General features: G+C 73.2%; 203 protein-coding genes and 4 pseudogenes (1 of these 207 cut by a window edge). 102 read left to right on the plus strand and 105 right to left on the minus strand.

Annotation, left to right across the window (positions count from 1 at the left end; all coding sequences use genetic code 11):
• Window positions 1-147: 147 nt before the first annotated feature.
• From ACZ7JA_RS18345 to ACZ7JA_RS18355, 3 genes are all read right to left on the minus strand, one after another.
• The gene (locus ACZ7JA_RS18345) at window positions 148-1,338 is read right to left on the minus strand and encodes a spore photoproduct lyase family protein (RefSeq protein ID WP_470809161.1); all 1,191 of its coding nucleotides are present in this window, start codon (window positions 1,336-1,338) and stop codon (window positions 148-150) included.
• Between the two features lie 78 nt (window positions 1,339-1,416).
• Window positions 1,417-1,923 (minus strand): TspO/MBR family protein, encoded by a 507-nt coding sequence (locus ACZ7JA_RS18350; RefSeq protein WP_393435181.1) that lies wholly within the window; start codon window positions 1,921-1,923, stop codon window positions 1,417-1,419.
• A 42-nt stretch (window positions 1,924-1,965) separates the two neighbouring features.
• Entirely contained in the window at window positions 1,966-2,403 is a 438-nt protein-coding gene (locus ACZ7JA_RS18355; RefSeq protein ID WP_351660270.1) for an SsgA family sporulation/cell division regulator, read from the minus strand.
• A 247-nt stretch (window positions 2,404-2,650) separates the two neighbouring features.
• Between ACZ7JA_RS18355 and ACZ7JA_RS18360 the strand changes: the two genes are divergently transcribed.
• A complete protein-coding gene (locus tag ACZ7JA_RS18360) occupies window positions 2,651-3,217 on the plus strand; it encodes a DUF4383 domain-containing protein (protein ID WP_389449495.1) in 567 nt (188 codons plus the stop codon).
• A 119-nt stretch (window positions 3,218-3,336) separates the two neighbouring features.
• Here the strand turns inward: ACZ7JA_RS18360 and ACZ7JA_RS18365 are convergent, their stop codons facing one another.
• Window positions 3,337-3,516, minus strand: a complete 180-nt coding sequence (locus tag ACZ7JA_RS18365; protein ID WP_389296821.1) for a DUF6480 family protein — start codon at window positions 3,514-3,516, stop codon at window positions 3,337-3,339.
• A 182-nt stretch (window positions 3,517-3,698) separates the two neighbouring features.
• Here ACZ7JA_RS18365 and ACZ7JA_RS18370 point away from each other — a divergent pair, with 182 nt between their 5' ends.
• A complete protein-coding gene (locus tag ACZ7JA_RS18370) occupies window positions 3,699-4,529 on the plus strand; it encodes an SDR family NAD(P)-dependent oxidoreductase (RefSeq protein ID WP_470809165.1) in 831 nt (276 codons plus the stop codon).
• A gap of 49 nt (window positions 4,530-4,578) precedes the next feature.
• Here ACZ7JA_RS18370 and ACZ7JA_RS18375 read toward each other — a convergent pair whose 3' ends face one another.
• From ACZ7JA_RS18375 to ACZ7JA_RS18385, 3 genes are all read right to left on the minus strand, one after another.
• Window positions 4,579-6,168 carry an FAD-dependent oxidoreductase gene (locus ACZ7JA_RS18375; protein WP_389449489.1) on the minus strand — a complete coding sequence of 530 codons (1,590 nt, stop codon included), beginning with the start codon at window positions 6,166-6,168 and terminating at the stop codon, window positions 4,579-4,581.
• Complete coding sequence (locus ACZ7JA_RS18380) at window positions 6,165-6,899, minus strand: methyltransferase domain-containing protein (protein WP_470809168.1); 735 nt, start codon at window positions 6,897-6,899, stop codon at window positions 6,165-6,167. The genes ACZ7JA_RS18375 and ACZ7JA_RS18380 overlap by 4 nt, the downstream gene beginning before the upstream one ends.
• A 121-nt stretch (window positions 6,900-7,020) precedes the next feature.
• Window positions 7,021-8,217, minus strand: coding sequence for a lycopene cyclase family protein (locus tag ACZ7JA_RS18385; RefSeq protein WP_389449483.1), 1,197 nt, complete (start codon window positions 8,215-8,217; stop codon window positions 7,021-7,023).
• A 299-nt stretch (window positions 8,218-8,516) separates the two neighbouring features.
• Between ACZ7JA_RS18385 and ACZ7JA_RS18390 the strand changes: the two genes are divergently transcribed.
• The 4 genes from ACZ7JA_RS18390 to ACZ7JA_RS18405 all read left to right on the plus strand — a co-directional run bounded on the left by ACZ7JA_RS18390 (window position 8,517) and on the right by ACZ7JA_RS18405 (window position 13,752).
• Window positions 8,517-9,788 (plus strand): polyprenyl synthetase family protein, encoded by a 1,272-nt coding sequence (locus ACZ7JA_RS18390; protein ID WP_470809170.1) that lies wholly within the window; start codon window positions 8,517-8,519, stop codon window positions 9,786-9,788.
• Window positions 9,785-11,326: a phytoene desaturase family protein gene (crtI, locus tag ACZ7JA_RS18395; RefSeq protein WP_470809172.1), complete on the plus strand. Its 1,542-nt coding sequence runs from the start codon at window positions 9,785-9,787 to the stop codon at window positions 11,324-11,326. The genes ACZ7JA_RS18390 and crtI overlap by 4 nt, the downstream gene beginning before the upstream one ends.
• Window positions 11,323-12,327, plus strand: coding sequence for a phytoene/squalene synthase family protein (locus ACZ7JA_RS18400; protein ID WP_351660293.1), 1,005 nt, complete (start codon window positions 11,323-11,325; stop codon window positions 12,325-12,327). The genes crtI and ACZ7JA_RS18400 overlap by 4 nt, the downstream gene beginning before the upstream one ends.
• 417 nt (window positions 12,328-12,744) lie before the next feature.
• Entirely contained in the window at window positions 12,745-13,752 is a 1,008-nt protein-coding gene (locus ACZ7JA_RS18405; protein ID WP_470809175.1) for a DUF5914 domain-containing protein, read from the plus strand.
• A gap of 334 nt (window positions 13,753-14,086) precedes the next feature.
• Here ACZ7JA_RS18405 and ACZ7JA_RS18410 read toward each other — a convergent pair whose 3' ends face one another.
• Window positions 14,087-15,127: a MerR family transcriptional regulator gene (locus ACZ7JA_RS18410; protein WP_470809177.1), complete on the minus strand. Its 1,041-nt coding sequence runs from the start codon at window positions 15,125-15,127 to the stop codon at window positions 14,087-14,089.
• A gap of 239 nt (window positions 15,128-15,366) precedes the next feature.
• Between ACZ7JA_RS18410 and ACZ7JA_RS18415 the strand changes: the two genes are divergently transcribed.
• Window positions 15,367-16,002 (plus strand): RNA polymerase sigma factor, encoded by a 636-nt coding sequence (locus tag ACZ7JA_RS18415; protein ID WP_470809179.1) that lies wholly within the window; start codon window positions 15,367-15,369, stop codon window positions 16,000-16,002.
• Window positions 16,003-16,124: 122 nt separating this feature from the next.
• Here the strand turns inward: ACZ7JA_RS18415 and ACZ7JA_RS18420 are convergent, their stop codons facing one another.
• Window positions 16,125-17,030 carry a DUF6424 family protein gene (locus ACZ7JA_RS18420; protein WP_470809180.1) on the minus strand — a complete coding sequence of 302 codons (906 nt, stop codon included), beginning with the start codon at window positions 17,028-17,030 and terminating at the stop codon, window positions 16,125-16,127.
• Between the two features lie 462 nt (window positions 17,031-17,492).
• Here ACZ7JA_RS18420 and ACZ7JA_RS18425 point away from each other — a divergent pair, with 462 nt between their 5' ends.
• Window positions 17,493-18,116 (plus strand): lasso peptide biosynthesis B2 protein, encoded by a 624-nt coding sequence (locus tag ACZ7JA_RS18425; protein ID WP_470809182.1) that lies wholly within the window; start codon window positions 17,493-17,495, stop codon window positions 18,114-18,116.
• Between the two features lies 1 nt (window position 18,117).
• Complete coding sequence (locus ACZ7JA_RS18430; RefSeq protein ID WP_470809184.1) at window positions 18,118-19,896, plus strand: asparagine synthase-related protein; 1,779 nt, start codon at window positions 18,118-18,120, stop codon at window positions 19,894-19,896.
• Here ACZ7JA_RS18430 and ACZ7JA_RS18435 read toward each other — a convergent pair.
• A complete protein-coding gene (locus ACZ7JA_RS18435; RefSeq protein ID WP_470809186.1) occupies window positions 19,880-21,097 on the minus strand; it encodes a hypothetical protein in 1,218 nt (405 codons plus the stop codon). The genes ACZ7JA_RS18430 and ACZ7JA_RS18435 overlap by 17 nt on opposite strands.
• 211 nt (window positions 21,098-21,308) lie before the next feature.
• On the opposite strand from ACZ7JA_RS18435, the gene ACZ7JA_RS18440 reads away from it, so the two are divergent.
• Both ACZ7JA_RS18440 and ACZ7JA_RS18445 read left to right on the plus strand, forming a co-directional pair.
• A complete protein-coding gene (locus tag ACZ7JA_RS18440) occupies window positions 21,309-21,572 on the plus strand; it encodes an aldo/keto reductase (RefSeq protein ID WP_470809188.1) in 264 nt (87 codons plus the stop codon).
• Between the two features lie 225 nt (window positions 21,573-21,797).
• Window positions 21,798-22,769: an FAD-dependent oxidoreductase gene (locus ACZ7JA_RS18445; RefSeq protein ID WP_470809190.1), complete on the plus strand. Its 972-nt coding sequence runs from the start codon at window positions 21,798-21,800 to the stop codon at window positions 22,767-22,769.
• Here ACZ7JA_RS18445 and ACZ7JA_RS18450 read toward each other — a convergent pair.
• From ACZ7JA_RS18450 to xylB, 8 genes and pseudogenes are all read right to left on the minus strand, one after another.
• Window positions 22,759-23,976, minus strand: coding sequence for a GNAT family N-acetyltransferase (locus ACZ7JA_RS18450; RefSeq protein WP_470809192.1), 1,218 nt, complete (start codon window positions 23,974-23,976; stop codon window positions 22,759-22,761). The genes ACZ7JA_RS18445 and ACZ7JA_RS18450 overlap by 11 nt on opposite strands.
• 399 nt (window positions 23,977-24,375) lie before the next feature.
• On the minus strand, window positions 24,376-25,596 hold the full coding sequence (locus ACZ7JA_RS18455) for a metallophosphoesterase (protein WP_389449458.1): 1,221 nt from the start codon (window positions 25,594-25,596) through the stop codon (window positions 24,376-24,378).
• 111 nt (window positions 25,597-25,707) lie between these two features.
• Window positions 25,708-27,231, minus strand: a complete 1,524-nt coding sequence (gene adh / locus ACZ7JA_RS18460; RefSeq protein WP_351660318.1) for an aldehyde dehydrogenase — start codon at window positions 27,229-27,231, stop codon at window positions 25,708-25,710.
• A gap of 56 nt (window positions 27,232-27,287) precedes the next feature.
• The gene (locus ACZ7JA_RS18465) at window positions 27,288-28,607 is read right to left on the minus strand and encodes a GAF domain-containing protein (RefSeq protein WP_351660320.1); all 1,320 of its coding nucleotides are present in this window, start codon (window positions 28,605-28,607) and stop codon (window positions 27,288-27,290) included.
• Window positions 28,608-28,685: 78 nt separating this feature from the next.
• On the minus strand, window positions 28,686-29,282 hold the full coding sequence (locus tag ACZ7JA_RS18470; RefSeq protein ID WP_351661224.1) for an N-acetylmuramoyl-L-alanine amidase: 597 nt from the start codon (window positions 29,280-29,282) through the stop codon (window positions 28,686-28,688).
• 129 nt (window positions 29,283-29,411) lie between these two features.
• Window positions 29,412-29,597 (minus strand): annotated as a pseudogene (locus ACZ7JA_RS18475) (acetamidase/formamidase family protein); the annotation flags it as partial.
• A gap of 299 nt (window positions 29,598-29,896) precedes the next feature.
• Window positions 29,897-31,120, minus strand: a complete 1,224-nt coding sequence (locus ACZ7JA_RS18480; protein WP_351660323.1) for an ROK family transcriptional regulator — start codon at window positions 31,118-31,120, stop codon at window positions 29,897-29,899.
• Between the two features lie 85 nt (window positions 31,121-31,205).
• A complete protein-coding gene (xylB, locus tag ACZ7JA_RS18485; RefSeq protein ID WP_351660326.1) occupies window positions 31,206-32,651 on the minus strand; it encodes a xylulokinase in 1,446 nt (481 codons plus the stop codon).
• A 185-nt stretch (window positions 32,652-32,836) separates the two neighbouring features.
• Between xylB and xylA the strand changes: the two genes are divergently transcribed.
• Window positions 32,837-34,003, plus strand: coding sequence for a xylose isomerase (gene xylA / locus ACZ7JA_RS18490; RefSeq protein ID WP_389296848.1), 1,167 nt, complete (start codon window positions 32,837-32,839; stop codon window positions 34,001-34,003).
• A 150-nt stretch (window positions 34,004-34,153) separates the two neighbouring features.
• Here the strand turns inward: xylA and ACZ7JA_RS18495 are convergent, their stop codons facing one another.
• Entirely contained in the window at window positions 34,154-35,464 is a 1,311-nt protein-coding gene (locus ACZ7JA_RS18495; RefSeq protein ID WP_470809196.1) for an SWIM zinc finger family protein, read from the minus strand.
• Window positions 35,461-38,223, minus strand: coding sequence for a DEAD/DEAH box helicase (locus ACZ7JA_RS18500; RefSeq protein ID WP_470809198.1), 2,763 nt, complete (start codon window positions 38,221-38,223; stop codon window positions 35,461-35,463). The genes ACZ7JA_RS18495 and ACZ7JA_RS18500 overlap by 4 nt, the downstream gene beginning before the upstream one ends.
• Window positions 38,224-38,630: 407 nt before the next feature.
• On the opposite strand from ACZ7JA_RS18500, the gene ACZ7JA_RS18505 reads away from it, so the two are divergent.
• Window positions 38,631-38,813, plus strand: a complete 183-nt coding sequence (locus ACZ7JA_RS18505) for a hypothetical protein (RefSeq protein WP_351660337.1) — start codon at window positions 38,631-38,633, stop codon at window positions 38,811-38,813.
• Between the two features lie 163 nt (window positions 38,814-38,976).
• On the opposite strand, the gene ACZ7JA_RS18510 is transcribed toward ACZ7JA_RS18505, so the two are convergent.
• Together ACZ7JA_RS18510 and ACZ7JA_RS18515 are read right to left on the minus strand one after the other, a co-directional pair.
• A complete protein-coding gene (locus tag ACZ7JA_RS18510) occupies window positions 38,977-39,819 on the minus strand; it encodes a hypothetical protein (protein ID WP_351660340.1) in 843 nt (280 codons plus the stop codon).
• A 159-nt stretch (window positions 39,820-39,978) separates the two neighbouring features.
• Complete coding sequence (locus ACZ7JA_RS18515; RefSeq protein ID WP_403684096.1) at window positions 39,979-40,275, minus strand: hypothetical protein; 297 nt, start codon at window positions 40,273-40,275, stop codon at window positions 39,979-39,981.
• 130 nt (window positions 40,276-40,405) lie between these two features.
• Here ACZ7JA_RS18515 and ACZ7JA_RS18520 point away from each other — a divergent pair, with 130 nt between their 5' ends.
• Window positions 40,406-41,275, plus strand: coding sequence for an oxygenase MpaB family protein (locus ACZ7JA_RS18520; RefSeq protein ID WP_470809579.1), 870 nt, complete (start codon window positions 40,406-40,408; stop codon window positions 41,273-41,275).
• Window positions 41,276-41,284: 9 nt separating this feature from the next.
• A pseudogene (locus ACZ7JA_RS18525) lies at window positions 41,285-41,718 on the plus strand (alpha/beta fold hydrolase); the annotation flags it as partial.
• 12 nt (window positions 41,719-41,730) lie between these two features.
• Here ACZ7JA_RS18525 and ACZ7JA_RS18530 read toward each other — a convergent pair.
• Window positions 41,731-42,330 carry a class I SAM-dependent methyltransferase gene (locus tag ACZ7JA_RS18530; RefSeq protein ID WP_470809201.1) on the minus strand — a complete coding sequence of 200 codons (600 nt, stop codon included), beginning with the start codon at window positions 42,328-42,330 and terminating at the stop codon, window positions 41,731-41,733.
• A gap of 152 nt (window positions 42,331-42,482) precedes the next feature.
• Between ACZ7JA_RS18530 and ACZ7JA_RS18535 the strand changes: the two genes are divergently transcribed.
• From ACZ7JA_RS18535 to ACZ7JA_RS18555, 5 genes are read left to right on the plus strand one after another with little or no spacing between them, the layout of a single operon-like run.
• Window positions 42,483-43,256, plus strand: a complete 774-nt coding sequence (locus ACZ7JA_RS18535; RefSeq protein WP_389449440.1) for an MHYT domain-containing protein — start codon at window positions 42,483-42,485, stop codon at window positions 43,254-43,256.
• Window positions 43,257-43,304: 48 nt separating this feature from the next.
• Window positions 43,305-45,896 carry a sensor histidine kinase gene (locus tag ACZ7JA_RS18540; protein WP_470809203.1) on the plus strand — a complete coding sequence of 864 codons (2,592 nt, stop codon included), beginning with the start codon at window positions 43,305-43,307 and terminating at the stop codon, window positions 45,894-45,896.
• Window positions 45,893-46,330 carry a roadblock/LC7 domain-containing protein gene (locus ACZ7JA_RS18545; RefSeq protein WP_389296862.1) on the plus strand — a complete coding sequence of 146 codons (438 nt, stop codon included), beginning with the start codon at window positions 45,893-45,895 and terminating at the stop codon, window positions 46,328-46,330. Before ACZ7JA_RS18540 ends, ACZ7JA_RS18545 begins: the two co-directional genes overlap by 4 nt.
• 18 nt (window positions 46,331-46,348) lie before the next feature.
• Window positions 46,349-46,762, plus strand: a complete 414-nt coding sequence (locus tag ACZ7JA_RS18550) for a DUF742 domain-containing protein (RefSeq protein ID WP_351660353.1) — start codon at window positions 46,349-46,351, stop codon at window positions 46,760-46,762.
• A 43-nt stretch (window positions 46,763-46,805) separates the two neighbouring features.
• Window positions 46,806-47,408, plus strand: a complete 603-nt coding sequence (locus ACZ7JA_RS18555; protein ID WP_393435102.1) for a GTP-binding protein — start codon at window positions 46,806-46,808, stop codon at window positions 47,406-47,408.
• Window positions 47,409-47,418: 10 nt separating this feature from the next.
• Here the strand turns inward: ACZ7JA_RS18555 and ACZ7JA_RS18560 are convergent, their stop codons facing one another.
• The gene (locus ACZ7JA_RS18560) at window positions 47,419-47,847 is read right to left on the minus strand and encodes a PPOX class F420-dependent oxidoreductase (protein WP_470809206.1); all 429 of its coding nucleotides are present in this window, start codon (window positions 47,845-47,847) and stop codon (window positions 47,419-47,421) included.
• Window positions 47,848-47,939: 92 nt separating this feature from the next.
• On the opposite strand from ACZ7JA_RS18560, the gene ACZ7JA_RS18565 reads away from it, so the two are divergent.
• Both ACZ7JA_RS18565 and ACZ7JA_RS18570 read left to right on the plus strand, forming a co-directional pair.
• Window positions 47,940-48,350: a roadblock/LC7 domain-containing protein gene (locus ACZ7JA_RS18565; protein ID WP_351660357.1), complete on the plus strand. Its 411-nt coding sequence runs from the start codon at window positions 47,940-47,942 to the stop codon at window positions 48,348-48,350.
• Between the two features lie 126 nt (window positions 48,351-48,476).
• A complete protein-coding gene (locus tag ACZ7JA_RS18570) occupies window positions 48,477-49,580 on the plus strand; it encodes a DUF6397 family protein (protein WP_470809209.1) in 1,104 nt (367 codons plus the stop codon).
• Here the strand turns inward: ACZ7JA_RS18570 and ACZ7JA_RS18575 are convergent.
• Together ACZ7JA_RS18575 and ACZ7JA_RS18580 are read right to left on the minus strand one after the other, a co-directional pair.
• Entirely contained in the window at window positions 49,517-50,386 is an 870-nt protein-coding gene (locus ACZ7JA_RS18575; RefSeq protein WP_351660361.1) for an acyl-CoA thioesterase, read from the minus strand. The genes ACZ7JA_RS18570 and ACZ7JA_RS18575 overlap by 64 nt on opposite strands.
• 19 nt (window positions 50,387-50,405) lie before the next feature.
• A complete protein-coding gene (locus tag ACZ7JA_RS18580) occupies window positions 50,406-52,919 on the minus strand; it encodes a DEAD/DEAH box helicase (protein WP_351660363.1) in 2,514 nt (837 codons plus the stop codon).
• Between the two features lie 145 nt (window positions 52,920-53,064).
• Between ACZ7JA_RS18580 and ACZ7JA_RS18585 the strand changes: the two genes are divergently transcribed.
• Window positions 53,065-53,859: a metal-dependent hydrolase gene (locus ACZ7JA_RS18585; RefSeq protein ID WP_470809212.1), complete on the plus strand. Its 795-nt coding sequence runs from the start codon at window positions 53,065-53,067 to the stop codon at window positions 53,857-53,859.
• A gap of 14 nt (window positions 53,860-53,873) precedes the next feature.
• On the opposite strand, the gene ACZ7JA_RS18590 is transcribed toward ACZ7JA_RS18585, so the two are convergent.
• From ACZ7JA_RS18590 to ACZ7JA_RS18605, 4 genes are all read right to left on the minus strand, one after another.
• Window positions 53,874-54,140 carry a type B 50S ribosomal protein L31 gene (locus ACZ7JA_RS18590; protein ID WP_389296871.1) on the minus strand — a complete coding sequence of 89 codons (267 nt, stop codon included), beginning with the start codon at window positions 54,138-54,140 and terminating at the stop codon, window positions 53,874-53,876.
• Window positions 54,141-54,182: 42 nt separating this feature from the next.
• Window positions 54,183-54,653 (minus strand): DUF5709 domain-containing protein, encoded by a 471-nt coding sequence (locus ACZ7JA_RS18595; RefSeq protein ID WP_389296873.1) that lies wholly within the window; start codon window positions 54,651-54,653, stop codon window positions 54,183-54,185.
• Window positions 54,654-55,340: 687 nt separating this feature from the next.
• The gene (locus ACZ7JA_RS18600) at window positions 55,341-57,122 is read right to left on the minus strand and encodes an ABC transporter ATP-binding protein (protein ID WP_351660369.1); all 1,782 of its coding nucleotides are present in this window, start codon (window positions 57,120-57,122) and stop codon (window positions 55,341-55,343) included.
• Window positions 57,119-58,939 carry an ABC transporter ATP-binding protein gene (locus ACZ7JA_RS18605; RefSeq protein WP_389296877.1) on the minus strand — a complete coding sequence of 607 codons (1,821 nt, stop codon included), beginning with the start codon at window positions 58,937-58,939 and terminating at the stop codon, window positions 57,119-57,121. Before ACZ7JA_RS18605 ends, ACZ7JA_RS18600 begins: the two co-directional genes overlap by 4 nt.
• Before the next feature lie 263 nt (window positions 58,940-59,202).
• Between ACZ7JA_RS18605 and ACZ7JA_RS18610 the strand changes: the two genes are divergently transcribed.
• Both ACZ7JA_RS18610 and ACZ7JA_RS18615 read left to right on the plus strand, forming a co-directional pair.
• Window positions 59,203-59,901 carry a L,D-transpeptidase family protein gene (locus ACZ7JA_RS18610; RefSeq protein ID WP_470809216.1) on the plus strand — a complete coding sequence of 233 codons (699 nt, stop codon included), beginning with the start codon at window positions 59,203-59,205 and terminating at the stop codon, window positions 59,899-59,901.
• A gap of 54 nt (window positions 59,902-59,955) precedes the next feature.
• Entirely contained in the window at window positions 59,956-61,578 is a 1,623-nt protein-coding gene (locus tag ACZ7JA_RS18615) for a peptide-N4-asparagine amidase (protein WP_450749688.1), read from the plus strand.
• Window positions 61,579-61,651: 73 nt separating this feature from the next.
• Here ACZ7JA_RS18615 and ACZ7JA_RS18620 read toward each other — a convergent pair whose 3' ends face one another.
• Window positions 61,652-62,101, minus strand: a complete 450-nt coding sequence (locus ACZ7JA_RS18620) for a MarR family winged helix-turn-helix transcriptional regulator (RefSeq protein WP_470809218.1) — start codon at window positions 62,099-62,101, stop codon at window positions 61,652-61,654.
• A 112-nt stretch (window positions 62,102-62,213) separates the two neighbouring features.
• On the opposite strand from ACZ7JA_RS18620, the gene ACZ7JA_RS18625 reads away from it, so the two are divergent.
• A complete protein-coding gene (locus tag ACZ7JA_RS18625; RefSeq protein WP_389296883.1) occupies window positions 62,214-64,016 on the plus strand; it encodes an ABC transporter ATP-binding protein in 1,803 nt (600 codons plus the stop codon).
• A gap of 72 nt (window positions 64,017-64,088) precedes the next feature.
• A complete protein-coding gene (gene mltG / locus ACZ7JA_RS18630; RefSeq protein ID WP_389296886.1) occupies window positions 64,089-64,982 on the plus strand; it encodes an endolytic transglycosylase MltG in 894 nt (297 codons plus the stop codon).
• A 12-nt stretch (window positions 64,983-64,994) separates the two neighbouring features.
• Here the strand turns inward: mltG and ACZ7JA_RS18635 are convergent, their stop codons facing one another.
• Window positions 64,995-66,089: an NAD(P)-binding domain-containing protein gene (locus ACZ7JA_RS18635; RefSeq protein WP_351660383.1), complete on the minus strand. Its 1,095-nt coding sequence runs from the start codon at window positions 66,087-66,089 to the stop codon at window positions 64,995-64,997.
• 109 nt (window positions 66,090-66,198) lie between these two features.
• On the opposite strand from ACZ7JA_RS18635, the gene ACZ7JA_RS18640 reads away from it, so the two are divergent.
• The 3 genes from ACZ7JA_RS18640 (at window position 66,199) to ACZ7JA_RS18650 (ending at window position 68,950) form a co-directional block, all read left to right on the plus strand.
• Window positions 66,199-66,621, plus strand: coding sequence for a secondary thiamine-phosphate synthase enzyme YjbQ (locus ACZ7JA_RS18640; protein ID WP_351660385.1), 423 nt, complete (start codon window positions 66,199-66,201; stop codon window positions 66,619-66,621).
• Between the two features lie 153 nt (window positions 66,622-66,774).
• The gene (locus tag ACZ7JA_RS18645) at window positions 66,775-68,172 is read left to right on the plus strand and encodes an FAD-binding oxidoreductase (protein ID WP_470809222.1); all 1,398 of its coding nucleotides are present in this window, start codon (window positions 66,775-66,777) and stop codon (window positions 68,170-68,172) included.
• 40 nt (window positions 68,173-68,212) lie between these two features.
• Window positions 68,213-68,950 carry a flavodoxin family protein gene (locus tag ACZ7JA_RS18650; RefSeq protein WP_351660388.1) on the plus strand — a complete coding sequence of 246 codons (738 nt, stop codon included), beginning with the start codon at window positions 68,213-68,215 and terminating at the stop codon, window positions 68,948-68,950.
• Here ACZ7JA_RS18650 and ACZ7JA_RS18655 read toward each other — a convergent pair.
• Together ACZ7JA_RS18655 and ACZ7JA_RS18660 are read right to left on the minus strand one after the other, a co-directional pair.
• The gene (locus tag ACZ7JA_RS18655) at window positions 68,947-69,744 is read right to left on the minus strand and encodes a helix-turn-helix transcriptional regulator (protein WP_351660390.1); all 798 of its coding nucleotides are present in this window, start codon (window positions 69,742-69,744) and stop codon (window positions 68,947-68,949) included. The genes ACZ7JA_RS18650 and ACZ7JA_RS18655 overlap by 4 nt on opposite strands.
• A gap of 287 nt (window positions 69,745-70,031) precedes the next feature.
• Window positions 70,032-70,424 carry a DUF5997 family protein gene (locus tag ACZ7JA_RS18660; protein ID WP_351660392.1) on the minus strand — a complete coding sequence of 131 codons (393 nt, stop codon included), beginning with the start codon at window positions 70,422-70,424 and terminating at the stop codon, window positions 70,032-70,034.
• Window positions 70,425-70,482: 58 nt separating this feature from the next.
• Between ACZ7JA_RS18660 and ACZ7JA_RS18665 the strand changes: the two genes are divergently transcribed.
• Complete coding sequence (locus tag ACZ7JA_RS18665) at window positions 70,483-71,283, plus strand: LysR family substrate-binding domain-containing protein (RefSeq protein WP_389296894.1); 801 nt, start codon at window positions 70,483-70,485, stop codon at window positions 71,281-71,283.
• A gap of 107 nt (window positions 71,284-71,390) precedes the next feature.
• Here ACZ7JA_RS18665 and ACZ7JA_RS18670 read toward each other — a convergent pair whose 3' ends face one another.
• From ACZ7JA_RS18670 to ACZ7JA_RS18680, 3 genes are all read right to left on the minus strand, one after another.
• A complete protein-coding gene (locus ACZ7JA_RS18670) occupies window positions 71,391-72,893 on the minus strand; it encodes an MFS transporter (RefSeq protein WP_351660395.1) in 1,503 nt (500 codons plus the stop codon).
• Between the two features lie 76 nt (window positions 72,894-72,969).
• Window positions 72,970-73,665, minus strand: a complete 696-nt coding sequence (locus ACZ7JA_RS18675; RefSeq protein ID WP_389449400.1) for an HAD family hydrolase — start codon at window positions 73,663-73,665, stop codon at window positions 72,970-72,972.
• 20 nt (window positions 73,666-73,685) lie between these two features.
• Window positions 73,686-74,162, minus strand: a complete 477-nt coding sequence (locus ACZ7JA_RS18680; protein WP_351660399.1) for an Lrp/AsnC family transcriptional regulator — start codon at window positions 74,160-74,162, stop codon at window positions 73,686-73,688.
• A gap of 267 nt (window positions 74,163-74,429) precedes the next feature.
• On the opposite strand from ACZ7JA_RS18680, the gene ACZ7JA_RS18685 reads away from it, so the two are divergent.
• Window positions 74,430-75,917 carry an FUSC family protein gene (locus tag ACZ7JA_RS18685; protein ID WP_351660401.1) on the plus strand — a complete coding sequence of 496 codons (1,488 nt, stop codon included), beginning with the start codon at window positions 74,430-74,432 and terminating at the stop codon, window positions 75,915-75,917.
• 84 nt (window positions 75,918-76,001) lie between these two features.
• Window positions 76,002-77,030, plus strand: coding sequence for a lactonase family protein (locus ACZ7JA_RS18690; RefSeq protein WP_450743827.1), 1,029 nt, complete (start codon window positions 76,002-76,004; stop codon window positions 77,028-77,030).
• A gap of 87 nt (window positions 77,031-77,117) precedes the next feature.
• On the opposite strand, the gene ACZ7JA_RS18695 is transcribed toward ACZ7JA_RS18690, so the two are convergent.
• The 4 genes from ACZ7JA_RS18695 to ACZ7JA_RS18710 all read right to left on the minus strand — a co-directional run bounded on the left by ACZ7JA_RS18695 (window position 77,118) and on the right by ACZ7JA_RS18710 (window position 81,030).
• On the minus strand, window positions 77,118-78,041 hold the full coding sequence (locus ACZ7JA_RS18695; protein WP_470809227.1) for a sirohydrochlorin chelatase: 924 nt from the start codon (window positions 78,039-78,041) through the stop codon (window positions 77,118-77,120).
• 150 nt (window positions 78,042-78,191) lie between these two features.
• Entirely contained in the window at window positions 78,192-79,157 is a 966-nt protein-coding gene (locus ACZ7JA_RS18700; protein WP_470809229.1) for an N-acetylglucosamine kinase, read from the minus strand.
• Window positions 79,154-79,831, minus strand: a complete 678-nt coding sequence (locus tag ACZ7JA_RS18705; RefSeq protein WP_351660408.1) for a uracil-DNA glycosylase — start codon at window positions 79,829-79,831, stop codon at window positions 79,154-79,156. The genes ACZ7JA_RS18700 and ACZ7JA_RS18705 overlap by 4 nt, the downstream gene beginning before the upstream one ends.
• Before the next feature lie 113 nt (window positions 79,832-79,944).
• Window positions 79,945-81,030 (minus strand): WD40/YVTN/BNR-like repeat-containing protein, encoded by a 1,086-nt coding sequence (locus ACZ7JA_RS18710; protein WP_389296906.1) that lies wholly within the window; start codon window positions 81,028-81,030, stop codon window positions 79,945-79,947.
• 273 nt (window positions 81,031-81,303) lie between these two features.
• On the opposite strand from ACZ7JA_RS18710, the gene ACZ7JA_RS18715 reads away from it, so the two are divergent.
• Window positions 81,304-81,891 carry an Rv1733c family protein gene (locus ACZ7JA_RS18715; protein WP_351660410.1) on the plus strand — a complete coding sequence of 196 codons (588 nt, stop codon included), beginning with the start codon at window positions 81,304-81,306 and terminating at the stop codon, window positions 81,889-81,891.
• Between the two features lie 584 nt (window positions 81,892-82,475).
• Here the strand turns inward: ACZ7JA_RS18715 and ACZ7JA_RS18720 are convergent.
• Together ACZ7JA_RS18720 and ACZ7JA_RS18725 are read right to left on the minus strand one after the other, a co-directional pair.
• A complete protein-coding gene (locus ACZ7JA_RS18720; RefSeq protein ID WP_470809232.1) occupies window positions 82,476-84,461 on the minus strand; it encodes a HEAT repeat domain-containing protein in 1,986 nt (661 codons plus the stop codon).
• A gap of 146 nt (window positions 84,462-84,607) precedes the next feature.
• Entirely contained in the window at window positions 84,608-86,275 is a 1,668-nt protein-coding gene (locus ACZ7JA_RS18725) for a DNA alkylation response protein (RefSeq protein ID WP_351660413.1), read from the minus strand.
• A gap of 70 nt (window positions 86,276-86,345) precedes the next feature.
• On the opposite strand from ACZ7JA_RS18725, the gene ACZ7JA_RS18730 reads away from it, so the two are divergent.
• Entirely contained in the window at window positions 86,346-87,104 is a 759-nt protein-coding gene (locus ACZ7JA_RS18730) for a PaaX family transcriptional regulator C-terminal domain-containing protein (protein WP_470809234.1), read from the plus strand.
• Between the two features lie 66 nt (window positions 87,105-87,170).
• Here the strand turns inward: ACZ7JA_RS18730 and ACZ7JA_RS18735 are convergent, their stop codons facing one another.
• From ACZ7JA_RS18735 to ACZ7JA_RS18755, 5 genes are all read right to left on the minus strand, one after another.
• Window positions 87,171-87,971: a pectate lyase gene (locus ACZ7JA_RS18735; protein WP_470809236.1), complete on the minus strand. Its 801-nt coding sequence runs from the start codon at window positions 87,969-87,971 to the stop codon at window positions 87,171-87,173.
• 28 nt (window positions 87,972-87,999) lie between these two features.
• Entirely contained in the window at window positions 88,000-88,956 is a 957-nt protein-coding gene (locus ACZ7JA_RS18740; RefSeq protein WP_470809238.1) for a pectate lyase family protein, read from the minus strand.
• A 267-nt stretch (window positions 88,957-89,223) separates the two neighbouring features.
• A complete protein-coding gene (locus tag ACZ7JA_RS18745) occupies window positions 89,224-90,666 on the minus strand; it encodes a nucleobase:cation symporter-2 family protein (protein WP_470809240.1) in 1,443 nt (480 codons plus the stop codon).
• 129 nt (window positions 90,667-90,795) lie between these two features.
• Complete coding sequence (locus ACZ7JA_RS18750; RefSeq protein ID WP_470809242.1) at window positions 90,796-92,136, minus strand: FAD-dependent oxidoreductase; 1,341 nt, start codon at window positions 92,134-92,136, stop codon at window positions 90,796-90,798.
• A gap of 314 nt (window positions 92,137-92,450) precedes the next feature.
• Complete coding sequence (locus tag ACZ7JA_RS18755; protein WP_470809244.1) at window positions 92,451-93,200, minus strand: TetR/AcrR family transcriptional regulator; 750 nt, start codon at window positions 93,198-93,200, stop codon at window positions 92,451-92,453.
• A gap of 320 nt (window positions 93,201-93,520) precedes the next feature.
• Here ACZ7JA_RS18755 and ACZ7JA_RS18760 point away from each other — a divergent pair, with 320 nt between their 5' ends.
• Both ACZ7JA_RS18760 and ACZ7JA_RS18765 read left to right on the plus strand, forming a co-directional pair.
• Entirely contained in the window at window positions 93,521-94,120 is a 600-nt protein-coding gene (locus tag ACZ7JA_RS18760) for an ArsR/SmtB family transcription factor (protein WP_389296919.1), read from the plus strand.
• Window positions 94,117-95,421, plus strand: a complete 1,305-nt coding sequence (locus ACZ7JA_RS18765) for an MFS transporter (protein ID WP_470809246.1) — start codon at window positions 94,117-94,119, stop codon at window positions 95,419-95,421. Before ACZ7JA_RS18760 ends, ACZ7JA_RS18765 begins: the two co-directional genes overlap by 4 nt.
• Window positions 95,422-95,533: 112 nt before the next feature.
• On the opposite strand, the gene ACZ7JA_RS18770 is transcribed toward ACZ7JA_RS18765, so the two are convergent.
• The 4 genes from ACZ7JA_RS18770 to ACZ7JA_RS18785 form a co-directional block, all read right to left on the minus strand.
• Window positions 95,534-96,223, minus strand: coding sequence for an HAD family hydrolase (locus ACZ7JA_RS18770; protein WP_389296921.1), 690 nt, complete (start codon window positions 96,221-96,223; stop codon window positions 95,534-95,536).
• A 10-nt stretch (window positions 96,224-96,233) separates the two neighbouring features.
• Complete coding sequence (locus ACZ7JA_RS18775; protein ID WP_470809249.1) at window positions 96,234-96,929, minus strand: phosphatase PAP2 family protein; 696 nt, start codon at window positions 96,927-96,929, stop codon at window positions 96,234-96,236.
• A gap of 115 nt (window positions 96,930-97,044) precedes the next feature.
• Window positions 97,045-97,980 carry a M56 family metallopeptidase gene (locus ACZ7JA_RS18780; protein ID WP_470809251.1) on the minus strand — a complete coding sequence of 312 codons (936 nt, stop codon included), beginning with the start codon at window positions 97,978-97,980 and terminating at the stop codon, window positions 97,045-97,047.
• Window positions 97,981-98,205: 225 nt separating this feature from the next.
• Entirely contained in the window at window positions 98,206-98,754 is a 549-nt protein-coding gene (locus ACZ7JA_RS18785) for a DUF5134 domain-containing protein (RefSeq protein ID WP_450743847.1), read from the minus strand.
• Window positions 98,755-98,919: 165 nt separating this feature from the next.
• On the opposite strand from ACZ7JA_RS18785, the gene ACZ7JA_RS18790 reads away from it, so the two are divergent.
• Window positions 98,920-100,584 carry an FUSC family protein gene (locus tag ACZ7JA_RS18790; protein WP_470809253.1) on the plus strand — a complete coding sequence of 555 codons (1,665 nt, stop codon included), beginning with the start codon at window positions 98,920-98,922 and terminating at the stop codon, window positions 100,582-100,584.
• A gap of 368 nt (window positions 100,585-100,952) precedes the next feature.
• Window positions 100,953-101,465 carry a MarR family winged helix-turn-helix transcriptional regulator gene (locus ACZ7JA_RS18795; RefSeq protein WP_389297078.1) on the plus strand — a complete coding sequence of 171 codons (513 nt, stop codon included), beginning with the start codon at window positions 100,953-100,955 and terminating at the stop codon, window positions 101,463-101,465.
• A gap of 521 nt (window positions 101,466-101,986) precedes the next feature.
• On the opposite strand, the gene ACZ7JA_RS18800 is transcribed toward ACZ7JA_RS18795, so the two are convergent.
• Window positions 101,987-102,379, minus strand: coding sequence for a VOC family protein (locus ACZ7JA_RS18800; RefSeq protein WP_470809255.1), 393 nt, complete (start codon window positions 102,377-102,379; stop codon window positions 101,987-101,989).
• 70 nt (window positions 102,380-102,449) lie between these two features.
• On the opposite strand from ACZ7JA_RS18800, the gene ACZ7JA_RS18805 reads away from it, so the two are divergent.
• The gene (locus ACZ7JA_RS18805) at window positions 102,450-102,989 is read left to right on the plus strand and encodes a GNAT family N-acetyltransferase (protein ID WP_351660448.1); all 540 of its coding nucleotides are present in this window, start codon (window positions 102,450-102,452) and stop codon (window positions 102,987-102,989) included.
• 27 nt (window positions 102,990-103,016) lie between these two features.
• On the opposite strand, the gene ACZ7JA_RS18810 is transcribed toward ACZ7JA_RS18805, so the two are convergent.
• Entirely contained in the window at window positions 103,017-103,700 is a 684-nt protein-coding gene (locus ACZ7JA_RS18810; RefSeq protein WP_470809258.1) for a glycerophosphodiester phosphodiesterase, read from the minus strand.
• Between the two features lie 412 nt (window positions 103,701-104,112).
• Between ACZ7JA_RS18810 and ACZ7JA_RS18815 the strand changes: the two genes are divergently transcribed.
• From ACZ7JA_RS18815 to ACZ7JA_RS18830, 4 genes are all read left to right on the plus strand, one after another.
• Window positions 104,113-105,510 carry a DUF6421 family protein gene (locus ACZ7JA_RS18815; RefSeq protein WP_470809260.1) on the plus strand — a complete coding sequence of 466 codons (1,398 nt, stop codon included), beginning with the start codon at window positions 104,113-104,115 and terminating at the stop codon, window positions 105,508-105,510.
• 38 nt (window positions 105,511-105,548) lie between these two features.
• Window positions 105,549-106,298, plus strand: coding sequence for an SDR family oxidoreductase (locus ACZ7JA_RS18820; RefSeq protein ID WP_351660457.1), 750 nt, complete (start codon window positions 105,549-105,551; stop codon window positions 106,296-106,298).
• The gene (locus ACZ7JA_RS18825; RefSeq protein ID WP_351660460.1) at window positions 106,295-107,365 is read left to right on the plus strand and encodes a threonine aldolase family protein; all 1,071 of its coding nucleotides are present in this window, start codon (window positions 106,295-106,297) and stop codon (window positions 107,363-107,365) included. The genes ACZ7JA_RS18820 and ACZ7JA_RS18825 overlap by 4 nt, the downstream gene beginning before the upstream one ends.
• 78 nt (window positions 107,366-107,443) lie before the next feature.
• Window positions 107,444-108,064, plus strand: a complete 621-nt coding sequence (locus ACZ7JA_RS18830) for a transglutaminase domain-containing protein (protein WP_351660463.1) — start codon at window positions 107,444-107,446, stop codon at window positions 108,062-108,064.
• Between the two features lie 27 nt (window positions 108,065-108,091).
• Here the strand turns inward: ACZ7JA_RS18830 and ACZ7JA_RS18835 are convergent, their stop codons facing one another.
• Together ACZ7JA_RS18835 and ACZ7JA_RS18840 are read right to left on the minus strand one after the other, a co-directional pair.
• The gene (locus ACZ7JA_RS18835; protein WP_389297081.1) at window positions 108,092-108,820 is read right to left on the minus strand and encodes a lysophospholipid acyltransferase family protein; all 729 of its coding nucleotides are present in this window, start codon (window positions 108,818-108,820) and stop codon (window positions 108,092-108,094) included.
• 148 nt (window positions 108,821-108,968) lie between these two features.
• Complete coding sequence (locus ACZ7JA_RS18840; RefSeq protein WP_351660469.1) at window positions 108,969-109,385, minus strand: DUF4395 domain-containing protein; 417 nt, start codon at window positions 109,383-109,385, stop codon at window positions 108,969-108,971.
• 75 nt (window positions 109,386-109,460) lie between these two features.
• On the opposite strand from ACZ7JA_RS18840, the gene ACZ7JA_RS18845 reads away from it, so the two are divergent.
• The 5 genes from ACZ7JA_RS18845 (at window position 109,461) to ACZ7JA_RS18865 (ending at window position 114,087) form a co-directional block, all read left to right on the plus strand.
• A complete protein-coding gene (locus ACZ7JA_RS18845; RefSeq protein ID WP_351661227.1) occupies window positions 109,461-109,874 on the plus strand; it encodes a TlpA family protein disulfide reductase in 414 nt (137 codons plus the stop codon).
• Between the two features lie 206 nt (window positions 109,875-110,080).
• Window positions 110,081-110,590, plus strand: coding sequence for a flavin reductase family protein (locus ACZ7JA_RS18850; protein WP_470809264.1), 510 nt, complete (start codon window positions 110,081-110,083; stop codon window positions 110,588-110,590).
• Window positions 110,591-110,809: 219 nt separating this feature from the next.
• Window positions 110,810-111,595 (plus strand): electron transfer flavoprotein subunit beta/FixA family protein, encoded by a 786-nt coding sequence (locus ACZ7JA_RS18855; protein ID WP_351660474.1) that lies wholly within the window; start codon window positions 110,810-110,812, stop codon window positions 111,593-111,595.
• Window positions 111,596-111,648: 53 nt separating this feature from the next.
• Window positions 111,649-112,611, plus strand: a complete 963-nt coding sequence (locus ACZ7JA_RS18860) for an electron transfer flavoprotein subunit alpha/FixB family protein (protein WP_389449357.1) — start codon at window positions 111,649-111,651, stop codon at window positions 112,609-112,611.
• Window positions 112,612-112,791: 180 nt separating this feature from the next.
• Entirely contained in the window at window positions 112,792-114,087 is a 1,296-nt protein-coding gene (locus ACZ7JA_RS18865) for a DUF6986 family protein (protein ID WP_351660479.1), read from the plus strand.
• Window positions 114,088-114,124: 37 nt separating this feature from the next.
• Here ACZ7JA_RS18865 and ACZ7JA_RS18870 read toward each other — a convergent pair whose 3' ends face one another.
• Window positions 114,125-115,174 carry a LacI family DNA-binding transcriptional regulator gene (locus tag ACZ7JA_RS18870; RefSeq protein ID WP_351660482.1) on the minus strand — a complete coding sequence of 350 codons (1,050 nt, stop codon included), beginning with the start codon at window positions 115,172-115,174 and terminating at the stop codon, window positions 114,125-114,127.
• Window positions 115,175-115,383: 209 nt separating this feature from the next.
• On the opposite strand from ACZ7JA_RS18870, the gene ACZ7JA_RS18875 reads away from it, so the two are divergent.
• The 3 genes from ACZ7JA_RS18875 (at window position 115,384) to ACZ7JA_RS18885 (ending at window position 117,836) form a co-directional block, all read left to right on the plus strand.
• A complete protein-coding gene (locus ACZ7JA_RS18875; protein ID WP_470809267.1) occupies window positions 115,384-116,337 on the plus strand; it encodes an ROK family protein in 954 nt (317 codons plus the stop codon).
• Window positions 116,338-116,446: 109 nt separating this feature from the next.
• Window positions 116,447-116,638: a hypothetical protein gene (locus ACZ7JA_RS18880; protein WP_351660485.1), complete on the plus strand. Its 192-nt coding sequence runs from the start codon at window positions 116,447-116,449 to the stop codon at window positions 116,636-116,638.
• Between the two features lie 142 nt (window positions 116,639-116,780).
• Window positions 116,781-117,836 (plus strand): NUDIX hydrolase, encoded by a 1,056-nt coding sequence (locus ACZ7JA_RS18885; RefSeq protein WP_470809269.1) that lies wholly within the window; start codon window positions 116,781-116,783, stop codon window positions 117,834-117,836.
• 68 nt (window positions 117,837-117,904) lie between these two features.
• Here the strand turns inward: ACZ7JA_RS18885 and ACZ7JA_RS18890 are convergent, their stop codons facing one another.
• Both ACZ7JA_RS18890 and ACZ7JA_RS18895 read right to left on the minus strand, forming a co-directional pair.
• Window positions 117,905-118,621 carry an MBL fold metallo-hydrolase gene (locus ACZ7JA_RS18890; RefSeq protein ID WP_470809271.1) on the minus strand — a complete coding sequence of 239 codons (717 nt, stop codon included), beginning with the start codon at window positions 118,619-118,621 and terminating at the stop codon, window positions 117,905-117,907.
• Window positions 118,622-118,683: 62 nt separating this feature from the next.
• A complete protein-coding gene (locus tag ACZ7JA_RS18895) occupies window positions 118,684-120,039 on the minus strand; it encodes a dipeptidase (RefSeq protein ID WP_351660493.1) in 1,356 nt (451 codons plus the stop codon).
• 131 nt (window positions 120,040-120,170) lie between these two features.
• Between ACZ7JA_RS18895 and ACZ7JA_RS18900 the strand changes: the two genes are divergently transcribed.
• Window positions 120,171-121,424, plus strand: a complete 1,254-nt coding sequence (locus ACZ7JA_RS18900; protein ID WP_470809274.1) for a geranylgeranyl reductase family protein — start codon at window positions 120,171-120,173, stop codon at window positions 121,422-121,424.
• Here the strand turns inward: ACZ7JA_RS18900 and ACZ7JA_RS18905 are convergent.
• Window positions 121,414-121,875, minus strand: a complete 462-nt coding sequence (locus ACZ7JA_RS18905; RefSeq protein WP_389449344.1) for a nitroreductase family deazaflavin-dependent oxidoreductase — start codon at window positions 121,873-121,875, stop codon at window positions 121,414-121,416. The two genes, ACZ7JA_RS18900 and ACZ7JA_RS18905, sit on opposite strands and share 11 nt — an antisense overlap.
• Window positions 121,876-122,021: 146 nt before the next feature.
• On the opposite strand from ACZ7JA_RS18905, the gene ACZ7JA_RS18910 reads away from it, so the two are divergent.
• Window positions 122,022-122,717, plus strand: coding sequence for a TetR/AcrR family transcriptional regulator (locus tag ACZ7JA_RS18910; RefSeq protein ID WP_470809276.1), 696 nt, complete (start codon window positions 122,022-122,024; stop codon window positions 122,715-122,717).
• 848 nt (window positions 122,718-123,565) lie between these two features.
• On the opposite strand, the gene ACZ7JA_RS18915 is transcribed toward ACZ7JA_RS18910, so the two are convergent.
• Window positions 123,566-125,047 (minus strand): MFS transporter, encoded by a 1,482-nt coding sequence (locus ACZ7JA_RS18915; protein WP_351660505.1) that lies wholly within the window; start codon window positions 125,045-125,047, stop codon window positions 123,566-123,568.
• An 84-nt stretch (window positions 125,048-125,131) separates the two neighbouring features.
• On the opposite strand from ACZ7JA_RS18915, the gene ACZ7JA_RS18920 reads away from it, so the two are divergent.
• Window positions 125,132-125,530, plus strand: coding sequence for a MarR family winged helix-turn-helix transcriptional regulator (locus tag ACZ7JA_RS18920; protein ID WP_403683992.1), 399 nt, complete (start codon window positions 125,132-125,134; stop codon window positions 125,528-125,530).
• 7 nt (window positions 125,531-125,537) lie between these two features.
• Here the strand turns inward: ACZ7JA_RS18920 and ACZ7JA_RS18925 are convergent.
• Window positions 125,538-126,279, minus strand: a pseudogene (locus ACZ7JA_RS18925) (maleylpyruvate isomerase family mycothiol-dependent enzyme).
• 111 nt (window positions 126,280-126,390) lie between these two features.
• On the minus strand, window positions 126,391-127,557 hold the full coding sequence (locus ACZ7JA_RS18930) for an MFS transporter (protein WP_351660513.1): 1,167 nt from the start codon (window positions 127,555-127,557) through the stop codon (window positions 126,391-126,393).
• Window positions 127,558-127,998: 441 nt separating this feature from the next.
• Between ACZ7JA_RS18930 and ACZ7JA_RS18935 the strand changes: the two genes are divergently transcribed.
• Window positions 127,999-128,364: a luciferase domain-containing protein gene (locus ACZ7JA_RS18935; protein WP_470809279.1), complete on the plus strand. Its 366-nt coding sequence runs from the start codon at window positions 127,999-128,001 to the stop codon at window positions 128,362-128,364.
• 57 nt (window positions 128,365-128,421) lie between these two features.
• Here ACZ7JA_RS18935 and ACZ7JA_RS18940 read toward each other — a convergent pair whose 3' ends face one another.
• Complete coding sequence (locus ACZ7JA_RS18940) at window positions 128,422-129,201, minus strand: DeoR/GlpR family DNA-binding transcription regulator (protein ID WP_351660519.1); 780 nt, start codon at window positions 129,199-129,201, stop codon at window positions 128,422-128,424.
• 123 nt (window positions 129,202-129,324) lie between these two features.
• Between ACZ7JA_RS18940 and ACZ7JA_RS18945 the strand changes: the two genes are divergently transcribed.
• Entirely contained in the window at window positions 129,325-130,206 is an 882-nt protein-coding gene (locus tag ACZ7JA_RS18945; protein WP_470809282.1) for an SIS domain-containing protein, read from the plus strand.
• A gap of 26 nt (window positions 130,207-130,232) precedes the next feature.
• Window positions 130,233-131,123, plus strand: coding sequence for a class II fructose-bisphosphate aldolase (locus ACZ7JA_RS18950; protein ID WP_470809284.1), 891 nt, complete (start codon window positions 130,233-130,235; stop codon window positions 131,121-131,123).
• Here ACZ7JA_RS18950 and ACZ7JA_RS18955 read toward each other — a convergent pair.
• Entirely contained in the window at window positions 131,110-132,246 is a 1,137-nt protein-coding gene (locus tag ACZ7JA_RS18955; protein ID WP_470809582.1) for a methyltransferase, read from the minus strand. The genes ACZ7JA_RS18950 and ACZ7JA_RS18955 overlap by 14 nt on opposite strands.
• 86 nt (window positions 132,247-132,332) lie before the next feature.
• Between ACZ7JA_RS18955 and ACZ7JA_RS18960 the strand changes: the two genes are divergently transcribed.
• Genes ACZ7JA_RS18960 through ACZ7JA_RS18970 form a run of 3 tightly spaced genes read left to right on the plus strand, consistent with a single transcriptional unit; the run spans window position 132,333 to window position 134,997 of the window.
• Complete coding sequence (locus ACZ7JA_RS18960; RefSeq protein WP_351661235.1) at window positions 132,333-132,983, plus strand: alpha-ketoglutarate-dependent dioxygenase AlkB family protein; 651 nt, start codon at window positions 132,333-132,335, stop codon at window positions 132,981-132,983.
• Window positions 132,984-133,030: 47 nt separating this feature from the next.
• Complete coding sequence (locus ACZ7JA_RS18965) at window positions 133,031-134,266, plus strand: ROK family protein (RefSeq protein ID WP_470809286.1); 1,236 nt, start codon at window positions 133,031-133,033, stop codon at window positions 134,264-134,266.
• Window positions 134,263-134,997, plus strand: coding sequence for an NUDIX hydrolase (locus tag ACZ7JA_RS18970; protein ID WP_470809287.1), 735 nt, complete (start codon window positions 134,263-134,265; stop codon window positions 134,995-134,997). The genes ACZ7JA_RS18965 and ACZ7JA_RS18970 overlap by 4 nt, the downstream gene beginning before the upstream one ends.
• A 519-nt stretch (window positions 134,998-135,516) precedes the next feature.
• Here the strand turns inward: ACZ7JA_RS18970 and ACZ7JA_RS18975 are convergent.
• Window positions 135,517-136,116, minus strand: a complete 600-nt coding sequence (locus ACZ7JA_RS18975; RefSeq protein WP_389449325.1) for an ATP-binding protein — start codon at window positions 136,114-136,116, stop codon at window positions 135,517-135,519.
• Between the two features lie 207 nt (window positions 136,117-136,323).
• The gene (locus ACZ7JA_RS18980; RefSeq protein ID WP_351660537.1) at window positions 136,324-136,647 is read right to left on the minus strand and encodes a hypothetical protein; all 324 of its coding nucleotides are present in this window, start codon (window positions 136,645-136,647) and stop codon (window positions 136,324-136,326) included.
• Between the two features lie 379 nt (window positions 136,648-137,026).
• Between ACZ7JA_RS18980 and cds1 the strand changes: the two genes are divergently transcribed.
• Window positions 137,027-138,151 (plus strand): L-cysteine desulfhydrase Cds1, encoded by a 1,125-nt coding sequence (gene cds1, locus ACZ7JA_RS18985; protein WP_351660540.1) that lies wholly within the window; start codon window positions 137,027-137,029, stop codon window positions 138,149-138,151.
• A gap of 18 nt (window positions 138,152-138,169) precedes the next feature.
• Here the strand turns inward: cds1 and ACZ7JA_RS18990 are convergent, their stop codons facing one another.
• Window positions 138,170-139,000: a DeoR/GlpR family DNA-binding transcription regulator gene (locus tag ACZ7JA_RS18990; RefSeq protein WP_351660543.1), complete on the minus strand. Its 831-nt coding sequence runs from the start codon at window positions 138,998-139,000 to the stop codon at window positions 138,170-138,172.
• Between the two features lie 304 nt (window positions 139,001-139,304).
• On the opposite strand from ACZ7JA_RS18990, the gene ACZ7JA_RS18995 reads away from it, so the two are divergent.
• On the plus strand, window positions 139,305-141,635 hold the full coding sequence (locus tag ACZ7JA_RS18995) for a hypothetical protein (RefSeq protein WP_470809291.1): 2,331 nt from the start codon (window positions 139,305-139,307) through the stop codon (window positions 141,633-141,635).
• A 23-nt stretch (window positions 141,636-141,658) separates the two neighbouring features.
• On the opposite strand, the gene ACZ7JA_RS19000 is transcribed toward ACZ7JA_RS18995, so the two are convergent.
• From ACZ7JA_RS19000 to ACZ7JA_RS19015, 4 genes are all read right to left on the minus strand, one after another.
• Window positions 141,659-144,097 (minus strand): right-handed parallel beta-helix repeat-containing protein, encoded by a 2,439-nt coding sequence (locus ACZ7JA_RS19000; RefSeq protein WP_389449319.1) that lies wholly within the window; start codon window positions 144,095-144,097, stop codon window positions 141,659-141,661.
• A gap of 111 nt (window positions 144,098-144,208) precedes the next feature.
• Window positions 144,209-144,814 carry an Rv1733c family protein gene (locus ACZ7JA_RS19005; RefSeq protein ID WP_470809293.1) on the minus strand — a complete coding sequence of 202 codons (606 nt, stop codon included), beginning with the start codon at window positions 144,812-144,814 and terminating at the stop codon, window positions 144,209-144,211.
• Between the two features lie 149 nt (window positions 144,815-144,963).
• Entirely contained in the window at window positions 144,964-145,788 is an 825-nt protein-coding gene (locus ACZ7JA_RS19010) for an MOSC domain-containing protein (protein WP_389449316.1), read from the minus strand.
• A 42-nt stretch (window positions 145,789-145,830) separates the two neighbouring features.
• The gene (locus tag ACZ7JA_RS19015) at window positions 145,831-146,271 is read right to left on the minus strand and encodes a DUF6643 family protein (protein ID WP_351660552.1); all 441 of its coding nucleotides are present in this window, start codon (window positions 146,269-146,271) and stop codon (window positions 145,831-145,833) included.
• Between the two features lie 292 nt (window positions 146,272-146,563).
• Between ACZ7JA_RS19015 and ACZ7JA_RS19020 the strand changes: the two genes are divergently transcribed.
• On the plus strand, window positions 146,564-147,889 hold the full coding sequence (locus ACZ7JA_RS19020; RefSeq protein ID WP_470809296.1) for a TerD family protein: 1,326 nt from the start codon (window positions 146,564-146,566) through the stop codon (window positions 147,887-147,889).
• 6 nt (window positions 147,890-147,895) lie between these two features.
• Here the strand turns inward: ACZ7JA_RS19020 and ACZ7JA_RS19025 are convergent, their stop codons facing one another.
• Window positions 147,896-149,089 (minus strand): glycosyltransferase, encoded by a 1,194-nt coding sequence (locus tag ACZ7JA_RS19025; protein ID WP_389297128.1) that lies wholly within the window; start codon window positions 149,087-149,089, stop codon window positions 147,896-147,898.
• 39 nt (window positions 149,090-149,128) lie between these two features.
• Here ACZ7JA_RS19025 and ACZ7JA_RS19030 point away from each other — a divergent pair, with 39 nt between their 5' ends.
• Window positions 149,129-149,923, plus strand: a complete 795-nt coding sequence (locus ACZ7JA_RS19030; RefSeq protein WP_403683968.1) for a glutamate racemase — start codon at window positions 149,129-149,131, stop codon at window positions 149,921-149,923.
• A gap of 95 nt (window positions 149,924-150,018) precedes the next feature.
• Window positions 150,019-150,564: a hypothetical protein gene (locus tag ACZ7JA_RS19035; RefSeq protein ID WP_389449305.1), complete on the plus strand. Its 546-nt coding sequence runs from the start codon at window positions 150,019-150,021 to the stop codon at window positions 150,562-150,564.
• Between the two features lie 172 nt (window positions 150,565-150,736).
• Here ACZ7JA_RS19035 and ACZ7JA_RS19040 read toward each other — a convergent pair whose 3' ends face one another.
• Window positions 150,737-151,708, minus strand: coding sequence for an O-antigen ligase family protein (locus ACZ7JA_RS19040; protein ID WP_470809299.1), 972 nt, complete (start codon window positions 151,706-151,708; stop codon window positions 150,737-150,739).
• Window positions 151,709-152,015: 307 nt separating this feature from the next.
• On the opposite strand from ACZ7JA_RS19040, the gene lnt reads away from it, so the two are divergent.
• The 4 genes from lnt to ACZ7JA_RS19060 all read left to right on the plus strand — a co-directional run bounded on the left by lnt (window position 152,016) and on the right by ACZ7JA_RS19060 (window position 157,077).
• Window positions 152,016-153,626 carry an apolipoprotein N-acyltransferase gene (lnt, locus tag ACZ7JA_RS19045; RefSeq protein WP_470809301.1) on the plus strand — a complete coding sequence of 537 codons (1,611 nt, stop codon included), beginning with the start codon at window positions 152,016-152,018 and terminating at the stop codon, window positions 153,624-153,626.
• 66 nt (window positions 153,627-153,692) lie between these two features.
• Entirely contained in the window at window positions 153,693-154,172 is a 480-nt protein-coding gene (locus ACZ7JA_RS19050) for an NUDIX hydrolase (RefSeq protein WP_351660571.1), read from the plus strand.
• Between the two features lie 54 nt (window positions 154,173-154,226).
• Complete coding sequence (locus tag ACZ7JA_RS19055; RefSeq protein ID WP_351660574.1) at window positions 154,227-155,048, plus strand: 3-hydroxybutyrate dehydrogenase; 822 nt, start codon at window positions 154,227-154,229, stop codon at window positions 155,046-155,048.
• Between the two features lie 76 nt (window positions 155,049-155,124).
• Complete coding sequence (locus tag ACZ7JA_RS19060; protein WP_389297142.1) at window positions 155,125-157,077, plus strand: helix-turn-helix domain-containing protein; 1,953 nt, start codon at window positions 155,125-155,127, stop codon at window positions 157,075-157,077.
• A 53-nt stretch (window positions 157,078-157,130) separates the two neighbouring features.
• Here ACZ7JA_RS19060 and ACZ7JA_RS19065 read toward each other — a convergent pair whose 3' ends face one another.
• The 3 genes from ACZ7JA_RS19065 to ACZ7JA_RS19075 form a co-directional block, all read right to left on the minus strand.
• Entirely contained in the window at window positions 157,131-158,510 is a 1,380-nt protein-coding gene (locus ACZ7JA_RS19065; RefSeq protein ID WP_393434886.1) for an MFS transporter, read from the minus strand.
• A gap of 458 nt (window positions 158,511-158,968) precedes the next feature.
• Window positions 158,969-159,790 carry an SCO6745 family protein gene (locus tag ACZ7JA_RS19070; RefSeq protein WP_470809304.1) on the minus strand — a complete coding sequence of 274 codons (822 nt, stop codon included), beginning with the start codon at window positions 159,788-159,790 and terminating at the stop codon, window positions 158,969-158,971.
• Between the two features lie 4 nt (window positions 159,791-159,794).
• Window positions 159,795-160,682 carry an alpha/beta fold hydrolase gene (locus ACZ7JA_RS19075; protein WP_470809306.1) on the minus strand — a complete coding sequence of 296 codons (888 nt, stop codon included), beginning with the start codon at window positions 160,680-160,682 and terminating at the stop codon, window positions 159,795-159,797.
• Between the two features lie 295 nt (window positions 160,683-160,977).
• Here ACZ7JA_RS19075 and ACZ7JA_RS19080 point away from each other — a divergent pair, with 295 nt between their 5' ends.
• The 4 genes from ACZ7JA_RS19080 to ACZ7JA_RS19095 all read left to right on the plus strand — a co-directional run bounded on the left by ACZ7JA_RS19080 (window position 160,978) and on the right by ACZ7JA_RS19095 (window position 164,093).
• Window positions 160,978-162,177: an acetyl-CoA C-acyltransferase gene (locus ACZ7JA_RS19080; RefSeq protein ID WP_450745619.1), complete on the plus strand. Its 1,200-nt coding sequence runs from the start codon at window positions 160,978-160,980 to the stop codon at window positions 162,175-162,177.
• Window positions 162,178-162,255: 78 nt separating this feature from the next.
• Window positions 162,256-162,894 (plus strand): HAD family hydrolase, encoded by a 639-nt coding sequence (locus ACZ7JA_RS19085; protein ID WP_351660591.1) that lies wholly within the window; start codon window positions 162,256-162,258, stop codon window positions 162,892-162,894.
• A gap of 274 nt (window positions 162,895-163,168) precedes the next feature.
• Complete coding sequence (locus ACZ7JA_RS19090; RefSeq protein ID WP_351660594.1) at window positions 163,169-163,861, plus strand: TetR/AcrR family transcriptional regulator; 693 nt, start codon at window positions 163,169-163,171, stop codon at window positions 163,859-163,861.
• Window positions 163,862-163,913: 52 nt separating this feature from the next.
• Window positions 163,914-164,093, plus strand: coding sequence for a hypothetical protein (locus ACZ7JA_RS19095; RefSeq protein ID WP_470809309.1), 180 nt, complete (start codon window positions 163,914-163,916; stop codon window positions 164,091-164,093).
• A gap of 129 nt (window positions 164,094-164,222) precedes the next feature.
• Here ACZ7JA_RS19095 and ACZ7JA_RS19100 read toward each other — a convergent pair whose 3' ends face one another.
• The 3 genes from ACZ7JA_RS19100 to ACZ7JA_RS19110 form a co-directional block, all read right to left on the minus strand.
• Entirely contained in the window at window positions 164,223-165,113 is an 891-nt protein-coding gene (locus tag ACZ7JA_RS19100; protein ID WP_470809311.1) for a glycoside hydrolase family 19 protein, read from the minus strand.
• Between the two features lie 1,525 nt (window positions 165,114-166,638).
• A complete protein-coding gene (locus tag ACZ7JA_RS19105; protein ID WP_351660602.1) occupies window positions 166,639-167,304 on the minus strand; it encodes a TetR/AcrR family transcriptional regulator in 666 nt (221 codons plus the stop codon).
• A complete protein-coding gene (locus ACZ7JA_RS19110; protein WP_351660605.1) occupies window positions 167,301-168,596 on the minus strand; it encodes a PucR family transcriptional regulator in 1,296 nt (431 codons plus the stop codon). The genes ACZ7JA_RS19105 and ACZ7JA_RS19110 overlap by 4 nt, the downstream gene beginning before the upstream one ends.
• 188 nt (window positions 168,597-168,784) lie before the next feature.
• Here ACZ7JA_RS19110 and ACZ7JA_RS19115 point away from each other — a divergent pair, with 188 nt between their 5' ends.
• The 7 genes from ACZ7JA_RS19115 to ACZ7JA_RS19145 all read left to right on the plus strand — a co-directional run bounded on the left by ACZ7JA_RS19115 (window position 168,785) and on the right by ACZ7JA_RS19145 (window position 176,710).
• Window positions 168,785-169,543 carry an ABC transporter ATP-binding protein gene (locus ACZ7JA_RS19115; protein WP_450745629.1) on the plus strand — a complete coding sequence of 253 codons (759 nt, stop codon included), beginning with the start codon at window positions 168,785-168,787 and terminating at the stop codon, window positions 169,541-169,543.
• On the plus strand, window positions 169,540-170,346 hold the full coding sequence (locus ACZ7JA_RS19120; protein ID WP_470809314.1) for an ABC transporter ATP-binding protein: 807 nt from the start codon (window positions 169,540-169,542) through the stop codon (window positions 170,344-170,346). The genes ACZ7JA_RS19115 and ACZ7JA_RS19120 overlap by 4 nt, the downstream gene beginning before the upstream one ends.
• A gap of 5 nt (window positions 170,347-170,351) precedes the next feature.
• Window positions 170,352-171,233 carry a branched-chain amino acid ABC transporter permease gene (locus ACZ7JA_RS19125; RefSeq protein ID WP_470809316.1) on the plus strand — a complete coding sequence of 294 codons (882 nt, stop codon included), beginning with the start codon at window positions 170,352-170,354 and terminating at the stop codon, window positions 171,231-171,233.
• Complete coding sequence (locus tag ACZ7JA_RS19130) at window positions 171,230-172,378, plus strand: branched-chain amino acid ABC transporter permease (RefSeq protein ID WP_351660617.1); 1,149 nt, start codon at window positions 171,230-171,232, stop codon at window positions 172,376-172,378. Before ACZ7JA_RS19125 ends, ACZ7JA_RS19130 begins: the two co-directional genes overlap by 4 nt.
• A gap of 5 nt (window positions 172,379-172,383) precedes the next feature.
• Window positions 172,384-173,655 carry an ABC transporter substrate-binding protein gene (locus ACZ7JA_RS19135; RefSeq protein ID WP_470809318.1) on the plus strand — a complete coding sequence of 424 codons (1,272 nt, stop codon included), beginning with the start codon at window positions 172,384-172,386 and terminating at the stop codon, window positions 173,653-173,655.
• Between the two features lie 127 nt (window positions 173,656-173,782).
• Window positions 173,783-174,049 (plus strand): helix-turn-helix domain-containing protein, encoded by a 267-nt coding sequence (locus tag ACZ7JA_RS19140; protein ID WP_470809320.1) that lies wholly within the window; start codon window positions 173,783-173,785, stop codon window positions 174,047-174,049.
• Window positions 174,050-174,289: 240 nt separating this feature from the next.
• Window positions 174,290-176,710, plus strand: a complete 2,421-nt coding sequence (locus tag ACZ7JA_RS19145) for a SpoIIE family protein phosphatase (protein WP_470809322.1) — start codon at window positions 174,290-174,292, stop codon at window positions 176,708-176,710.
• Between the two features lie 36 nt (window positions 176,711-176,746).
• Here ACZ7JA_RS19145 and ACZ7JA_RS19150 read toward each other — a convergent pair whose 3' ends face one another.
• The 5 genes from ACZ7JA_RS19150 to ACZ7JA_RS19170 all read right to left on the minus strand — a co-directional run bounded on the left by ACZ7JA_RS19150 (window position 176,747) and on the right by ACZ7JA_RS19170 (window position 182,382).
• Window positions 176,747-178,363, minus strand: coding sequence for a sodium/solute symporter (locus ACZ7JA_RS19150; protein ID WP_450745637.1), 1,617 nt, complete (start codon window positions 178,361-178,363; stop codon window positions 176,747-176,749).
• Complete coding sequence (locus tag ACZ7JA_RS19155; RefSeq protein ID WP_470809325.1) at window positions 178,360-178,734, minus strand: DUF485 domain-containing protein; 375 nt, start codon at window positions 178,732-178,734, stop codon at window positions 178,360-178,362. The genes ACZ7JA_RS19150 and ACZ7JA_RS19155 overlap by 4 nt, the downstream gene beginning before the upstream one ends.
• Window positions 178,735-179,132: 398 nt before the next feature.
• Window positions 179,133-180,155 carry a TolB family protein gene (locus tag ACZ7JA_RS19160; RefSeq protein WP_351660634.1) on the minus strand — a complete coding sequence of 341 codons (1,023 nt, stop codon included), beginning with the start codon at window positions 180,153-180,155 and terminating at the stop codon, window positions 179,133-179,135.
• A 23-nt stretch (window positions 180,156-180,178) separates the two neighbouring features.
• Window positions 180,179-181,510, minus strand: coding sequence for an MFS transporter (locus ACZ7JA_RS19165; protein WP_470809327.1), 1,332 nt, complete (start codon window positions 181,508-181,510; stop codon window positions 180,179-180,181).
• 26 nt (window positions 181,511-181,536) lie between these two features.
• Window positions 181,537-182,382 carry a glycosyltransferase family 2 protein gene (locus tag ACZ7JA_RS19170; protein ID WP_389449247.1) on the minus strand — a complete coding sequence of 282 codons (846 nt, stop codon included), beginning with the start codon at window positions 182,380-182,382 and terminating at the stop codon, window positions 181,537-181,539.
• Window positions 182,383-182,859: 477 nt separating this feature from the next.
• Between ACZ7JA_RS19170 and ACZ7JA_RS19175 the strand changes: the two genes are divergently transcribed.
• The 8 genes from ACZ7JA_RS19175 to ACZ7JA_RS19210 all read left to right on the plus strand — a co-directional run bounded on the left by ACZ7JA_RS19175 (window position 182,860) and on the right by ACZ7JA_RS19210 (window position 194,011).
• The gene (locus ACZ7JA_RS19175; RefSeq protein ID WP_351660642.1) at window positions 182,860-184,167 is read left to right on the plus strand and encodes a sugar transferase; all 1,308 of its coding nucleotides are present in this window, start codon (window positions 182,860-182,862) and stop codon (window positions 184,165-184,167) included.
• A gap of 23 nt (window positions 184,168-184,190) precedes the next feature.
• The gene (locus tag ACZ7JA_RS19180; RefSeq protein ID WP_389449244.1) at window positions 184,191-185,246 is read left to right on the plus strand and encodes a Gfo/Idh/MocA family protein; all 1,056 of its coding nucleotides are present in this window, start codon (window positions 184,191-184,193) and stop codon (window positions 185,244-185,246) included.
• Between the two features lie 11 nt (window positions 185,247-185,257).
• Window positions 185,258-186,259 (plus strand): NAD-dependent epimerase/dehydratase family protein, encoded by a 1,002-nt coding sequence (locus tag ACZ7JA_RS19185; protein WP_351660648.1) that lies wholly within the window; start codon window positions 185,258-185,260, stop codon window positions 186,257-186,259.
• On the plus strand, window positions 186,256-187,395 hold the full coding sequence (locus ACZ7JA_RS19190) for a DegT/DnrJ/EryC1/StrS family aminotransferase (RefSeq protein WP_470809335.1): 1,140 nt from the start codon (window positions 186,256-186,258) through the stop codon (window positions 187,393-187,395). The genes ACZ7JA_RS19185 and ACZ7JA_RS19190 overlap by 4 nt, the downstream gene beginning before the upstream one ends.
• Window positions 187,392-188,102, plus strand: coding sequence for an acetyltransferase (locus ACZ7JA_RS19195; RefSeq protein WP_470809337.1), 711 nt, complete (start codon window positions 187,392-187,394; stop codon window positions 188,100-188,102). Before ACZ7JA_RS19190 ends, ACZ7JA_RS19195 begins: the two co-directional genes overlap by 4 nt.
• Window positions 188,099-189,217, plus strand: coding sequence for a DegT/DnrJ/EryC1/StrS family aminotransferase (locus ACZ7JA_RS19200; protein WP_389449240.1), 1,119 nt, complete (start codon window positions 188,099-188,101; stop codon window positions 189,215-189,217). Before ACZ7JA_RS19195 ends, ACZ7JA_RS19200 begins: the two co-directional genes overlap by 4 nt.
• Before the next feature lie 123 nt (window positions 189,218-189,340).
• Window positions 189,341-192,892, plus strand: a complete 3,552-nt coding sequence (locus tag ACZ7JA_RS19205) for a DUF4082 domain-containing protein (protein WP_470809339.1) — start codon at window positions 189,341-189,343, stop codon at window positions 192,890-192,892.
• A gap of 72 nt (window positions 192,893-192,964) precedes the next feature.
• Entirely contained in the window at window positions 192,965-194,011 is a 1,047-nt protein-coding gene (locus ACZ7JA_RS19210; protein WP_470809341.1) for a glycosyltransferase family 2 protein, read from the plus strand.
• Between the two features lie 17 nt (window positions 194,012-194,028).
• Here the strand turns inward: ACZ7JA_RS19210 and ACZ7JA_RS19215 are convergent, their stop codons facing one another.
• Window positions 194,029-194,685: a hypothetical protein gene (locus ACZ7JA_RS19215; protein WP_470809343.1), complete on the minus strand. Its 657-nt coding sequence runs from the start codon at window positions 194,683-194,685 to the stop codon at window positions 194,029-194,031.
• A gap of 71 nt (window positions 194,686-194,756) precedes the next feature.
• On the opposite strand from ACZ7JA_RS19215, the gene ACZ7JA_RS19220 reads away from it, so the two are divergent.
• Together ACZ7JA_RS19220 and ACZ7JA_RS19225 are read left to right on the plus strand one after the other, a co-directional pair.
• Window positions 194,757-196,784 (plus strand): O-antigen ligase family protein, encoded by a 2,028-nt coding sequence (locus ACZ7JA_RS19220; RefSeq protein WP_470809345.1) that lies wholly within the window; start codon window positions 194,757-194,759, stop codon window positions 196,782-196,784.
• Window positions 196,781-197,692 (plus strand): glycosyltransferase family 2 protein, encoded by a 912-nt coding sequence (locus tag ACZ7JA_RS19225; RefSeq protein ID WP_470809347.1) that lies wholly within the window; start codon window positions 196,781-196,783, stop codon window positions 197,690-197,692. Before ACZ7JA_RS19220 ends, ACZ7JA_RS19225 begins: the two co-directional genes overlap by 4 nt.
• A 19-nt stretch (window positions 197,693-197,711) precedes the next feature.
• On the opposite strand, the gene ACZ7JA_RS19230 is transcribed toward ACZ7JA_RS19225, so the two are convergent.
• The 11 genes from ACZ7JA_RS19230 to ACZ7JA_RS19280 all read right to left on the minus strand — a co-directional run bounded on the left by ACZ7JA_RS19230 (window position 197,712) and on the right by ACZ7JA_RS19280 (window position 209,126).
• Window positions 197,712-198,503, minus strand: a complete 792-nt coding sequence (locus tag ACZ7JA_RS19230; RefSeq protein WP_470809349.1) for a glycosyltransferase family 2 protein — start codon at window positions 198,501-198,503, stop codon at window positions 197,712-197,714.
• A gap of 11 nt (window positions 198,504-198,514) precedes the next feature.
• Window positions 198,515-199,561, minus strand: a complete 1,047-nt coding sequence (locus ACZ7JA_RS19235) for a hypothetical protein (protein WP_470809352.1) — start codon at window positions 199,559-199,561, stop codon at window positions 198,515-198,517.
• Window positions 199,558-201,045 (minus strand): oligosaccharide flippase family protein, encoded by a 1,488-nt coding sequence (locus tag ACZ7JA_RS19240; protein WP_470809354.1) that lies wholly within the window; start codon window positions 201,043-201,045, stop codon window positions 199,558-199,560. The genes ACZ7JA_RS19235 and ACZ7JA_RS19240 overlap by 4 nt, the downstream gene beginning before the upstream one ends.
• Window positions 201,008-201,886 carry a Wzz/FepE/Etk N-terminal domain-containing protein gene (locus tag ACZ7JA_RS19245; protein ID WP_470809356.1) on the minus strand — a complete coding sequence of 293 codons (879 nt, stop codon included), beginning with the start codon at window positions 201,884-201,886 and terminating at the stop codon, window positions 201,008-201,010. The genes ACZ7JA_RS19240 and ACZ7JA_RS19245 overlap by 38 nt, the downstream gene beginning before the upstream one ends.
• Window positions 201,887-201,937: 51 nt before the next feature.
• Window positions 201,938-203,053 (minus strand): non-hydrolyzing UDP-N-acetylglucosamine 2-epimerase, encoded by a 1,116-nt coding sequence (gene wecB, locus ACZ7JA_RS19250; RefSeq protein ID WP_351660685.1) that lies wholly within the window; start codon window positions 203,051-203,053, stop codon window positions 201,938-201,940.
• 3 nt (window positions 203,054-203,056) lie between these two features.
• Complete coding sequence (locus tag ACZ7JA_RS19255) at window positions 203,057-204,316, minus strand: nucleotide sugar dehydrogenase (protein ID WP_470809358.1); 1,260 nt, start codon at window positions 204,314-204,316, stop codon at window positions 203,057-203,059.
• Window positions 204,316-205,086, minus strand: coding sequence for a WecB/TagA/CpsF family glycosyltransferase (locus tag ACZ7JA_RS19260; RefSeq protein WP_351660691.1), 771 nt, complete (start codon window positions 205,084-205,086; stop codon window positions 204,316-204,318). Before ACZ7JA_RS19260 ends, ACZ7JA_RS19255 begins: the two co-directional genes overlap by 1 nt.
• Window positions 205,083-206,255: a hypothetical protein gene (locus ACZ7JA_RS19265; RefSeq protein WP_470809361.1), complete on the minus strand. Its 1,173-nt coding sequence runs from the start codon at window positions 206,253-206,255 to the stop codon at window positions 205,083-205,085. Before ACZ7JA_RS19265 ends, ACZ7JA_RS19260 begins: the two co-directional genes overlap by 4 nt.
• Before the next feature lie 286 nt (window positions 206,256-206,541).
• Entirely contained in the window at window positions 206,542-207,141 is a 600-nt protein-coding gene (locus ACZ7JA_RS19270) for an acyltransferase (RefSeq protein ID WP_393434781.1), read from the minus strand.
• Between the two features lie 61 nt (window positions 207,142-207,202).
• The gene (locus ACZ7JA_RS19275; protein ID WP_470809363.1) at window positions 207,203-208,270 is read right to left on the minus strand and encodes a glucose-1-phosphate thymidylyltransferase; all 1,068 of its coding nucleotides are present in this window, start codon (window positions 208,268-208,270) and stop codon (window positions 207,203-207,205) included.
• 256 nt (window positions 208,271-208,526) lie between these two features.
• Window positions 208,527-209,126, minus strand: a complete 600-nt coding sequence (locus ACZ7JA_RS19280; protein WP_470809365.1) for an Rv1733c family protein — start codon at window positions 209,124-209,126, stop codon at window positions 208,527-208,529.
• 276 nt (window positions 209,127-209,402) lie between these two features.
• Between ACZ7JA_RS19280 and ACZ7JA_RS19285 the strand changes: the two genes are divergently transcribed.
• The 3 genes from ACZ7JA_RS19285 to ACZ7JA_RS19295 all read left to right on the plus strand — a co-directional run bounded on the left by ACZ7JA_RS19285 (window position 209,403) and on the right by ACZ7JA_RS19295 (window position 211,886).
• Window positions 209,403-209,864, plus strand: a complete 462-nt coding sequence (locus tag ACZ7JA_RS19285) for a pyridoxamine 5'-phosphate oxidase family protein (protein ID WP_351660704.1) — start codon at window positions 209,403-209,405, stop codon at window positions 209,862-209,864.
• Window positions 209,865-210,069: 205 nt separating this feature from the next.
• Window positions 210,070-210,753, plus strand: a complete 684-nt coding sequence (locus ACZ7JA_RS19290) for a response regulator (protein WP_470809368.1) — start codon at window positions 210,070-210,072, stop codon at window positions 210,751-210,753.
• Window positions 210,754-211,007: 254 nt separating this feature from the next.
• Entirely contained in the window at window positions 211,008-211,886 is an 879-nt protein-coding gene (locus ACZ7JA_RS19295) for a universal stress protein (protein WP_470809370.1), read from the plus strand.
• Window positions 211,887-212,001: 115 nt separating this feature from the next.
• Here the strand turns inward: ACZ7JA_RS19295 and ppk2 are convergent, their stop codons facing one another.
• The gene (gene ppk2, locus ACZ7JA_RS19300) at window positions 212,002-212,805 is read right to left on the minus strand and encodes a polyphosphate kinase 2 (protein ID WP_351660712.1); all 804 of its coding nucleotides are present in this window, start codon (window positions 212,803-212,805) and stop codon (window positions 212,002-212,004) included.
• A gap of 264 nt (window positions 212,806-213,069) precedes the next feature.
• Between ppk2 and ACZ7JA_RS19305 the strand changes: the two are divergent.
• From ACZ7JA_RS19305 to ACZ7JA_RS19325, 5 genes and pseudogenes are all read left to right on the plus strand, one after another.
• Window positions 213,070-213,915, plus strand: a pseudogene (locus ACZ7JA_RS19305) (GNAT family N-acetyltransferase); the annotation flags it as partial.
• 47 nt (window positions 213,916-213,962) lie between these two features.
• Window positions 213,963-214,460: a flavodoxin domain-containing protein gene (locus tag ACZ7JA_RS19310; protein ID WP_470809373.1), complete on the plus strand. Its 498-nt coding sequence runs from the start codon at window positions 213,963-213,965 to the stop codon at window positions 214,458-214,460.
• A 144-nt stretch (window positions 214,461-214,604) separates the two neighbouring features.
• Window positions 214,605-215,618: a 2-hydroxyacid dehydrogenase gene (locus ACZ7JA_RS19315; RefSeq protein ID WP_470809375.1), complete on the plus strand. Its 1,014-nt coding sequence runs from the start codon at window positions 214,605-214,607 to the stop codon at window positions 215,616-215,618.
• Window positions 215,619-215,706: 88 nt separating this feature from the next.
• On the plus strand, window positions 215,707-216,714 hold the full coding sequence (locus tag ACZ7JA_RS19320; RefSeq protein ID WP_470809377.1) for an Acg family FMN-binding oxidoreductase: 1,008 nt from the start codon (window positions 215,707-215,709) through the stop codon (window positions 216,712-216,714).
• A gap of 277 nt (window positions 216,715-216,991) precedes the next feature.
• Window positions 216,992-217,198: a cold-shock protein gene (locus ACZ7JA_RS19325; RefSeq protein WP_190016681.1), complete on the plus strand. Its 207-nt coding sequence runs from the start codon at window positions 216,992-216,994 to the stop codon at window positions 217,196-217,198.
• Window positions 217,199-217,257: 59 nt separating this feature from the next.
• Here ACZ7JA_RS19325 and ACZ7JA_RS19330 read toward each other — a convergent pair whose 3' ends face one another.
• Window positions 217,258-217,827 carry a hypothetical protein gene (locus ACZ7JA_RS19330; RefSeq protein WP_351660722.1) on the minus strand — a complete coding sequence of 190 codons (570 nt, stop codon included), beginning with the start codon at window positions 217,825-217,827 and terminating at the stop codon, window positions 217,258-217,260.
• 263 nt (window positions 217,828-218,090) lie between these two features.
• Between ACZ7JA_RS19330 and ACZ7JA_RS19335 the strand changes: the two genes are divergently transcribed.
• Together ACZ7JA_RS19335 and ACZ7JA_RS19340 are read left to right on the plus strand one after the other, a co-directional pair.
• Entirely contained in the window at window positions 218,091-218,510 is a 420-nt protein-coding gene (locus ACZ7JA_RS19335) for a CBS domain-containing protein (protein ID WP_351660725.1), read from the plus strand.
• 140 nt (window positions 218,511-218,650) lie between these two features.
• Window positions 218,651-219,379 (plus strand): SDR family oxidoreductase, encoded by a 729-nt coding sequence (locus ACZ7JA_RS19340; protein ID WP_389297223.1) that lies wholly within the window; start codon window positions 218,651-218,653, stop codon window positions 219,377-219,379.
• Window positions 219,380-219,404: 25 nt separating this feature from the next.
• On the opposite strand, the gene ACZ7JA_RS19345 is transcribed toward ACZ7JA_RS19340, so the two are convergent.
• From ACZ7JA_RS19345 to ACZ7JA_RS19370, 6 genes are all read right to left on the minus strand, one after another.
• Window positions 219,405-220,142 (minus strand): dienelactone hydrolase family protein, encoded by a 738-nt coding sequence (locus ACZ7JA_RS19345; RefSeq protein WP_389297225.1) that lies wholly within the window; start codon window positions 220,140-220,142, stop codon window positions 219,405-219,407.
• A gap of 248 nt (window positions 220,143-220,390) precedes the next feature.
• Entirely contained in the window at window positions 220,391-220,855 is a 465-nt protein-coding gene (locus ACZ7JA_RS19350; RefSeq protein ID WP_351660734.1) for a Clp protease N-terminal domain-containing protein, read from the minus strand.
• A 7-nt stretch (window positions 220,856-220,862) separates the two neighbouring features.
• Window positions 220,863-221,003: a helix-turn-helix domain-containing protein gene (locus tag ACZ7JA_RS19355; RefSeq protein ID WP_370156104.1), complete on the minus strand. Its 141-nt coding sequence runs from the start codon at window positions 221,001-221,003 to the stop codon at window positions 220,863-220,865.
• Window positions 221,004-221,162: 159 nt separating this feature from the next.
• On the minus strand, window positions 221,163-221,582 hold the full coding sequence (locus ACZ7JA_RS19360) for a VOC family protein (RefSeq protein WP_470809584.1): 420 nt from the start codon (window positions 221,580-221,582) through the stop codon (window positions 221,163-221,165).
• Window positions 221,583-221,844: 262 nt separating this feature from the next.
• Window positions 221,845-223,110, minus strand: coding sequence for a hypothetical protein (locus ACZ7JA_RS19365; protein ID WP_470809382.1), 1,266 nt, complete (start codon window positions 223,108-223,110; stop codon window positions 221,845-221,847).
• A 184-nt stretch (window positions 223,111-223,294) separates the two neighbouring features.
• Entirely contained in the window at window positions 223,295-223,717 is a 423-nt protein-coding gene (locus ACZ7JA_RS19370; RefSeq protein WP_450752512.1) for a pyridoxamine 5'-phosphate oxidase family protein, read from the minus strand.
• A gap of 344 nt (window positions 223,718-224,061) precedes the next feature.
• On the opposite strand from ACZ7JA_RS19370, the gene ACZ7JA_RS19375 reads away from it, so the two are divergent.
• Window positions 224,062-225,386 carry the 5' portion of a phosphoketolase family protein gene (locus ACZ7JA_RS19375; RefSeq protein ID WP_470809384.1) on the plus strand. It continues 1,060 nt past the right edge of the window, so 1,325 of the gene's 2,385 nt are visible here — the first part of the coding sequence; it begins with the start codon at window positions 224,062-224,064; its stop codon lies beyond the right edge, outside the window.

Genomic DNA, 225,386 nt, shown 5'->3' on the forward strand with positions numbered 1-225,386 from the left:
GGGTGGGTCGGTGGGTGTGGTTATAGGGGTGGGGCGGCGGCAGAAGCCGACCCAGGGAAGCGGAGCCCCTATCTTACGGTTCCCCAAAGCCGCGCGTCGGCCGGAGGACCCCGCGGCCGTCGTCAGGAGCGGTCCGCGGGGCCCGGTTCAGAAGGCGTACCGGATGCGCAGCCAGGGGGCGTGCGCCGCGACGAGCCCGCGCAGCTCGTCCAGCGCCCTCGCCTTGACCGCGTGGTCGTAGCGCACGTTCAGCGCCCCGTTCTCGGAGCGTTTGCCCTCCTGGACGCCGGGCTGCCAGAGCACGTCCTCGGCGCGCGGATGCCAGCCGAGGTTCACCTCGTGCAGTTCCCGGTTGTGGGTCAGCATGATCACTTCGGCGGCGGCCTGCCGTCTGACCCGGTCCGGGAGCACGTCGTCGAGCTGCCGGAGCAGCTCGGCCCAGGCCTCCTGCCATCCGGGGCGCAGCACGACGGGGGAGAGGTTGAAGTGCACCTCGTACCCCGCGTCCAGGAAGTCGGCCGCGGCGGCGATCCGCTCGGCCACCGGCGACGTCCGGATGTCCAGCAGCCGCGAGTCCTCGCCCGGCATGACCGAGAACCGGACGCGGGTGCGGCCCCGCGGGTCCAGCGCGAGCAGATCCGGGTTCACGAACTTCGTGGCGAAGGACGCCTTGGCGGTGGGCCACTGCCGGAATGCGTGCACGAGATCGGCGGTGTTGTCGCAGATCAGCGCGTCCACCGAGCAGTCGCCGTTCTCGCCGATGTCGTAGACCCACGCCCGGTCGTCGCACTGGTTGGGTTCCCGCTTGGGGCCCTGGCGCGCGATGTGCCGGCCCAGGTGGGCGATGATCCGCTCGATGTTGGTGAAGACGGTGACGGGATTGGCGTATCCCTTGCGGCGCGGCACGTAGCAGTACACGCAGGCCATGGCGCAGCCGTTGGACGGACCGGGGGCGATCCAGTCGGCCGACCGGCCGTTGGGCCGGGTGGTGAGCGTCTTGCGCTCGCCCAGCACCAGCGTCTCGCCCTTCACCCGCACCCAGCGCCCGACGTTCCCCTCGTCGCCGTGCAGCTGCGGGATGCGCCAGTGGGAGTCCACCTCGACGACCCGCGCGGCGGGGTGCCGGGCGAGGATCTGGCGGCCGCGGGGCGAGGCGGCGGCAGCGGGCTCGGCGTAGATCGTCCGCACGGGCAGCAGCCGCCGGGCGGCGTCGGAGTCGCGGAACAGCGGACCGGCGGCCGGCGGCCGGGCCGGCTCGCCCCCGGCGGGCCCGGCGCCGGGCAGGGCGTCGAGTCCGAACAGCGCGTCGTCGTCCGGCATGGCGGAGAAGTCCCTCATGTTCGGTTCGCTGTGTTTCTGGGCCGACGTCGCATACGCCCCACTGTACGCAGACGCAACAGGCCGGAGCGAAGTCCGTCAGCGGTTGAGCCGGACGATGGAGGCGTTCAGGGCGGCCGCGAAGGCGCACCAGCCGGCGTAGGGCGCGAGGGCCGCGGCCGCGGCCCGGTCGGTGCGGCCGATCCGCCGGATGAGCCGGGCGTTGCTGAGGTTGAGCAGCACGTTCCCGGCGAGCGCCGCCTCGGGGTCGCGGCGGGCGAAGAACAGCCGGCTCCACGAGGCGTTCAGCGCCAGGTTCGCGGCCAGCTCGGCGGCGATCCCGGCCCGCCGGCGCGGATCGGGGGCGCGCCCGAGCGCGTGGCCCGCCGCGCAGGCGATCGACGCGTACAGCGGGGTCCACACCAGGCCGAACGCCCAGGACGGCGGCTGCCAGGACGGCTTGCGCAGCGAGGCGTACCAGGTGCTGTCCGGATCGGTCGCCGTGGCGCCCACGGCGGCGGTGACGGCCACCGCCGCGGCGGTCGCGCCGTACCGCAGCCAGGGGCCGGGCCGCCGGGCGCCTGCCCGTTCGCTGATCACCTTCATGTCCTCACGTCTTCCCGGGCGTCGCCCGATGCCACCCGTCGGTCAGTCGCCGCGCAGCAGTTTCGCCAGGATGTCGTCCCAGACCAGGTGGGAGCTCTCCGAGCCTGCGGGCACCGCCTCGAACGTCTGGGCCAGCCAGCCCTCGAACGGGTCGGCCGGTATGTACAGCACGGCGGCCCCGCCCGGGCCGCGCAGCAGGATCCGCAGGGTGGTGGACCCGTGGCAGCGGCAGGGCGGCCAGACGCGTACGGAACCCTCCCCGGACGGCACCCGCAGTCCGGCGTCGAGCAGATCGCGTGAGAACAGCCAGGGCGCGACGGTGTCGGGGCCGTCGCGGAAGTCCATGCGCACGGCGAACGGATCGGCCGACTCGTAGCTGAAGCGGACCTCGAGCCGGAGGGCCTCCGCGTCGCTGAGAACCAGACCGATGTCCAGGTCGGTGTGGAGACGCCTGGTCCGGTCGGGGTCGGTGGAGTGCATGACGCCTCCCGGATGAGGTGGATCGTGGGCCCCGCCCTGCGCGAAGCCCCGCACCCCCCACTTCCCCGCGGGGGCCCGGGGTGGATGCGGGCGGCCGGCGGCCGCCGCGAGGACGCGGGCGATCTCCGCGACCTCCGCGTGCAACCGTTTCGCACGCGCCGCCGGAAGAGACAGCGACGTGGGTGGCAGGGCGGTCCGAGCCGTCCCCACCCCTGGGGGGCCTGGCACGCATCGGAAAGGATGTGTCATGAGGCTTCGCGACGAATGGCCGGTCGACCACCGGCTGGCGACGGTCTACCGCTACGGCGCCGGACTCTGCGGCGGTGTCCTGCTGCTGTTCGGCTGTCTCGGCTTCGCCGACGAACTCAGCCCCTTCGGCACGGACGGCACCCGCATCGCGGGCATGTCGACGAACGGACTGCTGAGCCTGATCTCGGTGCTCTTCGGCCTGCTGCTGATCGGCGGCGCCGTGGTCGGGGGGAACTTCGCCTCCACGCTCAACATGGCCGTGGGGACGCTGTTCCTCGTCAGCGGTTTCGTGCACGTCTTCGTCCTCGACCGGAGCGCCAACATCCTCGACTTCGGTATGACGAACGTCTTCTTCACCTTCGTCATGGGCCTGCTCATCCTCACCTTCGGGATGTACGGCCGGGTCACCGGCGGGCTGCCGCACGACAACCCGTACTGGCGCCGCCGCCACCCGAGGGAGGCGGCACGGGAGTCCCTGGCCGCCCGGCGCAGGGAGCGGGCGCTCTCCCTGACCACGGCGCCGGACGCCCCGTCCCGGCTCCCGGCCACCCGGCCGCACGGCTGAACCCCCGCCCGCCGGCACACCGGTGCGACGGACTCCCCGGCACGGCCCTCCGGCACGACAAGGGCGGCACCGCGATTCGCGGTGCCGCCCACGCTCGACGGGAGCCGTACCCCGAGGGCTCACAGATCGATCATCCGCACCACGAAGAACGCGGCGACGAGAAGGCAGCCGATCACGATGAGTGCCATCCAGACGCCAGGATGTTCCCAGATGCCGCCGTCGGGTCGCTCGGGGTGCGCTTCCGCCGTCGATCCCTCGACGGGCGGTGTCTCTCCGGGAGGGCGCAGGGAGTCGGTCATCGTTTCCACCTCCAGGGTCCGGGCGGTGGGAGCCGATCGCCGAGGCCGTGCGGCGCACGCCGGCGAACCGGTCCCTCTCGGACTCTTCCGAGCCGGCCGGACCACCGGATGCGGCGGATGCGCACCGCCGGGACGCACGGCTCGCCCGGTCCACGCGGCGTCCGCTCATCGGGAGGCATGACATGGAACTAGCCGGATCACGGGTACTGGTCGCCGGAGCCACCGGCGAGATCGGCTCCGCTCTCGCCCGCGACCTGCACCGGCGGGACGCCCGGGTCGCCGTCGCGGGCCGGGACCCGGACCGGCTCACAGGCGTGGCCCGGGACTGCGGCGACGCCCCGGCCTTCGGCATCGACGCCTACCGGCCCGACGTCTGCGCAGCGGCCGTGCGCGGCGCCGCGCGGCGGTGGGGCGGCCTGGACGCGGTGGCGGTCTGCGTCGGCGTCACCGCCTTCGGTCCCGCCGCCGAGGTGGACGACGCGGTGGCCGAACACCTCCTCAGCGTCAACGCGCTCGCGCCCATGGCCCTGCTCCGGGCCGCCGTACCCCTCGTGGGCCGAGGCGGGGTGCTGGCCGCGGTCACCGGTGTCGTCGTCGACACGCCCGTGCCGCGGATGGCCGACTACAGCGCGGCCAAGGCGGCGCTCGCCGCCTGGCTGCACGCGCTGCGCCGCGAACTGCGCCCGGCGGGCGTCCGGGTGGTGGACGTACGCCTGCCCCACGTCGCGACCGCTTTCGCCGGCCGCGCCGTGACCGGGTCCCCGCCCCGGCTGCCCCCGGGTCTGCCGCGGTCCGAGGCGATCCGCACGGTCACGGAGGCGCTGGTCCGAGGGGACGGAGTCGTCCGGCACACGGCGGCGGCACCGTCCGGCCGGGCGGACGGTGTCGACCTGGCGGCCGGGGCCGGCCGGGCGGACGGTGCCGACCTGGCGGCCGGGGCCGGCCGGGCGGACGGTGCAGACCTGGCGGCCGGGGTGGGCGGTGCGGCCGGGGTGGACGACGCCGACCGGTGACGCGGAGCCCGCCGCGGAAGCCCCGGCCCCGACCTCGCCGGGCGTCAGCTCACCCGCCGCCCGCCCTGGCCGCCGCCCAGCGCAGGGCGGCGAGGCGCCCCCGGCCCGGTACGGTCCACAACGCGTGCCCGCGCAGGCCCCAGCTCCCCAGCAGCTCGTTGGCCGCGAGGAAGCCGCTGGTCGCGGCCCGCTCCATCAGGGCCACCGGCAGACCGGTGCGCACCGTGTCGCCCGCCACGACCAGGCCCGGCGTGGGGGTGGTGACCGTCGGCCGGTCCGCGTGGCCGCCCACCGGGAACAGGGGGCAGTCGGCCCGCCACTCGTGACGGGCGTCCACCACCCGGGCCCGGGCCGTCTCGGGGTAGAGCCGGTGCAGTTCGCCGAGCAGCTCCTTCTGCGTGGTCTCCCGGTCGGCGTCCCCGGGCACGGCGTAGGCGTGCAGTTCGACGACCGAGCCGCCGGTGCGGTCGGCCCAACGGGCGGCCTCGCCCTCCCAGCCGCTGAGCACGCTGACGTTGTCCAGGGCCCCGAAGCCGCTGGTGCCGAGGAAGCCGGGCCGGTCCGCGCGCACGGGCCGGTCCAGCCACAGGCGGGACACCAGGAAGGGCGGGGCGGTGCGCAGCCGCGCCACCCGCTCGCGCCACCCGGCGTCCCCGAGACCGTCGCAGCGGCCCACCAGGGAGCGCAGGCCCCCCGGGTCCAGGGCCAGCACCACGGCGTCGTACGGCTCCTCGCCGCCGGCGGCGGTCACCGCGAAGCCGCCCGACGGCAGCGCGGAGACGCCCTCCACCGCGGTGCTGGTGCGCACGCGCGCGCGGAGCCGCTCCAGTCGTGCGGCGATCGGGTCCCACAGCGCCTGCGGGAACGGTTCCCGGGGCACGTCGAACAGCAGGCCCTCGGCCGAGCCGAGGAAGTAGATGTGGAACATCAGCGCCATCTCCGCCGCCGACAGCTTCCGCGGATCGGCGAAGAAGCTGCGGGAGAACACCTCGAAGGCCAGGTGCCGCGCCGCCGGCGGGAACCGGATGTCCTCCAGGAAGTCGTACGCGCTGACGCCGTCGAGCCGTTCGTACACCTCGGGCACCCGCACGTCCAGCAGCGGCAGGGCCGCGCTCGGGCGCATCCGGGCCAGGTCGCGCAGGGAGAACGACTCGCTCAGCGCCACGAACCCGAGCGCGCTCAGCGGCGGGGTGCGCGGCACGTGCCGGAAGCTGTCCTGCCGGCCGCTGCCGTGCCGCAGGGGGTAGTCCGGCAGGCCGGTGAGGCGGCTCAGGGCCGGATCGGTCCGGCGCAGCAGCGCGCGCAGGTTGTAGTACTGCCGGAAGAACGCGTGGAAGCCCCGGCTCATGGTCACCGTCGTGCCGTCGGCCAGCCGCGTGGACCACCCCGCCAGCCTGCCGCCGAGCTGCGCGTCGCGCTCGTACACGGTGACCCGCACCCCGCGCTCGGCCAGCGCGGTCGCCGCCGTCAGGCCGGCGATGCCGCCGCCCACGACCGCCGCCCGCGGCGCTGTGGACTCCTCGGCACGACCGGCGCCGGGCGGCGCGGGCAGCAGCCGGGCCAGCCGGTCCCGGCCGGGGCGGGGCGGGCGGACACCGGATCCGGCGGGACGGCGCGGCCCGGCCGCCGGCCCGGTCATCGGCCCGTCTCCGAGCCGTCGGCGAACGGGCGGCGGGCGACGACGGTGTGGGTGATGCCGGTCTGCCAGCCGGGCAGCGGAAGTACCCGCACCCGTTCGAACCCCGCCCGCTCCACCCGGCGCGCGAGCTGCCCGGCGGTGTCGAAGGAGACGACGCTGCGCCACAGATGGCGGTAGAGCGGTCCGTCGCCGAGCAGCGTCGCGACCGGCAGGACGACCCCGCCGCACACCGCGTTCCACACCGCGCGGTGCGCCGTCCGCCCGCTCAGCGCGTACTCGTGCACCGCCAGCCGGCCGCCCGGCGCCAGCAGCCGGTAGGCCTGGGCGAGCACCGCGTCCGGGTCGGCGGTGTTGCGCAGCAGGTACGCGGCGAACACCGCGTCGAACGGGCCGCGCACCCCGGCCGCCGCCAGCCGCTCCACCGGCGCCTGCACGAAGCGCACCGGCCTCGGCCAGGGGCGCCGGGCCGCCCGTCGCAGCATCCCGGCCGACGCGTCCACGGCGGTGATGTCCGCGCAGGGCAGTGCCGCGGCCAGCGCCGCGGTCGAGGCGCCGGTACCGCAGCCGAGGTCCAGCACCCTCGGGGCCGCGACACCGCCGGGGAGGCCGAGGCGCCGGGCGGAGCGGCGCAGGTGGGCGTGGTAACCGGGATTCGCCGCCACGAGCGTGTCGTAGCTCCGGGCGGCGTGGTCGAACGCGGTCGCCAGCTCGGCGTCGCGCAGCACGGGCATGCCATCTCCGTGAGAGGTAGTGGGAACAGGTCCGGGGTCGTCAGGTGCGGGGTCGTCAGGTGCAGGGCCGGCGGGGTCGTCGGTCACGCGGGTCGGGGACATGGACCGGGTGGTGAGGGGGTCAGGTCGCCGGGGCGCTGCGTCGCGGGGCGAACGGCAGGGAGAGCGCCGAGCCGAGCATCGCGGCGACGGGCACGTGCAGCCCGATGGAGACGTCCTCCGCGAGGCCGGTGCGCCCGTCGAGGAAACGCAGCAGGCGGGGCGCGGGCACCCGGGTGAACAGGCGGGTGAAGAAGGCCGGACCGTCCACCCGGCCGTGGTCGAGGGCGTGCAGCAGGACCGCGTCCATGAGCCGGGAGCGGGCCGAGTGGGCGTGCGGCGGCACGGGGCGGCGCCCGGCGTGCAGGGCCGCGGCCACCGCGCCGGTCTGGCGCTGCACGGCGCTGAAGGTGTAGCCGGTCGCGGGCCGGGTGGCCCCGGCCGCGGCGCCGATGCGGAACACGGACGCCGCGGTCCGGCGGGGGAAGTCCGCGTCCGTCATCGGGATCACACCCTGCTCGCAGTCCAGCACCTCGTGGTCGCCCGCGCCCAGCACATCGCCGAGGTAGTGCCGCAGCGCGCGGTCGTAGGCGTCCCGGCCGAGCGGGCTGCGGGAGAACTCGGTGTACTCCACCAGCGCCTCCCGGGGGCCGGTCGGCAGGACGTAGCCGAAGGACAGGCCGTGCGCGGGCTGCGGGGTGCGGAAGTCCATCAGCTCCACGACGCCGGGATCGAACACCGGGCGGCGGGTGCGCACGAACCAGCCGCGGAAGTGCTGCAGCAGCGTCGTGCGGGCCGGTGGCAGCCGTTCGGGCGGCCGTGAGTCGAACACCCAGCGGGCGCGCACCGTCACTTGGCCGCCGTCGGCCCGGCGCGCGTGCACCACCGCACCGCCGGGCGCGGACTCGACCCGCTCGGCGACGGCCTCCACGGTCGTCACCCACGGGCTCTCCGCGAGCGCCCGCCCGGCCAGTTCCTCCAGCGCGTCGGAGCGCAGCATCTTGTAGCGCAGCGGCGCGATGGCCGCGTCCACCGTCCGTCCGTCCCGGGACCGCACCCGCAGCCGCTGCCAGGAGGCCGTCAGCGCCTCGTCGTACGGCCCCGCGCCCGCCTCCCAGAAGCACCAGGTGCGCCGTGCCGCGCGGAACGGCCCCGGTGGCGCGGCCAGCAGCACCGCCGTCACCCGGCGCCCGTCCGCGGGCGGGCGGGCCAGCCGCAGCGCCAGCGACAGCCCTGCGGCCCCGGCGCCCACGACGGCGACGTCCGACTCCACCTCCACGGCGGCTCCCTCCACGGCGGCTCTCTCCGCAGCTCTCTCGGCGGACCGGCGGATCCGGCCAGTCTTCCCGCGCACCGGTCCCGGCGGATGCAGCCGGGAGCGTGTCGTGCGGGTGGTTACCCATGGCGCCGGCATGTCCACCGAATGGCGCATCCGGCGGGGCGACCCGCGCGGAATGTGTCACGACGACGTACCGGTCGCGACCGTGCCGGCACCCGACGCGACCGGTGCCGGCACAGCGCGACCCGGCCGGCCCGCCGACAGGCGGTCCGGCTCACCGACCGGCGAGAGGATCCGCGATGCGTTCCACCCAGGCGATCGGCCGTCTCACGGCAGACCCGCCGCGCAGGCCGCCCGCCGTGGCCGATTCCGACGACACCGGGGAAGGGGCCGCACCCGGCGGCGCCCGCGACGTCGACGAAGACGTGGCCGGCGCCGTCGGCCGGGAACTGCGCGAACTGCTCGCCGACCGCCTCGCGGGCTGCCACGGGCTCGACCCGGTGTTCGCGCGGGACGTCGCCGAGCGGACCGCCCGCTTCACCCGGCGCGGCGGCCGCCGCATCCGGCCCCGGCTCCTGTGGTGGTCGCTGCGCGCCTGCGGCGGCGGGGACCCGGCCCAGGTACGGGTGGCGCTGCGCACGGCGGCGGCGCTGGAACTGCTCCAGACCTGCGCCCTGGTCCACGACGACCTGATGGACCAGGCGCCCACCCGCCGCGGCGAACCGGCGATGCACGCCGACGTGGCCGAGCAGTACGCCGGTGCCGCGGCGGGCCCCGCCGCCCAGCGGCTCGGCGCGTCCACCGCGGTGCTCGCCGGCGACCTCGCCCTGGCCTGGGCGGACGACGTCCTGTCCGGGCTGCTGCTGGACCCCGGGCTGCCCCGCGACGCCGCGCACCGGCTGCACGAGGTGTGGCGGGCGCTGCGCACGGAGATGGTGGCGGGCCAGTACCTCGACGTGCGCGGCCAGGCCGTGTCGTCCGGCACCCCGGCCCGGTCGATCCGGGCCGCATGCCTCAAGAGCGCCCTCTACACGGTGGAACGGCCCCTGCACCTGGGCGCGGTGCTCGCCGGAGCCGACGACCTCACCGTCAGGACCCTGCGCCGCGCGGGACGCTGCGCGGGCCTCGCCTTCCAGCTGCGGGACGACCTCGACGACCTCTTCGCCGACCCCCGGATCACCGGCAAGCCGTCCGGCGGCGACGTGCGCGAGGGCACCCCGACCTACCCGCTGGCCGTGGCCCGGTCCCTCGCCGACGCGGCCGGCGACCGGCACGCGCTCGGCGTGCTCGAGCACGCGATGGGCCGCGCCGACCTCACCGACGGCGAACTGGCCGGCGTACGCGAGGTGCTCGTCGCCGTCGGAGCCCGCGACCACGTCGAGGCGCGGATCGCCCGGCTCACCCGGCGCTCCCTGCGCCACCTCGGCGAGGCCTCCCTGGAACCCGGCGCGACCGCCCGGCTGCGCGACCTGCTGGCGGAGATCACCGGAACGGCCGGCCAGGTGCCCGAGCCCGCCGCGGCTCCGCGACCCGGCGCCCTGGCCGCCGCCGGAACGGAGGCGGGCCGGTGACGCGGAACATCGCTGGACCCACCGACCACGTGGTCGTCGTCGGCGCAGGCCTTGCCGGCCTGTCCACCGCGCTGCACCTGCTCGGCGCCGGCCGCCGCGTCACCGTCGTCGAACGCGACCCCCGGCCCGGCGGGCGCGCCGGCCGCATGGAGCTCGGCGACTACCTGATCGACACCGGGCCCACCGTGCTCACCATGCCGGAGATCGCCGACGAGGCGTTCGCCGCGGTCGGCACCTCGCTGCGCGACCGCGTCGAGCTGATCGAGCTCCATCCGGCCTACCGGGCGCGCTTCGCCGACGGCAGCACCCTCGACGTGCACACCGACGCCGAGGCGATGGAGGCGGAGATCGAGCGGTTCGCCGGCGGCGCCGAAGCGGCCGGCTACCGGCGGCTGCGCCACTGGCTGGGGCAGCTCTACCAGGCCGAGCGGGGCCGCTTCCTCGACGCCGACTTCGACTCGCCGCTGCAACTGCTCGGCCCCGACCTGGTCCGGCTCGCCGCACTGGGCGGCTTCGGCCGCTGGGAGGCGCAGATCGGCCGCCACGTACGCGACGAGCGGCTGCGCCGTGTCTTCTCCTTCCAGGCCCTGTACGCCGGCGTACCGCCGGAGCGGGCGATGGCCGCCTACGCGGTGATCGCCTACATGGACACCGTCGCCGGGGTGTACTTCCCGCGCGGCGGCATGTACGCCCTGCCGCGGGCCATGGCCGAGGCGGCGGCCGAGGCGGGGGCGACGTTCCACTACGGGCAGCGGGTGACCCGCCTGGAACGCTCAGGCGAGCGCGTCACCGCCGTGGTGACCGACGACCAGCGCATCCCCTGCGACGCCGTCGTCCTCACCCCCGACCTGCCGGTGACCTACCGCCTGCTCGGCCGCTCCCCGCGCCGCCCCGCACGCCTCAGGCACTCCCCGTCGGCGGTGATCCTGCACGCCGGCTGCGACCGCACCTGGCCCGAACTGGCCCACCACACCCTGTCCTTCGGCCACGCCTGGCGGCGCACCTTCCGCGAACTCACCCACACCGGTGAGCTGATGAGCGACCCCTCCCTGCTGATCACCCGGCCCACCGCGACCGACCCCGGCCTGGCCCCGCCCGGCCGCCATCTGCACTACGTCCTCGCCCCGTGCCCCAACACCGACATCGGTCCGGACGGCGCCGACTGGCCCGACCTCGGCGCGCGCTACCGCGACAGCCTGCTCGGCGAACTCGACCGCCGCGGCCTCACGGGCATCGCGTCCGCCATCGAGGAGGAGTGCCTGGTGACCCCGGCCGACTGGAGCGCGCAGGGACACGCCGCCGGCACACCGTTCTCCGCCGCGCACACCTTCGCCCAGACGGGCCCCTTCCGCCCGCGCAACCTGGTTCGCGGCACCGCCAACGCCGTCCTCGCCGGCTGCGGCACCACACCCGGCGTGGGCGTCCCGCCCGTCCTGCTGTCCGGGAAGCTGGCCGCGGCCCGGGTCACCGGCGGCGCCCGCATCCGCACCACCACCCGCCGGGACGCCCGGCGGACCGCCGAAGGAGCACGGCCATGACCACCCGCGAGCTGGACGCCGCTCGCATCACCGACCCCGGACTGCGCGCCGCCTACACCCGCTGCCGGGAACTGAACGCCCGGCACGGCCGCACCTACTTCCTCGCCACCCGCCTGCTGCCCCCCGACCGGCGGCCCGCCGTGCACGCCCTGTACGGCTTCGCCCGCTGGGCCGACGACATCGTCGACTCGCTCGCGGACGGCCCCGGCGCCCCCACCGGCGACGTGGCGGCGCGGCGGGCCGCCGCCCTGGACCGCCTGAGCGCCGACCTGATCCGGGGCCTGGCGGGCGGACACAGCACCGAGCCGGTGGTCACCGCCCTCGCCGACACCAGCGGCCGCTACGCCATCGACCCGCGCCACTTCACCGACTTCCTGGCCTCCATGCGCAGCGACCTGACGGTCACCGAGTACGCCGACTACGCGGCGCTGCGCGGCTACATGCACGGCTCGGCGGCGGTGATCGGCCTGCAGATGCTGCCCGTCCTCGGCACCGTCGTGCCACGCGAGGAGGCCGCCCCGTACGCGGCCGAACTGGGCGTCGCCTTCCAGCTCACGAACTTCCTCCGGGACGTCGGGGAGGACCTCGACCGCGGCCGGATCTACCTGCCCCAGGACCTGCTCGCCGCACACGGCGTCGACCGCGAGCTGCTGCGCCGCTGCCGGGACGACGGCCGCACCGACGGCCGGGTCACCGAGGCCCTGCGCGCCTTCGCCGACCTCACCCGCGCCGCCTACCGGCGAGCCGCGCCCGGCGTACCGATGCTCGACCCCGTCGCCCGCCCCTGCATCCGCACGGCGTTCGTGCTCTACGGCGGCATCCTGGACGCCGTGGCCGACACCGGCTGGGCGGCCCTGAACCGCCGCGCGGCGGTCCCCCGCAGACGCCGCGCCCTGGTCGCCGCGGACGGCCTGCTCCGCGTGGCCGCGGCCCGCCTGGCGGCCCGCCGCGAACCGGCCCGTGCCCCGCGCCCCTCCACACCGTGCGAGGAGGCCGCGTGATGCCGGGTCGTCGGCTCCGCCGAGCCGGTCTGCGTGTGTGTCCCGGCCGTGAGGCGGCCGCGTGTGGCGCCGCGCTGCCGTGCGGGCGCGGCGCGCTGGTCGCCGCGGACGGCCTGTCCCCGCTGCGGGTGGCGACGGTCCGCCCGGGGGCCCGCCGTGGGTCCGCCCGCGCACTTCACCCGTCCGCACTCTGCGAGGAGGCCGCGTGATGCCGGGTCGTCGGCTCCGCCGAGCCGGTCTGCGTGTGTGTCCCGGCCGTGAGGTGGCAGCGTGTGGCGCCGCGGTGCCGTGCGGGCGCGGCGCGCTGGTCGCCGCGGACGGCCTGTCCCCGCTGCGGGTGGCGGCGGTCCGCCCGGGGGCCCGTCGTGGGTCCGCCCGCGCACTTCACCCGTCCGTACGCTGCGAGGAGGCCGCGTGATGCCCGATCGTCCGTTCCGACGAGCCCGCCTGCCCCTGCGCCTGCGGCGCGACCCCGTGGCGTGGGAACGCCAGCGGCCGACGTGGCGTGAGGCCCGGCCCGCGCTCATCGCCGACGCGCTCAAGCGGGCGCAGCAGCGGCCCAGCGGCAACTGGTTCGTCGTCGGCGCCTCCCGCGACCTGCCGAAGGACCGCCCGCTGGCCCGTTCCGTCGCCGGTCAGGAGGTCGTGCTCTGGCGCGACGTGCAGGACCGGCTCGTCGCCGGCCCCGGCGTCTGCCCGCACCTGGGCGCGCCGCTGCGGGACAGCCCGGTGCGGTGCGGCACCCTTGTCTGCCATTGGCACGGACTGGCCCTCAACGGCGCTCCGTTCGGCGGCTGGGAGCCCTGGCCGGCGTACGACGACGGGGTACTGCTGTGGGTGCGGCTGGACGACGTCGGGGGCGAGGAACCCACCTCCCGGCCGCCGGTGCCGGAGCGGCCCGCCGTGGCCGGCGCGCTGACCGCCGTCTACACGGGGCAGGGCGTCTGCGAACCGGCCGACGTGGTCGCCAACCGACTCGACCCCTGGCACGGGGCCTGGTTCCACCCGTACTCCTTCGTCGACCTCACCGTCGTGGACGCCCCGGGGCGGGACGACGCCGAGGACGCGTTCACGGTCGACGTCTCCTTCAAGGTCGCGGGCCGCCTCGTCGTACCGGTCCGCGCCGTGTTCACCGCCCCCGGACCGCGCACGGTGGTCATGCGGATCACCGGCGGTGAGGGAGAGGGCTCCGTCGTGGAGACGCACGCGACACCGCTCGGCCCGGACAGCCAGGGCAGGCCGCGTACCGCGGTGGTGGAGGCGGTGCTGGCCACCTCCGAGCGCCCGGGCTTCGCCGTCGCCCGCCGCACCGCCCCGCTGCTCCGCCCCGTCATGCGTTTCGCGGCGGGCCGCCTCTGGCGCGACGACCTGGCCTACGCCGAACGACGCTGGGAACTGCGCTCCACGGGACGCTTCCCCGGGTGACCACAGGCCCGGACCCGCTGCGCCACCCGGAACGCGCCCCGCGTACCCGGCGTGACGAGCGACCCGGGCCCTGCGGCCCGGGACGAACGCCGTGTGCTCGTGCCCCGGGCGCCCCGTGCCCGGTCCGGGCTGCGTCGGCCGGCGGCCGTGGCGCGCGGCGGTCGTGACGCGTGGCATGAGCCGGGCCGGGGAGAACGGCGCCAACGGTCCGACGGCAAGTCCCTGGACGCTTGGACGCGTGGGAGGGCGGCCGCGGGGCGTGCACGCGGGCCGCGATGAGGTCTCAGCCCAGCGGACCGTGACGCTCACCCCCCGGCCCGGCCGAACAAGTAGCTCACCCGCGCCGAGTGGACCGAGAAGCACCCTCCACGCCGTACAGGCCGCCCAGCGTCCGCACCGCGTCCCGCAGGCCGCCGCAGCGTGGGAAGTCTCCGGCCGCCCTGCGGTCCCAGCCCGGGCCCGCCGGCAGGACGAAGGGACGCCTGCGGGCGCCCGACGGGCCCCACTGAAGACCCGCCACGTGCCGGGCCAGCGGTCCCGACGCCGTCGAGCGGGTCTGCGCCCACAGGACGACGGCGACCGCGCCCGTGCGCCGGACACAGGCCAGCAGCGCCTCCACCGGCACGGCGGCGCCCAGCATGCGCGTCGGCACGCCCAGCTCGGCCAGCGCCGCGTCCAGCGCCTCCAGCGGCAGCGAGTGCTGCTCGCCGGGCGCGCAGGCCAGTACCACCGGCTCGGTGCCGGTGACATCGGTGGGGCGCGGCAGCACCAGCGGCGCGCGGCGCAGCGCGGTGGAGATCTGCCAGGACAGCAGGTGCTCCACCTCCACGTAACGGTCGCCCGACGACTCCCACTTGCGTCCCACCGCCCGCAGCGTCGGCACCATCACCTCCTCCCACGCCGTCGTCAGCCCGTGCTGCCTGACGGCGTCCAGCAGCCGGCTCTCCAGCTCCGGCGCGTCCAGCCGCACCGCGGCCCGGGCCAGCCCCCGGCACTCCTGGCGCACGTCACCGAGCGGCAGTCCGCCGCCGGCACCGCCGCGCCGGCCGGCCGTCTCGGGCGGCCGAACCGGCTCCGGGGCGGGGGCAGGGGCGGCCGGCACCCCCGCCGCGGGCGGGGCCCCCTCGCCGTGCGTGGAGCGGGCCACGCGTGCCGCCTCGGCGGGGGCCACGCCGGTCGCCGCCAGCCGGCACATCTCCTCGACCATCGCCACGTCCTGCGGGCTCCAGCGCCGGTGCCGCCCCTGTGACCGCGACGCCGGCCCCAGCCCGTAGCGCCGGTCCCAGGAGCGCAGCGTGGTGGGGGAGACACCCAGGCGCCGGGCCACCGCGCCCGTGGTCAGGCCGGCCGCCTCCGCCACGTCCACTTCACTCATGACCGTCAGCCCGTCGCTCCGAGGACCCGTAGGCCCGCCCGTCCCGCTTCCCGTTCGCGCGTCCCAGGGTACTCGATGCGATATCGATGCGAGTTGTGGGACCAGGGGTACCTCGCGCAGGGTGGAGACACGGACAGCGGAGGACGCGGGCACGGTGCAGAACCGGGCCGGGCCGCTGGCCGGAGGGGCGCCGCGGGACACCGACGACGCACACCGGGCTCACGAGGAGAGACGTGGTCATGGACCGTATCGCGGCTGTATCGGGCTCCGTAGTCACCGTCGGCCCCCGCGCCGCCGGCCTGCCGCCGACGACGGGGGACGGCCCCACGCCCACCGCCGACGACGCGTCCTGGGCCGAGATCCACCGCCAGTGGGGCGGGTTGGTCCACGGACTGGCCCAGCGGGCGCTCGGCGACGCGAGGGACGCCGAGGACGTGGCCCAGCAGGTGTTCGCCGACGCCTGGCGCGGCCGGCACGGTTACACGCCGGAGCGCGGCACCCCGGCCGCCTGGCTGGTGGGCATCACCCGGCGGAAGGTGGCGGACGCGCTGGCCGCCCGTGCGCGGCGCGCGCGGCTCGTGGCGGCGGCCGCCGAGCAGCCCCCGGCCCAGAGCCGCGACGACACCGGCGAGCCCGAGGCCGCCCTTGACCGGATGGTCGTCGGGCGGGCCCTGCGTCAGCTCAGCACCCCGCAGCGCCAGGTGCTGCACCTGGCCTACTACGAGGACCTGACCCAGACGCAGATCGCCGACGTCACCGGCTGGCCGCTCGGCACCGTCAAGAGCCACACCCGGCGCGGACTCGACCGCCTCCGTCACTGCCTGGAGGACGAGGGCATCGCCAACCCCGAGCGCGCAGAAGCGATGCGAGTTTGAGCCATGCCATCCGAGTGATCGACAAGCGCGCCCCAGAACCGGCCGCCGACCGGACTCGCGCCCGTGCCCGTCAAGCCGTCAGGCGGGCGCGTCGACCACGCCAGGCGGATACGTCGAGCCCGTCAGGCGGACGTGTGACTGCCACCCCGTCGGGCGCGCGGCGCCAGCGGACCGGAGGCCGTGCGCCGGCCCGGAGCGACCTGCAGGGCGAACGCCTGCATGGCCACGTCGCTGTTGGCCGGCAGGACCGCCATCAGCCCGCGTTCCTGGGCCTCCGCGACCGCCGGCGCGGCGACGCTTCCCTCGGGGACGAAGGCCAGCCGGACATGCCCGTCTCCCGAACCACGCCGGTCCACCGGCGCCACGGCGCCATGGGTGCCGTCGGGCAGCGTCACCCACAGCTGGAAGTCGTCGTACCGGACGAAGTCCGCGCCCTTGACCGGCCAGGGGTAATGGTGCTCGCCGGGCACGCTCGGGAGGATGCCCTGGTGGTTGCCGTGGCTCAGGGGCACGCAGGAGTTGAACAGCGAGTCGGTCCAAGCCTCGACGGCGTCGGCGTCCTCGATGGGCGTGCGCAGCAGGTCCTCGGCCCGCTCGTAGCCCAGCTCCGCCAGGGCGGGCAGGGTGAGCGGGAAGGCGTCGACCAGTTCGGCGGCGTCCAGCCGCAGCCGGTCCACCTTCGCCGGGTCGGCGCAGAACTGCATGCTCCACTCGATGCCGACCCGCGCGCGGTACATGAGCCAGCCGCGCGCCCCCTTCACCCACAGGCTGCCGCCGTGGTGCATCTCCCACCGCTCGGAGTTCGCCGCCCCCGCCTCGGCCCCCGCTTCAGCCCTCTCATGGGCCGCCAGGGGCCGGGGTCCGTAGGGCAGGTCGGCGTCGTCCATGGTGTGGAGGATCTTCCGGGCCGTCGCCTTGGCGGCCCGGAAGTGTGACGATTCGAAGCGCTTCGGATGCTCGACGAGGCGGATCTTCCACGGATGGTTCTCCGATTCGATGCCGCCCAGCCGGATTTCGGGCTGACCCATCGCTGATCTCCTCGGCCGGCCCCGCGGACGGCCCCCCGGCTCGCGGGGCGGAGCCCCCCTGATTCGTCCCCCCCCCGCTCGCGTGCGTCCCCTGCGCACCCCTGTTTCCATCGTGCTCCGCGAACCGGCGGGTCGCGACCCCGGCAGTCGCCGAACGTAGGCGTATCTCAACCTCGCCCGGAATCGCAGCTGTTGACGACGCGTCGTCTCACTCTCCGCGCTGCCGAGCGGTCGCCCGTGATCCGGTTGCGGGGCATTGCGGGCGGAGTAGCGTGGAACTTGATCGGTCCTGCCTGATTCTGGAGGTGGGCGATGTTTCTCCGATTGCTGCGGCGTCGTAGGCCGCACCGGCTCGTCCTTCTCGGCGACGGCCGTCTCATCCGGGGCTTCAGTGGCGGAATGTACGACGGTCACGGTTACCAGCCCTGACACCGTTCGCGGTTGAATCCTGGAGGAAATGCGGTGACAGAGGACACCCAGGCCCTGGCGGCCATGGCAAGGCTTCTGTCACCGCACTGCCGCGTCACCGCGATGTCCGACGGAGCCCTCATCGCGGACTGGAAGCGGACGCGTTTCATCGGCATGGCGGCGGCGGACGTCCGCAAGCTGACCGAGGGAAGCCCCGTGGAACGCGCCGAACTCCTCGATGCCCTGAGACGCGCCGGGTGCGCGACGGACCGCCGGACGCCCCGGGCCGAAGCGGTCGTCGGGACCTGGTTGCGCGGGGTGCACCTGCTGATCCGGACCGCCGGATTCGGGCGCGTCCTCAGGATGATGTCCCTGGCCGCGCCCGGCTACGCCCGTGCGGACGCCCCCTCCGCCGACGAGGTAGCCCGGCTGAAGCAGGCGGTGCGGACGCACAGCAGGGACAGCTGGCTCGTCAACGGCGACTGCAAGTCCGAGGCGGTGACGGCCTTCGTCCTGTTGCGGCGCAGCGGCCTGGAGGCCGTCCTGCACGTCGGTGTACGCGAGCACCCGTTCGCCATGCACGCCTGGACCGAGTCGGCGGGCGTGTGCATCCCCGACGCCGATCCGCGCGGGCACGCCTTCACATCGGTGCTCGCGATCGACTGCTGGGGCCGGTGACATGGACGCGCTCCGCCTCGAGTGGGCCGGGGGCGCGCCGAGACTGCGGACGGCCCGCGCCATGACCCGTCAGGGCCTCGTGACGACCGTCTCCTCACCGGCCGGGACCGCGGCCGTCGTCGGCTGGACCGGCTCGGCCCGCGACCGGGAGGCGGGCGCGCGCGATCTCCTCGACGCCTTCGGCCGGCCGGGAGCCGGCCCGCCGTTGCCGCCCGGCGACTACGCGGCCGTCCTGGTGTACGGCGACCGCGTCCTCCTGCTGCGCGACGAGCAGGCACGCGTACCGCTGTTCTTCAGCGAGTCCTCCGGCCGCGTGACCGCCGCCGGCACCGCGGCGCGCGACCTCGGCAGCGCCGCCGCACTGGACCCGCGCTACTTCTGCCGCTACCTGACCGGCAACCTGGCACAACCGCACACGGACCTCACCCCCTTCACCGGCGTCCACCGCGTCCTCGGCGGAGAGGTCGTGGAGCTCTCCTGCACCGGCCGGATACGCGGCCGTACGCTGCGCCGCGTCCGCCGGGCCACCAGCCCGCCCCAGCCGGCAGCCGACGGACTCACCCGCGGGCAGGCCGCGAAGGAGCTGCGGCTGGCCCTGGAGAACGCGGTCGGCCGCCGTATGGGCACCGCGACGGCATGTCATGTGTCGGGCGGTACCGACTCCACCAGCGTCGCACTGCTCGCCGCACGCCTGCTGGCCGAGGAGCACGACGACCGCGGACAACTCGTCCTGCTCGCCGGGCGTTTCACCCAAGGCGAGCTGGCCGCGGAACGGCCCTACCTGGACCTGGCGATGCGAACAATCCGCCGCTGCGCGCCCTCCGCCCGCCCGCTGGTCGTCGACGCCGACGACGTGGCCGACTTCGACGACTTCGAGCACCACGCGGGAGACGCGGACGAGCCGCATCCGCACGCCTTCCGCGCTCCGTTCTGGAGCAGGCTCCACGCCGCGGCCGCCGGGCTGGGCTGCGACACCCTCCTCACCGGCTGCGGGGCCGACCCGGTCGCCGACGCCAACCCGTACCTCCTGCACCGGCTGGCCCGCACGGGCCGGTTGCGGCAGATGACCCGGCAGGCACGGGCCTGGGCCGCGGGCGGCGAGCGGGGTCTGCGGGACGTGGTCCACGCCTACGTGGTCCAGCCGGCCCTTCCGCTCGCGGCCGAGCGCGTCACCGCCCTGGCCGGCGGCGGCACGGTGCTCGGCGGCCTCGGCACCTTCAACCGCCCCGGATGGCTGCGGCCCGGCTTCGCGCGGGCACACGGCTACCGGCAGGCCGGTGCCGCCGAGAGCCGCTTCGTCTTCGGAAGAAGACCGGAACTGTCCCTGTACGACGCCGCCAACTACGCCGCCGCACCCGACCCGCTGTCCTGGCAGCGGGCGCCACGGGACGGGTTCCTCCTCTCGCACCCCTTCCTCGACCCGGACGTCATCGCCACGATGAGCGGCCTGCCCGCCTCGGTCACGTTCGAGCCCGGCCGCCCCAAAGCCGTTCTGCGCGCGGCGATGGCGGACCTGCTCCCCGCCCCGATCGCCGGCAGGACGTGCAAGGTCCCCTTCGACGACCTCTACGCCCGCGGCCTGCGGGCACACGGCGAGGAACTCATCGCCCTGTGCCGTTCCGCCCGGCATCCGCTGATCGCCGAGATGTTCGACGTGGAAACCCTGTGCCAAGCCGTACGCGAGGCCCAACTCGGCACCGGGGACTCCTACTCCTGGGACCGAGTGAACAGCTCCCTCGCCCTGGTCGCCTGGCTGGAGCGGCTCAACGCTGGCTCTTGATGTCCCAGAGGGTGCGCACATGCGGTCCCGCGATGAGGTCGACGAGGCCGTAGCGGCTGATCAGCTCGCGCAGTTCCGCCGGCGTGAGGACGCGGTTCTCCTCTCCCTTACGGGCGACGGATGTCGCCACGCTCGCGCCCTGCGGGCCGAACTTCCAGTACACGGTGACGAATCGCGCATCCCTGGTGTACTCGTCGAGGGCGTTGTTCTCGTGCACCCTGGCACGGTAGATGAGGGAGTCGACGCCGTTCTTCTGATCCCTTTCCACCTGCCCCGAGGTCTTGCTGCCGTCCCAGGAGTACCCCTGGAACTGCAGCGGCGGCTGCAGCACGAGCCGGTCCTTGCGCGCGAGGCTCGCGGTGGCGTAGAAGGCCACCTGGTCGTACGGCGTGTTCATGGGCAGTTGCACCACCAGCCGGGTGGCGAAGGTGTCGCTCGACTCGATCCATTGGCCGTACGGCATCCATGGTTGCGCCTCGACCAGTTCGCCGGGCTGGTGCACCTCCCGGCGGGAGAGCGGGTTCACCTCCGAGGATTTGGACCACTGCGCCGCGTCGTCCCGCCACTGCTGGCGGAGCCGGTCCCGGCGGCTGAGCGGCACGCGCAACCCCATGGCGTGGACCTCGGTGCCGAGCACGTAGAAGCCGACGGATCCGTGGTTTTGGAGGGTGATGTCTACCGGTACGGAGAAGGCCTTGCGGTCCTTGCTGAGCACGGCCTTGCCCAGGGACAGGGTGATGAGGGGCCTGGTCTCCCGCTGGTACGGCACGTATAGGTTCTGGTAGCCGAAATTGGCGACCGCGATGACCGAGGAGACGATCACCGCGGCGGCCACCCGCTTCGGAGCCGGAATCAGGACCGAGGTCCGCCACACCGCGAGAACGGCCCATGCCGCACCGGCCGAGAGCGCGGCGAGCACCGTCGGATACCACTTGGAATCACCGTCCCTCACCGTCCCGACGAGGATCAGGACGTTGGTAAGCAGGGCGGCGAACGAGCCGATCAGGGCGACCAGGCCGGAGTACGGGAAGGTGTGCCGCACCCAGTGGTCCACGACCCCGGCGGCGCCCACCAGGGTGGTGAGCGCGACCGCCAGAAGAGCGGTACCGGTGATGCGGCCGGGAAAGGTCAGCGCGTGGAAGAAGTCCTCGCTGCCGAACCGGGCCAGCAAGACCGTCGACAGGATCAAGGTCAGCAGCATCACCGCGAAGGACACCCGGGACTGCCAGGTGCGCAGCGAAGGCCGTACCGCCTTCGGGTGTAAGCCGGGGTGTGGCCTGGGCGGAGTCCGCACCCGATCACCTCCGAGACACACGTGTGCGGCGCGGCCGCGGAGGATCCGCCACCGTGCCGAGGGGTCGCCCTCATCGTCCGTGGCGAACCACCGGACCGCCATCGGGACACCCCCGGACGTGGGATGTCCCCGCCACCAGGCGGACCTCACCCTGATCGAGCCGGCCGTCGCCTTCGTCCTCAACCACCCGGGCGTCACCTCGGCGATCATCGGTCTCCGCACCATGGAGCAACTGCGGGCGTTCCTCCCCGCCGCCGACGTCGCCCTGGCCTCCGACGTCCTCGACGCCATCGACCAGATCGTCGCCCTGGGCGTCACGGTCAACCCGGTCGACAGCAGTTACGGCGACTTCGAGCTGCGCACCGACCAGCGGCGACGCTGAAGCGATTTGTCGCCTTTGGATGTCGGTACCGGACAGTTGGGAGGCGTTCGGCCTGCTGGCCGGCCGGCTCGCGGGCGACAGGTACTGGGAACCGCCGTGAACGCTGCGTCGGCGCACGGTGGCGGGCGCGCGTACACCGGTTCGGAGAGTTCGGATAGTCTCGGAAGCCTCCGGCGACAGCGTCGCCGTACGGGCGCCGGGAGTTTCGGACGCGGGAGGCGGGCAGTGGCTGCCAATGCGGTGGTGATCGGCGCCGGAGTGGCGGGACTCACCACCGCCGTGTGCCTGGCGGAGGCCGGGATGGACGTCCGGGTGGACGCCGATCAGCCCCCCGCTGCGACGACCTCCGCGGCCGCGGGCGCGATGTGGGACCCCTTCCTGGCCGAGCCCAGAGACCTGGTCGAGCGCTGGAGCCGCGACACCCTGGCGGTACTGAACGAGCTGAGCGCGGACGCACGGACGGGCGTCCGGCTGGTGGAAGGGACGCACGAGTCCCGGATCCCTTGCGACATGCCGGACTGGGGCAGCCTGGTGGGGGCTCGCATGTGTCCGGCGGAGGACCTCCGTCAGGGCTACGCGGTCGGCTGGAGCTATCGCGCGCCCCTGGTCGACATGCCCCGCTATCTCGACTACCTCGTACGACGGCTCGCGCAGGCCGGCGGTCGGATGCGCCGCCACCACTACAACACCCTCGATGAGGCGCTGCGAGAGGCGCCCGTCGTGGTCAACTGCTCCGGTGCCGGGGCACGTTTCCTGGCGGACGACGCATCGGTCGAGGTGGTGCGCGGGCAGCTCGTCGTCACGGAGAACCCCGGTGTCCGGTCCTTCTTCTGCGACGACACTCCTGACGCCGAGGAACTCATCTACATCTACCCCCACGCCGACGTACTGGTCCTGGGGGGAACGGCGGACCCGGGGAACTGGGAGCAGCGCCCCGACCAGGCCGCGGCCCGGGAGATCGTCCGCCGCTGCGCTGCCGTCGAGCCTTCCGTCGCCGGAGCCCGCGTGCTCGAACACCGGGTCGGCCTGAGGCCGGTGCGCAAGCGCGTCCGGCTCGGCGGCGAGTGGCACGGGGACTCGCTGCTGCTGCACAACTACGGGCATGGCGGAGCCGGGGTCACCCTGTCCTGGGGCTGCGCCGGCGAGATCGCGGAGCGGGTCCGTACCGTCATGGGACCCAACCGCACTACCCCCTGATCTGCCACTGCCGGCGCTCCGCGATGTCGGCCTCCGCCCCTCTGCGGAAAAGGTACAGCCAGGTCCTGGCCGCGAGCGTCGCGGTCAGCACCGTGGTCCACGGCCAGCTGGTGACGTCCGCTGCCACCAGTGCAGAGCCGACCGTCGGCGAGGCCGCCGTGATGATCATTAGTGCGCGCTCGGTACGGCTTCGCCGGAACCGGTGGGCGATGGAGAACTCGGAGCGTTCGTACCAGGCGATGGCGGCGCTGAGCAGGACGGCCAGGACCATGGTCGTCCACGGGTCGCGGCTGGCCTGCGCGTAGGTGACCGGAAGCGAGATGAGGAAGGGGAACACCCCGCCGTACTCGGACAGAACGTTCCCCCACTTCATGATCTTGCCGAAGGCGTTCGAGCGGATCCGGGCCAGTTCTCCCGAGGCGCTCGCGTAGACGATCAGGGAGAGCACCGTGCTGAACGTCGCTCCGATGAGAAGCAGACGAACGTCGTCGGGGAAGCGGCTCGACGTGAACGCGAAGCCCAGCAGGAAGGTGATCGCGGCGAGGATCGAGCCCGAGAACGCTATGCCGGCCGCGGCTTCTCCGGACTGGAGGGTCGCGGGGTCGTCCTGCTCGAACCGGGCGATCTCGAAGGCGGGTTCACCGGCCAGCGTCACCAGTGCCGTCACCGCGTGGTCGGAGGGTGCCAACGACTCCACGAGCTGCTGGCGTGCACGGACGTGCACGAGGTGCCGGGCATCCGGGTCCAGGTACTCGACGCGTGCCTTGTACTGGAAGTGGATGTGGAGAGCGTCGCCCGCGCCATCCGTGTGCATCACCCGGGTCCCGATGAAGCCGCTCACCAGCAGGAGGCGGGTGAGTGCCGTCTCCTCGGTCCTTGTGACGGCGGATATGAGCGGCGGCTCGTTCGATCCCCGGGCCGAGCGCGCCACCGTCTCGGCCAGGAGCAGTGAGCCGACACCCTGCCTCCGCATCCGGTCCCTGACCGCGATCACCGACAGACGCACATGCCCCGGCGAGGGCCTCTCCGCGGCGACGCATCCCACCAGCTCGCCGTCGGCTTCGGCAACCCTGACCAGCCCGCTCTCGACGGCCTCGGTGAGGAGCGCGGGCGACGGGACGACCGCGGCCTCACACGACTCGGCGAGCAGGAGGCGCAGTCCGGCCAGATCGGTGGTATCGGCCGCCCGGGTGGACCACTCAGCCATATCCATCCGTTCCGTTCGCTCCGAGGTGCCGTAGAGGGTCATGATGCACGCCAACCAGCCTGTTTCATTGCGTAGTTGTACTTTTGCTCATCCGCCGCCGAGGGGAGAGCGCCCGTCCCGGAGACCGTGTTCCGGGAGACCACCGCGGAGTTCCGTACCCAGTCCGTACCGCTGTCATCGACCACCTGCTGCATCTGTGGACGCCACGCTCGCACGTCGAGCCCGTGCTGAGCCCGCTGTGGGACGTCTTGGAGCAGCGCCGGGCTTCGGTCGCCAACGGCGGAACCTCGTCCAGCGGATCCCCGACCAACTGGCCGTCCGGACTCCTCGGCTGCTGCAGCAGTGACCGGACACGACTCCCGCCGCCGCGGTGGGGTGACCGGCGCGGCGGAGGCCGAGCTACGTCGGGTGGGACACCTGCGGCGAGCGCAGTACGAGCAGGGTGATCTCGCTGGGCGCGAAGACGCGGAACGGCGGGCCCCAGAAGCCGGTGCCGCGGCTGGTGTAGAGGAGGGTGCGGGGGCCGTGGTGGCTGAGGCCGGCGAGGGCGGGCTGGTCGATGCGGACGAGGTGGTGGAAGGGCCATATTTGGCCGCCGTGCGTGTGGCCGGAGAGCTGCAGGTCGATGCCGGCGGCCGCCGCACGGTCGATGAACTTGGGCTGGTGTGCCAGGAGCAGGACCGGCAGGTCCGGGTCGGCGCCGTCCAGGGCTCCGTCGAGGTGGGCGCGGTGGCCCGCCAGGCCGGAGGACTCGGCGGTGACGTCGTCCACGCCGGCGACCACGAGGGTGTCGCCACCGCGTTCGAGCAGCAGATGGCGGTTGCGCAGCGGCTCCCAGCCCAGCTCGTCCATCAGGTCGACCCAGCCCTGGGCCTCGCTGTAGTACTCGTGGTTGCCGGTGACGTACACACGGGCCCGGGTGGCGCGCACAGTGCCGAGTGGGGCGGCCTGGGCGCGGCGGCGTTCGGCCGTGCCGTCCGCGATGTCGCCGGTGTGGCAGACCAGGTCGGCTTCCAGGCTGTTCACCGTCTCGCAGACCCGTGCCGACCAGCGGGCGCGATCGAGTGGGCCGTAGTGGGTGTCGGTGATGAGGGCGACGCGGAGGCCGTCCAGTCCGGCTCCGAGCCGTGGGAGCTGTACGTCGAGTCTGCGCACCCGTGGCACGCGGCGGGCCTCGGCGTACCCCCAGGCCAGCAGCACGGCGGTTACGCCGAGTACGGCCCAGGTGACGGTTCGAGCCCGGTCCTGGCTCTCGCCGACGCCGGCCAGGACCAGGGCGAGCCGCAGGAAGACGCCGAGCAGAACGGACCAGGTGAACAGGACCCAGCTCGCGCCCAGCAGGGTGGCGCCGATGATCGCCGCCCCGTCCTGCTGGCGCCGGCCGTGCCCGCGCATCATCGCGAGCGGCATCCCGCCGAGGCCGAGGACGAACAGGGCGGTGCCGACCAGCGTGACGGACAGCGGCCAGTGCTGGCCGGCGTAGAGGAGCACCCAGCAGGGCACGGTCCACAGAAGTACGGGCGCGATCAGGGGGATGAAGCGCATCAGGCGGTGCAGACGGCTCTTCCGCGGAGCCTGCGCTTCGCCGTCGGCGGGTCGGGTGTTGCTGGTGTCGGTCACGCTTCCCCTCTCTGACCAGGCTGCCGTCCAGGGTCTCACGCGGCACCGACAACGGGTTGCCCGGAGCACCAGCACGTCTCCGGGCAACCCGACTCCAGGACTCCGCGGGCCCTAGAAGAAGCCCAGCTTCTTCGGCGAGTACGACACCAGCAGGTTCTTCGTCTGCTGGTAGTGGTCGAGCATCATCCGGTGCGTCTCGCGGCCGATCCCGGACTGCTTGTAACCGCCGAACGCGGCATGCGCCGGGTAGGCGTGGTAGCAGTTCGTCCAGACCCGGCCCGCCTGGATCGCCCGGCCCGCCCGGTAGGCGGTGTTGACGTCACGCGTCCACACCCCGGCGCCCAGGCCGTACAGGGTGTCGTTCGCGATCTTGACGGCGTCGTCGAAGTCGTCGAAGGAGGCCACCGAGACGACCGGTCCGAAGATCTCCTCCTGGAAGATCCGCATGCGGTTGTCGCCCTCGAAGATGGTCGGCTGGACGTAGTAGCCGCCCTTCAACTCGCCGTCGTACTCGACGCGCTCGCCACCGGTGAGGACCTTGGCGCCCTCCTGCCGGCCGATGTCCAGGTAGGAGAGGATCTTCTCCAGCTGGTCGTTGGAGGCCTGCGCGCCGATCATCGTGTCGGTGTCGAGCGGGTGCCCCGGTTTGATCAGCCGGGTACGGGCCACCGCCGCCTCAAGGAACTCGGCGTAATGGCCCCTTTGGACGAGCGCCCGCGAGGGGCAGGTGCACACCTCTCCCTGGTTGAGCGCGAACATCGTGAAGCCCTCGAGCGCCTTGTCCCGGAAGTCGTCGTCGTGCGCCCAGACGTCGTCGAAGAAGATGTTCGGCGACTTGCCGCCGAGTTCCAGCGTGACGGGCTTGATGTTCTCCGAGGCGTACTGCATGATCAGCCGCCCGGTCGTGGTCTCCCCGGTGAACGCCACCTTCGCCACCCGGGGACTTGAGGCCAGCGGCTTGCCCGCCTCCGCGCCGAAGCCGTTGACGATGTTGAGCACACCCGGCGGCAGCAGGTCGGCGATCAGGCTCACCCAGTAGTGGATGGACGCCGGGGTCTGCTCGGCCGGCTTGAGGACGACCGCGTTGCCCGCGGCGAGCGCCGGCGCGAGCTTCCAGGTGGCCATCAGGATCGGGAAGTTCCACGGGATGATCTGCGCCACCACGCCGAGCGGCTCGTGGAAGTGGTACGCCACCGTGTCGTCGTCGATCTCGCTGAGCGAGCCCTCCTGTGCGCGGATTGCGCCCGCGAAGTAGCGGAAGTGGTCGATGGCGAGCGGGATGTCGGCCGCCAGCGTCTCGCGCACCGGCTTGCCGTTCTCCCAGGTCTCGGCCACCGCGAGGGCCTCGAGGTTCGCCTGCATGCGGTCGGCGATCCGCAGCAGGATGTCGGACCGCTCCGTCACCGACGTACGGGCCCAGCCGGGCGCCGCCTCGTGCGCCGCGTCCAGTGCCCGCTCGACGTCCTCCGCGGTGCCGCGCGCGATCTCGGTGAACGGCTGCCCGTTGACCGGTGACGGGTTCTCGAAGTACTGCCCGCGCACCGGCGGCACGTACTCGCCGCCGATGAAGTGGTCGTAGCGCGCCTGGTAGGAGACGATCGCGCCCTCGGTGCCGGGCGCCGCGTAACGGGTCATGCTGGTCTGCCTCCCGGTGAAGCGCTGCCCGCCGTTGGGCAGCTCTCGGCGCGAGGCTAGGCGCGCGGACGTTGCGAGTACGTTGCGCCGCGGCCCGGCGGCGCGGGCGCCCGGCAGGGCGGCGGTGCCGGCAGAGCCAGCTCTCCCTCCAGTGCCGCGAGCCGCGCCCGTACCGACGCCGACGGCCGCACCGCCGCCAGAGCCCGCCACACCTCCAGGTCGTCCTCGCCCCATGGGGTGCGCGCCCAGCCGGCGAGCAGGTCGGGGTCGCGGTGGGCGATGAGCGCCGACCGCATCCCCTCGGCGAGGCGCCGCCGCAGCCGCACCACCGCCGGGGCCTGGGAACCCGGCAGCAGCGGACCGGTGTACGCCGTCACCGCCCCGGTCAGCGCGCCCGCCTCCAGCCGCCGCTCCACCACGGTGGCGTCGCACTCCACCGCGACCGACAGCCGGTACGGCCGCGAGGCGAGCAGTCCCGGGCCGATCAGGCGGCGCAGTCGTGCCAGCTCGGCACGCAGCGTCACCGGTGTCACCGCCTCGTCCTCGTACAGCGCGCAGAGCAGTTCGTCTCCGGTCAGCCCTTCCGGATGGCGGGCCAGCAGCACGAGGATCTCACTGTGCCGGCGCCCGAGCCGGACCCGCCGTCCGCCCAGGCGGAGTTCGGCCTCGTCCCGGCCCAGCGCGCTGAGCAGGGCCGTGTCCTCGGCGTGCCGGGGCGGCGCCAGCAGTGCGAGTTGTGACTCGGCGGCCCGGGCCACGGCCTGGACGAAGCCCAGGCTGTGCGGGTGCGCCAGCCCGTCGCCGCCGGTGATGTCGACGGCGCCCAGGACCCGCCCGGTGTGCGGGTCGTGCACCGGCGCGGCCGCGCAGGTCCAGGGCTGCACCCGCCGTATGAAGTGCTCCGCCGCGAACACCTGCACCGGCCGGTCGAGTGCCACGGCCGTCCCCGGCGCGTTGGTGCCGACCGCCGCCTCGGACCAGAGCGCGCCCGGCACGAAGTTCATCCGGTCGGCCAGGCGCCGGGTCGCCGGGTGCCCCTCGACCCAGAGCAGCCTGCCGTGCGCGTCGCACACCGCCAGCAGGTGCTCGCCGTCGGCGGCGAACGAGCCCATCAGCTCCCGGAACAGCGGCATCACCCGGGCCAGTGGGTGCTCGGCCCGATGGGCGCCGAGATCGCCGTCGGTCAGCTCCACGTTGGCCGTGCCGTCCGGCCCCACGCCGGCCCGCGCGCTGCGCCGCCAGGACTCCGCCACCACCGAGCGCACCGGCCGCGGCACCGTGCCCGCCGTGGTGAACGTCTCGTGTGCCCGGCGCAATGCCCGGACGCGCTCGGCGGGATCGGCCCCCGGTTCCAGGGCCACCCAGGGATCGGTCAACTGGCCCTCCCGGACGGTGAAACGGCTGGCACCATCGTCACTCGACGTGTTGGTGGGGACAACCGGTTCGACAGCCGCCTAGGCGAAATTGACCAGTCTGATGTAGCGCACCCAGTCCCACAGCGGTCCGGGATCGGAGTGATCGCTGCCCGGCACCTCGTAGTGGCCGATGATGTGCTGTCTGTCCTTGGGGACGCCGTAGTGGGCGCAGATCGCGGCCGTCAGCTTCGCCGACTGCTCGTAGAGGGCGTCGGTGAGGTAGGCCGGCTGGTCCACCCAGCCTTCGTGCTCGATGCCGACGCTGCGGGTGTTGTAGTCCCAGTTGCCCGCGTGCCAGGCGACGTTCGCCTCGCGCACGCACTGCGCCACGTGACCGTCCGCCGAGCGGACCACGTAGTGGGCGGACACCTTCTTGTCGGGGTTGCGGAAGATGGCCAGGGTGTCGCTGTACGTCTCCTGCGTGATGTGGATGATCACGCGGTCGATCGTGTAGCTGCCGGGGCGGTTCGACGCCGTGTAGTTCGTGGAGACCGCGGGCTGCCACTCGGCCGAGGGATAGTCCACGGCTGCCTGCGCACCCGCGCGGGCGTCGGTGAGCAGCGCGGAAGGGGCCGCGGCGAGTGCCGCGCCCATCAGGATCCGTCGCCTGCTGAGCTGGAGTCCGGGCCGGTTCATGTCCATCGTCGGCTGCCTTTCGGGAGCGGGTGGGGGAGGATGGGGGGCCGTGCCATGGGTGGCTGAATGGCTGACGTGCCTTCAGGGGTCGAGAGGCGGTGCGGTCTCGCGCGGCCGCGTGTGCGTGCCGCGTGCCAGCCACCGCACCAGGTCAAGCTGCGGTATCAGCCACGCGTCCTCCAGCGGACGCGCCGACCCGGCCGAGATCGGCCGCGTGTCTGACTCCAACCGGGTCCAGGGGGTGACGACGGGCTTGGGGTGACCGACGCTCGTCACGCTGGTCAGTGCGCACTCCACGGCCACCCCTTCCCCCTGGATGTCGGCGCCTCCCACGACGGGTGCGCCGGCCGGCCTCACGCGGTGCGGGCGTTTCCTTGTCGCGCGAGACACCGCCGTGAGGCAGCCGGCGGGATCGCCCGGCGGCTGCGTCTCGTGCGAATTACGTTACGGCGTGGGGGAGTTGGGCAGAAGGGTGCGCCGCGTATCTGTGGACACGGCGAGCTGTGTGGAGAACTCGGCCACCTGAACGGGCTACGCCGAGGCGTTCGTGGTGGGCCGTCAGGTTCGGCTTCCCGGGGGTGGGCCGTCAGATTCGGCCTCCCAAGGGCGGTCCGTCAGCCCCGCTCCGCCACGGGCCGTTCCGCGACCGTCGCCGGATCGTCGAGCACCGCGCGGACGACATAGTGGGCGGCGCCCAGCAGCGGGCCCTCAGAGCCGAGCGTGGACACGGCCACCGGGCAGGCCGGACCGGCCGTACGGCCCGCCAGCTCCGCGGTCAGCGAAGGCAGCAGCCAGGGGGAGAGGCCCGCGAGCGCCCCGCCCAGGACGACCGTCTCGGGGTCGAGCAGATTGACGGCCCCGGTCAGGGCTATCCCGAGGGCCGTTCCGGCGTCCCGCAGGGCCCGGCGTACGGCCTCGTCGCCCTCTTCGGCGCGCTCCGCGAGCAGTCCGGCCAGGTCCTCGCGCGGTTCGAGGCCGGCCGCGCGCAGCACCGCCTCCTCGCCGGCGTACTGCTCCAGGCAGCCGCGCCCGCCGCAGGGGCAGGCGGGGCCGTCGGGCCGGACGGGCACATGGCCCAGCTCGCCCGCGAAACCGCGGGTGCCGCGCAGCACCTGCCCCTCCACGACGACCGCGGCGCCGATACCGATCTCGGCCGAGACGTGCAGGAAGTCGCGCGGTGTGCCGGCGCCGAGCCACAGCTCGGCCAGAGCACCGAAGTTGGCCTCGTTGTCCACGGTCAGCGGCAGGCCGCCGGGCAACAGGGAACCGAGGTCCACATCGTGCCAGTCGAGGTTCGGGGCGCGCACGACGGTGCGGCCGTCGCTCGCCACGAGTCCCGGTACGGCGACCGCGAGCCCGGCGGGCCACAGCCCCTCCCGTTCGGCCTCCGCCAGGACCCGGCCGACCAGTTCCGTCAGCTCCTCCAGTACGGGCTTCGGGGCCCGGCCGCGGTTGGCGCCGTACCGCACGGCACGCGCGCGGACGGTGCCGCGCAGGTCGGCCGCGCACACCGCGAGATGGTCGACGCCGATCTCCGCTCCGATGCCGGCCGGGCCGCGTCCGCTCACCGCGAGAGCCGATCCGGGGCGGCCCACCCGGCCCGGCCGCTCCGGGCCCAGCTCCTCCAGCAGTCCCCAGCGGACCAGGTCGTCCACGAGGGTCGACACCGCGGCCCGGGTCAGTCCGATGTGCGAGGCGACCGCCGCCCGGGACAGCGGACCCGCCGCGCTGACGGCGTGCATCACCCGGGCGAGGTTGCGCCGGCGCATGCCCTGCTGGGTGTCCGGCAGGGAGCGTCCGGTGCCGCGCGAGCGGCCCTCGTGCAGTGGTGCGGTCATGCCCGTCGTCAATCCTCGGTGTCTGCGGCCGGACCCCGTGCCCGTACCCGGAATCCGGACCTTGCGCGCGTGCCCGGGCTGGGGCCTACCGCGATTCCGTCCCCCGCTCCAGCAGCGGGGCCGCGTCGGAGAGTACCCCGCTGATCCGCGCCAGCGTCGCCTCGTCCCGCTCGACGGCGTCCAGCACCGGGCCGGCGGCCGTGTTCCAGCGGCGTGCCACCGCGCCCGGATCCTCGCCGGTCAGCAGTCCTGCGGCCTGTGCGGCGGCCCCCAGGGCGACCAGTTCCGCGGCCCTGGGGATCTGGACCGGCCGGCCCGACAGCCGCCGTACGGTCTGTTGCCAGGCGGTGCCCCGGGCTCCGCCGCCGATCAGCAGCAGCGGCGTGCTGCGGTCCGCGTCCTCGTCCAGGACCAGTTCGAGCGCGCCGAGCAGGGCGTGCACCGCGCCGTCGTAGGCCGCCTGCAGCAACTGGCCGGCCGTCGTGTCGTGGCGTAGCCCGGTCAGCAGTCCGGCGGCGTTGGGGAGGTTCGGGGTGCGCTCGCCGTCCAGGTACGGCAGCAGGGTGACGGAGGTGCCGGGCTCCACGGCCTCCCGGTCCAGGCCCAGCAGCGCCGCGACCCGGTCCACGGCGAGGGTGCAGTTCAGCGTGCACGCGAGCGGCAGCCAGTCCCCGTGGGCGTCCGCGAAACCGGCCACCGTGCCCGTCGGATCGGCGGGCCGGCGCCTGGCGACCGCGTACACGGTGCCGGACGTGCCGAGGCTCAGCACCGGCGTGCCCGGCCGGAGCCCGAGGCCCAGCGCGGCGGCGGCGTTGTCACCGGTGCCCGGCGCCACCAGGGTGCCCTTGGAGAACGGCAGGTCGTGGCCGTCGCGCACGGTGCCGGCCACCTCGCCGGGCCGCACCACCCGGGGCAGCAGCGCCGGGTCGAGCCCCACATGCGCCAGCGTCTCCTCGTCGTACGCCTCCGTGCCGGCGGCCCACCAGCCCGTGCCGGACGCGTCGCCGCGGTCGGTCGTGCCCTGTCCGGTCAGCCGCTCGGTGAGGTAGTCGTGGGGGAGCCGTACCGCCCTGGTGGCGCGGACGGCCTCCGGCTCGTGCTCGGCCAGCCAGGCCCACTTCGTCACCGTGAACGACGCCCCGGGCACGCTGCCGGTCCGCTCCGCCCACGCCTTCGGGCCGCCCAGCTCCTCCACGAGCCGGCGTGCCTGCGGTGCGGAGCGGACGTCGTTCCAGAGCAGTGCCGGGCGCACCGGCTCACCCCGCTCGTCCAGCGTGACCAGGCCGTGCTGCTGGCCGCCGATCGACACCGCGGCGGCTTCGCGCGCCGGTTCGCCGCACTGGCGCAGCGCCTCGCGCAGCGCGTCCCACCACTGGCGCGGATCACTCTCCCGGCCCGCCCCGGAGGACACGGTGTGCGGCGCCTGCCCGCTCGCCACCACCTCGCCGGTGGCCGAGTCGACGACCAGTGCCTTCGTGGACTGCGTGGAGGTGTCCACGCCCACGACGAGCGGACCCTCGGCTGCTGACATCGGGCTCTCCCTCTTTCCGCGGCTCCGCGGGGTGTGCCGTGACCCGGCAGGACATCGGTCCGCGGCGGCGGTGGAATGGATCCTCCGCCGACGAGGACACACCTTGTGTCTTCCCAGAGGTGCGTGTGCATACTAATTTGTAAACGGCCATGACGAAATAGTCGTACCAAGCAAGGAGCCGCGGCATGAGCTACCAGCCCACCCCCGAGGACAGGTTCACCTTCGGCCTGTGGACCGTTGGCTGGCAGGGCAGGGACCCGTTCGGCGACGCCACCCGCCGCGCCCTCGACCCGGTCGAGACGGTGCGGCGCCTGGCGGAGCTCGGCGCCCACGGAGTGACCTTCCACGACGACGACCTGATCCCGTTCGGGTCGTCGGACACCGAGCGCGAGTCCCACATCAAGCGCTTCCGCCAGGCCCTGGACGCCACCGGCATGAGCGTGCCGATGGCCACCACCAACCTCTTCACGCACCCCGTCTTCAAGGACGGCGCGTTCACCGCCAACGACCGCGACGTCCGGCGCTACGCCCTGCGCAAGACGATCCGCAACATCGACCTCGCCGCCGAACTGGGCGCGAAGACGTACGTCGCCTGGGGCGGTCGCGAGGGCGCCGAGTCCGGCGCCGCCAAGGACGTCCGCGTCGCCCTGGACCGTATGAAGGAGGCCTTCGACCTCCTGGGTGAGTACGTCACCTCCCAGGGCTACGACCTCCGGTTCGCCATCGAGCCCAAGCCCAACGAGCCGCGCGGCGACATCCTGCTGCCCACGGTCGGTCACGCGCTCGCCTTCATCGAGCGCCTGGAGCGTCCCGAGCTGTACGGTGTGAACCCCGAGGTGGGGCACGAGCAGATGGCCGGGCTGAACTTCCCGCACGGCATCGCGCAGGCCCTGTGGGCCGGCAAGCTCTTCCACATCGACCTCAACGGCCAGTCCGGCATCAAGTACGACCAGGACCTGCGGTTCGGCGCCGGTGACCTGCGGGCCGCTTTCTGGCTCGTCGACCTGCTGGAGACCGCGGGTTACGAAGGGCCCCGGCACTTCGACTTCAAGCCGCCGCGGACCGAGGACCTCGACGGCGTGTGGGCGTCGGCGGCCGGCTGCATGCGCAACTACCTCATCCTGAAGGAGCGTGCCGCCGCGTTCCGTGCCGACCCGGAGGTCCAGGACGCGCTGCGCGCCTCGCGGCTCGACGAACTCGCCCAGCCGACCGCGGCGGACGGCCTGCAGGGCCTGCTCGACGACCGCGCCGCCTTCGAGGACTTCGACGTGGAGGCGGCCGCCGCGCGCGGGATGGCCTTCGAGCGGCTCGACCAGCTGGCCATGGATCACCTGCTGGGCGCCCGGGGCTGAGCACCGCCGGGGGCATTCCGAAGCCGCCGGGCGGCTTCGGAATGCCCCTGGGCGGCCCTGCCGGCGAGCACCGTTCGCGCACATCCTGTTCCCGCCGGCCGACGAGATGCCCTGCCGGCCGGCGAGCCGCCCCGCCGGCCGTGGCGGCCGTCAGACGCCTCGGGACGTCCGGCCCTCCGGGGTCGTCAGCCGTCCCGTCGCCAGCGCTGTCGCCGGGTTGCGGTCCGGGGCGCCCGCCGGAAGCCGGCGCTCCTCCTCCGCGCGGTACGGCCACCAGCGGCCGTCCGGTCCGAGCCGCAGTTCCAACCCTTCGTCGGGGACCGCCCACCGGTTGCCGCTCCGCCGGAACGACGGCCGTTCGTCCGCCTCCCAGGCCGCGTCCAGAGCGGCACGCGCGCGTGCTAGGGCACTCTCCTCGACCTGCCACTCCTCGTCGAGAACGGTCAGCGCTGCCGGTCCTCCAAGCCGCCAGGCCAGGACGGCCGTCGCCAGCCCCTCGCGGCCCCGCCCCGACCCCTCGGCGAGCCGCTCCGCCACGGCACCGGGCACCGCGCCGTCGGCGAGCCGTACGACGTCCTCGGCCGCGGTCAGCGTCCGCTCGTCCCGTTTCTCGGCACCCCGGTCGCCGAGGGCCTGCGCCAGCAGTCGGTGAGCCTCCTGGGCGCTCTTCCCGGCCAGATACCGCAGGGCCGCGGGGTCGACGGCCGGCGTCGGTGCCGTCCCGGCGTCGTAGGACGGTGGTTCGCCGGCCTCCTCCGGGACGTCGGGCAGCGCGGGGAGCCCGGGCAGGATGTCCGCGGCCGCCCACGCCTCCGCGGCGTCCACGCCCTCGGCCTCGTACGGCTCGCCCGGCTCCGACGGCTCGTCCGGGGCCGACGTGCTCCGCTGGTGCAGTTTCCGCAGGAACGTGCTCTCTCCCCGGCCGCGCATCAGCAGCAGCACGAACGGATCCTCGTCCAGCAGCCGTGCCACCTGATGGCACAGGGCCGCGGTGTGCCCGCAGTGGTCCCAGGCGCCGCAGTCGCACTCGGGTTCCAGCTCGCCGAGACCGGGCAGCAGGTCGATCCCCCTGATCGCCGCGTCCTCGATCAGGTGGGACGGCAGGTCCCCGTCGAGGAGCGCGGCCAGGTGTCCCGCCTGTTCGACGGCCAGGTCCTCGAAGCGCGCCCACTCCCGCTCGGACAGCTCGGGCACCAGGACGTCGGCCCGGTGCGCCCCGCCCTTCGGCTCCCGTACGACGGCGGTGACCCGGCCCGGCCGTACGGTCACCGCGCCCACCTCGCCCGCGCGCGCGAGCCGGCGCCCCGCCTTCACCGCGGTGGCCTCAAGCGCCGCGTCCTCAAGCGCCGCGAGCCAGGCGCGGCCCCACCAGGTCCGCGCGAACGCCTTCCCGCGCGCGGGCGGCAAGGCGGCGAACGTGCGCTCCGGGCCGCCTTCGTGCTCGGGCTCGTAACGGCTCATCGCGCCTCCCCGCGCAGTTCCACCAGCGTGGCGAGTTCCGCGTCCGTCAACTCCGTCAGTTCCGCCGGGGCGGCGCCGCCGGCGCCCAGCACGGCGTCCGCGAGCGCGCGCTTGCGCCCGAGCATCTCCGCGATGCGGTCCTCGACGGTTCCCTCGGCGATCAGCCGGTGCACCTGCACGGGGCGGGTCTGTCCGATCCGGTACGCCCGGTCGGTGGCCTGGGCCTCGACCGCCGGGTTCCACCAGCGGTCGTAGTGCACCACGTGATCGGCCCGGGTGAGGTTGAGGCCGGTCCCCGCGGCCTTCAACGACAGGAGGAACACCGGCACCTCACCGTCCTGGAAGCGGCGCACCAGCGACTCGCGCTCGGCGACGGGAGTGCCGCCGTGCAGAAGCTGGGAGGGGACCCCACGGGCCGTCAGGTGCCGTTCGAGCAGACGGGCCATGCGCACGTACTGCGTGAAGACGAGCACTCCCGAGCGCTGCGTCAGGATGGTGTCGAGGAGTTCGTCCAGCAGCTCCAGCTTGCCGGAGCGTCCCGCGGGTCCCGGATGGTCCTCCTTGAGGAACTGCGCCGGGTGGTTGCAGATCTGCTTCAGCCCGGTCAGCAGCTTCACGATGAGACCCCGGCGGGCCATGCCGTCGGCGTCCGCGATCCGGCCGAGGGTCTCGCGGACGAGTGCCTCGTAGAGGCCGGTCTGCTCGTGCGTGAGCCCCACGGGGTGGTCGGTCTCGGTCTTCGGCGGCAGTTCCGGCGCGATGCCCGGGTCCGACTTGCGGCGCCGCAGCAGGAACGGCCGCACGAGCCGCGCCAGACGCTCCGCCGCGGCCGGGTCCCCGCCGCCCTCGACGGGCCGCGCGTACAGCGCGCGGAAGGCGCTGAGGCGGCCGAGCAGCCCCGGGGTGGCCCAGTCGAGGATCGCCCACAGTTCCGTCAGGTCGTTCTCCACCGGTGTGCCGGTGAGCGCCACGCGTGCGCGTGCGTCGATGGAACGCAGTGCGCGTGCGGTCGCCGCGTAGGGGTTCTTCACATGCTGTGCCTCGTCGGCGACGACCATCCCCCAGGGCACTCCGGCGAGCCGTTCGGCGTCCAGACGCATCGTGCCGTAGGTGGTGAGCACGAACTCGCCGTCCGCCAGGGACTCGAGGCCGCGCGCGAGGCCGTGGAACCGGCGCACCGGGACACCGGGCGCGAACCGCTCGATCTCGCGCTGCCAGTTGCCGAGCAGGGAGGCGGGGCAGACCACCAGCGTGGCGCCGGCCGACCCGGGATCCGCCTGCCGGTGCAGATGGAGCGCGATCAGAGTGACCGTCTTCCCCAGCCCCATGTCGTCGGCCAGACAGCAGCCCAGTCCGAGGGCCGTCGTCCGGGCGAGCCAGCCGAGGCCGCGCAGCTGGTAGTCGCGCAGGGTTGCGGCGAGCTCCGGCGGCGGTCCCACCGGTTCGGCGGCCTCCGGGTCGGCGAGCCGTTCCCGTAGCCGCTCCAGCCACCCTGTGGGCCGTACGTCGACACGGAGGCCGTCGGCGTCGGCCGAGCCCGTCAGGGCGGCCGCCAGGGCCTCGACCGGGGTGATGGAACGGTCCTCGCGGCCCCGCGCCTGCTCCGCTTCCCGGGGGTCGACGAGCACCCAGCGGTCGCGCAGCCGGACCAGGGGGCGCTTGGCATCCGCCAGCAGATCCAGTTCCTCCCGCGACAGCTCGCGGCCGCCCAGCGCGAACGACCACCGGAAGGCCGGCCCGGCGTCGGCGGAGCGGAACGAGGGCCGCGCTTCGGCCTGCCCGTCCGGCGGGCCGATGGACGCGTACGTGGTCAGTCCGCGTGACAGCTCCTTCGGCCAGTGCACGTCGACACCGGCCGCGGCCAGGGCCCGGGCACCCTCGCCCAGGAGGTCGGCGATCTCGTCGTCGGCGAGGTGCACTGCGTCGGGAACGGCGGCGGTGAGCAGCGGCGTGAGCGGCGGCCACGCCCGGACCGCGCGGCGCAGCGCCAGCAGCGCGTCCGCCCGCGCGCGCGGCCCGAACGCGTCTCGCGCGGCCGCCGGACCGGACCAGAGCCCGGCGGCGTCCGCGACCTCCGCCGCCCCGCTGATGCCGTGCACTTGGAGTACCGCACGGAACCGCACGGAGGCCTGATCCTCGCCGACGGGGTCGTGGAGGCCGGTCGCCTCCACCCGCAACGACAGCCGGAGGCCCGTGTCGTGATCGGCGGCGAGGTCGTCGGCCCACCCGCGGAGACCGGGCAGGCACTGCGGCTCCGATGCGGCGAACGCGGCGCCGCCCGTCACCAGAGCGGCGGCGGGGGAGCGCGGGAGGGCGTCGGCGACCGCGTCCAGGAAGGAGCGCAACAGCCGTTCCGGGTCCGGCAGGCGCGGGCGTCCGTCCACCGCGAGGGGCGTGGCGTGTGCCTCCGGGGGCATGGCGGCGGCGAGTTCGCGGACCAGCTCAGCGTCGCGCGCGGACAGCGGTCCCACCCGCCATGCGTCGTGATCGGCCGGCGACAGGCCGGGCAGGAGCAGACCGCGCGCCAGGAACCGCAGGGCGAGCAGACCGGCAGTACCCCAGAACTCGACTGCTCGGTGCCGCCCGTCCCGCCCCGGCCGGGTGAGCAGCGGCAGGGCCGCCCGGACCGGCAGGAGAACGGCGGGCAGCCGCACCCGCTCCACGTCGCCGTCCGGCGCGGGCAGCACCAGGTCCAGCTCGGCGGCGGACCCCTGGGCGACGGCCGGGAGAGCCGCGCCGTCCGGCCGCCAGAAGGCCATCCTGCCGGCGCGCGGCGGGTCGGAGGGGAGGAAGACGGCGCGGAAGCCGTCCAGCCGGGACAGGACGGACGGCTCGTACGGGTCGGACGGGGTGGAGGCGTCAGACGGCTCGGACCGTTCGGACGGTTGGGTCGCGTCAGAAGGTAAGGGCTGCTCGGAATGTTCGTTGGGCGGTGCGGTGGAGATCCTCTGCACGATTCGGCCCGCGCTCCTCAAATTTGACTACTGGCTCGGAGCCGCCGAGGGTACAGCACGTCGAGACGGGGGCCGAGGGGCGTGCGTGTGATGCAAGCCACTAGGGGATAGGTATGGGGGAAGTCTCAGGGGCGGGCCTCGGAACCGCGGGAAGCGTGCGCCCGTTCTCAGGACAGAGAGCGGCAAGGGCTGCCGCGGAGGAGGCGACGCTCATGTCCAAGAACGCGAAGATCGCCGCAGGGGGCGTGGCGGTCGGTCTGCTCCTGCTGATCTGGCTGCCCTGGTGGGTGGCGTTCCTCATCGTGGTGGGAGTCCCGGTCGCCGCCTACCTGGCCCTGGACCCCGCACAGCGGCGCAGACTCCGTCGTGTGACGCGCAAGGAACTGGGCCGCTGAGGGTTCGCTGCACGGGTCCCGCTGAGAGCCGTTGCCCGGTCCCGAAACGCGCACGAGCACAGCACGGACAGGGGCGGGCAGGGACAGGGGCAGGGCGCCCGGCGGGTCCTGAGCCGGTGGGCGAGGAGCCGTGCCGCTGCGCCCGCGGCACGGCTCCACAGGATCACAGGGGGCGTACGGCCAGCTTGTCGAGTGCCTCCAGCAGGCCGGGCAGCTCGGGGCCCCGGCCCACCGGCAGTACCTCACCCGGCTCCTCGTCCAGCAGGACGAACGCGATGTCGTCGGTGCGCGCCACGATCGACCAGCCCGGGCCGTCGGCCCGCAGCGTACGAGCGTCGCCCGGGGCGAAGGAGGAGCGGACCCGGCCGAGCGGCGGCGGCGAGTCGAGGTAGGCGCGTGCCTCCGCCAGCACGCGCCGGACGCCGCGATGCCCGGACTTGGGCGCATCGCCCGCGTCGTCCGCCGACGGCTGCGCCGCTTCGGCGGGCGCGCCGGGGGAGGGCGTGAAGACGTCGCCGATCTGCTCCCGCCAGACGGCCCATTGCAGCGCGATCTCGTCGGCGCCCAGGCGGCGCTGGGCCGGCCCCCAGGAGCTGGTGTCCGGCGGGGTCAGCGCGGGCCCGTCCGCGGCGTCCGGGGTGGGATCGTGCGGTGCGGGCACCCCCGGGGCGGCTACGGCGACGGCCAGCGGCCAGCCCGGCAGGGCGGCGACCACCGTGTTCTCGTCCGGAGACAGTTCGTACTCCATGCCGCAGTCCCAGGACGCGATCGCCACGGCGACCAGGGACACGTCGTCGATGGCGACCGTCCAGCGGGCGCCGTCACCGTCCTGCCCCAGCACCAGGCCGTACCCGTCGGCGCACGGCGCCAGACCCAGCGCCGCGCACGCTTCGGGATAGTCGTCGCCCAGCACGCTCGGGAACTGTGCGGGCGTCAGCAGCACCGCCGTGAGCACATACAGCGCCTCGTCCGCGGCGGCGACGGCCTGCTCGTCCGTCCCGGCCATCACAGCCCTCCCAGTGGTTCGTCCATCGGCGCGCACCCTAGTGCGAGTGGGAGGTGCTTGTCACGACTCCACACACCACGCGGAGCTGCAGGTTTCCACCTGGACGGGGGCGAAACGGCCGCCGTCCGAAGCCCGTGATCCGCGTCGGCACGGGCCGGCTCAGGCGGCCGGCAGGCCGAGGAGGTCGCGGGCCACCGTCCGGGGCGACTGGTCGCGTTCCCGGGCCAGGGCGACGACCGCCCGGCACGCCAGTTCGTTCACCCCGAACGACAGCGCCTCCGGGGACACCCACGCCGACGCCTCGTCGATGCCGTCCTGGTCGTCCTCCGTGCGGGCCGCCACATAGGCCGCCGCGGCCTCGAACAAGTTGTGTGGACGCCGTTCCCGGCTGACCGTCGTCTCCGCGCGCGGAGACGTACGGAACCTGGCGGCGTACTTGCGCATCGCGTCGAACACCTGACCCGCCTTCCTCTGAACGGGGTCGTCACCGACCACCCATCCGGCACTGCTCAACGTAGAGTTGAAGCTCCGGCGGTAAAAGGGGGCAGTGACGGTGCGCTTCGACCGGCTCAGGCGGATCCAGCGGATGGACCCGGTGACGGACGCTCACGAGATCTACCGGCTCAGCACGGCGTTCGAATTTCCGTGGGACTACACACGGGCCCTGGAACTGGCTCTGTACCGTACCTACGCCATCCCCTCCATCGGGCGGCTGCTCGCACGGACGGGAGAGCTCACCGAGCGCACGCAGAAGCGGTACGACGACACCGCGCTTCTCCTCGACACCGTCGTGGAGCACGGATTCGACGCCCTCGAGGGCCGCACCGCGATCCGCCGGATCAACCAGATGCACCGCAGCTACGACATCAGCGACGACGACATGCGGTACGTGCTGTCCACGTTCGTGGTGGTGCCCCGGCGCTGGATCGACACCTACGGCTGGCGCCGCCTGTCCCGGCACGAGATCGTCGCCGCCACCGAGTACTACCGCACCCTCGGCCGGCACATGGGCATCCCCGGGATCCCGGAGACCTACGAGGAGTTCGAGGCGCTGCTCGACGCGTACGAGCAGGCCCACTTCGCCTGGGACGAGCAGGCCCGGCGGGTCTCCGACGCCACGCTCGACCTGATGGCGTCCTGGTATCCGCGCCCGCTGGCGCCCCTGCTGCGCACGGCCACGCTCGCCCTGCTCGACGAACCGCTGCTGCGCGCGTTCCACTACGAGCCGCCGGGCCCCGTCTCCGCCGCACTCGTACGCCGCGCGGTCCGGGCGCGCGGCCGGCTGGTCCGCCTGCTCCCGCCCCGCCGCGCACCGCACTTCGCGCGGCAGAACCGGGAGATCAGGAGCTACCCGAACGGCTACCGTCCGGCCGACCTGGGCACCCGCCCGGTCCCGGGGGCGGGCGGGTGCCCGGTGCGCCACCTGGACGTCTCAGCGGGTGACGTCCCCGAGTGAGTTCAGGGTGTCGCGCACCGGCGGCCCGACCTGGTCTCACAGCTGGTCCTCACCGAGGCCAACCTCGACGCCTTCCCGCCGGCCACGGCCGGCAGCAGCTCGATCGCCACGTACGGGGGGACCAGTTCGTCGAGAGTCAGTACGCGCGCGTGCTGGACGCCGTCGGTCCTTTGCGGGCCGCCACGATGCGGCTGGCCGGCCCCCGGGCGCTGCACCGCAGCGCCGTCGGCCTCCGCCGCGGCTCGGATCCCGTCATGCGCACGATCCTCGAAGGCCTGGAGGTCGACCGCGTCTACCTCCATGGCGAGCACAGCGGCGAAGTCCCGGGCCGGCGGAGCCTGGAGGCCGCGGGCGTCCGCGTTCTCACGGTGCCGGGCGCCGGGCACAACGTCATGTTCGACAACCCCGACGCCTTCGTGGCGGCCGTGGCCGGACAGGGCTGACGCGACCCGCGGTCAGTCCTCGCGGGTCGCCAGCGCGAGGAAGCGGGCCTCCTCGTCGGCGTACGAGGTCATGCGCCAGCCCGCGCGCTCCAGCAGCGGACGGAGATTGGCCTCGGCGCGGAGATCGTCCGGAGTGATCCGCCGCCCCTGACGTGCCGCCAGGGCGACCCGGCCGATGGGATGGAACAGCGCGAGCCTGCCGCCCGGGCGCACCACACGGGCCAGTTCCCGCAGGTTCGCCACCGGCTCCGGCAGGTGCGCGATCAGGCCTGCCGCGAAGACCGCGTCCAGAGCGCCCCGGCGCAGCGGCAGCGCGGCCACGTCCGCGAGCAGCAGACGGCCCGCCCGGTCCCGGCCGGCCCGGACGGCGGCCTGGAGCATCGCGGGAGTCAGATCGACGCCGACCACCACCCCGGCAGGTCCGACCGCGGCCCGCAGCGGCGGCAGGGCGCGGCCCGTGCCGCATCCGGCGTCGAGCACGCGGTCGCCCGGACGCAGTCCCATCTCCGCCACGGCGGCCGCGAAGGCGGGACCGTCATCGGGGAACTTGCTGTCCCACCCGGCCGCACGGGCGGCGAAGAACTCCTGGACGTGTGTGTGGTCGTCGCTCATGTCCGGCATGATTCCTCACCGCCACGAGGGACACTCCTGTGCGCACGTTCGAGCGCGACCCGATCGTTCCGCCACCTCTCTACGTCATATTCCAACACCTTTCGAAATGCGCCCCCTTCGTGCGCCCCTGACCCGGCTAGCGTCCCGGGGCCATGGGACACCTGGACCACGCCGCCTTCGGCTGGCTGACCCCCGTGCTGTCGTATCTGATGGCCTGCACGGGCGCCGCACTGGGACTGCGCTGCACCGTCCGCGCACTCGCCGCCACCGGGCGGTCGCGCCGCAACTGGCTCCTCACCGCGGCCTCCGCGATCGGCACGGGCATCTGGACCATGCACTTCGTGGCCATGCTCGGCTTCCGCGTCAGCGGCACCGACATCCGCTACGACGTACCGCTGACCATCCTCAGCCTGGTCGTCGCCATGGCCGTCGTCTGCGCCGGCGTCTTCGCCGTCGGCTACAGCCGGGACCGCAACCGCGCGCTCCTGCTCGGCGGCCTCACCACCGGGCTGGGCGTCGCGAGCATGCACTACCTGGGCATGGCGGCCGTACGGCTGCACGGCCACGTGACCTACCGGCCCCTCCTCGTCGGACTCTCCGTGCTGATCGCCGTCGTGGCGGCGACCGCGGCGCTGTGGGCGGGGCTCAACATCAAGTCGCCCCTCGCGGTCACCCTCGCCTCCCTGGTCATGGGAGCGGCCGTCAGCAGCATGCACTACACCGGAATGCTCGCCGTGCGGGTGCGCGTCGCCCCCTCCGGCGAAGTCCTGCCCGGGGCCACGGCGATGCAGTTCATCTTCCCCCTCGCCGTCGGCCTCGGGTCGTACCTGTTCCTCACGTCGGCGTTCGTCGCCCTCTCGCCCACGGCCGGCGAGCGTGAGGCGTCCGCCTCCGCTCAGCGGCCCGTCCAGAGCGCCGCCCGCTAGCGGGACCCCGTCCCCGGACCCTTGTCCCACGTCCCGAGCGAGGAGGCCATGCGCCCACCCCGAGACACCCCGCAGGCCGGCTCACCCGGACAGATCCCGCCCCCGCCGCGCGGCCGCCGTGCGCACGCCGGACCGCCGGCCGACGAAGGCATGGATCAGCCCCTCGGCCTTCCCGCCTACGACCCGCCCGCGCGCGCGGGCCGCCGGCGCCTGCGCCCCCGCACGGTGCGCGCCAAGGTGATCTGCCTGCTGATGGTGCCCGTCGTCTCCCTGCTCGCCCTGTGGGCGTACGCCACCGTCAGCACCGCTCAGGACATCGCCCGGCTCCGCCAGTCCCAGCGCGTCGACACCGAACTGCGCGTCCCGGTGGCCGCCGCCGTCACGGCACTGCAGAACGAGCGGGCCGCGGCCGTCCGCTACGCCGCCGGGCCCGGCGCGGCGCGCGCCGACGACCTGCGGTCCACGGCCACCCGTACCGACCGCGCGCTGACGGCGCTGCGACTCGGCGACGACAGCACGGTCGCCGACAGCCAGGAGCTCCCGGGACGCGTCGCCGAGCGGCTGGACGCGTTCGTCACCGGCGCCGAGCGCCTGCGCGCGCTGCGGACCGCCGTACTCGACCGCAGGACCGGCTGGGGTCAGGCCTACGACCAGTACACGAAGACCATCGGTACGGCCTTCACCGTGGACGGCGCCCTCACCGGCATCCAGCAGGCGGACGTCGGCTCGGACGCGCGCGTGCTGCTCGAATTCTCCCGCGCCGCCGAGGCACTGGCCCAGGAGGACGCCGTCCTCGGCGGGACGCGCCCGGGCGCCCATCCGCAGGGGGAGCGGTTGCGGCTGTTCGCCGCCGCCGTCGCCACGCGCCGCGCGCTCACCGAGGCCGCCGTCGCCGACCTCCCCGGCGCCCAGCGCGCCGCCTGGCACGACCTCGCAGGCAGCGGTCCCTACACCGCCCTCACCGCCGTCGAGGACGGGATCCTCGCCGCCGGACCCGGCGACAAGGCGGCCGGCACGGCACCGGGGGAGGCCTGGAACAGTGCCCACGCGCGCGTACGGGACGGCATGCGGACCGTGGCCGCGGACACCGGACGTGCCGTGGCGGGCCGGTCCGACCCCTACAGGCGCGGACTGCTGAGTCCGGCGGGTGCCGCCGTGCTGTTCGGCCTCGTCGCCGTCGCGACCTCGCTCGTCATCTCCGTCCGCATCGGCCGGGCCCTCGTGATTGAACTGGTCAGCCTGCGCAACGACGCCCTGGAGATCGCCCGCCGCAAACTCCCCGCGGCGATGCGGAAACTGCGCACCGGCGAGGAGATCGACGTCGATGCCGAGGCGCCCGCGGGGCAGCCGGCGGAGGACGAGACCGGCCAGGTGGCCGAGGCCCTGACCGTCGTGCACCGCGCGGCTCTGCGCGCGGCGGCGGAGCGCGCCGAACTCGCCGGCGGCATCTCCGGGGTCTTCGTCAACCTGGCCCGGCGCAGCCAGGTGCTGGTCCACCGTCAGCTCAGCCTCCTGGACAGTATGGAACGGCGCTCCGACGACCCCGACGAGCTGAGCGACCTGTTCCGGCTCGACCACCTCACCACCCGGATGCGGCGGCACGCCGAGAGTCTGATCATCCTTTCCGGAGCGGCGCCGGGCCGGGCCTGGCGCACTCCGGTGGCCCTGACGAACGTCGTACGCGCGGCGGTGTCCGAGGTCGAGGACTACGCGCGCGTGGAGGTGCGCGGGCTCCCGGCGGTGGCCGTCGTCGGAGCGGCCGTCGCCGACCTCACCCATCTGCTGGCCGAACTCGTCGAGAACGCCGCCCAGTTCTCGCCACCGCACACGCGCGTGCGGGTCACCGGCGAGCCCGTCGGCAACGGCTACGTGCTGGAGGTCGAGGACCGGGGTCTCGGCATGGGGTCCGAGGTCCTCGCGGAGGCGAACCGGCGGATCGAGCAGTCCGAGGCCCTCGATCTGTTCGACAGCGACCGGCTCGGCCTCTTCGTGGTCAGCAGACTCGCCTCCCGGCACGACATCAAGGTGCACCTGCGCACCTCCCCCTACGGAGGCACCACCGCGGTCGTCCTGCTGCCCACCGCCCTTCTGCACACCGGCTCCCCGGCACATCCCGCGGTGGAGGAGGCGCCGACGGCCCCGCCGCACCGGCCCGAGTACGCGCGCGTACCGGACGAGCCCCCCGTTCCTCCCGAGGTCACCGCCCGGGCCGGCCGCCCCGCCCTCGCGGCCACCGCCCCCGCACACCGGCCCCCGGCCCCCGAAGGCCGGCCCTCGCCGCCCGCACACCAGGCGCCGGCCCCCGCTCCGGCGCCCTCGGCTCCCGCGCACGAGCCGCCGCCTCCCGGAGTCACCGCCCTGAGGCCGCACCGCCCGCCGCAGGATTCCGAGTCCTCCGACGTCCTCCCGCGCCGCGTGCGCCAGGCGAACCTCGCTCCACAACTCCGCCGGCAGTCCCCCGAGGAGCCGGCACCGGAAACCGCCCCGCACGGGGACGAGGGGCGTACCCCGGAAGTCGTACGGGACCGCATGGCGGCCTACCGCGACGGCTGGGTGCGGGGCGGTGGGCGACAGGCCGGTCACGGCACCGGCCCCGGAACAGCGACAGGCAGTGCGAGCAGTGAAGGAGACCCGGCGTGATCCAGGACCCGAACACGAGGGCCGCCCAGCGGTCCGGCGAACTCGACTGGCTGCTGGACGACCTGGTGACGCGGGTGAGCGAGGTACGGCACGCCGTCGTGCTGTCCAACGACGGCCTGGCGGTGGGCGCCTCCAGCGGTCTGAGACGGGACGACGCCGAGCATCTGGCCGCCGTGGCCTCCGGTTTCAACAGCCTCGCCAAGGGCGCCGGCCGCCACTTCGGAGCGGGCGGCGTACGCCAGACCATGGTGGAGATGGACGATGCCTTCCTCTTCGTCGCGGCCGCCGGAGAAGGCTCCTGCCTCACCGTGCTCACCGCCGTCACCGCGGACATCGGCCTGGTCGCCTACGAGATGGCACGACTGGTCAGGCGCGTGGGCGAGCACCTGTACACCGCGCCGCGGATCACCGCCCGGCCGCCCGCCGCCGGATGAGCGGGAAGAGCGGCAGCGATGACCGACATCCCGACCGGCGGCCCGAGCACACCGGGCATCCAGTGGTACGACGGCGAGGCCGGTCCCCTCGTCCGCCCCTACGCCATGACGGGCGGACGAACCCAGCCGGGCCCCTCCGGAGTGAGCTTCGACCTGATCGCCCTCGTCACCCTCGACCCGGCCGCACCGGCGATGGACGACGACAGCGCCCTCGGCCCCGAACACCGGGCGCTGATCGGCCTGTGCCGCCTGGAGACGCAGTCCGTCGCCGAACTCGCGGCCGGTGCGGACCTGCCGGTGGGCGTGGTCAGAGTGCTCCTGGGCGACCTGCTCGAACTGGGCCATGTCACCGTCAGCCGTCCGGTGCCGCCGGCCCACCTGCCGGACGAACGCGTTCTGCGCGAAGTCATCGAAGGGCTGCGGGCGCTGTAGATGAACCCTGTGGAACCCCCACCTCACGCCGAGAGAAGTGATCATGGTCTCCGAGCACTCCGACGCAGCAGCCGACTCCACCGCCCTGGCGCTGAAGATCCTGGTCGCCGGCGGCTTCGGGGTCGGCAAGACGACCCTCGTCGGCGCCGTCAGCGAGATCCGTCCGCTGCGCACCGAGGAACTGCTCAGTGAAGCCGGTCAGTCGGTGGACGACACCGACGGCGTGGACCACAAGGTCACCACGACCGTCGCCATGGACTTCGGGCGCATCACCATACGTTCGGGCCTCTCCCTGTACCTCTTCGGGACGCCGGGGCAGGACCGCTTCTGGTTCCTGTGGGACGAGCTGTCCCAAGGAGCGCTCGGCGCCGTGGTCCTCGCCGACACCCGGCGCCTGGAGGACTGCTTCCCGGCGGTCGACTACTTCGAGCACCGGCGCATTCCGTTCGTAGTGGCCGTCAACTGCTTTCCCGGAGCACGCGGCTACGGCGCCGACGACGTCTCCCGGGCACTCGACCTGGACCACGGGACACCGGTCGTCCTGTGCGACGCGCGCGAGCGGGACTCCGGCAAGGAGGTGCTGATCCGGCTCGTCGAGTACGCCGGGCGGATGCACACCGCCCGGCTCCTCGACTCCGTGAGCTGACCGTGTCCGCTCAGGCGGCCAGGTCCTTGACCGCCACCACCTTGTCGACGGTGACCCGGACCAGCAGCTCGCCCGGGACGCCGTTGCGGGCCCCGTACTCCTCGGCGCGCTCGTCTCCCATGTACCGGGCGGCGATGCGGGTGGCCCACAGCCGCACGTCGTCCAGTTCCTCCGACAACCGGGCCCGGCCGCTCACCACCACGAAGTGAAAGGGCGGCCGGTCGTCGTCCACGCACAGGGCGATCCGTCCGTCACGGGCGAGATTGCGCCCTTTCACGGTTCCCTTGCCGGTGTTGAACACCAGCTCGTCGCCGTCCAGCAGGAACCAGATCGGGGCCACATGTGGGCTCCCATCGGCGCTGACGGTGGACAACTTGCCGGTTCGGGTGCCGTTCGAGACGAACGCCCGCCATTCCTCATCGGTCATCTTCTGTGCCATACGCCCATCCTGCTTGCCCGGACGCGGGTCGTGGGGAAGGCTGGCGGACAGATCCTCCGGCCGGGAGGAGACGTCACACGGGGAGACGGAACATGGCGCAGAACCAGGGACTCGGCTGGCTCCTGGACGACCTGACCCAGCGAGTGGACCACGTGCGGCACGCGCTGGTCCTGTCCAACGACGGTCTGGTCACCGGCGCGAGCACCGGGCTGCGCCGTGAGGACGCCGAACACCTGGCCGCGGTCGCCTCCGGGTTGCACAGCCTGGCGAAGGGTTCCGGGCGCCACTTCGGCGCGGGCACGGTCCGCCAGACGATGATCGAGTACGACGACGCCGTGCTGTTCGTGACCGCGGCCGGCACCGGCAGCTGTCTGTGCGTGCTCAGCGGCGCCGAAGTCGACATCGGCCAGATCGCCTATGAGATGACCCTGCTAGTCAACCGCGTCGGCGAACACCTCGGTGTGGACGCCCGGCAGCCCGACCGGCCCGTGACGGACCTCTGACCCGCCTGATCTCCATACCCCGCGGAGTTGTCCACAGGGTCGCCGCACCTCGACCGCTTTTGGCTACGGTGTGTGCACGGGCAACGCACAGGGCGTGAGCCGATCACTCCACGGGGGAGTACCACCATGCCGGACAGCACCCTTGTCACCGCCGTCCCCGCGGCCTGCTCGCCGAGCCGGGCGGCTCGGGAACTGGGCCTCAAACGCGCGGAGTTCGACCTCGCCGTCCATCTCGGCCGGATCCGGACGGTGGCCGACGAAGGCGGAGGCGGAGGCCGCAGGGTGGAGCAGGTCGAGATCGACCGGCTGCGGACCCAGTATGGCTTTCCCAGCACCCTCCGTGACCATGTGCGGTTGGTGGGCACGGCGGACGGCGCCGCGCTCATGGGGATTCCCGCGGGCAGGTTCGCCCGGCTCGCCCGGCTGGGCCTGCTGGTTCCGGTCCGGTTTTATCTGAACCGCTACCGCGCCGTGGTCTGGCTGTATCTGGCCGAGGAGCTCGAGCAGTTCGCGGCCGGCGCGGGGAACGCCCGCCTGCTCAAGGGCCGTACGCCGGAGACCCTCAGGGGTCAGTTGGCGACCGGGGTCGACCTGCGAGCCCGTAACTGGCGGGGCCGGCACTTCGGTTTCCTGATGCGGCAGGCCGGGAGCCCCTGGGCGCGAGCGGCGGCGGTGGCCGCGTTCCTGGCGCCCACAGAAGTCGCCGAAGTCGTCCGGGACCTCCACGAGCGCGCCCTGCTGGAGCGGCTCCGGCCCGCCCCGCCCGCCCACGGCGCACCGGGCTCCTCCTTCGCCCACCTCGCCGAGCACCTCATGACCGCGCAGGACCAAGACGAAGTCGGCTGGCTGCGTGCTGAGCTGGCGCAGGCGATCCAGGAGGCGCGCGCCCCATCGCCTGTCGCGAGCCCACCGGTCCGGCTCCCGGAGACCGCGGAGCCCACTGCGGGGAACGAGCATGCCGCGGGACCTGTGCCGGCAAGTCCCGGCGCGGCGAGTGACAGCGGGTCCGCACGGCGGGGCCGGGCGGCGGCGCACGCCGAGGCGCCGCCGAACCCTGCGGCGCAGCGCCGGCCCCGAGACACCCGTCCAGCGGTGCACCGGCCGGCCCGGGGCCTCCGGGCGTGGCTGTCCCGCGCGAACTCCCGGTCCGGGGGAGCGCTGCCGCGTCACAAGGCCCGGAACAGACCTTCCTGCACGACGGAGACGAGCAGCCGGCCGCGCACGTCGTAGATACGGCCGCGGGCCAGCCCGCGCCCGCCGGTCGCGACCGGGGACTCCTGGTCGTACAGGAACCACTCGTCCGCGCGGAACGGCCGGTGGAACCACATGGCGTGATCCAGCGAGGCCATGTCGAAGTTCCGCGGGCCCCAGAGGGGTTCGACCGGAATGCGGACCGCGTCCAGCAGGGTCATGTCACTGGCGTAGGTCAGTGCGCAGGTGTGCACCAGCGGGTCGTCCCCCAGCGGACCGACCGCGCGCATCCACACGGCGCTGCGCGGCTCGGCCCCCTGGATCTCCTCCGTGTTCCAGCGCAGCCGGTCCACGTAGCGGATGTCGAACGGCTGGCGGCGTGCCATCCGCTCCAACTGCTCCGGCAGCGCGCCCAGATGCTTGCGGATCTCCTCGGACACCGTCGGCAGGGACTCCGGGTCCGGCACCTCCCGGGCGGGCGGCAGCTGGTGCTCGAAGGGGCCTTCCTCAGGCTTGTGAAAGGAGGCGGTGAGATTGAAGATCGTGCGGCCCTGCTGCACGGCCGTCACCCGTCGGGTGGTGAACGACCGGCCGTCACGCACCCGTTCCACCTGGTACACGATGGGCACACCCGGCCGGCCCGGGCGCAGGAAGTACGCGTGCAGCGAGTGGACCGGGCGCTCGCCGTCGGTGGTGCGGCCGGCGGCGACCAGCGCCTGGCCCGCCACCTGGCCGCCGAAGACCCGCTGCAGGGACTCCTGCGGGCTCCGGCCGCGGAAGATGTTGACCTCGATCTGCTCCAGGTCGAGCAGATCGACCAGCCTCTCGGCGGGGTTCGTCGTCATCGGTGGAGTTCTCCCGTGCTCACAGCTGGCCGACATCGGTGACGCGTACGACCGCACGGCCCTCGGCGTCGGACGCGGCGAGGTCGATCTCCGCGCTGATGCCCCAGTCGTGGTCGCCGTTCGGGTCGTCGAAGATCTGCCGGACCCGCCACAGGCCGTTCTCCGGCTCCTCCTTGATGACCAGCAGCTTGGGGCCGCGGGCGTCCGGTCCGGTGCCGAGGTCCTCGTACTCGTCCCAGTACTTGTCCATCGCCTCGCCCCACGCCTCGGCGTCCCAGCCGGACTCGGCGTCCAGCTCGCCCAGGTCCCCGACCTGGTCGAGAGCGGCGAGCTCCACCCGGCGGAACATGGCGTTGCGGACCAGGACCCGGAAGGCGCGCGCGTTGGCGGTGACCGGCTTGACCTCGTCGGCCTTCTCCTGTGCCTCCTCGGCGGTCATCTCCTCCGGGTTGGCCAGCTGCTCCCACTCGTCCAGAAGGCTGGAGTCCACCTGGCGCACCATCTCGCCGAGCCACTCGATCAGGTCCTGGAGGTCCTCGGACTTCAGGTCGTCCGGGATCGTGTGGTCCAGGGTCTTGTAGGCGCTGGCGAGGTAGCGCAGCACGATGCCCTCGGTGCGGGCGAGCTCGTAGAAGGACACCAGTTCCGTGAACGACAGCGCGCGTTCGTACATGTCGCGGATCACGGACTTCGGCGACAGCGGGTGGTCGCCGACCCACGGGTGGCTCTTGCGGTACGTGTCGTACGCGTGGAAGAGCAGCTCCTCCAGCGGCTTCGGGTACGTGACGTCCTGGAGGCGCTCCATGCGCTCCTCGTACTCGACGCCGTCCGCCTTCATGGCGGCGACCGCCTCGCCTCGGGCCTTGTTCTGCTGGGCGACGAGGATCTGCCGGGGGTCGTCCAGCGTGGACTCGACGACGGACACCATGTCGAGCGCGTAGGAGGGCGACTCGGGGTCGAGGAGCTCGAACGCGGCGAGCGCGAACGTCGACAGCGGCTGGTTCAGCGCGAAGTCCTGCTGCAGGTCGACCGTGAGCCGGACGATGCGGCCCTCGGCGTCCGGCTTGTCGAGCTTCTCCACGATCCCGCCGTCCAGCAGCGAACGGTAGATCGCGATGGCCCTGCGGATGTGCCTGAGCTGCTGCCGGCGCGGCTCGTGGTTGTCCTCGAGGAGATGGCGCATCGCCTCGAACGCGTTGCCGGGCCGGGCGATCACCGACAGCAGCATCGTGTGCGTCACCCGGAAGCGCGAGGTCAGCGGCTCGGGTTCGGAGGTGATCAGCTTCTCGAAGGTGTTCTCCGTCCAGGCGACGAAGCCCTCCGGAGCCTTCTTGCGCACCACCTTGCGGCGCTTCTTGGGATCGTCGCCCGCCTTGGCGAGGGCCTTCTCGTTCTCGATGACGTGCTCGGGCGCCTGGGCCACCACGAGCCCGGCGGTGTCGAAACCGGCCCGGCCGGCGCGGCCCGCGATCTGGTGGAACTCGCGGGCGCGCAGGGTACGCACCCGGGTGCCGTCGTACTTTGTGAGCGCCGTGAACAGCACGGTGCGGATGGGCACGTTGACACCCACGCCCAGCGTGTCCGTACCGCAGATGACCTTCAGCAGGCCGGCCTGCGCGAGCTTCTCCACCAGGCGCCGGTACTTGGGCAGCATGCCGGCGTGGTGGACGCCGATGCCGTGCCGGACGTAACGGGAGAGGTTGCGGCCGAACTTGGTGGTGAAGCGGAAGTTGCCGATCAGCTCGGCGATCCGGTCCTTCTCCTCGCGCGTGCACATGTTGATGCTCATCAGCGCCTGCGCCCGCTCCACGGCCTGCGCCTGGGTGAAGTGCACGATGTACACCGGCGCCTGCTTGCTCGCCAGCAGCTCGGTGAGCGTCTCGGTGAGCGGGGTGAGCTCGTACTCGTAGGAGAGGGGCACCGGGCGGGTGGCCGAGCGGACCACCGAGGTCGGACGGCCGGTGCGGCGGGTGAGATCCTTCTCGAAGAAGGACACATCACCCAAAGTGGCGGACATCAGAATGAACTGGGCCTGCGGGAGCTCCAGCAGCGGGATCTGCCACGCCCAGCCGCGGTCGCCCTCCGCGTAGAAGTGGAACTCGTCCATGACGACCTGGCCGACATCGGCGTTCCTGCCGTCGCGCAGCGCGATGGAGGCCAGCACCTCTGCGGTGCAGCAGATCACCGGCGCGTCGGAGTTCACGGAGGCGTCGCCGGTCAGCATGCCGACGTTCTCGGTGCCGAACAGCTTGCACAGCTCGAAGAACTTCTCCGACACCAGCGCCTTGATCGGGGCGGTGTAGAAGGTGACCTCGTCCCGGGCCAGCGCGGCGAAGTGGGCGCCCGCGGCGATCATGCTCTTGCCGGAGCCGGTGGGCGTCGAGACGATCACGTTCGCCCCGGACACCACCTCGATCAGCGCCTCCTCCTGGTGGGGGTACAGGGTGAGGCCGCGCTCCTGCGCCCACGACTCGAAGGCTTCGTACAGGGCGTCGGGGTCGGCGGTCGGCGGGAGCTGATCGATGAGGGTCACGCCCCCATCTTGCCTGGCCTTGGGCCCGAGGGGGGAATCGGCTGCGGGTACGAAGATCACTGCCGCTACGCTGTGTCGCCGACGGCGCGTCAGCGCTCCAGGTCAACTGCACAGCGGCACAAGAGGAACGGGGCGGGAAGCGGCCATGATGGGACCAGCACACTCACTGTCGGGGGCCGCGGCCTGGCTGGGCGTCGGAGCGGCCGCCGCCGCGGCCGGACACCCGATGCCCTGGCCCGTCCTTCTCGTCGGAGCCCTGATCTGCGCCGGTGCCGCACTCGCCCCCGATCTGGACCACAAGGCCGCCACCATCTCCCGGGCCTTCGGCCCGATCTCCCGGTGGATCTGCGAGATCGTCGACAAGCTCTCCTACGCCGTCTACAAGGCGACCAGGATGAAGGGCGACGCCCGCCGCTCGGGCGGCCACCGCACCCTCACCCACACCTGGCTGTGGGCGGTACTCATCGGTGCGGGGAGCTCCGGTGCGGCGATCGCCGGAGGCCGCTGGGCGGTGCTGGCGATCCTCTTCGTGCACATGGTGCTGGCGATCGAGGGACTGCTGTGGCGCGCGGCCCGCGGTTCGAGCAGCGACGTCCTGGTCTGGCTGCTCGCGGCGACCAGCGCGTGGATCCTTGCGGGGATGCTGGACAAGCCGGGCAACGGCTCCGACTGGCTGTTCACCGAGCCCGGGCAGGAGTACCTGTGGCTGGGGCTGCCGATCGTCCTGGGCGCCCTGGTCCACGACATCGGGGACGCGCTGACGGTGTCCGGCTGCCCGATCCTGTGGCCGATCCCGGTGGGCCGCAAGCGCTGGTACCCGCTGGGGCCGCCGAAGGCGCTGCGCTTCCGGGCGGGCAGCTGGGTCGAGCTGAGGGTGCTGATGCCCTTGTTCATGCTGCTGGGCGGGGCGGGCTGTGCGGCGGCGCTCAACGTGATCTGACGCGCCGCGGCCTCTCAGGCCTCCCCGCCACCGGCCTCGCCTCCGCCGTAGCGGCGCTCGAACCGGGCGATGCGGCCCTCCGTGTCCACCGTGCGGGCCTTGCCCGTGTAGAAGGGGTGGCTCTCGGAGGAGATCTCCACGTCGATCACCGGGTAGGTCTCACCGTCGTCCCACTCGATGGTCTGCTCGCTGTTCGCGGTGGACCGGGTCAGGAACGCGTACCCGGCGGCGCGGTCCCGGAAGACCACGGAGTGGTAGTCGGGGTGCTTGTCCTGCTGCATGGCGGCTCCTCGCGCGGGGCGGTCGGGCAGGGGGCGTCCGGGTCAGCCGGAGGAAGCGTCCTCGTCGACGATGTGCATCGCGGCCTCCTCGGCGGAGGCGGCGGCGCCGTCGATGCCGACGTCGGTGGCCACGAGGGCGCTCTCGTCGTCCTCGTGCGCACCCTCGTCCGGGGCGACCAGGCGGCCGGAGCGGGAAGCGCCGACCTCGTTGTCGAGGAGTTCCCCGTCGGTGCCTTCGCAGTCACCGATGCCGTCTCCGTCGGGGGCGGGGGAGTCGGGCAGCTCCTCGGCGAGCCGCTGGTCCAGGGTCTCCCCGGTCAGGCGTTCGCCGGCCGTCACGCCGGTGTGCTCCACCGCCCACGGGCGCTCGGGAGGGGACCAGCCGCGGTCGAGAGGATCGTCGACACCGTCGAGTTCCAGGGTGTCCTCGGCGTCGAGGACACCCGAGTCCTCCCGGATCTCCGAGGGATCGGGCTGGTAGACGTCATCCCCCCATCCGTCGGCGCTGTCCACGGGTACCTCCATGTGGTGAGGACGGCCTTGTGCCCCCAGGAGGGGCAGTGCGCCGTCGGCACGCCCGGCACCGGTCGCGTACGCCGGGACCCGACGGGTTCCCGGCCGTCCCCCGAACCGATGCCGCTATCCAGCCTTCCACCCCTGTTCGCCCGCGCGCAACGGCACGGGTGGTGGCCTGGGGTCGCGTACCCCGGCCGGACCGCACGGAACCGCCGCCCCCGGCCGTCCTCGTGCGCCCGCCGCAACGCCATCGCGCGCCCGGCCACCGCGCGGCGCGACCGGGCGGTCGCGCCCGCAGGTCCGGCGGCGCTCGCCCGTCCAGGCACGCCCGGGCGTCCTGCCACGGCCGCGAGTCGCATCGTTTCCTCGGGCCCGGGGCTGTTCGCGAGCCTGTACGGCGCCTGGCCCGGCCGCCAGGGCACAGCCGGGCGCGCCCGTCCGGCCTCCGACCGGCCCGCCCGTCCGGCCTCCGACCGGCCCGGCCGCGCGGGGCCGCGCGACCGGACAGACGATCTCATCGCGGCGAAGTCGTCGGAGCTCCCGGAGTCGCCGATGCTCGCGGAGTCGCTGCAGCCCTTCGAGCCGCCGAAGCTCCCGGAGTCGCCGCAGCCCCCAAGGCCGCCCGAGCCCGCAGGCTCGCCCGGGTCGCCCCCGCGCCGGGCATTCCGCCACGGCGTCCCCGGCTCACCCGTGCCACGAGCGCCACAGCGCCGCGTACGCGCCGTCCGCGGCGACCAGCTCCGCATGGCTGCCCAGCTCGCTGATCCGGCCGTTCTCCACGACGGCGATCACATCGGCGTCGTGGGCGGTGTGCAGCCGGTGGGCGATCGCGACCACCGTGCGCCCGTCCAGCACACGGGCCAGCGAGCGTTCCAGGTGCCGGGCCGCGCGCGGGTCGAGCAGCGAGGTCGCCTCGTCCAGGACCAGCGTGTGCGGGTCGGCCAGCACCAGCCGGGCCAGCGCGATCTGCTGGGCCTGCGCCGGGGTCAGGGCCAGCCCGCCGGACCCGACCTCGGTGTCCAGCCCGTCGTCCAGCGCCCGGGCCCAGCCGTCCGCGTCGACCGCGCCCAACGCCGCCCAGAGCTCGGCGTCGGCGGCGTCGGTGCGGGCGAGCAGCAGGTTGTCCCGCAGGGAACCCACGAAGACGTGGTGTTCCTGGTTGACCAGGGCGACGTGCGAGCGGACGCGTTCCGCCGGCATCCGGGACAGTTCGGCACCGCCCAGGGTGACGCGGCCGTCCCGGGGCGCGTAGATCCCGGCGAGCAGCCTGCCCAGCGTGGACTTGCCCGCGCCGGACGGACCGACCAGGGCCAGCCGGGTGCCCGGGGCTACCTCCAGGGACACCTGGCGCAGCACGTCGACGCCCTCCCGGTAGCCGAAGTGCACCCGGTCCGCGTGCACGTCCCGGCCGCCGGGGGCCAGGGAGGCGTCCCCGGCGGCCGGCTCGATGTCCCGGACGCCGACCAGCCGGGCCAGCGACACCTGGGCCACCTGCACCTCGTCGTACCAGCGAAGGATCAGGTTCACGGGATCGACGAGCATCTGCGCGACGAGCGCGCCCGTCGTCAGCTGTCCGACCCCGATCCACCCCCGCAGCACGAAGAAGCCGCCCACCATCAGCACCGAGCCGAGCACGATGACGTGGACGGCGTTGATGACGGGGAAGAGCACGGACCGCAGCCAGAGGGTGTAGCGCTCCCAGGCCGTCCACTCCTTGATCCGCCGCTCCGACAGGGCGATGCGCCGCTCGCCCAGCCGGTGCGCCTCGACGGTGCGGCCCGCGTCCACGGTCTCGGCGAGCGCGGCGGCGACGGCGGCGTACCCGGCCGCCTCCGAGCGGTAGCCGGAGGGCGCCCGTCTGAAGTACCAGCGGCACCCCACCACCAGCACGGGCACGGCGAGCAGCACGGCGGCCGCGAGCGGTGGGGCCGTCACCACCAGGCCGCCGAGCAGCAGCAGGGCCCACACCACGCCGATGGCGAGCTGCGGCACCGCCTCCCGCATGGCGTTGGCGAGGCGGTCGATGTCGGTGGTGATGCGGGACAGCAGGTCACCGGTGCCCGCCCGCTCCAGCACGCCCGGCGGCAGTCCGACCGACCGGACGAGGAAGTCCTCGCGCAGGTCGGCCAGCATCCGCTCGCCGAGCATCGCGCCCCGCAGCCGCACCTGCCGCACGAAGACGGCCTGTACGAGCAGCGCGAGCACGAACGACCCGGTGGTCAGGCCCAGATGCAGTTCCCGCGCTCCGTCCGACACCCGCTCGACGAGACCGCCGAGGAGGTACGGGCCCACCATGGACGCGATCACGGCCACGGTGTTGACGGCGACCAGGAGCAGGAAGGACCGGCGGTGTCGGCGGAACAGCTCGGCCACGTAGGCGCGCACGGTCGCGGCCGCGCCGACGGGGAGGGTGGTGGCGGTCGTCGGGGCCGCCGGGTCGTACGCCGGTGGCGCAACGCCGATCATGCGCTCTCCTCGATCTCGTCCAGCGTGCCGAACGCGCCCAGGAGGGCGCCCCGTGCGGGCAGGTCCGCCTCGGCCTCGGCCCGCTCGTCGTCGGTCTCCCGGGTCACCACGGCCCGGTACAGCGGCTCCGCGTCGACCAGTTCACGGTGCACGCCGACCGCCGTGACCTCGCCGTCGTGGACGAGGACGACCCGGTCCGCGTGGTCGAGCAGCAGGGGGGAGGACGTGAACACCACGGTCGTCCGTCCCGAGCGCAGCCGCCGCAGACCCTGCGCGATCCACGCCTCGGTGTGCGAGTCGACGGCGGACGTCGGCTCGTCCAGGACGAGTACTTCGGGGTCGGTGATGAGCGACCGGGCCAGGGCGAGCCGCTGTCGCTGGCCGCCCGAGAGGGAGCGGCCCCGCTCGGTGATCCGGGAGTCCAGCGGGTCGACGGCGTCCAGCGACCCCTGCACCAGCGCGTCCAGCACGTCCTCGCACCGGGCGGCTGCCAGCGCGTCCTCGGGCCGTACGGCACCGGACGCGGGCACGTCGAGCAGCTCGCGCAGCGTTCCGGACAGCAGCACCGGGTCCTTGTCCTGGACGAGGACGGCCGTGCGGGCGCTGTCGAGCGGGAGCTCGTCGAGGGGTACGCCGCCGAGCAGCACCGGCGTACCCGCCTCTGCGGGGTGCCCGCCCAGGCGTTCCGCCAGCCGTCCGGCCGCGTCGGGGTCGCCGCACACCACCGCGGTGAGCAGACCGGCCGGCGCGAGCAGGCCGGTGTCCGGGTCGTACAGGTCGCCGCCCGGCACCTCCGCCCCGCGCGCCCCACCGGCGTCCGTGGACCGCTGCAGCGACAGCACGCGCGCGGCCCGCCTGGCCGAGGGGCGCGAGAAGGAGTAGGCCATCGCGATCTCCTCGAAGTGCCGCAAGGGGTAGTTGAGCACCATCACCGCGCTGTAGACGGTGACGAGTTCGCCGACCGTGATCCGGCCCTGGCGGGCCAGGTGGGTGCCGTGCCAGACCACCGCGATCAGCAGCAGTCCCGGGAGCAGCACCTGGATCGCGGAGATCAGCGACCACATGCGGGCGCTGCGCACGGCCGCGTGCCGTACCTCCTGGGAGGCGCGGCGGTAGCGGTCGAGGAAGAGCTCCTCGCCGCCGATCCCGCGCAGCACCCGCAAGCCGGCCACCGTGTCGGAGGCCAGCTCGGTGGCCCGCCCGGCCTTCTCGCGCTGCTCGTCGGCCCGCCGGGTGGCCCTGGGCAGCAGGGGGAGCACGGCGAGCGCGACGACCGGCAGGCCCACGGCGACGACCACGCCGAGCGCGGGCTGGTAGACGACCAGGCCGACGCAGACCACGACGACGGTGAGCGCGGCGGCGGTGAACCGGGAGACGGCCTCGACGAACCAGCCGATCTTCTCCACGTCCCCGGTGGACACGGACACCACTTCGCCGGCCGCTACCCGCCGGGTCAGCGCGGAGCCCAGCCGGGCCGCCTTGCGGGCCAGCAGCTGCTGGATCCGGGCGGCCGCGGTGATCCAGTTGGTGACGGCGGACCGGTGCAGGAAGGTGTCGCCGACCGCGATCGCCGTGCCGCACAACGCCATCAGGCCCCCCGTCAGGGCCAGTCGGCTGCCGGAGCGGTCCACCACGGCCTGGACGGCGAGACCGACGCAGAAGGGCAGCGCGGAGACGGCCACGAAGTGCAGCAGGCCCCAGGCCAGCGCCTTGAGCTGGCCGCCCAGCTGGTTGCGCCAGAGCCACCACAGGAGGTGAGGACCCGAACGCGCGTCCGGTACGCCCGGATCGGGATACGGAAGGTCTTGGATTCGCATGACGTCCCAGTGGCTCGTGTCAGGGAGGGTGGGGGAGCGGCAACAAACCGTGAAAGGGTCGCGTCGCGGGCCGGGGAATTTCAACCGGTTTTCCCCCGACGGTCCGCGCGGTTCGCCGTGTTCCGGCCAGGTGTGGGGCGGCGGCGGGCGGCTGCCGTAGCCCGGCCGGGTGAAAGTCCGTGAGACCGCACGGCGAACCGGCGGCCGATGCCAGCATGGGCGGCGTGCGGAGCGACAGAGCGCGGTGTACGGCGTGGGCGGTCATGGCCGCCGGGACCCTGCTCGCGGCCCTGGCGGCCTGCGGTTCCTCGGACAGTGGCAGCGGAGCCCCGGAACCGGACGGCCGGGCCGGGCGGTCCGGCGCGGACGGGCGCGACCCGCATCGCGTCCCGGGCATCGGCCCTGCGATGCTGCGGCGCATCCCGGCCGGTTCCGGGCAGGTGGTCGCCGTCTACGGCGACGGCAGGAACTCGGCCGATTCCACGGTCGTGCTCTACACCAGGCACGACGGGGCGTGGCGGCACGTCCGTGACTGGCCGGCGCACAACGGCGGGAACGGGTGGAGCAGAAACCACCGCTCCGGCGACCGGCGCAGTCCCGTCGGCGTGTTCACCCTCACCGACGCGGGCGGCGTACTGGGCGATCCGGGCACCGAACTGCCGTACACGCAGGACCGGTCCTTCGCCGCCCCTCGCTGGTGGGCGAAGCCCTACTGGCACGACTTCGACTACGTCATCGCCATCGACTACAACCGGGTCCGGGGCGTCCCGCCGAACGACCCGAGGCGGCCGGAAGGCGAGGGGAAGGGCGGGAGCATCTGGCTGCACATGGACCACGGCAGCGGCACCTCGGGCTGCGTCAGCATGTCCAGGCAGGCCATGGAGTTCCTGCTGCGCGAGCTCGATCCGGACCGGCGTCCCGTCGTGGTGATGGGGGACAGGGCGGACCTGACGGGCGGGTGAGGATGCGCCACGCCTCATTGCGGGCGGGGCCCGACTGCCCGTAGAACCGGGCCCATGAGAAGACGGATAGTCATGTCCATGCTCGCCGGGGCGACCCTCCTGGCGAGCACGCTCTTCGGTACCGGCGCGGCTGCCGCCGGGACGGCGCCCCGATCCGCGGGCGCTCCCGCCGAGTTCGGCACCGACTGGCACGATCCGGTGACCGCCGTCCCGCCCGTCACCCGGCCGCACACCAAGTCCTGCCAGGTCACCCTGGCCGAGAACCAGTTCCGTGACTTCACTCCCTACCGGGGCGCGTACACACCGCCACGGGGCTGCGGCGACCGCTGGAGCAAGGTCGTGCTGCGGCTCGACGGCGAGGTGAAGGGCCGTCAGTTCGACCGCCTCGGCTACCTGCACGTCGGCGGCGCCGAGATCCTGCGCACCTCGACACCGGAGCCGTCGCCCGACGGCATCGAGTGGCACGTGGAGAAGGACGTCACCCGGTACAGCGACGTCCTCCGCGGACCGCAGGACGTCGAGATGCTCATCGGGAACGTCGTGGACGACACCTACACCGGCGTCATCGACGTCAAGGTGACGCTCACCTTCTACCGGGGCCGCCCCGACGCGCCGGCGCCCGACCGCGTCCTCACCCTCGACGGCGCGCCGGACGCGACCACCCTCACCACACCGCGCAACAGCGAGCGCATCGTCGCGGAGGTGTACGCCACCGGATCCGGCGGCGGCTGCGAGGAGTTCTGGTACCTGACCGTGGCCGATCCGGCCGCCTACTCCTGCAAGGCCGACCACGGTCCGTACCGCGAGGTGCAGATCAAGGTCGACGGACGGCTCGCCGGGATCGCCGCGCCGTTCCCCCACGTGTGGACCGGCGGCTGGTCCAACCCCTTCCTCTGGTACGTCCTCCCGGCGCCGCGCGCCTTCGACGTGCGGCCCGTCGAGTACGACCTCACCCCGTTCGCCGGGCTCCTCAACGACGGCCGCCCGCACCGCGTCGAGGTCTCCGTGGTCGGCGTGCCCGCCGGGCAGTCCGGGTGGAGCGCCCCCGTGAACGTGCTGGTGTGGCAGGACGCGCACCGGGCCCACGTCACCGGGGCGCTCACCCGTTCCGAGGCGACCGATGTCGCCGACTCCTCGGTCTACACGCCGGGCGCGGAGAACCGGGTCGACACCGAGGCCGGCCACCGGCTCACCGTCTCGGGCTACCTGAACACCTCGCACGGCCGCGTGACCACCACCGTCACCCGCGCCCTCGCCAACACCTCCGCGCACCGCTGGACCGACGGCGAGAACACCGACGGACTCGACGCGGCCTGGACGGACGACGAGACCGTCGCCGTGGCGGAGGCGGGCGCGGCACGCACGACGCACACCCACCGGACGTACACGATGAACGGCGCGACCACCCTCGGCACGGACGACCGGCTGCGCACCGTGCTCACCCTGGGCGACCGGGCCACGCTCGTGCGGCACGAGGGCGGCCGGCGCACCGCGTGGTCGCGACTCGACGACACCTACAGCGGCGACGCCGCGTACACGCTCGGCGTCCCGCGCGACCAGCGGCACGCGGTCGGCACGTCCAGTGAGCGCTACCGCGTGGACGGCTCGGCGGGGTGCTACGACCGCACGCTGAGCACGGCGCAGGGCGCGCTCACGGAGGACCGCCGACGCTGCTGAGGCCGGCCGGCGCCCCCACCCCCGCTCCCGCGCCCGCGCCACGCGAGGGAGCGGGAACGGGGAACGCCCGGGTTCAGCAGTGTCTGGCGGTCTCCGAGTCGACCAGCGTGTTCAGGAGCACGCCGAGCACCGCGCGCTCCTTCTCCGTCAGCGGGGCGAGTATCTCCTCGGCGGCCGACCGGCGCGCCCCGCGCACCTCGCGCAGGGTCTCGTGGCCCTCGTCCGTCAGCTCGATCCGGGTCACCCGCCGGTTCGACGGGTCCGGGACCCGGCGCACCTTGCCGCTCGCCTCGAGGCCGTCGACCAGCGTCGTCACCGCGCGCGGCACCACTTCGAGGCGCTCGGCGAGGTCGGCCATGCGCGGGGGCGAGCCGTAGTGCGCGAGGGTGCGCAGCAGCCGGGACTGGGCCGGGGTGACGCCCAGTTCCCGCCGCTCCAGATGGCGTTTCTGGATGCGGTGGACCCGGCGGGTGAGCCGCAGCAACTGCTCGGCGAGCAGGCCGTCGGGATCGGGGGAGGTCATGCGGGAACAATATCAGGATGCCGTTCATTGTGAGTATAGGTAACAATGAGCTACGATCCATAAGTCGCCGGCGTCCGGTCCCGGCCGCCGCCCGCCACCTCCGTAGGAGCCCATGCATCCCGAACGAGAACCCTCCTGGACCCCGCCTGCCGACACCGGCGAACAGCCTCGGCAGGTGCGCCGCATCCTGAAGCTGTTCCGCCCCTACCGCGGGCGCCTCGCGATCGTCGGCCTGCTGGTCGGCGCCTCGTCGCTGGTCTCGGTGGCCACGCCGTTCCTTCTCAAGGAGATCCTCGACGTGGCGCTCCCCGAGCGTCGCACCGGCCTGCTGAGCCTGCTCGCGCTCGGCATGATCCTGAGCGCGGTCCTCTCCAGCGTCTTCGGCGTCCTGCAGACCCTGATCTCGACCACCGTCGGCCAGCGCGTCATGCACGACCTGCGCACGGCCGTCTACGGCCGCCTGCAGCGCATGTCGCTCGCCTTCTTCACCCGCACCCGCACCGGCGAGGTGCAGTCCCGTATCGCCAACGACATCGGCGGCATGCAGGCCACCGTCACCTCCACCGCGACCTCGCTGGTCTCCAACGTCACCAGTGTCGTCGCCACGATCGTCGCCATGGTGGCCCTCGACTGGCGGCTCACCGTCGTCTCGCTGCTCCTGCTTCCGGTGTTCGTGTGGATCAGCCGCCGCGTCGGCAACGAGCGCAAGAAGATCACCACCCAGCGCCAGAAGCAGATGGCCGCGATGGCCGCCACGGTCACCGAGTCGCTCTCCGTCAGCGGCATCCTGCTCGGGCGCACCATGGGGCGCTCCGACTCGCTCACCGCGTCCTTCGCCGCGGAGTCCGAGCAACTGGTTGACCTCGAGGTGAGGTCCAACATGGCCGGCCGCTGGCGGATGGCCGTGATCACGATCGTCATGGCCGCCATGCCCGCCGTCATCTACTGGACCGCGGGGCTCGCCCTCCAGCTCGGCGGCCCGCAGGTCTCGCTCGGCACCATCGTCGCCTTCGTCTCGCTCCAGCAGGGTCTGTTCCGTCCCGCGGTGAGCCTGCTGGCGACCGGCGTGCAGGTGCAGACCTCCCTCGCGCTCTTCCAGCGCATCTTCGAGTACCTGGACCTGCCCGTCGACATCACCGAGCGGGAGCGGCCGGTCCGGCTCGACGAGGTCAAGGGCGAAGTGCGCTTCGAGGACGTTGAGTTCCGCTACGACGGCAAGGGCGCCCCGGTCCTCGACGGCCTCGACATCACCGTGCCCGCCGGCGGCAGTCTCGCCGTCGTCGGTCCCACCGGCGCCGGCAAGTCCACCCTCGGCTGCCTCGTGCCCCGGCTCTACGACGTCACCGGCGGCCGCGTCACCATCGACGGAGTGGACGTGCGCGACCTCGACTTCGACACCCTCGCGCGTGCCGTCGGCGTCGTCTCGCAGGAGACCTACCTCTTCCACGCCTCGGTCGCCGACAACCTCCGCTTCGCCAAGCCGGACGCCACCGACGAGGAGCTGTACGCGGCCGCGCGGGCCGCCCAGATCCACGACCACATCTCCGCGCTGCCCGACGGCTACGAGACCGTCGTCGGCGAGCGCGGCCACCGCTTCTCCGGCGGTGAGAAGCAGCGTCTGGCGATAGCCCGCACCATCCTGCGCGATCCGCCGGTGCTCATCCTGGACGAGGCGACCAGCGCCCTGGACACCCGCACGGAAGCCGCCGTGCAGCAGGCCATCGACGCCCTGTCGGCCGACCGGACGACGCTCACCATCGCCCACCGCCTGTCCACCGTCCGCGGTGCCGACCAGATCGTCGTCCTGGACTCCGGCCGGGTCGCCGAACGGGGCACGCACGAGGAACTGCTGGAACTGGACGGACGGTACGCGGCCCTGGTGCGGCGGGACGCCCGGCTGACCCCGGCGGGCTGACGTACGGCGGGCCCTCGCCGACAAGCTGACGATATGTCGGGTTTACGACCATACGCGTACTACCGTGCCCGCATGCAGATGAACACTCCACCACGGAGCACGATGCGACTGACGCGCCGGGGCAAGCTCGCCCTCGTCGTGACCGGCGCCGTCCTGGCCGGCACCGCCGTGGCGGTGCCGCTGCTGAGCCTCGCGGGCGGCCGTACGGAGCAGGTCAGGCCCCGCACGCTGGTCATCCCGGAGGGCCGGCGCGCGAGCCAGGTGTACGAGGCCGTCGACAAGGCCCTCGAACTGCCCCCGGGCAGCACCCGCAAGTCACTGGGCAAGGCCGGCCTCAAGCTGCCCAAGGAGGCTGCGGGCAACCCGGAGGGTTACCTCTTCCCAGGCACCTATCCCCTCGCGAAGGGCGCCACCCCCGAGTCGCTGCTGCGGCTCATGGTCGGCACGGCCGAGAAGAAGTTCGACACGCCCCCGGTCGCCGCCGGGGCCCAGCGCAACACGCTGAACGTCTACCAGACGATCATCGTCGCCAGCATCGTCCAGGCCGAGTCGACCGCCAAGGCCGACATGGGGAAGGTGGCGCGGGTCATCCTCAACCGGCTCCAGCGGGGCATGCCGCTGCAGGTGGGCACCACGCTCAACTACGCGCTGAACCGCACCGGCGGAAACGCGGGCGACCACGCCGACTCGGACAGCCCCTACAACTCCTACCGGCGCGTCGGACTGCCGCCCACCCCGATCGGCAACCCCGGCCCGGAGGCCATGCGCGCCGTCACCAACCCGCCGTCCGGCGACTGGCTGTACTACGTCACGGTCAAGCCCGGCGACACCCGCTTCACCGCGGACTACGCCGAACACGTGCGCAACGTGACCGAGTTCAGCGCCCGCCACCAGAGCCCGGCGCCCTCGCCGCAGCCCAGCGGCAGCGGCTCCGGACAGCCCGCGGCACCCCAGCCGCCACGCTGAACCGGCGCAACGTCACGCGGCGAGCGGCCCGACCGGCTCCCCGGCCAGCAGGCGCACGATGTCCCGGACGGCCGCGCGCCCGGCCCGGTTCGCGCCCACCGTACTGGCCGACGGACCGTAGCCGACGAGGTGGACGCGCGGATCGGCGACCGCCCGGGTCCCGTCCACCCGGATCCCGCCGCCCGGCTCCCGCAGCCGCAGCGGTGCGAGATGATCCAGTGCCGCGCGGAAACCGGTGGCCCAGAGGATGACGTCGGCCTCGACGCGCTGTCCGTCATTCCACTCCACCCCGTCCGGGGTGATCCGGTCGAACATCGGCCTGCGGTCCAGGACGCCGTCGGCGAGGCCCTGCCGGACGGCGTCGTTCAGCGGCAGCCCGGTGACGGAGACGACGCTCCTCGGCACCAGGCCCTGCCGTACCCGCTCATCCACCAGCGCCACGGCCGCCCGGCCCGCCTCCTGGTCGAACGGACCCTCTCGGAAGACCGGGGGCCTGCGGGTGACCCAGGTGGTGGCGGCCGCGTACGGGGCGAGTTCCAGCAGGTGCTGGGTGCCGGAGGCGCCGCCGCCCACCACCACGACCCGACGGCCGGCGAACTCCGCCGGCCCGGCGTACTGCGCCGTGTGCAACTGCCGTCCCCGAAAAGTCTCCTGGCCCGGGTAACGCGGCCAGAACGGCCGGTCCCAGGTACCGGTCGCGTTGATCAGCGTCCGCGTGGCCCAGCCGCCGTCCGAGGTCTCCACGGACAGCCGTCCGTCCCGGCCCTCCTCCCCCTGGCGTACGGCCGTCACATCGACAGGACGGCGTACGCGCAGGTCGAAGGCCCGCTCGTAGTGGCCGAAATAGCCGCCGACGACCTCCGCCGACGGCCGCGCCGGATCGGCGTCCGTCAACTCCATGCCGGGCAGCGAGTGCATCCCGTGCACCTTGCCGTACGTCAGCGACGGCCAGCGGAACTGCCAGGCGCCGCCCGGCGCGGGGGAGTGGTCCAGGACCACGAAGTCGCGGTCCGGCTCCAGTCCGGCCCGCCGCAGGTGATAGGCGCTGGACAGACCCGCCTGTCCAGCGCCTATGACGACCACGTCGACCGCACGCGTCTCGCTCACGCCCCTGCCAACAGCGGGGCGCTCGCGGATCTTCCCGCCCGCCCGGCACGCCGCCCGAGCCGGTGCCTCACAGCGTGTGAAACCCGGCACATGGGTCAGGATGGAGGGCATGTCAGATGCCTTCACCACCCGAATGCTGAACGTCACCACCGGTTCCCGGGAGCGGGTCGTCGATCTCACCGGCGAGTGCGAGGACTTCCTGCGGGATGCCGCGGCCGGCCGCGACGGCCTGCTCAACATCTTCGTCCCGCACGCCACGGCCGGCCTCGCGATCATCGAGACGGGCGCCGGCAGCGACGAGGACCTCCTCGCCGCCCTGCACTCCCTGCTGCCCGCCGACGACCGCTGGCAGCACCGGCACGGCAGCCCGGGCCACGGCCGCGACCACGTCCTCCCCGCCCTCGTCCCGCCGTACGCGACCCTTCCGGTCATCGGCGGGCGCCTGGAACTGGGGACCTGGCAGTCGGTCTGCCTCGTCGACACGAACAAGGACAACCGCGAACGCCAGGTCCGGCTGAGCTTCCTGGGCTGAGCCTCCTGGGCCGAGCGCGGCCCCGGTGCGCCCTGCGGCCCCGCGACGCCGACGTGCGGGGCGTCACTCGCGGGTGAAAACTGAAGACCGGGCGCGCGGGCGAGGTGGCGCGTCCGATCACCGGAACCACGCTCCACACAGAGGTCCTCAGCCATGGGCGCTATCGACGAAACGGCTGTCGGCGGTCTGCGCGAGGCACTGCGCGGGCCGGTGATCGCCCCGCGTGACCCCGGCTACGACGAGGCCCGCAGCATCTACAACGCCATGATCGACCGGCGGCCCGCGGCCTTCGCGCGGTGCGTGGACGTGGCGGACGTGCAGGCGGTGATCTCCTTCGCCCGGGACACCGGCGCCGAGCTGGCGGTGCGCGGCGGCGGCCACAGCGGGCCGGGCCTGTGCCTGGTCGACGACGGGCTCGTGCTCGACCTCTCGCCGATGCGCTGGGTCCGGGTCGACCCCGAGTCCAAGACGGTCCAGGTGGGCGGCGGCAGCCAGATCGGGGACCTCGACCACGCGACCCACGCCTTCGGGCTCGCCGTACCGGCGGGGATCATGTCGACCACCGGCGTCGGCGGCCTCACGCTCGGCGGCGGCCACGGTCATCTCACCCGCAGGTACGGGCTGACCATCGACAGCCTGGTGTCGGCCGACGTCGTCCTGGCCGACGGCAGTTGCGTCACCGCGTCGGCGGAGCGCCATCCGGACCTGTTCTGGGCGCTGCGGGGCGGAGGCGGCAACTTCGGCGTCGTCACCTCGTTCACCTTCCGGCTGCACCCGGCCGCCACGGTCGGGGTCGCGGTGACGGTCTGGCCCGTCGACCGCATCGAGGACGTGCTGCGCTGGTACCGGGAGTTCCTGCCCGCCGCACCCGAGGACCTCAGCGGCTTCTTCGCCGTGCTGGTCGTGCCGCCGGGCCCGCCGTTCCCCGAGCCGATCCACGGCGAGAAGGTGTGCGGCGTCATCTGGTGCTACACCGGCGGCCTCGCCGACGACCGTCTGGCCGAGGTGCTCTCGGGGGTGAACGAACCGGCTCCGCCGGCCTTCCACTTCACCACCCCCATGCCCTACCCGGCGCTGCAGACCATGTTCGACACGCTGATCCCCAAGGGACTGCAGTGGTACTGGCGCGGTGACTTCTTCGACGCCGTCCCCGACGGCGCCGTCGACGTGCACCGCAAGTACGCCGAGAACATCCCCACCGGCCTTTCGACCATGCACATGTACCCGGTGGACGGCGCGGCCCAGCGTGTCGGCCCCGACGACACGGCCTGGGCGTACCGGGACGCCGTCTGGTCCGTCGTGATCGGCGGCATAGACCCCGACCCCGCCAACGCCGGGCTGGTGCGGCAGTGGTGCGTCGACTACTGGACCGACCTGCACCCGCACTCCATGGGCGGCACCTACGTCAACTTCATCGGCGAACAGGAGAACCCGGACCGGATCCGGGCCACCTACCGGGGGCACTACGACCGCCTCGCCTCGGTCAAGCGCGTCTACGACCCGGACAACCTCTTCCACGCCAACCAGAACATCCCGCCGGCCGCGGAATGACTCCGGCCTGTCCCCGAACCAACGGCTCCGGGAGGACCTCGTGACCGCTTCGCCGCCCGCCACCGGCGCACCGCCGGCCCGGTACGACGACCTGCGCGCCCTGGTGGTCAACTGCACCCTCAAACGCTCGCCGGAGACGAGCAACACCCAGGGGCTGATCGACCGGAGCACCGGTCTGATGGACGCGCAGGGCGTGCGGGTAGACGTCGTACGGGCCGTGGACCACGACATCGCCACCGGCGTCTGGCCCGACATGACCGAGCACGGCTGGGAGACCGACGCCTGGCCGGACCTCTACCAGCAGGTCCTGGCGGCCGACATCCTCGTACTGGCGGGCCCGATCTGGCTGGGCGACAACAGTTCCGTCATGAAGCAGGTGATCGAGCGTCTCTACTCCTGCTCGAGTCTGCTCAACGACGCCGGGCAGTACGCCTATTACGGCCGTGTCGGCGGCTGCCTGATCACCGGCAACGAGGACGGCGTCAAGCACTGCGCGATGAACGTCCTCTACAGCCTGCAGCACCTGGGCTACACCATCCCGCCGCAGGCGGACGCCGGATGGATCGGGGAGGCGGGCCCCGGACCCTCGTACCTGGACCCCGGATCGGGTGGTCCGGAGAACGACTTCACCAACCGCAACACCACCTTCATGACCTGGAACCTGCTGCACCTGGCGCGGGCGCTGAAGGACATCGGCGGCATTCCCGCCTACGGCAACCAGCGCACCGCCTGGGACGCCGGATGCCGCCACGACTTCGAGAACCCCGAGCACCGCTAGCGGCCACCGGGCGCCGCGACCAGCCCGAGCCGCTGCGCGCGCAGGAGGGTGCCGATCCGGTCGCGGGTGCCCAGCTTGCGGTAGATGTTCTCGACGTGCTTGTGGACCGTGCGGGCCGAGATGCCGAGGCGCCGTCCGATGGCGTCGGCGGTCAGCGCCTCGGCGAGCAGCAGCAGTACGGCCGTCTCGCGCGGCGTCAGCGCGCAGTCGGCGGCCGGCTCGCCGGTCGCCCCGGCCGTTGCCAGGGACCGCCGCCACTCCTCCAGGAGCCGGCGCTGCCGCTCCACGGCCTCCATCAGCGGCTGGGCGCGCATCGCCATGGCGAGGTGGTCGTCGGTGAAGTCCGTCCCGGACCGGAAGACCAGGCAGCCGGTGATCGGCGCGGAACTGCCGGGCAGCGGCACGCCGAGCACATGGTCGACGTCCAGCGCCCTGCCGAGCAGCCTGGCCGTCGCACTGTCCCGCCAGCCCCGGCCGGCCACGCGGCGCGCGGTGACCGGCGACCGCTCGGGCCGCCGCGCGTAGTGGCGGGCGAAGGGGTAGCCGGTGCGCAGCAGGCCCAGGTCGGCCGCCGGGAGCCGGCCCAGTTCGCGGGCGGCGGCACCGGGGGCCGCGGCCACCGTGCCGCTGCGCTCACTCCAGTCGTCCAGCTTGTGGACGGCCGCCTCGCCGCCGCACAGTTCGGTCAGGGCGCCGCTCAGCGAGGGCCACAGCCGCCCGGGCTCCCGTTCGTGCAGCGCAGCCACGGCCACCGCCACCAGACGTTCGTAGGCCTTCTCCTGCCCCTGTGCCACGAGATCCGTCTCCGCGTGTGTCCCCTGCGCCGTCCCCCGGCCGGCGCCGCGTACGTACTTGTACGCATACCCGCGCCCTCCCCGGATGCCGCACACTTCAACCCGGCGCGTCCGGCCTGCTCGGGCGAACGCCGGGCGGGCCGCCGGCGCGGGGGAACGGCGGCCCGCGCCCTTCCAGCCGTGGTGCGCCCCTCAGAAGCCCACCCTTCGCACGCGCAGTGATCGATCGGGCGCGACGGCAGGGCAGCCGACGACAACGCCCCCGGGGGCCGGGGGCGTCATTCGGGTCAGGCGTGCGGCGCTTCCTGTTCCTTCTTGAGGCTCTTCAGGCGTGCGCCCTCCTTGCGGACCTCGGCCTGGGTGGCCCGCTCCTTCTCCAGCCACTCGGGCCGCTCCTGCTTGAGCGCCTCGATCTGCTCGGTGGTCAGCGCCTCGGTGACGCCGGCGCGCGCGAGGCCGGAGATGGACACGCCGAGCTTCGCGGCGACCACCGGACGCGGGTGCGGACCGTCCGCTCGCAGCGCGCGCAGCCACTCGGGCGGGTTGGCCTGCAGCTCGTTCAGCTCGGCGCGCGTGACCACACCCTCCTGGAAGTCGGCGGGGGTGGCGGGGAGGTACACACCCAGCTTCTTCGCCGCGGTCGCGGGCTTCATCGTCTGGGTGCTCTGCTGCGAACTCATGAGGTCAAGGGTATCGGCCGGGTGCGGGACGGCCGACCACGGCCGGTAGCCTGGCCTGGTGACAGGCTCGGATGAATCACCGTCGTTCCGGCTCGCGTACGTTCCCGGAGTGACGCCGGCCAAGTGGGTGCGGATCTGGCAGGAGCGCCGGCCCGGCGTCCCGCTCGACCTCCTGCAGGTCCCCGCCCCCGAGGCGCCCGGGCTGCTGCGCGCCGGAGAGGCGGACGCGGCCTTCGTACGGCTGCCGGTCGACCGTTCGTTCTTCAGCGCGATCCCCCTCTACACCGAGACCACGGTGGTCGTCGTGCCCAAGGACCACCTCATCACGGCGGCCGACGAGGTGACCCTGGCCGACCTCGCCGACGAGGTCGTGTTCCATCCCCTCGACGACGTCTTCGACTGGGCCGCCCCGCCCGGCGAGCCCGCCTTCGAGCGTCCCGCGACGACACCCGACGCCATCGAACTGGTCGCGGCCGGCGTCGGTCTGCTGATCGTCCCGCAGTCCCTGGCCCGGCTGTACCACCGCAGGGACCTCACTTACCGGCCCGTCACCGACGCGCCCCAGTCGAGCATCGCCCTGTCCTGGCCCGAGGAGGCGACCACCGACCTGGTGGAGGACTTCATCGGGATCGTCCGCGGCCGCACCGTCAACAGCTCGCGGGGCCGTACGACGGAGAAGGCCGAGGCGGAGCAGCGGCGCGGGCGGGCCCAGCAGGGCGGCGGCCGTGCGAAGCCGGCGGCCGGGAAGTCGACCGGTTCGAAGCCGGCGAGCCGTACCGCGCGGGGCCGCACCGGCGCCGGGGGCGGCGGGAAGGCGGGCAAACCGGCCAAACGGGGCAAGCCGCGCCGCAAGTCGTAGTCGGCCGTCCTTCCGTGTCCTCTGCGCCGGCGCCGGGGTGCAGCGGCGCGCGGGCTCAGAACTCGGAGCGCGCGGGCTGAGGGCCGGGAACGAGCGGCGCAGGCTGCTCAGGACCCCGGCCGCACCGGCGCCTCGGCACCGCCCTCCGCGGAGCCGCGCCGGACCCCCTCCGCGGCCCGTGCCGGTTCGGGGCGCGTCTGGCGCTCGCGCAGGTCCGCCACCGCCAGCGCCAGCGCGATCACGATGAGCCCGACCGCGGTGAGCAGCCCGAGCTGAATGGCCGTGACGGAGTACCCGGGGCCCGCCTGGTGCGCGAAGTACACCGCGCCCACCACGGCGATGCCGGCCGCCGAACCGACCCGTTGGCCCGTCTGGAGGACACCACCGGCCGCGCCGGCCCGGTGCACGGGGACCCGGGTGAGGGTGAGGGTCGTGTTGGGGGAGACCGTCAGACCGGAGCCGATCCCGCCGATCAGCAGTGGCAGCGCGGTCGCCCAGCCGACGTTCCGCCCGGGCACCAGCTCCACCGCCGCGACCACGCCGAGCAGCCCCAGCGCCACCCCGCTCAGCCCGATGACGACCAGTCTGCGGCCGAAGCGCACCACCAGCCGGCCTCCCGCGGCCGCGCCGACCGCCGAGGCCGCAGCGAACGGCAGCACCGTCAGGCCCGCGGCCAGGGCGCTGTAGCCGACCGTGTTCTGGAGGAACAGGGTGTAGACGAAGAAGACGGTGGTGAAGCCGGCGAAGTAGGTGAGGCTGATCAGGGCGCCGAGCGTGAAGGACCGCAGCGAGAACAGGGCCAGGTCGACCAGCGGGGCCCGCCCGCGTCGCCCCTGGCGTCTCTCCCAGGCCCAGAACGCGGCCAGCAGCAGCGCCGCCACCGGCAGCAGCGCCCACTTCAGCCGCCCGGTCCACTGCTGCTCCTGCACCAGCGGCAGCATCAGCGCGAGCACGCCGGAGCCGAGGAGCAGCACTCCGAACAGGTCGAACGTCTCCCGCTTGTCGGCGGCGACCGGGAAGCGGGGGAGCAGCCTCAGCCCGGCGGCGAAGGCGGCCACCCCGATGGGCAGGTTGACGAAGAACACCCAGCGCCAGCCGTCGGCGGTGCCGACGGCGTCGATCAGCACGCCGCCCGCCAGCGGCCCCACCGCCGTCGAGACCCCGATGACGCTGCCGAGCAGACCGAAGGCCTTGGCCCGCTCGGAGCCCTGGAACATCTGCTGGATCAGCCCCGACGTCTGGGGCGCGACCATGCCCGCGGCGGTGCCCTGGATCAGCCGGAACACCACCAGCCAGGACGGCCCGGGAGCGAGCCCGCACGCCGCCGAGGCCAGCGTGAACAGGGCCAGCCCGAACAGGAAGGCCTGCCGTCGGCCGCGCATGTCGCCCAGCCGGCCCGCCGGGACGAGCGCGAGCCCGAAGGTCAGGGCGTATCCGGAGACCACCCAGGACTGGGCCGCCTCGGAGGCGCCCAGTCCGTGCTCCATCGAGGGCAGTGCCACGTTCACGATCGAGGTGTCGAGCAGCGAGATGAACCCCGCCGTCAGACAGACCGCGAGCGCCTTCCACCGCCGGTCGTCGGGGGTGGGCCCTGCCTGGACTGTGGTCATGCGATCACGCTAAGCAGCCGTTCGGCCGGGCGCACTCCGGGAGCGCCACCGCGCGGCTCGTGAGATCCCGTCCGGGTCAGCGGGAGCCGGCCGCGTCCATGAGCCACGCGTACGCCGACTGCGCCGTGAACTCGGCCTGGCCGCCCCGCACCAGCAGGTCCGCCGTGGCGAACTCGGGCGCGTCCGCCTGCGCCGCCACGTACGGGACGGCGATGCAGCGCATCCCGGCCGCGTGCGCGGCCGCCGCGCCCGGCGCGGCGTCCTCGACCACCACGCAGCCAGCCGGATCCACGCCGAGCCGGCGGGCAGCCTCGAGGAAGACGTCGGGGGCGGGTTTGCCGCGGGGCACCTCGTCGGCCGAGACGACGGTGCGCAGCTGGGCGTCGAGGCCGGTGCCGGCGAGGATCGCCTTGATCGCTTCCAGGGAGGAGCCGGAGGCCACCGCGATCGGAACGCCCTCGGCGGCCAGCAGCTCCACGAACTTCCGCATCTCCGGGTACGCGCGCGTGCCGGTGCGGGCCAGTTCCAGATAGCGCCGGTTCGTCGCCTCGAACAGCTCCTCCACCGAGGCGCTCAGGGCGTAGCGCTCCCGCCAGAGGGCGACGCTGTCCAGGGTGCTGACACCGACATAGCTCTCGTGCTCCGTCCAGGTGAAGTCCGCGACGCCGTGCTCGGCCAGGGTCAGCCGGCCCGCCTCGTAGTAGTTCGGCTCGCTGTCCACCAGCGTTCCGTCCAGGTCGAAGACGACCGCAAGGGTGCCGGGCTCGCTCATGCCGTCCAGCATGCCCGGCGTCAGGCGCGGTCCGCCCGTCCGACCGACTCCACCAGGGGGAGCAGCCGGTACGGCACACGCTCGCGCAGGGCCACCTCGGTGCGGGTGCGCACCACGCCCGGCAGGCTGATCAGCTTCTGGATCACGTCCTCCAGATGGGCGTTGTCCCGCCCCACCACCCGGGCCAGCAGGTCGCCGCCGCCCGTGATCGAGAACGCCTCGACGATCTCCGGCACGGCGGCGAGCGCGTCCCCCACGTCGTCCAGGTGGCCCTGGGTCACCTCGATGTGCACGAAGGCCAGCACCGGGTGGCCCAGCGCGGCGGGGGACAGCGAGGGGCCCGTACCGGTGATGACGCCGTCGCGCTCCATGCGGTCCAGACGGGCCTGGAGGGTGCCCCGGGCCACGCCGAGGATGCGGGCGTACTCGCGCACGCTGGTGCGCGGCTGCTCCAGCAGCAGCCGCAGGATGCGGGTGTCGAGTGCGTCCACGCTCATGATGCACGACTGTACCAATGGCTCACCGGTGAGGTGGCCGTCCAGGCCGCCCGACCTGGTCCGTTGGTGTTCCGGGGGCCTGCCCGCACCGGCGGATCGCTGGGCCATTGGATCAGTGATGAGGGCAACACTTGAGCCACTGACCTCGGTGATGGTCTCATGGAGACGTCGATGGCGCTGCGGACCCCGCGGCGCCTTTTCTGTGCCGGTGTGCCGTCCGGCGTGCCAGGTGTTCCGGGCGTCCCGGGGCGCCGAAGGAGGGGATCAGTGCTGAAGAGGGTGTTCGTCGCCGCGGACCCGGGGCGGGCGCGGCTGCGCTTCGCCGCGCGGGCCGTGCTCGGCATCGGGCTCGCGGTCGTCGTCTGCGGGGCGGCTGGGCAGTCCCTGGCGGGCGCGGTCACCGGTGGCCTCGCCGCGCTGCTCGCCCTGTTCACCGTCGCCGACGCCACCGTGCGCGGACAGGCGGTCACCACCGCCCTGCTCCCCGCCGTCGGCCTGCCCGTGCTCGCCGCCGCGGCCGAGTTGCACGACTTCCCCGTGGCGCGGGACCTGGTGTTCCTCGCCGTGGTCGGCGCCGGCGTGTACGCCCGCCGCTGGGGCCCGCGCGGCCACAGCCTCGGCGTCTTCGCCTTCATGACCTTCTTCATGGCCCAGTTCCTGCACACCACGCCCGGACAGCTCCCCGCGCTGTACGCCGCCGTCCTGCTGTCCGTGCTCAGCGCGGCCGCCGTGCGCTTCGGCCTGTGGTGCTACGAGCGCCGGCTGCCCCCGGCCGCGGTGCCCGCGCCGCCCGCCGGCGCCGGCCTGGCCCGGGTGACCACACGACAGGCCGTGCAGGCGACCGCGGGCGCGGGCTTCGCCCTGGTCGCCGGGCAGCTCATGTCCGGGCAGCGCTGGTACTGGGCGGTGGGCGCCACCTGGTGGGTCTTCGTGAACACCGCCTCGCGCGGCGAGACACTGGTCCGCGGCTTCCGGCGGGTCCTCGGCACCGTCATCGGCATCGGCCTGGGCTTCCTGGTCGCCGTGCCGGTGCACGGAGCGGCCGTGCCCACCGCCGTCCTGGTGGCGGTCGCCGTCTTCGGCATCTTCTACACGGCCGCCGTCTCCTACACCTGGATGATGCTCTGGGTGACCGTGCTCGCCGCCTCGCTGTACGGCCTTCTCGGCGTCCTCAGCCCCGGCCTGCTCGCCCTGCGGCTGGCCGAGACCGGTGTCGGCGCCCTCGGCGCCGCGCTCGCCGTCCTCTTCGTGCTGCCCGTGACCACGCACGCCACCACCGACGCCTGGATCCAGCGCGCCCTGCGCTGCGTGCACGCCTGCACCGCCGAGGCCGCCGCACGGCTCGCCGGATCGGCGGTCGACCCGGCGCCGCGCGTGGCCGAACTGGAACAGCTCCTCGGCCGGGTTCGGCTCTCGGTCGCCCCGCTCGTGCACCCGCTGAACCCGATGCTCGGCCGCAAGCGGCGCGCGCGGCGGGTGCTCGCCCTGCTCGACGACTGCGCCCGCGAGATCCGCGGACTGGTCGCGGTCGCCGCCGACCCCGAGGCCTCCCACGACGCCCGCCTGGCGGCCGCCTGCTGGCGGGTGGAGGCCGCGGTCGAGGCGCTCACCGACGGCGGCCTCGAGCAGGTCCACCGGCCCGCCGAGGCCCCGGCCGAGCCCGCCCTGGCCCACCTGCACGGCCTGGAGCGGGCGCTCGCCGAGCTGGCCGAGCCGCTGCGGGCGCCCTCCGGCTCACGGCTCGTCGGCGCCTGAGAGGAAACGCCCCCTGTTGGTCTAGACCGACGGTGACCGACTGCTACCGTCGGCACCACTGGCGCGGACCGAGAGGGGACAGCGGTGGCAGCAGTCGGCAGACGGCACAGGGCGTTCATCGGGTCGTTCACGGCGGCCGGCGGCCCCGGACTGGTCACCGCGGAGGTTCGCCCGGACACCGGAGCGCTCGCCCTCACCGGCCGCCTCGGCACCGTGCCCGACCCCTCCTACCTGGCGCTCTCCCCGGACGGCGACATGCTCTACGCGGTCAGCGAGACCGCCGAGGGAGCCGTCGCCGCGTACCGCGTCGGCGGGGACAAGCCGGAACCCGCCGGGCCGCCCGTTCCCGTCGGGGGCGGGCCCACCCACCTCACCCTGCACGCCGGCCACGTGCTGACCGCCGACTACGGCTCGGGCAGCGTCACCGCCGTACCGCTGCGCCCCGACGGCAGCCTCGCCGCGGCGCCCTCCGGGGTGCTGCGGCACACCGGCTCCGGCCCGCACGAGCGCCGCCAGCGCGGCCCGCACGCCCACCAGGTGCAGCCCGCCCCCGGCGGCCGGTGGATCGTGAGCGTCGACCTCGGCACGGACTCGGTACGGGTGTGCACCCTCGACGGGGGCGTGCCGGCGCTGCACCGCGAGATCGCGCTGCGCCCCGGCTCGGGCCCCCGCCACCTGGCCTTCCACCCGGACGGCGAGCACGCCTACGTGCTCAACGAGCTCACCCCGACGGTCACCGTGTGCCTCTGGGACGCGGACGGCGGCTCCCTGAAGCCGCTGGCCGAGGTCCCGGTGCTGCCGGGCGCCCCAGCGGGCGACGCCTACCCCTCGGGCATCGTGGTCTCGCCGGACGGCCGCTTCGTGTGGACCGCGACCCGCGGAGAGGACGTCCTGTCCGTGCTCGCCGTCCAGGGCGACGCCCTCCGGCTGGCGGGGACGGTGCCGTGCGGCGGGCACTGGCCCCGCGCGCTGGCCGAGCACGACGGCTTCCTCTACTGCGCCAACGAGCGCTCCGGAGACGTGACCTGGTTCGACGTCCGGGAGCGCACGAGACTTCCCCACTACGACGGCTCCGTCGAGGTCGCCGCGGCCGCGTGCGTCGTCTTCGGCTGAACGGGCGCTCGCGCGGTCCCGCCGCATGCCGAAGGGCCCGCTCCGGTGACGGAGCGGGCCCTTGTGCCGTACGGGGGTGCCGTCGCGTCAGCGGACCGGCGTGCCCTGCTGCTGCGGCGAGGCGATGCCGAGCGCGGTCGTGTACTTGGCGAGGGCGAGCTTGCCGATCGCCGGGTAGGCGCCGAGCGCCTCCGCGGTGGCGCAGCCGGCCTCCTCGGCGGCCGCGGCCAGCAGCGCCGAGTCGATCTCGGGGCCGATCAGGTACGGCGCGAGGGCGAGCTGCTGGGAACCGGAGGAACGCAGCTCCGCGGCGACCGAGGTGATCGCGCCCTCCTGGTCGAGCGCCGCCGCCATGACCGGGACGGCCAGGCGCGCGGCGAGCAGCATGCCGGTGATGCCGGCCGCCTGCACGGCCTCCTCGCCGCCCACCGAGGCCAGGATGATGCCGTCGGCGGCCGTGGCCACGGTGAACAGCCGGGCGCGGTCGGCGCGGGCCAGGCCCGCCTCGGACAGCCGCACGTGCAGCGCCTCGGCGAGCAGCGGGTGCGGACCGAGGACGTCGGTCAGCTCGGCGGCGATCCGGCTGTCCATCACGGCCTGGCGGACCTGGCGCAGCAGCGCGCTGTCCGGACCGGCCAGCAGCGGGACGACGACGGCGACCGGGCCGTCGGGCTCGTTGACGTCGGCACCGGCGGCGCGGGCCTGCTCGAAGCGCGCGGTCCGCTCCTCGGCGGCGCCGGTCAGCACCGAGCGCAGGCTGGGGAACTCGGCGTCGTCCCCGTCCAGGTAACCGATGCGGGCGTCCAGGCCGGGCAGCTCGGAGCGGGCGATGCTCACGACCTCCTCGGCGAGGCCGCGCGAGGCGGCGCTGGGCACGCCGGGCACCGCGAGGACGAGCGCGGGCGCGCCCTCGGGAGCCACCAGCGGTTCCGGTCGGCGGTGCCTTCCGGGCTGGCGGGGTCGCGGCATTCGTACTGGCAGGCCGGACGCGGGCCCAGTGGGGGAGCTCATGGCGCCGCATGTTACTAACTCTTTGGGCTCCCCTGTTCGGGGAGGGTGCAGGTGAGCGGTATCCGTCCGCTTTTGTCTGATGAGTTACGCCCGTTTGGCATGTGTTTCGGGCACGTGCTGGGCAGACGGAACGAACAGCAGGCGATCCGCTTATGTGCGGACGATATGAAGCATGGCCGATTCACCCGGAAGGGTGAGCCGTTCGGCCGCCAGCTCGCCCGCGATCCGCACGCAGCCGTGCAGCGGGTCGCCCTCGGCCGGGACCAGCCGGGCCCGCGGCAGCCGGTCGGCGAACTCCTCGCGCACCGGTACGAGGAGCGGGTCGCCCATGTTGAAGAGGCCGCCGGTGAGTGCCACTTCGGCCGCCCCGGAAGCCGGGCAGACGGCCGCCGCGGACTCGGCGACGGCGCGGGCCGCCGCGCGCAGGATGCCGGCGGCCACCGGGTCGTGCGGGGCGCAGGCCGCGACCCGCGGCGCGAACGAGGCGAGCAGCGCCGGGCGGTCGGAGCGTGGGTAGAGCAGCCCGGGCAGTCCGGGCAGCGGGCCGAACTGTTCCTCGGCGCCGGCCCGCAGCGCCGCGGAACCTCCGTCGCGGCCGTCGTGCGCGCGCAGCGCCGCCTCCAGACCGGCCCGCCCGATCCAGGCCCCGCCGCCGCAGTCGCCCAGCAGATGTCCCCAGCCGTCAGCCCGGTGCCAGCGGCGCAGATCGGTGCCGATCGCGATCAGACCGGTGCCGGCGGCGACCACCGCACCCGGCCGAGGTCCCAGGGCGCCCACATAAGCCGTCACGGCGTCGGCGGCGAGCGCCACGGCCCGCACGCCCAGTTCGCGGGCGAGCAGGCCCGGCAGCTCGGCGCGCAGGGCGTCGCCCAGGGTGGCGAACCCGGCGGCGCCGACGACGGCCGTGCTCAGCTCGTCGAGCCCGGCCCGTCCGGTCAGCTCCCGGGCCAGCGGCAGGAGTTGCGCCATGAGGTGCGCGGGATCGATGCCCCGGGCACCGGTACGCACCGGCTCCCGCGACTCCCCCCGGGCCGACGGCGGCCGCCCCGGCACCCCGACGGCGACCCGGAGGCCGGAACCCCCGGAGTCCACGGCCAGGAAACCGGCGGCGGTCACGGCAGACGCCAGTCCACCGGCTGTCCGCCCTGCTCGATCAACAGGTCGTTGGCGCGGCTGAACGGACGCGACCCGAAGAACCCGCGGTCGGCCGACATGGGCGACGGGTGCGCCGACTCCACGGCCGGCAGCCGCCCCAGCAGCGGACGCAGGTTGCGGGCGTCCCGCCCCCACAGGATCGACACCAGCGGCTTGCCGCGCCCGGCCAGGGCCCGGATCGCCTGCTCGGTGACCTCCTCCCAGCCCTTGCCGCGATGGGCGGCCGGACTGCGCGGTGCGGTGGTGAGCGCCCTGTTGAGCAGCAGCACGCCCTGCTGCGTCCAGGGTGTGAGGTCACCGGTGGACGGCTGGGGCAGTCCCAGGTCGCTGTTCAGCTCGCGGAAGATGTTGATCAGGCTCGGCGGCAGCGGACGCACCTCGGGCGCGACCGAGAACGAGAGCCCGACCGCGTGTCCCGGGGTCGGATAGGGGTCCTGACCGACGATCAGGACCCGTACGTCGTCGAAAGGTTGCTGGAAGGCGCGCAGGACGTTCGGCCCGGCGGGGAGGTAGGTGCGTCCCGCGGCGATCTCCGCGCGCAGGAAGTCGCCCATCGCGGCGACGCGTCCGGCGACGGGTTCCAGGGCCTTCGCCCAGCCCGGTTCGACGATTTCATGCAGGGGTCGTGGTGCCACGGGCGTCACCCTACTGCCGGGCACCGGTCGGCGATCAAGCCGCGACCGGGTCCGGCGGGCCGGCGGCCGCCCCGCCGGCCGCCGCCCCCGCACTCCGCACGGGGCGGACCGTGTCAGCCGATCACGGCCGCCCGTACGCAGAGCACGTCCGGCAGATGGGAGGCCAGTTGCCGCCAGGAGTCGCCGTCGTCGGCCGAGGCGAACACCTCGCCGTTGCGGTTGCCGAAGTAGACCCCGGCCGGATCGGCGTCGTCCGTGCAGAGCGCGTCGCGCAGCACGGTGCCGTAGTGGTCCTCGGACGGCAGCCCCTTCGACAGCGGCTCCCAGCTCTCACCCGCGTCGGCCGTACGGAAGACCCGGCAGCGGCGCTCGGCCGGCACCCGGTCGGCGTCGGCGTTGATCGGGAAGACGTACGCCGTCCCGCCCCGGTGCGGATGGGCGGCCACCGCGAAGCCGAACGTCGACGGCAGCCCCGCACCGATGTCGGTCCACTTCCCGCCCGCGTCGTCGCTGCGGTACACACCCCAGTGGTTCTGCAGGTACAGCCGGTCCGGGTCGGCCGCGTCGCGCGCGACCTTGTGCACGCACTGGCCGAACTCCGGGTCGGGATCCGGCAGGAACACCGCGGACACACCGGAGTTGGACGGCGCCCAGCTCGAACCGCCGTCCTGGGTGCGGAACACCCCGGCGGTGGACACGGCCACGGTCACCGCCCGCGGGTCGCGCGCGTCGGTGAGCACCGTGTGCAGCCCCTCGCCGCCACCGCCCGGCACCCACCGGGAACGGGTCGGGTGCTCCCACAGCGGGCGCACCAGCTCGAAGCTCTCCCCGCGGTCCTCCGAGCGGTACAGCGCGGCCGGTTCGGTCCCCGCGTACACCACGCCCGGCTCGGCGGCGGCCGGGTGGAGCTGCCAGACCCGCTCCAGGGAGGCGCCGGTGTCCTTGGGGAACTTGACGGCGGGCCGGGCCGGTTCGGTCCAGGTGCGGCCCAGGTCGTCGGAGTGGAACACCGAGGGACCCCAGTGCGCGCTGTCGCCGCCCGCCAGCAGCCGGGGGCGGTCCCCCCGGGTGTCGATGGCGACCGAGTAGACCGCCTGCGCGTTGAAGTAGGGAGTCTCGTCGAACTCCCAGCCGCCACCTCGCCTCCGCCCGATGAACAGGCCCTTTCGGGTACCCACGGCGAGCAGGACCTCGGTCATGCCGGTCACCTCCGGGACATCGTCGTCCAGGTAGTCGTCAGATACCGGCCAGTCTGCACCCCACCACTGACAGTCACCCCTGGACACCGTGTCGTCGCAGGTCACAGCGGTGAGGTCGGCCCGTCGCGCGGACCGGCGCCGATGCGTTGCGTCATGCGCCTGCGCGGAGGGGGGCTCTCGTGCGACCGTCGGGGAGACGGTTCGTCGTGAGCAACGGGGCGGCCGCGCCCGTATGGGAGTGCGGTCCGGCCTGTCGGTGCGCTCGTGAGGAGGATGCCTTTGAAGGCGTTCCGTGGTCCCAAGGTGTGGCTGTGGCGCTGGCGGCGCAATCCGCTGCGACGCCGGGCCGACGTACTGGAGGCCTGGGTGGTGCTCGCCGCCTGGCTGCTGACCGTCCTGGCGGGGGTGTCGGCCGGACTCGCCGCCGCCCGATCGGTGGACGACGGCCTGGCCCGGGAACGCGCCGCCTGGCGACCGGCCGTGGCCCGCGTCGTCGCCAAGGCCCCCGGAAGGTCCGCCTCCGAGACCTCCGGCGCCGAGCGGGTCTGGGCGGAGGTGCGCTGGACCGCCGCCGACGGCTCGGCGCACACCGGCCAGGCGCGGGTCGCGCCGGGCAGCGCGGCCGGCAGCCCGGTCACCGTGTGGACCGACCCGCGGGGTCACCTCGTCAGCCGCCCGGCCACCGCCTCCGAGGCAGCCTTCCGCGCCGTCCTCATGGGCGGCCTGGTCGGGCTGAGCGCCGCCGCCGTCCCCTTCGTCGGAGGACTCGCCCTCCGCGGCCGGCTGGAACGCCGCCGCATGGACGACTGGGACGCGGAGTGGGCCCGACTGGGTCCGCAGTGGGGACGGAAGACGTGGTGACGCCCTCGACCGCACCAAAACACGGCCGGGAACGCCCGGGGGCCCCGCACCCCACGCCGACCCACTGACGGGCTCCTGGCGCCTCGCAGGGCGTGCCGCCCGCGAGGCCCGGGTGTCCTGCGGGTTGAGCAGCCCACGGGGCCCCGGTGTCCCGCGGGCGGAGCCGGCCCGCAGGGCCCGGGCGTCGCACTCATCACGGTCGGCTCACGGGCTCGCGGGCTTCCGGCGTCCCGCGGTCGCGGCCGACCCACAGCCCCTTGGCGTTTTCGCACGTAGCAAGCCAACTCGGGCGCGCCGCACGTCACGCCAGCCGAAGAGAACCTGCTGTCCGGCACGCTCCGTCGGCCGAGGAACCCCGGCGTTCGGCACCTTTCGTCGGCCCAGCACTCCCTGGGACCCCGCGCTGACCCTGCCTCAGAGCCCGGCAGGGCACGTCGGCCCGAAGCCCCCGATGCTCCGCACCCCACGTCGACCCACTGAAGGCTTCTCGAGCCCCGGACAACGCACCGGCCCAGGGCCCCGCCCTCCCGCATGGGCCGGAAGGGTTCACGAGGACTTGACCTGCCGCATGGGCTGCACGGGGTTCACAAGGACCTGGTCTGGCGGGCCAGTACCTCCTCGCAGAGGCCGCGCAGGGTCTCGTCCTCGGCGATCGCACGGCCGCCGTGGCCGCCGGTGCGTGCCGTGTGGCGTCGTGGGGCGGTCAGTTCCGCGCTCACCAGGTCCCGCAGCGGCATGCCCGCCGGGCCCATCGCGGCGAGGCACCGGGCGATCGGGCCGCGGGCGCCGGGACTCTCCGACCAGGCGGCCCGGAGCACCGGCAGCACGGGTTCGGGGTCCCGGCCCACGTGCCACAGCGCGCACGCGGCGTGGGTGCGCAGCCCGGCCTGCCCGGATGCCGCCGCACGGCGGAGCTCCGGCAGGGCCGGACGAGCCGCGGGGCCGAGCCTGGCCAACTGCCGTGCGGCCAGCCGGCGGACCCCTGGCTCGCCCTGTCTCAGCTCCCGTACCAGCACGGGGAGCACGGCCGGGGCGTCGCCGTCGGCCGACCACAGCGCGCCCGCCGCCGCGGCCGCGTGCCGTGTGTGCAGCAGTGCGCGCAGGACCGGTGCCGCCCGGCCGGCGGCGCCGAGGACGTCCAGTGTCGCGACGGTCTGTCCGGCGATCTTGTCCCGGACCCCGAGGCCGTCCGGGGCCCCGTTCAGCAGCCGCAGCACCTCCGGCACCGCGTCCACGTCCCCGATGGCCCCGAGCGCCGTCAGCAGCGGTGCCGCCCGGGTGTCCGCGGCCGGTGAGTCCAGCGGAATCCGCCCCAGTCGGTGCCGCAGGGCGGGAGCGAGGGGAGCGGCGGCCGGGCCCAGATGCGCGATCTCGTCCCCCAGGCCCCCGGGCACCACCGGACCGGCCAGCACCTGGGCCAGCACCGGCACGGCCCGCGGATCACCGCTGCGGGCGAGTGCCTTGAGCGCGCCGCCCACGGTGGGGGAGCCGCGCTCCCAGCGATGGGTCCACAGATCGGGCCGGGAGGCCACCAGCGCGTGCAGGTCGTCCGCCGCGGGAGCGGCCAGGCCGAACAGCTCCGACAGGACGGAGACCGCCGCGTCCCGCAACCACTCCTCCTCCGAGCCCAGTTGACCGCCGACCAGGGCCACCGGCCGGGCGAAGTCGGCCCGCCAGCCGCGGAACAGCACCGCCGCCATCCATACGGCGTTGCCCCGGTCGACCGGGTCGGGACTGGTCAACTGCCCGCCCAGCAGGTCGATCCGGTCGCCGGTCCGGTCGCCGAGCGCGGTGTGCAGCGTGCGCAGCAGCCGGGCGCCCTCCTCGTCCGAAGGGCGCAGCCGCCGTAATCGGCCCACCAGGGTGTCGTTGGCGGAGCGGTCCGGGACGCGGGCACGGCGGGCGGACCGCTCCCGCAGCAACCGGACGGCCGTCGGCACCAGGTCGCCGGGGAGCCTGCCCGGGGCGCCGAGCGCGAGCTGGCCGAGCGCCGCGAGACGCAGCCCGGGGTCGTGCGGCGGAGCGCTCTGCGCCACCAGCAGGTCCACCGCGTCGGCGCGCGCCGGGTACCGGCGCACGAACACACCGACGGCCTCGGTGAGGGCGAGCAGCACCCGGCCGTCCCGCTCGACGGGTATCCGCTGCCGCAACAGCCCCAGCACGCGCCCCGGGTCGTCGACGAACCGGACCATCGCGCCGGCCGCCGCCCGCCGTACCCCCGGGTCCGGATCCCCGAGCAGCGACACGAAGACCTCGCCGTCCGCCCGGACCGCCTCGCGCGCCCGTGCGTCCCCGCTCTCCGCCCCGATGCTGACCAGCAGTTCCACGATGCAGCCCCGCTCCGGCACCGCCTCGCGGGCGGCGAGCGAGAACAGGAAGGGAACGCAGGCGAGCGTCGAGTCGTACACGTTCCCCTCGTGGTGCACCGTGCCGTACATGCCGTCCAGCGCGGTCTGCCGCTCGGCGGCGTCCGTGGACGCCAGTCCGCGCAGCCACCCGGGCACCTCCCGTGCGCTCCCGTGCGCGTGCCGCAGCGAGGCCCAGTCGACCTCGTCGATCCCGGTGAACACGATCCCCTCCCCCAGACGAGTGGCACCTGATCGCGAGTCTGCACCACGGCACCGACAACGAAGCGCGAGCACGCGCTGACTGTGTGCGATCCGTCGGCTGTCACCGGCCACTGCGGGGAGCCCGTGACCCCGGGCCCGGGCGGGGCTCAGCCCGCGTCGGGCAGGGCCCGCTCCAGGATCGCGTCCAGGCCGGTTCCGGCGGGCAGCGTGCCGAACGAGTGCCCCCAGTCGCCGCCCAGCCGGGTCGCGCAGAAGGCGTCCGCCACCGGGTGCGGGGCGTACCGGACCAGCAGGGACGCCTGCAGCGCGAGCGCCATCCGCTCGACCAGCCGGCGGGCGCCCACCTGCCCGGTCTCGGCCAACTGCGCCCGCAGTCCGGCCACCGCGGCGTCAAGCCGGGCGTCCGCCCCGTGCGCGAGGGCGAGTTCGCCGAACAGGGCCTCGGCGGTGTCCGGTTCCCGCCCCAGGGCGCGCAGCACGTCGAGCGCGTTGACGTTGCCCGAGCCCTCCCAGATGGACAGCAGCGGGGCCTCCCGGTAGTGGCGGGGCATCCCCGACTCCTCGACGTACCCGTTGCCGCCCAGGCACTCCAGGGCCTCCGCGGTGAACGCGGGACCCCGCTTGGTGACCCAGTACTTGCCGACGGCGGTGGCGATCCGCCTGAAGGCCCGCTCCCCGGCGTCCCCGCGCACGGCCCGGTCCGCGGCGCCGGCCAGCCGCAGGGTGAGCGTGGTCGCCGCCTCCGACTCCAGCGCGAGGTCGGCCAGGACGTTGCGCATCAGCGGCTGGTCGATCAGCCGGGCGCCGAACGCGCTGCGATGGCGCGCGTGATGGCCCGCCTCGACGAGTGTCTTGCGCATCAGGGTGGCCGAGGACATCACGCAGTCCAGCCGGGTGCAGTTGACCATCTCGATGATCGTCTTCACCCCCCGGCCCTCCGGCCCGACCAGCCAGGCCACCGTCCGGTCGAACTCCGGCTCGGAGGAGGCGTTGGACCGGTTGCCGAGCTTGTCCTTCAGGCGCTGGATGCGGAACGTGTTCCGGCTGCCGTCCGGCAGCACGCGCGGCACCAGGAAGCACGACAGACCGCCCGGCGCCTGCGCGAGCACCAGGAAGACGTCGCACATGGGCGCCGAGGTGAACCACTTGTGCCCGCACAGCGTGTAGACGCCCGCCTCCGCGGTGGGCGTCGCCACGGTGGTGTTGGTGCGGACGTCGGAACCGCCCTGCTTCTCGGTCATGCCCATCCCGGCGAGCAGCCCGGGCTTCTCGGTGGGGACGCGCAGCTCGGGGTCGTACTCGCGGCTGGTCAGCAGCGGCTCGTAGACCTTGGCGAGGTCCGGCTGGGCGCGCAGCGCGGGCACGGCGGCGTACGTCATCGAGGTCGGGCAGCCGTGCCCGGCCTCCGTGTGCCCCCACACCAGGCCGCCCGCCGTGCGGGCCACGTGGGCGCCGGTGCGGTCGTCCGCCCAGGGAGCGCCGGCCAGGCCCTCGGCGACCGCCGTGCGCATCAGGTGGTGCCAGCTGGGGTGGAACTCGACCTCGTCGACCCGGTGGCCGTAGCGGTCGTGGGTGCGCAGCCGCGGCTCGTGCAGGTTGGCCAGCTCGCCCCACTCCTGTGCCTCCGCGCTTCCGGCCTGCCGCCCCAGCCGTCTCAGGCCGTCCTCGGCCCAGCCGGCGCCCTCCCGGCGCAGGCCCTCCAGGAGCGCCCGGTCCTCCGAGGCGTCGTACGGAGCGAGGGGCGGGGCCTGGTTGGTGACGTCGTGGGTGGCGTACTGCTGCTGAGGCTGCGGCTGCGCGGATGTCGAGACCATGAAGCCATGTTGCACTCTCGGTGCGGCTGTAGCAATGATGCAACAAGAAGTCTCCGTACAGTGTGTGCCCATGCGCATGAACGTGTCGGCCGAACCGGGCGGAGCCACACTGCGGCCGCTGTCCGCGCGGTCGGTCGTGCTCAGCCTGCTTCTGGGGGCGCACCCGCCCGAGCTGCCGGTGAAAGACCTGGTCGGTCTGGTGGAGCCGTTCGGCGTGGGCGGCTCCACGCTGCGGGCGGCGCTCAGCCGCATGGTGGCGGCGGGCGACCTCCGGCGTACGGACGCCGTCTACCGGCTCAGCGACCGGCTGCTGGCCCGTCAGCGCCGTCAGGACGAGGCGCTGCGCCCTCGCACGCGCGCGTGGCACGGCGACTGGGAGATGCTGGTGATCACGGCGACGGGACGCGGTCCCGCGGAGCGGGCCGATCTGCGCACCCGTCTGACCGCCCTGCGCCTGGCCGAACTCCGCGAGGGCGTGTGGCTGCGCCCGGCCAACCTGGACCGGCCGCTGCCCGACGGCCTCACGCGCGTGACGCTGTCGTACACCGCGCGCCCCGACGGTGACCCGCGGGATCTGGCCGCCCGGCTGTGGCCCCTGGAGGAGTGGGCCGCCACGGCGCGCGCCCTGTTCGCCCACGCGACCGCGGCCCGCCGGCCGGCCGACCGCCTCACCGCCTTCGCGGCCGCCGTGCGCCACCTGCTCGCCGACCCCGTCCTGCCGGCCGGCCTGCTGCCAGCCGACTGGCCGGGAGAGGCTTTGCGCGCCGCGTACGCGGACTACCAGCGGGAACTGTCCGCCCTGCTGGGATCGCGGGGGCGTGCGCGGTAGGCCCGCGCCCGTACGTGCGAAGCCGCCGCCCCGGCGGGACGGCGGCTCCTCACACCCTGCGGGCGCTCACTTGTAGGTGATGTCCGAGGACGAGTACCTGCAGTAGGTGCCGTCGGCGCCCGAGCCGTTCGTCGACGGCTCCTTGCCCGTGTTGTTGCCGATGTACTTCTGGCACGGGACGATCTTCTTGCCGCTGTCCCCGACGATCGTGATGTTCTTCAGGGTCGCGCTGTCGCCGTAGTTGGTGTTGATGCCGACGAGCTTGCTGCCCTTGTACGTCGCTTCGACGGAGTTCAGGTTGACCGTGCGCTTGTACTGCGTCTTGCAGTTCCCGCACGAGCGGGCGAAGGTGCCGAAGTTCCGCACGGCGAAGTTCGAGACGTTCAGCGTCCCGGCGCCGTTGAACTGGAACACCTTGTCGCTGGCCTCCTTGGCTCCGCCGCCGGTGACGTTGTAGACGTTGGAGGACGAGGAGCCGAGGAACGTGGCCGCGTCCTCGCCGACGTCCTCCCACCAGACGTTCTGCAGCGTGCAGCTGCCCAGGCAGTGGATGCCGTCCGCGGCCGGCGAGCCGATGACGACGTTCTTGACCACCGCGCCGGGCGCGAGTTCCAGGATGGGCCCCTGGTCCTCGTCCTGGCCGCCGGTGCCGAGGTCCCCGGAACCGTACAGGCGCTTCATCCCGTAGTCCTTGGTGCCGGATACCGAGATGGTGGACGTCACCGCCTGACTGCCGTTGGCCGAGGGCCAGGTCGCGGCCGCCGTCGGCCCGCTAGTCATGATCATGCCAAGCGACAGGCCGAGAGCGGCGAGTCCGCCCAGCAGCGCGCGGCCCGATCCCGTGCGCGTGAGTGCCGTTGGGCTCATGTCCCGATGCCTTCCTGTGAGTGGGGGGTCAGATCCTTCCGGCGCCGGCGCCGGCCGTCACCGAGGCGGCGACCCCGGACGCGGGCTCGGCGGTGTAGCCGTACGGCGGGCTGGTGAAGGTGCCGGTCCGGGAGATCTCGGTCGCGGCTCCGCCGAGGTCGTTGCCGCGCAGGTTGGCGTAACCGTCCACGTCGCTGTCCCGGCTGGTGGTGACGGCGACGGCGGTGTCGCGGAAGACGTTGTTCTCGACCAGCATCTGGGCGCCCATCCGCGAGTGCACGGCGGTCTCGGCGCCGACGACGTAGTTGTCGTAGAAGTGCCCGGTGCCGAAACGCAGGCTGGGAATGCGGGAGTTGACGTTGTCGAACCAGTTGTGGTGGTACGTCACCCGCAGGTGTCCGGTGTCCTCGCTCGCGTTGCTGTCGCTGTGGCCCACGAGCGAGCCCTTGTAGTGGTCCTTGAAGGTGTTCCAGGAGACGGTCACGTAGTCGGAGCCGTGGGTGATGTCGACCAGGCCGTCGTAGTAGTCCTTGCCGTGATCGCGGTCCGAGGACAGGGTGTTGTGGTCGATCCACACCTTCGTCGAGGCCTGCACGGTGATCGCGTCGGTCTTGACGGCCTTGCTGAGGTTGAGGTTGCGGACGACGACGTTGGTGACCTTCTTCAGGCGCAGTCCGCCGCCGGTGAATCCGGAGGACGAACCGACGCCAAGGAGCGTGGTGTTGGAACCGATGTCGATCTGACCGCTCAGCGAGATCAGCCCGTTCACCTTCACGACCTTGGCCGAACCGCCGGCGACGGCCGCCTTGAAGGCGTCGGGCGTGGAGACGGTCACCGCCGTGGCGCCGCCGCCGCCCGTGGTGCCGGCGCCGAAGCCGACGGGTGCGGTGTCGGCCGCGCCGGCCGCCTGGGGCAGTGCGAGCACGGCCGTGGCCGCGAGGGCGACGGCGGCCGTCGCCGCTCCGGTGAGGTGTCGCTTGCGCATGCGGGTGCGTCCCTTCGAGTGGGGGTCGGTTTGTGTACGTGAATGACGTACGCCATGTGGAACGCGCATGGGTGCTCTCGTGGCTGTCGGGCCGCAACTGCCGGGCCGGACGGTCACGTTGATGAACGGGAACGTATGGGGTAAGCGCTTTCTGGTCAACGCCTCCGGTGGTCGTTTTTCGGTCACCTGGACGTCTGCCGGGAGCCGTGCCGAGTTCGACGGGAAGTGACCCGGGCGGCGGTGTGGGCCGCCGCCCGGGTCACGGACTCACGCCGTGCCGAGGGCCGTGCGCCCGGCCCCCTCCTCGCCGCCTTCGGTCCCCGCTCCGGCCCCGGCGCCCCGCCCGGCGTCGGCCCCGGCACCGGCGCCGGCCTCCGCTCCGGCCCCGGCCGCCGCCGAGCCGGAGCGGCCCGGCAGGTGGTTGAAGAGCAGGTTCAGGACGACCGCCGTCAGGCACCCCGCGCTGATGCCGCTGTTCATCACCGTCTGGAACCAGTCGGGGAACTTCGCGTAGACCGTCGGCACACCCACCGGCAGCATGCCGACCGCCACCGAGACGGCCACCACGGTCAGGTTGTCGTTGCCCCTGAAGTCGACGCGGGCCAGCGTGCGCAGACCGCTCGCCGCGACGCTGCCGAACATCACCAGGCCCGCCCCGCCGAGCACCGGCGCCGGAATCGCCGCGACCACCGCTCCCAGCTTGGGAAGCAGACCGAGCAGCACGAGCATGCCGCCGGCCGCCGCGACCACCCACCGGCTGCGCACCCGGGTCATCCCGACCAGCCCCACGTTCTGCGCGTACGCCGTGTACGGAAAGGTGTTGAAGACGCCGCCGAGCACGGTCGAGAGACCGTCCGCGCGCAGCCCGTCGGCCAGGGAGCGCGGCTCCACCCGCCGCTCCGTCAGCTCACCCACCGCGATCAGGTCGCCGGTCGTCTCCGTCATCGTCACCATCGCCACCACCAGCATGGACACGATCGCCGACGCCCTGAACTCCGGTGCCCCGAAGTGGAACGGGGTGCTGATGCCCACCCAGTCCGCGTCGCCGACGCCGCCGAAGTCGGTGAACCCGAGGGGCACGGCCACCGCCAGGCCGACGACGATCCCGATGAGGACGGCGATGCGGCTCAGGAACGGGGGCGCGAAGCGCTGCACGCCCAGCACCACCGCGAGTACGAAGGCCGCCAGTGCCAGGTTCCGCGGCTCTCCGAAGTCCTTCGCGCCGGCGCCGCCCGCCGCCCAGTTGCCCGCGACCGGGAGCAGCGAGAGGCCGATGATCAGGATCACGGTGCCCGTGACCAGCGGCGGGAAGAAGCGCAGCAGCCGGCCGAAGACCGGCGCGAGCAGCATGATCGCCAGACCCGCGACGATCACCGAGCCGTAGACGGCGGGCAGTCCGCCGCCCGTCGTGCCGATGAGGACCATCGGCGACACGGCAGCGAACGTACAGCCCTGCATGATCGGCAGCCGCACACCGAACCGCCAGAAGCCGACGCACTGGATCAGTGTGGCGATGCCGCACACCAGGAGGTCGGCGGTGATCAGATAGGCCAGGTCGGCCGGCGACAGCTTCATCGCGCCGCCCACGATCAGGGGCACCGCTACGGCGCCCGCGTACATCGCGAGCACGTGCTGCAGGCCGAAGGCGGCGAGCTGCCGCGCCGGCGGCACCTCGTCGACGGGGTGTATCTCTGCTGCGGTCGTGGACATGGGGACTCCAGAGCGGCGGGTGGGGGAGTGGCATCCGGACAGCACGAGACCGTAAGGGCCTTGAACAGTTTGTTGATTTCTGCGGTGTTGCCGGTGTGTGTCATGCCCCCCGGTGTGCCGTCGACTCCGCTACCCGGTGCGGGCCGCCGTCAGCAGGGCGTCCCAGTCGGCCAGTTTCACCACGCCCCGCCCCAGTCGCGCGCCCAGCTCGGCCTCGGCGCGCTCGATGGCGAGCCAGCCGGTCCACGGCACCGGCTCGACCCCGGCCGCCCGCAGCGCCGGCAGCGGATCGTCGGGCGTCCGGTCGCGCACGAGCGCGGGGGCGTCAGTGAGCAGGGAGGTCACCGTCTCCTTGGCGCAGGGCCGGTTGGTGCCGATGACCCCCGTCGGGCCGCGTTTGATCCATCCGGCGACGTACTCGCCCGCTGAGGTGGCGCCCTCGCGCAGCACGCGCCCCTGCCGGTTCGGCACGGTGCCGCTCGCCGCGTCGAACGGCAGCCCCTCCAGCGGCACTCCGCGGTAGCCGACCGACCGCAGCACCAGCTGGGCCGCCACCGTCTCGAAGCGGCCCGTGCCCGTCACGCCCCCGTGGCCGTCCGGCGAGGTCCGTTCGAAGCGCACGGCGCCCACCCGGCCGTCCCGCGCGAGCAGTTCCACCGGCCGCAGAAAGAACCGCAGGCGGATCCGGCGGTCGGCCCCGCCGGGCCGGCCCGCCGCCCAGCCGCGCAGCGCCTCCACGTTGCGCCGCTGTACGGCCGGCAGTGCCGCCGGGTCGGCGCAGCCGGGGTCCAGCGCCAGTTCGTCCGCGTCCACTGACACCTCGGTGCCGGGCAGGCCGCCCAGCTCGCGCAGCTCCTTGGTGGTGAAACGGGCCTGCGAGGGGCCGCGCCGGCCGACCATGTGCACCTCGGCGACCCCGCTCGCCGCCAGCGCGTCCAGCGCCGCCTGCGGCATGTCCGTCGGGCGCAGCTCGCCGGGGCCGCGCGCCAGCATCCGTGTCACGTCCACGGCCACGTTGCCCACCCCGATGACCACGGCCGACCGCACCCCGCGCACGAACCCGGCGTCGGCCGCGTCCGGATGGGCGCTGTACCAGGACACGAACTCGGTCGCCGACCAGCTCCCCGGCAGCTCCTCGCCGGGGATGCCCAGCCGGCGGTCCGCCGCGGCGCCCACGCAGTACACGACCGCGTCGTACAGCTCGCGCAGCCGCTCCACGGGCAGGCCGCCCGGGCCGCCCACCCGGACTCCGCCGAGGAACCGCACCCGGTCGTGCTCCAGGACCGCGCGCAGGCTGCCCTGCAGGGACTTGATCTTCTCGTGGTCCGGGGCGACGCCGTACCGCACCAGGCCGTAGGGGCACGGCAGCCGGTCCAGCACGTCCACCCGGACCTCGGGATCGAGCTGGACCAGGTTCTGGGCGGTGTAGCACCCGCTCGGCCCGGAACCGACGACGGCGACACGCAGCACGGCGATACTCCCTGCCCCGAAGGAGAAAAGTGTGCGGACGGCTCCAGCATGGCACCGCCCGGTCCGGGGCGGCAGAGGCCGGGAGAGTGACCTGGGCGCCGGCCCGCGTACGCACCGCCTCCGGGTGCCGCCGACACCGCTGCTACGGGGCGTGGCTCGACCGTCCTCCCAGGTGCCGTCCGCTCGGTCTGCTACCGGGGTGCGGCCTACTGGACGGGCTTCTCAGGTTGCGTCCGCTCGGTCTGCTACGGGGGTGCGGCCTACTGGACGGGCTTCTCAGGTTGCGTCCGCTCGGTCTGCTACGGGGGTGCGGCCTACTGGACCGGCTTCTCCGGTGGCGTCCGCTCGGTCCGTCCCCGGCGCGTGCCCTGTTCGGCGGGATTCCCGGGCACCGCCGGCCCGGGCCGCTCCCCGGTCGCGAAGAAGCGTGACAGATCCTGGCACGGGGCCGCCGCCGCGGCGTCCGGACCGCTGCCCGGGGGCGTGCCCAGCTCCCAGCCGAGCCGGTACCGCCTGAACAGCTCGGCCCGCAGCGTCGGGACCGGCATCGGCACCCCGGGCACCAGCGCCGCGAACACCGCGCCCATGAGCGTGGCCCGCAGCATCGGGTAGTCGGCCGTCACATCCGCCGAGCCGTACCGGGAGACCGTGTCGCTCAGCAGCTCGGACAGCCGCCGCTGCTCCGGGCACTGCACGAAGCCCTCGGCCTGGAGCAGGCCGGCCATGTGCTGGCGCATGAGCACCGGATGGTCGTGGGCGAGGCCCAGGATCGCGTCGATGGCGCGGGCGAGGCGTTCGCCGCCGTCCTCCGTCCACGGCTCCCGCTCCAGTGCCTCCTCCAGCGTGCGGTGCATCAGCCGGTGCACGGCCGACTGGACGAGCTGGCGCTTGCCCGGGAAGTAGTACGACACCAGCCCGCGCGCCGAGCCCGCCCGGTCCGCGATGTCGGCCAGCGTGGTGGCCTCGAACCCGTGCTCGTCGACCAGTTCGACCGCGGCCTGCAGAAGCCGCTCCCGGGAACGCCGCCGCAACTCTTCATTGACCGAGGCGCTGCGCGGGGACATCCTGTAACTCCTGCGTTGACTGGCTGCCAGCCAACTATACTCGGACGCAGGGGCTCCGCCGTGCGCGGAGTCCGTTCAGAGCTGCCGTCCGTCTGGGGCGACACGGGGGATCGTCTCAGGCGGACGGCGTTTTTCTGACAGGGCGGGGTCGCACTCGGCGCCCTGCCCCCTTCCGGAGTGAATCGCCGCCGCCGTCGAGGCCGTCCGCCGCCCGGGCGACGCCCCCGGTCGACTTCCACAGGACCAGTCTCAGTCGACTCATCTCCGTTGCCATGTGTGAGAGTTGACTCTCATACATTGTGAGAGAACACTCTCAGGTCATGGACCGAGACAATCGCCTGGGCGATCTCGAGATCACCGACCCGAAAGCCATGCGTGCGCTGGCGCACCCCGTGCGGCTCGCCATTCTTGAACGCCTTCAACGGCACGGCCCCGCGACGGCCACGCAGCTGTCACCGCACGTCGGAGCGACTCCGTCGGTGACGAGCTGGCATCTGCGCCATCTGGCGGGCTTCGCACTCGTCCGCGACGCCGAGGCCGGCACGGACCGCCGGGAACGGCGGTGGGAAGCCGCTGCCCGGGGCTTCCGGTTCGAGATACCCGAGGACGCGGAAGGCGAGTCGGCCGCGCGTGTGCTGTCCCGGGAGATGTTCGTCCGCTCCGCCGACCTGCCGCTCAGGTGGATCGCCGAGACCGAACCCGGACTGGATCCGAAGTGGCGCAGGCTCGCCGGGCTGGCCAACACCCGCGTGATGGTGTCCGCCGAAGAACTGGCGGCCATCGAGGACGCGATCGAGAGCGTCCTCGCCCCCTACGTGATGCGCGACCCGGAGGAGCGGCCGGGCGACGCCCGCGGTGTCCGGTTCCTGCGCTACCACCTTCCGGAAGGCGCCGACGAGCAGACCGGCGAAAACGCATGAGCCTCCCGCCGCCGTCGCTGTGGCGGGACCGGCGGTTCGTCCGCTTCTGGGCGGGACAGTCGGTGTCCCAGTTCGGTGACCGCATCTCCGAACTGGCGTTACCCCTGATCGCCGTGGGGGCTCTCCACGCCTCGGCCAACGAGGTCGCGTGGCTGACCGCGCTCGCCTGGGCGCCGAACCTCCTCGCCATCGTGCTGGGCGCCTGGGCCGATCGCAGAGCGCGCAAGCGCCGCCTGATGGTCCTCGCCGACCTGGCTCGCGGCTGCCTGCTGCTCACCTTGCCGACCGCATACCTGGCCGGCGGTGTGACGCTCGTCCAGCTCTACGCGGTCGCGCTGCTGACCGGAGCCGCAGGGGTGCTGTTCAACACGGCCTACCCACCCTTCTTCGCGCACCTCGTGCCGCGCTCGTCCTACGTCGACGCCAACAGCAAGCTCAGCGCCAGCCGGTCCGCCTCCTACGTCGCGGGCCCCGCCCTCGGCGGGGCGCTCGTCCAGGCCGTCACCGCGCCCGTCGCCGTGATCGCGGACGCCCTGACCTACCTGGTCTCGGCCGCCCTCGTGGGACCGATCAAGGTGGACGAACCCCGGGCCGCCGGCGGTGAGCAGGCGAACTCCTCCCTGCTGCGCCGTGCCGGGGAAGGACTGGCGTTCATCGTCCGTCACCCCGTACTGCGAGCGAGTCTCGGCTGCGCGACGACCGTCAACTTCTTCACCTTCCTGACGGGCACCGGTCTGACCGTGCTGTTCGCCGACCGCGTGCTCGGTCTGTCCGCAGGGGCCATCGGCCTGGCCTTCGGGATCGGATCAACCGGGGCCCTCCTGGGCGCGGTGATCGCCCCGGCGGTCGCGCGCCGGATCGGCCTGGGGCGAAGCGTCGCGGTCGGCGCGGTGCTGTTCCCGGCCCCCCTCGCCGTGGCCGCCGCAGCCGGCGGTCCCACATGGGCCCGGGCGGGGACGCTGGGTCTCGCGGAATTCCTCGCCGGGATCGGCGTCATGCTGTTCGACGTCAATCTCAACTCCCTGCAGACCGCGGTCATACCGGACGGCATGCGCAGTCGCGTGGCCGGCGCCTTCAGCACGGTCAACTACGGCATCCGCCCCGTCGGCGCCCTCGTCGGAGGCGTGCTGGCCACCGCCGTCGGGCTCAGGACGACCCTGGTCACGGCCGCCGTGGGAGGAGCGCTGTCGCTGCTGTGGCTGCTCCCCTCACCGATACCGCGCATTCGCTCCCTGGCCCGCCTCGGACCCCACCTCGCCGGCGACAGCGCCGAGACGGACGGTCGGCCGGCGCCGCGATGACCGCGGGCGGACGCCGTCGGCGGCGGTCCGCAGCGCGGCGGCCCGGCCGGTGCCGCGGCCACGCCTCCCCGCGCTTCAGCAGCCGCCCGGGTCACCGGCACGCCCGGGCCGGTCAGCCGACCAGGTCCAGGACCGGCAGCAGCGCGTCCGGCCGCTGGGCCACCGGCAGGTGGTCCACGAAGTGCACGCGGCAGCCCAGCGCGGCCGCACCGCCGTCCGCCGTCCTGTTGTCCCCGACCATCAGCACCTGGCGCGGGTCGGCGCCCAGTTCCTCGCAGGCGGCCGAGAAGAGCCGCGGGTCCGGCTTCTGCACGCCGTGCTCGTACGACAGCACATAGGCGTCCACGTACGCGTCGAGGCCGTGCTCGCGGAAGACCGGGCGCAGGTCCCAGCCGATGTTGCTGACCACGCCCACAGCGACACCGCGCTCGCGCAGCGTGCGCAGCACGTCGGCGGCGTCCTGGTAGGGCGACCAGGCGGCGGGCGTCATGTGCCGGTCGTACAGGGCGTCGTGGAGCTCGGGGCTGGGCAGCGGGACGCGCCGGGACAGGCCGGTGAAGGCGGCCCGGTGCTGTTCGGCGCTCTGGTCCCGGACGGCCCACAGCCCGGCCAGTTCCTCCGGCACCCCGACCGGTTCCGCCCCGCCCGGCAGCGCCCCCGCCGCCTCCAACGCGGCGGCGGCCCTGCTCAGTTCGGGGCCCGGGAGCGCGAGTCCGGCCTCCCTCAGCACGGCACTCAGCCAGGACTCGGTGGACTCGACACGAAACAGAGTCCCGGAGAAATCGAAGAGCACGGCAGCCATGTGCCGGACTCTATCGGGACGTTGGGACGGAGCGCCCGTCCCTCGGCCACTCGTACACCGCCACGGCCACCGCGACCACCAGCGCCCCCAGCAGCCAGCCGCCCAGCACGTCCGACGGCCAGTGGACACCCAGCCATACCCGCGTCAGGCCCACACCGGCCACCGAGACGACCGCCAGGGCGACGGCCGTACGCCACAGGGTCCGACCCGCGCCGTGGCGGTGCAGCAGCCACAGCAGGAGGCCGCAGACGACGGTGGCCGTCATGGCGTGACCGGACGGGAAGGCCGCGTAGTGCGCGCTGTCGACGGGGTCCGGCCAGACCGGCCGGGGGCGCCCGACGGCCGTCTTCAGCCCCTGCTGCAGGACCGTGGCCAGCGCCACGGCGACCCCCAGCCACAGCGCCGTCCACCAGGCAGCGCGGCGCCACACGAGCCACACCGCGGCGGCGGCGCACACCAGGCGCATGGTCAGCGGATCCCACACCCAGTCCGTCAGGACGCGGAAGGCGTGCGTGACACCGTGATCGCTCACCGCCCAGCGGTGGGTGGTCAGCGAGATGTCGCTGTCCAGGACGAGCAGCGGCCGCCAGCGCAGTACGACGACGGCCAGCAGCAGCCCGCAGCAGACGGCGAGAACGGCGGCCGCGCGGGCCGCGGTGCGGTGGGGCGGTGTGCGGGGCGGGGACTCGATCGGCTGGCGGCGCATGCTGCGATCTTCGTCGACGAGGTGGCCCGATGGCCACCGTCCCGGGCGCCCGGCGCGCATCGGGGGATCGTGACGTGGGGAATCGGAGCGTGTGCCGGGGCGCCGTGGGCCGGCGCTAGCCCAGTGCCCGCAGGCCCGGTACGAAGGCCACCAGGACCGGGACCACCGGTACCAGGGCCGCGGCCGCGGTCAGGCGCAGCCGGTGCAGGGCCGGGAGGCGGTCCGGGGGAGTGAGCAGCCGGTGCACGCGCTGCGGCACGAACGCCTCCGGGGTCGGGCAGGGCCCGAACACGCCCCGGTCCTCGTTGAGTCCGACCAGGGCGAGCGCGGTCGTCAGCCGGCCGAAGCGCCGGGACGCCATGTCGTCGGCCGCCAGCTCGACCAGCCGGTGCATCTCGTCGCGGAATGCGGCGAACACCGGTACCTGCGGGAATCCGTCCGCCAGCGCCGTCGAGCAGTGCAGCAGCCAGTCGTGCCGGGCCTGGGCGTGCCCCTGCTCATGAGCGAGCAGGGCGTCCAGTTGACGCCCCTTCAGCCGGGCGAGGGCGGCCGTGGTGACGACGAGCCGGGGCGCCGCACCGGGCAGCCACCAGGCGTCGGGCCGCTGACCCTCGAGCACCACGAGCCGGCCGCCGGCCTGCTCCTCGCCGGGCAACAGCGGCGCCCGCAGCAGCAGTTCGGCCCGGCGTACCCGCCGCCGCGAGCGGGCCCCGACGATCTGGCGTGCGAGCATCGCCACGCTCCACAGTCCGCCGCAGGCCAGCGTCACCGCGAGCGGCGCCGCCCAGGGGCCGGCCGTGCCGAGGGCGTAGGCGTCCACCACCGCGCGCGGAGCCGTACCGAAGACATGGCCGCGTACCGACTGCCAGGCCGCGGCGGCGCTCAGCGTCATCGACAGCGCGCAGCACAGCAGCACGGCCGCCACCACGCACTGCCACGCCCACAGGGCGACCACCGGTTCCCGGTCCGGCCAGCCCGCCCGGGCGAGCAGCCGCGGGGCGACGACGGCGGTCAGGGCGCCGAGCAGCAGCAGGGCAGCGGGGACCATCATGGGCAGCACCCTATGAGCGCACCGCCGCCCGCGGGTACGGTCCACGGGCCCGAAGTGACGCAGACAACGCTCCGCCGTCCGTGCCGACGGGCGCCTCGGGCCGCCATGCCGGCCCCGCCGACCGGCGGCTCACATCGCCAGCGGCATGGCGATCATGCCGATCGCATCGCCGGCAGCGTGGCGATCATGCCGATCGCATCGCCGGCAGCGTGGCGACCATGCCGATCACATAGCCAGCAGCATGGCGACCATGCCGATCCCCATCGACAGCCGGCACGCCCGCGCCAGTTCCGGACGGTCGCCCCAGCGCACCCCTGTCCGGGCGCCCGCAGGGACGGCTGAGGGCACCAGACGGGCGCCCGCCAGCAGCACGTATCCGGTGAAGTAGAGCAGGAGCGCGCCCGTCACCAGCGGCACTCCGGCGCCGGTGTGCGCGTGGTGCGAGGCGGGGGAGACCGCCATGGCGAGGGACATGTAGACCATCGCCGCCGTCCCCACCAGATGGTGCAGGTGGTGCGCGCCGGTGCGGGCGGCCCACAGGGCCCGCAGCGCGGCCGCCGCGAACACGGCCGCGTACAGCGGCCAGGCCCACCCCGGCGTGCTGAACACCGTCGCGGGCACGGCCATGGCGGCCATGCCGAACCCCATCAGCGCCTCGCCGCCCGCGGCCCGGCGCTGCTCCTCGACACCGCTGCGCATCCGCAGCAGGCAGTAGGCGCCGGTGGCCGCGCACAGCGCGACCAGCAGCCAGGCCGGCGAACCCGAGCCGTGCACGCGCACCCCCCCCGATCGACGGTCGGTCGAGGGATGCGATGCCCACGGCATGCGGCGCGCACGCAAGCGCAAGGGTGTACGCGGGGAGCGTTCGCCGGAGCACAGCAGGTGAGCGGGCGGAAGCTTAGACGTTTTACTGGTAAAACACATGCTAACTTTGTAGGCATGAGCAGTGCGACCCGACTTCGTCTTCCCCTCGCCGGCGTGCTCCGCCTCGGGCGGCCCTCCGACATCTGGTTCAAGCCCGCGCTCAGCGTGGTCGTCGCCACCGCTCCGCCCAACCTGGTCCTGCTGGCCCTCGGCCGCCTCGACCTGGCGGCGTACTCGATGGCCGGCTCGCTCTGCGCGCTCTACGGCCACAACCGGCCCTATGCCGCCCGGGCCCGCGTCCTCGCCTGGGTGGTGCTCGGCATGGTCGGCGGCCTCGCCCTCGCGCTGGTCGCGGCCTCGCTCACCACCAGCGCGGTCGTGCTGGTCGCCGTGGGCGCCCTCATGGCGGCCGTGCAGAAGGCGGTGTGCGACGTGAGCCGCATCGGCCCGCCCGGACATGTGATCCTCACCTTCATCACCTCCGCCTCCCTCTTCATGCCGCAGAGCCTCGGCCAGGTGCCGGGACACGTGGGGCTCGCCCTGCTCGCGGGCGCCTGGGCCTGGCTGGTCGGGATGGCGCCCGGGCTGCTGCGCCCGCACGGCCCGGAGCGCCGGGCCACCGCCCAGGCCCTGACCGCGGCCGCCGCCTACGCAGGGACCGGCGGCACCGCCGAGGGCCACGCCGGGGCCCGTGCCGCCACCGCCGCGGCCGTGCACGCCGCCTGGCAGACCCTGCTCGCCGGCGGCGCCCGGACCGACCGCACCCGCCGTGCGCTCGAACAGCTCCTCGTCCGCGCCGAGGTCGCGCTCGCCGCCCCCGCCGACGCCGACCCCGCGCGACTGCGTGCCTGGGCCCGCGAGCTGCGGGGCACCGGCCGGATCCCGCGGGTGGAGTCCCCGCGTGAGTCCGCCGACGAACTGCTCGGTGTGGACGCCGAACTCGCCGCCCCCCGCCGCCCGCTGCGGGAACGGCTCGCCCCGCTCGCCCCCATCGCCGCGCGCACCGCGATCGGCTGCGCCCTCGCCGGTTACGCCTCCCTGGCGTTCGGCGTCGGCCGCCCCTACTGGGCGCTGGTCACCGCGGCCTCGCTCTACCAGGCCAACGTGACCCTCACCTGGAACCGGAGCATCCAGCGCGTCGTCGGCAACCTCCTCGGCGTCCTCGTCTTCGCCGCGGTGGCGCCCCTCGCTCACCTCCACCCGGCGGCCCTGGTGCTGTGCTGCGCCGCCTTCAACTTCGGCGCCGAGGCGCTGATCAGCCGCAACTACTGGCTCGGCTCCGTCTGCGTCACGCCGATGGCGCTGCTCATCACCGAGTTCGCCCGTGCCCAGAACCCCGGACAGCTCATCGGCGAGCGTGTCCTCGACACCCTCGTCGGCGCGCTGGTCGGCTTCGTGGCGGCCGTCGCGGTCACCAACCGGCGCGCGGGCGACCGACTGAACAACGCGCTGACCGCCGCCGAGCGCGCCCGAGAGAACGCCGCACGGCTGCTGGCCGAGCCGCACCCGGCGCCCCGCGCCCTGGAGAGCGCCCGGCGCGCCCTGGCCGCCGCGCTGGTCGACCTGCGCGCCACGGCCGACGCGGCCTCCGGAGAGTGGTGGCAGCGCGCCCTGCCCGAGGAGCGGGTCGCACTGGTCGAGCAGTCGGGACACCGTACGCTCGCCGCGACGGTACGACGCCAGGGGCTCGCCCCGCTGGCGCAGGACACGGGCACCACGACGGAGGACGCACGGCCATGACCCCGACGAACGGACGACCGCCGGCCGGGCACGCCGGCGCCGGCGCACCGACGGAGCCCGGGGCCCCCACCGCGGGCGGCGCCGGTACGGCCGTGCCGGGTTCGGCGGGCGCGACCGCTGCCGGGGGTGCCTCCGGGGGAGGCGTGAACGGTCCGCTGCCGGCGGCCGGAACCGCGCAGACGCGGGCCCGGTCGGCCGGGGGTGACGGCGGGTCGGGCGGTGCGCCCGACGCCGTGCGGGGAGCGGCCGAGGAGCGCTCGACGGCGCCGGCCGGCCGGGCGGAAGGCTCGCCGGAGACCGGGGGAGAGGCCGGGCAGGGGGCGGGCTACGGGCCTGCGGCTGACGCCGGGTGGGGGCGGCGGGACGCCGTGAGCGGTGAGGGCGACACCGTCGCCTCCGTGGTCCGGCAGTGGCGTGCCGTGCATCCCGAGCTGAACACCGGGCCCATGGAGGTCATCGGCCGGATCAACAGGTGTTCCGCCCTGCTCCAGCAGGCCGAGGACGCCCCGCTGCGCCGGGCGGGACTGAGCCGTGCCGAGTTCGACCTGCTCGGCGCGCTGCGCCGTACCGGGCACGAGCTGACCCCGAGCGAGCTGGCCCGGGAGACCTTCTCCTCGGGGGCCGCCGTGACCAAACGGCTCAAGCAGCTCACCGAGCGCGGACTGATCGAGCGGCGTGGCGACACCCGCGACCGCCGGGTCGCCCACCTCCGTCTGACCGACGCGGGCCGCGACCTCGTGGACGGCATCCTCCCCGAGCAGCTCGCCTACGAGACGGCCGTGCTGTCCGTCCTCGCCCCCGAGGGCCAGGACCACCTGGCCGCGCTCCTGGGCGACCTGCTCAGCCGCCTGGAGGGCCGAACGGGCCCCGTGCACACCTGACCCGCCGAGCCGCGGCCCGTCGCCCCGCCGTCCCGGCGCGCACCGAACGCCGCGCACCCTCAGCACCGGAGATCGGGGGACCGCCGCTCGGCCTCCCGCCGTCCCGGCGGGCCCCGAACGCCGCGCCCCTCAACACAGGCGGCCATGGACAGCGGGACGGGACCGCCGCTTGGCCTCTTGCCGTCCCGGCGCGCACCGAACGCCGCGTCAGGGCGTACTGGCGGTAGGAGACCAAGGGACCTGCCGTTCGTCTCCTAGCCGTCTCCGGCGCGCACCGAACGCCGTCCGGCTGTACCGGCGGTCAGACCGCGCGCCCTGCCGCTCGGCCCTTGCCGTCCCGGCGGCCACCGAACGCCGCGCCCCGCGGCACCGGCGGCCTGAACCGCGGGGTCCGCCCCGCCCGCCGCGCGGGTCCCGCGGGACGGAGTCCCGCCGCACGCAGTCGGGCTCCGCCGGTGCGACGCGAGCATCACCACCACGTCGCAACCGACCTCCACCTCCGAGCGGGCCGTCGCGCGGCCCTAGATCCCGGGCCGGTAGCGCAGTGGATGGTCGGCCGGGATCTCCACCAGCACGATCGGGGTGCCGTCCGGGTCGGCGATCCACATCTCGATCAGGCCCCACGGCTCCTTCACCGGGGGCCGCACGATCTCGACGTCCTTGGCCAGCAGTTCCTCGTGGGCCGCCGCCACGTCCGCCACCTGCAGCCACAGCCGCACATCCGGTGGCACCGGGGTCTCGGAGCGGCCGGAGACCTCCAGGAATCCGCCGCCGAGGAAGTACACGGTCCCGCGCTCGGGGCCGGTGCCGAACTCGCGGTAGACGGCAAGGCCCAGCCGCTCCCCGTAGAAGGCGCGGGAACGTTCGGGGTCGGTGGGGCGCAGAAGTGTCCGGCTGCTGAGTACATGCACCATGCATCCGGAGCTTAGTGGCAGGGTTACCCTCGTCCCTGCTTCAGCAGCGCCCGAGATCGGAGAACGCCCCATGGAAACCGCCGCCACCGCACTGACGTTCCGTGACGCCGGTGACGCCGACGTCGACGCACTCGTCGTGCTGATCGAGTCGGCGTACCGGGGCGACGCCAGCCGGGCCGGGTGGACCACCGAGGCGGACATCCTCCAGGGCCAGCGGACCGACCCCGAGGGCGTGCTGGAGGTCATCAAGGCGCCCGACAGCCGGCTGCTGACCGTCGAGCAGGGCGGCCGGATCGTCGCCTGCTGCCAGCTCGAGCACCGCGGCGACGCCGCCTACTTCGGCATGTTCGCGGTCAGCCCCACCCTCCAGGGCGCGGGCCTCGGCAAGGCCGTCATCGCGGAGGCGGAGCGCCAGGCGCGGGACACCTGGGGGGTCACGGAGATGCACATGACGGTGATCTCGGTCCGCGAGGACCTCATCGCCTGGTACGAGCGCCGCGGCTACCGCCGTACGGGAGAGACGACCCCGTTCCCGTACGGCGACGAACGCTTCGGCATCCCGCAGCGCGACGACCTCCGGTTCGAGCTGCTGGTCAAGCCGCTCGTATGACGATCACAGGGGAGACGGCGCGCCGGCTCACGCGGTGAAGCGGCCGGTGCGCTTGATCTCCGGGTAGTCGGTGGTCGCCCCGTCCAGCCCGAGCGCCCGGACGAGCCGCAGATGGTCCTGCGTGTTGACCACCCAGCCGATGATGCTCAGCTCGGCCGCCCGCGCCTGCTCGACGACCTCCAGGCTCAGCGGCCTGATGTTGAGGCAGACGGTCGCGGCCCCGGCCGCCCGGGCGCGGTCCACGACGTCGGTGCCGTAGCGGCTGGCGATGAGCGCGGTGCGCACGCCCGGCACCAGCCGGGCGATCTCGGCGATCGCCTCGTCGTGGAACGAGGACACCTCCACCCGCGAGACCAGGTCCCGCCGGTGCATGACCTCCGCCAGCGCCCGGGCCGCCGCCACGTCCTTGATCTCCGCCTGCAGCGGCGTCCGCACCGCGTCCAGGACCTCCTCGAAGACCGGCACGCGCTCCCCGCGCCCCGCGTCCAGGGCGCGCAGCTCCGCGAGGGTCATCTCGGCGATGGGACCCGTGCCGTCGGTCGTGCGGTCCACTTCCGCGTCGTGCATGACGACCAGGGCGCCGTCCTTGCTCAGGTGAAGATCGAGTTCGATCAGGTCGAGGCCGGCCTGTTGCGCGGCGACGAAGGAACGAAGGGTGTTCTCGGGCTCCACACCCATGACCCCGCGGTGACCGATGGTAAGGAAGTTCAAGGTTCAACTCGCTTCCGTCGACGGCGGCTCGGCACCCGTGGACCCGCTGAGGGCGTCACTGTCCACGCGGCAGAGTCGCAGCCTAACGGCCGGGTCCCGCGATGGACCCGCACCTGCGCGGGGGATCGGAGCGCGGGGCGTGCGGCGACTGGCTCGTATCCGCCCCTGTTGTCACCCGGGCGTGGGCGCGTCCCACCGGAGTTGACCGGCCGGAACCAAGGGGTGCCCGGCCCGTCACCGCCCGTACGCCACTTCTGGGATCAGTCAAAGTGACCGCCGTCACGGTTTCGGGCAGGAAAAACATCGGTGACCATGGGGTTGCGCAGAATAATTTCCCGAGCTGCCTCTTGCTGGGAGAAACCGGGTATGGCTACGGTGTGCGTACGCGAGGTTCTCCCGTGGAGGATGGGACATGACGGAAATTCTTGTGCAGGCGGCTACGGAGGAGAAGGTTCCTTCGCTGACCAGGGTGGTGGAGCACCCGGCCTGGCCCGTGCTCAAGGATGGCGTGGAGCAGATCCGGCCATGGCAGTCCAAGGACGGGTCGATCGACTTCGAGGCCGAGGGCGCCCCGGAGCGCGCCGACGCCGAGGCCGCCGTGCGCCGTGTCGTCGAGTCGGTCGAGCGGCTCTCCCCGCTGCTCCCGCACGACGCGGCCTACCACGAGGCGCTCGTCACGGACCTGCGCCGCTGGGCTGACGCGGGCTTCCAGGTCCCGGACTTCCTGGACTCCCTGCTGGCCTTCCAGCCCGCGGCGAGCCGGGCGGACGGCCTGCAGCACCTGGTCGTCTTCCCGATGTACACCCAGAACGGCAACCCCGACCGCAACCTCGAGGCGGTCGTGCTGCGCATGGTCTGGCCGGACTGGCTGGCCGAGCTGGAGCGCACCCGGTACGACAACCCGCTCTTCTGCGGCATCAAGTTCGAGGACTTCACGGCCGGCTACGACACCAACTCCGCCGTCCTCTTCCCGGAGACCATCGCCGTGCGCGAGGCGCCGGAACGATTCTCCTGGGGTGGCATCTTCTGTGACCGCGAGGCCGCCCGCTTCCGCCGGGTGACCGACGCCTCCGTGGACATCCTCGGCCTGAAGCTGCCCGAGGACATCGCCGCCATGGTCCACGACCAGAAGCGCTGCGAGGAGGCCTTCGTGCTCTGGGACATGGTCCACGACCGCACCCACAGCCACGGCGACCTCCCTTTCGACCCGTTCATGATCAAGCAGCGCCAGCCGTTCTGGATGTACGGCCTGGAGGAGCTGCGCTGCGACCTCACCGCCTTCAAGGAGGCCGTGAAGCTCGAGGCGGACGGCGTCCCGCAGGCCCGTGACGTGCAGTACGCGGTGCTCTTCGACCGGATGTTCCGCTTCCCGGTCACCGGCGACCGCAACCGCAACTACGACGGCCTCGGCGGCCAGCTGCTCTTCGCCTACCTGCACAAGCACGACGTCGTCCGCTGGACCGACAACAAGCTCTCCATCGACTGGGAGCGCGCGCCGCAGGTCACCAACCAGCTCTGCGCCGACATCGAGAAGCTGTACAAGGACGGCATCGACCGCCCCAAGCTGGTGCACTGGTTCGCCGGCTACGAGCTGGTCGCCACCTACCTGGCCCCGCACCCCGGCTCCAAGTGGGCCAAGGGCCCGGACGCCCTGGACCTGACCCAGCCGCCGCGCAAGCTCGTCGACGACGTGCTTCCGGACGAGTTTCCGCTGAGCATGTTCTATGAGGCCCTGTCCAAGAAGCTGAAGAACGTGATCGCCTCCACCAAGGGCATCACCGCGGACGGCGCCGAGCGGGCCGCCGCGTGAGCGACCGCCTGAAGGACACTGCTCAAGAGGGGAAGAACATGGTGGGGAACGGGTCTCTCAGTGGTGCGGTGATCGCGGTGGCCGGTGCGGGCGGACCCGCCGGGCACGCCGCGCTGGTCCGGCTCGCCGAGGCGGGCGCGATCGTCGTCGGCGCCGACAACAACCCCGAGCGCCTCGCGGAGGCCGTGGACGCGGCCCGCTACGCGGGCGGCGGCGCCACGGTCACGGGTGAGACGGTCGACCTGCTCGACCTGGACTCCACCCGCGCCTGGGCCGACCGCACCGAGAAGGAGTTCGGCCGCATCGACGGCCTGGTCCACCTCGTCGGCGGCTGGCGCGGCAGCGCCACCTTCGCCGAGACCGACCTCGCCGACTGGGAGCTGCTGGAGAAGCTGCTCGTCCGCACCGTCCAGAACACCTCCCTGGCCTTCTACGACGTCCTGCAGCGCAGCGACCGCGGCCGCTACCTGCTGATCAGCGCCGCCGGCGCGTCGAAGCCGACCGCCGGGAACGCGGCGTACTCCGCCGCCAAGGCCGCGGCGGAGGCCTGGACGCTCGCCATGGCGGACGGCTTCCGCAAGGCGGGGGGCGAGGCGGGTCCGCGCTCGGCGGCTGCCATCCTGGTGGTGAAGGCGCTGGTGCACGACGCGATGCGCGCCGAACGCCCCAACGCGAAGTTCGCGGGCTTCACGGACGTCAAGGAGCTGGCCGAGGCCATCGAGGGCGTCTGGAGCAAGACCGCCGCCGAAGTGAACGGAAACCGTCTGTGGCTGACCGAGAAGCCGTGAACCCTCCCAGGACCGACGCGCGTCGTCATCACGACCCCGAGGTCCGCGGTTTCGCCAGTGACAACTACGCCGGAGTCCACCCGGAGGTGCTGGCCGCCATCGCCCTGGCCAACGGCGGCCACCAGGTGGCGTACGGCGAGGACGACTACACCGAGAACCTGCAGCGGATCGTCCGCGGGCACTTCGGCCCCACGGCCGAGGCCTTCCCGGTCTTCAACGGCACCGGCGCGAACGTCGTCGCGCTCCAGGCGGTCACCGACCGCTGGGGCGCGGTGATCTGCGCCGAGAGCGCGCACATCAACGTCGACGAGGGCGGCGCCCCCGAGCGCATGGGCGGTCTCAAGCTGCTCAGCGTGCCCACGCCCGACGGCAAGCTGACGCCCGAGCTGATCGACCGGCAGGCCTTCGGCTGGGACGACGAGCACCGCGCCATGCCGCAGGTCGTGTCGATCACCCAGAGCACCGAGCTGGGCACGCTCTACACGCCCGGCGAGATCCGCGCGATCTGCGAGCACGCCCACGCGCACGGCATGAAGGTGCACCTGGACGGCTCCCGGATAGCGAACGCCGCCGCGTCCCTCGACGTGCCCATGCGGACCTTCACCAACGCCGTCGGGGTGGACATCCTCTCGCTCGGCGGCACGAAGAACGGCGCCCTGTTCGGCGAGGCGGTCGTGGTCATCAACCAGGACGCGGTCTCGCACATGAAGCACATCCGGAAGATGAGCATGCAGCTCGCCTCCAAGATGCGCTTCGTGTCGGTCCAGCTCGAGGCGCTGCTCGCCAAGGACCTGTGGCTGCGCAACGCCCGCCACGCCAACGAGATGGCCCAGCGGCTCGCCGAGGGCGTCCGGGCGGTCCACGGCGTGGAGATCCTCTACCCGGTGCAGGCCAACGGCGTCTTCGCCCGGCTGCCGCACGAGGTGAGCGTGCGCCTGCAGAAGCGGTTCCGCTTCTACTTCTGGGACGAGGCGGCCGGCGACGTGCGCTGGATGTGCTCCTTCGACACCAAGGAGGAGGACGTCGACCTCTTCGTGGCCGCGCTCAAGGAGGAGATGGCCCGCTAGTCCCCAGCTATGCATAAGTATGCGGTCACCTGAAAAGTCATTGACTGTCGGGTGATCGCATACCTATGCTCTGCGGGCATGGAGCTGATCCAGGACACCGCCGACCTCTCCGCCTATCTGGCCGCTGACGAGGTCATCGACCATCATCACCCGGTGGTGCGGGCGACGGCCGCCCGTCTCGCCGAGAATGTCGCGGACTCGTATGCCTATGCACAGTCCGCGTACGAGTTCGTGCGCGACACCGTGCCGCACTCCGCCGACGCGGACGACCCGCGCGTGACCTGGCGGGCCTCCGACGTGCTGGCGCTGCGCACCGGCATCTGCCACGCCAAGGCGCACGCCCTGGCGGCCCTGCTGCGCGCCGAGGACATCCCGACGGCGCTCTGCTACCAGCGGCTTACGCACGACGACGGCGGCCATGTCCTGCACGGTCTGGTGGCGGTGCGCTTCCACGGCGCCTGGCACCGGCAGGACCCGCGCGGCAACAAGCCCGGGGTGGACGCCCGGTTCTCCCTCGAGGGTGAGCGGCTCGCCTGGGTCCCGGACCCCGCGTCCGGCGAGATGGACCACCCCGTCCTCTACGCGGCACCGCATCCGGCGGTCCTCGGCGCCCTCAAGGCCGCCCCGGACCGGCCGCACCTGTGGCGGACGCTGCCCGAGAGCCTCCAGGGCGGCCCGTCCCGTCGTGAACTTGGCTGACGGCGGCGGACGTTCGTCCGCGGCGGGTCAGTGCGCCTCGGCCGCCCGCAGCTGCTCCGCCGTCGGCGCCGAACCGCCCAGGTGGGCGGGCATCCACCAGGAGTCCTCCGAGCCCTTGGGGCGGGCGGGATAGGCGCGCTGGGCGGCCTCCAGCAGCTCCTGGACGCGCTCGCGCAGACGGCGGGTGATGGCGCCCGCGTACTGGTCGCGCGGGGCCTCGACCGGCTCGCCGACCCGGATGGTGATCGGGGTGTGGCTGCGCCGGAAGTTGCGCGGCTGCCCCTTGGTCCACAGCCGCTGAGTGCCCCACACCGCCATCGGGACGAGCGGCACGCCCGCCTCCTGTGCCAGGCGGGCGGCGCCCGACTTGAAGCTCTTCAGCGTGAACGACTGCGAGATCGTGGCCTCCGGGAACACCCCGATGACCTCTCCCGAGCGCAGCGAGTCCAGGGCGTGCTCGAACGCCGCCTCACCCTGCCGCCGGTCCACCGGGATGTGCTTCATGCCGCGCATCAGCGGGCCGGACACCTTGTGGCGGAAGACGGACTCCTTCGCCATGAACCGCACCAGGCGCTTCTGCGGCAGGGCGGCCAGGCCGTTGAAGATGAAGTCCAGGTAGCTGATGTGATTGCTCACCAGCACCGCACCGCCCGTGCGCGGGATGTTCTCGGAACCTTGGCAGTCGATCTTCAGGTCCCAGGCCTTGAACAGCGTCTTGGCGAAACCGATGACGGGACGATAGACCAGCTCTGCCATGGGCGGGGTGGGCCCTTTCTGCTCTGCTCGGGAAAGGGGGGCTCCCGGCGGGAAAGTTACGCAGCCGTAGGTTTACGGCGTCTCGCAGATCGTGCCCGAAGAACGGACGGGTAGCCAGTCCTGGTGCCCGGACACGGCGAGATCCTCGTCACTCCGGCCGTACCGTCACCCTCTTCAGCAGCAGGTACATCTCGCACCCCAGGCAGTGGCCGAACGCGGCGTTGAGGAAGGCGGCCGCGAGCGCCGCTCCGGTCGCCCCGAGCCCCAGCCAGGCCGGCCCCACCGTGAGACCCACCAGCCCGAGGCCGGCGAAGAGCAGACCCACGGCCTGTGCGAAGCGCGGCGGTTCGGGCGCCTCGAACTCCGTCGGCGGCCCGAGCCGCGGCCGCACCAGCCTCCGGAACAGCACGCCGTACGGCGACCGCCCGACCCCGCCGGCCGCGCCGAGCGCGAACACCGCGGTCTGCCAGGCCAGTACCCAGGGGTTCCGTGTGATCAGCGCCGCGGCCAGCACCACGGTCGTGACGGCCGCACCGAAGCGCGGACCTCTCGCGTCGATGTCCATGAACAAAGCATTCCGCAACGGCGGCTCTTGAGGGCCGCGGGAATCTTTGCGGTCTCGTGAACGCTTGTGCCGATGATGACCGGACTGATGGTGTGCGTGGCGGTGCTCGCCGTGGCGAGCGCGTACGGAGTGCTGCACGGGCGGCGGAGCGGGAGGGTACGGGTGCGCGGGCGGGACGAGGGCAGACGGCTCGGTGCCGAGGAGCTGGGCGGCGAACTGGGCGCGCGCGCCACGCTGGTGCAGTTCTCCAGCGCCTTCTGCGCCCCCTGCCGGGCCACCCGGCGCGTCCTCGGCGAGGTCGCGGAGATGGTGCCGGGCGTCACCCACATCGAGATCGACGCCGAGGCCCGGCTGGACCTGGTACGCGCGCTGGACATCCTCAAGACGCCCACCGTCCTGGTCCTCGACGCCGAGGGGCGGGTGGTGCGGCGCGCCGCCGGACAGCCCCGCAGGGCCGACGTGATCGCGGCGCTCGGGGAGGCGGTGTGAGGCCCGCGGGAGCCGGGTGAGCCCGCTCCCGGATCCGGACCGAACTTGACTGTGCGTGCCATCTGTCGTCAGCCTGACCGTGTGCCGACAGAACTCCTTCTCTTCGCGCGGGTCCACGTCGACCTGGCCCGCACCGCGAGCGCGCGCTGTCCGGGCCGTTGACCGCCCCCGGCCCCGCTCGACCCCCCTCGCAGAAGGACAACCACGTGACGGCCACTGACGAACTCGGCGCCCACCAGCTCGCCTCTCCCGATCTGCTGCGCTCCACCTTCCGCCGGCACGCCGCGGGCGTGGCGGTGATCACCGCGCGTGGCGCCGCGGGACCGGTCGGCTTCACCGCCACCTCCCTCACCTCCGTCTCGGCCGAGCCGCCGCTCGTCTCCTTCGGCATCGGCACCGGCGGCTCGAGCTGGCCCGCCGTGGCGACGTCCGAGTACGTGGGCGTCCACATACTCGGTGAGCACCAGAGCGACCTGGCGGCCACCTTCGCCCGCAGCGGGGCCGACCGGTTCGGGGCGCCCACGGTCTGGCGCGAGGGTCCGGAAGGCGTGCCCGTGCTCGACGACGTGCTCGCCTGGCTGGTCTGCCGCGTGGTCGGCCGCGTCCCGGCCGGCGACCACCGCATCGTGCTCGCCGAGGTGGTCCTCGGCGACTCGGCGGGCGCCGGCCGCCCCCTCCTCTTCCACCAGGGCCGCTTCAGCGGACTGCGGGACTGATCACGCCGCCGCCACCCTGCGCCGACGTCCGATCCCGGTTACGCTGCGTTGCGAAGGTCACAGTTCAAAGCGCTTGCTTAGCGGGCATGAACTGGGTGTACTGACGAGTAATATTTCGGTCGGAGCGCGCGGACGCCCCGACCGGGATCGGCCGCTTGAGGCGCCTATGCTGCCTCCAAGAGGCAGCCCGGAAATAGACGATGCAGTAGGAGAGCCGGCGTGAGCTTGAGGATCGTTGTCACTGTGAAGTACGTGCCCGACGCCACTGGCGACCGGCACTTCGCCGATGACCTGACCGTCGACCGCGACGACGTGGACGGTCTGCTCTCCGAACTGGACGAGTACGCGGTCGAGCAGGCGCTGCAGATCGCGGAGGACGCGGACGACGCCGAGGTCACCGTGCTGACCATCGGTCCCGAGGACGCCAAGGACGCGCTCCGCAAGGCCCTGTCGATGGGCGCCGACAAGGCGATCCACGTCGAGGACGACGACCTGCACGGCACCGACGCCATCGGTACGTCCCTGGTGCTGGCCAAGGCCATCGAGAAGGCCGGCTACGACCTGGTGATCTCCGGCATGGCCTCCACCGACGGCACCATGGGCGTCGTCCCGGCGCTGGTCGCCGAGCGTCTCGGCGTCCCGCAGGTCACGCTGCTCTCCGAGGTCTCGGTCGAGGACGGCACGGTCAAGGGCCGCCGTGACGGCGACGCCGCCAGCGAGCAGCTCGAGGCCTCCCTGCCGGCCGTCGTGTCCGTCACCGACCAGTCGGGCGAAGCGCGCTACCCCTCCTTCAAGGGCATCATGGCGGCCAAGAAGAAGCCGGTGGAGTCCTGGGACCTGTCCGACCTGGACATCGAGGCCGAGGAAGTCGGCCTGGAGGGCGCCTGGACCAAGGTCGACGCCGCGAACGAGCGTCCGGCCCGCACGGCCGGCACCATCGTCAAGGACGAGGGCGAGGGCGGCAAGCAGCTCGCCGAGTACCTCGCGAGCCAGAAGTTCATCTAAGGGCTCGCCCCCGCTGACCGCCCCTCAACTTCGTTACGCAGGAGAGCAATCCCATGGCTGAAGTCCTCGTCTACGTCGACCACGTGGACGGTGCCGTCCGCAAGCCGACCCTCGAGCTGCTGACCCTGGCCCGCCGCATCGGCGAGCCGGTCGCCGTCGCGCTGGGCAACGGCGCCGCCGACACCGCCGCCGCGCTCGCCGAGCACGGTGCGGTGAAGGTCCTCACCCACGAGGCGTCCGAGTACGCCGACTACCTGGTCGTCCCGAAGGTGGACGCCCTGCAGGCCGCCGTCGAGGCCGTCTCCCCGGCCGCCGTGCTGGTCCCGTCCTCCGCCGAGGGCAAGGAGATCGCCGCCCGTCTGGCGCTGCGTATCGGCTCCGGCATCATCACCGACGCCGTCGACCTCGAGGCCGGCGACGAGGGCCCGGTGGCCACCCAGTCGGTGTTCGCCGCGTCCTTCACCACCAAGTCCCGCGTCAGCAAGGGCACCCCGGTCATCACGGTCAAGCCGAACTCGGCCGCCGTGGAGGCCGCCCCGGCCGCCGGTGCGGTCGAGGCCCTGAGCGTGTCCTTCTCCGAGAAGGCCACCGGCACCAAGGTCACCGGCCGTACGCCGCGTGAGTCGACGGGCCGCCCGGAGCTGACCGAGGCCGCGATCGTGGTCTCCGGCGGCCGCGGCGTCAACGGCGCCGAGAACTTCTCGATCATCGAGGCGCTTGCCGACTCCCTCGGCGCGGCCGTCGGCGCCTCGCGCGCCGCGGTGGACGCGGGCTGGTACCCGCACACCAACCAGGTCGGCCAGACCGGCAAGTCGGTCTCGCCGCAGCTCTACATCGCCAACGGCATCTCCGGCGCGATCCAGCACCGCGCGGGCATGCAGACCTCGAAGACGATCGTGGCCGTCAACAAGGACGCCGAGGCCCCGATCTTCGACCTGGTCGACTACGGCGTGGTCGGCGACCTCTTCGACGTCGTCCCGCAGCTCACCGACGAGGTCAAGGCCCGCAAGGGCTGAGTTCCCCCTCGCACCACGAGGCCCCTGTGACCGGCGCGGTCACGGGGGCCTCGGCGCATCCTGGACACAACCGCACCGGTGCCGCCGGTGCCGCCGGGGTGTTGACCGCGCGGAAGCACCCCGGATAACTTCGTTCAACGGATTGTTGATTCCGTAGAGCGGAAAATTGGAGGGTGTGGGATGGGTCAGCAGGAGAAGGTGGCCACGAGCCTCGCGGGCGTCGTCAGCGAGGAGATCAGCGCCTCCCTCGCGCCGGTCGACGCGGAGCTGGCGCGCCGCTACCCGGGCGACCCCGGCACCCGGCAGCCCGTCCACACGGTGTACGTCCCCGGTGACGCCTTCGACGCCGGCACCATCCGCTCGTGGGGCGACCGGGCCCTCGCGGCGCTCGACGAACACGCCCCCGACGCCGCCTCCTTCGCCGCGGTGCTCGGCCTGTCCGACGAACTCGCCGAGCCGGTGTACTCCCGCGTCCGCGCCAAGCTGGAGCGCGAGCCGGTGGAGGACCTGCGCGTCGACTTCGAGGACGGCTACGGCCCCCGTCCGGACGCCGAGGAGGACGAGACCGCCGCGCGCGCCGCCCGGCTGATCGCCGAGGCGTACCGCGACGGCACCGCGGCCCCGTACATGGGGATCCGCATGAAGTGCATGGAGGCCGCGGTGCGCGACCGGGGCATCCGCACCCTCGACGTCTTCCTCACCGGACTGATGGAGGCCGGCGGACTCCCCGCCGGACTCGTGCTGACCCTGCCGAAGGTGACGTACGCCGAACAGGTCGCGGCGTTCGCGCGGCTGCTGGGGGCCTTCGAGGAGGCACACGGACTGGCGGCCGGGCGGCTCGGCTTCGAGATCCAGATCGAGACCAGCCAGTCCATCCTCGCCGCCGACGGCACCGCCACCGTCGCCCGGATGATCCAGGCCGCCGGCGGCCGGGCCACCGGACTGCACTACGGCACCTTCGACTACAGCGCCTGCCTCGGCGTCTCCGCCGCCCACCAGGCGAGCGACCACCCCGCCGCCGACCACGCCAAGGCGGTCATGCAGGTCGCGGCCGCGGGCACCGGCGTACGCGTCTCGGACGGCTCCACCAACGTCCTCCCGGTCGGCCCGGCCGAGCAGGTCCACAACGCCTGGCGCCTGCACTACGGCCTCACCCGCCGCGCCCTGGCCCGCGCCTACTACCAGGGCTGGGACATGCACCCCGGCCACATCCCGACCCGCTACGCCGCCGTCTTCGCCTTCTACCGCGAGGGCTTCGAGCAGGCCGCGGGCCGCCTCGCCCGCTACGCCAGCCGGGCCGGCGGCGACGTCATGGACGAGCCCGCCACCGCCAAGGCCCTCAGCGGCTACCTGCTGCGCGGCCTGGACTGCGGGGCCCTCGACATCGCCGAGGTGGCCCGGCTGAGCGGACTGACCCGGGCCGACCTGGAGGGTTTCGCGGCGCCCCGCCGCGGCGACCTGACGGTATCCGCGTAGCCGGAACGTCCGGCCGGCCGGGCCGCGGGAGAGCGGCTCAGCCGGCGGGCGGCAGCTCGCCCGAGCCGCGGGTGATCAGCCGGGTCGGCAGTTCGATGCGCTCCGGCGCGACGAGGCTGCCGTCCAGCTGGCGGAAGAGGCGCTCGGCGGCGGTCCGGCCGAGCGCGGCCGCGTCCTGGGCGACGACGGTGACGCCCGGCTGGAGCAGGTCCGCCAGCTCGATGTCGTCGAAGCCGACGAGCGCGGCCGGACGGGGCCGCTCGGCGAGGACCCGGATGACGGTGACCGTCACCCGGTTGTTGCCGGTGAAGATCGCGGTGACGGGGGAGGGGCCGGACAGCATCTCCTCGGCCGCCCGGCGCACCCGCTCGGGGTTCGTCGCGCCGAGGGACATCCAGGCGTCCTCGACGGGTATCCCGGCGTCCTCCATGGCGGCCCGGTAGCCGCGCAGCCGCTCCGCCGCGGTGTGGATGCGGGGCATGTCGCCGATGAAGCCGATCCGGCGGTGGCCGTGCGCGATCAGGTGGGCCACGCCGTCCCGGGCGCCCCCGTGGTTGTCGGAGAGGACGACGTCGGCGTCGATCTTCCCGGCGGGCCGGTCCACGAACACCGTGGCCACGCCCGCCCGCAGCTCCGGCTCCAGATAGCGGTGGTCGTCGCCGGCCGGGATGATCACCAGTCCGTCCACCCGCCGCGCGCACAGCGCCAGCGCCAGCTCCTGCTCGCGGTCCGGGTCCTCCGCGCTGGAACCGTTGATCAGCAGCGCGCCGTGGGCGCGGGCCACCTCCTCCACCGCGCGGCTGAGCGGGCCGTAGAAGGGGTCCGCGAGATCCTCCAGGATCAGGCCGATGCTGGCGGTACGGCCCTTGCGCAGCACCCGCGCGCTGTCGTTGCGGCGGAAGCCGAGCGCCTCGATCGCCTCCTGCACCCGGCGCTCGGTGTCCGGGGTGACGCCGGGCTCGCCGTTGACCACCCGGGACACCGTCTTCAGGCCCACCCCGGCCCGGGCCGCCACGTCCTTCATCGTCGGGCGGTTGCCGTAACGGTTCCCGGGGAGGCGGTCTGCGCGGCGGGTGGTCTCGGGCACGATGCGGTGTCCTGTCCTGTGTCCGTGGATTCCGGTGGGGCGGCTGCTGCGTTCGATGGTTTGTATGAGGATGTGGCGTCGAGCATAGAGCCTGGACAACGTTGTCAGATGCGGACAGACTGTTCACCGCTGTCTCCGGCCTGCGCCCCCACCGTCTGACCGGCCGCGTCTGTTTGGTTTTCGAGCATCAACGGGGAGATCTGACTGTGATGTACACCGACCTGGTGGCGGCCCTCGACATCGGCGGCACCAAGATCGCCGGCGCGCTGGTGGACGGGCACGGACGGATCCTGGCCCGTGCCCAGCGCGCGACACCGGCCCAGCAGGACGGAGAAACGGTCATGCGGGCCGTCGGGGGAGTGCTCGTCGATCTCGCCGGCTCCCCGCTGTGGGAACGGGCTGGCTCCGTCGGCATCGGCAGCGCGGGCCCGGTGGACGCCTCGGCGGGCACCGTGAGCCCGGTGAACGTGCCGGGCTGGCGTGATTTCCCGCTGGTCGAGCGGGTGCGTGAGGCCACCGGCGGGCTGCCGGTGGAGCTGATCGGCGACGGGGTGGCCATCACCGCGGCGGAGCACTGGCAGGGGGCCGCCCGCGGCCACGACAACGCGCTGTGCATGGTGGTCTCCACGGGCGTCGGCGGCGGTCTGGTGCTGGGCGGCCGGCTGCATCCCGGTCCGACCGGCAACGCCGGGCACATCGGGCACATCAGCGTCGACCTCGACGGCGACCCGTGCCCGTGCGGCGCCCGCGGCTGCGTCGAGCGCATCGCCAGCGGCCCCAACATCGCCCGGCGGGCCCTGGAGCGGGGCTGGCGGCCCGGTCCCGACGGGGACGCCTCCGCCGCTGCCGTCGCCGCCGCCGCGCGGGCCGGCGACCCGGTGGCCGTGGCGTCCTTCGAACGGGCCGCGCAGGCCCTGGCCGCCGGGATCGCGGCCACCGCGACGCTGGTGGAGATCGACATCGCCGTGATCGGCGGGGGCGTCGGCAAGGCCGGCGACATCCTTTTCACGCCTCTGCGCAAGGCGCTCACCGACTACGCGACCCTCTCCTTCGTGCGGCGCCTGACGGTCACCCCGGCGCAGATGGGCACGGACGCGGGCCTGGTCGGCGCCGCGGCGGCCGCGCTGTCCCGCCGTCCGGACGCGACGGCGGCGGGGGTCTGAGCCCGGCAGCCGTCGGCCACGGCCTCGGGACCGGGCCGCCGTAGCCCGGGCGGGGGCGAATCCGCGTCATCCGCGTGACCCCGCGCAGGGTTCGGCAGTTGATCAGGGCATGAAGAAGCGCAGCATGCTCGCCATCGCCTCCCTCGCCACCGGATTCGTGGTGGCCGCCGTCACCCCGTCCCACGCCGCGGACCAGCAGCCCGTCCGTGGGCTCAAGCTGACCAACACCCTCGGCGACGTGGACCACCTGGTCAACCAGGCCACCCTGGCCGTGGCGGAGGACGCGCGGGGCAGGAAGTAGTCCCCGCACCCCGGGCGAAAGTGCCGGTGTCACCCTCGCGGGAGGCACCGGCACTGGCGTGAGCGCGCCCTCAACTGGGCGTGGTTTCCGTGGCAGGGTGGAGCGGGCAAGCCACAGGGGGCCAACAGAAGAGGGGGAGTCCGTGACCGTCGTCTGGATCAACGGCGCGTTCGGTGCGGGGAAGACCACGACCGCACGGGAACTGATCGAACTGATCCCGAACAGCACGCTCTTCGACCCCGAGGTCATCAGCGCGGCGCTTCCGCACCTGCTGCCGCCCAAACGCCTCGCCGAGGTCGGCGACTTCCAGGACCTGCCCATCTGGCGCCGGCTCGTGATCGATACGGCGGCCGCGATGCTGGCTGAGCTGGGCGGCACGCTCGTCGTTCCCATGACCCTGCTGCGCCAGGAGTACCGCGACGAGATCTTCGGCGGCCTCGCCGCCCGCCGGATCCCCGTGCGGCATCTGCTGCTCGCCCCGGCGGAAACGATCCTGCGGGAGCGCTCGGCCGCTCGCGAGTTCCCGCCGGACGTTCCCGCCGGCGCCCCAGGGCAACGGCAGTGGGCCTACGACCACCTGGAGCCCTACCGGGCCGCCCTCGCCTCCTGGCTCACCGCCGACGCCCACCTCGTGGACACCAGCCACCTCACCCCGTACCAGACCGCCGTCCGCATCGCCGACGCCGTGGGCAGCGGCGCCGTGCCCCACGTCGACATAGTGCAGACGCCCGAGCCGACCGCGGAGACCCTCGCCGCCGGGGTGCTGCTCTTCGACGAGCAGGACCGGGTGCTGCTCGTGGACCCCACCTACAAGCCCGGCTGGGAGTTCCCCGGCGGAGTCGTCGAGCGCGGTGAGGCGCCCGCCCGGGCCGGGATGCGGGAGGTGGCCGAGGAGACCGGCATACGGCTGCGCGAGGTGCCCCGGCTGCTGGTCGTGGACTGGGAGCGGCCCGCCCCGCCCGGCTACGGCGGACTGCGCCTGCTCTTCGACGGCGGCAGGCTGGACTCCGCCGAGGCGGCCCGGGTGCTGCTGCCGGGGCCGGAGCTGCGCGGCTGGCGGTTCGCGACCGAGCAGGAGGCCGCCGGCATGCTGCCGCCGGTGCGCTACGAGCGGCTGCGCTGGGCACTCCGCGCCCGGGAGCGGGGATCCGCCGTGTATCTGGAGGCCGGGGTGCCGGTCGTGGGCCGGGCGGCCTGACGCACTTCCGTCCGTCGCCGCCCTCGCCGCCCCTTGACCGCCCTCGCCGCCGCTGACCGCTCTCGCCGTCAGCCGGCGGCCGGACCGCCGTCGGCCGCTCTCCTCAGGGCGGCCGACGCACCGCCCAGCACCGGTTCGCCGTGCCCGAAGCAGGCCAGTCGGGCATCGAGCGCGGCCAGTCGGTCCAGGGACCGCAGCAGTCGTGGGCGGTCGAGGTTGAACACGCCCGGCATGACCGACCCGTCGACCGGCGAGGCGGCCACCGTGTCGCCGGTGAACAGCACGCCCTCGTCGGGCACGAACAGCGCGATGCTGCCGTCCGTGTGCCCGGGGACGTGCAGCACCCGCGCGCCGCCGCCGAAGCCGAGCACCGCGCCGTCGGACAGCGGAGTGACCTGCCGGGGACGCTCCGGCTCGCCCCTCGGAAGGTGCCGTGACGCCTCCGCGTGGATCGGCACCTCCCAGTCCTCGAACCGCGGTGCCGGGCCCGGGCGTTCACCGAGCACGAACGGCGCGTCCAGCTCGTGCGCGAACACCTCGGCGCCGCTCAGCGCGGCGAACTCGGCCGCGCCGCCGGCGTGGTCCTCGTGGAAATGGGTCAGCACGATCCGCCGTACGTCCCCGGGGGCGCGGCCCAGCGCCGTGACCGCCCCGGCGATCGCGCGGCCGGCGCCCAGCACCCCGGTGTCGATCAGCGACAGCTCGTCGCCATCGCGCCAGAGATAGGCCTGGCCGACCGGGAAGCGCAGCAGGTGCAGGCGGGGGAGCAGCTCTACGACGTCCATGCGCCGAAGGTAGGCGGCGCCCCCGCCGGGTGGCGAGGGCGCTCTGCCGCGGGCAGAAGGGTTCAGCCCGCCGCGTAGTTGGTCAGGAACAGCGCCTCGGCGACCGACAGCCGCTCCAGCTCCTGCGGGGACACGCTCTCGTTGACCGCGTGGATCTGCGCCTCGGGCTCGCTCAGGCCGATCAGCAGGATCTCCGCCTGCGGGTAGAGGCCGGCGAGGGTGTTGCACAGCGGGATCGAGCCGCCCTGGCCTGCGTAGCTCATCGCCTCACCCGGGTAGGCGACCGCCATCGCGTCGGCCATCGCCTGGTAGGCCGGGCTGGAGGTGTCGGCGCGGAAGGGCTGGCCCTGGCCGATCTGCTCGGTGGTGACCCGGGCGCCCCACGGGGTGCGCGCCTCGATGTGCGCCTGCAGCAGCTTGGTGGCCTCCGCCGCGTCCACGCCCGGCGGCACCCGCAGGCTGATCAGCGCCCGCGCGCCGGCCTGCACCGACGGGGTGGCGCCCACGACCGGCGGGCAGTCGATGCCGAGCACGGTGACCGCGGGGCGGGCCCAGATGCGGTCCGCGACCGAGCCGCCGCCGATCAGGTCCACGCCGTCCAGCACCCTGGCGTCCTTGCGGAACTGCTCCTCGGTGTACTCGAGACCGTCCCAGCGCGCGGTGGCGTCGAGCCCGTCGACCGTGGTCGAGCCGTCCTCGGCGCGCAGCGAGTCCAGGATCCGGATCAGCGCGCCGAGCGCGTCCGGGGCGGCGCCGCCGAACTGGCCCGAGTGCAGGTTGCCGGCGAGGGTGTCGACCTGGACCCGGATCATGGTCATGCCGCGCAGGGTGGTGGTGACCGTGGGCAGACCGACCCGGAAGTTGCCGGCGTCGCCGATGACGATCGTGTCCGCGCGCAGCAGCTCGGGGTGCTGCTCGGCGTAGCGCTCCAGACCGCCCGTGCCCTGCTCCTCGGAGCCCTCGACGATCACCTTGACGTTCACCGGGACGCCGCCGTTGGCCTTGAGCGCGCGCAGCGCGAGCAGGTGCATGATCACGCCGCCCTTGCAGTCGGCGCTGCCGCGGCCGTACCAGCGGCCGTCCCGCTCGGTCAGCTCGAACGGCGGAGTGGTCCAGCCGGCCTCGTCGAGCGGCGGCTGGACGTCGTAGTGCGCGTACAGAAGAACCGTTTTTGCACCCTCCGGGCCCGGCAGGAAGCCGTACACCGACTGGGTGCCGTCCGGGGTGTCCAGCAGGGCCACGTCCACGAAACCCTCGGCGCGCAGCGCGTCCGCGATCCAGTTCGCGGCGCCCTCGCTCTCGCTCCTCGGGAACTGCGCGAAGTCGGCCACCGACTTGAAGGCGACCAGTTCGGCCAGCTCCGCCCTGGCCCCGGGCAGCAGCGAGGCGACGGTCTCGGCGACCGGATTCGACGACATGGGCACGCTCCTCGTGGGTGCGACGTTGTACCGGGTGAGTACACCGATCCTCCCACAGCGGTCCGTCGTGATCGTCGCCGTAGGATGCGGGGGACAGTGCGGCAGCGGCTTGATCGGAGCAGTAGACCATCGTGAGCGGCGAGAACTCTTCGGCGGACGACGTGCAGCGGGTATGGGACGTCGTCGTGGTGGGCGCGGGACCCGCGGGCGCCTCGGCGGCCTACGCGGCGGCGGTCGCGGGGCGGCGCGTGCTGTTGCTGGAGAAAGCCGAGCTGCCGCGCTACAAGACGTGCGGCGGCGGCATCATCGGCCCGTCCCGTGACTCGCTGCCACCGGGCTTCGAGCTTCCCTTCCGGGACCGCGTGCACGCGGTGACCTTCTCCCACAACGGCCGCTTCGCCCGCACCCGCCGGTCCCGGCAGATGCTGTTCGGGCTGATCAACCGGCCCGAGTTCGACGCTCAACTGGTCGAGCACGCGCAGAAGGCGGGCGCCGAGCTGCGCACCGGCGTCGCCGTCCAGCGTGTCGAGCAGCACGGCTCGACGGTGCCCGACCGGCGCACCGTCGCGGTGGTGCTGCAGGGCGGGGAGACCGTGCTGGCCCGTGCGGTCGTCGGCGCCGACGGCAGCGCCAGCCGCATAGGGGCGCACGTCGGCGTGAAGCTGGACCAGGTCGACCTCGGCCTGGAGGCGGAGATCCCGGTGCCGGAGACCGTCGCCGAGGACTGGAAGGGGCGGGTGCTCATCGACTGGGGCCCCATGCCGGGCAGTTACGGCTGGGTCTTCCCGAAGGGCGACACGCTCACGGTCGGTGTGATCTCGGCGCGCGGCGAGGGTGCGGCCACCAAGCGGTACCTGGAGGACTTCATCGCCCGGCTCGGTCTCGCCGGCTTCGAGCCGAGCATCTCCTCGGGGCATTTGACGCGCTGCCGCGCCGACGACTCGCCGCTCTCCCGCGGCCGGGTGCTGGTCTGCGGCGACGCGGCGGGGCTGCTGGAGCCGTGGACCCGGGAGGGCATCTCCTTCGCGCTGCGCTCGGGCCGGCTGGCCGGCGAGTGGGCGGTCCGGATCGCCGAGGCGCACGACGCGGTGGACACCCGTCGCCAGGCCCTGAACTACGCGTTCGCGATCAAGGCGGGGCTCGGCGTCGAGATGAGCGTCGGCAAGCGGATGCTGGTCGCGTTCGAGCGCCGTCCCGGGGTCTTCCACGCGGTCCTCACCGGCTTCCGTCCCGCGTGGAAGGCGTTCAAGGAGATCACGCAGGGGTCGACGTCCCTTGGTGAGCTGGTCCGTTCCCATCCGCTCGCCCAGCGCGCCCTGACCGCGTTCGACCGGAGCCGGGGCACGGACGCGCCGGCCGTCGCGGAGGACACCGTCACTCCGTGACCGTGATCCGGAAGACGGGGTGGTCGCCGGCCGCCGCCAGGATCTCCTCGTCGGAGGACTTGGCCGTCACGCCCTGGAAGTACTGGTTGACCTCCCAGCCCCACTTCTCCAGGTAGGTCCGCAGGATCGGGAGCTTCTCGGCGTCGGGGAGCTCCACCGCGGTGAACGCGCGCACCTTGCGGCCCACCCGCAGCTCGCCGCCGCCGGCGACCCGCATGTTGCGCACCCACTGGGAGTGGCCGCGCGCCGAGACGAGATAGCGCGCGCCCTCGTGGCTGTGCGGGTTGACCGGGATGCGCTGCATCTGCCCGCTCTTGCGGCCCCGCACGGACATCTCGGCGCTTCCGGCGAGGCTGAGTCCGTGCCGGGCGAGCCAGCCGATGACCCCGTTGAGCCGGACGTTCAGCGGACTGCCCTTGAGGTAGTACGGCGAAGAAGAAGACGACGACATGGCGACCCCCACGATTCTGGAGAGCAGTGCTCTCGGCTGACTCCAGTGTGGAGCAGACGGGTGCTCCGAAGCAAGAGCAGTGCTCTCTTTTATGTTCACTGCTCTCGATTGTGTGCACTGATCCGCCTTCGTGGGACACTGCTGCCATGAGCACCGCACAGGGCGCCCGCGCGCGGGCCAGGACCGAAGTGACCGCGGCCATCAAGGACGCGGCGCGCAGACAGCTCGCGCAGGAGGGCGCGGCCAAGCTCTCGCTGCGGGCCGTCGCCCGCGAACTGGGGATGGTCTCCTCCGCGCTGTACCGGTACTTCCCCAGTCGGGACGACCTGCTGACCGCGCTGATCATCGACGCCTACGACTCCCTCGGCGAGGCGGCCGAGGCCGCCCACCCGGCGGCGCCCAGCGGCGACCCCGTGCGGCGCTGGACGGCGGTGTGCGAGGCGGTACGCGTCTGGGCCCTCGCCCATCCGCACGAGTACGCGCTGATCTACGGCTCTCCGGTGCCGGGGTACTCCGCACCGCAGACCACCGTCCCGGCCGCCGCACGCGTCGGACTGCTCCTCATCGGCATCGTCCGCGACGTGCACGGCGCCGGCGGCCTCGCCGAGCTGCCCCTCACCGCCGAGCTGCGCCCCGAGGCCGAGCGGCTGGCGGCCGACCTCGCGCCCGGCCTCCCCGCTGAGGCGGCGGCGGCCCTGGTGGCGGCCTGGGCCGAACTCTTCGGGCTGGTCGGCTTCGAGGTGTTCGGACAGTTCAACCGGGTGGTCGAGGACCGCGAAGCCTTCTTCCGCCACGCGGTGACGCGGCTCGCCGAAAGCTGCGGCCTGACGCTCCGGTCCTGACATCCGGGGCTCGCCCATCGGGAGTTCGGCCCAGCCGCCCCTGGCGTCGGCGCGCGGTGACGCGGGGCGCCGGAGGCTGTGGCCTGACGCTCCTGTCATGACATCTGGGGCTCGCCGAGCGGGAGTTCGGCCCAGCCGTCCCCGGCGTCGGCGCGCGGTGATGCGGCTCGCCGGAGGCTGTGGCCTGACGCTCTGGTCCCGACGCCAAGGGCTCGCCGAGCGGGAGTTCGGCCCAGCCGTCCCCGGTGTCAGCGCGCGGTGATGCGGCTCGCCGGAAGCTGTGGCCCGACCCTCCGGTCCTGACGCCAGGGGCTCGCCCAGCGGGAGTTCGGCCCGGCCGCCCCCCGGTGTTGGTGCGCGGTGGCGGAAGCGGCCGAGGGCTTCCGGCTGGTTGGCGTCTGCCGCCCGGGGCGTGCCCGGTCTGCGACGCGGGCGGTGGGGTACGTGCGCGGGCCGCGCCTAGGTCGTCCGGCGGGGCGTGGACGCCGAGCGGTCGCGGATCGCCCCCGAATCGGGCACTGCGTGCTCGCGCGCGGCACCTTCCCCGTCAACGCCCAGGCAAGCGCCGGCCTCTCGCGCAGCCGGACGGAGGGCAGGTGCCGGCCTCACCGCGGCCGCATGGGGGCCGGGATCCGGCCGCGGCGGCGCTCACGGGCGGCCGGCGAGAGTGAGGCGCGCCCGGTTCCGCTTGTCACCGGGCCGACCGGCGAGGTGAGGCGCGCCCAACTCCGCTCGCCCCGGGGCCGGCCGGGCCGGGACCCGGTCTCCGGTACGCGCCGGTGTGCGTCCGGCGGGCCACAACTCCCGCCGGACGCACACCTCGCGCCGTTCCCGCCGGCCGCCATTCGTCAGTCGCGGACCGGTACGCGTTCCGCTCGCGGTTCCTCGACCGCGGACCGGGCGACGACGAGCGACGGCAGGCTGCGGTGGCGGCGCATCCCGGTGAGCGTCATCAGCAGTCCGGCCACGGCGATGCCCGTGACCACCATGAATCCCGGCCGGTAGCTGTCCAGGACGCCCTGCGGGGTGGGGGCGGCGGGCGCGGCCGCGGTCACCACGGCCGTCACGACCGCCAGGAAGATCGCGCCGCCCACCTGCACCGAGGTGTTCAGCAGCCCGGAGACCATGCCCTGCTCGTGGTCCTCGACCCCGTTGGTGGCCTGGATGTTGAGCGAGGGGAAGACCAGCGCGCAGGCCGCGCCGATCAGCAGCATCGACGGCAGGATCACGGCCGCGTACACCGGATTCAGGTCGACGCGCAGGAACAGCGCGTACCCGGCGACCATCAGGGCGAAGCCGGTCGCGATCAGCCGCGGGGTGCCGAACCGGTCGACGATCGCGCCGACCTTCGTCGACGAGACGGCCACCAGAGCACCCGCCGGCAGGAAGGCGAGCGCCGTGTGCAGCGCCGACCAGCCGAGCAGCGACTGCATGTAGAGGGTGGTCAGGAACTGGAAGCCGACGTAGGAGCCGAAGAAGGCCACCGCGCCGAGCTGGGCCCGGACCTGGCTGCCCGAGCGCAGCACGCCGAGCCGGATCAGCGGGCTCGGCGAGCGCCGCTCGACGAGGACGAAAGCGGTCAGCAGGACGACGACGGCCAGGAAGGACAGCAGCGTGCGGGCCGAGGCCCAGCCGGCCTCCGGCGCCTGGACCACGGTGAAGACCAGCAGCAGCATCGACGCGGTGCCGAGGACGGCGCCCGGGATGTCGTAGCCGCCGTGGTTCTCCTCGCGGGCGCTGCGGGGCAGCAGCCGGAGGCCGGCGAGGAGGGCGATCACCGCGACCGGCGCGGGCAGCAGCATGGTCAGGCGCCAACTGGCCTCGGTGAGCAGGCCGGAGAGGACCAGGCCCATGGAGAACCCGGTGGCGGCGCAGGTGGTGTAGATGGAGAGCGCGCGGTTGCGCAGCGGCCCCTCGGGGAACGTCGTGGTGATGATCGACAGGCCCGCCGGTGCCGTGAAGGCCGCGCTCAGCCCCTTGATGAAGCGGCTGGCGATCAGCAGCGGACCGGAGTCCACGAGTCCGCCGAGCAGTGAGGCCAGCGCGAAGACGCCGAGAGCCACCAGGAACACCCGGCGCCGGCCCAGCAGGTCGGCGGTGCGGCCGCCGAGCAGGAGCAGCCCGCCGTACCCGAGGATGTAGCCGCTGACGATCCATTGCAGCGTCGACGTGGACAGATGGAGGTCGGCGCCGATGGACGGCAGTGCGACGCCGACCATGGACACGTCCAGCGCGTCCAGGAACATCGCGGCGCACAGCACCAGCAGGGTGCCCCACAGCCGGGGAGTCCAGCGTCCCTCGGCGGCGGGGGTGGTGAGCGGAGAGGTCATGCGAGGAGACTACATGCACGCGCATCGAATGCAAACGCATTTAATTACGGTGCAACAATTCGATTCCTCTGCTACGGTGCGCCCATGACGGGGAACAACGCCGAGAACACGCTCGTGGAGCAGTGGCGGGACATCCTGTCGCTGCACGCCCGCACCCAGTGCGAGCTGGACCGCGCCCTGCACGGACACGGCCTGTGCGCCAGTGACTTCGAGGTGCTCGACGTGCTCGCCGAGGGCGCGGCGGCGGACGGCGGGTGCGCCTACCGCGTGCAGGAGATCTCCGAGCGGGTCCATCTCAGCCAGAGCGCGCTGTCGCGCCTGATAGGCCGTCTGGAGAAGGACGGCCTGGTGTGCCGGGCCATGTGCGAGGAGGACCGGCGCGGGGTCCGTGTGGCCCTCACGGCGAAGGGGCGCGCGCTGCACGGTGAGGTGCTGCCCGTGCAGCGCGCGGTGCTCGGCCGCATGCTGGCCGGGTCCGGCTGACCGGGCGTCAGATCCCGGAGTTCTCCCGCCACAGCGCCGCGAGCGCGCGGTCGCCCGTCATGTCGGGGAGCGGCGCCCGGTTCCACAGCGCCAGGTACAACCGCTCGGCCGTTCCGGCCAGTTCGGCGTCCGCCTCCGCGTCCGCGTCCCGCGAGGTCGCCGGCGGCTGCTCGAGACAGCCGTACGGTCCACACGGCGTCCGCGCCCGCGTCCAGCGCGCGTATCCGCAGCACCCGCGGCCGGTCGGTGCGGACCCGGCTCCTCGCCCGGGCGTGGAAGCCGCGCAGCAGCTCGTCGACACCGTCCGCGGCGAATCCGGTGGCCACCGGGGTCGCCGGGCCGCCCCGCGCCGCCTCCGCGTCGTGGCGGTGGACGGTCGTCTCGTGGGCCTGCCGGCGGGTCCAGAAGGCCAGCGGCGACGGGCAGGGCGCGGGGTGGAAGGTCCAGCAGTCCAGGTCGGCCGGGGCGCCGGCCAGTGTCTCGACCAGCCGGCGATGGCTGTCCCGGTACCAGGTCACCAGCTCGGCGCCGTCCAGGTCGGGGCCTTCGGGGAGGGGGCGCGGCGCGGTGTGCCCGTCGGCGACGATCCCGGCGGCCCACCGGTGCACGGCGCCGGTGTGCCGCAGCAGGTCCCGCACCTGCCACCCCGGGCACGTCGGCACCTTGGCGTCGGTGCCCGCCAGCTCGGCGGCCGCGGCCAGCAGCCGGCCTTCCCGGTCCAGCGTGTGAAGGAACTCGGCAGTCTCCATGGCGGCCACTCTGCCCGATGGAGTGGCCTCGAAGGGACGGGTTTTCCAGGCCCGAGCGGGCGCGGGGCGGGGCGCACCGGGCCCACGTCCGCGCGTCCGGCGCCGCCGCGCTCAGCCGCTCAGCTTCCGCCGGGTCGTCGCCCCGATGGCCGCGGCGACGGCGGCCAGGGCGGCCACGCTGGTGAGCGCGGTGGGCAGGGAGAACCAGTCGGCCATGAAGCCGATCGCGGGCGGCCCGAGGAGCATGCCGCCGTAGCCCAGGGTGGAGGCGACGGCCACACCGGACGGCCCGGCCAGCGCACCCGCCCGTTCCACCGCGACCGGGAAGAGGTTGGCGAGACCGAGCCCGGTGACGGCGAAGCCGAGCAGTGCCGCCCACACGGAGGGCGCCAGCGAGCCCAGCAGCATGCCGGCGGCCGCGGTGGCGCCGCCCGCGACCACCGTGCGGCCACGGCCGAGGCGTTCCAGCAGGGCCGTCCCGGTCAGGCGTCCGACGGTCATGGCGAGCGCGAAGAGCGAGTAGCCCGCGGCCGCCGTCCCCGCGGACGCCGTGAGGTCCTGCTGGAGGTGCAGGGCGCCCCAGTCGGCCATGGCGCCCTCGCCGTAGGCGGTGCACAGCGCGATCAGTCCGAAGACGACGACCACGAGGCGTGTCCTGCCGTCCGGCCGCCGCGCACCGCTGCCGGGCTCCGGGTTCCCGCGCTCCGGCGGGACCGGCGCCTCGTGCCGCAGCAGAGTGCGCCCGGCGACGGCGGTGACCAGCAGTCCGAGCACGGTGATGCCGAGCAGGTGCCGGGTGGGGGAGAGGGCGCCGGCCACCAGCCCGCCGAGGCCCGCGCCGATCATCCCGCCGAGGCTGAAGGCCGCGTGGAAGCTGGGCATGATCGGTCTGCGAAGGGCGGCAACCAGGTCGACGGCGGCGCTGTTGAACGCCACGTTGACCCCGCCGTAGGCCGCTCCGAAGAGCAGCAGGACGGCGCCCAGCGCGGGCGCGGAGTGGGTGAGGGGCGGCAGCGCGACGCTCAGCGCGAGGACGGTCATGCACACCACCGTCACCGGGTGGCTGCCGTAGCGCCGGCAGAACCGGCCGGTCATGGTCATGGTCAGGACGGCTCCGGCGGAGACCCCGAGCAGGGCGAGCCCGAGGGTGCTGGCGGAGGCGTGCGTCTGTTCCTTGATGTCGGGGATGCGGACGACCCAGCCGGCGAAGACGAAGCCGTCCAGGGCGAAGAAGGCCGTGATCGCGGCGCGGAGGCGCGTGAGCCCGTGACCCGGCACGACGCTGTGCGTTCGGGTTTTGTTTATTTGCGGCACAAACGCAGGCTAAGGGCGTCCGTCGAGCTGACGCAAGAGTCGACGGTTGCCTCGGGCATGTGTCCGGCGGGACCGGTGACGGCGCCGGCGGAGGGCACCGGTGGCGGCGGAGCGCACCTCTCGCCGCCCACCGGGCCGTCCGGCCCCGGGCCGGCCGTCGGCCGCACGGTCCGACGAGGTGCCGAACTCAGGCCAAGTGCCGCTGAGCAGGAGTGACTTGCTCCGACGGTGCGCCACGTACGCGCGCAAAACGTCGACTTGAGGAGCACTCGGAGGCTCGGACGGCCGTCCGAGCCCCGGAAACCGCAGCGGATACAGGTCGGTTAATGCTTGCGCACCGGCTGGTTGCCGGGCGGTGAGCAAGTCATGATGGCCTCATGACGTTGGCCTCGCGCGCTCGCGCAATTGGCGACCTGGCCGGACCTGAGACGCGCCGTCCCGAGCTGCGGCACGGGAGAGGCGGTCGACTCGGCCGAGGGTGAGATCGTTCACTTCCACTCCGACCGGGACGTCGATCTGCTGCTGACCGGCCGGGCCGTCCAGCGCTTCGCCAAGGATCTGAAGGCCTCGGGCGCGGTCCGCATCGTGCCGGGCTCCCCGTGGGTCACCCTCCGGCTCGACGCGGCCAGCGACGTCGATCTGCTGCTGACCCTGGTGAGCGTGGCGCTGCAGGCCCGGCAGTCCTGGCCGGACCCGGAGGGGCGGGCGGTGTCCGGTTGCAACGACCAGCGCGGCGCCGGATTCGTGAGCGCCGACCGCAGCGGCTACTGAGCCGCGGGCCCGACCCGGCCGGCGGCGCGTGCCCCCGCGCGCCCTCGGGCCGCGGCCTCACACCGCCAGGACCCGTACTCCCGCCTCCTCGAAGCGGTGCACGGTGTCCTCGGGCACCGCCGTGTCCGTGACGAGCGTGTCCACCTGCTCCGCCGCGCAGATCCGGGCGAAGGCCCGCCGCCCCAGCTTGCTGGAGTCGGCGGCCACCACGACCCGCTCGGCGCGTTCGCACAGCAGCCGGTTGATCGCGGCCTCCGCCTCGTCGTGCGCCGCCGCGCCGTGCGTGACATCGAACGCGACCACGCCGAGCACCGCCACGTCCAGCGTGATCTGCCCCAGCACCCCGTCCGCGAGCGGACCGATGAGCTCGTACGACTGCGGACGCGCGACCCCGCCGGTCACCACGATCTTGAACTGGGGCCGCACTGCCAGCTCGTTGGCGATGTTCAGCGCGTTGGTCACGACGGTCAGGGCGGGTGAGCCGGTGCCCAGGTCGCCGCGCACAGCGAGTGCGCGGGCCACCTCGGTGGTGGTGGTGCCGCCGGTCAGTCCCACCGCCTCGCCCGGTGCGACGAGATCGGCCACCGCCTTGGCGATCCGCTGCTTCTCCGAGGCGCGGCGGGCCGTCTTGTAGCGCAACGGCAGCTCGTACGACACCCCGTGCACCACCGCCCCGCCCCGCGTGCGCACCAGCATCTGCTGCTCGGCGAGCTGGTCGAGGTCCCGGCGGATCGTGGCCGCCGACACCTCCAGCTCGGCCGCCGCCTCCTCGACCTCCAGCCGGCCGCGCTCCACGAGCAGTTCCAGCAGCGCCTTCCAGCGGGCGTCCCGGGACATCCGCGGCCTCCGTTCTCCGTACCCCCGGCGACCCTAGCGCACCTCTCCCTTCGTCCGAATGCTTGATTGTGATCGAAACGCCGCTATATCTTGCAAGAAAAATCAGCAAGGGGAGGGTGTGGCATGAGCCATGTCGAGGACGAGCTGAACAGCCAGCCCGAGTGCTGGATACGCGCGGCCGAGGAGGCCGAGCGGCACCGCGGGGCGCTGCCGGCACCGGGCGAGCGGGTCGCGATCGTCGGATGCGGGACCTCGTACTTCATGGCGCAGGCGGCCGCCGCCCTGCGCGAGGCCGCCGGGCAGGGGGAGACGGACGCCTTCGCCGCCTCCGAGTTCCCGCCGGGACGGTCCTACGACCGGGTCGTCGCCCTCACCCGCTCCGGCACCACCACCGAAGTGCTGGAACTGCTCGCGCGGTCGCGGGGCGGCGCCAGGACGACCGCGATCACCGCCGATCCCGCCACCCCGGTGATGTCGGCCGCCGACGACCTCGTCGTGCTGGACTTCGCCGACGAACGCTCCGTCGTCCAGACCCGGTTCGCCACCACCGCGCTCACACTGCTGCGCGCCCACCTCGGCCTGCACACCGCGGCCGTCGTCGCCGACGCTCGCACGGCTCTCACCGCCCCGCTGCCCGAAGGCCTGGTCGACAGCACGCAGTTCACGTTCCTCGGACGCGGCTGGACCGTGGGGCTCGCGAACGAGGCCGGCCTGAAGATGCGCGAGGCCTCGCTGTCCTGGACCGAGGCCTACCCGGCGATGGAGTACCGGCACGGGCCGATCAGCGTCACCACCGAGGGCACCGCCACCTGGATGCTCGGCGAGGCGCCCGCCGGCCTCGCCGAACAGGTGCGCGGCACCGGCGGATCGTGGATCGCCGGCACGCTCGACCCGCTCGCCGAACTCGTCCGCGTCCAGCGCCTCGCGGTCGCCGTCGCCTCCCGCCGGGGCCTTGACCCCGACCGCCCGCGCCACCTCACCCGCTCGGTGATCCTCGCCTCCTGACCGCCCTTCCGGAAGGGAGACATGCCGTGCCCCTGGCCATCACCGGCGAGCTGGTCACCCGCGCCGCCGAAACCCGCTCCGCCGTCGCCGCGTTCAACGTCATCACCCTGGAACACGTCGAGGCCGTCATCGCCGGCGCCGAGTCCTCCGGCGCCCCCGTGATCCTCCAAGTCAGCGAGAACGCGGTGAAGTTCCGCTACGGGCGCCTGCTGCCGCTGGCCCGCGCCGCCGTCGCCGCCGCCGAACGCGCCGACGTCCCCGTCGCGCTGCACCTCGACCACGTCAAGAGCGACGACCTGCTGCGCCAGGCCCCCGGCGCCGGGTTCGGCTCGGTGATGTACGACGCCGCCCACCTGCCCTACGCCGACAACCTCGCCGCGACCCGGGCCGCCGCCGACTGGGCCCACTCCCGGCGCCTGTGGATCGAGGCGGAGCTGGGACAGATCGGCGGCAAGGACGGCCGGGCCCCGCTCGACGCCCACGCACCCGGCGCGCGCACCGACCCGGCCCAGGCGGGCGACTTCGTCACCGCCACCGGGGTCGACGCGCTCGCCGTCGCCATCGGCAGCGTCCACGCCATGACCACCCGCACCGCGACCCTGGACCACGCCCTGCTCGGGCGGCTGTCCGCCGCGCTGTCCGTGCCCCTGGTCCTGCACGGCTCCTCCGGCGTGCCGGACCACGGCCTGGTGGCCGCCGTCGCGGGCGGCATCACCAAGGTCAACGTCGGCACCGCCCTCAACGCCGCCATGACGGGAGCGGTCAGGGACTTCCTGGCCGCCCACCCGGAGGCCGTCGACTCCCGCACGTACCTGCACGTGGGCAGGGAGGCGATGGCCCGGGAAGTGGCCCGGATCATCGGGGTCCTGACCGGCGGCCGGACCGCGTCCCCCGACGAGGCGGTCAGCTCCGCTTGACCGCCTTCAGCACCACGAACTTCGGATCGCTCGCCACCAGCGTGCTGTTGCCGAACAGCCGCTTCAGCTTGACGTGGTAGCCCAGATGCCGGTTGCCGATCACCCACAGCTCGCCACCGGGGCGCAACGCCCGCTTCGCCCCGGTGAACATCCGCCAGGCCGTCGCGTCGGTGGTCGCCTGGTGGGAGTGGAACGGCGGGTTGTTCAGCACGAGGTCCACACTGCCGGGCGCCACCCCCGCCAGCCCGTCCCCGACCCGGAACTCCGCGTGCCCCGGCACCCCGTTGGCCCTGTACGTCGCCTCGGCGGAGGCCACGGCCTGGAACGACTCGTCCACGAACAGCACTTCGGCCCCCGGATCGGCCAGCGCCATCGCCGTGCCGACCACGCCGTTGCCGCAGCCGAGGTCCGCCACCCGCCCGACGCCCGGCCCGGTGGGCAGGTGCCGCAGGAAGAAGCGGGTGCCGATGTCGAGCCGGTCGGCGCAGAAGACACCCGCGTGGTTGACCACCCGGCGCCCGGAGACCGCCCCGAGGTCCCCGGGCAGGTCGTAGCCGTACGGCCACGGGTTCGCGGGCCGCTCCAGGGCGGGGTCCGGGGAGCAGAGGATCAGCCGGGCCTTCTGCCGGGCCAGTGAGGTCCGGGTCGGCCCGAGGATCCGCTCGAACAGGTTCAGCGTGGAGGTGTGGATCTCCTTCACCATCCCGGTGCCGACCACGACCGTGCCCGCGTGCACCGCGGGCGCGAGCCGCAGCAGCTGGTCCTCCAGCAGCGCCAGGCTCTTCGGCACCCGAACGAGCAGCACGTCCACCCGCTCCGGCGGCGGGTCCTGGGTGGTCAGCAGCCGCACGGCACCGGGTTCGACGCCCGCCCGGGCCAGGTTCGCCCGGGTCGCCTCCTGCCCGAGGAAGGAGTCGGTGATCTGTGCCGGCCGGTGCCGGGCGAGCGCCGTGACCAGCGCGCCCCAGCGGTCCCCGACCACCACGACCGCGCCCGTCAGCGGCACCTCCTCCTCGGCCAGGTGCCGCAGCAGGTACGTGTCGGAGGCGTCCCAGGCGCGCAGCGGGTCGCGGGGATCCTCGGGGAAGCGGGACAGCTCGAACTCGCCCCATGGCGTCGTCATACGGTCGTTCATCGCGCTCCAGGCTAGCCGAGCCGCAGCTCACGACCGTTCGTGCCGGATGCGGGAGCATGGAGGGCATGGAAGGCATGGACGCCGGACTGTTCGCCAGGGAGCCGGCGCGGATCGCGCCGGGCGCCGTGCACGTCCCCGGCTGGCTGCCCCCCGAGCGCCGGCGCGCGCTGCTCGCCGCCTGCCGCGAGTGGGCCCGCCCCCCGGCCGGACTGCGCACCGTCCGCACCCCCGGCGGCGGCACGATGAGCGCACGGCAGGTATGCCTGGGCCGGCACTGGTACCCGTACGGCTACGCCCCCACCGTCGTCGACGGCGACGGCACGCCCGTGAAGCCGTTCCCCGCCTGGCTGGACGAGCTGGCCCGGACCGCCGTGACCGACGCGCTCGGCCGGCGCGCGCTCCCGGCCGAGCCGTACGACATCGCACTGATCAACTTCTACGACGGCGACGCCCGCATGGGCATGCACCGCGACAGCGACGAGCGGTCGGACGCGCCGGTCGTGTCGCTGAGCCTGGGCGACACCTGCGTCTTCAGGTTCGGCAACACCGAGACCCGCACCAGGCCGTACACGGACGTCGAACTGCGCGACGGCGACCTGTTCGTGTTCGGCGGACCGTCCCGGCAGGCCTTCCACGGGGTGCCGCGCGTGCGTCCGGGCACGGCGCCGCCGGAACTCGGGCTGACCGGGCGGCTGAACATCACCCTGCGGGTCAGCGGACTGTAGACCCGGCACGGGCCACGACGGCTGCGGATCATGGGAGACTCGCCCTCATGAGCGGCAAGGCGGACCCCCGTAGGGCGGGGGAAGGGACCACCTCGAGGGCGCGGCTGGACCGGGGGCGCGGCGCGCTCGGACCCGCGCTGGAGCTCGTGCACACCGGGCGGGCGCCGACCCGGGCCGTGCTCACCGCCGAACTCGGGGTGACCCGGGCGACCGCCGGAGCGGTGGCGGCCGAGCTGGAGGCGCTCGGGCTGATCCGGGTGAACGCCCGGCCGGGCGCGGCGGCCGGGTCCCAGGGGCGCCCCTCGCACCGTCTCGAGGTCGCCGAGGACGGCCCGGTGGTGCTCGCCGCGCAGGTCCACGCCGACGGCTTCCGGGCCGCGCTGGTGGGCCTCGGCGGGCGGATCGTGGCGACGGCGCCCGGCTGCGAGACCGTGGACGCGGACCCCGCGAAGGTGCTCGGCTCGGTCGTCGAGGCGGGCGCCGAACTCCTGCGCACCACCGGCCGCCGCTGCGTGGGCGCCGGACTCGCCGTGCCCTCCGCCGTCGCCGAACCCGACGGCCTGGCCCTCAACCCGCTCCACCTGGCCTGGCCGGTGGGCGCGCCGGTCCGCCGGATCTTCGGGGAGTGCGTGCGGGCCGCCGGCATCACCGGCCCCGCCTTCGCGGCCAACGACGTCAACCTGGCCGCGCTCGCCGAGCACCGGCACGGCGCCGGCCGGGGCGCCCGGGACCTGCTGTGCGTGGCCACCGGGCACCGGGGGGTGGGCGGCGCACTGGTCCTCGACGGCCGCCTGCACATGGGGAGTTCGGGCCTCGCCCTGGAGGTCGGGCATCTCACCGTCAATCCGGAGGGCCGCCCGTGCCACTGCGGCAGCCGCGGCTGCCTCGACGTGGAGACGGACCCGCTGGCCCTGCTCGTCGAGGCGGGCCGCGAGCCGGGTCCCGAGGTCTCCCTGCTCCAGCAGGCCGACGACATGCTGCGCGAGCAGTACAGCGACCCGGCCGTGCGCACCGCCGCCGAGGCCCTGATCGACCGCCTCGGACTCGGCCTGGCCGGTCTGGTCAACATCCTCAATCCCGACCGCATCATCCTCGGCGGCCTGCACCGCACCCTGCTCGACGCCGACCCCGGACGCCTGCGCGCGGTGGTCGCCGACCGCAGCCTGTGGGGGCAGAGCGGCGGCGTCCCCGTCCTGGCCTGCACCCTGGACCACAACAGCCTGGTCGGCGCGGCCGAACTGGCCTGGCAGCCGGTGCTGGACGATCCGCTGTCGGTGCTGTGACGCGGGCCGGGCACGTGGAGCTGCTGGACGCCCCGCGCATCCGGCTCGTCGAGACCGCCGCGCCCGAGCTGTCCCCGGAGCACCGGTCGGCCATGGACCGCCGGTGGGCGCAGGCGGTACGGGCCAACCCGGCGCTCTTCGACGGTCCGGTGGCCGCGCTGACCGGCCTGCAGCGGGACGGGCGGGACGGCCTGGTGCTGTCGTGGGCCCGGGCCACCTACCGGTACCGCGCGCTGCGCGGGGTGCCGGACGCGCCGGTGTGCTGTTCCCTGTTCGTCTCCGTGGTGCAGCCGTCCGGCGACGGCCGCCTGATGGTGGGGCGGATGGCCGCCTCGACCGCGGCGCCGGGCCGGTGGCAGCTCCCCGGCGGGACCGTCGAGCCGCCGGAGGAGGGCGCAGAGCTGGACGTCGACGGGCTGCGCCGGCACGCGGCCCGCGAGCTGTCCGAGGAGACCGGCTCCGACACCCCCGCCGAGGCCCTGGCCCTGTGGCTGACCACCCAGGGTGCGGGCGGCGGCGTCGGCGTCATGTTCCTCGCCCCGCCGTGCCCCGGCCGGGAACTGCGCGAGCGGTACGCGCGGCTGGTGAGCACCGAGACGGGCGAGGGCCGCGAGCCCGAGTTCGACCGGATCTCACTGATCCGGCCGCCGGGCGGCCTGGACGCCCTGGAGGGGCCGCACGTGGACTACCTGGAACCGGTCCTCCGCCACTACGCGGATACCGAGGTCTGAGCCGTGGGCCCGGCCGTCGACTGCCTGGAGCCGGTCCTCCGCCACTACGCGGATACCGAGATTTGAGCCGTGGGCCGGCCGCGGTGGGGGCGGTTCGGTCGCCGGGGCCGGTGGAACGGCCTGGAGGGGCCGGGCGCCGACTGCCTGGAGCGGGTTCTTCGTCGCTACGCGGATACCGCGGTCTGAGCCGTGGGTCGGCCGCGGTGGGGGCGGTTCGGTCGCCGGGGCCGGTGGAACGGCCTGAGCCACGCGTCGGCCATGGTGGCGCGGGCGGCGATTCGGTCGCCGTGGCCGGCCGGTGGCCCTGCGTCCACACACGTCCCGGAGCGGACGTACGTCACGCGTCCACGCGCGAAACGGACCGCCGGGTCCCGACCGCTGCCGGCGGAGACGGCCGGACGGTGCACGGCCGGGCCGGGAGCGCGGATGGCGTCCCCTCGCGGCGTCCCCTCACGGGACAGGGGCGGGCGGCCGTCGTGACCCACCCGCTCCATACGTCGTGGTGGCGTCACCGCCCGGTCAGCCGGGAACGGCCGACCGGGCGGGAGCGGATGCCGCGGCCGGGGCGTGAGCCGCGGCGACCGGCGTGGGCGCGGCGGTGACCGGCGTGGGCGGGACCGGGGCCGGCCGGGCCTCGGTGAGCCGGGGCGTGGGGCGCCGCTCGGCCGCCGGACGGGGCGAGCGGGCCGGCCGGCGGACCGCCGCGGACGGCGCGGGCAGCGTGAACCACACGACCTTGCCGTCGTCGCCCTCGGGGCGCGCGCCCCAGCTCTCGCTCATCGCCGCCACCATCGCCAGCCCGCGCCCGCAGGTGGCCAGCGGGACGAGGTCCGGCGCGTCGGCGGCGTCGGCGACCACGGGAAGGCGCGGATCGTGGTCGCGCACCGAGACCGTGAGCCGGTCGACCAGCAGTTCCAGCTCGACGGTGCACGACTTGTCGGGCCGGGCGTGCCGGTGGACGTTGCTGAGCAGCTCGGTCACACCGAGCGCGGCCCGGTCTATCAACGGGTCCATATGCCAGTAGCGCAACTGCGCAGATACGATTCTGCGGACCTGGCCGATCCGCGACGGCAGGGCTTGGAGCTCCACCGTGCAGTGCCTGCTTGAGTGACTGATCACGGCTGCGACTCCCCGATGTGAGGTCCGGAGGAACCGGAGGAAACACGGAGAACAAACGGATCCAGCAGGGTGCTTGCGTCCAAACGTCCGCCTGCTGTGCGGGCCGGCGGGCTGGTTCGCAGCGTTATCGCCGGTAAACCCAGAGTGACGTGAGAACAGCGTGACGCAGCGGGTGCGCTCCCGCAACTCGCCACCGTCGGTTGCCGGTCAGCCACCGCGCCCGGCCGCGCGGCGCACCGCCTCGATGAACCGCCGTGCCGCGGGCGGCCCCGGCTCGCCCGGGGCGGGGTCGTGCTCACCCAGCGTCAGCGAGTACCGCTTGCCGTTGAGATCCGCGTGCGCCCGGTCCTCCGGGGCGAACCACGGCCTTGAGGCGCGCACCGCCTGCACCGGCGCGCTGTCGATCTCGCTGCCGTAGCTGGTCAGCAACTCCACCCGGCCGTCGCTGATCCGGACCTGCCCGGCCCGGGTGAGCGACCGCAGCCGTTTGCCGATCCGCACGCCCTTGGCCGTGAACTCCGGCTCCGCCATGTCCTGCCGCCCCCTTGTGCGCGTCCTTCGCCGCGACGCCGGACCGCGTGGGTCCGGATCCGGCCCGCGTCCGGTCGTACCGGTCCGGGCCGGCGCGGTGCTGTGGTCCAGTGTGCGCCGCTGTCCGGGACGATCGTCCCGTCCGGTGCAGTCTGCCTCCGCGAGGTCGGGAGCACCAGTGCGCAGGGGGCGCGCGCGGGGGGCGCCCGGAGCACTCGCGCCCGTGCGCCCCGGGGCGCCTCGCACGGCTGCGCCCCAGCCTCCCTTTGACCGGCTCAAAGATGCGTTTATGCAGGTGAGAACAGGTGTGGAAGGTGCCTATGATGCGAAGTGCCGGCCGCCGGAGGCGCCGTCGGCGCTCAGCGTAAGGAGCCCCGCCGTGAGCACCACCCCACAGACCCGGACCGGCGCCACCCTCGACGTCGACCGCAGCGACGCCGCCTACCGCGGCTGGCTGAAAGACGCCGTCCGCAAGGTCCAGGCCGACGCCAACCGCTCGGCGGACACGCACCTGCTGCGCTTCCCGCTGCCCGAGCGGTGGGGCATCGACCTCTACCTGAAGGACGAGTCGACGCACCCCACCGGCAGCCTCAAGCACCGGCTCGCCCGCTCACTCTTCCTCTACGGCCTGTGCAATGGCTGGATCCGGCCGGACCGCCCGGTGATCGAGGCGTCCAGCGGCTCCACCGCCGTCTCCGAGGCGTACTTCGCGAAGCTCATCGGTGTGCCCTTCATCGCCGTCATGCCGCGCACGACGAGCGCCGAGAAGTGCCGTCTGATCGAGTTCCACGGCGGCCGGTGCCACTTCGTGGACGACTCCCGGAAGATGTACGAGGAGTCCGCCCGTCTCGCGGTGGAGACCGGCGGCCACTACATGGACCAGTTCACCTACGCCGAGCGGGCCACCGACTGGCGCGGCAACAACAACATCGCCGAATCCATCTTCCGCCAGCTGGAGTTGGAGCGTTTCCCGGAGCCCGCCTGGATCGTCGCCACGGCCGGCACCGGCGGCACCTCGGCCACCCTGGCGCGCTACGTGCACTACATGCAGTACGACACCCGCATCTGCGTCGCCGACCCGGACAACTCCTGTTTCTTCGAGGGCTGGACCACCGGCGATCCGGACGTCACCTGTGACTGCGGCTCCCGGATCGAGGGCATCGGCCGGCCGCGCATGGAGCCCAGCTTCGTGCCCGGAGCGATCGACCGGATGATGAAGGTCCCGGACGCGGCCAGCGTCGCCGCCGTACGGGCCCTGGAGCGGGTCATCGGGCGCAAGGCGGGCGGCTCGACGGGCACCGGCCTGTGGAGCGCGCTGAAGATCGTCTCCGAGATGGTGGCCGAGGGCCGCACCGGCAGCGTCGTCACCCTGCTGTGCGACCCGGGAGACCGCTACCTGGACAAGTACTTCTCCGACTCCTGGCTCGAGGAGCAGGGACTGGACATCGCCCCCTACACGGCCGCTATCGAGTCGCTGCTGGCCACGGGCGTGTGGCCGGACTGAATGCCGGCCGACGCGCCGTCAGACGTCCTCGTCGTCCTCGGTCTCGCCGGCCACCACCAGCCGGTGCAGATGCTCCGCGATCTCCGCGCGTGCCTCGGCGGGCAGACCCGCGTCGGTGACCAGCGTGTCCACCTGCGCCAGCCCGGCGAACGAACTCAGGCCCACCGTGCCCCACTTGGTGTGGTCGGCCACCACGACCACGCGGCGCGCCGACTGCACCAGCCGGCGGTTCGTCTCCGCCTCCGCGAGGTTCGGCGTGGACAGTCCGGCCTCCACCGATATCCCGTGCACCCCGAGGAACAGCAGATCGAAGTGGAGCGCGGCGATCGCCTGGTCCGCCACCGGGCCCACCAGTGAGTCGGACGGGGTGCGCACCCCGCCGGTCAGCACCACCGTCGCCGCGCCCTGCCGCTGTCCCGAGGTGCGCTGCGCCGCGTGGAAGACGTCGGCGACCCGCACCGAGTTCGTCACCACGGTGAGGTCGGGCACCTCCAGCAGGTGCTGCGCGAGCGCGTAGGTCGTCGTACCGCCGGACAGGGCGATCGCGGTGCCCGGGGCGACCAGCCGGGCGGCGGAGCGCGCGATGTCCTCCTTGGCGGTCAGCTCCAGGGCCGACTTCGCCTCGAAACCGGGCTCGTGCGTGCTCGCCTCGACCACCGGGACCGCGCCGCCGTGCACCTTCTCCAGCATGCCCTGGCGGGCCAGCGCGTCCAGATCGCGCCGCACGGTCATGTCGGACACTCCGAGCTTGCGGGTCAGCTCGTTGACCCGGACGCCGCCCCTGCGCCGGACCTCGTCCAGGATCAGGGCGCGGCGCTGCTCCGCGAGGAGGTTCTGATTCTCACTCACGTACGCTCCGGTCCCTTCGCCGCGATCCGTCGTCCGACCCGCCCGCCGCACCGGCTCCGACCTGGAGGTCCAGCGGTCGGCCGTGCACGGGCGTTCCATCTTTTCACGGGACGGCGGCGGTCGCGCCACCGCCTTTCCCGACGCGCACATGCCATCCCGCCCTGCCCGGTGCCGGGGACCCGGTCCGCTTTCACACGGATCGGGGAGATTCCGTGACGGGAGGTGTACGCGGGCCCGGAAACGGAGAACCTGAAGCCCGCGTGGACAGGTGTCCAGCAGGCGTGTCACGGGGGAAGTACTGACAGTGGAACGGGCGCAGGAACGCAATCCCGGACCGGAGACGGACGGCTCCGCCTTACGGCCCGCACCGGCCGGTGCCGAACTGGAACTCCTGGTGCACGGCGTCGGCGGCAGCACCCCCGAGAAGATGCTCGGCGACCCGCGCACCGTCCGGATCACCGGCGACGAGACCGCCGCGATCTTCCGGCGCGCCGCCGACGCCGCGAGACCGGTCGCCGCGGACGGACCCCGCGGCGAACCGGTCCGCGAGGCGTACGTCTGGTGCAACCTCACCTCCGGCGACGGCACCCGCGCCCTGTGGCTCCTGCTGCTGCCCTTCATGGTGGTGAACCTGGCCCACTGGATGCGCCCCGCCGCCCACGGCCGCAGGCGCACCGTCCGGCTCTACGGACTCCTCGTACGGCTGGCCGCGCTCACCCTCACCGTGCTGTTCACGGCCGCCGCCTGCGAGGTCGCCCTCGACCTGGTCGCCTGGCAGTGCGCGGGCGTCGCGGACTGCGCGCGCCGCCACACCTGGCTGGGCTTCCTCTCCCCGGCCGCCGCCGGCGACGCCTGGTGGACCCAGCCCGGCCGCCGCCTCGCGCTCGCCGCGCTGATCCCGGTCGCGCTGACCGCCCTGCTCTGGTACCTCTCGCACCGCACCTGGAACGCCTACGAGTCCCACCAGCCGATGTCCCGCGACCCCGAGCCCGAGCCCGACGCGAGCGCCCTGGCCCGGCCCGGCTTCTGGTACGGGCGCCGCCTGGTGGCCCGGCTGCGCGCCGCCCATACCGCGGCCGGCCTGCTCACGGTCGCCGCCGCCGTCGCCACGCCCACGGCCCGCTTCGACCACCGCCCCGGCGGCCCGGCCGCGCTGGACCTGCTCGGGTGGCTCCTCGCCGCGGCCCTGCTCGGCTGCGCGGGCGCCGTGGTGGCCGTCGTCTGCCGCCGCGGCCGCAGCGAGCGGTGCCCCGACCACCGGCTCGACCGCCACCTCGTACGCCGCCTGCCGCTCGCCGCGCTCGTCCTGCTGCTGCTCACCCTCGTCCACGCCGCCTGGTCCCGCCCCGGCTGGCGGTCCGCCGGCCGGCTGCCCGGCGACACGGCCTTCGGCACCCTCATGCTGACCCAGGGACTGCTCGTCGTCGTCCTCGCCGCCGTCGCCCACGACCTGTACCGCAGGCGCCCCGACCCGCGCGCCGCGGGACACGGGCTCGGCGGTCCCGCGGTCGCGCTGCTCGCCTGCGCGCTGGGCGGGGTGATGTCCGGCGGCGTCGCGCAGCGCGTCGCCGACTGGCTGGACGGCACCCGTGCCCTCCTCGACGGTCCGCCGGTCCTGCTGACCTGGCAGGCCTCCGTCATCCCGCCGCTGCTCGCGGTGCTGCTGGTCCTCGCCGCCCACCTGGCCCGGCGCACCGCGCGGCTCGCCCGCGCCGAGCGCGAACGGGTGCGGCACGAGCACCCCGGCGAGCCCGAGGACCCCTCCCGCACCCGCCGTATCGCCCACGCACGGGCCATGGCCACCCTCACCGACCGGACGCCCCTGGTCATCGGTGTGCTCTGCGCCACCACCCTGCTGCTGGGCGCCGCCGCGCTCGCCGGCGCCCTGGCCACCGGCAAGCCCCCCGAAGGCGCGGCCCGGCGCACGTACGACGTCGTCCAGGCGGCCGCCGAGACCTCACAGGCACTGGGCTCCTGGCTGGTCGGCATAGGCTTCCTGCTGTTCGTCACCTGGGGCCGGCGCGCCTACCGGGACGCCTCCGCCCGGCGCACCATCGGCATCCTCTGGGACGTCGGCACCTTCTGGCCGCGCGCCGCCCACCCGTTCGCCCCGCCCTGCTACGCCGAGCGTGCGGTGCCGGACCTGACCTGGCGGATGGCGACCTGGACCGCGCGCACCGGGGGCCGCCTCGTCCTGTCCGGCCACTCCCAGGGCAGCGTGCTGGCCGCCTCCGCCGCCTGGCAGCTCAGCCCCTCGGCCCGCCGGCGCGTGGCACTGCTCACCTACGGCTCCCCGCTGGAACGTCTCTACGGCCGCTGGTTCCCGGCGCACTTCGGCCCGGCCGCGCTGGCCGCCCTGCACCGGGACGTCGCCTGCTGGCGCAACCTCCACCGCCCCACCGATCCCATCGGCGGCCCGGTCCGTCTGCCCGGCGACTGCGGCCCCGAGGTCGACCACGAGCCCCTGCGCGACCCCCTCGCCTACGGCCGCACCCCCGAGCACCCGCTGCCGGCCCCGATCCTCGGCCACTCCGACTACCAGGCCGACCCGGCCTTCGCCCGCGAACGGGCCCGCCTCCTGGCCCGGCTGCGCCCGGACCTGCCCACCCAGCGCCCCGAACGCCCGGAACCATGACGCTCCCAGGCCGGTCACCGCGGTCAGGGCAGCTCGGGCAGGTCCTCGCCGTACAGCAGGGTCAGGTCGTCGGTACTGGGGTCGGCGACCTGGGCGACCCGGCTCGCGTGCCGCTCCACCATCGCCTCGAAGGTCTGGCGCGCGGTCCGGCCGTTGCCGAACGCGGCGCCCTTCGGGATCGCCGTGAAGTACTTGAGCAGCGCCTCCGACGCCCCCGGGGTCAGCCGGTACTCGTGCTCGTCGGCCTGCTGCTCCACGATCCTGAGCAGTTCGTCCGGGCCGTAGTCGCCGAAGGTGATGGTCCGTGAGAAGCGGGAGGCGACGCCGGGGTTGACGGAGAGGAAGCGCTCCATCTCGGCCGTGTAGCCGGCGACGATCACCACGACCGCGTCCCGGTGGTCCTCCATCAGCTTCACCAGCGTGTCGATGGCCTCCTTGCCGAAGTCGCGGCCGGCGTCCTCCGGGGACAGCGCGTACGCCTCGTCGATGAACAGCACACCGCCGCGCGCCCGCTGGAAGGCCTCCTGGGTGCGGATCGCGGTCGAGCCGATGTGCTCGCCGACCAGGTCGACCCGCGACACCTCGACGAGATGCCCCTTCTCCAGCACCCCGAGGGAGGCGAGGATCTCGCCGTACAGCCGGGCCACCGTCGTCTTGCCCGTGCCGGGGGAGCCGGTGAACACCAGGTGCCGCTTGACCGAGGCGGCCTTCAGGCCCGCCTGCTGCCGGCGCCGGCCCACCTCGATCATGTCGGTCAGCGCCCGGACCTCCCGCTTGACGCTCTCCAGGCCCACCAGCGCGTCCAGTTCGCCCAGCACGGCCTTCGAGGAGCGGGCCGGCTGCTCCGGCTCGGCGGCGACGGCCGGTTCCGCGTCCAGGGCGCGCTGGCCGGGGATCGCCCCGAGCAGGCCCGCGGAGGAGGGGGACGCCGACTGCTCGGCCGTCTCGCGCTGGGCCGGCGGCCGGATGCCGCCGCTCTCGTCGCTGGTGCAGTCCTCCACCACCGGCCCCGTCCCGGAGCCCGTGTCCGGCCCGGCGTCCGCGAACTCGTAACCACCGCGCGCACACCGCTCCGTGCGGCACTTGCGCAGCGTCGTGCGGCAGCCGTCGATCACATGGAAGCCGTAGCCGCCGCTGCCGCTGACCCGGCAGTTCACGAACGTGCCCCGGCCGCCCGCGGACACGTAGAAGCCCGCCTCGGCGGGGGAGTCGACCGTGCACCGCTCGACGGTGGGGTCGGCGCCCTTGGTGACGATCACACCGGTCTGGGTGCCGTCCAGGGTGCAGTTGCCGAGGTTGCCGCCGCTGCCGTGGTCGCGGAACCAGGCGCCGGTGGCCGCGTCCCGGATCCGGCAGTCGTCGAGCTGCGCGGTCGCGCCGTCGCTCACCGACACCGCCGTGTTGCGCACCTGGTACAGATCGCTGTCCACGACGTCCGCGCGCGAGCCGCGGTCCAGCACGAACAGCGCGTCCGGCACGTCGTGCACCCGGCAGGCGTCGAGCACCGCGGTCGCGCCGTCGCTCACCCACACCGCCGGGTAGTCACCAGTGCTGTCGAAGATCTCGCACTGGTTCGCGTCGACCCGGGTGCCCGGGTCCCACACGGACAGGCCGTTGCGGCCGAACTGGCGCACCGTCGTCCGGGTCAGCGTGAGCACCGAGCGGGAGCGCAGGTCGATCGCGTTCTCCGGGACGTCGTGGATGCGGCAGTCGGCGAGCGTGAGCACCGCGTCCGTGTCCAGCGTGACGCCGTCGGCCGTGGTGCGGTGCAGATCGCAGTCGGTGAGATGGGCCGTGGCCCGCCCGGTGATCTGCACTCCGGAGCCCCGGACCTCGTACACCTCGCAACCGACCGCCTCCAGCGCCGAGTTCTCCCCGGTCGCGGTCAGCCCGTTGCCGGCGGCGTGGTGCACCCGGCAGCGCTCCAGCCGGGGACGGCCGCCGCCGTGCACCGACACCCCCGCCTGACCCGCCGCGACGACCTCGCACTCCTCGAACACCCCGCCCGCGCCGTCGAGTACGGCGATGCCGATGCCGGCCGGATTGTCGACGGTGCAGCGGCGCACGGTCGGCCGCGCCCCGCCCCGGACCTCGATGCCCGCGGCGGACCGGGTGACGATCCGCACGTCCATCAGCTCGGGCGTACCCTCCTCCACCAGCAGGGCGGGGGCCGCCGCGTCCTGGCCCTCCACGTGCAGGTCCTGCACCACCGCCGAGGCCCGCACGGTCAGCGGGACACCGTCCGCCGGCGCGATCCGCACCGAGCCCGGGGCGCCCTCGGGACCCCGCAGGGTCACCGGCCGCCGCACGACCAGGTTCTCCCGGTACGTGCCGGGGGCGATGGTGAGGACGTCGCCGTCGGCGGCGGCCTCCAGGGCTGCGGCGAGCGAAGCGTACTCACCCGTGCGGCGACGCCACCGCGACGTACCGCTGTGCGTCACCTGGACCGTGCCCTGTGCCATGGCGTTGCCGTGCCCCCACCTCGTAGTACGCGGGTTTTGGTGCCGAGTGCGAGTCGGCCGCTCCACCGTAGCGTGCGCGCGGGTGGTGGGATGACCAGAGGCGGAAGGCCGTCAGCTGCCGGTGCCCGCCTTGCCCCAGTCCGGACCCGCCCGGTCCCAGGCCCGGTCCCAACGCGCGTACCTGCGGCGGACCATGCGCCACACGACCAGCCGCCGGCCGCACTCGATCAGGCCCGCGGTGAGCAACGCGGCGCCCAGACCCGCGAGTACGGCGTGCGTCGTCGCCGTGGGGGAGTCCAGCGGGCGTGTCGTCACCCGGCCGTGCCGGTCCGTCCAGAGCGCGAAGCGGTCGCCGGCGCCCGGCGATCTGAGTTTCGCCAGGGCCGCGCCGCGCCGGTGCCGGCCGTCGGGCGCCGTCCACTCCGCGAGGACCCGGCTGTGCGCGTCCCCCACGGCGCTGGTGTCGGGGTCGGTCTCCACCGGAGCGCCGCCGAGTATTCGCACCACGGTCGCCGTGACGAGGTGGCGTTCGCGCTGCTGCTCGCGCGCCGATCGCTGCAGGGAGCCGTGAGCCGTCACTCCGACCAGGGCACCGGTCACCGGCGCGGCCACGGCGATCAGCACCAGTGCCACGAGCGCCACCCAGGCCTCGGTCAGATCGGTCGCACGGCGCAGCGGATTCCCCCGCCAGCGCCACAGTCCCCCGATGGCCCGCACGCCCCCCACCCCCTTCCGCTCCTCGGTGGTCCCCCGAGGAGCCGCCCACCCCTGGCCCGGGCCGCGAGTGCTCCCACTCCCGGCCCGGACCGTTCACGCATCGCTCATGGTGTCCCAACGACCGGGCCCCGCGCCGGGGTTCCCGGGAGTCACGACGACACCCGTACCGGGTCGCCCACCCGGATGGTGCCGGGCGCGAGCGGCACCAGGTTCTGCCCGAACAGCAGCCGGCCGCCGGCCTTGCGGTGCCGGGCCAGGGTGTGCAGGGGTTCGCGGCCGCGCCGGGCGGTGTCCTGGTCGGTCGTGGTCACCACGCAGCGCGCGCAGGGCTTGGCGACCCGGAAGTCCACCTCGCCGATGGAGAGGCCCGACCAGCCGTCCTCCGCCCACGGCTCGGTGCCCTCGACGACCACGCTCGGACGGAAGCGGTTCATCGGCAGCGGGCCCTCCTGCGCGTGATCGCCCCGTGCCACCAGTTCGTTCAGGGCGTCGAGGGAGGCGACGGTGGTGACCAGCAGCGGATAGCCGTCGGCGAAGCTCACCGTCTCGCCCGGCCGCGCGTAATCGGGGTCCAGCGGCCGGCGGGAGGCCGGGTCGTCCATGTGGACCAGACGGACCCCGGCGCCCAGAAGACCCGAACACCACGCGTGGGCGGCGCCGGACGCCGGGACCGCCGCCACCTTGGTGCCGAACACGCTCGCCGGGACCGTGGCGACCGGTTCCGGGACCGCGACCTCCAGCGGTTCACGTCCGGGCCCCGACAGACGGATGCCGCCGCCGGGCAAGGGCTCGGCGGCGGCGAGCGCGAGACGCGGCTGCTCGCGCTGTGTGACGACCTTTCCCCCGTCGTCAATCAGTGTCCAGCGTCGGTCCCCGGCCAGCCCCCAGGGCTCCACCACGGCCTCCCGGGGCGAGACGCCCCGGAACGCCTTGACCGGATGGACGTGGATCGACCGCAGTCGTGCGTTCCCCATACGGCCATCGTGCCAGGTGGCGGCGGCAGCCGGGGCTGCGGGTCAGTAGCCGCGGTACTGCTGGTTGTTGTACGGGTCCTGGTACGGCGCCGCCGCGGGTCGCGGGGCGGCCGGACGCATCGCCTCGTACCCCGTGCCGCCGCCCATCGGGCGCTGCTGCTGCGGCGCCTGCGGGCCTGGGTAGCCGCGCGGCGCGCTCGCCTGCTGCGGGATGTACGCCGTGGGCGCCTGCTGCAGCGGGGCGGGCTGCGGCATCTGCGGGTACCCGTAGGCGGGGGCCGACTGGTACGACGGGCCGGCTGGGAGGGCGGGCAGCGCCGACGGCAGGGCGGGCAGGTTGCTGCCGGTGTCGTACGCGGCGGGGACCCGGATCGGGGCGATCTGCGGGGTGCCCCGCTCGGCCACGAGCGAGTCGTAGATCGGGGTGTCCGGGAAGGAGGCGGAGTAGTAGCCGCCGCCATAAGTGGAGCGGGGGGAGGTCATGGCACATAAGTTAAGCCCACGATGTGCTGGTTGGGGAGACCGATAAGAGGGTTGTTTTCCGTGTCGGCCGTGACGCGGGATCCCCAATACGAGCGAACTCGGCAAAAAAGGACGCCGATCCGGGTTTGGATCCTGTAAAGGCCGAGTTCCTGGCGGGTTACCGGCGGTTGACCGGCGGTCTTCGCCGGCCGGCCCGCGCCGCCCGGGTGCGTTCGCCGCTCCCGGGAATAGGTTGGGCGGGTAGCGATCATCCGGGGCGCCCGGGAACGTCCGGGGCGCACACCGACACGTGATGGGGGCGGACATGACAATGGCGAAAGGATCGAATGCGCCGGTGCCGACCACGGCCCTGCGCGTCGAATTGGGCTGGCGCCCGGGGCCCGCGGTGCCCGACGCGGACGCCTCGGCGCTGCTGCTGACGGCCGGAAAGGTCCGCTCCGACGGGGACTTCGTCTTCTACAACCAGCCCGCTCACGCCTCCGGCGCGGTCCGGCACCAGGGCAAGCGGACGGCCGGCGAGCGGATCACCGACACCCTCCTCGTCGACCTCGCGCGCGTGGAGAGCGGGATCGACCGGATCGTCCTCGCGGCCTCGGCCGACGGCGGGACGTTCGGGCAGGTGCCCGGCCTCTACGTCGAGGTGACCGAGGAGAGCGGCGGTGCGGTGGTCGCCCGCTTCGACAGCCCCGGCGCGACCTCCGAGACCGCCTTCCTGCTCGGCGAGTTCTACCGGCGCCAGGGCGGCTGGAAGTTCCGCGCCGTCGGCCAGGGGTACAGCAGCGGACTCGAGGGCCTGGCGACGGACTTCGGCATCACGGTCGACGAACCGCAGCGGCACGCGCCGCCGCCCGCGCCCCCGTCGCCCGCCGCGCCGCCGCCCTCCCGGCCCGCCGCACCCCCGCCCCCGCCCGCCACGCCGCCGGTGACCCTGCCGCCGCCGGTCACCACGCCGGTCCCGCTGCCGCCGCCCCCGGCGGCCGCCGCGCCGGTCCGCCTTTCCAAGGTCACCCTCACCAAGGCCGCCCCGTCCGTCTCGCTGGCCAAGCAGGGCGGCACCTCCGGGGCCCTGCGGGTCAACCTCAACTGGCAGGTGCGCAAGCAGTTCCCGGGCCGGCTCGGCCGCTGGGGTGGCGGTCAGGGCGACGTCGACCTCGACCTGTGCGCCCTGTACGAACTCGCCGACGGGCGCAAGGGCGTCGTACAGGCCCTCGGCAACGCCTTCGGATCGCTGGACCGTCCGCCGTACATCCACCTGGACGGCGACGACCGCACCGGCGCCGTGGCGAGCGGCGAGAACCTCACCGTCAACCTCGACCACAAACAGGACTTCCGGCGCATCCTGGTCTTCGTCACCATCTACGAGGGCGCCGCCTCCTTCGCCGACCTGCACGCCACGGTCACCCTCCAGCCCCAGCACGGCGCGCCGATCGACTTCTCGCTGGACGAGTGCACGGTCCCGTCCACGGTCTGCGCGCTCGCCCTGATCACCGGCACGGGCGGCGACCTCGTCGTCCAGCGCGAGGCGCGGTACCTGGTGCCCGACCGCGGAGTGAGCCCGCAGCGGACCATAGACCGCGTCTACGGCTGGGGCATGAACTGGACGCCCGGCCGCAAGTGAGCCGGGTCAGCCCTCGTCGGGCCGCACCTCCGGACGCGCGTAGGTGCGGCCCTTCCAGGCCGCACCCCGCCCCCGGTAGTGCTGCACGGCCGAGTCCACCGTCATCAGGAGATAGAGGAGAGCGGTGAACGGCAGCAGCGGCGCGAGCCACAGCGGCTGCCGGTAGTAGCGGAGCATCGGCAGGTACGTCCCCGCCATCACCGCCCACGCCAGCCCGCCCGCCACCGCCGCGGCCGTGGACCCCCCGGCCGTCCCCGCCACCACGGCCGCGGGCGGGGCCAGGTACACCAGGGCGAGCCCGGCGACCGTGCCGAGCAGCAGCGACGGGCTGTGCCGCAACTGGGCGTAGGCGCTGCGCGAGACCATCCGCCACAGGTCGTGCAGCCGCGGATAGGGCCGCACGCTGTCCACCCGGTCGGCCAGCCCGAGCCAGACATGACCGCCGGCGCGCTTCACCGCGCGCGCGAGGGCGACGTCGTCGATCACGGCGTGCCGGATGGCGTCCGGGATCCCCGCCCGCCGCGCCATGCCGGCGCGCAGCAGCACGCAGCCGCCGGCCGCCGCCGCCGTACGCGACCCCCGCCGGCCGATCCGGCGGAACGGGTAGAGCTGTGCGAAGAAGTAGACGAACGCCGGCACCACGAGCCGCTCCCACAGGCTCTCCACCCGCAGCCGCGCCATCAGCGACACCGCGTCGAAGCCGCCCGTGCGGGCCGCCGCCACCAGCTCACGCAGACTGTCCGGCGCGTGCGCGATGTCGGCGTCCGTCAGGAGCAGGTACTCGGGGTCACGCGCGTGCGCGAGGGCGACGCCGTGCCGCACCGCCCACAGCTTGCCCGTCCAGCCGGCCGGCGGCTCGCCGGGGGAGGCCACCGTCAGCGGCAGCCCTCCGTGCCGGCGGGACAGCTCGCGCGCCAGCTCCCCGGTGCCGTCCGTGCTCCCGTCGTCCACCAGGACGACCTCGGCGCGCCCCGGATAGTCCTGGGCGAGCAGCGACGGCAGACTCGCGGGCAGCACCTCGGCCTCGTCCCGGGCCGGAACCACGACGCACACCGGCGGCCAGTCACCGGGAGTGCGGCGCGGTGGCAGCCGGACGTCCGTGCGCCAGAAGAAGCCCTGGCACAGCAGCAGCCAGCACCAGGCGGCGAGGGAGGCGACGGCGATCCACACGATGGCGCTCACGGGCGCAGTCTGCCCCACCCGACCGGCCGATCGGGGCCCATCGTCTATCGTGGCCGGGTGAAGATCGCGCTCATGGACTCCGGAATCGGCCTGCTGGCGGCCACCGCCGCGGTACGGCGCCTGCGGCCCGACGCGGACCTCGTCCTCTCCCTCGACCCCGACGGCATGCCCTGGGGGCCGCGCACCACCGAGGACCTCACCGCACGCGCCCTGGCCGTCGCCGAGGCCGCCGCGGCCCACCGGCCGGACGCCCTGATCATCGGCTGCAACACCGCCACCGTGCACGCGCTGCCCGCCCTGCGCGCCCGGCTGGAGCCCGGCATCCCGGTGATCGGCACGGTCCCGGCGATCAAGCCGGCCGTCGCCGGGGGCGGCCCGGTCGCCATCTGGGCCACGCCCGCCACCACCGGAAGCCCCTACCAGCGCGGTCTCATCGAGCAGTTCGCCGACGGCGTCCGGGTCGCCGAGGTGCCCTGCTGGGGGCTGGCCGAGGCCGTGGAGCACGCGGACGAGGCGGCCATCGACGCGGCCGTCGCCGCCGCGGCCGCGCTGACCCCGGACGACGTCACCACCGTCGTCCTCGGCTGCACCCACTACGAACTGGTGGCGGACCGCATCCGCGCCGCCGTACGGAACGGAAGCGCCGCCCCGCTCGCCCTGCACGGCTCCGCCGGGGCGGTCGCCGCCCAGGCCCTGCGCCGTCTCGGCGAACAAGCCGCCCCCGACGCCCCGGCCGAAGGCACGCTGACGGTGCTGCTCAGCGGTCGCGAGGGCGCGCTGCCCGCGGCCGCGCTGCGCTATGCCGAGGGCCGGCTGCTGCCGTCCGCCGGGCCGCTCGCCGACCGGCGCTGACTCGGAGATCCCTGCGGCCGGCGCCTGGGCCGCCTGAAGGAGTCACGCTCCGCGAGCGGGTACCCGCGCACCGAAACCTGAGTAACCTCGTATCCATGAGCGAGCACCGCCGCACCGAGGACGCCTCGCACCCCGACGTCTGGACCGGACGCGCCACCAACCGGGTCCAGTGGCTGCTGGCGCTGGTGGGCGCCGCCTGCATGGCCCTCGGTATCGAACTGGCCGTGGAATCCGCCTGGACCTCCGGCGTCGCCGCGCTGGCGATGTCCGTCGTCGGCTGCATCGCGGCCGGCCTGCTGGTCCTCTTCGGCACGCTGGCCTTCGTGCACGTCGACCTGAAACTTGAGAAGGACTGCCTCGAGGTGCGCTGCGGCCACATCGGTGTGCCGCGCCGCCGCATCCCGCTGTCCGAGGTCGCCGGAGCCGACTTCGCCGCCCTCGTCACCCCCTGCAACTGGGGCGGCTGGGGTTACCGCTGGCGTCCGGAGAAGGGGACCGCGGTCGTCGTCCGCCGCGGCGAGGGCATCGTGCTCAGACTCTGGGACGGCCACACCTTCACCATCACCGTGGACAACGCGGAGTCCGCGGTCCGCGTCATCAGGGCCCGGCTGCGGGCGATCACACCGGGCACCATCAGCTGAACCGCGGCCGGCGGCCGTCCCGGCCCGCGCCGACCGCTACCGCCGCTTGCCCGTCCCTGGCCCGCGTCGATCCACTACCGCCGCGTGCCGTCCCCGGTCCGCGTCGATCCACTACGGCTTCCTGCCGTCCCCGGCCGCATTGCCCGCCACGGCCACCCGCGGACGTCCATCCCTACGGCTCCCCGCCGTCCCCCGCCCATGGCCGCGCCGTCGCCCACCCCGCCAGCAGTCCCGCGCCCGCCGTCACCGTGGCGAAGCTGAGCGCGTTGCCCACTGCGGCGAGCACGGCGAGCGCGGTCAGCGCCGCGCCCGCGGTGAGGGCCACCGGCGTGGAGCGCGGGGAGCGCCACAGGGCGTGCAGGATCCAGCCGTGCACGGCGATCAGCAGCAGGACCCCGATCAGACCCTGCTCGGCCGCCTGCTGGAGCGGCGCCGAGTGCGGTCTGCCGTAGGCGAGCAGCCCCGCTCCCCGCGGACCGGCCGCCGTGAACTCGGCGAAGCGGCCCGGGCCGACGCCGAGCAGGGCGTCGCGGCCGGCCAGCCGCGCGGCGTCCCGCCACAGCCCGAGCCGGCTCGCGGTGAACCGGCCGCTCAGCGCGTCGGTGAGCCCGGCGGGCAGCGCGTCCGCCGCGACCGTGCAGACCGCCGCCACGGGGACGGCCGCCGCGAGGGCCAGGCCGGCGACACCGGCGCCCCGGTACGGCATCGCGCCCGCCGCGAGCGAGCACAGCAGCACGGCCGCGCTGGCGGCGCAGCCGGCGGCCGAGCCCGTCACGGCGCCGGTCAGCGCGATGCCGGCGGCCAGCAGCCGCAGCAGGGCCCGGGTCGCCGGTCGGCGCGCCGACCAGGCGGCGCAGCAGGCCGCCCCGGTGGCGAGGGCCAGCACCGCGGCCGTGGCGCCGGCGTGCCCGAGCGGGACGGCGTACCGGGCGCCGGGGGAGAGGTCCGGCATGACCAGCGGCAGGGCCGCCCCCGCGACCGCGCCGGCCGCCGGCGCGGCCACCGGCAGCAGTGACCCGGAGATCCGCCCCGCGGCATGGCCCGCGGCCAGGGCGAGCACCGCGAGCAGCACGCCCTCGGGCCGTCCCTCGTGAGCCGCCGCCGTGATCAGCGACCAGGCGGCGCACGCCCCCAGGAGGATCATGCCCGCCCCGTCGGAAACGTTTCGTCCGGCCTCTCGGCAGCCCGCGCCGTCCGCGCCGGCCGCGGATCCCAGTTCCGTCGACCCCACCCCGTAGCCCCTCGTACCCAGGTCCCCCGACCTGTGGCGGTCCCCGGCGGAGCGCACCGGACCGGGCCGCACCGCAGAGGCTGGGCACACGGTAACGGCTGGTCGCCGATTTGTGGACGAGTCCCGCGCGAACGCATGACCGGCGACCGTACTCCTGGGGCGGCCGGGACGTCCTGGACTGCGCTGTCGGCATCGAGTGCGCCCGCCGTACACTCCCCGGGTGACCGTCACCGCAACTTCCGTGGACCAGTCCGACCAGCTCAGGCCGCCCTCCGCGAGGAGTGCGCGCGGCAGCCGGCTCCGGCGACTGGTCCCGGCCGCCGCCTCCGCCCTGTGCGGCGTGCTGCTCTACGTCAGCTTCCCGCCGCGCCCCCTGTGGTGGCTGGCCCTGCCCGCCTTCGCCGGCTTCGCCTGGGTGCTGCGCGGCCGCGGCTGGAAAGCGGCCCTCGGCCTCGGCTACCTCTTCGGGCTCGGCTTCCTGCTGCCGCTGCTGGTGTGGACGGGCGTGGAGGTCGGCCCCGGCCCCTGGCTCGCTCTCGCGGCCATCGAGGCGGTCTTCGTGGCCCTGGTCGGCGTCGGCGTGGCCGCGGTGTCCAGACTGCCTGCCTGGCCGGTGTGGGCGGCCGCCCTGTGGATCGCCGGCGAGGCGGTACGCGCGCGCGTGCCCTTCCGCGGCTTCCCCTGGGGCAAGATCGCGTTCGGCCAGGCGGACGGCGTCTTCCTGCCGCTCGCCGCGGTGGGCGGCACTCCGGTGCTCGGTTTCGCCGTCGTCCTGTGCGGCTTCGGCCTGTACGAGGCCGGGCGCCTGATCGCCGAGCGGCGCCGCACCCGGACCCTGCGGCGCGGGGCGGCGGCCGCGGCCCTGCTCAGCGTCGCCGTGCCGGTCGCGGGAGCGGTCGCCGCGCGGCCGCTGGTCAGCGATGAGGCGCAGGCCGGCACCGCGACCGTCGCGGTCATCCAGGGCAACGTCCCCCGCGCCGGTCTGGAGTTCAGCGCCCAGCGCCGGGCCGTGCTCGACCACCACGCGCGCGAGACGCTCAAGCTGGCCGCCGACATCAAGGCGGGCAAGACCGCGAAGCCGGACTACGTGCTGTGGCCGGAGAACTCCTCCGACATCGACCCCTTCACCAATCCGGACGCGGCCGCCGTCATCAACGAGGCGGCCAGGGCCGTCGGGGTGCCGATCTCGGTCGGCGGGGTCGTGGAGAAGGACGGCAGGCTGCTCAACGAGCAGATCCTGTGGGACCCGGTCAAGGGACCGACCCAGACCTACGACAAGCGCCAGGTGCAGCCGTTCGGCGAGTACCTTCCGCTGCGCGGCCTGGTCGGAGCGATCAACAAGGACTGGACCGGCATGGTCCGCCAGGACTTCAGCCGGGGCAGCGAGCCGGGCGTCTTCGACTTCGGCGGCGCCAAGGTCGGCCTCGCCACGTGCTACGAGGCCGCCTTCGACTGGGCGGTGCGGGACACCGTCACGCACGGCGCGCAGATGATCTCGGTGCCGAGCAACAACGCCACCTTCGACCGCAGCGAGATGACCTACCAGCAGCTCGCCATGTCCCGCGTCCGGGCCGTCGAGCACAGCCGGACCGTGACCGTGCCGGTCACCAGCGGCGTCAGCGCGATCATCATGCCGGACGGCACGATCACGCAGAAGACCGGCATGTTCGTGCCCGCCTACCTGGTGCAGAAGGTGCCGCTGCGCACCTCCGAGACGCCCGCGACCCGGCTCGGCATCCTGCCGGAGATCGCCCTCGTGCTGGTCGCGGCGGGTGGACTCGGCTGGGCGACCGGCTCCGGGGCGCGCGCCCGGCGCGCCGGACGCGCGTGACCGTACGGCGGTCCTGCGCCCCCTGACATGCGAGGGAGCCGTGGACCGGCCCGTTAGGGTCGGTCCATGGCTACTCCCGACTTCATCCGCACCGTCCGGGCCAGCGCCGGTCAGCAGCTGCTGTGGCTTCCCGGGGTCACCGCGATCGTCTTCGACGACGAGGGCAGAGTGCTGCTGGGCCGGCGGTCCGACACCCGCAAGTGGTCGGTGATCGGGGGCATCCCGGAACCGGGCGAGCAGCCCGCCGCCTGCGCGGTGCGGGAGGTGTTCGAGGAGACGGCGGTGGACTGCGTCCCCGAGCGGGTCGTGCTGGTCCAGGCACTGCAGCCGGTGACCTACCCCAACGGGGACGTCTGCCAGTACATGGACATCACCTTCCGCTGCCGTGCGGTGGGCGGCGAGGCCCGGGTCAACGACGACGAGTCGCTCGAGGTGGGCTGGTTCACGGTGGACGCGCTGCCGGACCTGCACGAGTTCGGGCTCTTCCGGATCAAGCAGGCCATGTCCGAGTCACCCACATGGTTCGACCCTATGACTATGGGCTGAAGTGTGGGTGGCAGCCACATGTGGTGAGGGGTGGGCCCCACTTATCGTCGGCTCATGACCACGTCCAGCCCGCCACCGGCCGCCCAGCCCCCCGCCCCCCATGACTCCCTCGACCTCGGCGGCCGCACCGCCCTCGTCACCGGCGCCGCCAGCGGCATCGGGCGCGCCTGCGCGCTGCGGCTCGCCGCCGCCGGCGCCGAGGTGAGAGCCGTCGACCGGGACGCCGCGGGCCTCGCCGAGCTGGCGGAACTCGCCCAGCGGGCCGGCGACCTCGCGGGCACGGTCGTACCCCACACCCTGGACCTCACCGACCTCGACGCCGCCGAGCGGGTAGCCGCCGGCACCGACGTCCTCGTCAACAACGCCGGACTGCAGCTGGTACGTCCGCTGGAGCAGTTCCCGCCCGACGTCTTCCACACCGTGCTCACCGTGATGCTGGAGGCGCCGTTCCGGCTCATCCGCGGCGCCCTCCCGCACATGTACGCGCAAGGATGGGGGCGGATCGTCAACGTGTCCTCCGTGCACGGACTGCGCGCCTCGGCGTTCAAGTCCGCCTACGTGGCCGCCAAGCACGGCCTCGAAGGCCTGTCCAAGACGGCCGCGCTGGAGGGCGCCCCGCACGGCGTGACCTCCAACTGCGTGAACCCCGCCTACGTCCGCACCCCGCTGGTCGAGAAGCAGATCGCCGACCAGGCGCAGGCCCACGGCATCCCCGAGGAACGCGTCCTGTCCGAGATCCTGCTGAAGGACAGCGCCGTCCAGCGGCTCATCGAACCCGAGGAGGTGGCCGACGCCGTGGCCTACCTGTGCGGTCCTCAGGCCTCCTTCGTCACCGGCACCTCCCTCGTCCTCGACGGCGGGTGGACGGCCCACTGAGCGGACCGGCGCCGCCGGGCCCGGGAGTTTTCCACAGGCCCGGCAGGCCGGACCGCCGATGCGTAATCCTGTGACCATGTCTCGCGATCACGTCCAGCCGGCCGCAACCCCCGCCTCCGAAGGCGCCGCGGGGGTGTCCGGCGACGGCGCGGGCGCCCCGTACCTCGAGCTGCTGGCCCGCGACGCCCCGGTGGAGGCCTACGAGCAGCCGGTGCTGCTCGCCCGGGCCGAGGGGCAGCCGGCCGACCGGATCGCCGCGCTGGAGCGCGCCAAGCTGCTCGCCCTGCGGGTCCGTTCCGAGCTGGAGGGACGCCGCCGCCGTGAGGCCGAGCTGTCGGCGCTGTTCGAGACCGCCCACGACCTGGCCGGCCTGCGGGACCTGGACGCCGTGCTGCAGGCCATCGTGCAGCGCGCCCGGTCCCTGCTGGGCACGGACGTCGCCTACCTCAGCCTCAACGACCCGGCACGCGGCGACACCTACATGCGCGTGACCGAGGGCTCGGTGGCCGCCCGCTTCCAGCAACTGCGCCTCGGCATGGGCGAGGGACTCGGCGGACTGGTCGCCCAGACCGCGCGGCCCTACGTCACCGACGACTACTTCAAGGACGCCCGCTTCCAGCACACCCGCGCCATCGACGCCGGCGTCGAGGACGAGGGCCTGATCGCCATCCTCGGCGTACCGCTGATGCTCGGCTCCAGCGTCATCGGCGTCCTGTTCGCCGCCGACCGGCGCGCCCGTGTCTTCGAACGCGGGCAGATCGCCCTGCTCGGCTCCTTCGCCGCGCTCGCCGCGGCCGCCATCGACACCGCCAACCTGCTCACCGAGACCCGCTCGGCGCTGGCCGGCCTGGAGCGGGCCAACGAGATCATCCGGGACCGCAGCGCGGTCATCGAGCGCGCCTCCGAGGTGCACGACCGGCTCGCCGAACTGGTGCTGCGCGGCGGCGGCGTCCACGACGTGGCCGCGGCCGTCTCCCAGGTCATCGACGGCACGGTCGAGTTCACCGAGGCAGGCACGGCGCCGGCCGCGGCCCTGAAGGCGTCCCGCACCGAGGGGCACGCGGTACGGCACCAGAGCGACTGGATCGCCGCGGTGGTCGCCGGCGGCGAACTCCTCGGCGCGCTCGTGCTGCGCGGCCACCCGGACCTCGACCCGGTCGACCAGCGCACCCTGGAACGCGCGGCGATGGTCACCTCGCTGCTCCTGCTGGCCCGCCGCTCCGCCGCCGAGGCCGAGCACCGGGTGCGGGGCGAACTGCTCGACGACCTCCTGGACGCCCGCGACCGCGATCCGCGCCTGCTGCGCGAGCGCGCCGCCCGGCTGCACGCCGACCTGGACGCCACCCACGTCGTCCTCGCCGCCCGGCTCGACGGGCCGGCCGCCGACGCCGACGAGGAGGCCGCCGCCCGGCGCCGCCTGTGGTCCGCGGCCTCCCATCTCGCCGCCACCCGGCACGGCCTTGCGGCCGCCCGGGACGGCGGCACGGTCCTGCTGCTCCCGCTCGCCGCCGGCGACAGCGCCACGGAGCTGGCCCGCCGGACCGCCCGCCACCTCGGTACGGCCGTCCACCAGCCGGTCACCGTCGGCGCCTCCGCCCCGGTCACCGACCTCACCGTCCACCACGACACCGTGGCCGCCGCCTATGCCGAGGGCCGCCGCTGCCTCGACGCGCTGCTCCTGCTGGGCCGCGGCGGCGACGGCGCGGCGGCCGAGGACTTCGGCTTCCTCGGCCTGCTGCTCGCCGGCGACCGGGACGTGGGCGGTTTCGTCGGCCGCACCATCGGCCCGGTCGTGGACTACGACGAGCGCCGCGGCACGGAACTGCTGCACACCCTCGACGCCTACTTCGCCTGCGGGATGAGCCCGGCCCGCACCAAGGACGCCCTCCACGTGCACGTGAACACCGTCGCCCAGCGGCTGGAGCGCGTGGGCCGCCTGCTGGGCCAGGACTGGCAGGCGCCGGCCCGCGCCCTGGAGATCCAGCTCGCCCTGCGGCTGCACCGGCTGGCGACCCCGGAACGGCACTGACCGGCCCCCCGTCAGGGGAGCCGGTCGGTGCGGTGAGCGGTTCGTACGGCCGGTCAGACGGTGCCGGCCCTGGCCGCCGGGCTCGCGTCGGCGGGCTCGCCGTCCCCGGCCTCCACCTCGGCGAGGTCCCGGTGCCGGGTCTCCTTGGCCACTCCCACGGCGATCAGGGTGAGCACGGCCGCCGCGATCACGTACAGGGCGATCGGAGTGGAGTCGCCGTAGTCGGACAGCAGCGCGGTGGCGATCAGCGGCGCGGGCGCACCGGCGGCGACGGAGGCGAACTGGGCGCCGATCGAGGCGCCGGAGTACCGCATCCGGGTCGCGAACATCTCGGCGAAGAACGCCGCCTGGGGCGCGTACATGGCTCCGTGCAGCACCAGTCCGACGGTCACGGCCAGCAGCAGGTACCCGAACGAACCGGTGTCGATGAGCGCGAAGAACGGGAACATCCACAGCCCGACGCCGGCCGCGCCCAGCAGGTACACCGGCCGCCGTCCGACCCGGTCGGAGAGCGCGCCCCAGGCCGGGATCACGGCGAAGTGCACGGCGGAGGCGATGAGTACGGCGTTCAGCGCGGTCTGCTTCGAGACGCCGGCGGAGGTGGTGGCGTAGACGAGGATGAACGCGGTGATGACGTAGTAGCTGATGTTCTCCGCCATGCGGGCGCCCATGGCGACCAGCACGTCCTTCCAGTGGTGGCGCAGCACGGAGACGAGCGGCAGCTTCTCCGGCTCCTCCGCGCGCCGGGTCTCGGCCCGCGCCAGCGCCTCCTTGAAGACGGGGGACTCGTCCACGGAGAGGCGGATCCACAGGCCGACCATCACCAGCACACCGGAGAGCAGGAACGGTACGCGCCATCCCCAGGTGCCGAAGGCGTCGTCCGAGAGCACGGCGGTGAGCAGCGACAGCACACCGGTGGCGAGCAACTGCCCGGCCGGCGCCCCGGTCTGCGGCCAGGAGGCCCAGAATCCGCGCCGCCGCGCGTCCCCGTGCTCGGAGACCAGCAGCACGGCGCCGCCCCACTCACCGCCCAGCGCGAATCCCTGCACCAGGCGCAGCGTGGTCAGCAGCACCGGCGCGGCGGAGCCGACCGTCGCGTGCGTCGGCAGCAGGCCGATGGCGAAGGTGGCGCCGCCCATCATCAGCAGGCTCAGCACCAGCAGCTTCTTGCGCCCGAGACGGTCACCGTAGTGCCCGAACACCAGGGCTCCCAGCGGGCGGGCCGCGAACCCGACGGCGTACGTCAGGAACGACAGTAGTGTTCCGACGAGCGGGTCGGAGTCCGGGAAGAAGAGCTTGTTGAACACCAGCGCGGCGGCGGAGCCGTACAGGAAGAAGTCGTACCACTCGATGGTGGTGCCGATGAGGCTGGCGGCGACGATACGGGGGAGGCTGGCGGGGGGTGGGGGAGCGGATGCTGCTCGGGATGCCATGTGCGCCACTTCCTCGTGTGCGGTGGGGACGGGTACGTGTCGGCACACGGTAGGAAGACGCACGTCAGGCGCACATGTGGTGGGGCAACACAGTTCGGGGCTTGGCTATGCGTGTGGCCACCATGCCGGCTCACGGAAGGGAGAAGCGAGTGCCGTCCCGGGCGCGTGGCTCGGGAAGGTTCACCGTCGCCGCGGCCGGCCTGGAAAGGTCCACGGACCGCTCGGCCGGTGGTCCTTGGTCGGCAGTACTTCCCCAGCGCGTCACCGGTGGGGTTCCGGCGGTACGGCGGTCCCGGCCGCGCGGGCATCGAAGGCGGCCGCACAGCCGACACCGGGACCAGGACCGACTGTGCCGGCGTGGCTCAGTCGGCCCTCCGGAGACCGGGGAGCCGGTTTTCGTCGACGGGTGAGTGCCCGGGGACCGGCTCGCCGCTCATTCTCGTGGCGTGGGGCGGCGGTCAGCCGATCTTGAGAAGGCCGGCGTCGATGACGGCGTGGCCGAACGGGCGGGCCAGTTCGGCGAGACGCTCGCACTCGGCGTCACTCAGGGCGGCGTAGGCGGGAAGGGCCAGGCGGTCGGTGCGGTCCTCGATGTGCCCGCGCAGGAGTGCGCCTTGAGCGCTGAGGGAGTCGCCGTCGAGAAGGCCTCGCTCCCGCAGGTGCTCCCGGGTGGCGGCCCACTCGTCCTCGGGCCAGGCGCGGCTCGCCCGGAGGAAGTCGACGGGAACCTCACCGGTGGCGGCGTGCAGAATCAGTGCCTCCAGGCCTCCGACGCCCTCACTCAGCAGGCACGCGACATGGCCGTCTCCACGGAACTCCCGGAGCACCGTCTGGGCGTGCCACAGCTGCAGCACCGGTTCCTCCGGCCAGGGCAGCGCGGCATGCGCGGCGAACAGCGGGCGGCCCTGCGCGTGTTCACAGGCCGCCTCGGCCGCCCGGCGGGTCAGCGTCAGGACCTCCTCCAAGTGGGGCAGCTCGTGGATTCCCGCCCGCCGCAGGCCTTCGCCCGCCGCGGCGTACCGCGCGTCCAGCACCTGCTGCGGCTCAGTCGCGTCCCAGACCCCCGCTACCGCCCGGCATACGAAATCGGGGTTGAAGTTGTAGAAGGTCGAGATGATCAGCTCGGCGGACGCCCGGCCGAAGGCGGCGCCGCGGGAGGCGAAGTACCCGGCGCGTCCGCTGAGTCCGAGCTCCGCGTACCTTCGCCTTGCCTCGGGAATGAAGTAGATCATGCCGTGTACGGGCTCCAGGCGGCGCCAGGCTGCACGCGCTGTCTTCATGGGGTCACCTCTTCGGAGATCGGAGAGTCGACGCACGGGGCATGCGTCGCGGTTTCTGCCAACCGTGCGTTCGCAGGTGCTCGAGCAGCAGGCCGCTCAGCGTCTCGGGCGCCTCCTCGGGGACCCAGTGGCTGACGCCCTGAAGGGTCTCGAACCGGTACGGCCCCTTGACCCACTGCCCGGTCTCCCGCGCGGCCGCCGGGCCGAACGCGCTGTCCTCCGTGCTCCAGACATACAGCGTGGGCACGTCGATCACGCCGATCGCGCCGTCGGGGCGGCCGGCCCGGTACCAGTTCAGCGCCGCGGTGAGAGCGCCCGGCCGGGACAGGTGCCGTACATAGGCCTCGGTACTGTCCCGGGGGACCTTTCCGGCGTAGAGCGCGCGAAGCACTTGGGCGTCGTGGGCGAGCATGCGCTCTTCGGTCGCGGGTGTCTCGCGCCAGTCGATCATGTAGCGCGAGCGTGCGCGTTGATCCCGGTCGGCGCGCAGCGTGGTGGCCAGAGCGCCGGGGTGAGGGGTCGAGACGACGGTCAGGGTGCGCACGCGGCCGGGGTGGGCGTGCGCGGTCCACCAGGCCACCGCTCCTCCCCAGTCGTGCCCGACCAGGTCGAACGCCGCCCAGCCCAGTCTCTCGGTGATCGCGACCACGTCGTCCACGAGGCGATCGACGCGATAGTCCTCGGGTCGCTGCGGGCGGGTGCCCGGGGAGTATCCACGCTGGTCGGGCGCCGCCACCCGGCAGCCGTGCGCGGCCAGTGCCGCGATCTGCCGCCGCCACACCAGCCTCGTCTGCGGGAAGCCGTGCAGAAGCAGCACCGGGCGGCCCTCGGTCGGACCCGCCACGGTCGCGTCGAACACGCCCGCACCGGTGACGATGCTCACATCGGTCACGACCCACCTCTTCATACCGACTGGTCGGTAGCCTTCAGTCGCGGAGGCGGGCTGTCAAGGCCGCGAGCGTCGGAGAGCCCACGGTTGAACATGACGCCGAATTCAAATATAACCGTGGGGCGGCCGACTCCGTCACCTGCCGCGGTCATGGCTCACCTCATCGCTCGACGAGGGAGACGGCCGACGACCGCTCACGGCGCCTCCGTTGGCGTCGGGCCGGCTCGCCGGCAGCGAGACCCGGAAGGACGCCCCCGAGCTCCCGGACCCGCGGGACCCACAGGAAGCAGTGAGGCCAATGAGGGAAGCAGTCATCGTCTCGACGGCGCGGACGCCGATCGGCAGGGCGTACCGCGGCGCGTTCAACGACACACAGGCCCAGGAACTCGCCGCCCATGCACTCGGGCACGCGGTGCGGCGCGCGGGGCTGGAAGGAGGCGAGGTCGAGGACGTGATCTTCGGTTGCGCGGTCCAGCAGGGGTCCACCGGTTTCAACGTCGCGCGCCAGGCCGCTCTGCGGGCCGGGCTTCCGGACGGCGTGCCGGGGATGACGATCGACCGGCAGTGCTCCTCGGGCCTGATGGCCATAGCGACGGCCGCCAAACAGATCGTCGCGGACGGTATGCAGGTCGCCGTCGGCGGCGGTGTCGAGTCGATCTCCCTGGTGCAGAACGACCACATGAACACCCATCGCGCGGCGGATCCCTGGCTGGTCGGACACAAGCCGAGCATCTACATGCCGATGCTGCAGACGGCGGAGATCGTCGCCGAACGCTACGGCGTGAGCCGGGAGCGCCAGGACGAGTTCGCCCTGCTGTCACAGCGGCGCACCGCCGCGGCGCAGGAGGCCGGCCGGTTCGACCAGGAGATCGTCGCGCTCACCAGCGTCAAGAAGGTCCTCGACAAGCAGTCCGGGGAGGTGCGGGACGAGGAGGTCACCCTGACCCGGGACGAGGGCAACCGCGCCTCGACGACGCTCGAGGGCCTGGCCGGCCTGGTTCCGGTACTGCCCGACGGTCAGGTGGGGGCGCACTCCAGCGTGACGGCCGGCAATTCCTCGCAACTGTCGGACGGAGCCTCGGCATCGGTGTTGATGGAGGCGACGGAGGCCGAGCGCCGCGGTCTGGAGCCGCTGGGTGTCTACCGGGGTATGGCCGTCGCCGGTTGCGGGCCGGACGAGATGGGCATCGGCCCGGTGTTCGCCATTCCGAAGCTGCTGAAGCAGCACCACCTCGGCGTCGACGACATCGGTCTGTGGGAGCTCAACGAGGCGTTCGCTTCCCAGGCGCTGTACTGCCGCGACGAACTGCACATCGACCCGGAGCGCTTCAACGTCAACGGCGGCGCGATCTCGGTCGGCCATCCCTACGGAATGACCGGTGCCCGCCTGGTGGGGCATGCCCTTGTCGAGGGCAAGCGCCGCGGTGCCCGGTATGTGGTGATCTCGATGTGTGTCGGCGGCGGAATGGGCGCGGCCGGACTGTTCGAAGTCGCCTGAGATCCGCATCCCTGCGGGCGAGACACGGCTGCCGTCCCCACTGTGGCGGCGGCGAACCGAGGAGAGGAGCCGGACAGCATGTCGGACGTGGTGGAGAGGACGCGAACCGCGGTCCTGGTGGACTTCGGCGGTGTCATCACCTCCAGTGTGCTGCGGGCCTTCACCGACTTCGGCGCCTCACTCGGCGGCGACCCGCGCCTGCCGCTGTACCTTCTGCGCCGGGACCAGCGCTCACGGGCCCTCCTGGCCGACCACGAATGCGGTCGTATCGACGCCGAGGCCTTCGAGCGTGGATTCGCCGAGCGCCTGCGCGCCCACGGCGCCCGCGTGCCGGCCGAAGGTCTCACGGCCCGGATGCAAGCGGGAATGTCGATCGACCAGGACATGCTCGCGCTGCTGGGTGAGTTTCGCGCCGCCGGCCGTCCCGTCGCGCTGGTGTCCAACTCGTTCGGTACCGGAACCTACGACGGCGTGGACCTCGCCGCTGTCGCCGACGTGGTCGTCATCTCCGCCGAGGTGGGAATCCGCAAGCCGTCCCGGCGGATATACGCGATCGCCTGTGAACGCCTCGGCGTCGAACCTGAGGAGGCCGTCATGATCGACGATCTGCAGCAGAACCTCGACGGAGCGGCGCGCATCGGAATCGGAGGCGTGCTGCACACCAGTGCGTCCGACACTCGGCGCCAACTCGCCGAGCGTTTCGGGATCACCGCCTGACGGACCGGCCTGCCGGACGCGGTGGGATCAGCCCCCAGGGCGTCCTCGGCCACGCCGTCCGAGGACCTGGTGTCGAGGCCGGGCCGAACCACCTGAACGGCGAAGGCGAGACCGACCGTACGGTCCCTGAGCGGTCCATCGACCGTACGGTCCCGACTCGCGCACCGCGCCCGCCATGCCGTCGCTCGCCGGTCATGAACGTCCCTGGTCCGCCGTGGTGACGGGGCTCCGGGGCCTTATGACCATGGCGTCGGATTCAAGTAGGGTTCGGAGGATGGACACCCCCACGCCCGAGGAGATCGACAGCGAGCCGGCGCCGCCCATGGCGCCTCTCTCCCATCTTCGTGAGCCGCCGACGACGCAGCGTGGAGCACGGACCCGGGCTGCTCTGGTGAAGGCCGCGCGGAAGGTGTTCGAGCGAGACGGCTACCTCGACACCCGCCTGACCGACATCACCAAAGAGGCTCGTTGCGCGGCGGGATCCTTCTACACCTACTTCGCCAACAAGGAGGAAGTGCTGGCCGCCGTCCTCCTGGAGGCGCAGGAGGACATGATGCACCCCGGCATGGGCCGGGTGCAGGGTACCGACGATCCCTACGCGGTGCTCGAGGCGAGCAATCGCGGGTATCTCGAGGCGTACAGACGGAACGCGAAGATGATGGCACTGCTTGAGCAGGTCGCCCAGGTGGAGCCCGAGTTCCGTGAGTTCCGAAGGCGGCGCGGGGACGCGTTCATCCGCCGCAACGCCCGCGGCATCGCCGACCTGCAGGCGCGGGGTGTCGCCGACCCTGAGGTCGATCCGATGATGGCCTCCCGCGCGCTTTCGGGCATGGTCAGCGGCATGGCCTACAACGCCTTCGTGCTCTGTGCGGGACAAGAGGAAAGCGCGCCGGTCCACTTCGAGGAACTCGTGTCCGCGGTCACCCGGCTCTGGGCGAACGCCCTTCGCTTCCCCGGCCACCGCTGATCGGCCTGTCTGCCGGCCCAGCGCCGGCCCGGGCGCGTCGGACACCTGCCGGATGGAGCAGTTGACGGCCCTGGCGGAGAGCACCGTCGGCCCGGTCGGCCTCCACTTCGCCAACGCGGGCATTGCGGGCGCGCTCGGCCGCGCGGACATCGCCGGAATCGACGCCGGGGCGGTGGACCGCCGCTTCCCCGCCCTCGGCGTCGACCTCACGGGCCGCCTGCCCGCTCCTTGACTTCGTTGACGATCCGGTCGTCGACGGGCTGGTGCTCGCACAGTCGTTGACGCCCGGGCGCAGGCCGCCGGTCGCCCGGTCCGACGCGCCTTTCCCAAGCACATCGCTTCACGAAGTCGGCTATGGCGCTCAGCAGTAGAGATTGCCGCCGGGTGGCGTCCCGAGGATCTGCGCGAACCGCTGATAGGCGTCCACGCGGCTCTGGACCTGCGCCGGATTCCTGCCGTCGCACTCGAGGGAGCCGTTGATACTGCGGATCGTCTGGCCGAAGCCGACGCTGTTGACCATGGCGTTGTGAGGCGTCATGGTGCCGGGTCCGGACTGGGTGTTCCAGTACCAGAGCCCCGTCTTCCAGGCCACAGCCGCGTCATTCTGCACCAGCCACGGATTGTTGAGGAGGTCGATGCCGAGCGCGTCGCCCGCGGCTTTGTAGTTGTAGTTCCAGCTGAGCTGAATGGGGCCGCGCCCGTAGTAGGCCGCCTGGCCGGCCGGACATCCGTACGGCTGACTCCAGTCGCAATAGTGCGGGTAGTTGGCGGAGTTCTGCTCGACCACGTACACCAGACCGCCGGTCTCGTGGCTGACGTTGGCGAGGAAGGCCGCGGCCTCCTGCTTCCTGACCTGGTCGCTGCCGCTGTTCGCGAAAGCGGGGTAGGCGTGCAGGGCGGCGGTGAGGCCGCTGTACGTGTAGAAGGGGTTCCGGTTCGGGAACATCTGGTTGAACTGGGCCTCGCTCACCACGAACGTGCCGACGGGGACCTGGGGGCCGCTGTCGCAGGCGTACGGCTCCCAGTACCAGGTGCTGATGGTCGGGTCGTAGCCCGGGTTGTCGTGTTCGGCGATGTACGCCTTGCCGTCGGTGTACCGCACGATGTCGCCTGTCGCGTACGACCTTCCGGCAACCCAGCTCGGGTAGCTCGAACACCCGGCGGCGGACGCGTCCGTGGCCGGCAGCAGGACAGGAACGGCGCTTGCCAGGGCGAGTGCGGCGACCACGGCGGAGAGGCGGCGTTTCGACACAGGATCAACTCCTCTGCGGAGCACGGCCGCACCCGGACAAGGGCAGCGCGAAACCGGACCTCGTACGACGTGCCGGTCGGACCGGCCACGGCGTGGGCGCGGCCGTGGTGGGGGGTGTGGAGGCACATGCAACCGCTTTGGTCTGTACCAGTCAAGGGTGTAGACCAGTCGATTCGCTCCGCCCGGGGAACTCTCCTCCGCCCGGCCACTTCGCCCGGGGCGTCACAGGTGCGAAGAACTGACGCGCGGGGGGCGCCGAGCGGTGGGAAGTGAGCAGCACTCGGCCCGGTTCGAGTGCGCAGCCGTTCGGCTCGTACGCCGAGGGTGCCGCGCCGTCCCGGTCATCGACGTCCCGTCCGGCAGAGTTACATGCCCCACTTTTCCGCCTGTGTGTGAGCGCTCATTCGACGCGCCCCGTTGACCCCGGTAACCGGTGACCCACCCGCAGACCGGTAAGTGAGGTTCGCACATGTCGAGAATCGGTCCGAAACGAAGCAAGTGGCGTCTCCCCGCCGCTGACTGCCGCAGGGACTGGGTGCACCTTTGCTCCCGTCAACTCAAGGACTGAAACGGTCGCTTCATGGACTACTGCATCCCGTGCAGCCGCACGCTCAACGGCGCTGTGACGTGCCCGGAGTGCGGGGCATACGACCCCGGCATGACACAGCCGAGCGATCCGAGAGACGGTGCTCCGGCCGTCGACGCCGCGATGCCGGAGGTCCGCCCGAGCGGGGCAACGAGCTCCTCCGGGTCGCCCCTTCTCGGGTCACCGGCTGTCTCGCACGATCTGTCGGCTGACCCGTACGACCGTCCCGCGCGCCTGAAGAAGTATGCCGTCCGGTCTCTTGCCGCAGCAGCCTTCACCCTCCTCGGGGGCCTGGCCGCCGCATCGGTGTCTCCTCAGTCGACAGCCCCACGAGCAGCCTCGATCCCGGAACAGTCATCCCCCGGAGAACCCGGGGTCCGCGTTCCCGATCAGGCTTCACCGGAGCATGTGACCACGCACCCGGGCCGAAAGGGCGTCCGGGACCGAAACAGTGAGGGGGCCCGGCGTCCTCTGCCAACGGCTACTCGCAGCACGTCACCGGTCTCCGGACCTCCCGTCACCAGCAGCGTGCCGCCACCGGCGAAGGCGAAGCCGACCCCCCGAGCCTCCAGTGGCCGTCCCGGCCCGCCCTCGCGCACGGCAGCCCCTTCCGCGAGGCCCTCCGCCAGCCCCTCCGTCAGTCCTTCCGGCAGCATCAGTGCCTCTCCCACCAGTAGTGGCTCCCCGAGCGGCACAGGGGAAGCCGGTGGCTGAGACACCGGCAGGGCTCCGCTGCGCGCCGCACCTCCACGACCGCCCGCCGCACCGGCGGGGCACGGCGCCCGGGCTCGGTGCGCTTCGGTCCAGCACGTAGTCGGTCTGCTGGTGGGACGCTCTGCACAACCGGCCCCCTCCGCGCTGCAGACGCCGCTCAGCCGAGCTCGAGAAGGCCGGCTCCACCCGGCGCGCCCCCCGCCGCAAAGGCGTGCGACGGGTGTTTCAGCCGGGCGGAGCCGACAGATGGACCAGGATTCCGCACACCTCGTCCACGATCTCCCGGGCCTCCGTCTCGTCCCCGCAGTCGCCCAGCTCACGCGCCGCCCCTCCGATGACGGTGGTCAGCACGCTCACCCGGACCCGGCCGGCGCGTCGACGCTCGTCCACCTCCAGGAGCCGGGCGTTGCGCCGTACCCACGCGCGGTCCCACTGGCGGCGCAGCGTATCGAAGCCCGCCGGGCCGTCGTCCTCCGCGAGGAGCCTGGCGAGCCGCCGGTTGTCCCAGGCACCCTCCAGGTACGCCCTGGCTCCCGCCACGAAGAGGGCGATCGGGTCGTCCACGCCACGCCCGCGCTCGGCCGTCAGCGTGGCCGCGGTCCGGTGCTCCTGCTCCTCCCGGAACTCCTCCCACAGGGCGAGGTAGAGCCCTCGCTTTCCTCCGTAGTGCTGGAAGAGGGTGCCTGCCGGGATGCCGGAGCGCGCCGCGATCTCGGTGAGGCCGGCGTCGGTGTAACCGCGCTCGGTGAACACCTCCAGTGCGGCGTCCAGCAGCACTTGACGGACCGTCCGGCCCTCCCCGCCGTGTCCAGTCGGCAGGACCGTGCGCCCCTGACCGCCCGGCAGTTGCCGTGCCGCCGCGGTCCCGGCGGATTCCACGATGCCGCTCACGAGCGATCCTCACCTTCCCCTGCGCCGTCGCGGATGGCGAGGGCGACCAGCAGCTCCAGGAGGTCGGCGATCCGGCGCGGATTGCGGCCGGTGCGTTCCTCGATCCGGCGCAACCGGTAGTGCGCCGTGTTGTGATGAACCCGCAGCCTGTCGGCGGCCAGCCGCAGATTGAGGTCCGCCTCCGCGAAGGCCCGTATGGTGCCGGCCAGCGTGTCGCCGCGTCTGCGGTCCTCCTCCAGGAGCCCCCGCACACGGGGATCGACCAGCTTGCGGGCGAGGTCGTCGGCGCGCAGCGCCAGGTAGTCGAAGGGGGAGAGCCGGGGCAGCGCCGCCACCCCGCCCCCGCTCGGCACCAGGTCGAGGGCGGCCCGTGCCTCGTCGTAGACGCGCGGCAGTTCGGACGCCCCCTGTGCGACCGTGCTGATGCCCATGGAGAGCGTCGTTCCCTCCTGCGCGAGCCGCCGTTGCACGGCCTCGAAGTGGGTGCATATGTCGTCTGCGCTCATGCCGGCCCGGACCACGGGCACGGCCACCACCTCGCCGTGGCGCACCACGACCAGGGTTCTGCCGGCCCAGGGCCCTGCGACGCTGATCGACGCGCTGGTGGCATACCCGTGCTCGGCCGAGGTGAGGTCCCCGGTGCGAGTGTCGCCGACACCCACCGCCACGACCGCCATCATCGGCGAGCGCGGACCGATGCCGTACGCCTGCGCCGCGGCGGACAGCGGACCGCGCGTCGGCGCGAGGCCGGCCAGGAGCTGGTCCAGGAGATCACGTCGCTCCCGGTCCGCGTCCGCCACCACGTGCTGCTGGTACTCGACGTATGCCTGCGCGGCATGGGTGCTGGCGTAGTCGACGTACCGCATCAGCGGGGTGACGAGGGACAGCGCGGCCTGCTGGGCCTCGGCGGACGTGCCCGCACAGTCCAGCAACGCGTCCCACATCACCTGCCGGCCGACCCGGAAGGCGCTGATCCAGTCTTCCAGGGCGAACCCGGCGCGTGCTCGGCGCAGGGCCGCGGCGCGGCTGAAGACCAGGTCGTCGGAAGCGATGTCGCGGTCGCCGGCCAGCACCGCCAGCTGCATCCGGTAGTGCTCGAGCACCTGCTCCCGGACCTCGTCGAAGAACCGCTCGTCCTGCAGTGCGTACGACGGGATCTCCGCGCGCATCACCTCGACGGCGCTCTCCGCCACCTCCTCCACCCGGTCGTGGACGGCGAGCAGGATCCGCCACCGCTCCCGGCGGAGTGGTTCGGAGGGTGGTGGAGTGTCCAGGGCAGGACCGCGAGGCATGCCGCCGATCGTCGCCGTCCGCCTCGTCCTCCGTCAACAGGCCTGGCGTGAGACATCTCCCGGCACCTGTGCGCGGCGCACAATCCGAGGACCGGGAAGTTGGGTGCTCACACCCAATGTGCGCCTGGAACGCCCCCACCTACTGTGACGCTCGCCCACCCCCCAGCACGTCGGAAGGGGCGTCACTCATGCTCGCGGTCGACGGTATCACCGTGCGCTTCGGCGGGATCACGGCACTGGACGGTGTCGCTTTCACCGTCGAGCCGGGCACCGCCGTAGGGCTCATCGGGCCGAACGGAGCCGGCAAGACCACCTTGTTCAACTGCCTCACCAGGCGCTGCACCCCCGACGGGGGAGACGTGCGGTTCGAGGAGGAGGACCTGCTCGCCCTCCCGCCGCACGCCGTGGCCGGCCGCGGCATCGCCCGCACCTTCCAGAACCTGGGGCTGTTCCCGCAGCTCACGGTTCGGGAGAACGTCATGGTCGGCGCCCACAGCCGGGGGCGCACCGGACACCTCGCCGCGGCGCTCCGGCTGCCCCGCGTCCGGCGGGAGGAGAGGGAACTACGTGACCAGGCAGACGACCTGCTACGGCGCCTCGATCTGGCGGACGTCGCCGATCACCCCGCCCGCGGCCTGCCGTTCGGCACACTCAAACGCGTCGAACTCGCCCGGGCACTCGCTGTACGGCCCCGGCTGCTGCTGCTCGACGAACCCGTCAACGGGCTCAGCCACGGCGAGGTCGGCCAATTCGCGGATCTGGTCCGCTCGCTGCGCCAGGACTTCGACCTCACCCTCGTGGTGGTCGAACATCACATGGGGTTCGTGATGGGCCTGTGCGACAAGGTGGTCTGCCTCGACTTCGGCCGCAAGATCGCCGAGGGCTCGCCGGAACAGATCCAGCGCGACCCGGCGGTCGTGGAGGCGTACCTGGGGGTGGCCGCATGAGCGAGCCCACCCCGGTGCGCACCGAGGCCCAGCCCGGCGCGGAACCGGACTTCCTGCGCGTCTCCGGCCTGCACGCCGGGTACGGCCAGGCCCACGTGCTCCAGGGCCTCGACTTCGCCGTCGCCCGCGGCGAGGTGTGCGCGCTCCTCGGGCCCAACGGCGCGGGCAAGACCACGACGCTGCGGGCGCTGAGCGGCATGGTCCGCGGCCGTGGCTCGGTGACTCTGAACGGCACGGAACTACTGGGCCGCTCGCCCGAGCAGGCCGCCCGGCTCGGCGTGGCACATGTCCCCGAGGGCCGGGGCACCTTCAACGACCTGACCGTCGAGGAGAACCTGCGCATCGGCGCCCATCTGCGCACCGGCCACCGGTGGCGGGGCAGCGGCCGGCGGGCGGCCGTGGCAGCCGACCTGGAGCGGGTCTACGGCTACTTCCCCAAACTGCGCCAGCGGTCGGGTCAGGCCGCCGGCAGCCTCAGCGGCGGCGAGCAGCAGATGCTCGCCGTCGGCAGGGCGCTGATGCTGCGGCCCTCGCTGCTGCTCCTGGACGAGCCGTCCCTGGGGCTCGCGCCGCTGATCACCCGCGAGCTGTTCGAGATCGTCCGTACCGTCAACGAGGAGGAACGCACCACCGTGGTCGTCGTCGAGCAGAACGCCCAGCTCGCGCTGGATATCGCGCACCGGGCGCACGTACTGGAGGCCGGCCGCCTGGTGCTGTCCGGACCGGCTCAGCGGATCCGCGAGGACGGGCAGGTCGCCGAGGTGTACCTCGGGGTCTCCGTCCGCTCCCCGAAGGCCGGGTGAGCGCCATGACCGATCTTCTGCAGCAAATGGTGGAAGGTCTCGGCTCCGGCGCGGTGTACGCCAGCCTGGCGCTGGCCCTGGTGCTGATCCACCGATTCACGGGGATCGTCAACTTCGCGCAGGGCGAGCTGGCCATGCTCTCGGCGTACGTCGCCTGGCAACTGATGGCGTCCGGGATGCCGTTCTGGCTGGCGCTGCCGGTCACCCTCGCGGTGTCCTTCACGGGCGGCATGCTGGTCGAGCGGATCGTCATCCGCCCCGTGCGGGACGCGCCCGAGCTGACGGTGGTCATCGTCACGGTCGGCCTGTTCGTCTTCGTCAACGCGTTGGCCGGCTTGATCTGGTCGTTCACCGTGAAGGACTTCCCGCAGCCGTTCCCCGACGGCGGGCTCGACCTGGCCGGGGTGCGCGTGGGCTGGTCGGCGCTCGGCATCATCGGTGTGGTGGCCGTCGTGATGGGGCTGCTGTATCTGCTGTTCCGGCACACCTCCGTCGGCCTGGTGATGCGGGCGGTCGCCGGCAACCCGGCCTCCGCCCGGCTCTCGGGCATCCGGGTGAGCCGGGTGCTGATGCTCGGCTGGGGGCTGGCCGCCGCGGTCGGCGCGGTCTCGGGCGTGCTCGTCGCCCCGGTGCTGTTCCTCGAGCCCAACATGATGGGCGGAGTGCTGATCTACGCGTTCGCCGCGGCCACCCTCGGAGGCTTCGACAGTCCGGTCGGTGCGGTCGTCGGCGGCCTGTTCGTGGGTGTCGCCGAGACGCTGACCGGGGCGTACGTGGACGTGATCGGTGAGGATCTGAAGGTCGGCGTCCCCCTGGTGATCATTCTGGCGGTGCTGCTCGTGCGGCCTCAGGGCCTCTTCGGACGAGCGGCGGTGGAACGCGCATGAGCACGATCGTCGCCATACTCGGCACGGACCGCCTCCGGCGGCTGCGGGCCGCGCTCACCGTGCTGCTCGCGACGGCAGTGGCCGTCGGCGCTCCGTTCTACTTCGCCCCCTTCCAGGTCTTCCAGCTGACCATGGTGCTCCTGTACACCGTGGCGCTGGCCGGCCTGAACCTGCTGGTCGGCTTCGGCGGGCAGATCTCGCTCGGGCACGGGGCGTTCTTCGCGGCGGGGGCCTACACGGCGGCTGTCATGCTCGATCGCTACGACACCGGCCACCTGGCCACACTGCCGGTCGCGGCCGCCGGGTGCTTCCTGCTGGGCTTCGGGTTCGGAGTGCCCGCGCTACGGCTGCGTGGGCTGTACCTGGCCCTGGTCACCCTGTCGTTCGCGGTGTTCCTGCCGCCCTTGCTCAAGCGACTCGAACCGGTGACGGGCGGCTCCATGGGCCTGACCGTGGACAAGTTGCAGCCGCCCGCGTGGAGCGGGCTGGCAGAGGACCAGTGGATGTACTTCGTCGTCCTCGCCATCACCGCGTCGGCCCTGCTGCTCGCCCGCAACCTGCTGCGGTCCCGGGCCGGCCGGGCACTGCGCGCCGTGCGGGACCACGAGAGCGCCGCCGAGGTCATGGGCGTACGGCTGTCGCTGCACAAGACCCTCGCCTTCGCGTGGAGCGCGATGTTCGCGGGCGTCGCCGGGTGTCTCTACACCTGGGTGATCGGCTTCGTCTCGCCCGACTCCTTCAGCTTCGTCCTGTCCATCACCCTGCTGGCCGGCCTGGTGGTCGGAGGGCTCGCCTCGCTGTACGGGCCTCTGCTGGGCGCGGCGTTCGTGATGTACGTGCCGAGCGTGTCCCAGGACGTGAGCGAGGCGGCACCGGGAGTGGTGTTCGGCCTGCTGATCATCGCGGCGATGTTCGTGGCCCCGACGGGACTGGCCGGCCTGCCCGGCCGTGTCCGGGGCGCTGTCGCGCGCCGCCTGCCCCGCACCACCGCCACCCCCGACCGGGGCCCCGAGACCGGATCCGCGCCCGACGCACGGCCGGATTCCCAGGCCGAAGCCGGGCCCTCCGCGACCCTCGACCCCGCGGGCCGCCCGGCAGCCGCCGCCGAACCCGTGGGCGCACCGCCCCGCACGGAAAAGGAATGAATCACATGCGCAAGACCACCGCTCTGGTGGCGGCCGCGGCCGCCACCCTGCTCACCGCGACCGCCTGCAGCAGCCAGCGAGGACAGGACGCCCAGGACACCGCCGCCGGTGGCGCGTGCAAGGGCCAGCAGACCACCGGTATCACCGACAGGACCATCAAGCTCGGCGGTATCTACCCGCTGTCGGGACCTGCCTCGGCGTACGGCACGATCAGCAAGGGCGTGGCCGCCTACTTCAAGTACGTGAACGACAAGGGCGGCATAGACGGCCGCAAGGTGCAGTTCATCGTCCGCGACGATGGCTACCAGCCGCCCAAGGCGGTCGAGGAGGCCCGCAGACTCGTCGAGCAGGAGAAGGTCTTCGCCGTGTTCCAGACCCTGGGCACCCCGTCCACCGCAGCCGTGTGGGACTACCTCGACAAGCAGAAGGTGCCGCAGCCCTTCGTCGCCACTGGCGCCTCCGCCTGGGGGATGGACGACAAGCACCCCTGGACGATCGGGTGGCAGCCCAACTACGTGGCCGAGGCGCGGGTGTACGCCAAGTACCTCAAGGACGCGAAGCCCAAGGCCAAGGTCGCAGTCCTCTACCAGAACGACGACTTCGGCAAGGATCTGCTCGCCGGGTTCAGGAAGGCCGTCGCCGGCAGCGGCATCAAGGTGGTCGCCAAGGAGAGCTACGAGGTCACCGACCCCTCCGTCTCCGCACAGATGGCGAGCCTCGCGCGTTCCAGGGCGGACGTGCTGCTGGACGTCACCACCCCGAAGTTCGGCAGCCAGGCCCTCGCCGCGGACGCCAGGGACACCAAGTGGAACCCGCTGCACATCGTGAACAACGTGGCCTCGTCCGCCGCCGTGCTCCGGCCCGTCGGGTTCAAGAACGTCCAGGGCGTGGTCTCGGCGACCTACTTCAAGGATCCCGCCGACCCGCAGTGGGCGAACGACCCCGAGATGAAGACCTACGTGAGCGCCATGCACGAGTACGCCCCCGACGCCGACCCCGCCAACCAGTTCAACGCCTACGGCTGGGCCGTGGCCTCCAGCCTGCACCAGGCCCTGGACGCGATGAAGTGCCCGACCAGGGAAGGGCTGCGGGACGCGGTGCACAACCTGAAGAACGTGAAGGTGGGCCTGCTGCTGCCCGGGGTCACCATGTCCACGGGGCACGGCGACGCCTTCCCGCTCGAGACGATGCAGCTGATGCGGTTCAAGGGCGAGCGGTGGCAGTTGTTCGGCAAGCCGGTGGACACCCGCGAGGAGTTCGGTCCACTGGAGAAGTGAGCCGGCGGGGGCGGTCCTCGGTGCCGTGACACCGGGGACCGCCCTCGCCCCGCCACCGGAGACCGGAGTGCCCGGACGGCGTTCGACCCTCCGCCGACCGGGAACTCGCCGAGTTGCCGATCGAACGATGTCCGCGTCCCTTGGCGGCGGAGGGGAGGTCGGTGCACTCATCGAGGAGTCGGTGCGGAGACGCCTGGAGACGGGACGGCACATCCGCGAAGTCGCCGACGGCGCGCACGTCCGTGTCAACACCGTCCGCTACCGGCTTCCGCGTTTCGAGGAGCTGACCGGAACCAGCCTGGACGCTCCGGACACCACGGTGGAGCTCAGCCGGGCCCCGGCGGCGCGCGAGCCGAGGACACCTCCACGAGACCCGGCAGGACCTGCTCCATGAGCGGGCCGTCGTGCCTGCCGCCACCGCTCGCGCCCGCCACGCCGTGCCACCCGGCCGACGATGCCGCCGAGCCCTCACCGGGTTCAATGGGCTTACATTGCGTCAGCGGGCCGGGGCGCACGGTAGGAAGCCGAACCACACAGTGCGGGACGCCGTCACGCCGGTCGTCGGCCGGGGCCGGGCCCCGCGGCGGCACGTCGCTGACCGACTACAAGGTGGTGTCAAGCGGTGGAGAAGCGGATGACGGAGTTCAGCGAAGGCCAGGACGATCCGTTCACCCCGCACCTCGCCGCCCTGGCGGTGCTCGACGACCGGGGAGTCGTGGTCGGATGGAACCGGCGGGCCCAGGAACTGCTCGGCCATCCGGACACAGCCGTGATCGGCCGTCCGGCATCCGAGGTCCTCGTGGACCCCCGCGACCTGACGGCTGCGAAGGAGGCCGCGGCGAGCTGCCGGAGAGCCGGCGGCTGGTTCGGCGTGCTGAAGGCGCGGCACCGGGACGGGCGGCTCGTGGAGATGGGGGTCAGGGCCCACGTCCTGTCACGTGACGAGCGGATCCGTGAGTGGTTTCTCGTCGGGGCACTCGCGGTTGACGTCCTGGAGTGGCAGAGGGACCTCGCGGTGCTCGACGGGTTGTACCGCCGGTGCCCCATCGGCCTGGTCGTCCACGGCCCCGACCTGAGGCTTCTCCGGGTCAACCGGGCCATCGAACGCTTCACTGGCGTCCCGGCGGCGGATTTCCGGGGGCTGCCCACCGGGCAGATGCTCCTCCCCGACGACGCACGCAAGGCCGTGGACCGTGTGCGCCGGGTCATGGAGACGGGAAGACCGTTGGTCTACTCCGAGCAGTTCGCCCGCCTGGAGCAGGATCCGGCACGGGAGCGGGTCGCGTTGGTCTCCTCCTTCCGGATGGAGGATCCCTCCGGCCGCGTCCTGGGGGTGGCCGAGATGATCGAGGACATCACCGAACGCCACCGGGCCCAGAGCCGGCTCGCGCTCCTCGACCAGGCCGGCAGCCGGATCGGAACCACGCTCGACGTGGCGGAGACCGCCCGGGAACTCGCCGAGGTGATGGTGCCGCACCTCGCCGACCATGCGTCGGTGGACCTGCTGCAGCCGGTGACGCGCGGTGAGGAACCGGCGCAGGCCTTGGGAGGGGCCGTGGTTCGGGTGGGGGCCCGCAGTGTCGGCGCCCAGCAAGCCGGGCCGCCTCACCCTGCGGGCGAGCCGGTGGAGTTCGGACCGGACACGCCCCAGGCCAGATGCCTGGCCGACGGGCGGCCCGTCCTGGAACCGGTACTCCCGCCCGACTGGTTCTCGATGGAAGGCCGTCAGGGGGCCCACGCTCCGGACCTGAGCGCCCACTCGCTGATCGTGGTACCCGTTGCCGCGCGTGGCCTGGTGCTCGGCGTGATGTCCTTGTGGCGTTCGCGTCGCCCCGATCCCTTCCAGGCGGACGATCTCACTCTCGCCCAGGAACTCGCTTCGCGCGCCGCCGTCGCCATCGACAATGCCCGGCGCTTCACCCAGCAGCAGCAGACCGCGTTCACCTTGCAGAGCAGTCTTCTGCCCCGGGCGGTTCCGGACCAGTCGGCCGTCGAGGTGGCCATGCGCTATCTGCCGGCCAGCGCGGCCCCGGGCCTGGGCGGCGACTGGTTCGACGTCATCCCGTTGTCCGGGGCGCGGGTCGCCCTCGTCGTCGGCGACGTGGTGGGACGAGGACTCCACGCCGCCGCCACCATGGGCCGGCTGCGTACCGCCGTCCACACGCTGGCCAGCCTCGACCTGGAACCGGACGAGGTCCTCTCCCGCCTCGACGATCTGGTCGACCTCCTGGCGGCGGAACAGGAAGCAGCCGGCGAACGGCCCGTCGGCGAGCAGGTCGTCGGTGCCACCTGCCTGTACGCCGTGTACGACCCGGTCTCCGGGCGCTGCTCCGTGGCCCGCGCGGGCCACCCGCCGCCGGTGGTGACCGCGCCGGACGGCCACGCGGCCCTGCTCGACCTGCCCGCCGGCCCACCGCTCGGCCTGGGCGGCCTGCCGTTCGAGGCCCGGGAAGTCGAACTGGCCGAGGGAAGCCTGCTGTGCCTGTACACCAACGGACTCATCGGCGAACGCCACATCGATGCCGACCTCGGCCTGAGCAAGCTCTACGCAGCGCTCACCCGCCCCGCGACCGCGCTGGAACGGACATGCCAAGCGGTGGTCGACTCACTCGTGTCCGCGCGCCCCACCGACGACGTCGCGTTGCTGATCGCCCGCACCCGCGTGCTGCCACCGGCCGGCGTCGCCTCCTGGAACCTGCCACTGGAGCCTGCCAGCGCCGCCCGGGCCCGGGAACTGACCTCGGCCAAGCTGAGCGAATGGGGGCTGGAGCACTTGGCGTTCACGACCGAGTTGATCGCCAGCGAACTGGTCACCAACGCCTACCGCTACGCCAGTGGCCCCGCGACCCTGCGGCTGATCCGTGAACGGTCTCTGGTCTGCGAGGTCAGCGACACCAGCCACACCTCACCCCACCTGCGTCGCGCCCGGACCACCGACGAGGGCGGCCGCGGCCTGTTCCTGGTGGCCCAGATGACGGAACGCTGGGGCACCCGCTACACCCGCGAGGGCAAGACCGTGTGGACCGAACAGTCACTGGCCGGCACGCTCGCCTGACCGGCTCCGCCTGCGCAGCCCGCTCCGCCGCCGTCGTCATTCGGCCGCGGCGAGCATCCGTGCCTCGCTCTCCTCGTACAGCCGCCGGTTCTCGCGGCTGTGAGCGGGGCGACGCCGGTGGTCCAGACGGCTGCCCAGCCAGCCCGCCAGGTAGCCGAACGGGACGGAGACAAGTCCAGTGGACTGCATGGGGAACAGGTCGAAGTGGGCGTTCGGGAAGACGGCGGACGGTGTGCCGGAAACGGCTCTGGACACGGCCATCAGCAGCAGCGCGCAGCCCGCTCCGCCGTAGAGGGCGGCCAGCAGGCCGGTGCGCGTGAATCCTGGCCAGAACAGGGAGTAGGTGAGCGCGGGCGCCACCGCCGATGCCCCGATGCAGATGGCCAGCGTGGTAAGTACGCCCACGTTCCAGTTCTGGACCAGAATGGCGAGTCCGATGGCGAGGGTTCCCACGGCCGCGCTCGTCCACACCGCCACCGTCATCTCGGTACGCGGCTCCGCGCGCCCCCGTCGCGCCGCATGGGCGAACAGGTCGTGGGCGAGCGACGAGGCCGCGGCCAGGGTCATCCCCGCCACCGACGACAGCAGGGTGATGAAGACCATGCCCGCCACGGCCGAGTAGAGAATCGTCGTGCCCGCCGATCCGGATGCCCCGCCGAGCACCTGCGACAGCATGAGCACCGACGTCCTGCCCTGCGGGTCGGCCGCGGTGATGTACCGCGATCCCACCAGCGCCGCCGCGCCCGTCCCCATGACGATCACGAAGAGGCAGAACGTGGTGACCGTGGCGACCGCCCACGACATGGAGCGACGTACCGCCGGCGCGTCCTGCGCGGAGTACAGACGCATCGTGATGTGCGGCAGGCAGGCCACGCCGAGGACCACGGTGATCTGGAGACCGAAGAAGTCCAGCCGCTCACCGGTCGAGGTGCCCAGCTGAAGGCCCTGCCGGAGGAAGGCGGGGCCCGCGCCGCTGCCGTGCTGGGCGGCCCTGAGCAGGTCGCCCGGACTCCAGTCGAAGCGGTTCAGGACCAGGGCGGCGACGACGGCGCTGGTGCCGAGCAGGAGCACGATCTTGATCATCTGTATGAGGGCGGTGCCTCTCATACCGCCGAGCGCCGCGTAAATGATCATCAGGCTGCCGACGATGACGATGCAGGCCGTCCTGGCGCCCGCGACGTGCGGGAGGTCCAGGATGAAGGTGAGCAGCGACCCGGCCCCGGAGAGCTGGACGACCAGGAAGGGCAGGGTCGCCGCGAGCGTCACCGCACAGGAGGCGACACGCACCGACCGCGCGGGCATGTTGCGGGCCAGAACGTCGCCCATGGTGAACGTGCCGGCGTTGCGCAGGGGTTCGGCCAGCAGGAACATCAGCAGCACCAGGGACAGGGCCGTGCTGACCGCGAGGACGTAGCCGTCGTACCCGGCGAGCGCGACGATGCCGGTGGTGCTCAGCACCGTGGCCGCGGAGATGTAGTCACCCGCGATGGCGAGGCCGTTCTTGAGCGGGGTGAGCGAGAGGTAACCGGTGTAGAAGTTGGTCAGGTCGTTGCGGTCCGGTCCCGCCATCACGCACATCAGCAGCGTGAGGGTGACCAGGGTGGTGAACAGAACGAGGACGGTGGCCTGCGTCCCGGAACCGAAGTCGTTCATCTCGCCGCTCCCGCGTTCCGGCCGGCTGGAACAGCCCGCTCCCTGACGGCGCGGGCCAGCGGATCCACCGAGCGTTCTGCGCTGCGTCCGTACCAGAAGACCGCCACGAAGGTGACGACGAGTTGGAGGACCCCCAGGGCCATTCCCAGGCTCAGCTCCCCGGCGATCCGGGACCCCATCAGGTCCGGTGCCCAGCAGGAGAGCACGACGTACACCACGAACGAGCCGAGCGCGGCCAGCGTGGAGCTCCGGCGGAGCAGCCGGTAGGCCGAGCGGAGGGTGGCCAGGTCGTCATGGTGCCGAGCCTGGTGCGCATACGACTCGTCCCAAGCGGCGTCCCCGAACCAGCCGTGTCCGGGGGCGTCGTTCACGTGTCCCCGAGGCCCGGTGCGGGGCGGCGGCCATCCGGTTGGTCCGGGTGGTGGGTACTGGTGCTCGTCGGGGTGTGTCATCGCCTGGCCTTTCACTGCGGCACGAATACGTGGAGGTGAAGGGGGAAACGCATCAGGCGGCGCACCATACCGACTGGTTGGGATGTCTGTAAGTCTGCTGTGGATCACGTTTTGGGGTCGACGCGGCTCCCGCGGATGTCGATCGGCCGACGGCGGTGGATCAACGGGTGGGGTCGAGAAGCGCCTCGCGGGCACCTGTGGAGCGGCTGCCGAACGGTTCGTACGCTGCGGGGTCCTCGGAGCGGACGAGGCGATGACGCACGGCGCCGGTGCGGCCCGGCTCGGATGCGCCCGCGGCCTGTGACATGAGGTCCCCGCTACAGCGGCGCCGGTGAGGAGGCCCCCGAGATCAGCAGACGGGGCGTTCCCGTGCCGTCCGCGGGCACGGTCCACAGATCGCTGCCGCCCACCTCGCCGTCGGCGGGCAGGGCGTAGGCGAGGGTGCGGTCGTCCAGCCAGGTGGCCTGGTCGTCGACGCTGTGGCGCTCGGCCAGCGGTGTCCGGCGCAGGGTGCGCAGATCGAGCACGTACTCGTGCCAGAGCGTGGCGCCGGACAGGACCCGCTTCTTGAAGGCGACCCGGGTGCCGTCGGGGGAGAGCGAGGGGCACTCCACGTTCTCGGTCAGGGTGGTGACCGAGCGCCGGGAGACCGAACCCCGCACCAGGTACGTCTTGTTGCCGGTGTTGAGGGTGGCGTAGAAGGTGTCGTCGTCGGAGGCGAAGGTGACGCCCCAGAAGTTGACGTCCGAGGCGTGGTACGGCTTGCCGTCCTTGACCACCGAGAACTTCTCCAGGCTGGGGACCAGCCGCATGGTGCGGGTGTCCAGGATCGAGGTCCGGGTGGAGAAGTACGCGGAGGAGTAGGACTCGCCGGAGACGAAGACCGTCCAGGCGGCGAAGCGGCCGCTGGGCGAGACCCGGGCCCGGCTGGGCGTGCCCGCGAGCGGGAACTCCCGCCGGGTGCGCAGGTCCGCGTCCAGGATCAGGGCGCGGTTGCTCTGCTTGAGGACACCGGGGTCGGACTGGAGACAGACCCCGGTGCCGGCCGCCGCGTAGAAGCGCGCGCACTTCAGGTCCGAGGCGACCCGACGGCCGCCGGGATCGGCCGACGGCACCGAGGCGACGGCGGCGCGGTGCGGGCCCGCGGCCGCGTTCACGAACGTCAGGCGGTGCTTCTGGCCGAGCGTCAGCCTGCCCTCGCCTACGGCGGGGCCGCCCGCCTGCGGCCGGCCGGCGCGGTCGGCGCGGGAGGCGGCGTGCAGGACCACGCCGGTGCCCAGGCCCGCGAGCAGCAGGACCGCCACGGCGAGTACGAGCAGACGGCGGTGGAGCGTTGTCATCCGGATCCTTGGGGCTGAGGTCGTCATCGGGTCCCGCCGGCCGGCCGCAGCACCAGGCCCGCGACGGCCGCGCAGGCCAGCAGCCCGACCGCCGAGCCGGCCAGCGCGGGGCCGTCGCCCCACACCGTCCAGGCGGCGCCGAAGGCCAGCGAGCAGCAGAACCGGGCCAGCGCCTGGCTGGTGCCGACGATGGCGAGGCCGCTGGCGCGCAGCTCCTCGGGCACGATGCCGGCGAGGGCGGCCGGGAGCACGCCGTCGGTGGCCGCGTAGAACATGCCGTGCAGGGCGAGCACGGCCGGGGCCAGGACCGGCGTGGCCGGCGCCCACAGCAGCAGGGCGTAGGCGGCGAGCAGGCCCACGTGCCCGGCGAGGAACACGGTGCGCCGCCCGATCCGGTCGGCCAGCGCGCCCGCGGGCACCGCGAGCAGCAGGAACACCGCGGCGGTGCCCAGCGGCAGCAGCGTGAACCACTGCTCGCCGATGCCCGCGCGGCGTTGCAGGAGCAGGTAGACGAAGGCGTCGCTGACGGTGGTCAGGCCGAGCAGGGCGGCGCAGCCGGCGAGCGCCCGCAGACGCGGCAGGCGCAGCAGCGCCAGGGCCTCGCGCACCCGGACCGGCGGCCTGCCGCCCCGGGGGCCCGGACGGTCCGTCCCGCCGGGTCCGCCCGGACCGTCCGGCGCGCTCGGCTCGCCCGCGTCAACCGGCCCGCCCACCGCCTCCGTCGGCGTCTCCCGCCGCCTGCCGGGCACGAACAGCACCAGCACCAGTACGCCGAGCACGGCGACGCACGCGCTCACCCCGAACACGGCGTCGTAGCCGTCGGCCGCCGCGCGCAGGATCAGGAAGGCCGCGAGCGGGCCGAGCATCGCGCCGGTGGTGTCCATCGCCCGGTGCACGCCGAACGCCCGGCCCTGGTTCGCGGCCGGCGTGGACAGGGAGATCATCGCGTCGCGCGGGGCGGTGCGCAGGCCCTTGCCGGTGCGTTCCAGGGCGAGGACCGTGCCGAGCGTGCCGAGGCTGCCGGCGAGCAGCAGCAGCGGCTTGCAGAGCGCGGACAGGCCGTAGCCGAGCCCGGCCATCAGCTTGTGGTTGCGCACCCGGTCGGCGAGGTGGCCGCCGGTGAGCTGGACCAGGGCGCTGACGCCGTTGTAGACACCGTCCAGGGTGCCGAACCCCAGCGGACTGAAGCCGAGTTGACTGACCAGGTACAGCGGCAGCACGGCGGTGACCATCTCCGAGGAGATGTCGGTGATCAGGCTGACCGTGCCGAGCACGAGCACGACCGGGGCGACCCGGCGTGCGGGGCCGCGTCCGGTGTCCGCACGGGCGGGGGAGGAGCGGTCGGTGAGATACATGATCGGGGACTCCAGGTGCGGTGCGATCAGTTCTGCCGGCTGCTCTCGTCCCGGAGCCAGGTGCCGAAGTCCTCCGCCGCGATGGCCTTCCGGGCCCGCCACCGGGCGACGACCGCCGTGGCGACGAGGACCACGACGCCCACGAGGAGCCTCGGATCCTCACGGACCAGCGCCAGCAGGTCCGCTCTGCCGGTGCGCGCCGACGCCTCTCGCGGGTCCCGGTGCCGCTCCACCTGGGCGGTGGACACCGCGGCTCTGATCCGCCGCCTGACGAGATCCGGCCAGGTGCGCGGCGGCTGGATCACGACCCGGGCCGCACCGACCACGAGCCGCTCCCCGGGCGCGAACGCCAGGGACGCGGCCAGATCGTCCGCCATCAGCGGCGGCAGCGCCGCGATCCGGGCGTACCCGGCCTCGGAGACCGCGATGACGCCGCGTCCGAACAGCCCCTCGCGCACGGCCGGGAGCCGCTGCCACACGCGGTAGTAGGCCCGTACCGGCCACGCGCAGGCGGCCAGCGGGAGCTGCCGTTCGGGGGCGGTGGCGAGGATGCCGGAGGCGTCGTCGAGGGGCCCGGCCAGCGCCCGTACGTCGGCGGCCGTGAGCACCACATCCGCGTCCACGTAGATCCGTGGGAAGCCGCGCGCGTGGTCGTCACCCGCCCGCAGGGCCGCGTGCTTGGAGGGGACAGGGATCTCCACCACCCGCACGCGCGGGCCGCGCCGGGCCGCGATCCGCGCGGTGTCGTCCGTGCAGCCGTTGCACACGACCACGATGTCGGTCTCGTCCCCGGAAGGGTCCGCCAGCAGCGAATCGAGGAGCCGGCCGAGGACGCGTTCCTCGTTGTGGGCCGGGATCACGATGCTCGTCACCCGGGCAGTATGCCGTCGGTGTCGGCTTCGCGCTGTGTGTTTCGTCCAACTGTTCCCGCGACTGGGTCCCGTGGTCTAGATTGAGGTCCGCCGGGCCGGTTTGGGAGGGACATCCGCAGCTGACGCATCGTCAAGTCGCGGGGTCGTAAGCCGGATACGGCACAGGCAACAACCAACATGCAGGGCGCGACGGACGGTTGGGGAACCGTCGACAGCTCCCTGGTTTTCCGGCGCCGTTGTGTTGAGGAGACGCACCGGCGTCGTTCCGGCCCTGGCCGCGGACTTGCGACCGTACGTCCGCATCGCTCGGTCAGGGGTAGCCGCGCATGTGGTGGGGGGGGCATGACCGTTGAGGTCACGCATGAGCAGGTGGTTCTGGATCACAGAGGTCCGGAAGCACGCCGAAGACCTTGGGAACGGAAGTACCGTACGGTCCTGCCGGTCGCGGACGGCCTGGCGGCCGTAGCCGCGGCCTTAATGGTCCACGGAGCGTACGGCCGCTGGACGGTGGCGCTGGTGCTGCCGCCGGTGTGGATCGTGGCGATGCTGGCCCATCGCTCCTACGACCGGGGCGCCCTGGGCCTGGGAACCGAGGAGTACCTGCGGGTGCTGCGCGGGGCCGTCGCCCTGCCGGCGCTGGCCGCCTGTGCGTACTGGCTGTTCGCACGCGACCTGGGCCTGCTGCACGACATGATCGCGGCCGCGGCGCCCGCCGCCGCGATCGCCCTGGTGGTCCGCTACGCGCTCCGCCGCCGGCTGCGCCGGCGCTGGGCACGGGGCCGGGACCGCACCGCGGCGCTCCTGGTCGGACCGTCGCACGGCGTCGTCGAACTGGTCGCCGTGCTGCGAAGAGCGGGCGGCGCACAGGAGATGCAGGTCGCCGGCGTGTGCCTGAGCGACCCTGAGAACGCGGTCGCCATCCGTGAGCTGGGGATCCCCGTCCTCGGCGGGATCGGCGACATGAACGACGTGGTCCGCGCCATGGGCGTGGGCACCGTCGTGGCGCTGCCGGCGCCCGAGCTGGACGCCTCCGTCCTGCGCCGGATGTCCTGGACGGCGGCCGTGCAGGACGTCGACTTCCTGGTGGCGCCCGTGCTGACCGACGTGTCCGCCTCCCGGCTGGTGGTCCGCCCCACCAACGGGGTCCCATTGATGCGGATACAGGCGCCGAACCTCTCCCGGGCCTCCCGGCTGCCCAAGGAACTGCTGGACCGGGCGCTCGCCGCGCTGCTGCTGGCGGTGCTCCTGCCGCCGATGCTGGTGATCGCCCTGGTCGTCCGGCTGGACAGCACCGGTCCCGCGCTGTTCCGGCAGCGCCGGGTGGGCCGCTACGGAAACCACTTCACCATGCTGAAGTTCCGCACGATGCGGCAGGACTCCGAGGCCCTGCGCGCGGAACTGGAGCACCTCAACCAGAACAGCGACGGCCTGCTGTTCAAGGTGAAGGAGGACCCGCGTATCACCCGGGTCGGCTCGCTGCTGCGCCGCAGCTCGCTCGACGAACTCCCGCAGCTGATCAACGTGGTGCGGGGCCACATGTCGCTCGTCGGCCCCCGCCCCTCGCTGCCCGAGGAGGTCGAGGAGTACACCCCGGACATCAAACGCCGGCTGCTGGTGAAGCCCGGCCTCACCGGGCTGTGGCAGGTCAGCGGCCGCTCCGACCTGCCCTGGGACGAAGCGGTCCGGCTCGACCTCGGATACGTGGACAACTGGTCGATGGGCCTCGACCTGACCATCCTGCTGCGCACCGGGTCCGCCGTGGTGCGCGGAGCGGGGGCCTACTGATGGACCGAAGGAAGAGGAACACGGTGACGCAGACCACGGATCCGCTGGGGGTGGCGGTCGTCGGGGCCGGCTACTGGGGCCCCAACCTCGTACGCAACTTCCAGGCCAGCGAACGGTTCCGGCTGCGCTGGCTGTGCGATCTCGACGTGGACCGGGCCCAGCGGGTCCTCGGCGGCTACTCGACCGTCCAGGCCACCTCGGACTACGCGGCCGTCCTGGCCGACCCCGCCGTCGCCGCCGTCGCCGTGGCCACCCCCGCCGGGACCCACCTCGACATCGCGCTGGCCGCGCTGCGCGCCGGCAAGCACGTCCTGGTGGAGAAGCCGCTCGCCGCCACCTACGCCGACGGGATGCGTCTGGTCGCCGAGGCGGAGGAGCGCGGGCTCACCCTGATGTGCGACCACACCTACTGCTACACACCCGCCGTGGGCCGCATCCGCGACATGGTCCGCTCCGGCGAACTCGGCGAGATCCACTTCGTCGACTCGGTGCGGATCAACCTCGGCCTCGTCCAGAAGGACATCGACGTCCTGTGGGACCTGGCGCCCCACGACCTGTCGATCCTGGACTTCATCCTGCCCGACAACGTCGAACCGGTCGCGGTCGCCGCCCACGGGGCCGACCCGATCGGCGCCGGACAGGCCTGCGTGGCCTATCTGACGCTGCAGCTCAACACGGGGGCCATCGCCCACGTGCACGTCAACTGGCTCTCCCCGACCAAGGTCCGCACCACCATGGTGGGCGGCTCCAAGCGCACCCTGATCTGGGACGACCTCAACCCGGTCCAGCGCGTCGCGGTGTACGACCGGGGCGTGGACCTCGCCGCGCCGCAGGAGATCGGCGCGGACGAACGGCGGGAGATGCTCGTCTCCTACCGCTCCGGGGACATGGTCGCCCCCGCGATCGGCGAGAAGGAAGCGCTGCGCAGCATGGTCGACGAGTTCGCCGACGCGATCCGGAGCGGACGGGCTCCGCTGACCGACGGGCGGGCGGGCCTGCGCGTGCTGGACATCCTCGAAGCCGCCTCCCGGAGCCTTGAGTTCCGGGGCGCCGTCGTCGGCCTGCGCGCCGGGCACTGACAGTTCCACCGATGGAGAGGGCACATCAGTTGAGCAGCGTACGGGGCAAGAAGATCCTGGTCACCGGAGGGGCGGGGACCATCGGGTCCAATCTCGTCGACCTCCTGGCCGAGGGCGGCGCCCGTGAGATCGTCGTGCTGGACAACTTCGTCCGCGGGCGCATGGGCAATCTGGCCCGCGCCCTGCCCAGCGGCGTCGTCGAGGTGGTCGAGGGCGACATCCGGGACGCCGCAGCCGTCCGGAAGGCCACCGCGGGCGCCGACCTGGTCTTCCACCTCGCCGCGATCCGCATCACGCAGTGCGCGGAGGAGCCCCGGCTCGCCAACGAGGTCATGGTCGACGGCACCTTCAACGTGCTGGAGGCGGCGGTCGAGGCCGGGGTCGGCAAGGTGATCGCCTCGTCATCGGCGTCCGTCTACGGCATGGCCGAGGACTTCCCGACGACCGAACGCCACCACCCCTACAACAACGACACGTTCTACGGCGCGGCCAAGGCCTTCAACGAGGGCATGCTGCGCAGCTTCCACGCCATGTACGGCCTGGACTACGTGGCGCTGCGGTACTTCAACGTCTACGGCCCCCGGATGGACATCCACGGCCTCTACACCGAGGTGCTCATCCGCTGGATGGAGCGCATCGAGGCGGGCGAGCCGCCCCTGATCCTCGGCGACGGCAGCCAGACCATGGACTTCGTCGACGTCAGGGACATCGCCAGGGCCAACGTGCTGGCCGCCGAGTCGGACCTGACCGACGAGGTCTTCAACATCGCCAGCGGCACGGAGACCTCGCTGAAGGAACTCGCCCAGGGCCTGCTGGAGGCGATGGGGGCCGAGGGCCTGGAGCCGGAGCACGGGCCCGCCCGCGCGGTGAACGGCGTGGTCCGGCGGCTCGCGGACACCTCGCACGCCGCCGAACGGCTCGGCTTCAGCGCGCGGATCGACCTGCGCACCGGGCTCAGGGACCTGGTCGACTGGTGGCGCGCGGAGCGCGCCGCGGGGGAGGCCGCCCGGTGAGCGCCGACCGCATCCCGGTGATGATCCCCTGGCTCGGCGAGGAGGAGGCCCGGGCCGCCTCCGAGGCGGTGCTCTCCGGATGGGTCGCCCAGGGCCCCAGGGTCGCCGCGTTCGAGCGGGCCTTCGCGGAGCGGGTGGGCGCCGAGCACGCCGTCGCGGTCAGCTCGTGCACCACCGCCCTGCACCTGTCCCTGGTCGCTCTCGGCCTCGGGCCCGGCGACGAGGTGGTGGTGCCCTCGCTGTCGTTCATCGCCACCGCCAACGCCGTGCGCTACGTGGGCGCCGAGCCGGTGTTCGCCGACGTCGAGCCCGCCACCGGCAACCTGACCCCGGCCACCGTCGACGCCGTCCGCACCCCGCGCACCAGGGCCGTCCTCGCCGTCCACCAGGGCGGCGTGCCGGCCGACGTGCACGCCCTGCGGGCCGCCTGCGCCGACTGGGACCTGCCGCTGGTGGAGGACGCGGCCTGCGCCATCGGCTCCACCGTGGGCGGCAAGCCGGTCGGCCAAGGCGCGCTGCTCGCCGCCTGGTCCTTCCACCCCCGCAAACTCGTCACCACCGGCGAGGGCGGCATGGTCACCACCGACGACGCCGGATGGGCCGAGCGCCTGCGCCGGCTGCGCGAGCACGGGATGAACGCCTCGGCGGCCCAGCGTCACGCGAGCAGCCGGCCGGTCCTGGAGAGCTACCTCGAGGTCGGCTTCAACTACCGGATGACGGACATCCAGGCCGCGGTCGGCCTGGTCCAGCTCGGCAAGCTCGACGAGATGATCGCCCGCCGCCGCGAACTGGCCGCCCGCTACGACCGGTCGCTGCGGGACGTCCCCGGCCTCACCCCGGTCCGCGACCCCGCCCACGGGCAGAGCAACTTCCAGTCCTACTGGGTGCTCCTGGACGAGGGCTTCCCCGTCGGCCGGGACGACCTGCTCGCCGCGCTCGCCGCGGCCGGTGTCTCGGCCCGGCGCGGGATCATGGCGGCGCACCTCGAACCCGCCTACGAAGGCCACCCCCGTGGCCCGCTTCCGGTCACCGAGCGGATCAGCCGTGACTCGCTGATCCTGCCGCTGTTCCACACGATGACCGAGGACCAGCAGGACCGTGTCGTGACGGCACTGCGCGAACAGGCCCGAAGATGAACGGGCTGCTGATCGTCGGCGCCGGCGGCTTCGCCCGCGAGACCGCGCAGGCCGTGCGGGACGCGGGCCGCACCGAGCTGCTCGGGCACCTCGACGACAACGCCGCCCTGCACGGCGCCGAGGTGGACGGCGTGCCCGTCCTCGGCGGCTGCGACCTGGTCCACGAGCTGCCCCGGACCCGCGTGGTCGTCTGCGTGGGCAACCCGGGGGACTACGCGTCCCGGGCCCGGCTGGTCGCCAGGCTCGGCCTGCCCACCGACCGCTACGCCACCGTGGTCCATCCGACGGCCGCGGTGTCCGGGTCGTCCGAGGTCGGCCCCGGCTCGGTGCTGCTGGCGCACTGCGCGCTGACCGCCGCCGTCCGGGTGGGCGCGCACGTCGCGGTGATGCCGCAGGCCGTCCTCACCCACGACGACGTGGTCGAGGACTGCGCCACCATCGCCTCCGGCGTCCGCCTGGGCGGCGGCGTGCGGGTGGAGCGGGGCGCCTATCTGGGCTCGGGCGCCCTGGTCAGGGAAGGCACGACGGTCGGCGCCTGGTCGCTGATCGGGATGGGGAGCGCCGTCCTCGGCGATGTACCGCCGGGCGAGGTCTGGGTGGGGAGCCCGGCCCGTCGGCTGCGCGCGGCGGACGCGCCCGCGCTCGACCAACTCGCCTCGCGGAGGCACGACTTCGCGAAGCACGCACTGGGGGGACCAGTCACATGAACCAGATTCCGCTCGTGGACCTCAAGGCGGCCCACGAGGAGGTCGCCGACGAGGTACGGGCCGGCTTCGAACGTGTCCTCGCGGGCACCGCGTTCATCGGCGGCGAGGAGGTCCGCCTGTTCGAGCGCGAGTACGCGGACTTCGGCGGCGTCGCGCACTGCGTCGGCGTCGCCAACGGCACCGACGCCGTCGAACTCGCCCTGCGCGCGAACGGGGTGGGTCCCGGCGACGAGGTCGTGGTGCCCGCCAACACCTTCATCGCCACCGCGGGCGCGGTGGCCCGCACCGGCGCACGGCCGGTCCTCGCCGACTGCCTGCCCGGCACATACCTGCTCGACCCGGGGGCCGCGCTGGACGCGGTCACCCCGGCCACCCGCGCGGTCGTACCGGTCCACCTCTACGGCCAGATGGCCGACGTGACGGCGCTCACCGGCCGGCTGCCGGACCAGGTGCGGGTGGTCGAGGACGCCGCACAGTGCCAGGGCGCCACCCGCGACGGCCGCTCGCCGGGCGGCGGCGGCATCGCGGCGACCAGCTTCTACCCCGGCAAGAACCTGGGCGCCTACGGCGACGCGGGCGCGGTGCTCACCGACGACGAGGAGCGGGCCGGCCTGGTGCGCGCCGTCGCGAACCACGGCGGCGTCGCCAAGTACCGCCACGACGTGCCCGGTTTCAACAGCCGGCTGGACGGGCTGCAGGCCGTCGTGCTGCGGGCGAAACTCAAGCGCCTCGCGGCCGGCAACGCCGCCCGCCGGGCGGCCGCAGCCCGCTACGACGAGATGCTCGCCGGCCTCGCCGCGGCCGGACGGGTCGTGCTCCCGGTGACGGAACCCGGCAACGTCCACGTGTGGCACCTCTACGTCGTCCAGGTCGACGGCGCCGACCGCGACGACGTCGTCGGCAAGCTCAACGCGGAGGGCATCGGCGCCGGGGTGCACTATCCGGCACCGGTCCACCTGACCCCGGCGTACCGCCATCTCGGCTACGCCCGGGGCGACTTCCCGAACGCCGAGCGGACGGCGGAACGGATCCTGTCGCTCCCGCTCCACCCGCACATCACCCAGGACCAGCAGCAGCGTGTCGTGGACGCACTCGCCCACGCCCTGCGCGGCTGACCGGTCACGGCTTCACGGCTCCACCCCGACCGCACGGGTCGGTCCTGCACAGCACCGCGAGAGGTACTCATGAAAAAATGGAGCAGACGGATCCGGGGCAGCCGCCTCGCCGTCGTAGCAGCGTTGATCTGGGCGGTGCTCCCGCAGGCGGGGACCGCCCTGGCCGCCTCCGATCCGTGCGGAACGGGTTCGAACCCCGTCGTCTGCGAGAACTCCAAACCGGGCACCCCGAAGTCCGACTGGTTCTCGCCCAACGCCTACGGTGACATCAAGGGCTTCTCCACCAAGGAGAGCGTCCAGGCCGGTGACACCGTGCAGTTCAAGGTGCAGTCGAAGGTCTCGTACCACGTCGAGATCTACCGCCTTGGCTGGTACGGCGGCGACGGCGCGCGCAAGATGTCCACCGCGGCCCAGGCCGCCGTCACCTACCCGGCCAACTACCTCACCAAGCCGGCCAACTGCACCACCAAGAGCAGCACCGGCCTGGTCGACTGCGGCAACTGGCCGGTGACCGCCACCTGGACGGTGCCCAGCGACGCCGTCTCCGGCCTGTACATCGCGAACCTGACCCAGACGGACGGCGACGGCCTGATGCCGTACCCGTTCGTGGTCCGCAACGACTCCAGCACCTCCGACGTCGTCGTGCAGACCAGCGACCAGACCTGGCAGGCCTACAACGACTACGGCGGCCAGGACCTCTACGGCGGCACCGGTCCCGCGCCGGACGGCCGCGCCTACGAGGTCAGCTACAACCGGCCGCTGGACATCGGCGGCGACAACGGCATCTACGGCTCCGAGTACATGATGCTGTCCTGGCTGGAACGCAACGGCTACGACGTCAGCTACCTGTCCGGCGTCGACGTGTCGGCCAACGGAGCCACCCTGCTGAAGAAGCACAAGGTGTACCTGTCCTCCGGCCACGACGAGTACTGGACGCAGAGCCAGTACTCCAACGTCCTCGCGGCCCGGAAGGCCGGCGTCCGGCAGGGCTTCTTCAGCGGCAACGAGGTGTTCTGGAAGACCAGGCTCACCCCGAGCATCGACGGCGCCAACACGGCCAACCGCACCCTGGTCTGCTACAAGATGACCAAGATGGCGCAGAACAACGGCATCGCCGACCCCAGCGGCGTCTGGACCGGCACCTGGATGGACCCCGCCAGCACCCAGTACGGGCAGGACTACCAGCCGCCGAACATCCTCACCGGCTCCATGTTCACGGTGAACGGCTACCGCAGCGACGCCATCACCGTCCCCGGCTCGTACGGGAAGAACCGGATCTGGCGCAACACCTCCGTCGCCAACCTGACGTCGAGCCAGACCGCCACCTTCCCCGAGGGGACCCTCGGCTACGAGTGGGACAGCGACATCGACAACAGCACCCGGCCCGCCGGGGCGATCGACGTGTCGTCCACGACGGTCGACATCAACGACGGCAAACTGCGCACGGACTGGGGCAACGTCTACGGCAACGGCACGGCGACGCACAACCTCGTCGAGTTCCGCGACCAGGACTCCGGCGCCCTGGTGTTCGGCGCGGGAACCGTGCAGTGGTCGTGGGGACTGACCAACATCCCGACCTACGACCCCGCCGACACCGTGGTCACCGAGGACGCCCGCATGCAGCAGGCGACCGTGAACATCCTGGCCGACATGGGCGTCCAGCCGCTGACCCGGCAGAGCAACCTCACCGCCGCGACGGCCACCACAGACACCACCGGCCCGGCCGTCACCGTCACGGCGCCGGCCTCCGGGGTCACCGTCCCGGCGCTGAAGCCGGTCACCGTCACGGGCACCGCCACCGACTCCGGGGGCGGCGTCGTGGCCCGCGTGGAGGTGTCCACCGACGGCGGCAAGACCTGGAACGCCGCCACCGGCCTCACGTCCTGGAAGTACACCTGGACCCCGACCGCCCCCGGCGCCGTGTCCGTCAAGGTCCGCGCGGTGGACGACAGCGTCAACATCGGCGCCGTCGGCACCCTCCCGCTCACCGTCGGCCCGCAGGCCTGCCCGTGCACCGTCTGGCCGGCCTCCGCCGTGCCCGGCACCGTCAACGGAGGCGACGGCAGCGCCGTCGAACTCGGCGTGAAGTTCCGCACCACGGTGGCCGGTTCCATCACCGGCGTCCGCTTCTACAAGTCGCCGGTCAACACCGGCACCCACACCGGCAGCCTGTGGAGCGCCTCCGGCACCCGCCTGGCCACCGGCACCTTCACCGGCGAGTCGGCCTCCGGCTGGCAGCAGCTCAACTTCTCCACCCCGGTCAGCGTCAAGGCCAACACCACCTACGTCGCGTCGTACTTCGCCCCCAACGGCGGATACTCCTACGACGGCGGCTACTTCTCCGGCTCCGACGCGGGCCTCGCCCCGCTCACGGCCCTGAAGTCGGGCACCGACGGCGGCAACGGCGTCTACCACTACGGCTCGGCGAGCGCCTTCCCGTCCTCGCAGTCCTCGGGCAGCAACTACTGGGTCGACGTGGTGCTGGACACCTCGACGGCCAGCACCACCCCGCCCACCGTCACCTCGACCTCCCCGACGTCCGGGGCGACCGGCGTGTCGATCACGGCGCCGGTGTCGGCCGTCTTCAGCTCGGCCGTCGACTCCGACAGCCTGACCTTCACCGTGAAGGGCCCTAACGGCGACACCGTGCCGGGCGCCTGGACGCTCCCCGCGTCCAACAAGGCGACCTTCACGCCGTCGACGGAACTGGCGCTGCACACCACGTACACCGCCTCCGTGCAGGCCACCGACCTGTGGGGCAACGCCATGGCGGACCCGGTGACCTGGACCTTCACCACCAGCACCACCCCGCCGGCGGTCACCTGCCCCTGCACGCTGTGGAACTCCTCCGCCGTGCCCGCCACCACCGACATGACCGGCGACACCAACTCGGTCGAGCTGGGCACCCGATTCACGTCCTCGGCGAGCGGCTGGGTCACCGGTGTCACCTTCTACAAGGGGACCGGCAACACCGGCACCCACACCGGCAGTCTGTGGTCCGACGACGGCACGCTGCTCGCCACCGGCACCTTCACCGGCGAGTCGGCCTCGGGCTGGCAGCGGATGACCTTCACCAACCCGGTGGCCATCAGCGCCGACACCCCGTACGTCGTCTCCTACCACGCGCCGAACGGCCACTACGCGGTCGACGGCGGCTACTTCGCCGGAGCCCACCAGTCCTACCCGCTGACCGGCACCGCCGACACCGCCGCCCACCACAACGGGCTCTACCGGTACGGCGCCGACCCGGCCTTCCCGACCGGCTCCTACGGATCCGCGAACTACTGGGTGGGTCCGGTCTTCACCGCCGACAACCCGAGCGCGTCCCTGGCGGCGCCCGGCGCCTCCGAGGACAACGGGTCCGCGCTGACGCACACCGCCGACGCGGGCAGCCCGCTCGTCACCACCCTGCCCGCGAAGACCGCGGTGTCGTCCGTCAAGGCGACCGTGACCGTCCTGTCCGGCCCCCGGGCGGCCGCGGCCAGGAAGCTCCACGTCACGGCCGTCACCTCCTACGACCGGGCGAGTCACAAGGTGTCCGTCCACCTGTCCGGCCCGCTGCCCGACGGCACCCGGTTCAAGGTCGCGGTCACGGCCCGGGACAGGCACCGCCACGCGGTGAAGTCCCACAGCTGGACCCTGACCGCCAGGACCGCCCACAAGAAGAAGAACTGACCCGACACAGCGCACCGGCGGCGGCCCACGGCGAACCCGTGGGCCGCCGCCGGGGATTGGCATTACCCACCGATGAGCAGCGTCAGTGTTGTGATCCCCTGCTACAAGTACGGCCACTTCCTCGCCGACTGCGTCAGCAGCGTCCTGGACGAGCAGGACGGCGTCGACGTCCGGGTCCTCATCATCGACGACGCCTCGCCCGACGACTCGGCGGAGACCGCGCTCAAACTGGCCGCCTCCGACCCGCGGATCGAGGTCCGCGTCCACGAGACCAACAAGGGTCACATCGCCACCTACAACGAGGGCCTGCTGGAATGGGCCGACGGCGACTACGTCGCCCTGCTCTCCGCCGACGACCGGCTGGTCCCGGGCGCCCTCGTCCGGGCCGCCGCCCTCCTGGACGCCCACCCCGAGGCCGGGTTCGCCTACGGGCGTCCGCTGCGCTTCCAGCACGGCGGACCGCTGCCGCCGGCCCGCACCCGCGGCACCGGTTCGGTCGTCTACCCCGGGCAGTGGTGGCTGGAACGGCGCTTCCGCGAGGGCACCGGCTGCATCACCTCACCGGAGGTCGTCGTCCGCACCAGCCTCCAGCGCGAGGTCGGCGGCTACGACCCGGCCCTGCCGCACGCCGGCGACATCGAGATGTGGATGCGGCTCGCCGCACACGCCGACGTCGGCTACGTACGCGGCGCCGACCAGGCCTTCTACCGGGTCCACGGAAAGAACATGTCCACGACCGACTTCGGCGGTCAGCTCGACGACCTGCGCCAGCGCCTCGTGGCCTTCGACTCGGTGCTCGCCAAGTGCGGCGACCGGCTGCCGCACGCCGACCGCCTCGCCGACGAGGTCCACACCCGGCTGGCCCGCTTCGCGCTGCGCCGGGCCTACCGCGCCTACGACCGCGGGCGTACGGAGGTCGTCCCGGTCGACGAGTGCGTGGCCTTCGCCGCGCAGTGCCTGCCGGAGTACGCGAAGCTGCCGGAGTACCGCGCGCTGCGGCTCAGACGGCGGATCGGCGCGAAGGCGATGCCGTACCTCCAGCCGCTGGTGTGGTCCGCCGTGGCCGAACGGGGCCGGGAGCGGCTGTGGTGGGAGTCCTGGAAGCGCCGCGGTATCTGATGGGAGAACAGTTCGTCTCAGCCGGCCGCGAGGACCGGGCCGGCGTGCCGTCCGGGCTTGGCCGCGCGACGGCTCAGCAGGTACCGGTCGAGCCACAACGCGCCGAGAACGCCGCCGGCCAGGCCCAGCAGGCCGGTGCCGGCCAGGCCCCGGCTCCGGTCCCCCCGCACCTCGGCGGCGCTCGGCGAGGTCAGCACGGAGGCGGTGATCCGCGAACCGGCCGGCACCCGCTGGGCCGACTGCATCGCGTCGACGTGCCGGGCGTAGACGTCGACGATGCGGCGCACCGCCGCCACGGCGGCGTCCGCCCCGGCGGCCTGCGACTGGATCTGCAGGGAGGGGATCAGATAGCGGGGCGTGGCGCTGGTCCCGCTGTTGCGGGGGACGAGATGGTAGGTCCCCTGAACTCCCGCGGCCCTCAACTCCCGTCTCCCCGCCGGGGATTCGAGCTGCTGCACGACCCCGTAGGAGACCAGGGCGAGCGGCGGCTGCAGATTGGTGAGCTGGTTGGGCTGGTTCCGGGTCACCGGCGGTTTCAGGACGACGACGGCGGACCCGGTGTACTGGGGCGCGGGACGCACCACCTGGTACGCCGCGGCGGTGGTCAGCAGCAGTGCGGCCAGCACCACGTACCAGCGGCGGAGCAGTGCGTCGGCGACGTTCCCGGGCGACATACGAGATCCTTCCGTCAGCTCCGATACTGGCAGGACGCACGGCGGGATGCCACCGAACGGGGGGATGGGGCATGAGTCTTGGTGAGATCTGGGCCATTCTGCGCAGACGCTGGTACTTCGTCGTGCCCCTCACCCTCCTCAGCCTGGTCTGCGGCGGATACCTGTACGTGACCGTCCCCGTCTCCTACCAGTCGCAGAGCTCGGTCACCCTGCTGGACTCCTCGGCGGTCTCCCGGCTGCCTCCCACCTTCGGCAACCCCATCTCGAACGCGGGCGGTTCGCTGATCGTCACGGCCGACGTGCTGATCAGGACCCTGGAGTCGAACGACGCCGCCAAGGAGCTGCGCGGCCGGGGCGTCACGGACCCGTACACGGCCGGCTTCGCGCCGACGGCCGACAGCCCGCTGCTCACGCTCAGCGTGACCGGGACCGACCGGGCCAAGGTGCTGAAGGAGACCAACACCCTGACCGAGTTCGCCGGCGAGCAGCTCAAGGCCCTGCAGGCCGCGGCCAAGGTCCCGCCCGCGTACTTCGTGCAGACGGCGCCCGTCGTCCTGCCGCAGACCCCGGTGGCGAAGTCGAAGAACCGCTACCAGGACATCGCGGCCGTCGTCATCCTCGGAGTCGTCAGCGCCTTCCTGCTGTCGATCCTGATGGAGGGCGTCGCGGTGGTCCGCCGCCGGCGGACCACCGCGAGGAGCGCCGCCCCGCGGTCCGGGGACGCCCGCGCCGCCGGCCGGGTCCGGAGAGGACTGCTCGGCCGGCGGGTCGACGCCACGGCGATCCTCACCGTCTACCTGGCACTGGCCCTCTTCATCCCGTCGAACCTGGCCCTGCCCGCGCTCGGCGGCGTCGGCACCCCCGCCAACGTCTTCGCCCTGCTGGGCCTGTTGTGGTACCTCGCGACCTGGCTCGGCGGCCGCGTCCTGCCCGCGCCGGGAACCAGGCTGGCGCGCGTCGCCATGTGCGTGCTCGGGCTGGCCGTCCTGGCGGCCTACATCTCGGACGCGGCGCGGGAGAGCTCGCACGCGGAGGTCCTGGGCGCCGACCGCGGCCTCATCGGATTCCTGGTGTGGGTGTCGCTGGTCGTACTGACCTCGGCGGGCATCCAGGAGCGCGGCCGGCTCGACGTGCTGATGCGCCGGGTGGTGGTCCTGGGCTCGGTCGTCGCCGCGATCGGCTTCTACGACTTCTTCTCGGGAACCAACATCGCCGACTCCGTCCACATCCCCGGCCTGCAGACCAGCGTCGCGCAGGTGAGCGTCATGGACCGCGGTGCGTTCACCCGGCCCCGGGCCACCACGGCCCAGCCGCTCGAGTTCGGCGGCATGCTCGCGATCCTGCTGCCGTTCGCCGTCCAGCAGGCCTTCGACCCGGTGCGCCGCCACCTCCACTGGACCCGCCGCTGGGGTCCGGTGCTGCTGATCGCGGGCGCGCTGCCCCTGACGGTGTCGCGGACCTCGATCATCGGCCTGCTGCTGGTCGCCCTGGTGATGGTGCCCCGCTGGAAGCCGGCCCGGCGCTGGGCCGCGATCGGCGTGATGACAGCCTCCGTGGCCGTCTTCAAGGTGCTCGTCCCCGGGCTGATCGGCACGATCACCGGGCTGTTCGCATCGTTCCTGTCCAACTCCGACAGCAGCACCCAGGCCCGTACGGTCAAGTACAGCGCGATCGTGCCCTACTTGGAGGAACATCCGCTGTTCGGGCGGGGCTTCGGCACCTTCACCCCGGACCGGTACTTCTTCACCGACAACCAGTACATGCTGACCCTGGCCGAGATGGGCGCGCTCGGACTCGTCGCCATGCTCGTCCTGTTCGTCGCCGGCATCCACCAGGGCGGTGCCGTCCGGCGGCTGGCCCGTACCGAGGCCGACCGCGAACTGGGGCAGGCGTTCTTCGCCTCGTCGCTGGTCGCCCTCGTCGTCAGCGCCACCTTCGACTCGCTCAGCTTCCCGATGTTCGCCGGCCTGTTCTTCCTGCTGCTGGGAGCCGGTGGCAGTCTGCTCGGCTTCGTCCGCGGGGAGGCGGCAGGCGCCGCCGAGCCGGGCGCCGCCAAGACCCCCGAACACCAGCTTCCCCAACTCGTGGAGACCCGATGAGCCCCGTCGCCGTCATCGCCGTCACCTGGAACAGCGCGTCGGTGCTGCCCGGGTTCCTCGCCGCGCTGCCCGAGGGCATGGCCGGACTCGACTGGCGGCTCGTAGTCGCCGACAACGACTCCGCCGACGACACCGTCGAGGTGCTCCGGTCGCTGGCCCCGGACGCCACGGTCGTCCAGACCGGTCGCAACGCCGGGTACGCCGCCGGGGTCAACGCGGCACTGAAGGCGGCCGGCGAGTGGGAGGGCGGATACGCGGCCGTACTCGTCTGCAACCCGGACATCCGGATGCGGCAGGGCTGCGGCAAGCGCCTGGTGGACGCCCTCGGTGCCCAGGTGGGCATCGCCGTCCCCCTCTTGTACGAGGAGGGGCGGGCGGCGCCCCTGCACTCGCTGCGCCGTGAGTCGAGCGTGCCCAGGGCCCTCGGCGAGGCTCTGATCGGCAACCGCAGGGCCGGGCGCTTCCCGGGCCTGAGCGAGCTGGTCACCGACCCCGCCGCCTACGCGCGGCCCACGCGCGCGGACTGGGCGACCGGTGCGCTCATGGCCCTCTCGGCCGACTGCCTGGCCGCCTGCGGGCCGTGGGACGAGTCCTTCTTCCTCTACTCGGAGGAGACCGAGTACTGCCTGCGCGCGCGGGACCACGGCTACGCCACCCGGCTCGAGCCGACGGCCGAGGCCGTCCACCTCGGCGGCGAGTCCCGGGTCTCGCCCCGGCTGTGGACCCTGCTCACACTCAACCGCGTGCGCCTGTACGGGCGGCGCCACGGGCCCGGCGCGACGGCGTGCTTCCGGGCGGCCGTGTTCCTGCGCGAGGCGTCCCGCGCGGCCCTCGGCAGGCGGGCCAGCCGGGCCGCGGCGGCCGCGCTGCTCAGGCCGGGCGCGCTGCGGGTCACGCCCGGGCCGTGAGGCGCGGCCGCCCCGGTGCTCAGCCGGTCCAACTGGTGTAGAAACTGGCGGGGTTCACCAGGTACCGCACGGTGGCGTGCGGCACGTGGCGCACGGTGTGGCGGCGGCTGTAGCGGTGGACCAGCTCCCAGTCCTCCCGGGGCAGCACCTCCGGGGTGCGGCGCAGCCGGCTGAAGCGAAGGGTCCTGTCGCGCCGCCCGACGAAGGCGTTGGTGTCCAGGAAGGACTCGCGGGCGGACCGGCGGCGGTCGAACGGCACGGACAGGACGTCCCGTTCGGTCCCGTCCGGCAGGACGCGGCGCAGCGCCGTGTAGACGCCGTCGGGTCCGCCGGGGGCCTCCAGCACCGCCAGCGCCCGCTTCAGATGGTCGGGCTCCCACAGGTTGTCGTCGTCCAGGAACGCCACGTACCGCGAGCGGGTCAGGCGGATGCCCACGTTGCGCACCACTCCGGCGACTCCGGTGTTCCGCGTCAGCGAGACGGCGAACAGCCGTGGGTCGTCGGGGAGTCCGGGGAGGCCCGCGCCGTCGTCGACGACGATGACGACCTGGTCGCGGACGGTCTGGTCCAGCGCCGAGCGGACGGCCGCCCGCAGTCCCTCGGGGCGGCGATGGGTGGCGATCACCGTTGCGACGAGGGCGGCCGGCGGGGGCGCGGTGGCGGCCGCGAGACGACGGGTCTCGGCGCTCTCGACACGGCGCAGCCGCACCGCGGAGGGGGCGAGGAGGACCTTGTTGCGGAGCTCGAACAGGACGAGCCAGCCGAAGGCGCCTTTGAGCAGTTCCCAGGGGGCGCGGGCGATACGTCTCATGGTCCTCTTCCTCAGCCGGCCGGCTCGGGGGCGACCGAGTGCCCGTGGGTGAACCGGTTGCCGCGCCAGACGTTGCCGGCACCACCGGCGTTCCAGGCGGTGACCGCGCCGTAGTGGCCGGAGTTGCGGTGGTACCGGGTGGAGAAGACGTTGTTCGTGACCTGGATGCCGGTGGCGCCCTCGCCGCCCCCGTACAGGGCGTAGGCGCCGCCGGCCAGCAGATTGCCGTCGATGACGGTGTTGGAGACGGGGCCGGTGTCGGCGAAGAGCCCGACGGCGGCCGAGGCCCCCTGGTCGACGGGGACGGAGTTGAGCAGTGTGTTGTGCCGGATGACCAGGCTGCCCTGGTTGCTGCCGCCGCTGATCACCGCGTCGGTGTGCTGCCACTCGCCGCCGGCGTTGCGGAACGGCACCAGGTCGTGGACGTAGTTGTCGTGAAGGTTGCCCTGCCCCATGGAGAGGGCGTTGCCGAAGACGGAGACGTCGCACCAGCCGACCTCGATGGGGCTGACGCCCATGTTGGAGACCGCGTAGTCCACGCCCCCGTTGTCGGGGCCCTTGCCGGGGACGGCGGTGATCGTGCTGTGCAGGATCCGCAGACCGCTGTGCCCCGGACGCAGGTTGACCCCCCACCAGTTGGTGGAGGTGATCCGCGAGTCGATGATGGTGACATCGTCCGCGTAGACGTCGAGTGAGCCGGTGATGTCCCACCCCCGGATGACGGTGCCGTCGGTCTTGACGCTCATGTTCCCGGTGGGGTGGGGCTGGAGCGGGATGCGGGGGCCGGTGGAGCGGGCGTCGGGGAAGCCCGCTTCGGCTTGGGCCGCCGGTGCCGCGCCCCGCGGGGACGCCCCACGGGGCGCGGGGCTCCCGGACGACGAGCCGGCCGGGGACGCCGAGCGGGCCTCCGGTGGCGAGGGGACCTGCGACGCCGGGGGAGGCGGCTGGGCGGTGCTGCGGGAGGCGCCGTCGTCGGACGGTGCGGCGTCGGCGCCCGAGGCACACGCGGCGCAGAGTAACAGGGTCAGTACGGCGAGCAGTTGACGGAGCCTGGTCACGCGGCCTCCGGGGTTCGGGCGCCGAGCAGGAAGCGGCGGCTGGGCAGGACGCACACCACGTAACACGCCAGAGCGGTGGCGCCGATGGCGAAGAGGGCGACGATGCCGTCGCCGAGGAGCCGCTTCGCGGCGAGGGTCACCACGGTCATCACGGCTCCCCCGAGGAAGGGCCAGGTACAGGCCCTGACGATGTGGGCGGGGCCGATCCCGGCCCGGCCGAGGGCGTACAGGAATACGGGGACGACGAGAACGGCCGCGACGACGACGTGTCCCTGGGAGACCCCGACGATGCCCCCGAGGCGGGCGCCGGCGACGAGGACGGGGACGAGTGCGACGACCCACAGGCCCTGGACGAGGATGAGGGAGCGGCGCTGTCCGGCGGCGACGAGGCAGTCGTAGGCGAGTTCGCAGCCGATCCGGACCAGGCCCAGCGCCATCAGCCAGGGCAGAGCCGAGGCGGCGGGCACCCATGTGCTCCCGTAGACGAGACGGACGACCGGCTCGGCCAGTCCGCCGAGCAGCACGCACAGCGGGACGGTGCCGGTGACCAGCACGCCGAGGGCGCGGCTGAAGCCCTGTGCGAGGGCCTCCGGGGAGGCCGCCAGGCGGGAGAAGCCGGCGAAGGAGACGCGGCGGGCCGCCTCGGAGATGATGCGCACCGGCCAGCCCGACATGTTGAACGCCAGAACGTAGAAACCGAGGGCGACCGAGCCGAGGGACGACCCGACGACCATCGTGTCCACGTTGACGACGGCGAGCGCGAGCAGGCTCGCCCCGGCCAGCGGGAGGCCGAACCTCAGCAGGGCGCGGGCCTGCCCGGGGTCCCAGCCGAACCGCAGCATACCGGGGGCGGCCAGCGCGCAGCCGAGGAGCGCGGCGACGTTGCCGGCCACCGCTCCCCAGGCGAAGCTCATCGCGCCCCAGCCGGCGAAGGCCAGCACCAGCGTCACGGCGGTGCTGAGGACGAAGTTGAGCGCGTCGATCACCATCCGCTTGCCCTGGGCGAACTCGCGGGTCAGGTAGCCGGCGGGGACCTGGGCCACCCCGTCCAGCACCAGGCACAGGCACATCACCCGCAGCACGCCCGAGGCCCCGGGGGAGTCCAGCAGCCCGGCCACCGTGGGTGCCGAGACGAAGATGGCGGCGTACAGCAGGACGCTGGACGCGGTGCCCAGCGTCAGCACGGTCGGCGCGAAACGGCGCGGGTCGCCGTCCCAGCGGACGATGGCCAGGCCGACGCCCAGCTCGTTCGCGGAGAGCAGCACCAGGAGCACGGTCTGGGCGATGCCGTAGACGCCCCATTCGGCGGGGCCGAGGGCGAAACGCGCCAGCAGGATGCCGGTGGCGAAGTTGCCGAGGCGCATCACCACGGTGTTGATCAGACTCCACCGGGCCGCGGAACGGACCTTGTGCCCGAGGGAGGGGGAAGCGGGGGTGTGGCTCGGCTCAGCGGTCTCGCTGTCCGGTGTGCGAACGCTGTCCATGAGTCGACTCCTCGTCGAGCGGCTCGGCGGCGGGCGCCACGGCCATGGCGGGCCGTCCGGCCCCCGGCTCCGCGGCGGGCCTGTTCTCGGCGGACCGCGACCAGCTGGGCGGCGTCCTGAGTGCGATGGTCCGTTCCACCGCCGATTCCCCGGAGCCGGGCTCGGCGGCGGCCGGACCGGAGACGGTGGCCGCTCCGGAGGCGGCTGTCGGACGCTCGGATTCCTCCGCGCGCGCCTGCGGCCGCGGCCGGCGGCGCGCCTCCACGTAGAAGGAGGCGCCCAAGCTCAGCACCAGACCCAGGGCCCCGGCCATCACCTGGTACTCCAGCCGGGTCTTGGTCTGCGCCACCGGGTTCTGCGGGGGCACGATCGTGGTCATGCGGATCATGGCCTTCGGCGCGACCGACTGCTGCTTCTGGAACTGGTCCAGCCGCTCCTCGGCGAACGCCGTGAGGATGCGGTCCGAGGACAGGACGGCGGCCTTGTCGGTGCCGGTGACGGTGAGCCACATCAGCGGCCCCTGCGCGTTGTCGGCGAGCTTGGCCTCGAACGTGCCCTTGGCGCCGCGGGACTTCAGTTCCCGCAGGGAGCCGTCGGAGTTGAGGTTCCGGGCCAGGCTGTCGGCCATGCCGGTGAGCGAGGTCTGGGTGCTGAGGAACGGATTGCCGTCGTAGGCCACGGTGGCCTTCTGGGAGTTCAGAAGGGCCACCGTGCTCTGCGACTGGTAGGTGACCGGAACCACCAGCGCCACGCCGGCCGCCAGCGCGGCGGTCAGCAGCAGTCCGGGCAGCAGGACGTACCAACGCCTGCGCATGACCCGGAAGATCTCAGCGAGATCCATGGTGGTCCCCCCTCACGCCCCGACCCCCGATGAGCATATGTTGCAAGCGGATCATTTGGCGGGTGTTTGGTCGGTGGGCCTCGGCCGGCTGCTCGCGGTGCCCCCCTCCAGCAGCACGTCGGCGATGCGGTCGCTCGCCCGGCCGTCCCACAGGTCGGGCCGGCGCGGGGCGGGCGGATCGTCCAGCACCCGGTTCACGGTGGACACGATGCGCGCCGGATCCCGGCCCGCCAGCACGTTGGTGCCCTGCTCCACGGTGACCGGCCGCTCGGTGTTGTCCCGGAGGGTCACGCAGGGCACGCCGAGGGCGGTGGTCTCCTCCTGCACGCCGCCCGAGTCGGTCAGCACGAGGCGGGCCGAGTCCTGCAGCGCGATGAAGTCCAGGTATCCGGCGGGCGGCACCAGCCGGATGCCCCCGGGGACGCCGACGGCGGCCAGCCGTTCGGCGGCGCGCGGGTGCACGGGGAGCAGCAGCGGGCAGCGGCCGGCGATCTCGCCCAGGGCCTTCAGGAGCCCGGCGAGGACCTCCGGGTCGTCCACGTTGGCGGGCCGGTGCAGGGTGACCAGGCCGTACTCGCCCCTGGTCAGGCCGTGCCGGTCCAGGACGTCGGAGGCGCGGGCCCGTTCCAGGTTGGCCAGCAGCGTGTCGATCATGACGTTGCCGACCAGGTGGATCTGGTCGTCCCGGTACCCCTCGGCGCGCAGGTTCCCGGCGGCGTCGGGGGAGGGGGCGAGCAGATAGTCGCTGACCCGATCGGTGGCGACCCGGTTGACCTCCTCCGGCATGCTCCAGTCGCGGCTGCGCAGTCCGGCCTCGACGTGCGCCAGCAGCGGGCCCGCCTTGGCGGTGACCAGGGCGCAGGCCAGGGTGGAGTTGATGTCGCCGACCACCACGACCACGTCCGGGGCCAGTTCGCCGAGCAGCGGCTCGAACGCGGTCATCACGCGCCCGGTCTGCTCGGCGTGGCTCCCGGAGCCGACGCCGAGGAAGTGGTCGGGCGGCCGGATGCCGAGGTCGGTGAAGAACACCTCGTTCATGGCCGGGTCGTAGTGCTGGCCGGTGTGGACCAGGATCACCTCGGCGCCCCGGCGTTCCAGCGCGTCCATCACCGGCTTGATCTTCATGTAGTTCGGTCGCGCACCGGCGACGCAGACGATGCGGGGCATGGTTCAGAGCACCTCGATCGTGGGCCCGGCCGACAGCCGGCGGCGGCAGTCGAGGACGAAGCGGGCGTGCTGGGCGATGAGTTCGTAGTCGAAGCTGTCGTGGTCGGTGAGCAGGACCACCACGTCGGCGGCGGCCAGCTCCTCCGGCACCGGTTCGACCCGCACCAGCCGGGTGTCCACCGGCAGGCTCTCGACCACGTGCGGGTCCGCCGCCTTGACCTGGGCCCCCATGTCGAGCAGCAGCTGCGAGATCCGCAGGGCGGGCGACTCGCGGGCGTCACCGGTGTTCTTCTTGTACGCCAGGCCCAGCAGCAGGATGTTCGAGCCGTTCACGGACCGGCGTCTTTCGTTGAACAGGTCGCTGATGCGCCGTGCCACGTACTCGGGCATGTGGTTGTTGATGTCGTTGGCCAGCTCCACGAAGCGGAAGCTCTGGCCGAGTTCGCGCTGCACCCGCCAGGACAGGTAGGAGGGGTCGATCGGCAGGCAGTGGCCGCCGACACCCGGTCCGGGCGTGAACTTCATGAAGCCGAAGGGCTTGGTGGACGCGGCGTCGATGGCCTGCCAGACGTCGATGTCCAGGTGGTGGGCGAACATCGCGATCTCGTTGACCAGCGCGATGTTGACGTGCCGGAAGGTGTTCTCCAGCAGCTTGGCGAGCTCGGCCTCCTTGGGGGAGCGCACCGGCACGGTGGTGTCGACGAGCTGCCCGTAGAAGTCCCGCACGGCCTCCAGCGAGGCCGCGTCGACGCCGGACACGACCTTCGGGGTCTCCTTGAAACCCCAGACGGTGTTTCCGGGGTCGATCCGCTCCGGGCTGTAGCCGAGGTGGAAGTCGGGGCCGGCGGCCAGGCCCGAGCCGTCCTCCAGGATCGGGGCGAACAGCTCCTCGGTGGTGCCGGGGTAGGTGGTCGACTCGAGGACGACGGTGGCGCCGGGGCGCAGATAGCGGGCGAGGGTGACCGCCGACTCCCTGATGTACCGCAGGTCGGGCGTGCCCTCGTGCAGCGGCGTCGGCACGGTCACCACGGCGACGTCGAAGCCGCCGCAGTCCCGGGCCGCGTCGCTGGGGCGGTAGCTGCCGTTGTCCAGTGCGGCGCGGATCCGCTCCGAGGAGACGTCCTCGACGAAGGACTCACCGGCGGCGAGGCTCTTGATCCGCCGGGCGTCCACGTCGTAGCCGATCACCTCGTGACCGACCTCGGCGGCCCGGACGGCCAGTGGCAGGCCGACGTATCCCTGTCCGACCACGACGACGCGCATCAGTGACTCCTGTTCGCGGAGGCGGGCGACGGGGTGAGCCGGATGAACTCGCGCACCGTCATGAGGACGAAGGCCGCATTGGTGGTCAGGTAGCGCCGGCCCAGCCGGCGCGGCTCCTGCAGCGCCCGGTAGAGCCATTCGACGCCCCACCGCTGCCAGATCACCGGGGCCCGTCTGGTGACGCCGGCCAGGATGTCGAAGGAGCCGCCGACCCCGTGCACCACGCGGGCGCCGGTGCGCTCGCCGTAGGCGGCGGTGAAGATCTCCTTCTTGGGCGAGGTCATGCCGAGGAACAGCATCTGTGCGCCGCTGCGCGCGATGGCGTCCGCGACGGCCTCCTGCTCGGAGTCGTCGAAGTAGCCGTTGCGGCTGCCGGCCACGGTCAGGCCGGGGAAGCGCTCGGCCACCTCGCCCAGCATCCGCTCCAGCACCTCCTGCCGGGCGCCGAGGAAGTACACGGACATGCCCGCCGACTCCGCCTCGGCCAGCAGCCGCAGGAACAGGTCGATGCCGGCCACCCGTTCCGGCAGCGGGGCGCGCAGCAGCCGGCCGGCCCAGACCACGGCCTGTCCGTCGGCGAGGACGAGATCGCAGCCGGACACGGCCGCGGCGAGCCGCTTGTCCCGCCGCATGTTCACCAGCTTCGCGGCGTTGACCACGCCGATCTCGAGCTGCCGGTCCTCCCGGACCGCGGCGAGGCAGCGCCCCACCGTCTCGTCCATGGTCAGGGGGTCCAGCTCGACCCCGAAAAGGGACTGACGCCCGCTCATACGCGGCCTCCCTGCCAGGCGTGGAGCATCCAGCCGAACTCGTACGGCCGGCATTCGCGGTCCACCGAGACGGGGCGGTACACCCGGTCCAGGGGCTTCAGCCGGAGATGCGGGACGACCCGGGTGCCCAGGCCCCGGGCGGCGCGCACGGCCTTCTTCGGGTCGCCGCGGAAGACCTTGCGCCAGGTGACGCCGAGCTCGTCGAGGATCAACGGCTCCTGCTTCCCGGGGGCCCCGGCGAGTTCGGGCACGTCCGTCATCCAGCGCAGGCCCCTGCGGACCGACGCGGCGAAGTCCGTGCCGCCGGCGTCGGCGAGGTCGAACAGGGCGGTCGGCGCCATCGCGTGCTGGTGGACGCTGTAGACCGGGTAGCCCTCCACGACGCCGCCGGTGCGCGCGTCGTAGTGCCACCACCACTGCCCGCCGTCGCCCTGCAGCTCGCAGATGCGCGCGGCGCAGGCCTCGGCCGCGGCCAGGGCCTCCGGGTCGCCGCCCCCGTGACCGCAGGCGTGCGCTCGGGCCAGGGCCTGGAGCGGGTATGTCTGGTCGGCGAAGCAGCTCACATGGGCCCGGTACCAGGGCACCAGGCCGGGGCCGGTGGCGTGCGGGAACAGCCGGCCGTTCCCGATCCGGGCCCGCAGCAGGCGGTCGCGGGCCGCGGTGAGGCGCCCCTCCACGTCGACCGTGCCGTGCGCCGCCGCGAGGGCGGACAGCACCCACGCCGCCTCGACGGTGTACTGCGGCCGGCCCTCCTCGTCCAGGGCGTTCATCCGGTCGAGGGCGTCGGACAGCTTGGGATGGCCGGTGTCGGCCGCGGCCCAGGCGATGAGCGCCGCGTCGCCGAGGTTGGTCACCGACGGCAGGGACTCGATCAGCAGACCCGTGAACTCCTGGGCGCTGCGCCCGCCGAGCACCGCGCGCTGGCGGTCCTCGGGCAGGAACCGGGCCCCCAGCGCGGTGATGGCCGCGTACCGGGTGCTGGTCCCGCGCCGTTCCAGCGTCCAGGAGCCGTCGGGCGAGCGGTGCCCGGCCATGGTGAAGGCGAAGGCCTCCTTGCCGGGAAGCAGCATCGACGGAAGCCCCGACTCGGCCACCGTCAGCAGTCGTTGGGCGAGCGTGAGCAGTGCTGGCTCCTCACGGCCGAGCGCCGCCAGACGTGTGATGGTCATCGTTCGGACACACCAACCCCCCTGTGGGTCCTGTTTTCGCGCAGACTTGAGATCGCCGCGGCGCGAACGGCCGGGCGTGTGAGGTGATGCGGATGTCAGGCGCCGGAGCGGCTGCCGCTCCTCGCTTCAGGCACAGATGTCCCCCACTTCGAAACCCCCCCGGGCCATGCCGAATCGTGTGCTCCCTGTGCTGGGTCTGCACACTTCGCACACATGTTATGCCTGCACATGTTCGACGAACGGTGTTTTGGGCAAATCGGGACCCGTACTTCGGAAGTCCAACTGATCAGCCGCGCGGGAGGAGTTCGCCGTCCTTCTCGTCGTACCGCTCGCCGGTCTCGGGGCACTCCCAGCAGCCTGGCTCGTCCTCCCGCTCCACCAGCCGGACGCCGGCCCGGCCGACCCAGCCGATCCGGCGCGCGGGCACGCCCGCGACCAGCGCGAAGTCCGGCACGTCCCGGGCCACCACGGCGCCCGCCGCGACCAGGGCCCAGCGGCCGACGCGCACCGGCGCCACGCACACCGAACGGGCCCCGAGCGACGCCCCCTCGCCCACCACCACGGCCACGGCCTCCCAGTCGCCGCCGCGCTTCAGCCGCCCCTGTGGGTCCACGGAGCGGGGGTAGTGGTCGTTGGTGAGCACCGCGGCCGGGCCGACGAACACCCCGTCGCCGAGCACCGCGGGCTCGTAGACCAGGGCGTAGTTCTGGAGCTTCACGCGGTCGCCGATCCGCACTCCGGGGCCGACGTAGGCCCCCCGGCCCACGATGCACCCGCTGCCCAGCCGGGCGTCCTCCCGTACCTGGGCGAGATCCCAGACCGTCGTGCCGTCGCCGATGGCGGCCGTCTCGTCGACCTGGGCGGTGGGCTGGATCCTGGTGTTCACCGGGTCGGTCTCCTCTTGTCGTCGGTGCGGCCGGCTCGGCCGGGCACCGGGATGCCGGTCGTCATGACGAGATCTGCACCTTGCTGTGGTCGCCGAGGACCAACCGGTGGGCGGCGGGCTTGCGGGGGGAGGGGGTCACCTCGACGTTGCGCCCGATGAGCGAGGCCTCCACCCGCCGGACGCCGCTCACCGAGGAGTCGCGCAGCACGATGGAGTACTCGATCTCGCTGTCCTCGATGCGGCAGTCGCCGGCGATCGAGGTGAAGGGGCCGATGTAGGAGTCGGTGATCACGGTGTCGGGGCCGATGGCCACCGGGCCCACGATCCGGCTGCCCGTCACCTTCGCCCCCGGCTCGATCCGCACCCGCCCGATGATCTCGCTGTCGTCGTCGACGGTGCCGTCGATCCGGCGCTCCGTCGTCTCCAGCACCGAGCGGTTGACCTCGAGCATGTCGGTGACGTTCCCGGTGTCCTTCCAGTACCCGGAGATCGTCGTGGAGCGCACGTCGCGTCCGGCGTCGATGAGCCACTGGATGGCGTGCGTGATCTCCAGCTCGCCGCGCCAGGAGGGCTCGATGGCGCGCACGGCCTCGTGGATCGCCGGGGTGAACAGGTACACGCCCACCAGGGCCAGTTCGCTCTTGGGGTGCTCCGGTTTCTCCTCCAGGCCGACCACCCGTCCCGCGGCGTCGAGTTCGGCCACGCCGAACGCGGTCGGGTCCGGCACCCGCGTCAGCAGGATCTGCGCCTGCGGCCGCTCGGCGCGGAACGCGTCCACGAGGTCCGTGATGCCGCCGACGACGAAGTTGTCGCCGAGGTACATCACGAAGTCGTCGTCGCCCAGGAACTCACGGGCGATCAGCACCGCGTGGGCCAGGCCCAGCGGCGCCTCCTGCGGTATGTAGGTGACGGTGAGCCCGAACGTGGAACCGTCGCCGACCGCCTCCCGGATCTCCTCGGCCGTGTCCCCGACGATGATCCCGACCTCGGTGATGCCGGCCCCGGCGATCGCCTCCAGACCGTAGAACAGCACCGGTTTGTTCGCGACGGGTACGAGCTGCTTCGCCGAGGTATGGGTTATGGGGCGCAAACGGGTACCCGAGCCACCAGACAACAAAAGTGCCTTCATGCATATCAGCCTACTTACAGCGGACTTGCTGACGGAGGGATTCCGGGTAGGGAAGATCCCGTCTTCACACACCGTCATGCCGCGGGGGCCGCACGGCCGCGGAGCGGACGCGCGGGCGAGCAGGCGAGCAGGCGAGCAGGCGATGAAGCCGCCGGTCGGCGGCCCCGCTCAGTCGGCCGGCCGGTCCCGCTCAGCCGGCGGGCCGGTTCCGGTCAGCAGGCCGGGCGGTTGCGCTCAGACAGCGGGCCGGTCCCGGTCAGCCGGTCTTGTGGCCCCACCGCGGACCGAGCAGGGCCCACTCCCGGTCCCATTCCTCGATGCGCCGCCGGTCGAGCCACCACCGTCCGGCGCACCGGACGCCGAACGCCGCGCCGGTCAGGGCGAGCGCGGCCGAGACGCCCAGCAGCGCCGACTCGGCGCTCGCCTCACCGGACGTCAGCGGCGCGCTGCTCGGCCTGCCCCACGCGTCGAGCCAGATCTCCGCGGTGGAACCGGCCCTAAGCCCGCCGGGCACCAGCGTGCTGTCGCTGTGCCGGGTGCCGTCCGGGGCCGTCCAGCGGACCCGAGCCGAGGTCAGGTCGCCGCCGGTGCCCGCGACCGCCGTGCGCGGGGCGTCGGTGAGCAGCACGGCCCGCACCTGGGTCCGCTCGGTCCGCTGCCGGTCGAAGGACTGGCCGGCGGCCCGGGCGGTCACCAGGCCCACGAGCGTGCCGCCCACCACGACGAGCGCCCACACGGCGAGCAGGAACCACGCCTCGAGCACGTCGGTGCGGCGCCGCAGCGGATTGCGCCGCCACCGCCACAGCGGCCCCCTCGTACGCCCCCGCCCGCCGCTACTGAGGCCGCCCTCACGCATCCGTCCCCACCTTCCGCTCGTCACCCTCCGAAGGTCGCAGCCCGGGCGGCGCCGTGACATGGGCCGGCCAGGCGCGGTGGGCGGGCCGACCGGGGCACTCCCGGGCGGGGCCGATGGGCCGACCGGCCCTCCCGCTGCGCCGTGCACCCACGGGCCGTTCTCCGGGGCGCGAGGGACCGGTGGTCCCTGACGCCGCGGCCGGGATCCGTCCCAGCATGGAGCGTGCTCCGGTCCACCGGGCCACACCGGTCCACCAGGCGAAAGACGGGCTGTCCGATGTACCCGAACGATGGTTTCCGCGAACTCGGCCGTCACGAGTGCATGCGCCTGCTGGCCACGGCGCCCGTCGGACGGATCGTGCACACGCGCCAGGCCCTGCCCGCGGTCGTGCCGGTGAACTTCCGCCTCGACGAGGACGGCGCGGTGCTGCTGCGCACCTCGGCGGCCTCGGAGATGGCCCGCGCGGTCGACGGCTCGGTCGTGGCCTTCGAGGCGGACGCGGTCGACGCGGACAAGCAGTCCGGGTGGAGTGTCGTCGTCACCGGTCGGGCCGGTGTCGTCACGGACCCGGCCGAGGTGGAGCGCCTGGACCGGATCGGCCCGCGCTCCTGGGCGCCCTCGCCCGAGGAGATCTTCGTGCGCATCGAGCCCGAGCTGGTCACCGGCCGGGAGCTGGTCGCCGGCCGCACGATGTACGGCGTGCACCTGCCCGCCCGACCCGTGGCACGGGAGCCGTGAGGCTCCGCTCCGGCGCGCGGCGTCCGCCTCTCGCGGGTACCCGGCGCGGACGGAGGCCGCGCCGGGCGGTGACCACCGTCGCACCGCGTGGCGCACACCAGGGCCGTTCGGCCCTGGCCGTCCGGACCGGGCGGGGCAAGGATCCGTAGGGAGGCGGCCGGCGGTTCACGGGCGGCCGCGGAGCGCACGGAACGAGGAGCGGTCAATGGCGGACGGCGAGCAGGCCAACCCGGTCCGGGTCTTCCTGCTGGACGACCACGAGGTGGTACGGCGCGGTGTGCGCGACCTGCTGAACGACGAGCCGGACATCGAGGTGATCGGCGAGGCCGGCACTGTGGAACAGGCGCTGGTGCGCGTCCCCGCGCTGCGCCCGCACGTCGCGGTGCTGGACGTCCGGCTGTCCGACGGCGACGGGGTGAGCGTGTGCCGGGAGCTGCGCTCGCGCATGCCCGAGCTGGCCTGCCTGATGCTGACCTCGTTCGACGACGAGGAGGCGCTGCTCGACTCGATCATGGCGGGCGCGTCCGGTTACGTCCTCAAGCAGATCCGGGGCTCGGACCTGGTGTCCGCCGTACGCACCGTCGCCCGCGGCCAGTCCCTGCTCGACCCGAGCGCCACCACCCGGCTGATGGCCCGGCTGCGGGGCGGCCCGCAGCAGCCGGAGGAACCCGACGAACTGCCCGGCCTGACCGACCGCGAACGGGAGATCCTGGCCCTCATCGGCGAAGGCCTGACGAACCGTCAGATCGGGCAGCGGCTCTACCTCGCCGAGAAGACGGTGAAGAACCACATCTCCCGGCTGCTCGCCAAACTCGGCGTGGAACGCCGCATCCAGGCCGCCGTCATCGCCACCCAGGTCCAGGACCGACGGGGGCGGGGCGCGCGGTGACCGATCAACGTCCCTACAGGGCAGTGGCGTTCGGCCCGCGAAGCAAGACCCTCGGGGGAGCGGTTCGCCGTCGACCAAGGTCACGCGCGGCTGTGCGCTGACCTCCCGAGCCGGGACGGCGCCCTCACGGGACCGCCCCGGCGACCGCCCGGCACCCGCACGAAAGCCCCCGCAGGACCAGGGGCCCCCGCGCCGCACAACCCCCTGAAGACGACGCCGCCACGGCGTCCCCCGATCCACGAGAGGTGGAGAACATGTCCCGCACCATCACCGTAGGCGTCGACGGTTCGACCGAGAGCCGGGCCGCCGCCCAGTGGGCCGCCCGGGAGGCGCGACTGCGCGGCCTGCCGGTGAAGCTGGTCCAGGTCTGGCAGCCGGTGCCGGAGCCCATGGCCGAGGCTCCGCTGCTGGGCGCCGACACCCACCAGCACTGGACCGAGCGGATCCTCCGGGAGGCCGCCGACGGTCTGCGGTCGGCCCACCCCGGCCTGGAGGTGAGCACGGAGCAGCTCACCGGGCAGCCGGCCGAGCTCCTGGCCGCGGCGGCAGGGGAGGCCGAACTGCTCGTGCTCGGCTCGCGCGGCCTCGGCGGTCTCGGCGGCTTCCTGGTCGGCTCGGTCGGGCAGTCCGTCGTGGCGCACAGCGAGCGTCCCGTGGTCCTCGTCCGCTCCGGCGAGTACGGCGCCGGCGCCGCGGGCGACCCGGCCGGCCCCGTCGTGCTGGGACTGGACCTCAAGGCGCCGGACGCGGCCCCGATCGAGTTCGCGTTCGAGGCCGCCGAGCGCGGCTCGGTGCCGCTGCGGGTGGTGCACGCCTGGAACCCGCCGTCGTACTACTACGCCTACGGCATGGCCATGGACCCCGAGGTCACCACCACGGTGGCGCACAGCCACGCCGCCGCCCTGGACGAGGCCCTGCGGCCCTGGCGGCGGAAGCACCCCGGCGTCGAGGTCGTCCCGGAGTCCCGCTGGATCAGCCCCGCGCTGCTGCTGGTCGAGGCCTCCCGCGACGCCTCCCTCGTCGTGGTCGGCCGGCGCGTGCGCCGCTCCCCGGTCGGCGCCCACATCGGCACCGTCGCCCACGCCGTCCTGCACCACGCCGCCGCGCCCGTGGCGGTCGTGGCGCACGACTGACGCACCGCATCGCGCGCCGGCCGCCGCCGCACCCCGGGGAGGGTGCGGCGGCGGCCGCCGTGCCGGCGCCGGTGGGCGGCCGCCGTGCGGGCCCCGGCGCCCGGTGGGCGGCCGTTCAGAGACCGGCGGCGTGATCGGGCACGTAGGTCTGCAGATCGCGCGGCGGACGCTCGTAGCCGGTCGACGGCGGCCTCGGCGGCAGCCGCAGCACCTGCGGCGGCACCTCGTGGTACGGGACGGAGTCGAGCAGGTGGGCGATCATGTTGAGCCGCGCCCGCCGCTTGTCGTCGCTCTCCACGACGAACCACGGCGCCTCGGTGATGTCGGTGTGGACCAGCATCTCGTCCTTGGCCCGGGAGTAGGCCTCCCAGCGCGTGATCGACTCCAGGTCCATCGGGGACAGCTTCCACTGCCGCAGCGGATCCTCCAGCCGGCGCCGGAAGCGCTCCTGCTGCTCGGTGTCGCTCACCGAGAACCAGTACTTGCGCAGCAGGATCCCGTCCTCCACCAGCATCCGCTCGAAGATCGGGCACTGGCGCAGGAAGAGCTGATGCTCCTCCTTGGTGCAGAAGCCCATCACGTGCTCGACCCCGGCCCGGTTGTACCAGGACCGGTCGAACAGCACGATCTCCCCGGCGGCCGGCAGATGCTCCACGTACCGCTGGAAGTACCACTGCGTGCGCTCGCGCTCGGTCGGTTTCGGCAGCGCCGCGATCCGGGCCACCCGGGGGTTGAGATGCTCGGCGACCCGCTTGATGGTGCCGCCCTTGCCCGCCGCGTCCCGGCCCTCGAAGACCACGACCAGCCGGGCCCCCTCGGCCCGCACCCACTCCTGCAGCTTCACCAACTCGGTCTGCAGGCGCAGCAGTTCCCGCTCGTACTCCTCGCGCGGCAGCTTCGCCGCCTTCTTACCGGCCATGCCGCCTCCACCACCGCCCGCCGGCCCGCGCGGTCGCTCGCGCCGGAGCCGGACACCAGGACGCCACCGTACTTTCCGCCGCAGACCGTCCGCCACCGCTCGCCCCGGCCCGCTCGCCCCGCGCCCCGGCTCGGCCGCCCGGTCACCGGCCGCCCGCCCGGCGGACCGGGACGTACGGCCCCGTGTCATGCCCGGACAGCCCATGGGAGCGACGCCCCGAACGCCGGATGCTCGAAGCGTCGAGACCCCTGGAGGAGATCCGCGATGTCGGACGACGTGCTCAACCGCCCCCCGGTCCACGCGTTGCTCGCGGACGGCACCACCGTGCGCATCCGCCCCGTGGCCCCGGCCGACCACGACGGCCTGCGGCGGTTCTACGAGAAGATGTCCCCGGAGAACCTGCGGCTGCGGTTCTTCTCCGTCAGCCGCAGGTCCGGCGCCCTCGCCGCCGACCGGGCCTGCGCCCCGGCCCGCCCCGGCCACCGGGCCCTGCCGGCCCGGACCGAGGACCGGGTGCTCGGCCTCGCGGAGTACGACACGGCGGGGGAGAAGGACACGGCCGAGATCTCGATCGCCGTCGGCGACACGGCGCACCACCTCGGCGTGGGCACCCTGCTCGTGGAGCACCTGGTCTCGGCGGCCCGCGCCGACGGCGTCACCGCCTTCACCGCCGACGCGCTCAGCGAGAACCGGGAGGTGCTCCGGCTCTTCTCCGACCTCGGTCTGCGCGTCACCCGCCACTTCGAGGGGCCGGAGGTCCGCTGCACCATCCGGCTCGACCAGGACGACACGTACCTGTCGGCCGTGGAGGCCAGGGGCAGGGCCGCCGACGTCGCCAGCCTCGTGCCGCTGCTGCGCCCCGACGCGGTCGCCGTCGTCGGCGCCGGACGCACCCCCGGCTCCGTGGGCCGCGCCGTCCTGCACCATCTGAAGGCCGGCGGCTACACCCGGCGCCTGTTCGCGGTGAACCCGGGCGTCGACCACATCCTCGGCGTGCCCTCCTACCCCGCCGTCGCCGACCTGCCGCTCACCCCCGACCTGGTGGTCGTCGCCGTCCCCGCGGCGGCGGTCCCGGCCGTCGCCGAGGAGTGCGGCAAGGCCGGACCACGGTGCGGCCGGCGGCCGGGCGCACCGGCAGCGAGAGGAGGTGGACCGCCATGACCGGCAGGGTTCTGGTGGCCTACGGCTCGACGAACGGATCGACGGCACGGATCGCCGAGACCGTCGCCGGGGTGCTGCGCGAGGCGGGACTCGCGGCCGAGGCGCGGCCCGCCGGGTCGGTGCCGGGCGTCGTCCCGTACGACGCCGTGGTGGTCGGCGGCGCGCTGTACGCCGGGCGCTGGCAGAAGGACGCGCGCCGGTTCGTGCGCCGTCACCGCCGGGACCTGGCCGGGCGCCCGGTGTGGTTCTTCAGCAGCGGGCCGCTCGACCCCTCCGCCTCGGCACGCGACATCCCGCCCGAGGCCGGGGTGCGGCGTGCCATGGACCGGGTCGACGCCAGGGAGCACATCACGTTCGGCGGCTGCCTGGAGGAGGGCGCCAAGGGCTGGATCGCCCGGATGATCCTGCGCGAGGGCAGGGGCGGCGACTTCCGGGACTTCTCCGCGATCGAGGCGTGGGCGGCCGAGGTCGCGGCCGAGCTGACGGCCCGCTGACCGTCGACGGGCCACCGCGGGAGGCATGGTGACGCGGCGTCCGGGGACGATGGGCCCCGCCGGCGGGTCCGGAGGGCCCTCTCATCCGGGGCGGTCCCGGCCTACGGTGGAAAGGTGATCGCCGGAAGCGACCGAGGAGAACACGTGGAGATCGTTGCGTATGGCGTCCTCGCGGACGAGGAACCGCTGCTGCGGGAGGCGTTCGACAGCGCGTTCGCCGGCCGGCACGAACTGCGCTGCCTGCGGCTGTTCCTGGACCGGGACACGACGCCGACCGCCGCCGGGCACGAGATCGTGCTCAGCGGCGTCAACGACACCCTGGACGCCGAGGTGCTGCGCTCCCTCGCCGCGGGCGGCACCCGGATGATCGCCCAGCGCTCCACCGGGTACAACAACATCGACCTGACCGCCGCGCGGGAACTCGGACTGACCGTGGCCCGGGTCTCCTACTACTCGCCGTACGCGGTCGCCGAGTTCGCCTGGGCCCTGGCCCTGGCGGTCGACCGCCGGATCGTCCGGGCCGCCCGCCGCACCCGGGACTTCGACTTCCGGCTCGACGGACTCATGGGCCGCGACCTGCGCGGCCGCACGGCCGGGGTGGTGGGCACCGGCAAGATCGGCGCCGCCTTCGCCCGGATCGCCCACGGATTCGGCATGCGGCTGCTGGGCTGGGACGCCGTCGAGAACCCCGACTGCCTGGACCTCGGCATGGAGTACGTCTCGCGCGAGCGGCTGTTCACCGAGGCGGACCTGGTCAGCCTGCACGTCCCGCTGCTGCCCGACACGCACCACCTCGTCGACGCCAAGGCCCTGGCGCTGATGAAGGACGACGCCGTCCTGGTCAACTCCAGCCGCGGCGGCCTCGTGGACACCGACGCGCTGCTGGAGGCGCTGCGCGCGGGCCGGCTGAGCGGCGTCGGCCTCGACGTGTACGAGGAGGAGGCCGGCGTGTTCTTCCTGGACAAGTCGCTGGAGGTGATGACCGACGAACGCCTCGCCAGGCTGATGACCTTCGGCAACGTCCTGGTCACCTCCCACGAGGCCTACTTCACCAGGGACGCCGTCGGGCAGATCGCCCGCACCACCGTGACCAACATCGAGGACTACGTCGCCGGCCGCTCCGGCGAGAACGTGCTGGTCCGTCCCGGCACGGCCTGAGACACCCGGCGCCGCGGAGCCCGCGGCGCCGGCCGGCCGGATACTGGAGACGGGAAGCCGAGGCGGCCCGATCCGCGAGGAGGGCGTGATGGACACGCAGCGACTCGACGCGAGGACCGCGGCCGCACTGGTCGCGCAGGCCGTGGTCGCCCCGTCCATGCACAACGCGCAGCCATGGCGCTTCCGCCTGCGGGAGGACGAGGGCGTGCTCGAAGTCCGTCCCGACCTCGACCGGGCCATGCCCCGCTCGGACCCCGGCAACCGGGCGCTGTACATCGGCTGCGGCGCCGCCCTGTTCAACCTGCGCGTCGCCGCCGCGCACGCCGGGCTCGCCCCGGAGGTACGGCTGCTGCCGGACCCCGCCGAACCGCTGCTTCTCGCCGTCGTCCGGCCGGCCCCGGCGGCGGCCCGTGCCGTCCCGGACGCGGACGACCTCGCGCGGCTGCACCCGGCGATCCGCCGCCGGCACACCAGCCGGCACCCCTTCGACCAGAAGGACATCCCCGAGGACGCCCGGGCGGCCCTGCAGGCCGCGGCCGCCCGCGAGGGCGCCGAGCTGCTGTTCCCCGGCCCCTGGCACGTGGAGACCGTGCTCGACCTGGTCCACGACGCGGAGAGCCGGGACGCCCTGCATCCCGAGGGCATGGAGGACCTGCGGCACTGGACCCGGCTGGGACCCGAGGCGGACGCCGCCACCGACGGCGTGCCCGAGTACGCGTTCGGGCCCCGGATGCGGGACGGCCGCGCCCCGCTGCGGGACTTCGCCGGACGCCGGCCGGTGGCCGACCGCGGCGCCACCGCCTTCGAGCACAACCCGCACCTCGCCCTGCTGAGCACGCCCGGCGACGCCCCCGCCGACTGGCTGCGCGCCGGCCAGGCACTGGAACGCGTCCTGCTGGAGGCCACCCTCGCGGGCCTCGCCACCTCCCTGACCTCCCACGCGCTGGAGAACCCGGACCTGCGGCTGCTGGTCCGCGACCCGGTCGCCGGCCGGGGCCACGTCCAGATGGTGCTGCGACTGGGCTACGGCCCCTTCGGCCCGGCCACCCCCCGACGCCCCGTGCGAGACGTGCTGGACATCGCCCCGACGGCCTGACCACGACCGGACCCGCTTCCGAGACAGATCAGCCTTGACCCCTGTGCCGCCCGCCGGCCGAGGAACGCGCCGCGTACATGCGGGATGCCTGCGACGGCACCGCCCCCGAGTGTCCGCTGCTGTCTGGCGCGGGCCGGACACGCCATGTAACGTCGCTGTGGTTGGTCCGCCGTTCCTGCCCGTACCGCCAGGTGCGGGCATTTTGCTGTGCGGCGTGACCAGGAACATCGCTTAGGGTCCGCATGGCGTGGACCCGGTTCGACCGAGAGGCAAAAGCATGGCCAGCGGGACCGTGAAGTGGTTCAACGCCGAGAAGGGCTTTGGTTTCATTCAGCAGGACGGCGGGGGGCCGGACGTCTTCGCGCACTACTCCAACATCAACTCCTCCGGCTTCCGTGAGCTGCAGGAAGGTCAGTCCGTGACCTTCGACGTCACGCAGGGCCAGAAGGGTCCGCAGGCGGAGAACATCACGGTCGTCGCCTGAGTCGACGCCTTGTGCGTGTGGCCTCCGGAGCCCTCTCCGGAGGCCACGACTGCCACAGGTCAGTGCATGAGCGGCACCACGGAGCGGGCGTGACCCCACAGGCCGTGCAGTTGCTCGAGGGGCCGCTGCTGTTCACCGTGAAGCGCGTTGAGGACCACCAGGCATCCGGTGAGGGCAGGCACCGCCCACTGCACGCAGGCGAGCTGCCGCTGCGCCTGCTCGGTGTCGATGGGGTGTTCTGCCGCCTTCTGAGCGTCCTGAGGGTCGGGGGAGGAGGCGAGGTCGATCTTCTTGCCCAGGATGCGGGCGTAGGCGGTGGCGGCCAGCGCCGCGGCGGTGACGACCGTCTTGGCCGTGGTGGAAGCACCCACGCCTTTCTGCTTGACGACCCTGTGGGCGTTGACGGCGAGCAGGCCGCCGCCCCCGTACAGGTGGGCGCCGATCGCGGCGGCGCTGACCGGCATCCACTTTTCCCAGCCTGCCGAGGCGATGCGCGCCTGGGCGGTCCACGTGGCGCCTTCCTGTCGTGCCGCGCCGTTGAGTCCGACCGCGCCCATGAGGGAGCCGCCGAACCACGCCGCCAGTCCCAGATCGTGCAGGCTGCGGATGACGGTATTGCGTCCGGACATGACCGTGCTCCTTCGGAGGGAGGCGAGCCGACGGAGAAGTCGGATCCCACCCACCCTCGCCCGGCCACGACCGGGTCGCTATCGATGGTGACCCAGACGGACTGAGAGGTCACGAACCGACCGGTGCCGGTGTGCTGCTCCGGTGAGCGGCGAATTCGGGCATCGGAATCCGAGCCCGCCATCGGGTGCGGTGGGGCCGTGCGTCGGGTACTCGGTCGGCCCAGCCCAGTGGGCACCAGTTCCCAACCCCCAAAGGAGGCGTCATGACGCAGCATGTGCGGGACATCATGACCAGCCGGCTGGTGACGGTGGAGCCGCAGGCGTCGGTGACGGCGGTGGCGCAGCGGATGCGCGACGAAGACATCGGGATCGTACTGGTCACCGAGGGCGACGATCTGCGAGGCCTGGTCAGCGACCGCGATCTCGTGATCCGTGCGATCGCGGAAGGCGGCGACCCGGGCGAGAAGACGGTGGCCTCCGCCTGCAGCGACGATCTCGTCACCATCAGCCCGGACGAGGACCTCGACCGTGCGGTCGTGCTCATGCGTGAGCACTCCGTCCGCCGCCTTCCGGTGGTCGAGGAGGGCCACGCCGTGGGCATCGTGTCCATCGGCGACCTGGCGATAGAACGCGATGAACACTCGGCACTCGGCGACATCAGCGCCGCCAAGCCCAATCAGTAGGACCCCCGGACCTCGTGAGGAACGCCGCGGTCGTCGGCGGCGTTCCTCACGCGTGACGTCAGAGCCCGGTCCAGCCGTGGTGCATCCACATAACGATCTGTATGTCATATTGCGCACGTGAATCTCACGAAAGGCGCACCATGAAGATCGCGGTCATCGGCGGCACCGGACTGATCGGGTCGCAGGTGGTGAAGAACCTCACCGCCGCCGGGCACGAAGCAGTACCGCACTCGAAGTCCACGGGGGTGGACATCATCAGCGGCAGGGGACTGGACGAGGCGGTGGCGGGAGCGGACGTCGTCGTCAACCTGACGAACTCCCCGACCTTCGACGAGACCTCCCTCGCCTTCTTCCGGACCTCGATGGACAACCTTCTGGCCGCGTCCCACAGGGGCGGTGTCGGCCACTTCGTCGTTCTCTCGATCGTCGGCGTGGACAAGGTGCCGGAGCTGGCCTACTACCGGGCCAAAGTGCTCCAGGAGAAGGTCCTCGAGGCCGGGCCGATCCCCTACTCGATCGTCCGAGCCACGCAGTTCATGGATTTCATGGACGCGGTTCTGTCGTGGACCGCCGACGCCGACACCGTCCGGCTGCCGGCCACACCCGTCCAGCCCATCGCATCCAAGGACGTGGCCGCCGCGGTGGCCGAGGTCGCCACCGGCGCCGCCCTGAACGGCATCCGCGACATCGCCGGCCCCGAGGTCTTCACCCTGGACGAGGTGGGCCGGATCACCCTGGCCCACAAGGGTGACAACCGCACCGTTGTCACCGACCCCACCGCCGGCATGTTCGCCCTCGTCAAGGGTGACGTCCTCACCGACAGGAACGCCCACCTGGCCCCCACCCGCTACGCGGACTGGCTCTCCTGACAGCCCCGGAGCATGTTCGCCTGCGTCATGCCCCCGGGTCCTCCGGCACGGGCAGGCACTCGGCGAGCAGGTCGACGACGTCGCGCCAGGCCCGCTCGGCGTGCAGCGGGTGGTAGCCGACACCGGGGACCACGGGATGGTCGACCGGCGGGTGGTGGAAGGCGTGCAAGGCGCCGCCATAGACCGCGAGGCGCCAGTCGACGCCCGCGGCCTGCATCTCAGCGGTGAACGCGTTTCGCTGCGCGGGCGGCATGATCGGGTCTTCCGATCCGACCCCGGCCCAGACCGGGCAGCGGATGCGCGCCGCCTCGCCCGGTCGGCCCGTGGTGGTTGCGTTGACCGTCCCGATCGCGCGCAGGTCGACCCCGTCCCGCCCGAGTTCCAGCGCGATGGCGCCCCCGGTGCCGTAGCCGATGGCGGCGATCCGGTCGGGGTCGGTCCGGGGCTCGGCGCGCAACTCGTCGAGTGCCGCGTGGCCGATGCGCCGCATCCGGTCGGGATCGGCGAGCAGTGGCGTGCAACGGGCCAGCATCTCCTCGGGGTCACCCAAATAGCGCCCGCCGTGAAGGTCGAAGGCGAGGGCCACGTATCCCAGCTCGGCGAGAGCATCGGCCCGGCGGCGCTCGACGTCGCTGAGTCCCATGCCCTCCGGTCCGACCAGCACCGCGGGCCGGCGGCCGACACCGGCCGGGAGGGCGAGGTGCCCGATCATCGTCAGACCGTCGGCCGGGTACTCGACCGTACGCGTCGCAGTCGTCGTCATGAGAGTGGACTGTAGTGATCGTCGAGCCCGGTCCGGCCGGTGTTCTGCCGCTGGCAGAGGCGTAGGGGTCCCGCTGGATCACGGGACCGGCCCGCCGCCAGGAGCTGTTTCAGGAGGCCGCAGCGATGCCGTTACCGATGGCGATGACCAGCCAGCCCGTCGTCAGCTCCCAGCGGTGGAACTTCCGGTCTCCGCGGCGGATTTGTGGCCGACCAGCGGCCGCGGCCTTGGCCGGGAGGCGCCGCGCCTCAGGTACCCGTCCGCCCGACGCGTTCTCGGACGAGGGCGCGGTCGATGTCGAGCTGGGCCATGAGCTCTGCCACCGGATCCGGCTGCTCGGAGTCGATCAGGGCCAGCAGGAGGTGCTCCGGTGCGATGCGCCGACTGCCGGCCTTCCTCGTCTCGACCAGGGCGCGAGGGAGAACGGCACGGGCGTTGGAGGTGAAGGGGGTGCGCTTGCGTGATGCTGGGATCGGCGGCCGCTCGATTCCCTGGACGTCGATGCCGACCACGGCCAGCGCGGCCCGGTCGAGGGCGTCGAGAGCGGCCCGCGCGGCGTCCAGGTCCGCCCCGAAGGCCCGGGCGGCCCCGGGCTCATGGAGCACTCCGAGGAGGAGGTGCTCGGTACCGATGCGCCGATCGCCCCGCAGCGTCGCTTCCTCCAGCGCCGAAGCGACGGCCGCACGGGCACTTGCCGCGAACTGTTCGAACATCTTCGTCTCACTTCCCGTACTTGGCGTGCACGGACTGCCGGGAGACGCCGAGGGCGTCGCCGATCTGTTCCCAGGACCACCCCTGCTCTCTGGCTCGTGCGACCGCTGCCGCTTCGACCTGCTCGGCCAGCCGGTGCAAGGCGCCCACGGCGCGCAGTCCTACGGAGGGGTCATGCGACCTGAGGCGCTCTGAGAGATCTCCCGCTTCCATGTCTGTCAGTCTGGATTGACATCCCTCACCTGTCAACCCAGACTGACATCCAGTAGCCGCCGACTGCCAACGGACCACCGTGCGGACGGCGTCCACTCACCCCGCGGTCGTCAGGCGGCGCCGAAGCTCCTCCTGCGAGACGTCTTCCACGTGGGTCAGAAACACCCATATGTGACCGGAAGGGTCCTTGAGGATGACGGTGCGGTCACCGTGGAACATGTCCTTCGGCGGCTGGAGGATCTCGGCGCCGGCGGCTTTCGCGCGCTCCGCCAGGCTGTCGACGTCCGGCACGAAGACGTGCAGCGTGACGGACGTGCCTCCGCCGAGCGAGGTCGGCGCGGCGAAGGAGGCGGCCTCCGCCTCGTCCACGCCGGCGTCGCCCAGCATCAGGGCCGACCGTCCGACCGTGATCTCGGCGTGCAGGATCCCGCCGCCCGGAGCGTCGATCCTGAAGTCCTCACGGGCGCCGAACGCCCGCTGATAGAAGTCGATCGCCGCGGCGGCGTCGTCGACCATGATGTGCGGGACGACGGCATAGCGGTAGCGGTCAGGGATCTCGATGTGGTCTGCGGTCACGGGAAACCTCCTTGGAAAAGGCGCCGCTGGTCGTTTCCTGCGGCCCAAGAAGGAACCTAGAAGCTCAAGTTTGGTTGAGGTCAAGCGTCGTGTGGCCTCATCCGTTACGCATGGCGTACTCGCCCTGACGCCTGACGCACATCCATTTTCGGGCAGTTGAGGTGATGCCACGCTTCCACGGCACCGCGTCGGCCGGGGCGTCCTAGAAGAGTTGGCCGGCTACGTGGTGCCAGTCACTCACGGCTTGGGTGAGTCGAGTCGATGCGCCGGCGGCCTCGGTGATCGCCGCGAGAGCGGCTCTGGCCCGGCTGAGGCGTCGGGGCTCGTCCGGTGCCGCCGCCGCGTCGGCGACATCGGCGACGTGATCGAGGAGTTGGGCGCGCACGTCCTCGGTGAGCTGCCGATCCTGTTGGACGGCCTCGGCCAGTGCGCGGACGGCAGTCGCGATACCCGTGTCGCCTCGGTCAGCGATGGCCTTGGCGCTCATGCCGATGTCGGAGACGACGTGAGCCACCGTGACGTTGCTGTTGTTCACTTCGCCGATGGCGCCGACATTGCCGTACACGGTGATCGGGTCGCGTCGCGGGCCTTGCCCGGACGCCTCGGCGTAGTTCGGCATGAGGTCCAGCACCTCCGCGAGATAGTTGATCCCGATGGCAGCGTAGCTCGCGAAGAGCCGCTGATGGATCGCCTGGCTCCTGGGGCTGTCGCGTTCATCATGGCCCTCGCGCATGCGTCGAGTCAGAAACTCGAACCCATGGGTGGCGGCGTCGTACCGCTGCCAGACCTCATGTGTGAGGAATGCCTTCAGCGCGTTCGAGAAGCGCTCGCCCAACGTCAGGGACCGGTCCGAGCCCGGCCCCCCACCTTTGAGGACCGCCCGATACTGGCTCAGCCCCTCGTCGATGAGCGCAGCGAGGTTTTCGGCAACCGTCTCGGCGACTACCGCATCGTGGAGGCGGGCGAACGTAGGGGGATGCTTCTCGGGGAGCAGTGGCGGGCGGGGGATGGACCGCACCAACGTGTCCGCCACAGTGATGAGACCGCGGTGAAGATCCTCCAGGAGAGCTCTCAGATCACTGACCGAGGCATCATGAGCGAGCCAGAAGTCGGGCTTGTGATGCATATGCTTACGGGCCGGTTCAAGCATTGCTTCGAAGCCGCCGGGGTCGAACCTGTTCGGATCCTCAAGCGGATAGAATCCGGCATACGCGAAGTGCATGCGTGCCATCCAGGAGTCGTACCCACCGCGTTCGTACCAGTCTCCGATGAGTTCGGTGATCAGCCTCCTGGCCTTGTTCTGCTCCGCGGGTCCCCGCAGCCCCTTCCGGTCCAGGAACGGGAGCACGGCGGTGGCGTGGGTGCGGGCCTGTCTCGCGATGTCCCGGCCGAGTTCCGGGACCGTCTCGCTGATCGTCCTGCGTGCGGCGTCCGGGTCGGGTAAGTCGGTGCGACGAGGAAACGGCATGAGCTCATGATGCCCGGTTCGGCAGGGGCCTTGGGCCGCATCGGATGCTGTTGGGGAATCGACCGGTTGATGAGCAAGATCAGTGAGCGCGGGTACGGCATCGGGCCGGCGCCGGCGCCGGCGACGACGTCCACCTGTGCGGCTCGCTCCCCTTCCGGCGGAGTGTTGCCGGGTCCGCCCCGCGTCAGCGGGCGCCGGCGGTGCCCGTCAGTTGCCGGCCGGTGACCAGTTCCGCCTCGATGCGGACGAAGACGCCGTCGTGCGTGACCACCCAGGAACGCGGACCATGGCGCGACAGCCGTTCGTGCTCGGCGGGCCCGGTCACCACCGACGCGCGACCCGTGACGACCACGCTCCACCCGGAGCGGGCCACGGCGTCGAAGTCGTCGGCCTCGAAGGCCACCACGACCCCGTCGATCGCCCGGACGAGGTCCGAGCCCGCCGAGGTGCGCAGCACCACGGCGGAGTCCGTGTCGACGGAGAAGTTGACCGGCAGCGCCGTCGGCAGCGCCCGGCGGGTGTACACGACCCGGCCGACCGGCACCCCGGCCAGCAGGCGCAAGCACTCCTGGCGGTCGAGCACGCGGAAGCCGTCGGTGGGGAACATCCGTCCATGGTCTCTCCCGGGGGCCGGGCTCCGTTAGGGCCGGACGGCCCTTCACGGCGTGCCCCGGGGGCCCGTGCGGCCCGGGGCCGGCCTCCCAGCGGGCGGGCGGAGGCCCAGGTTCGCCGACACCCAGGCGGCTCCCGTGCCCGTCATCACCAGCCCCGAGTGGTCCGGCTCCGAGACCGGCGGGCGCCGCTACTCCCCGGCCGGACCGCTTCACACGACCGGCTCCGGAGCTGTGGCCCGAACGGCCCTGTCGGGTACCCGGGGCCCCGGCGGAGGGTGGGTCCCACAGACCGGCACGCGCGTCCGCCGAGCCCGACCCGACACGGAGAGGAATGCAGATGTCCGTCGACACCCAGCAGGTGCCCGCCGAGCTGGAGGAGGACGAGCTGAGGTCGCTGGACGCCCACTGGCGTGCCGCGAACTACCTGGCCGTCGGCCAGATCTACCTCATGGCCAACCCCCTGCTGACCGAGCCGCTCAGGCCCGAGCACGTCAAGCCGCGCCTCCTCGGCCACTGGGGGACCTCGCCCGGCCTCAACCTGGTGCACACCCACCTCAACCGCGTCATCAAGGCCCGCGACCTGGACGCCCTGTGCATCTGGGGCCCCGGCCACGGCGGACCCGCCGTCGTCGCCAACTCGTGGCTGGAGGGCACCTACACCGAGACCTACCCCGACATCACCCGGGACGCGGCCGGCATGGCCCGGCTGTTCAGGCAGTTCTCCTTCCCCGGCGGCGTGCCCAGCCACGTCGCCCCCGAGACGCCCGGCTCGATCCACGAGGGCGGCGAACTCGGCTACGCGCTCTCCCACGCGTACGGCGCCGCGCTCGACAACCCCGGCCTCGTCGTCGCCTGCGTCATCGGCGACGGCGAGGCGGAGACCGGACCGCTGGCCGCCTCCTGGCACTCCAACAAGTTCCTCGACCCGGTCCACGACGGCGCCGTACTGCCGATCCTGCACCTCAACGGCTACAAGATCGCCAATCCGACCGTGCTCGCCCGCCTCCCCGAGGCCGAACTCGACGACCTGCTCCGGGGCTACGGCCACGACCCGATCCACGTCACCGGCGACGACCCGGCCGCCGTGCACCGCGCCATGGCCGCCGCCATGGACACCGCCCTGGACCGCATCGCCGCCGCCCAGCGCGCCGCCCGCGAGGACGACGTCACCGAACGGCCCCGCTGGCCGGTGATCGTGCTGCGCACCCCGAAGGGCTGGACCGGCCCGGCCGAGGTCGACGGGCTGCCCGTGGAAGGCACCTGGCGCGCCCACCAGGTCCCGCTGGCCGCCGTCCGGGACAACCCCGAGCACCTGCGGCAGCTGGAGCGGTGGCTGCGCTCGTACCGGCCCGAGGAGCTCTTCGACGAGCGGGGCGCCCCGCGGCCGGAGGTCCTCGCCTGCGTCCCCGGGGGCGCCCGCCGGCTCGGCGCCACCCCGCACGCCAACGGCGGCCTGCTGGCACGCGAACTGCCCCTGCCGCCGCTGGAGAAGCACGCCGTCGCCGTCGACAAGCCCGGCGCCACCCTGCACGAACCGACCCGAGTCCTCGGCGACCTGCTCGAGGACGTCATGCGGGCCACCGCAGAACGCCGCGACTTCCGCCTCGTCGGCCCGGACGAGACCGCCTCCAACCGACTGCAGGCGGTGTTCGAGGCCAGCGG

This window comes from Streptomyces sp. NPDC038135 (genome assembly GCF_055601245.1).

Coding starts and splice junctions, on each gene's coding strand:
- ACZ7JA_RS18345 (WP_470809161.1), bottom strand. CDS start 1,338: ATGAGGGACTTCTCCGCCATGCCGGACGACGACGCGCTGTTCGGACTC.
- ACZ7JA_RS18350 (WP_393435181.1), bottom strand. CDS start 1,923: ATGAAGGTGATCAGCGAACGGGCAGGCGCCCGGCGGCCCGGCCCCTGG.
- ACZ7JA_RS18355 (WP_351660270.1), bottom strand. CDS start 2,403: ATGCACTCCACCGACCCCGACCGGACCAGGCGTCTCCACACCGACCTG.
- ACZ7JA_RS18360 (WP_389449495.1), top strand. CDS start 2,651: ATGAGGCTTCGCGACGAATGGCCGGTCGACCACCGGCTGGCGACGGTC.
- ACZ7JA_RS18365 (WP_389296821.1), bottom strand. CDS start 3,516: ATGACCGACTCCCTGCGCCCTCCCGGAGAGACACCGCCCGTCGAGGGA.
- ACZ7JA_RS18370 (WP_470809165.1), top strand. CDS start 3,699: ATGGAACTAGCCGGATCACGGGTACTGGTCGCCGGAGCCACCGGCGAG.
- ACZ7JA_RS18375 (WP_389449489.1), bottom strand. CDS start 6,168: ATGACCGGGCCGGCGGCCGGGCCGCGCCGTCCCGCCGGATCCGGTGTC.
- ACZ7JA_RS18380 (WP_470809168.1), bottom strand. CDS start 6,899: ATGCCCGTGCTGCGCGACGCCGAGCTGGCGACCGCGTTCGACCACGCC.
- ACZ7JA_RS18390 (WP_470809170.1), top strand. CDS start 8,517: ATGCGTTCCACCCAGGCGATCGGCCGTCTCACGGCAGACCCGCCGCGC.
- ACZ7JA_RS18400 (WP_351660293.1), top strand. CDS start 11,323: ATGACCACCCGCGAGCTGGACGCCGCTCGCATCACCGACCCCGGACTG.
- ACZ7JA_RS18405 (WP_470809175.1), top strand. CDS start 12,745: ATGCCCGATCGTCCGTTCCGACGAGCCCGCCTGCCCCTGCGCCTGCGG.
- ACZ7JA_RS18410 (WP_470809177.1), bottom strand. CDS start 15,127: ATGAGTGAAGTGGACGTGGCGGAGGCGGCCGGCCTGACCACGGGCGCG.
- ACZ7JA_RS18415 (WP_470809179.1), top strand. CDS start 15,367: ATGGACCGTATCGCGGCTGTATCGGGCTCCGTAGTCACCGTCGGCCCC.
- ACZ7JA_RS18420 (WP_470809180.1), bottom strand. CDS start 17,030: ATGGGTCAGCCCGAAATCCGGCTGGGCGGCATCGAATCGGAGAACCAT.
- ACZ7JA_RS18430 (WP_470809184.1), top strand. CDS start 18,118: ATGGACGCGCTCCGCCTCGAGTGGGCCGGGGGCGCGCCGAGACTGCGG.
- ACZ7JA_RS18435 (WP_470809186.1), bottom strand. CDS start 21,097: ATGCTGCTGACCTTGATCCTGTCGACGGTCTTGCTGGCCCGGTTCGGC.
- ACZ7JA_RS18450 (WP_470809192.1), bottom strand. CDS start 23,976: ATGGCTGAGTGGTCCACCCGGGCGGCCGATACCACCGATCTGGCCGGA.
- adh (WP_351660318.1), bottom strand. CDS start 27,231: ATGACCCGTTACGCGGCGCCCGGCACCGAGGGCGCGATCGTCTCCTAC.
- ACZ7JA_RS18470 (WP_351661224.1), bottom strand. CDS start 29,282: ATGAACCGGCCCGGACTCCAGCTCAGCAGGCGACGGATCCTGATGGGC.
- ACZ7JA_RS18480 (WP_351660323.1), bottom strand. CDS start 31,120: ATGACCGCACCACTGCACGAGGGCCGCTCGCGCGGCACCGGACGCTCC.
- xylB (WP_351660326.1), bottom strand. CDS start 32,651: ATGTCAGCAGCCGAGGGTCCGCTCGTCGTGGGCGTGGACACCTCCACG.
- xylA (WP_389296848.1), top strand. CDS start 32,837: ATGAGCTACCAGCCCACCCCCGAGGACAGGTTCACCTTCGGCCTGTGG.
- ACZ7JA_RS18495 (WP_470809196.1), bottom strand. CDS start 35,464: ATGAGCCGTTACGAGCCCGAGCACGAAGGCGGCCCGGAGCGCACGTTC.
- ACZ7JA_RS18500 (WP_470809198.1), bottom strand. CDS start 38,223: ATGGCCTTCTGGCGGCCGGACGGCGCGGCTCTCCCGGCCGTCGCCCAG.
- ACZ7JA_RS18505 (WP_351660337.1), top strand. CDS start 38,631: ATGTCCAAGAACGCGAAGATCGCCGCAGGGGGCGTGGCGGTCGGTCTG.
- ACZ7JA_RS18510 (WP_351660340.1), bottom strand. CDS start 39,819: ATGGCCGGGACGGACGAGCAGGCCGTCGCCGCCGCGGACGAGGCGCTG.
- ACZ7JA_RS18520 (WP_470809579.1), top strand. CDS start 40,406: ATGGACCCGGTGACGGACGCTCACGAGATCTACCGGCTCAGCACGGCG.
- ACZ7JA_RS18530 (WP_470809201.1), bottom strand. CDS start 42,330: ATGAGCGACGACCACACACACGTCCAGGAGTTCTTCGCCGCCCGTGCG.
- ACZ7JA_RS18535 (WP_389449440.1), top strand. CDS start 42,483: ATGGGACACCTGGACCACGCCGCCTTCGGCTGGCTGACCCCCGTGCTG.
- ACZ7JA_RS18540 (WP_470809203.1), top strand. CDS start 43,305: ATGCGCCCACCCCGAGACACCCCGCAGGCCGGCTCACCCGGACAGATC.
- ACZ7JA_RS18550 (WP_351660353.1), top strand. CDS start 46,349: ATGACCGACATCCCGACCGGCGGCCCGAGCACACCGGGCATCCAGTGG.
- ACZ7JA_RS18555 (WP_393435102.1), top strand. CDS start 46,806: ATGGTCTCCGAGCACTCCGACGCAGCAGCCGACTCCACCGCCCTGGCG.
- ACZ7JA_RS18560 (WP_470809206.1), bottom strand. CDS start 47,847: ATGGCACAGAAGATGACCGATGAGGAATGGCGGGCGTTCGTCTCGAAC.
- ACZ7JA_RS18565 (WP_351660357.1), top strand. CDS start 47,940: ATGGCGCAGAACCAGGGACTCGGCTGGCTCCTGGACGACCTGACCCAG.
- ACZ7JA_RS18570 (WP_470809209.1), top strand. CDS start 48,477: ATGCCGGACAGCACCCTTGTCACCGCCGTCCCCGCGGCCTGCTCGCCG.
- ACZ7JA_RS18575 (WP_351660361.1), bottom strand. CDS start 50,386: ATGACGACGAACCCCGCCGAGAGGCTGGTCGATCTGCTCGACCTGGAG.
- ACZ7JA_RS18585 (WP_470809212.1), top strand. CDS start 53,065: ATGATGGGACCAGCACACTCACTGTCGGGGGCCGCGGCCTGGCTGGGC.
- ACZ7JA_RS18590 (WP_389296871.1), bottom strand. CDS start 54,140: ATGCAGCAGGACAAGCACCCCGACTACCACTCCGTGGTCTTCCGGGAC.
- ACZ7JA_RS18600 (WP_351660369.1), bottom strand. CDS start 57,122: ATGATCGGCGTTGCGCCACCGGCGTACGACCCGGCGGCCCCGACGACC.
- ACZ7JA_RS18605 (WP_389296877.1), bottom strand. CDS start 58,939: ATGCGAATCCAAGACCTTCCGTATCCCGATCCGGGCGTACCGGACGCG.
- ACZ7JA_RS18610 (WP_470809216.1), top strand. CDS start 59,203: ATGGCCGCCGGGACCCTGCTCGCGGCCCTGGCGGCCTGCGGTTCCTCG.
- ACZ7JA_RS18615 (WP_450749688.1), top strand. CDS start 59,956: ATGAGAAGACGGATAGTCATGTCCATGCTCGCCGGGGCGACCCTCCTG.
- ACZ7JA_RS18620 (WP_470809218.1), bottom strand. CDS start 62,101: ATGACCTCCCCCGATCCCGACGGCCTGCTCGCCGAGCAGTTGCTGCGG.
- ACZ7JA_RS18625 (WP_389296883.1), top strand. CDS start 62,214: ATGCATCCCGAACGAGAACCCTCCTGGACCCCGCCTGCCGACACCGGC.
- mltG (WP_389296886.1), top strand. CDS start 64,089: ATGCAGATGAACACTCCACCACGGAGCACGATGCGACTGACGCGCCGG.
- ACZ7JA_RS18640 (WP_351660385.1), top strand. CDS start 66,199: ATGTCAGATGCCTTCACCACCCGAATGCTGAACGTCACCACCGGTTCC.
- ACZ7JA_RS18645 (WP_470809222.1), top strand. CDS start 66,775: ATGGGCGCTATCGACGAAACGGCTGTCGGCGGTCTGCGCGAGGCACTG.
- ACZ7JA_RS18660 (WP_351660392.1), bottom strand. CDS start 70,424: ATGAGTTCGCAGCAGAGCACCCAGACGATGAAGCCCGCGACCGCGGCG.
- ACZ7JA_RS18670 (WP_351660395.1), bottom strand. CDS start 72,893: ATGACCACAGTCCAGGCAGGGCCCACCCCCGACGACCGGCGGTGGAAG.
- ACZ7JA_RS18675 (WP_389449400.1), bottom strand. CDS start 73,665: ATGAGCGAGCCCGGCACCCTTGCGGTCGTCTTCGACCTGGACGGAACG.
- ACZ7JA_RS18680 (WP_351660399.1), bottom strand. CDS start 74,162: ATGAGCGTGGACGCACTCGACACCCGCATCCTGCGGCTGCTGCTGGAG.
- ACZ7JA_RS18695 (WP_470809227.1), bottom strand. CDS start 78,041: ATGAGCTCCCCCACTGGGCCCGCGTCCGGCCTGCCAGTACGAATGCCG.
- ACZ7JA_RS18710 (WP_389296906.1), bottom strand. CDS start 81,030: ATGACCGAGGTCCTGCTCGCCGTGGGTACCCGAAAGGGCCTGTTCATC.
- ACZ7JA_RS18715 (WP_351660410.1), top strand. CDS start 81,304: ATGCCTTTGAAGGCGTTCCGTGGTCCCAAGGTGTGGCTGTGGCGCTGG.
- ACZ7JA_RS18725 (WP_351660413.1), bottom strand. CDS start 86,275: ATGGTCTCGACATCCGCGCAGCCGCAGCCTCAGCAGCAGTACGCCACC.
- ACZ7JA_RS18730 (WP_470809234.1), top strand. CDS start 86,346: ATGCGCATGAACGTGTCGGCCGAACCGGGCGGAGCCACACTGCGGCCG.
- ACZ7JA_RS18735 (WP_470809236.1), bottom strand. CDS start 87,971: ATGAGCCCAACGGCACTCACGCGCACGGGATCGGGCCGCGCGCTGCTG.
- ACZ7JA_RS18740 (WP_470809238.1), bottom strand. CDS start 88,956: ATGCGCAAGCGACACCTCACCGGAGCGGCGACGGCCGCCGTCGCCCTC.
- ACZ7JA_RS18745 (WP_470809240.1), bottom strand. CDS start 90,666: ATGTCCACGACCGCAGCAGAGATACACCCCGTCGACGAGGTGCCGCCG.
- ACZ7JA_RS18755 (WP_470809244.1), bottom strand. CDS start 93,200: ATGTCCCCGCGCAGCGCCTCGGTCAATGAAGAGTTGCGGCGGCGTTCC.
- ACZ7JA_RS18760 (WP_389296919.1), top strand. CDS start 93,521: ATGGACCGAGACAATCGCCTGGGCGATCTCGAGATCACCGACCCGAAA.
- ACZ7JA_RS18765 (WP_470809246.1), top strand. CDS start 94,117: ATGAGCCTCCCGCCGCCGTCGCTGTGGCGGGACCGGCGGTTCGTCCGC.
- ACZ7JA_RS18770 (WP_389296921.1), bottom strand. CDS start 96,223: ATGGCTGCCGTGCTCTTCGATTTCTCCGGGACTCTGTTTCGTGTCGAG.
- ACZ7JA_RS18775 (WP_470809249.1), bottom strand. CDS start 96,929: ATGCGCCGCCAGCCGATCGAGTCCCCGCCCCGCACACCGCCCCACCGC.
- ACZ7JA_RS18780 (WP_470809251.1), bottom strand. CDS start 97,980: ATGATGGTCCCCGCTGCCCTGCTGCTGCTCGGCGCCCTGACCGCCGTC.
- ACZ7JA_RS18790 (WP_470809253.1), top strand. CDS start 98,920: ATGAGCAGTGCGACCCGACTTCGTCTTCCCCTCGCCGGCGTGCTCCGC.
- ACZ7JA_RS18800 (WP_470809255.1), bottom strand. CDS start 102,379: ATGGTGCATGTACTCAGCAGCCGGACACTTCTGCGCCCCACCGACCCC.
- ACZ7JA_RS18805 (WP_351660448.1), top strand. CDS start 102,450: ATGGAAACCGCCGCCACCGCACTGACGTTCCGTGACGCCGGTGACGCC.
- ACZ7JA_RS18815 (WP_470809260.1), top strand. CDS start 104,113: ATGACGGAAATTCTTGTGCAGGCGGCTACGGAGGAGAAGGTTCCTTCG.
- ACZ7JA_RS18820 (WP_351660457.1), top strand. CDS start 105,549: ATGGTGGGGAACGGGTCTCTCAGTGGTGCGGTGATCGCGGTGGCCGGT.
- ACZ7JA_RS18830 (WP_351660463.1), top strand. CDS start 107,444: ATGGAGCTGATCCAGGACACCGCCGACCTCTCCGCCTATCTGGCCGCT.
- ACZ7JA_RS18835 (WP_389297081.1), bottom strand. CDS start 108,820: ATGGCAGAGCTGGTCTATCGTCCCGTCATCGGTTTCGCCAAGACGCTG.
- ACZ7JA_RS18840 (WP_351660469.1), bottom strand. CDS start 109,385: ATGGACATCGACGCGAGAGGTCCGCGCTTCGGTGCGGCCGTCACGACC.
- ACZ7JA_RS18845 (WP_351661227.1), top strand. CDS start 109,461: ATGACCGGACTGATGGTGTGCGTGGCGGTGCTCGCCGTGGCGAGCGCG.
- ACZ7JA_RS18860 (WP_389449357.1), top strand. CDS start 111,649: ATGGCTGAAGTCCTCGTCTACGTCGACCACGTGGACGGTGCCGTCCGC.
- ACZ7JA_RS18865 (WP_351660479.1), top strand. CDS start 112,792: ATGGGTCAGCAGGAGAAGGTGGCCACGAGCCTCGCGGGCGTCGTCAGC.
- ACZ7JA_RS18875 (WP_470809267.1), top strand. CDS start 115,384: ATGTACACCGACCTGGTGGCGGCCCTCGACATCGGCGGCACCAAGATC.
- ACZ7JA_RS18880 (WP_351660485.1), top strand. CDS start 116,447: ATGAAGAAGCGCAGCATGCTCGCCATCGCCTCCCTCGCCACCGGATTC.
- ACZ7JA_RS18890 (WP_470809271.1), bottom strand. CDS start 118,621: ATGGACGTCGTAGAGCTGCTCCCCCGCCTGCACCTGCTGCGCTTCCCG.
- ACZ7JA_RS18895 (WP_351660493.1), bottom strand. CDS start 120,039: ATGTCGTCGAATCCGGTCGCCGAGACCGTCGCCTCGCTGCTGCCCGGG.
- ACZ7JA_RS18905 (WP_389449344.1), bottom strand. CDS start 121,875: ATGTCGTCGTCTTCTTCTTCGCCGTACTACCTCAAGGGCAGTCCGCTG.
- ACZ7JA_RS18910 (WP_470809276.1), top strand. CDS start 122,022: ATGAGCACCGCACAGGGCGCCCGCGCGCGGGCCAGGACCGAAGTGACC.
- ACZ7JA_RS18915 (WP_351660505.1), bottom strand. CDS start 125,047: ATGACCTCTCCGCTCACCACCCCCGCCGCCGAGGGACGCTGGACTCCC.
- ACZ7JA_RS18920 (WP_403683992.1), top strand. CDS start 125,132: ATGACGGGGAACAACGCCGAGAACACGCTCGTGGAGCAGTGGCGGGAC.
- ACZ7JA_RS18940 (WP_351660519.1), bottom strand. CDS start 129,201: ATGTCCCGGGACGCCCGCTGGAAGGCGCTGCTGGAACTGCTCGTGGAG.
- ACZ7JA_RS18945 (WP_470809282.1), top strand. CDS start 129,325: ATGAGCCATGTCGAGGACGAGCTGAACAGCCAGCCCGAGTGCTGGATA.
- ACZ7JA_RS18955 (WP_470809582.1), bottom strand. CDS start 132,246: ATGACGACGCCATGGGGCGAGTTCGAGCTGTCCCGCTTCCCCGAGGAT.
- ACZ7JA_RS18960 (WP_351661235.1), top strand. CDS start 132,333: ATGGACGCCGGACTGTTCGCCAGGGAGCCGGCGCGGATCGCGCCGGGC.
- ACZ7JA_RS18965 (WP_470809286.1), top strand. CDS start 133,031: ATGAGCGGCAAGGCGGACCCCCGTAGGGCGGGGGAAGGGACCACCTCG.
- ACZ7JA_RS18980 (WP_351660537.1), bottom strand. CDS start 136,647: ATGGCGGAGCCGGAGTTCACGGCCAAGGGCGTGCGGATCGGCAAACGG.
- ACZ7JA_RS19000 (WP_389449319.1), bottom strand. CDS start 144,097: ATGGCACAGGGCACGGTCCAGGTGACGCACAGCGGTACGTCGCGGTGG.
- ACZ7JA_RS19010 (WP_389449316.1), bottom strand. CDS start 145,788: ATGGGGAACGCACGACTGCGGTCGATCCACGTCCATCCGGTCAAGGCG.
- ACZ7JA_RS19015 (WP_351660552.1), bottom strand. CDS start 146,271: ATGACCTCCCCCCGCTCCACTTATGGCGGCGGCTACTACTCCGCCTCC.
- ACZ7JA_RS19020 (WP_470809296.1), top strand. CDS start 146,564: ATGGGGGCGGACATGACAATGGCGAAAGGATCGAATGCGCCGGTGCCG.
- ACZ7JA_RS19035 (WP_389449305.1), top strand. CDS start 150,019: ATGAGCGAGCACCGCCGCACCGAGGACGCCTCGCACCCCGACGTCTGG.
- ACZ7JA_RS19040 (WP_470809299.1), bottom strand. CDS start 151,708: ATGATCCTCCTGGGGGCGTGCGCCGCCTGGTCGCTGATCACGGCGGCG.
- ACZ7JA_RS19050 (WP_351660571.1), top strand. CDS start 153,693: ATGGCTACTCCCGACTTCATCCGCACCGTCCGGGCCAGCGCCGGTCAG.
- ACZ7JA_RS19055 (WP_351660574.1), top strand. CDS start 154,227: ATGACCACGTCCAGCCCGCCACCGGCCGCCCAGCCCCCCGCCCCCCAT.
- ACZ7JA_RS19060 (WP_389297142.1), top strand. CDS start 155,125: ATGTCTCGCGATCACGTCCAGCCGGCCGCAACCCCCGCCTCCGAAGGC.
- ACZ7JA_RS19065 (WP_393434886.1), bottom strand. CDS start 158,510: ATGGCATCCCGAGCAGCATCCGCTCCCCCACCCCCCGCCAGCCTCCCC.
- ACZ7JA_RS19070 (WP_470809304.1), bottom strand. CDS start 159,790: ATGAAGACAGCGCGTGCAGCCTGGCGCCGCCTGGAGCCCGTACACGGC.
- ACZ7JA_RS19080 (WP_450745619.1), top strand. CDS start 160,978: ATGAGGGAAGCAGTCATCGTCTCGACGGCGCGGACGCCGATCGGCAGG.
- ACZ7JA_RS19085 (WP_351660591.1), top strand. CDS start 162,256: ATGTCGGACGTGGTGGAGAGGACGCGAACCGCGGTCCTGGTGGACTTC.
- ACZ7JA_RS19090 (WP_351660594.1), top strand. CDS start 163,169: ATGGACACCCCCACGCCCGAGGAGATCGACAGCGAGCCGGCGCCGCCC.
- ACZ7JA_RS19095 (WP_470809309.1), top strand. CDS start 163,914: ATGGAGCAGTTGACGGCCCTGGCGGAGAGCACCGTCGGCCCGGTCGGC.
- ACZ7JA_RS19110 (WP_351660605.1), bottom strand. CDS start 168,596: ATGCCTCGCGGTCCTGCCCTGGACACTCCACCACCCTCCGAACCACTC.
- ACZ7JA_RS19115 (WP_450745629.1), top strand. CDS start 168,785: ATGCTCGCGGTCGACGGTATCACCGTGCGCTTCGGCGGGATCACGGCA.
- ACZ7JA_RS19120 (WP_470809314.1), top strand. CDS start 169,540: ATGAGCGAGCCCACCCCGGTGCGCACCGAGGCCCAGCCCGGCGCGGAA.
- ACZ7JA_RS19125 (WP_470809316.1), top strand. CDS start 170,352: ATGACCGATCTTCTGCAGCAAATGGTGGAAGGTCTCGGCTCCGGCGCG.
- ACZ7JA_RS19130 (WP_351660617.1), top strand. CDS start 171,230: ATGAGCACGATCGTCGCCATACTCGGCACGGACCGCCTCCGGCGGCTG.
- ACZ7JA_RS19135 (WP_470809318.1), top strand. CDS start 172,384: ATGCGCAAGACCACCGCTCTGGTGGCGGCCGCGGCCGCCACCCTGCTC.
- ACZ7JA_RS19140 (WP_470809320.1), top strand. CDS start 173,783: ATGTCCGCGTCCCTTGGCGGCGGAGGGGAGGTCGGTGCACTCATCGAG.
- ACZ7JA_RS19145 (WP_470809322.1), top strand. CDS start 174,290: ATGACGGAGTTCAGCGAAGGCCAGGACGATCCGTTCACCCCGCACCTC.
- ACZ7JA_RS19150 (WP_450745637.1), bottom strand. CDS start 178,363: ATGAACGACTTCGGTTCCGGGACGCAGGCCACCGTCCTCGTTCTGTTC.
- ACZ7JA_RS19160 (WP_351660634.1), bottom strand. CDS start 180,155: ATGACAACGCTCCACCGCCGTCTGCTCGTACTCGCCGTGGCGGTCCTG.
- ACZ7JA_RS19165 (WP_470809327.1), bottom strand. CDS start 181,510: ATGTATCTCACCGACCGCTCCTCCCCCGCCCGTGCGGACACCGGACGC.
- ACZ7JA_RS19175 (WP_351660642.1), top strand. CDS start 182,860: ATGGTCCACGGAGCGTACGGCCGCTGGACGGTGGCGCTGGTGCTGCCG.
- ACZ7JA_RS19185 (WP_351660648.1), top strand. CDS start 185,258: ATGGAGAGGGCACATCAGTTGAGCAGCGTACGGGGCAAGAAGATCCTG.
- ACZ7JA_RS19195 (WP_470809337.1), top strand. CDS start 187,392: ATGAACGGGCTGCTGATCGTCGGCGCCGGCGGCTTCGCCCGCGAGACC.
- ACZ7JA_RS19200 (WP_389449240.1), top strand. CDS start 188,099: ATGAACCAGATTCCGCTCGTGGACCTCAAGGCGGCCCACGAGGAGGTC.
- ACZ7JA_RS19210 (WP_470809341.1), top strand. CDS start 192,965: ATGAGCAGCGTCAGTGTTGTGATCCCCTGCTACAAGTACGGCCACTTC.
- ACZ7JA_RS19215 (WP_470809343.1), bottom strand. CDS start 194,685: ATGTCGCCCGGGAACGTCGCCGACGCACTGCTCCGCCGCTGGTACGTG.
- ACZ7JA_RS19220 (WP_470809345.1), top strand. CDS start 194,757: ATGAGTCTTGGTGAGATCTGGGCCATTCTGCGCAGACGCTGGTACTTC.
- ACZ7JA_RS19225 (WP_470809347.1), top strand. CDS start 196,781: ATGAGCCCCGTCGCCGTCATCGCCGTCACCTGGAACAGCGCGTCGGTG.
- ACZ7JA_RS19230 (WP_470809349.1), bottom strand. CDS start 198,503: ATGAGACGTATCGCCCGCGCCCCCTGGGAACTGCTCAAAGGCGCCTTC.
- ACZ7JA_RS19240 (WP_470809354.1), bottom strand. CDS start 201,045: ATGGACAGCGTTCGCACACCGGACAGCGAGACCGCTGAGCCGAGCCAC.
- ACZ7JA_RS19245 (WP_470809356.1), bottom strand. CDS start 201,886: ATGGATCTCGCTGAGATCTTCCGGGTCATGCGCAGGCGTTGGTACGTC.
- wecB (WP_351660685.1), bottom strand. CDS start 203,053: ATGCCCCGCATCGTCTGCGTCGCCGGTGCGCGACCGAACTACATGAAG.
- ACZ7JA_RS19255 (WP_470809358.1), bottom strand. CDS start 204,316: ATGCGCGTCGTCGTGGTCGGACAGGGATACGTCGGCCTGCCACTGGCC.
- ACZ7JA_RS19260 (WP_351660691.1), bottom strand. CDS start 205,086: ATGAGCGGGCGTCAGTCCCTTTTCGGGGTCGAGCTGGACCCCCTGACC.
- ACZ7JA_RS19265 (WP_470809361.1), bottom strand. CDS start 206,255: ATGACCATCACACGTCTGGCGGCGCTCGGCCGTGAGGAGCCAGCACTG.
- ACZ7JA_RS19275 (WP_470809363.1), bottom strand. CDS start 208,270: ATGAAGGCACTTTTGTTGTCTGGTGGCTCGGGTACCCGTTTGCGCCCC.
- ACZ7JA_RS19280 (WP_470809365.1), bottom strand. CDS start 209,126: ATGCGTGAGGGCGGCCTCAGTAGCGGCGGGCGGGGGCGTACGAGGGGG.
- ACZ7JA_RS19285 (WP_351660704.1), top strand. CDS start 209,403: ATGTACCCGAACGATGGTTTCCGCGAACTCGGCCGTCACGAGTGCATG.
- ACZ7JA_RS19290 (WP_470809368.1), top strand. CDS start 210,070: ATGGCGGACGGCGAGCAGGCCAACCCGGTCCGGGTCTTCCTGCTGGAC.
- ACZ7JA_RS19295 (WP_470809370.1), top strand. CDS start 211,008: ATGTCCCGCACCATCACCGTAGGCGTCGACGGTTCGACCGAGAGCCGG.
- ppk2 (WP_351660712.1), bottom strand. CDS start 212,805: ATGGCCGGTAAGAAGGCGGCGAAGCTGCCGCGCGAGGAGTACGAGCGG.
- ACZ7JA_RS19310 (WP_470809373.1), top strand. CDS start 213,963: ATGACCGGCAGGGTTCTGGTGGCCTACGGCTCGACGAACGGATCGACG.
- ACZ7JA_RS19320 (WP_470809377.1), top strand. CDS start 215,707: ATGGACACGCAGCGACTCGACGCGAGGACCGCGGCCGCACTGGTCGCG.
- ACZ7JA_RS19325 (WP_190016681.1), top strand. CDS start 216,992: ATGGCCAGCGGGACCGTGAAGTGGTTCAACGCCGAGAAGGGCTTTGGT.
- ACZ7JA_RS19330 (WP_351660722.1), bottom strand. CDS start 217,827: ATGTCCGGACGCAATACCGTCATCCGCAGCCTGCACGATCTGGGACTG.
- ACZ7JA_RS19335 (WP_351660725.1), top strand. CDS start 218,091: ATGACGCAGCATGTGCGGGACATCATGACCAGCCGGCTGGTGACGGTG.
- ACZ7JA_RS19340 (WP_389297223.1), top strand. CDS start 218,651: ATGAAGATCGCGGTCATCGGCGGCACCGGACTGATCGGGTCGCAGGTG.
- ACZ7JA_RS19345 (WP_389297225.1), bottom strand. CDS start 220,142: ATGACGACGACTGCGACGCGTACGGTCGAGTACCCGGCCGACGGTCTG.
- ACZ7JA_RS19350 (WP_351660734.1), bottom strand. CDS start 220,855: ATGTTCGAACAGTTCGCGGCAAGTGCCCGTGCGGCCGTCGCTTCGGCG.
- ACZ7JA_RS19360 (WP_470809584.1), bottom strand. CDS start 221,582: ATGGTCGACGACGCCGCCGCGGCGATCGACTTCTATCAGCGGGCGTTC.
- ACZ7JA_RS19365 (WP_470809382.1), bottom strand. CDS start 223,110: ATGCCGTTTCCTCGTCGCACCGACTTACCCGACCCGGACGCCGCACGC.
- ACZ7JA_RS19370 (WP_450752512.1), bottom strand. CDS start 223,717: ATGTTCCCCACCGACGGCTTCCGCGTGCTCGACCGCCAGGAGTGCTTG.